This is a genomic window from Williamsia serinedens, assembly GCF_024171725.1.
Lineage (GTDB): Bacteria > Actinomycetota > Actinomycetes > Mycobacteriales > Mycobacteriaceae > Williamsia_A > Williamsia_A serinedens.
On the sequence record NZ_JAMTCG010000003.1, the window covers coordinates 1 to 230,686 of the forward strand.

Below are 230,686 nucleotides of genomic sequence, written 5' to 3' on the forward strand. Positions count from 1 at the left end.
CGCTCGACGGGGAAGTCGCGGGTGTAGCCCGCCCCACCGAACAGCTGGACCGCGTCGGTGGTGACCTTCATCGCGACGTCGGAGGCGAAACACTTCGACGCCGAGGAGATGAACCCGAGGTTGCCCTCCCCGCGCTCGGCACGCGCCGCCGAGCTGTACACCATCAGCCGCGCGGCCTCGATCTGCATGGCCATGTCGGCGATCATGAACTCCACGCCCTGGAACTGGCTGATCGACTTGCCGAACTGCTTGCGGTCCTTGACGTAGGCGATCGTCTTGTCCAGCGCACCCTGCGCGATACCGACCGCCTGCGCACCGATCGTGGGCCGCGTGTGGTCGAGGGTCTGCAGCGCGGTCTTGAAGCCGGTGCCCTCCTCGCCGATGATCCGGTCGCCCGGGATCTCACAGTTCTCGAAGTGCAGCTCCGCCGTCGGCGAGCCCTTGATGCCGAGCTTGCGCTCGAGGTTGCCCACCGAGAAGCCCGGGTCGTCCTTGTGCACCATGAACGCCGAGATGCCGTTGGCACCCTTCTCCGGGTCGGTGACGGCCATGACGGTGTACCAGGTCGACTTCCCGCCGTTGGTGATCCACGCCTTGCCGCCGTTGAGGACCCAGCCCTCGGAGGTCTTCTTCGCGCGGGTGCGCATCGACGCGGCGTCTGAACCGGCCTCGCGCTCGGACAGGCCGTAGGACGCCAACGCGCCGTCGGCGATCTCCGGCAGGACCTTCTTCTTCAGGTCGGCGTCGCCGGCCAGGATCAGACCCATCGTGCCGAGCTTGTTCACCGCCGGTATCAACGACGCCGACGCGTCGACGCGGGCGACCTCCTCGATCACGATGCACGCCGCGACCGAGTCGGCACCCTGACCGCCGAACTCCTCGGGCACGTGGATGGCGTTGAACCCCGACGCGTTGAGCGCGTCGAGCGCCTCCTGCGGGAAGCGCGACTTCTCGTCGACCTCCGCCGCGTACGGCTCGATCTCCTTCTCCGACAACGCACGGATCGCCTCACGCAGCGCATCGTGCTCCTCGGGGAGAGCGAAGACATCGAAGTCCGGGTTGCCCGACATTGCACTCACTCCTCATCGGCCGTGCGGGTGGGGTGTCCGGCGGGTGCGCCGGAGGGGTCGGCCGTCCCCTCGATGCTAACCCCCGCCCGGCCACACAGTTACTGACGGGTAACCGGGTGACTCCGGTGGTGGTGCAGGTCACGGGGATGGCAGGCTGGCCGACGTGGCCGACGACACCCTCGCCGATTTCGAGCGCACCGAGTTCTCCGCCCACGGGCGCTCCGCCCCCGTCTACCGCCTCGGCACCGGGCCCGCTGTGATCGTGATGTCGGAGATGCCCGGCATCACGCCCCGGGTCGCCGACTTCACGCGAACGGTCGCGTCGATCGGGTGCACGGCGGTGATGCCCCACCTGTTCGGCGTCGACGGGAAGGACCCGGTGGCCGGTCCCGTCGTGGGCCAGCTGGCGACGGTCGCCCGGGCACTGGTTCCTGCCTGCATCAGCCGCGAGTTCACCGTCCTCGCGACGGGGAAGTCCTCCCCCGTCACGGCCTGGTTGCGGGCTCTGGCCGCCCACGAGCACGAGCGCTGCGGTGGTCCCGGCGTCGGCGCGATCGGGATGTGTTTCACCGGCGGTTTCGCGCTGGCGATGGCCGCCGACGACCGGCTGCTCGCCCCTGTCCTGTCACAGCCGTCGCTCCCGTTCGGTCTCGGTCGGAAGGCGAAGGAGGGCATCGACATCTCGCCCGACGAGCTCGCGACGGTGAAGAACCGCTGCGCCCGGGGCGATCTCACGGTCCTGGGGCTTCGCTTCGAGGGCGACAAGATCTCACCGCCGCAGCGGTTCCGGTGGTTGCGCGAGCAACTCGGCGACGCCTTCACCGCGATAGAACTGCCCGACTCGTCGGCGCGACAGGATTCCCCGATGCCGCCGCACTCGGTGCTCACCGAGCATCTCGTCGACGCCCCCGGTGAACCGACCCGGGCCGCCCTCGACGAGGTGCTCGACCTGTTCCGGCGGCGGTTGCTGACGCAGGACTGAGCCGACCGGCCCGATCGGCCCTCAGTCGCCGAGCAGGGTGCGGCGCAGGGCCGCGTCCTTCTCCTCCACCATCGCCTCGAGGTCGCGGGCGAACGCCGCGAGACGGGCGCGCAGCACGTCGTCGCCGGTGGCCAGGATGCGGACGGCGAGCAGGCCCGCGTTGCGCGCGCCACCGACCGACACCGTCGCCACCGGGATGCCCGCGGGCATCTGCACGATGGACAGCAGCGAGTCGAGACCGTCGAAGTGCTTGAGCGGCACCGGGACCCCGATCACCGGCAGCACCGTCGCCGACGCGACCATGCCCGGCAGGTGCGCGGCGCCGCCCGCGCCGGCGACGATCACCGAGATGCCCCGGTCGGCCGCACCGGACGCGTAGTCGAGCATCTTGCGCGGCGTCCGGTGCGCGGAGACGACACCGACCTCGAACGGCACGTCGAACTCGGCCAGCGCGACGGCGGCCGGTTCCATCGTCGGCCAGTCGGAGTCGCTGCCCATGATCAGCCCGACGCGGGGACCGCTCGCGCTGGTCCCGATGGGGTCGGACGGGGTCGGTGCGGTCATGGCTCCCTCTCGGTGGCGCGGGTCGGGTCCGGGCGGGTCAGGTCCGGGCGGGGTCGGGGACGTCGGTCGCGGCGTGCGGGTCCCACCCGTCGGTCCACACCCCGGTCGACAGCCAGGTCGCGGCACGCTCGGCGCGTTCGCGCACGGTCGCGACGTCCTCGTCGGGTCCGCCGACGATGTTGACGTGGCCGATCTTGCGCGCGCGGCGTTCACCCTTGGCGTAGAGGTGCACGTGCGCGTCGGGCATGCGGGCCATCAGGTGGTGGACCCGCTCGTCCATCGACATCGCCGGCGTCTCCGACGCGCCGAGCACGTTGGCCATGACGGTGACCGGCGCGAGCGCGCGGGTCGCGCCGAGCGGGTAGTCGAGGACCGCACGCAGGTGCTGCTCGAACTGGCTGGTGACGGCACCGTCCATGGTCCAGTGACCGCTGTTGTGGGGCCGCATCGCGAGCTCGTTGATGCTCAGCGCGCCGTCGTCGGTCTCGAACATCTCGACGGCCATGACCCCGACGACGCCGAGGGTCTGCGCGATCTGCAGCGCGATGTGTTCGGCCTCCTCGGCGCGCTCGTCGGACAGCCCGGGCGCGGGCGCGATGGCCACCGCGCACTGTCCGTCGCGCTGGACCGTCTCGACGACGGGCCACGTCGCACCCTGGCCGAACGCCGACCGCGCCACCATCGCCGACAGCTCCCGGCGCCACGGCACCCGCTCCTCGGCCATCACCGGCGTGCCCGACGCGGTCGCGTCGGCCAGGACGTCGAGGGCCTCGTCGAGGGAGTCCGGCAGCCACACCCCGCGGCCGTCGTACCCGCCGCGGATCGCCTTGATCACCACACCGTCGGCGCACGACTCGACGAACCCGACGAGGACCTCCCCCGGGTCGTCGGCCCCGGACAGGTCGACGAACCGCGGGACGGGCAGACCGAGCTCGGACAGCCGGTGGCGCATGACGAGCTTGTCCTGGGCGTGGATGAGCGCGTCGGGCGGTGGCAGCACGGAGACGCCCTCGGCGACGAGGGCGTGCAGGTGCTCGGGCGGGACGCCCTCGTGGTCGAAGGTCAGGGCGACGGCCCCCTGCGCCGCGCGGCGCAGGTCGTCGAGGCTGTCGTGGGACCCGATGACCACGTCCGCGGAGACCGCCGCGGCCGGGTCGTCGGGGGACGCCGCGAGCACCCGCAGCGTCTGTCCGAGCGCGATCGCGGCCTGATGCGTCATGCGGGCCAGCTGCCCGCCGCCGACCATCGCGACCGTCGGGAGACCCACCGGATTGCGTCCACTCACGGCTGACCATCGTGTCATGACACGCGCTCCGACCTGCGTCGCGGGCCGCACCATCGCGCGGGGAATTCGCGTCGGGGCCTCGATTTCGTACACTCGGTCCTTGTGTCGTTCATCGACGGGCTCCTCGCCCGTACCCCGGGCCCCGTCCGGCGCCTGGCTCTCCGCCACCACGAGCTGATCAAGTTCGCGCTGGTCGGCGGCACCACGATGGTGTTCGACATGGCCATCTTCTACGGCCTCAGCCTGTCGGTCCTCGAGCAGAAGCCGGTGATCGCGAAGGTCATCTCGGGGACCCTGGCGACGCTGCTCAGCTACTTCCTGAACCGCGAGTGGGCGTTCAAGAACCGCGGGGGGCGCGAGACCCACCACGAGGCGCTGCTGTTCTTCGTGATCAGCGGCATCGGGGTGGTGTTGCAGGCGGCGCCGCTGTGGTTCGCCAACAACGTCTTCGACATGCGGTCGCACCTGCCGGTCGCCGAACTGGTGATCGTCGACTTCGTGCTCGGCTACATCATCGGCAACATCCTGCAGATGGCGTTCCGGTTCTGGGCGCTGCGCAAGTTCGCGTTCCCCGAGACCCAGGGCGACGAGGACGCCGAGATCGAAGCGCTGGCGACCGGGCAGGTCACGCTCCGTCCGGACGTCGAGCCCGACCCCACCCCCTAGACGGCGGTCAGCGCGGTTCGCGCGCGGCCCGGGCGAGCACCGGTTCCCCGTCGGCCCGCAGGCTCCCCGGCGTCCCCGTGATGGGACCACCGGCCGTGGTCGGCACGACGATCGTGAACGCGGCGGGCACGCGACTGGTCAGTTCCAGGCGACCGCCGTCGGCCTCGATGAGGGCCCGCGCCAGCGACAACCCGACACCGCTCGAGCCGCCGCCCGACCACCCGCGACGGAAGATCTTCGGCACAAGGTCGTCGGACACACCGCTCCCCTCGTCGCGGACGGTCACCCGCAGCAGGTCGGCGCCGTCGAGTCCGGAGACCTCGACGGTGCAGCGACCCGCACCGTGTCGCAGCGCGTTGTCGACGAGGACCGACACCGCCTCGCGCAGCCGGCTCGGCGTCGCCCAGGCGGTGCGGTCGCCGACGTAGGACGCCACCACCTCGCGGCCCTGCCGGGAGAACGCGTCGGAGAAGTCGTGGACGAGCGGGTCGATGGTGTCGTCGACGGCGATCGGCGCGGTCGGCCGGACACCCGCGTCCCGGGAGACGGCGATCAGCTCGTCGAGCTCGGCGTTGAGCCGCTCGGCCTGCGCGTGCGCGGCCTCGGCCTCCTCGACGACGTGCGGGTCGGGATGCAGCGACAGCTCGTCGAGACGCAGCTGGATGGCCGTCAGCCGACTGCGGAGCTGGTGGGACACCTCGCCGACGATCTCGCCCTCCCGCTCGAGACGCAGGGCGATCTCGCGGTTGGCGACCTCGAGAGCGCCGGCGAGGCGGTCGAGTTCGGCGATGCCGTGCGTGCGCCAGGCCGTGTGGAAGTCGCCCTGGGCCATCCGGGACGCGCGGTCGGCGAGGTCCTCGAGGGGATCGGCGAGACGACCCGCGGTGACCGCCGCGACCACCGTCCCCCCGGCGACGGAGGCGGTGAGGATCAGCGCGACGACCCCGATCGCGGTCCACTGGTCGCCACGGACCTCCTCCAGCGGGATCCGCATCGTCACGGTCCCGGCGTCGCCGAGGCTCGCCGACTCCGACACGGTCGCCCCGCGGATGTCGTCGCCGACGGCGGTCCGCACCAGACCGGCGCCCGACGGGTACTCCAGCTCCAGGCGGCCGTCGGGCGGCAGCAGCAGTCGGAACGGGGCGACGTCGAGCTGTTGGCCCGCCAGGTCACCCGACTCCTGGTCGATGAGCTCCGACGAGACGCGCTTGAGCCGCTGGTCGAGGTCCTGGTGGGCGTTGTCGTCGATCCACCACCACGCCGTCACCATGAGGGGCAGCCCGAGCAGCACCCCGATGCCGACGACCATCGCCAGCATCGACAGCAGGATCCGCCTGCGCACCCGCCCGCCTAGTCCGGGTCGAACCGGAAGCCGACGCCGCGCACGGTGACGATGCGCTTCTTCCGGCCCGCCTGGTCGTCGCCGATCTTGCGGCGCAGCCACGACACGTGCATGTCGAGGGTCTTCGACGATCGCAGGTCCGCCGACCCCCACACCTCGGTGAGGATCTCCTCCCGGCTGACGACCTCCCCGCCGCGTTCCATCAGGAACCGCAGCAGGTCGAACTCGCGGTTGGCCAGCGTGGCGTCCTTGCCGGCGACCAGCACGCGGCGGCCGCGGGCGTCGAGCTGGATGTCGCCCGCTTCGAGAACCAGGTCGACGCCCTGCTTGCGGCGCAGGAGCGCCCGCACCCGGGCGAGCAACTCGGCGAGACGGAAGGGTTTGCCGACGTAGTCGTCGGCACCGGCGTCGAGTCCGACGACGAAGTCCACCTCGTCGGTCCGGGCGGTGAGCATGAGGACGGCGAGCTGGGGTCGGACGCTGCGGATCCGGCGGCACACCTCGAGCCCGTCCATGTCGGGCAGGCCGAGGTCGAGCACGAGCAGTTCGAAGCGCGGGTCACGGGCGCGTTCGAGGGCGTCGGGACCCGTCGAGACGATCTCGCACCCGTACCCCTCACGGGTCAGCGCGCGGGCCAGCGGGGTGGCGATGGCCTCGTCGTCCTCGGCCAGCAGTACGTCCGTCACGGCGCCACGATACCGACGGTGGACGCGATCACGGCCGATCCGCGCCGCTCAGCGCGCCCGACGGCCCGGATCGACCTCGGTGTCGAACACCTCGTGGTACAGCAGCGCGTGGACCTTCTCCACCTGCGGGATGTCGTGGAAGGCCAGCGGGTCGTCGGAGGCCGACTCGATGATCAACGTCCCCGTGCGCAGCATGCGGTCGAGGAGGCCGTGGCGGAACTCCACCGAGTTGATGCGCTGCAGCGGGATGTCGATGCCCGACCGGGTGAGGATGCCGTTCCGGAAGGTGACACGCCGGTCGGTGAGCACGAAATGCGTGGTGCGCCAGGAGACGAGCGGCCGCAGGAAGAACCACACGACGACCACGGCCCACACGACCGCGATCACGATCCACAGCACCGACCGCGTCGACGAGGACAGCTGCGACGACCCGGTGAACCCGGCCGCGACACCGGCGAGGGCGGTGACGACGAGGAACCCGATCGTCGGCACGACCAGCGCCTTCCAGTGGGGGTGGCGGTGCACGACGACGTGCTCGCCCTCGGCGAGGATGTTCTCCGGATAACCCACGGCACCGGCCCTTCGGTGTGGTCGCGACGAGCCCCTGACGGCAGTGAAAGTAGCGCATACCCGGCACGGTTCCCCGCCGATCACGACGGTCGTGCTCGGTAGACTCACGCGAGACGCGGGTGACGACCCCAGCTGCGGAGGTGGCCAGATGTACCCGAACGACCCGTACGACAACCGGCGGCGGGACGGCGGCGGCGCCTGGGACGACCGGACCCGCGCCTACTCGGCCGATCCGTATGCCCGTGACCAGTACGCGCAGGATCCCTACGCCCAGGACCAGTACGCCGACCCGGGGTACCAGCAGCAGTACGCCGCCGAGCCGGCGCGCAAGGCTCCCCGCCCGCCGCGGCGGGGTCCGCAGATCAACATCGGGCTCTTCATCGGTGGCGTCGTGGCGACCGCGGTCGTGACGGCGCTGGCGTCGTGGCTCGTCGCCTGGATCATCCGGGTCATCAGCCAGCGCATCACCGAGACCGGGAAGTTCGGGGTGTGGAACCCGGTAGCGCAGGACGAGTACTGGTTCGCCGTCGTGGGTGGGCTCTGCGCCCTGTTCGCCGGGGCACTCTGGTACGTCCTGCAGCTGACGACGCCGTCGCCGGATCAGTTCTTCGCCTGGATCGTCGGCCTGCTGGTGATCGCCGCGGTGGTCCTGCCGTTGCTGCTGTCGCGGGAGATCTCGACCGGCATCGGCACCGCGGTGATGCACCTCGTGATCGGGCTGCCGATCCTGTTCCTCATCCGCGCGATGGGTGCGCGCAGCGTCGAGTACCGCTGACGCTCACCCCTGCACGCGCAGGTGGGTGACGTCACCGGCGGCGACCGCGGTGGTCGTGCCGTCGGACGTCTCCACCACCACACGACCGAGGTCGTCGACGTCGACGGCGACCCCCTCGAGCATCCGGTCGCCGGGGAGTTCCACCCGCACGGCACGCGAGAGGGTCGCGCACGCCGCGCGATAGCGGTCCGCGACGGCGGCGGTGTCGCCGGGCCAGTCGGCCAACTCCTCCGTGAGCGCGGCGAGCACCGCGCCGGCGAGCTCGGACCGGTCGACGGTCCGCCCCGTCGCGAGGTTCACCGACGTGGCCGTCGGCACCGGCAGGTCGTCGGGCTGCAGCCCGGTGTTGATCCCGATGCCGACCACGGCGCACGGCCGCGTGCCCGGCGCGAGCTCGGCGAGGATGCCGGCGACCTTGCCCACCTCCCCGGCCGACCCCACCGGGAGGAGGACGTCGTTGGGCCACTTCAGCCGCACGTCGACGCCGCCCACCTCGGCGACCGCCCGCGCCACCGCGACCCCGGCGGCGAGGGGCAGCCATCCGAGCGCGTCGCCCGCGCCGGGCGCGGACGCGTCGACCGTCACCGACATGGTGAGCGTGCCGCCCGGCGGGGCGGTCCACATCCGGCCGTGCCGGCCCCGGCCCGCGGTCTGACGCTCCGCGACGAGGGCCACCCCCGGTACGGGGTCGGTCGCACAGCGCGCGACGAGGTCGGCGTTCGTCGAGCCGGTCTCGGCGACGACCTCCACCGACCACCCGCCGCCCGCGCGATCGGCGATGCGTGCGGCGTAGAGGTCGGTCGGTGCGGGGTCCATGGCGATCACGCTAGTGCGCCGCGCGACCCGACCCCGGGCCTCACTCGTGTCCCCGGTCCCACCGACCGAGCGACCGCTCGCTAGCATCGTTCCCCATGACGACTGCCTCGACCGACAACGATGGTGCACCCGACATCCACACGACGGCCGGAAAGCTCGCGGACCTGCGCGGACGCCTTGCCGAGGCGGAGCAGCCGGTCGGCGCCGAGGCCGTCGAGAAGGTGCACGCGAAGGGCAAGCTGACCGCCCGCGAGCGCATCACCCACCTCCTCGACGAGGGGTCGTTCGTCGAACTCGACGCGCTGGCGCGGCACCGCAGCACCAACTTCGGGCTCGCGTCGCGTCGGCCCCTCGGCGACGGCGTGGTCACCGGGTACGGCACCGTCGACGGCCGCGAGGTGTGTGTCTTCAGTCAGGACTCGACCGTGTTCGGCGGCAGCCTCGGCGAGGTCTACGGCGAGAAGATCGTCAAGGTCATGGACCTCGCGGTGAAGACCGGCCGCCCGCTGATCGGCATCAACGACGGTGCCGGCGCGCGGATCCAGGAGGGTGTCGTCTCCCTCGGCCTGTACGGCGAGATCTTCCACCGCAACGTCCGCGCGTCCGGTGTCATCCCGCAGATCTCGCTCATCATGGGCGCGGCCGCGGGTGGTCACGTCTACTCCCCCGCGCTCACCGACTTCGTCGTCATGGTCGACAAGACCAGCCAGATGTTCATCACCGGCCCCGACGTCATCAAGACCGTCACCGGTGAGGACGTGACGATGGAGGACCTCGGCGGTGCCCACACGCACATGACGAAGTCCGGTACCGCCACCTACGTCGCCTCCGACGAGGAGGACGCCCTCGACTACGTGCGCGAGATCCTGTCCTACCTCCCCAGCAACAACAAGGCCGAGCCGCCGCGCCTGCCCGTGGACGAGCCCGCCGCCGGGTCCATCGAGGAGACCGTCAACGAGGAGGACCTCGAGCTCGACACCCTCATCCCGGACTCGCCGAACCAGCCGTACGACATGCACGAGGTCATCGCCCGGATCCTCGACGACGACGAGTTCCTAGAGATCCAGGCGCAGTACGCCACCAACGTCATCGTCGGCTTCGGCCGCGTCGACGGCCGCAGCGTCGGCATCGTCGCCAACCAGCCGACCCAGTTCGCCGGTTGCCTCGACATCAACGCCTCGGAGAAGGCCGCACGCTTCGTCCGGACCTGCGACTGCTTCAACATCCCGATCGTGACCCTGGTCGACGTCCCGGGCTTCCTGCCCGGCACCGAGCAGGAGTACAACGGCATCATCCGCCGCGGCGCGAAGCTGCTGTACGCCTACGGCGAGGCCACCGTCGGCAAGATCACCGTCATCACCCGCAAGGCCTACGGTGGCGCGTACGACGTCATGGGCTCCAAGCACATGGGTGCCGACGTCAACCTCGCCTGGCCGACCGCGCAGATCGCCGTCATGGGCGCCTCCGGGGCCGTCGGGTTCGTCTACCGGTCGCAGTTGAAGGAGGCCGCGGAGAAGGGCGAGGACGTCGACGCCCTGCGCCTGCGGCTGCAGCAGGAGTACGAGGACACCCTCGTCAACCCCTATGTCGCGGCCGAGCGCGGCTACGTCGACGCGGTCATCCCGCCGTCGCACACCCGGGGCCAGATCGCCACGGCCCTGCGGCTCCTCGAGCGCAAGATGGTGTCGATGCCGCCCAAGAAGCACGGCAACATCCCGCTGTAGACCGTCCGGCCGACGACCCTCAGGAGAGACCGTGAGCGACGAGACCACCCCCGCGGCCGACGACGCGCCGGCGCGGCCCGCCCTGCGCATCGTGCGCGGCAACCCCGACGACGTCGAGATCGCCGTGCTGACGGCCGTGCTGTCGGCGGCCGGTGGCGGCACACCCGCGCCGGACCGACCGGAGCGGAACCTCTGGGGATCGCCCGAACAGCGCCTGCGCCCGTCGTGGGCACCCGCCCCCACCGGGTTCCTCAACGTGCACTTCTCCCACTGACCGCCCGGGTCCGCGTCGTCCTCGGGTCGGCGTCCCCGGCGCGGCGGCGGGTGTTGATCGACGCCGGCGTCGATCCCGTCGTGCGCGTCTCGGACGTCGACGAGGACGCGGTCGCGGCGACCGTCGACCCCTCGTCGGGACCAGGCGCCGTCGTCACCGCCCTGGCCGAGGCGAAAGCCCGGGTGGTGGCGGACCGTGTGGCCGCCGAGGACCCCGACATCGCCGAGGACTGCGTCGTCATCGGCTGCGACTCGATGCTGTTCCACGACGGCGAACTGACCGGCAAACCCCACACCGCCGCCGCGGCGACGGCGCAGTGGCACCGGCTGCGCGGACGCAGCGCCGAGCTGCTGACCGGGCACAGCGTGCTGCGGATGACCGCCGGCGTCGTCGTGGGGACCGCGTCCGCGTCGACGTCGACCACAGTGCGCTTCGCCGACATCGACGACGCGACGGTGACCGCCTACGTCGCCACCGGTGAGCCACTCGAGGTGGCCGGCGCGTTCACGCTCGACGGACGCGGCGGGTGGTTCGTCGACGGCATCGACGGCGACCACTCCGCGGTCATCGGCATCGGCCTGTCCGTGGTGCGCGGTCTGTTCGCTCGGCTCGGTGTCGCCGTCGCCGACGTGTGGGACTCAGCCGCTCCGGACGTCCAGCAGTAGTCCCCACCGGCCGAGTTCCCGCTCGACGACCGACGCGATGTCGTCGCGGGCGACCGGGTCGACCGCGCACACGGTGACGGTGACCGCGTCGCCGTGCTCGACGGCCCACAGTGCGATGCCCGGCAGCATCCGTCGTGCGAGGTGCGGGGCCGCGGACCGGGCGGCCGCCCGCACCAGCACCGTCCGCGCCCGCGCGTGGCGCCACGTCAGCAATGCCTCCGGCGCCGGTCCGAGATGCGAGACCGACACGTCGGGGCCCGGGAGGGACGTGACGACCCGCCGCAGGACCCGCGCGGGCAGCAGGCGCGCGATCCGGGCGACGGCGTCGTCGCCCGCCGGATCCCGCAGGGCCGCACGGATCGTCGACCGCAGGACGGCGAGGCCGGTGTCGGGCGTGGGGTCGTCGGACACCGTCACGGCGACGCCACCGGCGGTGTTGGCGGTGGTCGAGTCCCCCTCGCCACGCCGGTCGACCGCGAGCGTCACCCGGACCGGTCCGTTCGCACCACCCCGCGCCGCGACCACCCCGGAGTGCCGCGCCAGCCCGGCGCCGACCGCCGCGAGCAGCGTCGTGGCCGTACCGCCGTGCTCGTGCGCCGCCGCACGCCACCGCGCGAGGTCCAGGGTGACGACGTGGTGGGTCGGCGGGCCGTCGACGGCCCCGGACCGCGTCGGCGCGGTGCGGGTCGAGGCGGGCTTCGGTGCGGCAGAGGGCGTCCTGCGCAGCGCGTCGGCGGCGCGAACGGCGTCGACGACCGCCGCCGCGGCGTCGGCGGAGTCGGCGATCACCCGGCGCACCCACCCCGGCTCGTCGGGCGCGCAGGACACGTCGACCGGGGCCGTCCGGTCGAGCGCCGCGACGGCGTCGGCGACGGTCTGCACGAACCGCCGGCCGTCGGCGAGGACGTGGGAGGCGACGACCGACACCGCGCGGCCGCCGGTCGTGAGGGCCACGGTGGCGACCTGCCATCCGCGCGCACCCACCACGTCGACCGGCGCCTCCACCAGATGTCGCTGCGCCCACGCGACGGCGTCGTCGACCGGGGTCGTGTCGACCCGGGTCGAGGCCGCACCGGTCGGTCGCACCCAGGATGGTCGTGCCCCCGGCACCGTCGGCCGCCGGACGGCGCGGTCGAGGGGGCCGCCGACCAGACGGTCGACGAGGTCCCGGGCGACGTCGGGCCCGGGGTCGTCGTCGAGCACGACAACGACCTGCATCGGGGCGACCACGCCGACCGTCGACTCGAGCAGCAGGTAGGCCTCGTCGGTACCGCCGAGGCGGGACGTGCTCACAGCACCGCGTGGGGCAGATCCCACGCGTCCAGCTGCGCCTCGACCAGATCCCGCAGCACCTCCGGCGCCCCGAACCGGTCGGGGTCGACGCCGCAGACGGCCATCGTCGCGGTGTCACCGTGGTGGGTGAGCCAGGCCAGCAGGCCCGGACGGCATCGTCGCCGACGATCGTCGGCGGACATCCCGCGCACCGCCGCGCGGGTGAACTGCACGTGCGCGGTCTGCCCGCCCATGCGGAGCAGGTCGGGCTCGACGGCCCCGAGGTTCGACACCGTGGTGTGCGGAGACGGGATCAGGGCGGTCAGCGCGAGCACCGCGCGGGACGGCAGCAGCCGGACGACGGGCTGCACGTTGTCGGCGGACATCTCCGCGCCGCGCTCGGCGTACTCCGCCAGAGCGCGCCGGGTCTGCGACCGCATGCCGGTGAGGTCGACGGGTCCGTCGAGTCCGCCACGGGTACGGATCCACACCCCTCCGGAGGCGTTGGCGCGGGCGTCGTCGTCGCCCGCGCGGCGGTTCACCGCGATGCAGATGGCGGTGGTGTCGTCGTCCGGGATGCCGGCGCGCTGGGCGATCCCGCCGATCAGGGCGCAGAACAGGGTGTTGACGGTGCCGCCGTGCTCGGCCGCCCGCGCGGCGAGCGCGTCGGCGTCGAGGGTCACGAGGAGGTGGCGGACGGGTGGGTCCGGATCCGGGGACGTGGGCCTCGGCAGCGGTCGCGCGGGCGACGGCCGCCCCAGGTCGACGACGGCCGGTCCGTCGGGCACGCCGTCCCGACGCGACCGCAGACCCGTCACGGCGGACGCGGCCAGTCGCGCCACCGCACGCAGCGCGGCGACGAGTTGTCCTCCGGCGTCGCGGAGGTCGTCGGCCACGCCGCCCCGCAGCGAGCCGGCTCCCACCGGCATCGCGTCGGCGAGCAGTGCCCGACGCAGACCCGACCCGTCGCATACGACGTGCGAGGCCAGGACGGACACGACGCGGCCCCCGTCCGTGGTCGGTGCGGTGGCGACGTGCCAGCTGCGACCCCGGGTCGGTCGCACCGACGTCGAGTCGAGGTGGTCGGCGAACCATCGGGAGATGCGCTCGGGCGCGACGGCGGCGACATCGGCACGCATCGGTTCGGGCGGGCCGGCGGCGACCCACCGGTGCCGCGCGAACGGCACACGGGTCGTCGCGATCGCCCGGTGCACGGGACCGGCGGCGAGCCGGGCGTGGATCCGCGCCACCGCCTGCTCCCCCGGGTCGGTCGCGAACACCCACCCCATCTGGATCGGGGTCTCCACGCCCGCGAGCGCCTCGACGAGCATGAACGTCTCGTCGGGTCCGGTCACCCGCGCGTCGGTCGGCGCCGCGGTCACCACAGGCGGTGCGGCAGACCCCATGCGGTCAACTCCTCGGACAGGACGCGGTGCAGCACACCGGCGTCGGGGACGGCGGACTCGTCGAACGCGGCGACGGACAGCGTCGTCTCGGCTCCCGCCTGCAGCACCCACGACTGCAGTCCGTCGCCGAAGCGGTAGGGCAGGTCCGGGACGACCGCCTGGGCGTCGCCGCGGAATGCCACCCCGCGGGCGGTCGACGAACCGAGACGCAGCAGGTCGTCGCCCCACGACCCGATGTTCGACGTCATGACGTCGGGCATGCCGCTCCCGGCGGTGACCGCCCGCACGGCGAGTCCCGGCGGGACGACGGTCACCAGCGGCGTCAGATGGACGGTCGGGTCGCGACGACCCGCGTCGAGCGCGACGTAGGCGGCCTTGCACCGCGACCGCACCGTGGCGAGGTCCTTCTCCGCCGCGGCGTCGAGGTAGACCGAGACCCCGGCGGTGGCGTTGGCGCGCCCGTCGTCCTGCGCCCGACGACTCACCGGGATGCCCACCTTGACCGGCTCCCCCGGTGGCAGCGCTCCGGTCCGCCGCAGTGCCCCGGCGATCACCGCGACGAACAGCGTGTTCTCCGTGCCGTCGTGCCGACGGGCCGCGGCCAGCCACTCGTCGGTCGGCACCGACACCACGGCCCAGCGGACGCGGGCCTGCGGCGAGCGCTGCGCCAGAGGGGCCCGCGGACCGCGGGGGTCGGGCGCGGGCGCGCTGCGCCGCAGGAGACCGCCGGCGAGCACCCGGGCCAGGCCGACCGTCCCCAGCGCGACCTGCCGGACGGCGTCCACCGCATCGGCTGCGACACGTCGGCCGGACGCGGGCGGCGGACGGACCGGACGGGGGATCCGCGCATCCGGGGCGGCGGATGCGAGCGCCGCGGCGGCCGCACGGACGAACCCCTGACCGTCGGTGACGAGATGCAGGGTGCACAGCGACAGCGCGTGCCCGCCGTCGTCGAGTGGTGCCGCCCGGAGCCGCCAGCACCGACCCTCGGACGCGTCGAGATCGACCGCGTCCAGCTCGTCCCGGGACCACCGCGCGACCGCGTCGGCGCGGATCACGTCGTCGTGGAGGACGGGCAGCGACGCCGTCGAGGGTGCCCAGCGGGGCCGGGCGCCGGGAACCGTCGGAGGACGGACCCGACGGTGCAGCACGCTGTCGTGCAGGCGCGCGGCGACGCCGTCGACAAGGCGTGCGTCGAGAGGGGCGGGGAAGACCCAGACCAGTTGCAGGACCACCGACCAGCCCAGGGCTCGGTCGACGAACCAGTAGGTGAGGTCGGGCCCGTCGAGCCGGGCCGCGGTCGCCGCCTGCGCCATCGTCTGGACACTAGTGGCGGCCCGACGGGCCCGCCGGATGAGCGGACATGACGCGCGCCACAGTCGTTTCCGCGTGCTGGACCTGCGGGTTCACGATCTGCACGTCGTGATCGGTCACGCTGCATCACGTCACGACGGGTCCGACCGCTAGCCTGTTCGCGTCACACCACAGGCCCTTGGGGGGACCACCGATGACCACGACCTCGAACGGGGCTGCCCCGAGCACCGCGCGGGTGGGCAGGCATGCCCGTCCCGACCCGGCGGACGGCCCCGTCGAGCCCCGGGCGTGGGCGCCGCCCGCCGAGTCGTCGTGGACACCGCGGGACGAGTCGTCGTGGACACCACCGCTGGACGCGGCGACGGCCCTGCGACGAGGCCGATCCGCGTCCGCGGCCGTGGAGGTGTCCGGTCTGACCAAGGAGTTCGACGGCAGGCGCGTCGTCGACGAGATCGACTTCGTCGTCCCGGCCGGGACCGTCTGCGGACTGCTCGGGCCCAACGGTGCCGGCAAGACCACGACGGTCCGGATGCTCTCCACGCTTCTGCGACCCACCTCGGGGTCCGTCACCGTCCTCGGCCGCGACGTCGTCGCCGACGCGACCGCGGTGCGCAGTCTCATCGCGCTGACCGGTCAGTACGCCTCGGTCGACGAGGACCTCACCGGGCGCGAGAACCTCGAGATCTTCGGTCGCCTGCTCGGGCTGCGGGGACGTGAGGCCCGGGCACGCGCCCGCGATCTAGTCGACCGGTTCGGTCTCACCGACGCCGGCGACCGTGCGATCCGGTCGTACTCGGGCGGCATGCGACGGCGACTCGACCTGGCTGCCAGCATGATCCGGCGCCCGGCGCTGCTGTTCCTCGACGAGCCGACCACCGGCCTGGACCCCCGCACCCGCAGCCAGCTGTGGGACATCGTGCGGTCGGTCGTCGACGCGGGCACCACCGTCGTGCTCACCACCCAGTACCTCGACGAGGCCGACGCGCTCGCCGACCAGCTCGTCGTCATCGACCACGGACGTGTCGTCGGCCGCGGCACCCCCGAGAGCCTGAAGCGCTCGGTCGGCGACTTCTCGCTCTCGATCCGCCTGATCGATCCCCACCAGTCGGAGCGGGCCGCGTCGACGATGCGGTCGCTGCTGCACGCCCCTGTCGACGTCGACACCCGCACCGGGGCGCTGACGGGGCCGGTCCCGGACTCCGCCCGCGCCGCGCAGGTGATCGCGGCCCTGACCGCCGAACGGATCGGGGTGGGCGAGTTCGGCGTCCACACACCGTCTCTCGACGACGTCTTCCTCGCCCTCACCGACGAGGCGAGACCGGCATGAGCGTCGCCGACACCCGGACACCGGGGTTCGGGGACATCCCGGTCGCGGGAGTCGTCGAACGCATCTCCGTGCCGAAGGCGGTGCGCGACACCCTGACGATGGCCCGCCGGGGGCTGTTGAAGTTCAAGCACAACCCACAGTTGCTCGTCGACGTGACGATCGTCCCGGTCGTGTTCACGGTCATGTTCGCGAGCATCTTCGGCGGCGTGATCGCCGGCGGCGTGAGCGGCTACCTGCCGATCCTCATCCCCGGTGTGCTCGTCAACGTCGTGACCACCTCGACAGTCGTCGTCGGCATCCAGCTGCGCGAGGACATGGACAAGGGTGTCTTCGACCGGTTCGTGTCGTTGCCGATCGCCCGCATCGCGCCGCTGTCGGGATCGCTCGTCGCCGCGAACCTGCGGTATCTCATCGCCGCCTGTCTCACGCTCACGGTCGGGCTGGTCATGGGATATCGGCCGGGGAGCGTCCCGGGGACCCTCGCCGCCGTCGTGCTGGTGGTCTTCTCCGCCTTCGCGCTCAGCTGGCTGTTCGCCCTCATGGGCGTCATGCTGTCCAAAGCGTCCGCGGTGCAGGGGTTCTCGGCACTGATCCTGACGGTGTTGGGGTTCATGTCGAACGCCTTCGTGCCGCCGCAGACCATGCCGTCGTGGATGCAGACCGTCACCGAGATCAACCCGCTCTCGCAGCTGATCTCGGCGGTCCGCCTCCTCGCGGCGCAGGGTCGGGTCGACGAGCACCTGGGCTGGTCGCTGTTCGGTTCGGTCGTCCTGATCGCGGGGCTGGCACCGCTGACCGTGAGGATCTACCTGAAGAAGCTCTGACCCGCGTCGCCGGCGGCGCGGTCGACGACAGAGAGGACCCACCCGCAGTGACCCGCGTGCTGCGCACCACCGTCGACGACGACCTCTTCATCCGGATGGACGCCGCCCTCGGCGTCCCGGTCGTCAACCAGATGGTGTGGCGTCTGACGGAGATGCCGTCGCGGGCGGAACTCGACCGTTTCGCCGACCGACTCGGTCGGGGGCGCATCGCCCGCCTGGTGCGACGCAGTCGGATCCCGCTCGTCCGCGACCACTGGGTGGCCGGCGGTGCGGTGACCGGCGGAGTCCACGTCGAGGAGACCCCCGTCCCCGCCGGGCAGGCCGTGGCGTGGATCGACGCGGCCGCGGCACGTCCGTTCGATCTCGCGCACGGACCGGTGTGGGAACTGCGGGCGGCACCGACGGCCGGAGCGGGCGCGCTGGTCTCGGTCTGCCTGTCCCATGCCGTGGGTGACGGCCTCGCCGCGCTGACCGCGTTCGCCGAGGCGCTCACCGACGACGACACCGTCTTCGCCGCGGCGTCGCCGTCGCCGGTCGACCAGGCCCGCGAGGCGGTGCACCGGTCGGTGACGATCGCGGGATCGGTCGCGGCGATCGTGCGCGACCGCGTCACCGGCACCCCCACCACCACCACCGCGTCCGACGAGGTCGTCACCGCCGCGTCGTCCCGGGTCCTGCCCGCCGACGCACCCGAGCGGGGTCCGGCCATCGCGCCGTTCTCCGTCGTCAGCGTCGACACCGAGGACTGGGACCGGGCCGCCACCCGCGACGGCGGGTCCTCGACCGCCCTGTTCGTCGCGGTGGTGGTCGGCCTGATCGTGGCGGCCGGTCGTGCCGACCGCGACGACGTGGTGCGCGTGTCGGTACCGATGTCGACGCGCGAACCCGACGACGTACGCGCCAACGCGACCATCGGCCTGTCGGTGGACGTTCCGGCCGCGGCCGCGCTGGACGGCGACCTGGCCGCCATCCGCCGGCTCACCAAGGACGTCTACACCGCACGCACCAGCCGACCCACGACGTTCGTGCGGTTGCAACCGGTCATGCAGGCCCTCGGCGACCGCGCCGTCGCGGCCCTGAGTCGCGGTGCGACGACGCCGCTGGCCCTCGCCTCGAGTCTCGGACGGGTGGACCCGACGGTCGCGGGGTTCGGGGACCCCGCACGCGCGGACGCCGTCGTCACCCGGTCGACCACGCAGTCGATCACGACCGCACGCCTGCGGTCGCTGCGCGGAGGGCTCGCGGCCTGGGTCAACGACGCCGCCGGGACCACGACCCTGTCGGTGGTCGGACTCGACCCCGACGGACTCGGACCCGACGTCCTCGACGGTGCCGTGCGCGCCGAACTGAACCGCCGCGGCCTGGAGGCCCGCCCGTGGTGAGGCGCGACCACCGGGGCCGACGGGTGCACCGATGAAGGTCACCGTCGCGGCCAACGGCAGCCGCGGGGACGTCCAACCCCTTCTCGCGGTGGCACGCGAGCTGCGCGACCGAGGCCACGACGTCGTCGTCGGCGTGCCGGTCAACCTCCTCCCGCTCGCGGCCGCGTGCGGTGTGCCGGCGCAGGAGTTCGCACCCGACACGGCGGACCTGCTCGCGTCCGATCTCATCGCGCGGGACCTGAAGTCGCGCGACCCGCGGACGCGATCGCGGGCGATCCGGCAGGTCACGGAGTTCGGCGCCGGGACGATGGACGACCGACTGCTCGCGATGGCCGACGGCGCCGACGTCGTCGTGACCGGTCCGCTCGGGCAGGAACGTGGCGCCACGGTCGCCGACCACCACGGGGCACGGTTCACCCCCGTCCACTTCTGCCCGATCCGGCCGAACCGTGCCGTGCGCGTCCCGCTGGGTCCGCTGCAGTCCATCCCCCCGGGGCGTCTCACCGGCGCGATGTGGTGGGCCGTCGACCGGTTCTACTGGCGGTCGTCGGCACGTGCGGCCGACGACGCCCTGCGCTCGCGGCTCGGCATGCCACCGGCCGCCGGACCACTCGGCGGTCGCCTGGCCGCGGCGGGCCTGCCCGAGATCCAGGCGTACGAACCGGCCCTCTTCGACGACCTCGTCGCGGAGTGGGGCGATCTACGCCCCCTCGTCGGCTTCGTCGACCTCGTCGACGGCCCTCCCGGCGGGTCCTCGGACGGCGACGAGACCGACTCGTGGCTCGACGACGGCGACCCGCCGGTGTACGTCGGGTTCGGCAGCATGCCGCTGCGGGACCCGGTCGCCTCCTACGGCCATCTGCTCGCCGCGATCGCCGCGCAGGGCCGACGGGTGCTGCTGTGCGCGGGCCCGAACGGCACGGCGGCCCGTGATGCCGTCACCGCCGCCGACATCGCCGAGGGCGCGGTCCGGGTGACCGACGCGGTCGACCACAGCCGGGTGCTGCCGCGGTGCGCGGCCGCCGTCCACCACGGCGGCGCCGGCACCACCGCGGCCTGTCTCCGCGCGGGCACACCGATGGTCGTGGCCTCGTTCAGCGCGGACCAGCCGCTGTGGGGTCGCGTCGTCGCCGAGCGCGGTCTGGGGTCCACGCTGCCCGTCCGAGCCCTCGGCGACGCGCGGCGCCTGGGGTCCGCCGTCGAGACCGCCCTGACGGACGAATGCACGAACAGCGCGCGGTCTTTCGCCGGAAAAATGATCGATGTGCGGGATTCTGTCCGAGTTGCCGCGGACATGATCGATGCAACCGCGGGATCAGTTCGGTGAACAATTCGGTCCTGTCGCCGATCACACAGGCGTGTGCCAGACTGTGGCCCGACCTCTTCACGCTAAGGACATCAATGCCCTTCTCCGTCGGATTCCGTGTGTCACGCGGAATTTCCCGTCCGTTCACCACACCGGTCCGCCGACTGGTCACGGTGACGGCCATCGCCGCCGCCCTCGTCGGCGCCGCCCCCGCCCTGGGGGTGGCCTCCGCCGCCCCCGCGGCGCCCACCATCGAGCGCGTCGAGACCGAGGGCCCCACCCAGTACGGCGTCTACGTCTACGCGCCGTCGATGGCGAAGACGATCAAGGTGCAGGTGCTCGTCCCCGCCGTCGACCGCGGCCCGCGCCCCACGCTGACCATGCTCAGCGGGCTCGGTGAGGAGGACCCGACGAACAGCATGTGGCTGCGCAAGACCGATGCGGTGAACTTCTTCCGCGACAAGAACGTGACGGTCGCGCTGCCGCTCGCCGGCAACGGCAGCTTCTACACCGACTGGTACCGGGACGACCCGAAGCTCGGACGGTACAGGTGGGAGACGTTCCTGACCAGGGAGCTGCCGCCGCTGCTCGAGAAGCGGTTCTCCGGCAACGGGATCCGCGGGATCGGCGGCCTGTCGATGGGTGCGGGGTCGGCTCTGATGCTGGCCGCACGCAACCCGGGGTTCTTCCGGTCGGTGTCGTCCTTCAGCGGCTGTTACTCGACGGCCGACCTCGCGTCGCAGTCCGTCCCGCGGGCGATCGTCGCCGCGTTCGGCGGCAACGCCGACAACATGTGGGGCCCCCCGTCCGACCCGGCGTGGGCCGCGCACGACGTCCTGCTGCACGCCGAGGGCCTACGGGGGACGTCTGTCTACGTCTCCGTCGGCAGCGGTCTCCCCGGGCCCTACGAGGCACCGAACTACCCGGGCAACACCAACCCGACGGACCGGCTGATCGTGGGTGGCGGCATCGAGGCGGGTGCCAACTTCTGCACCCACCGTCTCGCGGACACGCTGGCCGCCCGCCGTATCCCGGCGACGTTCGACTTCGAACCGCGCGGATCGCATTCCTGGCCGTACTGGCAGGACCAGCTGCACAAGAGCTGGCCCGTCGTGGCGCGTGGACTCCGGATCGCCGGATAAACCCGGATATTCGTGCAGCAAATCTCGATTCGGACTCGCTCACACGTCATGTGGTGACAACCCACAAATGTGCAGCGCATGACGATGTCCCATGACCGAATCGTGTTGTGCACCGTGAGTTCGACCTGCTAAAGATCTCTTCCGACGCGAAAATTCGACGCCGAGGCGTTACGGTTTTCGAGTCCGGACACCGTTCGTCCGACCGCCGGCACCGCCGCTCGCGGATCTGCCCTCCCCTCCCGCTCCACCCGGTTGTCTCGAGTCCCGAGGAGATCGTCGATGGAATACACCGAACTCGCCGACTACCCACTTCCCGCGGGTGTGGTCACCGAGTGGACGCCGACCGCCGAGGAGGGCGACTGGACCACCGACGACCGTCGGTTGTCCTACGCACACCTCGAGCACGCGCGCCGCGCCGTCGAGATCGGTGACGACTGGCACAGCGAGTGGATCGGGACCGCGTTCCGCATCGGCCACCGGCTCGACCGGGACGCGATGGCCACCACCCTGCGCCGCTGGTACGCCCGGCACGAGGCGTTCCGGTCGGCCCTCGACCACACCCGTGACGTCGCCGAGGGCGAGCCGGCGCGTGAGGACGAGTTCACCCGGCGGATCATCGCCGCCGACAAGGTGGACGTCGCCGCCCGACGTGACGCCGAACCGTCCAGCAGCACCCGCGTCTACCTGCGCGTCGACCACATCTTCAACACCCGGATCAACCCGCTGCGGTGGCCGCACTGCCTGGTCGTCACCGTCGAGCCGACCGACGACGCCGAGTCGTTCCTCCTCGTCTTCGGCGCCGATCACACCGTGATGGACGCCTACACGCAGGTCTTCGCCATCAAGGAACTGACCCGGCTCTACGAGGCCGCACTGACCGGCCGCGACGACTCGCTCGGCGTCTTCGGCAGCTACCTGGACTTCTCCCACGCCGAGCGCGACCACGGGTCGCGTCTCGACCGGGAGACGGCGGAGGTCACCCGCTGGGCCCAGTTCCTCTCACCGCGCTCCGACGCGTCCTGCGCGAGCCAGCCCGACCCGATGCCCGCGTTCCCGGTCGCCCCCGACGTCGACCACGACGACGTCGTCGCCGGCGCCACCCTGCCGCCGTACCAGTCGAGCCTGTCGCGCTGGCTGCTCGACCCGGAACAGACCGACCGCTTCAACCGCGCCTGCAAGGCGCTGGGCGCGAACATGCAGGCCGGCATCCACACGGCGCTGTGCATCGCCAACCAGCGTGTCACCGGTTGCTCCGACCTGCGTTTCATCAGCCCGGTCCACACCCGCACCGAGCTGCAGTGGGGTGAGGCCGCGGGGTGGTTCGTGGGGCTTGTCCCGGTCCACCTGCGTCCCGGCGCCGCCGACACCTTCGGGGCCGCGATCGGCCCGGTCGCCGAGACGTCGCGGGAACACAAGGAACTCGGCACCGTACCGTTCCACCCGATCGCCGAGCTGATCGGTCACCGCACACCGCCGCAGTTCGTCGTCTCCTACATCGACCTGCGGGGCGCCGAGGGTGCGGACGCGTGGGACGAGATGGACGCGCGGGTGCTCCGCAGCGCGACCCGCTCGTCCGACGAGGTCTACTTCTGGATCAACCGGATCAACACCGGCACCAACCTGTCGGCCAGGTTCCCGAGCACCCACCCCGGGGCGACGCGAGTGCACCGTTTCCTCCGGGCGTTCGAGCAGGTGCTGCTCGAGGTCGTCGAGCGTGGCGACACGACGTTCGCCGAGCCGCAGCGCACCGTCGGCGCGGGGGAGCCGGGATCGGTCGGCGGCGCGTGACCCAGGCTCCACCCCCGTGATCGCCGGAGCGCTCGCCGACTGGCGACCCGACCTCGGTGAGCTCGTCTGGTGGACACCCGACGACGAGGACGGAGCCCGCGCGGCCGGGGTCGTCAGCGAGGTGGGTCCCTCGTTCCTGCAACGGGATCATCTCGTCGCGGCGCACGCCAAACGGGCCGACGGTGCGCCGCACCGCGCGGTCGTCACCGTCACCACCGAGGTCGCCGAAGCCCTCGACACCGAGGCCATGGCACGCGCGCTGACCGACTTCGCGCGTGCCCACGACGAACTGCGCAGCCGCTTCGTCGTCGCCGACGACGGCACCATCACCCGAATTCTCACGCCTCCGCACGCCATCACGCTGGCCGCGCACCGGGAGACGGCCCCACCCGATCACGCCGCGCTCGTGGAGGTCCTCCACCACCGCATCGACCGGGACGCCACGCACGACCGCATCCCCGGCTGGAGCGTCGGTGCGATCGACGCGGGGACGTCATTCGCCCTGCACATCACGCTGGACCACTCGCACACCGACGGTTCCGCCGCGATCGAGGCCCTGCAGGAGATCGTCGTCCGATACCGCGCTCACGTCACCGGCACCGAACCGACGCTGCGACCCGCGGGCAGTCACCTCGATCACGTCGCCGACGAACTGCGCCGCGCCGGCGACATCACCGGCGACGACCCGCTCGTCGCGCACTGGCGCTCGGTGCTCGTCGCCCACGGCCGCACCGTTCCCCGCACCGCGCTCGACATCGGCCTCGACGGCCCCGCGCCGGTCCCCGCGGTCGCCATCGACGAGCCCCTCGTCGACGCGGCCACCGCCGCGGCCTGCGAGAGTCGGGCCCGCGCCGCCGGGGGCTCGATCGCCGCGGCACTCTTCGCGGCGATCGCCCGAGCCCAGTGGCGCGTCACCGGAGAACGCCGGTACTTCACGTCGACCGTGCTCTCGACCCGCGATCCCGCCTTCCCGGGCACACAGGGCTGGATGTGCACGTTCGCCCCGATCGCCCTGCAGGCCGACGCCGGCGACCCGGACGACCTGGTCCGTGCCGCGGCCCAGCAACTGCGTCACGCGCGTGCGCACATCGACAGGCCCGTGCACGGCGTACTCGCGATCCTCGCCGCCTCCGGCGACTTCGTCCCGGACTCGTCGAGCCCACAGATGGTGTCCTACCTCGACTTCCGTAGGCTGGCCGACCCGCATGCGCCCGAGATCGTCGCGGGACGCGTCATGCCGGGCGTGGGTCGCACCCGCAACGCGAACCTCTGGGTCAACCGCAACGACGACGGACTGCGCCTGTTGTCGCACGTCCCCGACAACCCCGTCGCCCGGCGATCGATCTCCGCCCTGCACCGCAGCCTGGTGTCCGAGCTCACGTCCTTCGCGCGCGTTCCGGAGCCGATCCGGTACGCGGATCACGTTGGCGCACAGGTACCGTGAGCCCGTGCTGCTCACGACCCTGGCCAATCTGAGGATCCCCGCCGGCCGTCTGCGGCGCTGGTCGGCCACGGCCGTCGGGGAGGGTGCCCCACACCCCGTCGGCCCCTCGGAGAACGAGCGGTTCCATCTCGAGGCCGTCCGCGCCGGCGGGTCCGGGTGGCTCGCCGTGACCGTCGAGATCCGCACGGCCGCAATCGATCCCGACAGGCTGGTCGCCGCGTTCCGCGCCGTCGTGGACCACCACGAGGTGCTGCGCTCGCACTTCGTCCTCGACGTCGACGGCATCCCCCACCGTCGGCTGCACCGGCGCGGCGACATCTCGCTGCGGCCGGTGGGCACGGTCCACGCCCTCGACGAACGCGGCATCCGCGACGAGCTGGCCGAGGCCGTCGCCGGGTGCACGGCGCTGTCCCCCGCCTCCCACCTGCTCGCCGTGGTCGAGCACGGCGACACCTGCACCGTCGTCTGCGCGTTCGACCACTGCTACGTCGACGCCCACTCGCTCGCCGTCGTCGCCGAGGACCTCGTCGCCGCGTATGGCGGCGAGGCGCTGCCCCCCGCCGGGAGTTTCCTCGACCACCTCGTCGGCACCGCCGTGACCGAGCCCGGCGACGACGACCCCGGCGTCCGGGGCTGGGCGGACTTCCTCGCCGCGACCGACCACACCGTGCCCGAGTACCCGGTCGACCTCGGCGTGACCCCCGGGGAGTTCGCCCCGTCGCGCATCCACGTCGCCGAGGTGCTCACGCGCGCCGAGGCCGACGCCCACACGGAGTCCGGTACGCGGCGGCGGGTCCGGACCTATCCCATGCTGCTGACCGCACTGGCCCAGGCCACACGCGACCACGGCGGCCCCGACCGCCTCCCCGTCGTGCTGCCGATCCACACCCGCACCGACGGCGACTCGTCGCGTTCCGTCGGCTGGTGTGTCGCCAACGCGCCGGTGGTGATCGACGCCGGTCCCGTTGTCGGCGACGACCCCGAACGGGTCCTGCGCGCCGCGACGGTCGCCGTCGCCGACGCGCTGCCCCTCGCGGCGGTGGACCTCACCACCGTGTACGGCCGTTTCGGGCATCTGCTGCGCAAGCCACGCCACGACGTGTTCATGGTGTCCTACCTCGACTACCGGCGCTTCACCCGCCTGCCGTCCCTGCACGCCCGGCACATCAGCAGCGACGGCCGCGCCGACGACCTGCAACTGTGGTTCTGGCGGGACGACGACGGGATCAGCGTCCGGGCCCGTTTCCCCGACACCGCCGTCGCGGCGTCGCTCGTCACCTCCGTCGTCGACGACCTCGTCGCGCGAGCCCGGGCGGCCGTGCCCGCGGCATCCGACGCGGCCGCGGCACCGGTCTGACCCGTGCGCGTCGTCGCGGCGTTCGCGGGAAGTCGCGGGGACGTCCAACCCGGCATCGCGCTGGCCGTCGAGCTCCTCGCGCGGGGCCACTCGGTGACGATGGCCGTCCCGCCGAACCTGGTGGACCTGGCCCGCTCCGCGGGCGTCGACGCGGTGGCGTGCGGGGTCGACACCGGTGCGCTGCTGCGATCGGAGACGGTCACCCGGGATCTGCGCACCGCGAACCCGGTGCGCCGTGTGCGCGCCGTCGCGGAGGTCAGCCGCGCCGGAGCCCGACGCGCCCTCGACGACCTGCACGCCATCGCCGCCGACGCCGATGTGCTCGTGGCGGGCAGCGTCGGGCAGGAACGAGCCCTGGCCGTCGCCGAGGCCCGCGACGTGCCGCTCGTCGCCGTGCACCTCTGCCCGTTGCGCCGCAACCGGTCGGTCCCGCTCAGGGCCCCGGCCGGACGCGATCTCCCCGGGCCGGTCGTCTCCGCCTCCTGGGCGATGGTCGAGCAGGTGCTGTGGCAGACCTCGCGGCGCGACGAGAACCGACTGCGCGCGGCCGTCGGACTCCCCGCCGCGCACCGGCCGACCGCCGGCCGCATCTCCGCTCGGGGGACACCGGAGATCCAGGCGTACGACCCGGTGCTCTTCCCCGGGCTCGCCCGCGAGTGGGGCGCTCGTCGACCGATGGTGGGTTTCCTCTCGGTCGACACCGCGACAGCGGGTGCGCTCGGCGACGCCTCCGCCGACACAGCTCTCGACGAGTGGCTCGACGCCGGACCCGCCCCCGTCTACGTCGGTTTCGGCAGCATGTCCGTCGCCGACCCGGAGCGCCTGCGGGCCGCGGTCCTCGACGGCACCGTCGGACACCGCGTGCTCGTCGCCGCCGGGTGGGGTGGCGTGTTCACGCCGGCCGACGACGACGACCGCGTGCGCGTGGTCCCCGCCGTCGACCACGCGTCGGTGCTGCCGCGCTGCGTCGCCGCCGTACACCACGGTGGTGCCGGCACCACCGCCGCGGCGCTGCGCGCGGGGATCCCGGCGGTGGCGTGCTGGCTCGGCGCCGACCAACCGATGTGGGGCCGAGCACTCCGGCGCGTCGGTGTCGGTGCCTCCCTGCGCCTGTCGACCCTCACGCGCACGCTGCTGGCCGACGCGCTCGACCACGCCTGCGACCCCGACACCCGGTCACGGGCGGAATCGCTGCGGGCCCGGCTGATCCCGGCCCGGGACGCGGTCGGGCATGCCGCGGACATCGTCGCGGCGGCGTGACACCCACCACGCACGGGGCCACTCAGCGCGCCGGGAGTCGACCGCTCACCTAGGGTCGAAGGCGTTGCTGTGCACCCGATCCGGGCCGGTCCGGTCGGGCGAGCCGGAGGGGGCGAGCGGTGCCGACACTGTCCGTGGTGATCCCGTGTCACGACGAGGAGCAGGTCATCGGCGACTGTCTCGACCGCCTCGTCGACCAGATCGAGCACATCCACGAGATCGTGGTCGTCGACAACAACTCGACCGACGCGACCGCGGACGTGGTCCGCGACCACGCCCGTCGCCATCCGCAGGTCCGCCTCATCACCGAGGACCGGCAGGGACTCGTCTACGCGCGCAACGCGGGTCTGGACGCGGCCACCGGCGAGGCGATCGCCCGCATCGACGCCGACACGATGGTCGGTCCGCGGTGGGCCGCCGACATCGTGACGTTCCTGCGGGAGGACACCGAGGGGCGGTGGAGCGCACTCTGCGGCCGCGGCGAGGCCTACGGTCTGCCCTACGGGGATGCGATGTCGCGGGTCAAGGACCGTGTCGGGCGGGTGGTCCCGTTCGTCGCACGTCGCGATGCGACCCCGGGTGACGTGCGGTCGGTGGCGGTGCTCTACGGCTCCAACATGACGCTGCGACGCTCGGCCTGGCTCGCGATCCGCGACCGGGTGGCCATGCGCCGCGACGTCTTCGAGGACGTCGACATGGGGCTCTGTGTGACCGAGACCGGCGGCGCGAACGCGTTCCTCCCCCACCTCACCGTCGGGGTGTCGCCCCGCCGGATGGAGACGGGCGTGGTCTCGTTCGCCCGCTACATGCTGTGCCTGCCGCGCACGATGTTCCTCCACCGACGCCTGCTGCTCGGTGTCGGCGCGCTGACCCTCTACGTCCCGTGGGTCGTCGTGATGCACGTCGTGCGGCTGGGCTTGATCCGCGCCTGGGACCCGGACACCCGGTCGTTCCGGCTGCGCGCGCTCCTGCAGGCTGTCGACGAACGCGGGATGCCCTGACGCCGAACAGGACTCGCCACGACCGTGGGCGGCGTCTGTCAGTCCCGGCGCGTGTATCGCCCGACCGTCACCGGCACGGTGACCGCCAGGACGATGGCTGCGCCCACCAGCGAGTACACGATCTGCGTCGACCAGACACCGGCACTCATCTCGCGGACCGCGGAAACCAGGTGGGACACCGGGTTCACGTCGGCGAACGCCTGCATCCACCCGGGCATCGTCGCGACGGGCACGAGGGCGTTGGACACGAACGTGAGCGGCATCAGCACCATCATCGAGACACCCTGCACCGACGACGCGGTGGACAGCATCACCCCGAGCAGCGCGAAGATCCAACTGATGGCGAAGGCGACGACGGCGACCAGGACACACGCGCCGACCACGCCGACCGCCGACGCCGGCCGCCACCCCATGACGAGCCCGACCACCACGGTCACCGCCGCCGCGACCGCGTATCGCACCGCGTCGGCGACGAGTGATCCCGCCAGGGGTGCGATGCGCGCGATCGGCAACGACGCGAACCGGTCGTAGACACCGGAGTTCATGTCCTCCCGCAGCTGGACACCCGTCGAGACCGACGCCGCGAGGACGACCTGGACCAACACCCCCGGCACCAGGATCGGGAGGTAGCCCCCGACGTCGCCGGCGATCGCGCCGCCGAAGAGCGACGAGAACATGACGGTGAACACGATCGGCAGGACGACCACGTCGAAGAGGTGGTGCGGACTGTGCCGGATGCGCACGAGACCGCGCCCGGCGAGGGTCATCGTCTGTTCGACGGCCTCGCGGAGGCGCGCACCCGGCCCCTCGTCCGTCGTCGGCGGCGCGAAGCGTTCCTCGATGTCGGACAACGTCATGCCGCGTCCTCCCCGCGCTGCGCTCGGTCGTCGGTGTCGGTGATGGCGAAGAAGACGTCGTCCAGGCTGGGCCGGACGACGGAGACGGCGGCGACCTCGATCCCCGCCTGCGCCACCGCGGTGAGCATCGCTCCGAGGACGGCCGTCGACGGCGGACGGATGGCGATCGCACGACCGTCGGAGGTCGGCACGGCCCCCGCGGCGTGACGTCCGACCACCGCGACGGCGCGGGTGACGTCCGCGGGATCGGCGGGGGTCAGCTCGAGACGTTCGGCGCCCACCGCGTCCTTCAGGTCGTCGGCGGTCCCCTCCGCCACCACACGGCCGTGATCGATCACGGCGATCCGGTCGGCGAGCTGATCCGCCTCCTCGAGGTACTGCGTGGTGAGCAGGACCGTGGTCCCGTCGGCGACCAGTCCGCGCACGGTCTCCCACATCGCATGGCGCGTACGGGGATCGAGTCCGGTGGTCGGTTCGTCGAGGAACAGCAGCGGAGGACGTGCGACGAGACTCGCGGCCAGGTCCAGCCGCCGGCGCATCCCGCCCGAGAACTGCGCGACGCGGCGACCGGCCGCGGACGCGAGCCCGAACCGGTCGAGCAGGTCCGCCGCGTCGGCGCGCGCGTCGCGGCGTGACCGCCCGTGCAGGCGGGCGAACACCACGAGGTTCTCCGTCGCGGTCATCCCCTCGTCGACGGTCGCGTACTGCCCGGTGAGACCGATCATCCGGCGGACCCTCCGGGGGTCGTCCACCACGTCGACGCCGAACACGCGTGCCCTCCCGCCCGTCGGCCGGGTCAGGGTGGCGAGCATGCGGACCGTGGTCGTCTTGCCCGCCCCGTTGGGTCCGAGGACCGCGTAGACGCTCCCGCGGGACACGGTGAGGTCCACCCCGTCGACCGCGCGATGGTCGCCGAATGTCTTGACGAGTCCGCGTGTCTCGATCGCCGGCGCACCGGCCACAGGTGTCACGATGCCGTCGACCTCCCGTCTCGACCGCCCTCCGACCGGCAGTGGGACGGCGGTGTGCCGACACGGTAGCGAGATGTCGACGGGTGCGCGCGACGACCGAGAAGCACGCTGTGCGGTCCACCACTGCCGGTTACACGACGTTCACACCACCGGCCGTCCGGCAGGCCGGATGCCGATGGGGTCGACTACGCACACGGCGGTCGACGGCACTGCGCAGCAACGTTTTTGCGCATCCCCGCCGTCCAGGACGCCCCGAGACGTGGGGCCGCCGGGGCCGTCCGCAGTGACGAAGGACACTCGTTACTCGCCCGAACGGTACGTCCGTTTCGGTCGTACGATTCCGAACACGCGAGGGGCCGTGTCGCGATCCACCTGCACCCGTCGAGATGGAGTCCGCACCAGTGGAATTCACCGAGCTGACCGACTACCCGCTGACCGGCGGCGTGCTCACCGAGTGGGTGCCGCGGCCGGCGGGTCGCCGCGGCGCGGGCGGCTGGGTCGACGACGCCCGCCCGCTCACCCCGATCCACGCGGACTACTGCCGTCGCGGGGTCGAGGTGTTCGACCCGCGCGCGGCATCGGCCGACGCGCCGTCCGGGTCATGGCTCGGCGCCGTGTTCGAGGTACCCCACCGGCACGACGCGACCGCGGTGCAGACCGCGCTCACGGCGTGGATGCAGCGGCACGAGGTCTTCTCGACCACGGTCCGGGAGGTGGACGGCACGCTGCGGCGGACGACCCTCGACGACGACGTCGTCGTGACACCGCGTGTCGTCGGGAGCCTGCGGACCGGCACGCGCGTACACGAACACCTGCTCGGCGTCTTCGACCGGCTCTCGCCGCTGCGCTGGCCGCACTGCGTCGCCGCGACGATCAGCGAGCCCGCCGTCGAACATGCACCGCTGACGGGGACCCCTCGGCGCGACGACCGGTTCCTGCTGGTGTTCGGTGCCGACCACTCGGTCATGGACGCCTACTCGATGCTGTTGGCGATCGGCGAGATCCAGGACCTCTACCGTCGTGCCCTCCACGGGGCGCCGATCGACGCGACGCCCGCCGGCAGCCACGTCGACTTCAGCGTGCGCGACCATGCCGTCGCCGCCTCGATGCACGCGGACCATCCCGCGGTCCGAGCGTGGGGTGCGTTCCTCGCCCACGACGGCGGCCGCTTCCCCGGCTTCCCGCTCCCGGTGCACGGCGACACCGCGGCCCGCGTGGCTCGTCAGAGCGGCATGTCGTCGTGGGTGATGACCGCGGGTGACGCCGAGGCGCTCAACGCCGGCGCCCGGCAGCGCGGTCACACCATGCAGACGCTGGTCCTCACCGCTCTCGCGGACGCGACCGCGCGGGTCGCCGACGGCACGCGCACGCGGTTCGTCATGCCGCTGCACACGCGCACCGACCCGCGGCACCGGGCGTCGGTCGGCTGGTTCGTCGGCATGGTGCCCGTGGATCTCGACCCCGGCACCGCGCGGGGGGTCGACGAGCGACTGGCCGCCGCCGCCGACGAGGTCGCACGCCGGCGCGACCTGGCACCGTTCCCCTACCCCCGGGTCGCCGAACTCCTCGGCTCCGACGCAACGCCCCGGTTCGTCGTCTCCTACGTCGACTGCCGACGGATCCCCGGCGCGGACGACTGGGTGCGCTGGGGTGCGCGGACCCTGCGGGGCTCGTCGACCTCACCCGACGAGGTCTACCTGTGGATCGTGCGGTCACCGGCCGGGATCTCCGTGTCGGCGCGCTTCCCCAGTTCGGCCACCGCGACCGACGCCGTCCACCGCTACCTGCACGCCCTGCACGAGGCCATCGCCGACCTCGCCGAGGATCTCGGTGTGGCCCACCTGCTCGACCGCCGACGCCGCGCGGCGGTGCGACCCGCGACCGCACTCACGCCGGGAGGCCCGCGATGATGATCGACCGCCTGGCGCACTGGACCCCGGCACGTGGGGCGATCGTCGTCGTGACGCCGACCGCGGCGGCACTCGCGGCCGCCCGGACCGCCCCGGCGCACCCGACGCCACCGTCGCTGCTGCAGGAGGGTCACCTGCACGGCACCGCCGCGGTGGCGCGGCGCGGGGGCAGACACGCGGTGTACCTGGCCGCCACGACCGAGATCGACGGGTCCTTCGACGCGTCGGCGCTCGCGGAGGCCCTGCGTCGCTTCGTGATCCGCCACGACGGGCTCCGGTGCTGGTTCGACGTCACCGACGGTGTCGTCACCCGTCACCTGGTCGCCCCCGACGACGTCGCGTTCACGGTCTCGCCCGTCGCCGACGTCGACGACTTCGGCTGGGTGCGCGGCGGACCGGAGCTGCCGGGTCGCGTCGGCGCCCGCCGGTTCACGGAATTCGTCGACACCGAGTTCGGACAGCACGCGTCGGCCCTCGACTGGCCCGGCTTCCGTGTGGGCGCGGTCGTCCGCGACGGCGGCTTCACCCTCTTCTGGTTCTGCGATCACGCCCTCACCGACGGCGTCTCCCAGGCCATGGTGCTGGCGGAGATGGCCGACCTGTACGTCTCCGCGCGGGACGGCACCGAACCCGGGCCGTTCTCGACGGCACCGCCCGGCTCGGCCCTGGCGTACGCCGAGGCCGAGCGGTCCCGCGCCGAGCAGCACGGGGAGGGATCGCCGGGACTGGCGCGGTGGATGGACGCGCTGCGCGCGCACGGACGTCGGATGCCGCACTGCGCCGTCGATCTCGGACTGGCGCCCGGCGAGACCGCCCCCGTGCGCGGCATCCGGTTCGACGTCCTCGACACCGCGGGAGCCCAGCGGTTCGCCGACGTGTGCCGTGCCCACGGCGCCGGGGTCACGGCCGGGATCGTCGCCGCCGTCGCGACCGTCGACCACGAGACGACAGGCGCCTCGTCGTGGTTCGGGATCACCGCCCTGGGCGACCGTGACCTCGCCGGCGTGCACCTCGCCCAGGGGTGGTTCTGCCGCTTCGCACCGGTGTCGGTCGACCTCAGCGGCACGCGCACCTTCACCGACGTCGTCGAGCGCGCGGCCGCGGCGTGCGCCCGCGGCGTCGAGGCGTCCTACGTCCCCGTCGGCACCGTGATGGCGGCCCTCGTGGCCGACGGCGCCGACCCCACGGAGGCGATGGTGACGCCACAGCTGTTGTCCTACCTCGACTTCCGGCGGTTCCCGCTCGCGGGCACCGCCGCGTACGACCGCGGAATGCAGACCACCGGCGAGGGGCGCACCGCGAACGCCTCCCTGTGGGTCAACCGCGACGAGCACGGGATGTACCTGGGGACACAGACCCCGGACACCCCGATCGCCCAGGAGCGCCTGGCGCCGTATCACCGGCGACTGCGCGACGTCTTCGCCGAGATCGCCGCGACCGGCGACCGGGTGCTGCGCACACCGGGCGCGGCGACGGCGGTCCCCGAGACCGTGGCCGCCGGACGCACGCAGGGGGTGGGTCCCCGTGCGGGTCACGACGATTGACCGCTACGCCCCCCGCCCGGGCCCGATCGTCCGGTGGCGCATCGACCTGACCGACGCGCCCTGGACGACCTCGTCGGTGCCGCCGTCGTTCAACCAGCGGTTCCATCTCGCCGGGGCCCGGACGGCACCTCCCGGCCAGACCGTGTTCCTCGCGGCGGCCTTCGACGTCGACGGGCCCGTCGACCACAAGGCGCTCGAGCGGTCGTTCACGGCGCTGGTCGACCGCCACGACACGCTGCGGTGCGGCTTCGTCGCACGCGACGACGACTCCGGCGGCGTCGAGATCGTCCGCCGCGTCCACGACGTCAGCCGGATGCGTCTGCGACCCGATCCGCCCGTGGAGACCGCGACCGCGGACGACGCCCGCGAGGCGCTCCGTCGTCTGCTCGCCGACGCCTGTGCACCGCTCGGCGAGCCGGACCACCTGTTCGCCGCGATCGATCGCCTCGACCGGTCGACGATCCTCTGCGCCTTCGACCACGCCCACACCGACGCGTGGTCGATCGCCGTCGTCGTCGACGACCTCCGGATGCTCTACGAGGGCTTCCGCGCCGAGCCCGGCGCGTTCCACCCCGCGCGTCTCGGTCCGGCGGGCAGCTTCCTCGCCCACTGCGCCGAGGAGGCGGAGGACGACCGCGACCACGCGACCCTCCCGGCGATGGCGCAGTGGCGCGCGTTCTTCGCGCGGCACCGCAACACACCGCCGTCCTTCCCCGCCGACCTCGGGCTCCGCCCGGGCGAGACGGCGCCGCAGGCGGTCGACCTGCGGCGGCTCGCCGACGCGCCGACCGCCGATCGCATCGACGACGCCTGCCGGTCGCTCGGCGGGTCGACCTTCGCGGGCGTCCTGGCCGCCATGGCGCACGCGGCGCGGGACTCCGGACTGGGCGACGAGCTGTCGCTGCTGTTCCCGATGCACACCCGACGCACCGCCCGTCGCGAGACGGCGGTCGGGTGGTTCACCACCAACGCGCCGCTGACGGTGCGGGCGGGGGACGACCTCGCCGCGACCGTGGCCGCCACGGGTGCCGACCTGCGGGCCGCGGTCGGTCTCGGCGCCGTCCCCATCGGGGCGGTCGTCGAGGCCGTCGGGGGTCTGACCTTCGTGCGGTCGGACGTGTTCATGGTCTCCTACGTCGACTACCGCCGACTGCCCGGCGCGGCGCACCTCGCGGACCTCGACGCCCACCACATCTCCAACGTGACCCGCGCCGACGACGTGCAGATCTGGATCTCCCGCACCGACGAGGGGTTGGCCCTGCGGACCCGTCACCCCGACACCCCCGACGCGGGTCGCATCGTGGGCGACTTCCTCGACGCGGTCGTCGCACTCGCGGCACGGATACCGACGACCCTCGACCCGACGGCACACGCACCGGGATGACCCCGCACCGGGCCGCCCCGGCACTACGCTGTGCAGGGTCGCCACCGCCGAGCCCGAGTGCCCGCGGCCGGTGACGCCGCACCGCCGGTGGCCCCCGCACCGGCCCGTCCCCGACCCACGGAGCTCCCTGTGACCGTCCCGACCGACCCGAACCCCGCCTTCGCCGCCTACGCCCACCCCGAGCGCCTGGTGAGCACGGAGTGGCTCAGCGCGAACATCGGCACCGAGGGCCTGAAGGTGGTCGAGTCCGACGAGGACGTCCTCCTCTACGACATCGGCCACATCCCCACCGCGCAGAAGATCGACTGGCACCTGCACCTGAACGACCCCGTCACCCGCGACTACATCGACGGCGAGGCGTTCGCGGAACTGATGCGCAGCAAGGGGATCCGCCGCGACGACACGATCGTCGTCTACGGCGACAAGAGCAACTGGTGGGCCGCCTACGCGCTGTGGGTCTTCACGCTGTTCGGCCACGCCGACGTCCGCCTGCTCGACGGCGGTCGGCAGGCGTGGTTCGCCGAGGACCGCGAGACGTCCTACGACGTGCCCGAGTACCCGCGATCGGACTACCCCGTCGTCGAGCGCGACGACTCCCTCATCCGCGCCTTCGCCGACGACGTGCGCAGCGCCATCGGCACCGAGCCGCTGGTCGACGTCCGGTCGCCGCAGGAGTACACGGGCGAGCGCACCCACATGCCCGACTACCCGCAGGAGGGCGCCCTGCGTGGTGGCCACATCCCGACCGCGCTGTCGATCCCGTGGGCGAAGTCGGCCGCACCGGACGGTCGTTTCCGCAGCCGCGCCGAGCTCGACGAGATCTACGGCGACCTCTCGGCCGACACCCCGACCATCGCGTACTGCCGCATCGGTGAGCGCTCGTCGCACACCTGGTTCGTCCTGACGCACCTGCTGGGGTTCACCCGCGTGCGCAACTACGACGGCTCGTGGACCGAGTGGGGCAACGCGGTGCGCGCCCCCATCGCGACCGGCGACGAGCCCGGGACGCCGTGACGCTGCCCGCCGCGCTGGCGGAGATCGTCGACGACTTCGGCGCGCTCGCCGAGTCCGACCGGGTGACGCTGCTGCTCGAGTTCGCCGGCGAGCTGCCCGATCTGCCCGAGGACCTGCGCACCGAGGCCATGGAGCCGGTACCGGAGTGTCAGTCGCCGGTGTTCCTGTCGGTCGACGCCTCCGACGCCGACGCCGTCCGGTTGCACTTCAGCGCGCCGCCCGAGGCGCCCACGACCCGGGGGTTCGCGTCCATCCTGCACGCGGGTCTCGACGGGGCCTCCGCCGACGAGATCCTCGCCGTGCCACCGGACTTCTACGACGACCTCGGTCTCGCGACGGTCGTGAGCCCGCTGCGTCTGCGCGGGATGGCGGGCATGCTGGCCCGCGTGAAGGCGCAGATCACCCGAGCCCGCGGCTGACCGCGGAGGGTCGGTGCGGCGATGAAGTTCATCCAGATGATGGACCAGCCGGTCGCCCCGGGTGGTCTCGTCGAGTGGTCCCCGTCGACGGTCGGCGGTTTCGCGCACTGGGAGAACGACACCCGCTCGACGTCACACAACCACGAAGTGCACCTGCGGGCCGCGCTCGAGCACCGCTGGCGCACCGGACGCGAGGGCGGGCGCGAGTCGTGGCTCGGGCTGGCGATCGAGTTCGACGAACCCATGTCGGTCCCGGCGATCCGCGCCGCGCTGACACGGTGGATCGACCGACACGAGGTGCTGCGCAGTCACGTCGTCGTCAAACACGCCGGGCTGCAACGTCTCACGACCCCACCGGGGTCGGTCCGCCTGAAGATGGGGCGGGTCGGGTGGTACGCCGAGTCGGGTCCGTTGCTCGACCAGCTCGCGGGCTCGTTCGACCGGGCGACCGCCCCGCTGCAGTGGCCCGCCTACCTGTTCGCGACGGTGGCGCGTGAGCGGTCGTTCACGCTGTTGTTCGCCGGCGACCACTCGTTGCTGGACGGCTACTCGCTGATCCTCGCCCAGCACGAGCTGACCGAGCTCTACCACGCCGCGCGGGAACGTCGGGAGCCCGAACTGCCGCCCGTCGGCAGCTACGTCGACTTCAGTGCGCAGGAACGCAGCTCGGCCGACTCCGTCGACGTCGACCACCCCGCCGTCCGGGCCTGGGCGGACTACCTCGACGCGAACGAGCACCGGATGCCGCGCTTCGACCTCGCCGACCCGGTCGTACCCGACGGGGACGATGCCGACGGGGACACACCTGATGGGGAGCCGGGACCCCCGCAGTCGTCGGTCACGCTGGAACTCCTCGACGACGACCACGCGAACCGCTTCACCGCGGTGTGCGTCGCCGCGGGCGGGTCGTTGTTCGCCGGGATCGTCGCCGCCCTGGCCGTGGCCTACCGCGAGTGCGGAGGTGGCGACGTGTTCCGCTGCATCACGCCACGGCACACACGTACCCAGGGCCGCTGGCTCGGCGCGCTGGGCTGGTTCGTGTCGGTGACCCCCGTCGCCGTCGACTCCACGGGGACGGGGTCGTTCGCCGCGCTGGTGCAGCGCGCCACCCGGGCCCTGCGCACCACCCGCGTGGCCGCGGACGTCCCACTGTTGCGGGTGACCGAGCTCCTCGGCTACGGCGGCGCACCCTCGTTCGTCGTGTCCTTCATCGACACCCGCCACGCGCCCGACGCCGCGGCCGCCGACGCCGGCGGCGCGCGGGTGTTGCGCAGTCACAACTACTCCCCCGACGAGGTCTACATCTGGGTGAACCGGACACCGTCGGGTGTGCGCATCTCCGCCCGCTTCCCGGCCACCGGCCCGATGCACGCCGAGGTGAGCGCATTCCTGGTGCGGTTCAGCGAGATCGTGCGCGCGGTGGGTGATCAGAGCACATTCGGCCCGACCGTCCCGTGGACGGGCACGACTCCGTGACGACCACCTGACCGATCAATCGCTCGGTGCGTTAGGGTGCTGGTCGGGATCGCGGACCCCGGCGTCCGCGTACCCCCGATCCGCCCGCCGCACACACAGGAGACGAAGTGCCCAGTCACGCCAGTTCGGTGCTCAGCAAAGTTCTCGTCGCGAACCGCGGTGAGATCGCCGTGCGCGTCATCCGCGCAGCACGCGACGCCGGTCTGACGAGTGTGGCCGTCTACGCCGAGCCCGACGCCGACGCGCTGTTCGTGCACCTCGCCGACGAGGCGTTCGCGCTCGGTGGCCAGACCTCCGGCGAGTCGTACCTGAACATCGAGAAGATCGTCGACGCGGCGAAGAAGTCCGGCGCCGACGCCATCCACCCGGGTTACGGGTTCCTGTCCGAGAACGCCGACTTCGCCCAGGCCGTCATCGACGCCGGGATCACCTGGATCGGCCCGTCGCCGCAGTCCATCCGCGACCTGGGCGACAAGGTCACCGCCCGCCACATCGCACTGAAGGCGAACGCGCCGATGGCGCCGGGCACCAAGGACCCCGCCGCCAACGCCGACGAGGTCGTGGCGTTCGCGCAGGAGCACGGTGTGCCCGTCGCGATCAAGGCCGCGTTCGGCGGCGGCGGCCGCGGCATGAAGGTCGCGTACACCATCGAGGAGATCCCGGAGCTCTTCGAGTCGGCCACCCGCGAGGCGGTCGCCGCCTTCGGCCGCGGCGAGTGCTTCGTCGAGCGCTACCTCGACAAGGCCCGTCACGTCGAGGCGCAGGTCATCGCCGACCAGCACGGCAACGTCGTGGTCGCGGGCACCCGCGACTGCTCGCTGCAGCGCCGTTTCCAGAAGCTCGTCGAGGAGGCCCCGGCGCCGTTCCTGACCCCCGAACAGCGCGAGAAGATCCACTCCTCGGCCAAGGCCATCTGCCGCGAGGCGGGCTACTACGGCGCCGGCACGGTCGAGTTCCTCGTCGGCAGCGACGGCCTCGTCTCCTTCCTCGAGGTCAACACCCGCCTGCAGGTGGAGCACCCCGTCACCGAGGAGACCTCGGGTCTGGACCTCGTCCGTCAGCAGTTCCGCATCGCCGCGGGTCTGCCGTTGGAGATCACCGAGGACCCGACGCCCCGCGGACACTCCTTCGAGTTCCGCATCAACGGCGAGGACGCGGGCCGCAACTTCCTGCCCGCCCCGGGCCCGGTCACCGTCTACAACGAGCCCACCGGCCCGGGTGTGCGCGTCGACTCCGGTGTGCGCGCGGGCGACGTCATCGGCGGCCAGTTCGACTCCATGCTCGCCAAGCTCATCGTCACCGGCGAGAACCGCGAGCAGGCGCTCGAGCGCTCGCGGCGCGCGCTGGCCGAGTTCGAGGTCGAGGGCCTCGCGACCGTGCTGCCGTTCCACCGGCACATCGTGTCCAACCCGGCGTTCATCGGCGACGAGAACGGCTTCGAGGTCTACACCAAGTGGATCGAGACCGACTGGGACAACCCGATCGAGCCCTACGCCGGCGCGCAGCCGATCGAGGAGGACGAGGCCGCACCGCGCCAGACCGTCGTCGTCGAGGTCGGCGGACGTCGGGTGGAGGTCTCGCTGCCCGGTGACCTCGCCCTGGCGACCACCAACGGCGGCGGGGGCGGCCACGCGGCCGGCGCACAGCGCAAGAAGCCCAAGGCCCGCACCCGTGCCAAGGGCGGCAACACCGCCGTCTCCGGCGACGCGATCGCCGCGCCGATGCAGGGCACCGTCGTGAAGGTCGCCGTCACCGAGGGCCAGGAGGTCTCCGCGGGCGAGCTGGTCGTCGTCCTCGAGGCGATGAAGATGGAGAACCCGGTGACCGCCCACAAGGACGGCGTCGTCACCGGTCTCGCCGTCGAGCCCGGTTCGGCCGTCACCCAGGGCACGGTCCTGCTCGAACTGAAGTGACGTCGCGCCCCGCGGCGCCGTCGTCGCCGTGAGCGCGGCGATGGACCCGGTCGAGATCAACGCCGGGGCCTGGTACCTGCGCGCCCTGCGGGACGACGAGCGTGTCACCGACGTGCCCGCGCTGGGCACGCTCGTCGACGCCGACGTCCTCGGCGGCGACCCGCCCGCCGAGGCGGTCGTCCACGCGGCCGACGGATGGCGTGACGGCAGCAGGTTGACGTGGGCCGTGTGCGTGCCGGCGACCGGCGAGATGGTCGCGCTGATCGTCCTCGTCCCCGACGACACCACGGGCACAGCCCGACTCGTCCGTGCGACGACACCGGCCGACGGCGCCGACGGGGCGCTCGACGCGGGACTCGCCGCTGTCGGCCGATTCGCCGACGGCGCGCTCGGGCTGCGGGTGGTCGAGTAGAGTTTCGCCGGGTCGAACGGAACGCAGGTCGCATCGGCGACCGCGGACCGCGGGGGCGGTTCTCGTGACAGTAAGGACGACAGTGCTCACTTCCACCACCCCGGCGGGTGCCCGCCACGGCCGTCTGCGCCGCATGACACGCGTCGCCGTCGTCGCCGGGGCACTCGCCGCCGGCCTGCTGGCCCCCACCGCCGTCGCCGGCGCCGATCCCGGTCTGCCCGCCACGGGCGCCCGGTCCGCCGACGGCTCGGAGCTGGTGAAGGTCACCCGGGTCGACGCCCGGCGTCTCGACATCACCGTGCGCTCGGCCGCCATGAGCCGGGACATCCCGCTGTCGGTGATCCTCCCCCGCGACCGCAGCAAGCCCCGCCCGGTCTTCTACCTCCTCAACGGCGCCGGTGGCGGCGAGGACGCGGCGACGTGGCAGCGTCAGACCGACGTCGTGCAGTTCTTCGGCGACAAGGACGTCACCGTCGTGACGCCGAACGCGGGCGCGTACACCTACTACACCGACTGGCAGCGCGACGACCCGGTGCTCGGCCGCAACAAGTGGTCGACCTTCCTCGGCACCGAGCTGCCGCCCATCATGGACGCGGCGTTCGATGGGTCCGGCAAGAACGCGATCGCCGGGATCTCGTCGTCGGGGACCTCGGTGCTCGACCTCGGGATCGAGCACCCCGGCGTCTACCGGGCCGTCGGCGCCTACAGCGGATGTGCCTCGACGGCCGGTCCCGCCGGTCAGACCTACGTGCGCCTCGTCGTGTCGTCGCGCGGTGGCGCGAACCCCGAGAACATGTGGGGCCCGTACAACGGCCAGGGGTGGCGTGATCACGACGCGATCCTGAACGCGGCCAAGCTGCGGGGGCTGAGCCTATGGATCTCGAGCTCGTCGGGTCTGCCCGGGAAGTACGACAACCCGCAGTCGATCCAGCCCGGGACGAGCCTCGACCAGCAGATCATCCTCGGCGGGCCGATCGAGGCCGCGGTCAACCAGTGCACCCACCAGCTCGCCGATCGGCTCCGCGCGCTGAGGATCCCGTTCACCGCGGACTTCCCGCCGCAGGGCACGCACTCGTGGCTGTACTGGCAGGACCAGCTGCACCGCTCGTGGCCGCAGATCGGGCGCGCCATCGGCGCCTGAGCGCGACGCCAGCCCGCCGAGTGGGCCGAAATCAGTCGCCGAGCGTGCACCAGATCCCCCCGACCGTGCGGTAGATCGCCTCGACCGTGCACTACATGCACCCGGTCGCGATGTTCTGCCCACTCGGTGCGCATCGTCTGCACGCTGGACGGAATCTGGTGCACGATCGACGGAATCGAGTGCACGCTGGGCGGACATGACGAAGCGGCGCCCGATCCCCACGGGGACCGGGCGCCGTCGTCGTGTGTCGGGTGGGTCAGCCCGCGAGCAGACCCTTCGCCACGTGGGTCACCTGGATCTCGTTGCTGCCCGCGTAGATCATCAGCGACTTCGCGTCGCGGGCGAGCTGCTCCACGCGGTATTCGGCCATGTACCCGTTGCCGCCGAACAGCTGCACCGCCTCCATCGCGACGTCGGTGGCCGCCTTCGACGAGTACAGCTTCATCGCCGACGCCTCGGCCAGGCTGATCGACTTCTTGTCCCTGCCACGCTCGAGCGCGCTGAAGATCATGTTCTGCACGTTGATCCGCGCGATCTCCATCTCGGCGAGCTTGAGCTGGATGAGCTGGAACTGCCCGATGTTCTTGCCCCACAGCGTGCGGTTGCGGGCGTAGTCGACCGACAGCCGGAGGCACTCGTTGATGATGCCCAGCGACAACGCGGCGATCCCGATCCGCTCCATGGTGAAGCCGGCCTTCGCGCCCTCGCCGCCGCGGATGTCCGCACCGGTGTCCTCGGTCTCGCCGAGCAGCCGGTCCGGCGACACGCGCACGTTGTCGAAGAAGAGCTCACCGGTGGGCGAGCTCATCATGCCCATCTTCTTGAACGGCTTGCCCTGCGTGAGGCCCTCCATGCCCTTGTCGAGGACGAACGACAGGACCTTGCGGTCACGGATGGGGGTGCCGTCGCCCTCGTCGAGCTTGGCGAACACGACGATCGTGTCGGCGTAGGGGCCGTTGGTGATGAACGTCTTCTGACCCTTGAGGATGTAGTCGTCGCCGTCCCGCTTGACGGTCGTCTTCATGCCGCCCAACGCATCTGAACCCGAGTCGGGCTCGGTGATGGCCCACGCGCCGATCTTCTCGAGGGTGACGAGCTCGGGCAGCCACCGCTTCTTCTGCGCCAGCGTGCCCTTCGACCGGATCGTCCCGACGGTGAGCTGACAGACGCCGAGCGAGGCGATGATGCCGAGGCTGACGCCGGCGAGCTCGGTGTTGAGCAGCATGAAGGTGCTGTCCCCCAGGCCTCCGCTGACGGCACCGGGCTTCGCGTCGCCGGTCGCCTCCGACTCCAGCTCCCGCTCGAGCCCCTCCCGTGCCATCTGGTCGACGCCGAAAGTGGTGTAGAGCTTCCGCGCGATGTCGTACGGCGGCAGCACACCGGTCTCGAGCTCGTCGAGGTGCGGACGCACCTCCTTGTCGATGAAGCCGCGCAACGCATCGCGGATCATCAGATCCTCGTCGGACCACTCGTACATGGCACTCCCTCGTCGTGTCTGCCCGTGAACTGAATGACGTTTCAGTTTTCCCGAGCCACGATGTCATCCACGGATGGAAATGTCCACCGTCCACGTCGAGGCGGGTGGGATGTCGACGCCGAAGAAGCCCGCGGCGCCGACGTCGCGGTGGAGCGCGACCGCGGCCTGGACCACGGGCTTCGCCACGACGACGACACCCTCGGGGGCCGGCGGCAGATCGCCGAGCCGTGTGCGGACGCGGCCGAGGAACGCGGCCACCGACTCCCCGCCGTGCGGAGCGGCGTGGGGGTCGGTGAACCATGCGTGCAGCTCGGCCGGCGGGATCTCCTCCGGGCGACGGCCGACCCAGGACCCGAGGTCGATGCTGCGCAACGCGTCGTCGACACGCACCCCGTCGGCGAGGAGCGCAGCGGTCTCGCGGACGGACGACTCCGGTCCGCAGATCGCGAGCGGGCACCGGAGATCGAGCGACGAGACGTCGCGTCGCCCACGCTCGTCGAGCGACCGGCCCTCATCGCCGAAGGACAGGGCCCGATTGGGCCCGGTGCGTCCCGCGGCGACGAGGGTGAAGGTCAGCGCAGCGCCCCGACCTCGGACGTCGTTCGCGACGAGTCGGCGTCGGCGCGGCGCGCGATGCGGGTCAGCACCACGGCGAACACCAGTCCGAGGACCGACCACAGGATCATCTGGTTCGCCAGCGACAGGAACCGGAAGTCGCCGATCACGTCGCCCGGGAACCCGGGGTAGACGATGGTCTCGCCCGAGCGCAGCGCGGTCGGCACCTCGTCGAACGACGGCAGCGCCGCCATCGCGACACCCGTCCCGACGACGTACGCGGCGACGCCCGAGACCAGCGCCCACAGACCCCCGAGACGGGGCATCAGCCAGAAGGCCAACACGACCGCGGCGATCGCGAGTGCCACCGAGACCAGCGTCATCGTGAGGTACGACCCGCTGCGCGCGCCGATGGTGTCGTCGTGCCCGACGGCGGGCGGGTTGGCGGGGTACTTGGCGAACGGCACCAGGTAGACGGCGACGAACCCGCCGAACGCCAGCGCGCCCGCGACCCAGCGGGGATCGACGAGCGGGTGACGTCGCCCGACGTACGCCCAGAGGACCGTGAACGCGACGGCGAACAGTGCACCCATCGCAAGACCGAAGACCACCGACCCCACGCCGGCGCCGATGTTCTCCTGCACCGACCGAGTGAACAGTTCGCCGTGCTCGTGTGCGCCGTGGTCGCCGGCGAGCATCTCCTCGGCGTGGCTGCGGCCGCTCTCGTAGTCGATGGCCTTGCCCACCTGCGGCTCGATGAACACGCGGGCGAACACGTACGCGACGATGCCGGCGACGAGACCTGCGATCAGTCCGCCGCCGATGAACTTCTTCTCCATCTGTCCGGTGCCCCGCTCAGTGGCAGGGGAAGCCGAGGAAGTGCCGTGCGTCGTGCACGAACTCGTGGACGTGGGTGTCGGACCCGAAGACCGACACCGCGCCCTGGTCGTACCCGAGGAAGTAATAGGCGAGCGCCGCGAGTGCGGTGGTCGCGGTGAGCCACAGCGCGGTCTCCATCGCGGAGACGTCCGCGGTGTCGAGCTGCAGGACCCGGGCCGTGCCGCGCGGGGCGGACAGCGAGGACATCTGGGACATGGGCGGAACTCCTCTCGTGGGATGACGCGTCCCACGTGGTGCGGATGAGATGACCGGGCGGCGGCGATCTGACTCGACGTGCGGTGACCCGCACCCCTCACAGTGGCGCGACCGTCCCGGATTCCCACCGGGTTCCCCGGCCGCTCGGCTGGGCTGACCCTATGTGTCGCGATCCGCGGTGGCAACAGGCCCCGCCGGTGGCACGAGGGACTGTCGGACCGCAGGGGGATGATGGAGCGATGAGCACGGCCACCGCCGAGGTGCTGGATCGGTTCAGCGCGCCCACGCGCGACTGGTTCACGGGCGCCTTCACCGCGCCCACCGCCGCCCAGCTCGGCGCGTGGTCGTCCATCGCCGACGGGGCCAACACCCTGGTCGTCGCACCGACCGGCTCGGGCAAGACGCTCTCGGCGTTCCTCTGGGCACTCGACCGGCTCACCCGGGAGCCGAGGGAGGGCCACACGACGTCGGTCCTCTACATCTCGCCGCTCAAGGCCCTCGCCGTCGACGTCGAGCGGAACCTGCGCGCCCCGCTGGCCGGCCTGCAGCGCTCGGCCGCCGCGCTGGGTCTGCCCGCCCCGGACATCACGGTGGGCGTGCGCTCCGGCGACACCCCGTCGACGCAGCGCCGCCAGTTGTTGCGCACTCCCCCGGACATCCTCATCACCACGCCCGAGTCGCTGTTCCTCATGCTGACGTCGTCGGCACGCGACACGCTGCGACAGGTGCACACCGTCATCGTCGACGAGGTGCACGCCGTCGCCGCGACGAAACGCGGCACCCACCTCGCGCTCTCGCTGGAACGACTCGACGCCCTTCTCGACCAGCCCGCGCAGCGCATCGGTCTCTCCGCGACGGTCCGTCCGCCGGAGCGCGTCGCGCAGTTCCTGGCCGGGTCCGCGCCGTGCACGGTGGTCAACCCGCCCGCGGAGAAGACCTTCGACCTCACCGTCGACGTGCCCGTGCCGGACATGGCGAACATCCCCCCGCCACCGGGCGTGAACGACCTCGACGACGAGATGACGCCCACCGCGGGCTCGTTGTGGCCCTATGTCGAGAACGGCATCGTCGACCTCATCGAGAAGAACCGGTCGACGATCGTCTTCGCCAACTCGCGGCGTCTCGCGGAGCGACTGACGGCCCGGCTCAACGAGATCCACGCCGAGCGGTCCGGGGTCGACCTGGACGCCCAGGGCAACGACGCCGTCCCCGGCGGCGCCCCCGCGTACGTGATGGGCAGTGGGGCCAGCCAGGGCGCGCCGCCGGTGCTCGCCCGCGCCCACCACGGATCGGTGTCGAAGGAACAGCGCGCGCTCATCGAGGACGACCTGAAGGCGGGGCGCCTGCGCTGCGTGGTCGCGACCAGCTCGTTGGAACTCGGCATCGACATGGGTGCGGTCGACCTCGTCGTCCAGGTGGAGACACCGCCGTCGGTGGCCGGCGGTCTGCAGCGCATCGGCCGCGCCGGACACCAGGTCGGCGAGATCAGCCGCGGCGTCGTGTTCCCCAAGCACCGCGCCGATCTCGTGCACGCGACCGTCGCGGTACGGCGGATGCGCGACGGTCTCATCGAGGAGATCGCGGTCCCGGCGAACCCGCTCGACATCCTCGCCCAGCACACCGTCGCCGCGAGCGCCGTCGACGTCCTCGACGTGCAGGACTGGTACGAGACCGTCCGACGCGCGGCGCCGTACGCGACGCTGTCGTGGTCGGTCTACGAGGCCACGCTCGACCTCCTGTCGGGGCGCTACCCGTCCGACGAGTTCGCCGAACTGCGCCCCCGCGTGGTGTGGGACCGCGACGCGAACACCATCACCGGCCGTCCCGGCGCGCAACGACTGGCCGTCACCTCGGGTGGGTCCATCCCCGACCGCGGCATGTTCGGTGTCTTCATGGTCGGCGAGAAGGCCACGCGCGTGGGCGAACTCGACGAGGAGATGGTCTACGAGTCCCGCGTCGGCGACGTGTTCGCCCTGGGCGCGTCGAGCTGGCGGATCGAGGACATCACCCACGACCGTGTGCTGGTCTCGCCCGCCGCGGGTGTTCCCGGACGCCTGCCGTTCTGGATCGGCGACGCCGTCGGACGACCCAGCGAACTCGGCCGCGCCATCGGCGCGTTCATCGGCGAGGTCGGCGACGCGATCACCCGCGGCGACACCGGCACGCTGGCCGCGTCCACCGAACACCTCGGCCTCACCGCGTTCGCGCGCGACAACCTCGTCTCGCTCATCTCCGAGCAGCGTGAGGCCACGGGCCACCTCCCCACCGATCGCACGCTGGTGCTCGAGCGGTTCCGTGACGAGCTCGGCGACTGGCGGCTGGTTCTGCACTCCCCCTACGGATTACGGGTGCACGCGCCGTGGGCGTCGGCGATCGGGGCCCGCCTGCGGGACCGGGTCGGGGTCGACGGCGCGGTCACCGCGTCCGACGACGGCATCATCATCCGCCTCCCCGACACCGACGACGAGCCACCCGGCGCGTCGATCGTCGCGCTCGACCCCGACGAGATCGAGGATCTCGTCACCGACGAGCTCGGTGGATCGGCGTTGTTCGCCAGCCGGTTCCGCGAGTGCGCCGCCCGTGCGCTGCTGTTGCCGCGCCGCAATCCCGGTCGACGCGCGCCGCTGTGGCAGCAGCGTCAACGCAGCGCCCAACTGCTGCAGGTGGCCGCGCGGTACCCGCAGTTCCCGATCATCCTTGAGACCCTGCGCGAGTGCCTGCAGGACGTCTACGACCTGCCCGCGCTCATCGACCTGCTGCGGTCGGTCAGCGGTCGTCGGGTCCGCATCGTCGAGGTCGCCACCGAGACGCCGTCTCCGTTCGCCGCGTCGCTGCTGTTCGGGTACGTGGGCGCGTTCATGTACGAGGACGACGCCCCGCTCGCCGAACGCCGTGCGGCCGCCCTGTCGCTGGACACCGCCCTCCTCGCGCAGCTGCTCGGTCGGATCGACCTGCGCGAACTCCTCGACCCCGCGGTCATCGCCGACGTCGAGGCGCGTCTGCAGCGGACCCACCCCGACCGCCGTGCGCACGACGCCGAGGGCATCACCGACCTACTCCGCTGGCTGGGCCCCCTCACCGACGCCGAGATCGCCGACCGCTTCGACACGCGGGACGACGACGTCGACGCCGCCGACGCGATCCGACCGCTGCTGGAGAACCTGCACGTCACGGGTCGGATCATCAGCGTGAACCACGGCGGGCGTGTGCTGTGGGCCGGCGTCGAGGACACCTCACGACTGCGTGATGCGCTGGGAATCCCTGCGCCGCAGGGTGTCCCGGCTGCCTTCACCGAGCCCGTCGAGGACCCGGTGGGCGACCTCGTCGGACGCTTCGCCCGCACCCACGGGCCGTTCACCGCGAGCCAGGTGACCGACGCGCTGGGGCTGGCACCCGCCGTCGTCCGCGACACCCTCGCGCGCCTGGCCGCGCAGCGCCGCGTCGTCGAGGGCGACTTCCGCGCGGACCTCCCGGGCGGCACCGCCGGGGACACCCGACAGTGGTGCAACACCGAGGTGCTGTCGCAGATCCGACGCGCCTCCCTGGCCGCGAGCCGGGCCGAGATCGCGCCGGTGCCCACCGACGCGTTCGCGCGGTTCCTGCTCGACTGGCAGCACGTCACCGGGACCGACCGCACCCGCCTCCGCGGTGTCGACGGCCTCGCCACGGTGATCGACCAGCTCGCGGGCGTCCCTCTCCCCGCGTCGGCGTGGGAGACGCTGGTCCTGCCGTCGCGTGTCGTCGACTACCGCCCCGCCATGCTCGACGAGCTCGTCGCCTCCGGCGAGGTGGTGTGGTCCGGGCACGGTGCTCTCGGTTCCTCGGACGGGTGGATCGCCCTGCACCCGGCCGACCTGGCCCCGCTCACCGTCGGCGAACCCGGCGCCCTCGACGCGACCGCCGTCCACGAGGAGATCCTCGACCGCCTCGCCGCCGGCGGCGCCTACCAGTTCCGTCAGCTGCTCGCGCCCCGCACCGAGGAGACCGCCGCACCCGCACCGACCGACGAGGACCTCGAACGGGCCCTCTGGGACCTGGTGTGGACGGGACGCGTCGGCAACGACTCGTTCGCCCCCGTCCGCGCGCTGCTCGGCCGGCGCTCGTCGGGACCGCGGGGCACACCGGCGCACAGGCAACGCTCTCGGCCACCACGGCTGCGCGCCCACCGACTGACCACCCGTTCCCTCGCGGCGAACCCCGCCGTGACCCGCGCTGCTCCCCCGACGGTCACCGGTCGGTGGTTCGCGTTCGACGCCCGTGTCACCGACCCGACCGTCGAGACGCACGGGCTGTGCGAGCAACTGCTCGAGCGCTACGGCGTGGTGACCAAGGGCGCGGTCATGACCGAGGAGATCCTCGGCGGGTTCGCCCGCATCTATCGCGGGCTGTCGGGGTTCGAGGACACCGGCAGGGTGCGCCGCGGGTACTTCGTCGACGGACTCGGCGGTGCCCAGTTCGCGGCAGTGTCGACGGTCGACGCCCTGCGCGAGCACGCCGGCGACGTCACCGACGACCGCACCGGAGGCCCCGGGCAAGCCGCCGGTGGCGAGGAACCACAGGGCGTCGTCGTCGCCTCGTGCGATCCCGCCAACCCCTACGGTGCGACGCTGCCGTGGCCGGAGACCGAGGGACACCGGCCGGGCCGCAAACCCGGAGCGCTGGTGGTCCTCGTCGACGGCCGCCTGGCGTTGTTCGTCGAGCGTGGCGGCAAGACGGTCCTGACGTTCTCCACCGACGACCTGCCCGCGGCCGCAACAGCTCTCGCAGAGACGGTGCGTGCCGGACGCGTCGACCGGGTGCAGATCGAGCGTGTCGACGGCGAGAACGTCCTGGGCACCCCCGTCGCGACGGTGTTCACCGAGGCGGGCTTCACCGCCACGCCCCGCGGGATCCGCCTGCGCCACATGGCCCGCTGACGTGCCCGAGGGGGACACCGCGTTCCAGGCCGCGGCATCCATCGCCGCCGCCTTCACCGGGAAGCCGTTGGCGTACAGCCAGTTCCGGGTCCCGCGCTACGCCACCGTCGACCTCTCCGGACGGACCGTGCTCGCGTCCCGGTCCATCGGGAAACACGTCGTCGTCGACGTCGGGGACGACTGGGCGATCCACACCCACATGAAGATGGAGGGCGTGTGGCGGGTCCACCCGCTCGGGACGCGGTGGACCAAACCCGCCCACACCGCACGGCTGGTGCTGCGCACCGACACCCACGAGGCCGTCGGCTTCGACCTCGGGGTGTGCGAGATGCTGCGTCACCCCGACGAGGCGCTGTCGTACCTCGGGCCGGATCTCCTCGGGCCGACATGGAATCCCGAACTCGCCGTCGCGAACCTGCGCCGCGACCGCGATCGGCCGATCGGGCTCGCCTTGCTCGACCAGCGCCTCATGGCGGGGGTCGGCAACGTCTACCGTTGCGAGGCCTGCTTCCTGCGGGGCGTGCACCCGCACACCGGCGCCGGCGACGTCGACCTGCCCGCCATGGTCGACCTGTGTCATCGACTGCTCGTCGCGAACAAGGGTCGGGTCCGCACGACGACCGGCCACGCGCGATCGCGGCGCTACTGGGTCTACGGGCGTGGCGGGCGTCCCTGCATGCGCTGCGGGACCGCGATCGTGCGCAGCTTCCTCGGCACTCCCGACACCACCGAGGAGCGGGTGCTCTACCACTGCCCGCACTGTCAGCCCGAGCCGGCGCGGTCGTCGTTACCCTCGGGGTCATGACCGCCTCGTCGCCCGTAAGTCCCTGGAGTCCCGACCGTCTCGGCGACCGCTCCGGTCAACGCGTGATCGTCACCGGTGCCACCAACGGCGTCGGGTTCGCCACCGCCCGTGCACTGGCCCGGGCCGGTGCGCACGTCATCCTCGCCGTCCGCGACACCGACCGCGGGGAGCAACGCGCCCGCGAGATCGGCGGGTCGACCGAGGTGTCCCACCTCGACCTCGCCGACCTGTCGACCGTCCGCGCCTTCGCCGACCGCCTCACCGACCCCGTCGACATCCTGGTCAACAACGCCGGCGTCGTGCTGGTCTCCCGGCGCGACACCGTCGACGGGTTCGAGGCGACCATCGGGACCAACTTCCTCGGCCCGTTCGCGCTCACGAACCTGATCGCCGACCGGGTCACCGACGCCGTGGTGATCGTCGGGTCCGACGCGCACCGGATGACGTCGCTTCGTCTCGACGATCTCGACCTGCGGTCGGGCTGGAACGCCCAGCGCGCCTACGCGCAGTCGAAGTTGGCCGACATGCTGTGGGGGCTGGAACTCGACCGCCGGTACCGCGAAGCGGGGTTGTCGGTGTCGGTCACCCTCACCCACCCCGGCTGGGTGCGGTCCAACCTCTCCTCCGTCGGTGACGGCCCGATCGCGAAGATCGGGCACGCGGTGGTGTCGACGGTGGGTCGGGTCTTCGCCAACGACATCGACGCCGGCGCGGCACCGACCCTGTTCGCCCTGACCGAGCCGCTCCCGTCGGGGAGTTTCGTCGGCGTCGAGGGACGGTTCGGACTGAAGGGAGCACCGGCCCTGTCCGGGCGCACCGCGGAGGCGTCGGATCACCAACTCGCCGCGGCACTCTGGGACATCGCCGAGCGGCGCACGAACACCCGCTGGCCCCTCTGACGCTTCCCGCTCCGCTTACAGGGTTTCCGCTCCAGTTACAGGGTTCCCGCTCCGGATGTTCGAGGACGCTCCGGATGTATCCGGAGCGTCCTCGAACAAGTGGAGCGTCTGCACTACCGCGCCCTGCAGGTGGAGCGCCCACACCAGAAGTGGGGCGTCCGTACCGGCGGACCCGATGCGCGAACCACGGTCAGTCCGGGACCGGCACCGGCTCCAGGATCTGTCCGCGGGACTCGGGGGCCGCGGCCCGCAGCTTGTCGGCGGAGGCGTCGTCGGGCTGGCGCTGCGACTCGATCTCCGCCTCCACGCGGCTGCGGTAGGTCTCGACCTCGGTCGCGATGTCGGTGGGCGTCCAGCCCAGCAGCGGCGCGACGATGTCGGCGACCTCGCGGGCGCAGTCGACACCGCGGTGCGCGTACTCGATGGAGATCCGCGTGCGCCGGGCCAGCAGGTCCTCGAGGTGCAGCGCGCCCTCGCACCGTGCCGCGTAGTCGATCTCGACACGCAGGTACTGCGGGGCGGCCGCGAGCGGCTCGAGCAGCGTCGGGTCGGTCGCGGCGGCGGCCAGCACCTCGTCGATGAGCGAGCCGTACCGGTTGAGCAGCCGGCGGATCCGATAAGGATGGAGTCCGTACCGCTCCCCGAGATGATCGCACTGGTTGACCAGCGCGAAGTAGCCGTCGGCCCCGATCAGCGGCACACGCTCGGTGATGGAGTCGGCGACGCGGGTCGGGATGAAGTCGGTGCAGGCGTCGACGGCGTCGGCCGCCATCACGCGATAGGTCGTGTACTTCCCGCCGGCGATGGAGACGAGACCCGGTGCGGGCGAGGCGACGGCGTGCTCGCGGGACAGCTTCGACGTCTCGTCGCTCTCCCCGGCGAGCAGGGGACGCAGCCCGGCGTACACGCCCTCGATGTCGTCGTGGGTGAGCGGGGTGACGAGCACCTCGTTCACCTTCTCGAGGATGTAGTCGATGTCGGCGCGCGTCGCGGCGGGGTGCGCGAGGTCGAGATTCCAGTCGGTGTCGGTGGTGCCGATGATCCAGTGGGTCTCCCACGGGATCACGAACAGCACCGACGTCGGGGTGCGCAGGATGATCGCGGTCTCGCTGACGATGCGGTCGCGCGGGACGACGATGTGCACGCCCTTCGACGCACGCACCCGGAAGCGCCCCCGTTCCTTCGACAGCGCCTGCACCTCGTCGGTCCACACACCGGCGGCGTTGATGACGCAGTGCGACCGGATCGACGTCTCGGCGCCGGTCTCGGTGTCCCGCACACGGACACCGCTCACGCGGTCGGCCTCCCTGAGGAACGAGACCACCTGCGTGGACAACCGTACGACCGCGCCGTACTGGGCCGCGGTGCGCGCGACGGTCAGGCTGTGGCGGGCGTCGTCGACGACGGTGTCGTGGTAGCGGATCCCGCCCGTCAGCGCCGACCGCTTGAGCGCCGGTGCGACCCGCAGCGCCCCCGACCGCGTGACGTGCTGCTGCCCCGGCAGGCTGCGCGCCCCACCGAGCGTGTCGTAGAGGAACAGCCCCGCGGCGACATACGGACGCTCCCAGACACGATGGGTCAGCGGGTACAGGAACGGCAGCGGCTTCACCAGGTGCGGCGCCAGGGTCCGCAGCGACAGCTCGCGTTCGTGCAGCGCCTCGCGCACCAGGCCGAACTCGAGCTGTTCGAGGTAGCGCAGTCCCCCGTGGAACATCTTCGACGACCGGCTCGACGTGCCCGAGGCGATGTCGCGGGCTTCGACCAGCGCGACGCGCAGCCCCCGGGTGGCGGCGTCGAGAGCGGCGCCCGCCCCGACGACCCCGGCACCGACGACGACCACGTCGAAGCGTTCCTCCGACAGCCGCTTCCACGCCTCGTCGCGACGATCCGGACTGAGATCGGCGGGGCGATCCCAGTCGGCGGTGGCGGTGGGCGGGAGCTCGGTCATGGCTGCAGACATCCTCACGAGACGACGATTCGGTCCCCGGCGCCGATGTTACCCACGAGTAGCAGGACGGGGCCCGGTGCCGACGACGCCTGCGTCGCACCGTCGGACTGCCGACGTCTCATCTGATGAGAATCGGGTTTCGCTCACTGAGATCACCGGACTACCGTCGACGGCGCGGGCGACCCCCGAGTCCACGGTGACCACCAGCATCACCCCACCGAGTCCTCCGGAGTCGTCATGTCCCGCACCTCACTCGCACCCCTGCCGTCCGCCGCCGCCCGCTCCGTCCGCAGCTCGGCCATCCGTGACCTGCTCGCGGTCACCGAACGTCCCGACATCCTCGGCCTCGCCGGCGGCCTGCCCGCGACCGAGCTGATCCCGGCCGGTCGCATCGCCGCGGCGACCGCCGCCGCCCTGACGGACCCGTCGTCACTGCAGTACACCGTCAGCGCCGGAACGGGTGCCGCCCGCGCGGCGATCGGACGTCACGAGGACGTGGACCCGGCCGACGTCCTCGTCACCCACGGTTCGCAGCAGGCGCTGTCGCTGCTGGCGACCGCTCTCGTGGACGCCGGCGACGTCGTGGTCGTCGACGACCCGGTGTACGTGGGCGCGCGACAGGCGTTCGAGGCGGTCCGCGCCGACATCCGCGGTCTGCCACTCACGCCGACCGGCATGGACACCGAGCTCCTGGAGCACTGGTGTCGCGAGGGTCTGCGGCCGCGCCTGGTCCACACCGTCGCCACGTTCCACAACCCCGGCGGGGTCAGCGCCGACGTCGACCGTCGGCGCCATCTCGCCGAACTGGCCGACACCTACGGCTTCTGGGTCGTCGACGACGACCCGTACGGCCGCCTGCGGTTCCGTGGTGACGACCCCGGCCCGATCCGTCGCCACGGTGAGCGGGTCGTCTCGCTCGGCTCGGCGTCGAAGATCCTCGCGCCGGCGCTGCGCGTCGGGTGGCTGCTCGCGCCCCCGCCCGTCGTCGGGACGGTCGAACGGCTCCGGCAGTCGGCCGACCTGTGCGGGTCGACGCTGACGCAGTCGGTCACGGCCGACCTCCTCGACGACCGCCCGTGGCTCGAGGACCACCTCGACACGCTCCGCGTCGCCTACGCCGAACGCGCGGACGCGCTGGTCACTGCCCTGCGCAGCGAACTGCCCGACGACGCTAAGATCTCCGAGCCCGACGGCGGGATGTTCAGCTGGATCCGGGTGCCCGGACTCGACGCGACCGCCTGTCTGGCGGTCGCCGCCGACGAGGGCGTCGCCTTCGTCCCGGGTCCGGCGTTCGCCGTCGCCCGCGACCTGTCGGACTGTCTCCGCGTCAGCTACGCCACGCTCGACCCCGACACGCTGCGGGTCGCGGCGTCACGGCTGGGACGCGCCGTCGCGATCAGTCGAGGTCGTCGTGTCGGATCAGCTGACGCGCGGCCTCGGTGACCGAGCCGGTCAAGGACGGATAGACCGAGAAGGTCTGGGCCAGGTCGTTGACGGGCAGCTTGTTCTGCACGGCGAGCGCGATGGGGAGGATCAGCTCGGAGGCGTTCGGCGCGACCACCACCCCACCGATGACGACACCGGTCGCCGGGCGGCAGAAGATCTTCACGAAGCCGCGACGCAGTCCGCTCATCTTCGCGCGGGGGTTGGTGGCCAGCGGCAACATCACCGTGCGGGCGGGGTACTCGCCGTCGTCGATGGCCTGCTGGCTCACGCCGACGGTCGCGATCTCCGGGCGGGTGAAGATGGCCGAGGCGACGGTCTTGAGCTTGATCGGTGCGACACCCTCGCCGAGCGAGTGGTACATCGCGATGCGGCCCTGCATGGCCGCGACCGACGCGAGCGGGAGCAGGCCCGTGCAGTCGCCGGCGGCGTACACGCCCGGTGCCGACGTCCGCGACACACGGTCGACGGCGATGTACCCGCCCGGCGACAACTCGATGCCCACCTTGTCCAGGCCGAGGTGGCCGGTGTTCGGGACCGACCCGACCGTCATCAGGGCGTGTGACCCCGAGACGACACGACCGTCGGAGAGGTGCACCTCGATGCCGTCGCCGACCCGCTTCACCTCGTCGGCACGGGCGTGCTTGACGAGTTCGACACCACGCTCGGCCAGCACCTCCTCCAGCACCAGGGCGGCGTCCTCGTCCTCGCCGGGCAGGACCCGGTCACGGCTGGAGACGAGAGTCACCTTCACACCGAGCTCGGTGTAGGCGTGGACGAACTCCGCGCCCGTGACACCGGACCCGACGACGACGAGGTGATCGGGCAGGTCGTCGAGGTCGTAGAGCTGGCGCCAGGTGAGGATGCGTTCCCCGTCCGGCTGCGCCGACGGCAGCACGCGCGGCGAGGCGCCGGTCGCGATGAGCACGACATCGGCGGTGAGGGTGTCCTCGGGGGCGTCGGCGACGGGCTGCCCGTCGGCGTCGGTCGGGGTCACGATCACGCTGTGCGTCGACAGCCCCGGCTCGGCGTCGGCGAGCCGGCCACGGCCGGCGACGATGGAGACACCCTCGCTGACCAGTCGCGACCGGATGTCGGCGGACTGGGCGAAGGCGAGATCACGGACGCGCTGGTGGATCTGCGGCAACGACACGAGCGCGTCGTCGTGGGAGAGGTTGATGCCGAGGTCGACAGCCCGGCGCACCTCGGTGCGGATGCCGGTGGAGGCGATGAAGGTCTTCGACGGGACGCAGTCCCAGAGCACACACGCACCGCCCACACCGTCCGCGTCGACGACGGTCACATCCGCCCCGTAGGCGGCTCCGGCGAGGGCCGCTTCGTACCCGGCGGGTCCGCCTCCGATGATCACGATCCTCGTCACGCGTACCTCACCGTCACCTGTGATCCACTCCGTCCTCGCACACCCCGGGTTGCCCCCGTCGTGATCGAAACTAGTCGATCCGGACTCCTGCCGCCCACCACCGGAGTTCCCCGACCGCCGACGACCATCTAGGCTCACGCCGTGCCGATCTACGCCGCCTACGGGTCGAACATGCACCCGGACCAGATGTCGGAGCGGGCACCGCACTCCCCGATGGCCGGCACCGGCTGGCTGTCCGGATGGCGGTTGACCTTCGGCGGCGGCGACATCGGCTGGGAGGGCGCGCTCGCCACCGTCACCGAGGACCGGTCGGACCCCGACGCCAAGGTGTTCGTCGTCCTCTACGACGTCACCGAGGAGGACGAGTCGTCGCTCGACTCCTGGGAGGGGTCCGAACTCGGTATCCACCGCAAGATCCGCGCCCGCGTCGACACCGACGACGGCCCGGTGCTGGCGTGGCTGTACGTGCTCGACGCGTTCGAGGGCGGGCTCCCGTCGGCGAGGTACCTCGGCGTGATGGCCGAGGCCGCCGAGATCGCCGGTGCGCCGGCGGAGTACGTCCACGCACTGCGGGTGCGGGACGCCCGCAACGTCGGCCCCGGACCGGGCGCCGAACCGGATCTCTAGGAGCGCGGTCGGCGGCTGCCGGTCACCGCGACCACGTCCGGTGCGCTCAGGACCCGAGCACGACCCCGGCGAGCGTCGCGACACCGACGTCGAGCGCACGCTCGTCGAGGTCGAAGTTGGGCTGATGCAGGTCGACCGGATCGCCCTCACCGTTCCAGACGCCCAGGCGCGCCATCGCACCGGGCACGTGCTCGAGGTACCACGAGAAGTCCTCGCCCCCGCCGGACTGCGGTGTGTCGGTGGCGGTCCCCGGCGCGTACGCCTCCGCGCTGCGACGGATCATGTCGGTCGCGATCGGGTCGTTGACGACCGGCGGCACCCCACGGCGGTAGTGCAGCTCGTGCGCCACACCGAGCGGGCGCAGCAGTCCCTCGACGGCGTCGGCGACCAACGGCTCGAGCAGTGCCCAGGTGGCGTGGTCACCGGTGCGGACGGTGCCGCGCAGACGGCCCTCCTGCGGGATGGCGTTGGGCGCGTTGCCAGCATGCGCGGCGCCCCACACCATGACGGTGCCGGTGCGGGGGTCGACGCGACGCGAGAGGACCGCGGGCAACCCGGTGATGACCGTGCCCATCGCGTGCACGAGGTCACCGGTGAGGTGCGGTCGCGACGTGTGGCCGCCCGGCGAGTGCAGGACGACCTCGATGTGGTCGGCGGCCGAGGTGATCGCACCCTCGCGCAGACCCACCCGCCCGACGACGAGCTTGGGGTCGCAGTGCAGTGCGAAGATCCGCGAGATCCCCTGTGTGACACCGGCGTCGACGGCATCGAGCGCGCCGCCCGGCATCACCTCCTCGGCCGCCTGGAACAGCAGTCGCACCCCGGTCGGCAGATCCTTGACCTCGGCCAAGACGGCGGCGACGGCCATGAGGACCGCGGTGTGCGCATCGTGACCGCAGGAGTGCGACACACCGTCGATCGTGGACGCGAACGGCAGTCCGGTGCGTTCGGCGACGGGCAGCGCGTCCATGTCGGCGCGCAGCGCGATCCGCGGTTCCGACGGGCCCAGGTCGCACACCACCCCGGTTCCCAGCGGCAGCCGCTGCGGGTCGAGTCCGAGGGAGCGCAGGTGGGTGAGCACGATGTCGGTCGTGCGGTGCTCCTGCCGGGACAGTTCGGGGTGGGCGTGCAGGTCGCGACGCCAGCCGATCATCGTGTCCCGGTGGACCGCGAGCCACCGGGTGGCGGCATCCGCGCCGGCGGGACCCGTCCCGGGCGCGGGAATCGTCATCGTGCGGCGGTCGGCGCGAGGTCGGCGAGGACCGCGCGACGCATCGTGCGCTTGACGCTCGCCAGGTTCGCACCGGCGACGCCGGCACGTGCCTGGGCGATCTCGCGGGCCCGCGGCAGGAGGTCGTCGACGGCCACGGCCTCCTCCACGATCCCGGCGGTGGCGGCCTCGTCGCCGCCGTACCGGCGGCTCGTGGTCATCGCCTCGGTGCGGGTGCTCTCGGGGAGCCGCTCGGCCAGCAGTGACGCCATGCCGTCGGGGAACGGCATCCCCAGCGCGACCTCGGGCAGCGACCAGAACCCCCGTTCGGTGCGCATGACGCGGTGGTCGGCGCAGAGCGCCAGCATGGCGCCCGCCCCGAAGGCGTGACCGTTCACCGCGGCGACCGTCGCGACCGGGAGCGTCAGCACCCGGGCGTAGATCGCGTGCACACGGTCGATGTAGGTGTCCTGGTTCGCCGGGTCGGCCAGCTCCGCGATCTCCAGGCCGTTGCTGAAGAACTTGCCCGTCGCGGTGATCACCAGGGCGCCGGTCGCCTGTGCCTCGACCTCATCGAGGGCGGTCTCGAGCGCGGTGAGCCACGCCGTCGCGAAACGGTTCTCGGGGTTGTCGGGGTCGAGGTCGTGGCCCTGCGTCCCCAGGTACAGCTCCCAGACGTCTCCGGAGCGGGTCAGATACGGCATCGCATGACCATATCGCGGGGCACGCCCCACCCGACTGCGCCGTCGATCCCGCCCGGCCCGTCGTCGATCCCGCCCGGCCCGCCGGGGGCCCCGGTTCTACGCTCGACGCATGAGCACCCCTCCGTCCGAGGTCGATCCTGTCGACGATCCCGACGCGGCCGCGAGCGCGGCGGCTGCCGTGCTCGCCGAGCGGCTGGGGTCGGCCGCCCACGACGTGGCGGTGGTGCTCGGGTCGGGATGGTCGCCCGCCGCGGAGAACATCGGCGGGACGCGGGCCACCGTCCCGATGGCCGATGTCCCGGGGTTCACCCGCCCGCGGGCGGCCGGTCACGCGGGCACCGTGCACTCCGTCGACGTGGGCGGTCGGCGGGTGCTCGTCCTGCTCGGACGAACCCATGCCTACGAGGGACATCCCCTCGAGCGCGTCGTCCACGGCGTGCGCACCGCCGCGGCGGCCGGCGTCCACACGATCGTGCTCACCAACGCGGCCGGCGGCATCCGCGGCGACATGGCGGTCGGCCAGCCCGTCCTCATCTCCGACCACCTGAACCTCACCGGACGGTCACCGCTGCGGGGTGCCCAGTTCGTCGACATGGTCGACGCCTACTCCCCGCGCCTGCGCGAGGTCGCCCGGGGAGTCGATCCGTCCCTGGCCGACGGGGTGTACGCGGGGCTGCCCGGGCCGCACTACGAGACGCCGGCCGAGATCCGGATGCTGGCGACCCTGGGTGCCGACCTGGTCGGCATGTCGACGGTGCACGAGACCATCGCGGCCCGCGCCGCCGGGCTCGACGTCCTCGGCATCTCGCTCGTCACGAACCTCGCCGCGGGGATCACCGGCGCCCCACTCGATCACACCGAGGTGTTGCAGGCCGGGCAGGCCTCCGCGCCCGCTCTGGGCGCACTGCTGGGTCGCGTCGTCGAGGCACTGTGACCGACGGGACCGACCTGCCCGACGGCGGTTCTGTCGTCGACGCGGTGCACGCCTGGCTCGTCGCCGACCCCGACCCGGCGACGCGGGCCGAGCTCATCGCGCTGGACGACGATCAGGTGGCCGAACGGTTCTCGGGTCCCCTGCGATTCGGCACGGCGGGACTGCGGGGCCCGGTGCGGGCCGGGCCGTCGGGGATGAACCGACTGGTGGTCCGTCAAGCGACGGAGGCGCTGGCCACCTGGCTCCGGCAGCATCCCGGCGAGACCGAGACCGTGGTGATCGGTCGCGATGCCCGTCACGGCTCCGACGCGTTCGCCGCCGAGGCCGCCTCCGTGATGCGCCGGCGCGGGTTCGACGTCGTCGCCCTCCCCGACCCGACGCCGACACCCGTTCTCGCGCATGCGACCCGGGCGCTCCACGCGGCCGCCGGGATCATGATCACCGCCTCGCACAACCCGCCGGCCGACAACGGCTACAAGGTGTACCTCGGCGGCGACGACCGCGCGCGCGGTGCGCAACTGATCCCGCCGGCCGACGCCGAGATCGAGGCGGTGATGGACGCGCCACCCGCCGGCGCACCCGACGACGACACTCCGTCGACCACCCCGACCCCGACCAGGGATCCCCGCGGCGACGAGGCCGTCGACCGCTACCTCGCGCGCATCGTCGAGCGGTTCGGCGCCGGTCCCCGCCCGGTCCGCGTGGCACTGACCGCGATGCACGGGGTCGGCGGCGCGCCAGCCGTGGCCGCCCTGCGCGGCGCAGGCATCACCGACGTCGGCGTCGTCGAGGAGCAGTTCGCCCCCGACGCGGACTTCCCCACCGTCGCGTTCCCCAACCCGGAGGAGCCCGGTGCCGCGGACATGCTGCTCGACCTCGCCCGTCGCACCGAGGCCGACGTCGCGATCGCGCTCGACCCGGACGCCGACCGCTGCGCCGTGGGCACGGAGATCGACGGCACCTGGCGGATGCTCACCGGCGACGAGACCGGCGCGCTCCTGGCCGATCACCTGCTGTCGCACACCGCATCCGACGCCGTGGCGTCGCCCCTGGTCGCCACGACCATCGTGTCCGGGTCACTCGTCGAACGTGTCTGCGAGCACCACGGGGCGCGGTTCGCCCGAACACTCACGGGCTTCAAGTGGCTCGTCCGGGCCGGTGACGGGCTCGTGTACGCCTACGAGGAGGCCATCGGTCACTGCGTCGACCCGGATGCCGTCCGGGACAAGGACGGCATCGCCACCGCCGTCGCCGTCGTCGACCTCGTGGCCGCCCGGACATCGGCCGACACCCCGGCACGCCAGGTGCTCTCGCGCGCCTCGGACGACCTGGCCGCGCGTCACGGCGTCCACGTCACCGGCCAGGTGTCCCACCGGACCGACGACCTCGCCGAGATCACCGCGGTGATGACGCGCCTGCGCTCTGCATCGCCGACCGCCCTGCTGGACACCCCCGCCACGGTCGACGACCACGCGACCCGCGACGACGGCCTGCACACCGACGCCGTCGCGATCACCGCACGCGACGACGGCCGGCGCCTGCGGATCATCGTCCGACCGTCCGGGACGGAACCGAAGATCAAGGCCTACCTCGAGGTCGCGCTCCCGCCCGATCCCGACGTCGCCGGTTCCCGGTCACGTGCCGCCGACCTCATGGCACGCCTGCGCACCACCGCCACCGAGCTGCTCACGGGAGCACCGTCGTGACCGCCACCGCTGCACCCGTCGTCGCCACCGACGGCGTCGACGTCATCCGAGGTGGCCGGCATCTGCTGTCCGACATCACCGTTCGCGTCCATCCGGGTGAGCACTGGGCCTTGCTCGGTCCGAACGGGGCCGGCAAGTCGACGCTGCTGCACATCCTGGGCGCATTCGGCCACCCCACCCACGGCACGGTCGACGTGCTCGGCGCCCGGCTCGGTCGCGTCGACATGCGTGCTCTGCGCACCCACATCGGTCACGTCGACCCGCGCCACCGTCTCGACCTCCCGTCCAGCGCCCACGACGTGGTCCTGACCGGCCTGACCAACACGCCCGAGCTCGACCGCCGGCGCACCTACACCGCGGCCGAGCACCGTCGCGCCGACGACCTCCTCGACGTCCTCGGCATGGCGTCACGCCGCGACCTGCCGTGGACCACCATGAGCCAGGGTGAACGGGGCCGGACCCTCGTCGCCCGTGCGCTGATCGGGTCGCCGTCGCTGGTCCTGCTCGACGAACCCGCCACCGGCCTGGACCTCGCGGCGCGCGAACAACTCCTACTCGGGATCGACGACCTCCGCGCGCAGGTCCCGGATCTCGCGAGCATCATGGTCACCCACCACCTCGAGGACCTGCCCACCAGCACGTCGCACGCGCTGCTGCTGGCCGACGGGCGGTCGGTCGCACAGGGACCCGTCGACGAGGCGTTGACGTCGGAGACGGTGAGCGCGTGCTTCGATCATCCGGTCCAGCTCGACCGCGTCCGCGGGCGCTGGTCGGCGACGACCCGACGGGAACCCGTCAGGAGCTGACCAGCTCGCCGTCGCGGAGCACCACCGACCGGACGGCGGGACCGGACTCGAACAGCATCGGCACCAGCGGCAGCGGCTCGAACCCGCTGTGCGACAGCTCGTCTCGCGTCCGCCAGCGGAACGTGTGGTCCACACCCCACCCGCGGGCGTCGTCCAGGTCCAGATCGGCACCGTCGACGTCGAAGCAGAAGACGATCTCGTGCATGTCCGCACCGGCCGTCGCGACGAAGTTCTCGACCATCAGGTGCAACGGGCCGATCGGGAGCGGAACACCGATCTCCTCCATCAGCTCGCGCTCGCAGGCGTGGAACGCGCTCTCCGCCGACCGGACGCGACCGCCCGGCAGGAACTCCGGCGAGAGCGAGCCGTGCGCCAGGGTAAGCAGCGCGTCACCGGAGCGGACGACCGCGGCCGACCGGACGCGGAACACCCCGTCCCCGATGACGGGGGTGTCCGGGACATGGTCGGCGGCGTCGGTCATCGGGGCCCGAACTGACGATCGCCGGCGTCCCCGAGACCCGGGACGATGTAGGCGTTCTCGTCCAGGCCGTCGTCGACGGCTGCCGTGACCAGACGCACCGGCGGGCTGCACGTCGCCAGCGCCGCGATGCCCTCCGGTGCGGCCACCACGCACACCGCGGTGACGTCGACCGCGCCGCGGCCGGCGAGGAGCCCGATGGTGTGCACCATCGACCCGCCGGTCGCGAGCATGGGGTCGAGCACGAAGACGGGTGTCCGTGACAGGTCGGTGGGCAGGGACTCCAGGTACGGCACGGGCTCGTGGGTCTCCTCGTCGCGGGCGATGCCGACGAAACCCACGTTCGACTCGGGGATCATCGCGTGCGCCTGCTCCACCATCCCCAGGCCCGCGCGCAGCACCGGCACCAGCAGTGGCGGCGTCGCCAGCCTCGATCCCGTCGTCGTGACGAGCGGCGTCTCGATGCCGACCGGGTCCTCCGCCGCACCGCACAGGGCCTCGTAGATCAGCATCTGGGTGAGGTCGGCGAGAGCCCCACGGAAGGCGGCGTTGTCGGTCCGGCGATCCCGCAGCGTGGTCAGTCGCGCGTGCGCCAACGGATGGTCGACGACGATCACCGCATCCGACGTGTGAGGGTCGGTCGCCGCCGGGGTCGCGTCTGCGTCCATCGGTGCATCGTAGGTCCGTCCGGTCCTGCGCACCGAACCCGCGCCGCGGGCGGGCTGGTCGATCGCGAGGGGAACCGGGCGACGGTGCCGCGCGTCCAATCGAGCATGGACAGCACCCCGCTCTCGGTCCGCAGCGCCCCGCTCGCCGACCTCTCCGCCGGTCTCGACGACACCGGTGCGACCCTCGCCGCGACCCCCGCCGTCACGGCACTCGGCGCGGCCGACTCAACCTCCCTCGCCCTCGGCCTGATCGCCGGCGACCTCGTCGCCGTGCTCCTCCGCCTCGCCGTGGAGAACCACCGCGCGACCGCCGACGCGGGCGCCGCGCTCCGACGGATCGCCGAGGCCACGGCGACCTCGGCGAGGGCGTACCGGGCCACCGACGACGACGCCGCCGGCCGTCTCCGCGACGTCGGTACCGCGGCATGAGCGGGATGGTCACGGCGTTGGCGGCGCCGCTGCGGGCCCTGCTCGACACCGTCGGGACCGGGAGTCCCCCCGGTGGCGGGCCGCTCGCCGGCCTCCGCGACACGGCGGGTGCGCTCGACCGCGCCGCCGACGACGTCGGCCGTTTCGCCGATTCGACCGGCGCCGTCTGGGACTCGGTCGGTGCCGACGCCGCGCGTGCGACGGTCGACGCGCATCGCGGCCACCTCACGGGTCTCGCCGACGACGCCCGGTCCGTCGCGGACATCGGCGACGAGGCCGGCGTCGTGGTCGCCGAGGCCGCCACCGGATTGCGCGGAGTGCTCGACTCCTTCACCGCCGCGGCCGACGCACTCGGCCCGACGATCAGCCAGCCACCGGGGTTGATGGCCCTCGTGGGACTCGCCGCGACGCACCTCGCCCACGCACTCGTCATCGTCGGCCGCACCCGGGCGCAGCTGGAGGGGCTCCGGCGGCGTGCCGAGGCGATCGGTCGCCGACGGGCGCCCGCTCTGCCCGACCCCGGCCGGCTCCGGCACGACGTCGGCGCGTCGACGACGGGCGCCGCACCCGGCCGCGCGGAACCGGCGCATCCGGGCGCGAGCACATCGCCGTCGTCGGCGGGGAGGGTGGCCGTCACCCTGCCCGACGGCTCGGTCGCCTACGCCCCGAACGAGCGGGCGGCGACGGCGGTGCGTGCCGCGCTGTCGCAACGCGGGGTCCCCTACGCCTGGGGCGGGACCACACCGGGCCGCGGACTCGACTGCAGCGCACTGACGCAGTACGCCTACCGGCAGGCGGGCGTGGAGCTGCCCCGACTCGCACAGGACCAGGACACGGCGGGCTATCGGGTGGACCGCGGTGAGCTCCTCCCCGGCGATCTGGCCGTCTGGTCCGGCCACGTCGCGATGGTCGTGGGGAACGGTCAGATGATCGAGGCGGGTGACCCGGTCGGCATCTCGCCGATCCGCACCAGCAACGCCGGGCAGGCGTTCGAGGGCTTCTTCCGACCCCGCTGAGAGACATCCGCGCCGGTCAGCGGGCCACCTGCGGTGGTCCACAGCCGGCCCCGCTAGGGTTGCGAGCCATGGCCGGAGACATCGTCCCGATCGAGCTCGGACTGACCGACGGAAACGTGGTCACGCTGTGGGCGCCGCGGTGGCGTGAGGGTGACGACGAGTGGGAGGCGTTCCTCGGTCTCGACGAGGACCTCTACGGCTTCCCCGGTGTCGCCCAACTCGTCGCGTTCGTCCGATCCGACGAGGACAACGACCTCGTCGAACACCCTGCGTGGGAGACCATCTCCGGCGTCCAGGCCGAGGAACTCGTCCCGGCCAAGGACAAGACGTACGACCTGATCGGCGTCCCGGAACTCGCGGCGGAGGACCCGACACCCGAGGTGGTGGCCGAGCTCGAGGACGCGCTGGAGATCGTGCGCATCATCGGCGAGGTCTGCGAGCTGTCCACCGTCACACGGTTCTTCAACGGCAATCCGATCCTCGGCGCGGTGACCGTCGGCACGACGAACTTCGTCGGCAAGGAGGGCCTCGAGCTCTGGGGCCGGATCGGCACCCTCATCGACAAGCACTGGGACGATGTCGTCGACGCCATCGACGAGGTCATCTCCACGCCGGACGTCGACGCGACCGCGGTGGCCACCGCGGAGGCCGAGCTCGAGGCTGCGTCGAGCGCCGAGGACGAGGACGAGCCCGACGACGAGGACGTCGAGATCGTCGCCGGTGCCGGTGCGGTCGACGAGGCGGACGCCGAGGACGACACCGACGACGAGGACGACCTCGAGGACGACTTCTGGTCGTCGGTCGGCATCGATCCCATCCGGATCGTCACCGACGCGGCCGAGTACCTCACGCTGCGGTGCTATCTCGGCGACGACCCGGTGTTCCTCGGCAAGGACGGGAAGATCTTCGTCTTCACCTCCGAGCGGGCACTGTCCCGCTTCGTCGCCCAGTCCGACGACCACGACCTCGCCGACGTCAGCACCTTCGACGAGGTGCGCGTCGCCGCGACCGACGGGTCGCTCGAGGTCGACGTCTACGACGAGAACGTCTACGTCCTCCCCGGAATCGCGACCGACATCCTCGACGGACCACGCCGGATGGACCGCAAGCAGGTGGAACTCGCCGTCGAACTCCTCACCGACGCCGCCGATTTCGCCGACGACGACTCCGTCGCCGAGGCACTGGCGTCCACCACGCCGCTCGGCTGGTTCGTGAACTACACGGTGAACCCGGACCCGAAGCGACTCGCCCCGAGCGGTCCGTTCGAGAACGAGTCCGAGGAGTTCCGGGCGCTCGTGCACGAGTTCGAGGCACGGCTGGTCAAGAAGGCCTGAGGCACTCACGACCCAGCCGGTCAGGACGGCAACCGCTGAGCCGGTCAGGATCGCCTCGGCTCAGCCGATCAGGACGGCGTAGCCGGGCTTGATGATCTCGTCGATGAACCGCAGCCGTTCGTCGAAGTGGATGAACGCCGACTTCATCGCGTTGACGGTGAACCGCTCGAAATCGGCCCAGCCGTAACCGAACTGGTCGGCGAGCACACCGAACTCCTTGCTCATCGTGGTGTCGCTCATGAGCCGGTTGTCGGTGTTGACCGTCACGCGGAACCGCAGACGGGCGAGCACGTCGAACGGGTGCTCGGCGATGCTCGCGACCGCGCCGGTCTGGACGTTCGAGCTGGGGCACATCTCCAGGGGGATCCGCTTGTCCCGCACGTAGTTCGCGACACGACCGAGCTGGGCACCCCGTACGTCGCGGCCGGACGGGCCGGTGCCGCTGGGCAGCTCGATGTCGTCCATGACCCGGACGCCGTGCCCGAGGCGGTCCGTCCCGCAGAAGCTGATGGCCTCGTGGATCGACGGCAGGCCGAACGCCTCTCCGGCGTGGATCGTGAACGGCGCGTTGTTCGCCCGCATGTACTCGAACGCGTCGAGGTGACGGCTCGGCGGGTGACCGGCCTCCGCGCCGGCGATGTCGAACCCGACCACGCCGCGGTCGCGGAACCGCACCGCCAGTTCGGCGATCTCCCGGGAGCGGGCGGCGTGCCGCATCGCGGTCACCAGGCACCGCACGAGGATCGGCCTGCCGGTCGCCTGTGCCGCCGCCGATCCCTCGTCGAAGCCCCTGAGCACCGCCTCGACCACCTCGTCGAGCGACAGCCCGGTCGTGAGGTGCTGTTCCGGGGCGAACCGCACCTCGGCGTACACCACGCCGTCGGCGGCCAGGTCCTCGGCGCACTCCCGCGCGACCCGACGCAGCGCGGGTGCGGTCTGCATGACGGCGACCGTGTGGGTGAACGTCTCGAGGTAGCGCACCAGGGAGCCGCTGTCGGCGCTGTCTCGGAACCACCGGGCGAGACCGTCGACGTCACCGGCGGGCAGCTCGTCGTACCCGTTCTCCCGGGCGAGGTCGAGGACGGTGGCCGGCCGCAATCCACCGTCGAGGTGGTCGTGCAGGAGCACCTTGGGGGCGAGGACCGCCGACGCGCGGTCGACGGCGGAGGGCCGGGGCTCGGACGCGGGGAGGCTCATCTCTCAGACGGTAATACGCTCGCGCACCAGATCCCGGGCGGCGGGAGGAGCGTCACCGACGGTGACCGCCGCGTCGAGCGCGACCCGGGCGGCGTCGAACCGCTCCGGAGTCCGGGTGTGCATCGTCATGATCGGCTGTCCGCGGCGGACACGGTCGCCGGGTCGCACGTGCCACACCACACCGGCCTCCGACTGCACGGCGTCGCCGGGCCGGGCCCGGCCGGCGCCCAGACGCCAGGCCGCGAGACCGACCGCGCGGGCGTCGAGCGCGGTGACGATCCCGTCCGCCGACGCGGTGATCACGTCGGTGTGTTCCGCGCTCGGCAGCGGGGCGTCCGGATCGCCGCCCTGGGCGGTGATCATCGCGCGCCAGGTGTCCATGGCCTGACCCCCCGACAGGTGGTCGGCGGGGTCGTCGTCGATCCCGACCGCGGCCAGCATCTCGCGGGCCAGCGCCAGGGTGAGCTCGACGACGTCGGGCGGTCCGCCGCCGGCGAGCACCTCCAGCGACTCGGCCACCTCCACGGCGTTGCCGGCCGACCGACCCAGCGGCGTCGACATGTCGGTGACGAGGGCGACCGTGTCGACGCCGGCGTCCGTGCCGAGCGCGACCATGGTCCGGGCGAGTTGGCGGGCGTCGTCGGGATCGGCGAGGAACGCACCGCTGCCGACCTTCACGTCGAGCACCAGCGCGCCGGTCCCCTCGGCGATCTTCTTGCTCATGATCGACGAGGCGAGCAGCGGTATCGCCTCGACGGTGCCGGTCACGTCACGCAGCGCGTACAGCTTCTTGTCGGCCGGCGCGAGGCCCGAACCGGCCGCGCAGATCACGGCCCCGACGTCGCGCAGCTGCGCGGTCATCGCCTCGACGGTCAGGTCGGCGCGCCATCCCGGTATCGACTCCAGCTTGTCCAGGGTGCCGCCGGTCAGGCCCAGTCCACGGCCGGACAGCTGCGGCACCGCGACCCCGTACGAGGCGACGAGCGGCGTGAGCGGCAGGGTGATCTTGTCGCCCACACCGCCCGTGGAGTGCTTGTCGACGGTCCGCAGCAGGCGGCCGTCGCGGCGGAGGTCGGAGAAGTCCAGACGCGCGCCGGTGGCGACCATCGCGGCCGTCCACCGCGCGATCTCCCGCCGGTCCATGCCCCGCAGCAGGACGGCCATCGCCAGCGCCGACATCTGCTCGGGTGCCATCTCACCGTCGGTGAAGGCGCGGATCGCCCAGTCGATCTGTGCGTCGTCGAGGGCGCCCCCGTCGCGCTTGGTGGTGATCACCGACACCGCGTCCGGTGTGACCCCCGGGTTCACGGGCGTCCCGCGGCGAGGTCGTCGGGGCCGAACGCGTCGGGCAGCAGGTCACCGAGACGGCGCGGGCCGCGCGGGTGGTCGACGAGCAGCTCCGGACCCCCGTGCTCGAGCAGCACCTGCCGGCAGCGGCCGCAGGGCATGATCACGTCGCCCGCCCGATTGGTCACCGACACCGCGCTCAGACGGCCCCCGCCACCGCGGAACAGGTCCGTGACCAGCGCGACCTCCGCGCAGACGCCGAGTCCATATGAGACATTCTCCACATTGCATCCGGACACGAGGCGGCCCTCGTCCGTCACCCCGGCGGCCCCCACGGGGTGGTCGGAGTAGGGCGCATAGGCGGTGGAACACGCGTGTGCGGCCCTGTCGCGCAACGCATCCCACGTCGTGTCACTCACCATCGACGGCACCTCCCCGGCCGACGCGGCCCCGGTCGGCGACCGCTCGCCCACAAGTCGAGTCATGTTAGGCAAACCTAAATCCAAATGATCTGCCCGCGAGCAGAACTCAGCTGATTCCAAGGCTTGTCTGGAGTGGGTCTACTCTCGAGAGAGTAGGTCGCCGGACCGGGCCGCACCGATCTGGCGCTCGCATCATCGACGATGTTGGAGGCCCAAGGGATGACAGCTCAGACCGAGGTCGCGCCGGAGCCGGTCCGCCGCCGCTCCCTCTACCGCGGAGACCCCGGCATGTGGTCGTGGGTGCTGCACCGCATCACCGGTGTGTCGATCTTCTTCTTCCTGTTCGTGCACGTGCTGGACACCGCGATGATCCGCGTGAACCCGAACACGTACGACCAGATCATCGACACCTACAAGAACCCGGTCATCGGTCTCATGGAGATCGGCCTGGTCGCGTGCGTGCTCTACCACGCGCTGAACGGTGTGCGCATCATCCTCGTCGACTTCTGGTCGAAGGGTCCCAAGTACCAGCGGCAGATGCTCTGGGTGATCTCGGCGATCTTCGTCGTCGTGTTCGCCGCGGGCGCCATCCGCATGCTGGCCATCCTCGTCGACAACCTCTGAGAGGCGAGTTCTCGATGACAACCTCCGAAGCCCCCAAGCTCGCGAAGACGGTCGGCACCGATCACGACCGTCCGGCGAGCCTCGACAACCCGCGGTCGCCGCGTCGCCCCAAGGGTGGCAACTTCGAGAAGAACGCGTGGATGTTCATGCGCTTCTCGGGCATCGCGCTGATCTTCCTGACGCTCGGCCACATGACGATCATGTTGACCTTCGACAACGGTGTGCACCGCATCGACTCGGCGTTCGTCGCCCAGCGGTGGGGCCAGCCGTTCTGGCAGGTGTGGGACCTCGCGATGCTGTGGCTGGCCCAGCTGCACGGCGGCAACGGCGTCCGCACGGTCATCGCCGACTACTCGCGCAAGGACTCGACGCGCTTCTGGCTGAACGTCGTCCTCGCGCTCTCGATGATCCTGACGGTCGGCCTGGGCACCTACGCCATCCTCACGTTCGACGTGAACTCCGTCAGCTAGCGCTCACAAGGAGAGAAGATCCATGCAAGAGCATCGCTATGACGTCCTCATCGTCGGCGCCGGTGGCGCCGGCATGCGTGCCGCGATCGAGGCGGGGCCTCGAGCGCGCACCGCTGTGCTGACGAAGCTCTACCCGACGCGCAGCCACACCGGCGCCGCGCAGGGCGGCATGTGCGCCGCCCTCGCGAACGTCGAGGAGGACAACTGGGAGTGGCACACCTTCGACACCGTCAAGGGCGGCGACTACATCGTCGACCAGGACGCGGCCGAGGTCATGTGCAAGGAGGCGATCGACGCCGTCCTCGACCTGGAGAAGATGGGCCTGCCCTTCAACCGCACGCCGGAGGGCAAGATCGACCAGCGCCGCTTCGGCGGCCACACCCGTGACCACGGCAAGAGCCCGGTGCGCCGGTCCTGCTACGCCGCGGACCGCACGGGCCACATGATCCTGCAGACGCTGTACCAGAACTGCGTCAAGAACGACGTCGAGTTCTTCAACGAGTTCTACGCACTGGACCTGTGCCTCTCGGAGAACGAGGCCGGCGAGCAGGTCGCGACCGGCGTCGTCGCCTACGAGCTGGCGACCGGTGAGATCCACGTCTTCCACGCGAAGTCCATCGTGCTCGCCACCGGCGGCTCGGGACGCATGTACAAGACGACGTCGAACGCCCACACCCTCACCGGTGACGGCATGGGCATCGTCTTCCGCAAGGGTCTGCCGCTGGAGGACATGGAGTTCCACCAGTTCCACCCGACGGGTCTGGCCGGGCTGGGCATCCTCATCTCCGAGGCCGTCCGCGGTGAGGGTGGCATCCTGCGCAACGCCGACGGCGAGCGTTTCATGGAGCGCTACGCCCCCACCATCAAGGATCTCGCGCCGCGCGACATCGTCGCCCGCTCGATGGTGCTCGAGGTGCTCGAGGGACGTGGCGCCGGTCCGAACAAGGACTACGTCTACATCGACGTGACCCACCTCGGGGAGGACGTCCTCAACGAGAAGCTGCCGGACATCACCGAGTTCGCCCGCACCTACCTCGGCGTCGACCCGGTGACCGAGTACGTGCCGGTGTTCCCGACGTGCCACTACGCCATGGGCGGCATCCCGACGAACATCAAGGGTGAGGTCCTCGCCGATCCCGACACCGTCGTCAAGGGTCTGTACGCGGCCGGCGAGTGCGCGTGCGTCTCGGTGCACGGCGCGAACCGTCTCGGCACCAACTCGTTGCTCGACATCAATGTGTTCGGGCGCCGCGCGGGCATCTACGCGTCGGAGTACGCCGCCTCGGCCGATCTCGTCCCGCTGCCGGAGAACCCGACCGGCATGGTCGACGAGTGGCTCGAGCTCATCCTGTCCGAGCACGGACACGAGCGTGTCGCCGACATCCGCACGGAGATGCAGGCCTCGATGGACGCCAACGCGTCGGTGTTCCGCACCGAGGAGACGCTGAAGCAGGCGCTCACCGACATCCACGCGCTCAAGGAGCGGTACAACCACATCCGTGTGCAGGACAAGGGGACCCGCTACAACAGCGACCTGCTCGAGGCCATCGAGCTGGGCTTCCTGCTGGAGATGGCGGAGGTCACCGTCGTCGGCGCGTTGAACCGCAAGGAGACCCGCGGCGGTCACGCCCGCGAGGACTACCCCGACCGCGACGACACCAACTACATGCGCCACACCATGGCGTACAAGAAGGGGACCGGCCTGCTCTCCGACATCGAGTTGGGCTGGAAGCCGGTGGTGCAGACCCGATACGAGCCGATGGAGCGCAAGTACTGATGACCGCCACGCCCGACATCGCGTCCGACCCGCGGACCGACGAGCCGCCGTTGCCGCCCGTCCCCGACGAGGCGACGATGGTCACCCTGAAGATCGCCCGGTTCGACCCCGAGAACCCGGACGCGCAGGGCTGGGAGAGCTTCCGGGTGCCGGCACTGCCGACCGACCGCATGCTCAACCTGCTGCTGTACGTGAAGGGCTACCTCGACGGCAGTCTCACGTTCCGTCGCAGCTGCGCGCACGGTGTCTGCGGGTCCGACGCGATGCGGATCAACGGCGTGAACCGTCTGGCCTGCAAGCTCCTCATGAAGGACCTGCTGCCGAAGGACAAGAACAAGGAGATCACCATCACCGTCGAGCCCATCCGTGGGCTGCCGGTGGAGAAGGATCTCGTCGTCGACATGGAGCCCTTCTTCGACGCGTACCGCGCGGTGAAGCCGTTCCTCATGACGAGCGGCAACGAGCCGACCCGCGAGCGCATCCAGAGTCAGAGCGACCGCCACCGGTTCGACGACACCACCAAGTGCATCCTGTGTGCCTGCTGCACCACGAGCTGCCCGGTGTACTGGAACGAGGGCAGCTACTTCGGTCCGGCCGCCATCGTGAACGCACACCGGTTCATCTTCGACAGCCGTGACGAGGGTGCTGCCGAGCGTCTCGACATCCTCAACGGGGTCGACGGCGTGTGGCGCTGCCGCACCACGTTCAACTGCACCGACGCCTGCCCGCGTGGCATCCAGGTGACGCAGGCGATCCAGGAGGTCAAGCGCGCGCTGATGTTCTCGCGCTGACCTCACCGACCCACAGCACCGTCACAGCGCCCGCGCAGTGACGACGCCTACCGTGTCTCGACATGGAGGCCTCGTCGATGCGCGGGCGTCTGTGTGTCCGGGTGACCTCCCTGCTGATGGTGCTCGTCGTCGCCGGCTGTGGAGGGTCCGTGGGACATGAGGTGAGTGAGGACGCGGTCGCGATTCCCGGGGTTGCCGCCACTCCCCCGATGGGATGGAACAGCTGGAACACCTTCGGGTGCGGCGTGACCGAGCAGATCGTGCGCGCACAGGCCGACGCGCTCGTGTCGTCGGGGCTCGCGGCCGCCGGGTACCGCTACGTCGTCGTCGACGACTGCTGGCAGGCGCCGTCCCGGGACCCGTCCGGACGTCTCGTGGCCGCACCCGACCGTTTCCCGTCGGGCATGGACGCGCTCGGTGACTACCTCCACGCGCGGGGTCTGCGGTTCGGGATCTACACCGGCGCCGGGGCCCGGACGTGCGCGCAGCTCAACGGCACCTACCCCGGCGACACGGGCAGTCGGGAACACGAGACGGTCGACGCGCAGACGTTCGCGGCGTGGGGTGTCGACTACGTCAAGGACGACTGGTGCTCCTCCGATGCCGATCCGAGTGCCCAGCGGTCGGCGTTCGTCGCGATGCGCGACGCGATCCGCGCGACCGGACGGCCGATGGTGTTGGCGATCAATCCCAACAGCGGGATCACCGCGACCGACGGCGTCCCGGGAGCCGTGCACGACTGGGGTGGCGTGGCGACGACGACTCGCCTGACCAACGACATCGAATCCGTGTGGCGGTCAGGACAGGACGCCTCGGGTTATCAGGGCATTGCGGACATCGCCGACGCTGCCCGCGATGCCGACGTGACGGTCGGGGCGGGGCGATGGCTCGACCTCGACATGCTGGAGATCGGCGTCGGCGACTCGCTGACCGCTGCCGAGCAGCGCAGCCACCTCGCCCTCTGGGCGATGGCGGCGTCGCCTCTGATCGCCGGCAACGACCTGACCCGGATGAGCACCACGACACGAGATCTGTTGGCGTCGACCGGGATCGTCGCGATCGATCAGGATCCCGCGGGCGCGATGGCCCGCGCGGTCACCTCGGACGGCTGGACCCGTGCCCGCCGACTGGCCGACGGCTCCGTCGCGGTGTCGGTGACGAACCCCGGCGACCAGACGGAGACGATCCCGGTGGACCGTTCGGTCGTCGGCGCGGACGGGACCACGATCGACGTGTGGACGGGCCGCGAGGTCGCCGCCGCCGGGCAGTCCATCACGGTGACGGTGGCCCCACACGACACCGCGGTCCTCCGGATCAGCAGGACGGTCTGACCGGTGCGCGGTAGTCGATGACGCGGATGATCACCGGGTCGGGTGGTGTGGGCGCCGAGGTGTGTTCGGTGAGGATCAGTTCGAGCGAGTGCTCGATATCCGACCATTCCGGTTCGGGTGGTGAGGTGTCGTCGAGGATGCGGTCTGGTCGGTGGAGGTGGTTGGTTCGGGGTGGGTCGGTGGTGCCGTTGGCGACCCACCCGTACTTCCCGCGGTCGGGTCCGTCGAGGATCTTCTCGGTTCGCCAGCCGCCGGGCCCGTCGTGCACGGCGCGGTTGTGTGGCCCGCAGGCCGGGGCGAGATCAGTGATGTCCGTGTTCCCGCCGTCGGCCCAGTCTTGTTCGGCGTGGTGGGCTTCGGTGTGGGAGAACGGCCGCGGGCAGCCGGGTTTGGAGCAGCCGCCGTACTCGGCGAATTTCACGAACCGCTGCGACTCCGACGCGAGCCGCTTGGCCCGCCCGAAGTACAGCGCCTCGCCGGTGTGATCGTCGAACACCGCCAGGTACATCTGCGCCTGTGCGGCGAGCTTCACGACCTCCGACATCGGGAGATCCGTGCCCGTCGTGGTGTGCCCGATCCCCGCCCGCTCGCGGAGTTGGGCTTCGGTGATGGAGACGATGATGTGCGGCGGCAGCCCGCGGTGCGAGGCGCCGTAGAGCCCGCCGTCGGATGCGGCCTGCAGCAGGGCGTGGAAGGCGTCGTGACTGCGTTGCGCTTGAGTCCGGCAATCGCGTGACGCGGCGTCGCGCAACTGATCCTGGTCGATGCCCTCGTCGTGGGCGCCACCCCTGGGTGACTGCTCGTCGTCGGGATTGTTCATGCCCGGTTTGGCCCAGGCCGCGAGCAGAACCTCGAACAGCGCTCGGGTGGTGGGATCGAGGGTGCCCATCAGTGTCGACATGCCCAACGTGTCCTGCGCACCCAGCGACAGGCTGCGGTTGCGGGCGCGATCGCGGTCGTCCGGGAGGTCCCCGTCGGGGTCGAGGTGCGACAAGATCCGGGCGCCGGCGCGGGTGATCTCCCGCGGCGAGTGGTGCCGCGCGATCTCGGCCAGCTGCTCCTCGGCCAGATCCCGCATCTCCGGCGGGGTCGCCGACGGCACCTTGGCCATCACGTCCAGTACGGCGTCGACGTGCTCGTGGCCGAGCGCTCCGTCGGCCATCGCGTCCGCGGTCTCCGGGCAGCGCGGCGGCAGCTTCTCACCGGTCAACGCGTGCATCGCGGCGAGCTGCGTGACCTGCCGCAGCCGCTTGCGCGGATTGGTGATGCGCAGGCGTTGCCCGACGAACTCGTCCAGCTTCACGCACTGCACCGACCGAAAGGCTTCCCGATCCGAGACGTCCAGAATGCGCTGCAGCCCAATCGAACCCATCTTGCGGACTGCGTGCTCATGGGTGATCGCCAACCCGGCGACCTCGAGCTCCGTGCAGGAATCCGACGGCGCTTCGGCGATCTCCTCCAGCAGGGCGTGCAGCGCCGCGTAGTCGTCGATCAGGCTGTTGCTCACCATGCTCCTCCCCGGGGAAAGCTGTACACACATCATAGAACGTGTGTTCGATAGCGGCATTGGTCCGAACAGATGAACTCCGGTAACTCGGTCGTCGTCGACCCGTCCACGATCTGCCGATGCATGCTCCCGCCGAAAGTGGGTCGGACAGGGCAAGATCGTCCCCGACCACCTCGTGACGGCGGAAGGACACGCGTGGCCAGGTACGTCGGCGCGATCGACCAGGGCACCACCAGCACCCGGTTCATGATCTTCGATCACGAGGGCGCCGAGGTGGCGCGTCACCAGCTCGAACACCAGCAGGTGATGCCCCGGGCCGGCTGGGTCGAACACGATCCGGTCGAGATCTGGGAACGCACCTCGTCGGTCCTGCAGACCGCGCTGCGGCGGGCGGGGATCGCCGCCGACGACCTCGCCGCACTGGGCATCACCAACCAGCGCGAGACGACGGTCGTGTGGAACCGTCACACCGGGCGGCCCTACTACAACGCGATCGTCTGGCAGGACACCCGCACCGACCGCATCGCGAAGCAACTCGACAGCGACGGCCACGGTGATCTGATCCGTCGCAGAGCGGGTATCCCGCCGGCGACGTACTTCGCCGCGGGGAAGGTGCAGTGGATCCTCGAGAACGTCGACGGTGTGCGTGCCGACGCCGAGGCGGGGAACGCGATCTTCGGCACCATCGACAGCTGGCTCATCTGGCATCTCACCGGCGGGATCGACGGCGGGGTGCACGTCACCGACGTCACGAACGCCAGCCGCACCATGCTGATGGACCTCGAGACCCTCGACTGGGACGACGAGCTCGTCGCTCTCTTCGACATCCCGCGAGACATGTTGCCGCGCATCGTGTCGTCGTCCCCGACCGAACCGTACGGGCACACCACGCGTACGGGCCCGCTGGCCGCCGAGGTGCCCATCGCGGCCGCGCTGGGCGACCAGCAGGCCGCGATGGTGGGCCAGGTGTGCTTCTCCCCCGGTCAGGCCAAGAACACCTACGGCACCGGCAACTTCCTGCTGCTGAACACCGGTGAGGAGCTCGTCCGCTCCGACAACGGTCTGCTCACGACGGTCTGTTACCGGTTCGGGGACGACAGGCCCGTCTACGCCCTCGAGGGCTCGATCGCCGTCACCGGCTCGGCCGTGCAGTGGCTGCGCGACCAGCTCGGCATCATCTCCGGTGCGGCGCAGAGCGAGTCGCTGGCCCGCGAGGTCCCGGACAACGGTGGCGTGTACTTCGTACCCGCGTTCTCCGGCCTCTTCGCGCCCTACTGGCGGTCGGACGCCCGCGGCGCGATCGTCGGGCTGTCGCGGTTCAACAACAACGCCCACATCGCCCGCGCCACACTGGAGTCGATCTGCTTCCAGAGCCGAGACGTCGCCGACGCCATGTGCAAGGACTCGGGCGTCGAGCTCGAGGTCCTCCGCGTCGACGGTGGCGTCACAGCGAACTCCCTGTGCATGCAGATCCAGTCCGACGTTCTCGGCATCCCGGTGAGCCGACCGGTCGTCGCGGAGACCACCGCTCTCGGCGCCGCCTACGCAGCGGGCCTGTCGGTCGGGTTCTTCTCCGACACCGCGGAACTCGAGTCGCAGTGGCAGGAGGACCGACGGTGGGAGCCCCGGTGGGACGACGACCAGCGCGCCGAGCAGTACGCCCGCTGGCAGAAGGCGGTCACCCGCACCCTGGACTGGGTCGACGTCTGATCCGCCGTCAGCGGGACTCCGCGGGCGGGTCGTCGGTGTCGTCGGCGCGGCGCGCGTCGAGGTCGAACGTGACGTCGATCTGTTCGAACCCCTTGGCGCGCTGCGCCTGCGCCTGCGCGGTGTAGGTCCGGCGGTCGCCCTGGGTCATGACGACGTCGTCGGTGAACGGCGTGAGCAACGCGCGGGGATAGAGCTTTTGCACACGCACGCTGTTGATCTCGGCCGTGAAGACGACCGCGATGGACGTCAGGTACAGGAACGCGAGCAGACCCAGGACCACGGCGAAGACACTGTTGGTCGCGCTCGCGTGGCGGACGACCTGACCGACGTAGACCGCACCGAACGTCTGCAGCAGCTGCCAGATCACCGCCATGACAGCCGCTCCCGGCAACACCTGGCGCAGCCCGAGGTGCCGCGCGGTGCCGATGCGATACCCCAGCGAGAATACGAAGGCGTTGATGACGACCGCCGCGATCGCGAGACCCAGCGTGGAGAACGTCCCGAACCCGTCGACGAAGTTGCCCAGCAGCGACAGGGCGGTGGTCCCCGCCAGCGCGAGCGCCAGGACCGTGAGGAGGCGCAGGCTGCGCCACCGGGAGACGATCGGGTTGCCGCGCTCGTTGCGCGGCACCGACCACATCACGTTCATCGCGTTCTGGGTCGCCTGCCCGACACCGGACCCGCCGTAGAGCGCACCGACGACACCGATGACGACGCCGGCGACGCCCCCGCTCAGCCGCCGCGGCTCTCCGAGCTGGTCGCCGATGATGGGGAACTCGCCGAGCGCCGAGTCGACCAGACGCTGCTGCAGCGACGGGTGGTCGGCGAGGACGACGCCGAGGCCGGTGGTCAGCAGAAGCAGCAGTGGGAACAGCGAGATGAACGCGTAGTACGCGATCAACGCCGCGAGGTACCCGCCCTGGTCGTCGATGAACTTGTAGACGACGGCGACCACGAAGCCCACCCCGCGATTGCGACGCTGCAGCGCGTCGAGGCGTCGGATGACCACGGGACGGGGGACGTCGTTCTCAGTAGTGGTACGTGTCCGACGGCGCCGGCACGTGGTCCGGATCGTCGTAGTCGGCGGCCTGCACCTCGATGCCGTAGGAGCGCGCGAGGTCGATGATCTTCGTCGCGCGGGCGATGCGCGGCAGGTCGGACCCGTTGCGCATCTCACCGCCGTCGCGCTCGAACTCGGCGAAGAACTCACGCGCCCAGGCGATCTCCTCCTGCGACGGGGACAGACCCTCGTTGACGGCGGCGCACTGGTCGGGGGTGAGGCAGATCTTGCCGGTCATGCCGAACTCGCGGCTGACCGCGGTCGCCTCCGACAGGCGCAGCGCCGACGACCCGACGGTCGGGCCGTCGATGGCGCTGGGCAGGTGGGCCGCCTTGGCGGCGATGGTGAACCGCGACCGGGCGTAGGCCAGCGTCGTCGGGTTCTCGCCGAAACCGGTGTCGCGACGGAAGTCGCCGATGCCGAACGCCAGTCGGAACGTCCCCTTCGCCGAGGCGATCTCGCCGATCCGCTCGAGGCCGCGGGCAGTCTCCACCAACGCGACGATGGGCACGCCCGGCAGTCGCTTGGCGGTCTCGGTGACGTGGTCGACGGACTCGACCATCGCCAGCATCACGCCGCCGACGCCCGGTCCCAGCTCCCGCAGGGCGTCGAGATCACCCTCCCACCACTGCGTGCCGAACCCGTTGACGCGGACCCAGTCGGCGTTGCCGTCGGAGATCCATCGCACGACGTTGTCGCGGGCGGCGGCCTTGTCCTTCGGGGCGACGGCGTCCTCGATGTCGAGCACGACGATGTCGGCGCGGGAGTGCGCGGCCGCCTGGAACCGGTCGGGGCCCGCGCCGTTGACCAGCAGCCAGCTGCGGGCGAGGACGGGATCGATACGCGAGCCGATATCGTCGGGCTCGACGTCGGTGTCGGTGATCGGTGGCGGGTTCATCACCCCATATAGTCGCCCACCCGCCACGTGTGAGCAAAAACGCCCGCCGGCACGTGCGGGCCGGCGACGAGAGGCGGCGATGACCAGCGACCAGGATCTGCGGCTCACGGACTTCGCGGTGCACCGACCGATGACGACCCGCTGGGCCGACAACGACATGTACGGCCACCTCAACAACGCCGTGTACTACCAACTCTTCGACACCGCCATCAACGGCTGGCTGGCGGAGACGCTGGCCGCGGCGGGCTCCCCCCTTGACCCCGCCCGCGACACCGTCAACAACGTCGTCGTCGAGTCGGGCTGCCGATTCCTCGCCTCCGTGGCGTTCCCGGAACCGATCGTGGTCGCCCTGGCCGTCGACCGGCTCGGGACCTCGAGCGTCACCTACGACCTCGCGGTGTTCAGCGGCGCCGACGCCCCGCCCGCGGCGCGCGGGCGGTGGGTGCACGTCTACGTCGACACCGAGACCCGCCGACCCGTGCCGATCCCCGACCCCGTGCGCGGCGTCCTCACCCGGGCGATCCGCCCAGCCGACCACCACGACACCGACTCCGACCGAACGGGAGAACGACAGTGAAGATCCGCGCAGCGGTGCTCCAGGAGTCCGGACGCCCGCGTCCGTACGCCGACTCGCGACCGATCGTCGTGGAGGACCTCGACCTCGACGAGCCCGGCCCCCACGAGGTGACGGTTCGTATCGAGGCGGCCGGCGTGTGCCACTCGGACCTGTCCGTCGTCGACGGCAACCGGCCACGCCCGTTGCCGATGGCGCTGGGCCACGAGGCCGCGGGGCGCGTCGTCGCGGTCGGTTCCGACGTCGACGACCTCGAGATCGGCACCCGCGTCGTCATGGCGTTCCTCCCCCGCTGCGGTGACTGCCCGCAGTGCGCCACCGACGGCCGCCTGCCCTGCGGCCCGGGATCGGTCGCGAACAACGCGGGCACCCTCCTCGACGGTGACCGCCGCCTGCATCCCGCCGATCCCGGCGACGACCACGTCGTCCACCACCACCTCGGCGTGTCGGGCTTCGCCGACCACGCCGTCGTCGACCGCCGGTCGGTCACCCCCGTCGGCGACGACGTCCCCCCGGAGGTGGCCGCCGTGCTCGGGTGCGCGGTCCTCACCGGCGGCGGCGCGGTGCTCAACGCGGGCAAGCCCACCGACGGCCAGTCGGTGATGGTCGTCGGACTCGGCGGCGTCGGGATGGCCGCGGTGCTCACCGCACTGTCGCTGCGCACCGGCGACGTCATCGGCGTCGACGCCGTCGACGACAAGCTCGCCACCGCCCGCGACCTCGGTGCGACCGCGACGTACACGCCCGCCGAGGTGGCCGAGCAGGGCATCACCGCGGACGTGGTGATCGAGGCCGCGGGCAACGCCCGGGCGTTCGAGACCGCGGTCGCGGCCACGGCACCCGGCGGCATCTGCGTCACCGTCGGACTGCCCGCGCCCGACGCGCGGTCCTCCATCTCGCCGCTGGCCCTCGTCGCGGGTGCGCGCACGATCGTCGGCAGCTACCTCGGGTCGGCGGTCCCGTCCCGCGACATCCCCGTCTACGCCGACCTGTGGCGCCAGGGGCGGCTGCCCGTCGAGAAGCTGGTGTCCGCGCGGATCGGGCTCGACGACGTCAACGCCGCGATGGACTCACTCGCCGACGGGGCGGCGATCCGCCAGGTGATCCTCTTCGACTGACCCCGCCTCGGACGGGGTGGACCCGGGGGTCGCCTGCCGCTTGTGCAGACGGCTGCGGACGACCAGCGCCACGATCGCCAGCACGACGACGCCGATGAGGATCTCCGAGGCGTACCCCAGGCTGCTCTCGACGGTCTTGTACGACGACCCCGCCACGTAGCCGAGGCTCGCGACAGCGCTCGCCCAGATGGCGCCACCGATCGCGTTGGCGATGACGAAGGTGCGCAACCGCATCCCCGACATCCCCGCCAGACCCGGCATGAGGGCCCGCAACGCCGCGATCCACCGGCCGACGAGGACGGCGATCGCACCGCGCTTGCGCAGTTCCTCGCGACCGCGGTCGACGTGCTCGGGCTTGACGAGCCGTTCGGGCAGCTTCGCGAGCAGGACCGTCCCCCAGCGTCGACCCACCTCGAAGCCGACGAAGTCACCGATGACCGCGCCGGCGATGGCCACGACGAGCACCTCCCAGAGCTCGAGTCGGCCGCCGCTGGCGATCACGCCCGCGATGAGCACGGCGATCTCGCCCGGGATCACCACGCCGACGAAGATCGACGCCTCCAGCGCGGGGAACAGGAACGCCATCACCAGGGCCACCCACGGGGGCAGGCCGAGCAGCCACTGGACCAGTGCATCGATCACGCGTGAACGATAGTCGCGTGATCGACGCACTCGGCGTGGGCAACTGATTTCGTCGTCGTGTTACCGACAGGCAAACAATTTCGTCATCGATCGGCGCAGAGACAGCAGAAAACGTATCTTCACTGCCATGGCCGTATCGGTGCACACGCAGACCTCCCCGGGGGACAAGGGGCTGCAGGCCGGCGCGCTCGGGCTCGTCGGGAACGTGGTCATCGGGCTGTCCGCGGTGGCGCCGGCCTACAGCCTCGCCGCGACTCTCGGCTACGTGGTCGCGCAGGTCCACACCAAGGCACCTGCGATGTTCGTCATCGCGTTCATCCCTATGCTCCTCATCGCCTTCGCCTACCGCGAGCTCGGCCGGGACACCCCGGACTGCGGCACCACCTTCACCTGGGCGACCAAGGCCTTCGGCCCCTGGATCGGGTGGATGGGCGGCTGGGGGCTCGCCGTCTCGGCCATCATCGTGCTCGCCAACGTGGCCGAGATCGCCGCCGTCTACCTGTTCGAGTTCCTCCACCTCGACGGTCTCGCGGAGAACCTCTGGGTCAAGGTGGCCGTCGGCAGCCTGCTCATCGTCGCGATGACGTGGGTGTCGATCCGCGGGATCGTCATCAGCGAGCGGATGCAGAACGTCCTCATCGCCGTGCAGTTCGGCGTGCTGATCGTCGCGAGCGTGGTCGCCCTGGTGAAGGTCGCCACCGACACCGCGGGGCCGCAGGCGATCTCGCCCAGCTGGAGCTGGCTGTGGCCGAGCGGTGTCTCGTCGTCGGAACTGGCCGCCGCGGTGATCCTCTGCATCTTCATCTACTGGGGCTGGGACGCCTGCCTCGCGGTCGGCGAGGAGACCCGCGACGCCGAACGCACGCCCGGGCGGGCCGCGGTGCTGACCACCCTGATCCTGGTGTGCACCTACGTGCTGGTCGCCTACGCCGTGCAGTCGTTCGCCGGGTTCGGTGACACCGGTATCGGGTTGAACAATCCGGACAACGCCGACGACGTGCTGACGATCCTCGGCGGGCCCGTCGGGGGGATCGTGATGTCGTCGGCGCTGCTGCTCACCGTGAGCATCTCCGCGCTCTCCTCGACCCAGTCGACGATCCTTCCGACCGCACGCGGCACCCTCTCGATGGCCGTATACGAGGCCCTTCCCCGCCGCTTCGCCCGCATCCACCCGCGCTACATGACACCCGCGTTCGGGACGGCGGTGATGGGCGGTGCGGCGCTGATGTTCTACCTCGTCCTGTCGCTGGTCAGCCAGAACACCCTCGGCGACTCGGTGGCCTCGCTGGGCCTGGCGGTCGCCTTCTACTACGGCGTGACCGCCTATGCGTGCGTCTGGTACTTCCGCCGCACGCTCCTGCACTCCGCGCGGAACCTGTTCATGCGCGGCGTCTTCCCGCTGCTCGGCGGGATCGCGATGACGTGGGCGTTCATCCAGAGCGCCACCGACATGATCGCCCCCGACTACGGCTCGACCTCGGTCGGCGGGGTCGGCGGGGTGTTCATCATGGGCGTCGGCATGCTGGTGCTCGGGATCCCGCTGATGCTGCTGTGCGTCGCCGGGGGCCGCGACTTCTTCCGGGGGCGGACCCTGACCGCGACGACCGAGGTGAAGGTGCCCGATGTCCCCTGACACCACCGGCGACCGTCCCCGCATCGTCGTCGGGTACCTGGCGACCCCGTCGGGCGCCGACGGCGTCGAGCTGGGCGTCTCGCTCGCCCGGGCGGTCGGCGGCACCCTCGACCTCGTGTGCGTCGTCCGCGAGGAGGAACCCGACGGCACCCCGGGTCGCGCGCCGTACCAGCGACTCCTCGTCGACCGCGCGCACCGGTGGCTCGCCGACGGCGAGCGGATCGTGGACGGGCGCGTGCCGGTGACGACCCATGCGCCGGTCGCGGACTCCTTCACCGGCGGTCTCCTCGAGACGGCCACGACGCTCGACGCGGCGATGATCGTGGTCGGCGCGACCCGTGACGGGATCATCGGCCGTCACTCGTTGGGGTCGATCAGTTCCGAACTGCTGCACTGCGCCACGCTGCCCGTCGCGCTCGCACCGCGTGGTCACGCCGAGCGGGCGGACACCCGTCTCGACACGGTGACCGTCGCCGTGCCCGCCGCCCCGCGCGGCGACGACCCGCTGCCCGTCGCCGCCGACCTGGCCCGTCGAGCCGGTCTAGCGATGCGACTGGTCTGCCTGGTCTCCGCCGACGAGCACGGCGACATCGACGCCGTGGAGTCGGCGCAGACGCGACGCCGTCAGATCGCCGCGGCCCGGGCGGCTCTCGAGGACGCCCGTGACCGGCTCGGTGCGTCCGCCGACATCGACGCACTCGTCGGCGACGGTGACACGCTCGAGGACGCGGTGACGAGTCTGCGGTTCGGTGACGGCGACCTGCTGGTGGTGGGGTCGTCCCGTCTGGGTCCACCGAGCCGGGTCTTCCTCGGCTCCACGGCATCCCGGATCCTGCGCAGCACCACCGCGCCGATCCTCGTGGTGCCCAAGTCCGACGGGGCGGGGTCCGATGAGGCGGGGTCCGACGGGGGCGCCTGACTCAGCTGTCGAAGCCGAGTCCGACCGCGTCCATCGCCCGCAGCCACACCCCGCGACGTCCGCGGTCCCGGTCCGCGCGGGCGAACGCCCGCCGCGTGAGCGTGATCCCGATCCAGCGCAGCGGCTCCGGCGGGAACGGCAACGGCCGGGTCCGGACCATCGACAGGCGCGTGCGCTCGGTGTCCCTGCCGTCGACGAGGTCCAGCGCCACCCGGGCACCGAAGTGCGAGGCCCCCACGCCGAGTCCGGTGAACCCGAGCACGGACACGACCCGCCCACCGAGGGCCCGGTCCCAGAACGCGCAGAACCGCGAACACGTGTCGATGGCCCCACCCCAGGCGTGGCTGATCCCGACGCCGTCGAGCGCCGGGAACATCTCCACGAGATGGTCGGCGAGCAGGGCGAACTCGTCGTCGGCGACGTGGTGGCGCGGGTCGTCGTCGGATCCGAAGTGGTACACCGCGTCCCACCCGCCGAACAGCACCCTGTCGTCGACGGTGCGCCGGATGTAGTGGAAGCGGTTGCCGACGTCGGCGAGTCCCTCCCGACCCGACCACCCGATCGCGGTGAGCTGCTCGGGGGTCAGCGGCTCGGTCATCAGGGCGTAGTCGAACACGGGGACCACCGAGAGGCGGTTCCGTCGCAGGAGCGGCCGCGCCGCGGCGGTGGCGAGCACGACACGGTCCGCGGTGACGACGCCGCCGTCGCAGACCGCGCGGACCCCGCGCCGCCGGTCGCGGCGGACCCGAGAGACGGGTGTGTGTTCGTGCACGGTCACGCCCAGGCGTTCCGCCGCGTCCGCGAGCCCCCACGCGAGCTTCGCGGGGTCGACGAGGGCGACCGTCGGATCGTGGGACGAGGCCACCACCATCGGCGACCGGATGTCCGCGGCGGTGTCGCCGGCACGGCGGACCGTCACGTCGATCCCGAGTTCGCGCGCGGTCCGCGCCTGGTCCTCGAGATCGGCGACCTGCCAGTCGAAGGTCGCGACGTCGAGTTCTCCGACCCGCTCGAACGCGGCGTCGATCGCCAGCCGGTCCAGCGCCGCCTCGATGGCGTCGAGCGTCTCGACGCCCAACCGCACCAGCGTCGGCATCTCGTCGGCGAAGCGCGCCACGCCGTTCGCGAGGCCGTGGGTGATGCTCGCCGCGCAGAACCCGCCGTTGCGGCCGCTCGCACCGTCGGCGATCTGGCCGCCCTCGAGCAGGACCACACGCCGCGACGGATCCTCCTCCGCCGCCTGCACGGCCGTCCACAACCCGGTGAACCCGCCCCCGACGACGAGGAGGTCACAGTCGAGGTCGCCGGCGAGGGACGGTCGCGCCGACGGTCTCTCCGGGCGGTCGAGCCAGTACGGCTCGCGGCGGGCACCGGCGACCATCGCCTGCCCACGCTCGGTCGGCCGCTCGATCCACACGGGGGCGTCGACGGCCGGACTCCGGACGGTCATCGCCCGGGCAGCGTGAACACCGAGCGGTGCCATTCCTTCGCGGCCACCCCGGTGATGTCGCTCATCACGTGCTTGATCGACAGGTACTCCTCGAGCGAGTACGCCGACATGTCCTTGCCGAAGCCCGATGCGCCGAACCCGCCGTGGGGCATCTCGCTGATGATCGGGATGTGGTCGTTGATCCACACGCAGCCGGCGTGGATCTCACGAGACGCCCGTTGGGCGAGATAGACGTCCCGGGTCCACGCCGACGCCGCGAGCCCGTAGTCGGTGTCGTTGGCGCGGCGCAGGGCGTCGTCGACATCGGTGAAGGTCGACACCGTGAGCACCGGTCCGAACACCTCGTCGCGGTAGATCTCGCTGTGCTCGTCGACGCCGTCGATCAGGGTCGGCGGGTAGAACGCGCCGGGGCCGTCGGGAACCGTTCCGCCGGTGACGATCCGGGCGCCGGCCGCGGCAGCACGGTCGACCATCCCGGCGATCTTGTCCCGGTGCCGGTGCGACACCACCGGACCCATGTCGGTGGCGGGGTCGGTCGGGTCCCCGACCCGGACGGCCGCCATGAGTTCGGCGACGCCGGCGACGAAGTCGTCGTGCAGCTCGGGCGCCACGATCGCCCGCGTCGCAGCCGTGCAGTCCTGGCCGGAGTTGATCAGGGCCCCAGCGACGGCACCGTGCACCGCGGCGTCGAGATCGGCGTCGGCGAAGACGACGAAGGGCGCCTTGCCGCCGAGTTCGAGCTGTACGCGTGTGCCCCGGGCCGCGGCATTCGCCATGACCTGGCGGCCGACGGCGGTCGACCCGGTGAACGTGACGACATCCGCGCCCGGGTGCCCCGAGATCGCCGCGCCCACCTCCGGTCCGGTCCCGGTCAGCACGGAGAACACGCCGTCCGGGATGCCCGCCTCGGTCGCCAGCCGGGCCAGGGTGAGCGTGGTCAGCGGTGTGATCTCGGCCGGTTTCAGCACGACCGCACACCCGGCCGCCAGCGCGGGCATCACCTTCCAGATCGCCATGCCCAGCGGGTAGTTCCACGGTGTCACGGTGCCGACCACCCCGGCCGCCTCCCGACGGATCGACGACGTGTGGTCGGCCGAGTACTCCGCGGTCGCCTTGCCCTCGAGCAGCCGCGCCGCGCCCGCGAAGAACGCCGTCGTGTCCACCGCACCGGGTACGTCGAAATCGGTCGCCAGGCGCGTCGTCTTGCCGGTCTGCGCGACCTCGTCGGCGACGAGTTCGGAGGTGGCTCCCTCGATGCGACGGGCGAGTTCGGCGAGCACCCCCGCCCGCTCCGCGGGCGTGACACCGCCCCACCCCGGTTGCGCGGCGCGCGCCTGCGCCATCGCCTCGTCCACGTCGGCGGCGGTGGCAAGGCGCATGGTCGCCACGACCTCGTCGGTCGCGGGGTTCACCACCTGGTGTTCGGGCCCGTCGGTGCTGCGGGAGGCCCCGGACATCCAACTGGAGGCAACGGTGTTCGGCATGGGCCGAGTGTAGGTGATGACGACGAAATCCTCTCGATATCGACCGCTCGACGACGGAATCGGCATCTCGGCTTGCTTCCGTTCGCTGATTCCGTGACACTCGACGGGTGACCAAAGACCTCGACGAGGTGTCCAAGCGCATCATCGAGGAGCTGCAGGCCGACGGGCGCCGGTCCTACGCGTCGGTCGGCAAGTCGGTGGGTCTGTCCGAGGCCGCGGTGCGGAACCGGGTGCAGAAGCTCAGCGACAGCGGGCTCCTGCAGATCGTCGCGGTCACCGATCCGTTGCGCGTCGGGTTCGCCCGACAGGCCATGATCGGGATCCGCTGCACCGGCGACTCGGTGGCCGTCGCGAACGCACTGGCCGAGATCGACGAGATCGACTACGTGGTGCTCACCGCGGGCTCGTTCGACGTCGTCGTCGAGGTGGTGTGCGAGGACGACTCCCGCCTGCTCGAACTGCTCAACCAGAAGATCCGCGCCCAGCCGGGCGTGACCACGACCGAGACGCTCGTCTACCTGAAACTCGTCAAACAGCAATACAACTGGGGTACACGATGACCACGACACCGATCGAGCCGGCGCACGGCTCCATCACCGATCCCACCTCCGACGTCGGATCCCGCAGCGCGCGACATCTGTGGGGTCACTTCGCCCGTCACGGGGCGGAGATCGTCCCGCCCGTGATCACCCGCGGCGAGGGCGTCCGGATCTTCGACGACCGCGGTCGGAGCTACCTCGACGGGCTGTCGGGGCTGTTCGTCGTGCAGCTCGGGCACGGACGCGAGGAACTCGCCCGTGCCGCCGCCGCACAGGCCTCGACCCTCGCCTACTTCCCGCTCTGGTCCTACACCACGCCGCCGGCGGTCGAGCTCGCCGAGCGCCTCGCGGCGTACGCCCCGGGCGACCTCAACCGCGTCTTCTTCACCACCGGCGGCGGTGAGGCCGTCGAGAGCGCCTGGAAGCTCGCGAAGAAGTACTTCAAGCTCACCGGCAAACCGTTGAAGCACAAGGTGATCTCGCGCTCGGTGGCCTACCACGGCACACCGCAGGGGGCACTCGCGATCACCGGCATCCCGGCCATGAAGCAGGATTTCGAACCGCTGACCCCGGGTGCGTTCCGTGCGCCGAACACGAACTTCTACCGCGCACCCGAGCACGGCGACGACGAGAAGGCGTTCGGCCGCTGGGCCGCCGACCGCATCGCCGAGGCCATCGAGTTCGAGGGCCCCGACACGGTGGCCGCGGTGTTCCTCGAGCCCGTCCAGAACGCCGGGGGCTGCTTCCCGCCCCCGCCCGGCTACTTCGAGCGGGTCCGCGAGATCTGCGACGAGTACGACGTGCTGCTCGTCTCCGACGAGGTGATCTGCGCGTTCGGACGCATCGGGTCGATGTTCGCCTGCGACGACTTCGGCTACGTCCCCGACATCATCACCTGCGCCAAGGGTATGACCTCGGGCTACTCCCCCATCGGTGCCATGATCGCGAGCGATCGTCTGTTCGAGCCGTTCTCCGACGGCATGACGTCGTTCGCGCACGGCTACACGTTCGGTGGTCACCCGGTGTCGGCGGCCGTCGCGCTGGCCAACCTCGACATCTTCGACGCCGAGGGGATCACCGACCACGTGAAGGAGACCGCGCCGGCGTTCCGCGCGACGCTCGAGCGGCTGCACGACCTGCCGATCGTCGGTGACGTCCGGGGTGAGGGGTTCTTCTACGGGATCGAGCTCGTGAAGGACAAGGCGACGAAGGAGACGTTCACCGACGAGGAGTCGGAGCGGGTGCTGCGCGGGTTCCTCTCGCACGCCCTGTTCGACGCGGGTCTGTACTGCCGCGCCGACGACCGGGGCGACCCGGTGGTCCAGCTGGCCCCGCCGCTCATCAGCGGTCAGGCCGAGTTCGACGAGATCGAGTCGATCCTGCGGTCGGTGCTCACCGAGGCGTACACGAAGATCTGAGCACCCCGCGGTGCACCGATCGTTCGCATCGGTGATGATCGGATCCGTGCCCGATCTCGAGATCACCCGCCCCGGCGCCGTGCTCGCCTGTGACCCGCCCTCGGCGGGCACCCCGATCACCGTCGTCGCGCACGGCATGTCGTCGAGCCGGGAGGCCATGGACGGCGACGGTGTCTTCGACTGGAGTCCCGTCGGCGAGGACGGTCGTGGCCTCGTGCGCTACGACGCGCGCGGGCACGGCCGCTCGACCGGCGGCACCGACCCCGTCGACTTCACGTGGACGTGGCTCGCCGAGGACCTGCTCGCCGTGATCGAGACGGTCTCCCCCGACGGGCCCGTCGACGTGATCGGCATGTCGATGGGCACCGCGAGTGCGCTGTACGCCGCCCTGCGCGCCCCCGACCGCATCCGACGACTCGTCCTGGCGATCCCGCCGACGGCCTGGGACACCCGCGCATCGCACGTCGCGGGATATCGCGACGGCGCCGACATCGTCGACGAGGCCGGGATCGACGCGTTCCTCGCCGCCGCGGCCGAGCAACCGCAGCCACCGATCCTGGAGACGCTCCAGCGACGGCCGTACACCGCCGACGTGCGTGCGGAGTGCTTCGCCGCGCTGCTGCGCGGGGCCGCCGACTCCGATCTCCCCGACCCCGCCGAGCTCACCCGCGTCACGCACCCGACGCTGCTGCTGCCGTGGGACACCGATCCCGGCCATCCCGTCAGCACCGCCGAGCGACTCGCCGACGCGCTGCCGAACGCGACCCTGCAGATCGCCCGGACACCCGACGAGGTGCGCGGATGGGGACGCGACGCGGCGCGGTTCCTCACGCAGGCCTGATCCGCCCGGTAGGTTCGGCGCTCATGCGAGGTGTGTCCCGGGCGATGCGGGTGACGGTCGCCGCGGGTCTGATCGCGGGGTCGACCCTGCTCCCGGTCGCCGTCGCCGGTGCGGCCCCGGCCGCCGCCGAGCCCACAGCCCCGGTCGTCGCGCCGTCGACCCCCGACACCGAGGCGTGCCCCTACCGGGTGTCCCCGGCACCCCCGGTCGACAACTCCGAGGTCCCGCCGTCGGGACAGCAGGCCCCGTCGCCGCTGCCGGTGCCGCAGCCACCGGTCGGCGGTGAACGGCTCGCCGCGTGCGGCGTGGTGACGCCGTCGTCGACGGCGCCGGTGCCGGGAGGTCTGACATCCGCCGGATGGCTGGTCGCCGACGCCACGAACGGCACCGTCGTCGCCGCGAAGGACCCGCACGGTCGGTACCGTCCGGCGTCGACGATCAAGACGCTCCTGGCGCTCGTCGCCCTGCGCGACCTCGACCTGGACACCGTGGTGACCGGCACCCGCGAGGACTACGGCATGGAGGGCGACTCCGCGGGGATCGGCCCGGGCGGCCGGTACACGGTGCGACAGCTGCTCCAGGGCCTGCTGATGGTGTCGGGCAACGACTGCGCCAACGCACTGGCCCGCGAACTCGGTGGGTACGAGGCCGCCGTCGGGAAGATGAACGACCTCGCGCACTCGCTCGGCGCCGAGGACACCCGGGCGGCGTCGCCGTCGGGACTCGACGCGCCCGGGATGAGCACCTCGCCCTACGACCTCGCGCTGATCTTCCGTGCGGGACTGCGGAACCCGACGTTCCGCGACCTCATCTCCCACGTCGACGCACCCTTCCCCGGCTACCCCCCGCTTCCCGAGGTCCCCGGCGACAAACCGCACGTCGGGTACCAGATGCAGAGCCAGAACCGGCTGCTCGTCGACGGCTTCCCCGGCGTGATCGGCGGCAAGACCGGATACACCGACGACGCCCGCAAGACCTACGTGGGCGCCGTCGACCGCGACGGCCGCACCCTCGTCGTGGTCCAGATGTACGGCCTGAACGAGGCGGGCGACCTGTACTGGGACCAGTCGAAGGCGCTCCTGGACTGGGGCTTCGCGACGCCCCGCACCGCGTCGGTGGGCACCCTCGTCGACGGGCCCGCGTCGGAGTCGGCGACGACCACCTCGCCGCGACGGTCGAACTCCGGCCCCGCCCTCGCCCAGAACGTCTCCGACGAGGGGCCGTCGGACAGTGGCGTCAGCTACCGCCTCGTCGTCGGCGGGATCGGGACCGTCGTCGTGCTCGGCCTGGTCGTCGCCGCGGTGAGGATCAACCGCCGCACGCGTTAGATTGACCCGGTGACGACGACCCCGACGGCCGCGCCGCGGCCGTCCGGGAGACCGGTCGCCCGCGGGGTGCGATGTCTGGCTGTCGCCGCGACCGCGTCGTCGATGAGCGTCGCCGCCCACGCCGCCGGCGGGGCGAGCCCGTCGATGTCCGCCGCGACCGCCGTCGTCGTGGCGACGACCGCGATCAGCGCCCTCGTGCTGGGGCGCGCGTCGTCGCCGGCGACCCACCGTGTCGGTGCGGCCACACCGATCGGGGCGGTGGTCCTGCTCGATCAGGTGGTCGCCCACGTCCTGCTCCACCTCGAGCACGTCCTGTCGGGCGGGCACGAAGCGATGTCCGGTGCCGTCTCCCCCGGGATGCCGACCGACGCTCACGCCGGGCACGCCATGCTCTCGGCCACCCCTGGCGATCACGCGATGGGAACGGCGCCGTCCGTCTCGATGCTGCTGCCCTCACCGGCGATGCTCGCGGCGCATGTGATCGGTGCCGTCGTCGCGGGGATGGTGCTCGCCGCGGCGTTCGTCCTGGCCGACCGGGTGACCGCGGCGCGGCATCGCGTCCTGTCCCGCCCCCGTCCCCCCGCGACCGTCGGTCGGCCGTCTCTACGGCGGACAGGTGTCATCGGCGCAGCGACGCCGGGTCACGTCCGACTCGACCGCTCCCGCGGCCCACCGCCGCAGCTCGTCTGACGATCCCCCTCCCCACCCGGATGCGCCCTCGCGCGTCCGGGCAGCGCCGCGTGCGCACCTCACAGAGAGCTGACAACCATGTCCGTGGACACACCCGTGCCCGGGTCCGGCGCCGCCGCGCCCCCGGCCGACCGAGAACCCGACCCGCGGCCGAGGCGCCGCACCGACCCGGGCCGCACCGCACGCGGGCGGTTCCTGCGCCGCGTCTGGCGATTGCACTTCTACGCCGGCATGATCGCCGGCCCCGTGCTCCTCCTGCTGGCGCTGACCGGGGTGGTGATCCTGTACACCGACCCGATCCAGTCGGTGCTGCACCGCGACCTGTTCTCGGTGTCCGAGCGGGCCTCCACCGTCGACCTCGACCGGCAGGTCGCGTCGGCGGTCGCGTCCATCGGCGACGGTGCCGAGGTGGTGTCGGTGACACCCCCGCAGGCCGCGGACCGCTCGACGCGCGTCGACGTGCTGCGCGACGGATGGGACACCGCGCGCTCGGTCTACGTCGACCCCTACACCGGGACAGTCCTCGGGTCGATGAAGGAGGGTGACGACCTCGTCGGACTCGTCAACCGCCTGCACGGTTTCCTCAACAACGACGCCGTGACGGTCCCGTTGCCGTCGCTGGCCCACCTCGTGGACCCGACGAACCACCCGTCGGCCGTCGTCGACATCCCGCTCGGGTCGCTCGTCATCGAGATCGTCACCGTCTGGACCCTCGTCCTCGCGATCAGCGGCATCTACCTGTGGTGGCCGCGTCGGTCGGAGAAGGGCAAACGACTGTTCTCCGTGCGGTGGTCGAAGGGCGGCCGTGTGCGGTGGCGCGACCTGCACGCGGTGAGCGGGGTCGGGTTGGCCGGGATCCTGGTCGCGTTCGTGGTCAGCGGGATGCCGTGGTCGGACTACTGGGGTGAGGACTGGCGCGCGGTCGCGTCCACCGTCACGCCATCGGCCGAGCCGGAGTACACGTCGTCACCGGTGACGATCGGCGAGCTCGACCGCTTCGGCAGACAGATCGTGTGGTCCGACCGCGACCGCGCGGTCGCGGCGTCGGACCCGACCTGGACGGAGGGGCCGGCCACGATCGACTGGGACGCGGTCGCCCGCATCGGCCGCGAGGAGGGCATGGTCCCCGGCTACTCGATCTTCCCGCCGGCGACGTCGTCGCAGGGCGGCTCGGCGCTCGGCGCGGTGACCCTGGTGAACCACTGGCCGCAGCGTCTCGACGAGCAGCGGACCGTGTTCCTGGACCGGTTCTCCGGGCGCACGCTCGGCGAGACCACCGCCGCCGACAGCGGGATCCTCGCCCGGGCAACCGACTTCGGCGTCAACATGCACATGGGCACCCAGTACGGGGTCGTGACACGGGTGGCCGCGACGCTCGGGTGCCTGCTCGTCGTCGCGAGTCTGGTCACGTCGTACGCGATGTGGTGGCGGCGACGTCCGACGGGTACCGCGGGCCTCCCCCGGACGTCGGCCCGGCGGGACACGACACACACCCGGGGGTCGATCGGTCTCGTCGTGATCGCCGCACTGCTCGCGGTGGTGTACCCGTCGTTCGGGTTGTCGGTGGTGGCGATCCTCGTCCTCGACGCCGGGCGTCAGTACTTCGTCGCGCGTCGACGCAGTCGCGCCGCCGGGGAGGTGTTGATCTAGCCGCGCCCGCCGCGCCGCAGTCGCAGCCACCCGGCGGCGACTGCGGCGCCGGCGGCGATTGCCGTCACCACACGGACGGATCCCGCGCCGGGCGCGACGGCGACCCGCGGTTCGATGAGCACGGGATCGGGCACGGCGGCCGTCGCGAAGCGGAGGTTCTGCGGATCCGTGGCCGCCCACGCCGTCGCGAACAGCACGATGCGCGTGGTGAAGAACGCGAACACCATGATCCCGATGATGGGACCGAACGTGGCTCCGGCCGGCCCCGACAGCACGCTCTTGAGGTAGAAGGTCGCGATGCCCTTGAAGATCTCGAACACGACCGCGGTGAGCAGGCCCGCCTTGACGGCGTTGCGGTACGGCAGCGGGATCCGCGGCAGCCGCGCGATGGCCCAGGTGAACAACAGGGTGGACGCGGCCAGCGACACCACGATGGACACGACACGGACCACGATGAACATCCCGGGGACGTCGCCGAGCCCGATGTGGTCCAGGATCCACTGCGTGAGTCCGCTGCCGGCCAGTGCCGACAACCCGAACGACACCGCGAGCGCGACGAACAGCCCGATCAGGGCGCCGAGGTCGCCGATCTTGGTGCGCACGAACGACTGCGACGGCGGCTCCGGACCCCACTGCACCGTCAGGGCGTTGCGCAGGTTGGCCATCCACCCCAGGCCCGAGTACACGGCGAGCAGCAGACCGATGATGCCGATGGACGTCCGCGACGCGATGGCCTGGTCGATGAGGTCGTTGAGCTGGTTGCCCATGTCGCCGGAGACCGAGTCGGTGATCTGCTGCTTGGCCTGGTCGAGCAGATCGGGACTGTAGACGAAGACGAAGCCCGCGATCGCGAACGCGACCATGAGCACCGGGAACAGCGCCAGCACGCTGAAGTAGGTCGCACCCGCCGCGAAGAAGTCACCCTTCGAGCCCTGGTACCGGGACCCGGCCGCGACGAGGTGGTCGAGCCAGGCGTGCTTCGCCCGGAGGTCGTCGAGGCGGGAGGGCTTCTCGTCCTGCTCGGTCGTCGTGTCCGCCATCGTCACCCGTCCCTCGTGCCCTACGGCCGTGTCGCGCCCAACAATCCCACCCTGTCATAGACCCGGGCGAGCGTCTGCGACGCGACCTCGCGGGCCCGCCCGGCCCCCCGCGCCAGGATCGTGTCGAGCTCGGCCGGGTCGGCCATGAGCTCGTCGACCCGGCTGCGCAGCGGGGAGACGAAGTCGGTGAGGACCTGAGCGGTCTCGACCTTCAGGTCCCCGTACCCCTTTCCGGCGAAGTGCTCGACGAGTTGCTCGACCGGTGTGCCCGACAACGCGGAGTGGATGGTGAGCAGGTTGGTGACGCCCGGCTTGTTCTCGCGGTCGACGACGATCTCGCGTCCGGCGTCGGTCACCGCCGACCGCACCTTCTTCGCCGAGCGCTTCGGGTCGTCGAGGAGGTTGATCAGCCCCGCGTCGGACTCGGCCGACTTGCTCATCTTCGCGGTCGGGTTCTGCAGGTCGTAGATCTTCGCCGTCTCGGACACGATGTGCGCCTCGGGCACGACGAACGTCTCACCGAACCGGGAGTTGAAGCGCTGCGCCAGATTTCGCGTGAGTTCGAGGTGCTGGCGCTGATCCTCTCCGACCGGGACACGGGTGACGTCGAACGCGAGGATGTCGGCGGCCATGAGGATCGGGTAGGTGAACAGCCCGACCCCGGCCGCGTCGGCACCACCCTTCGCGGACTTGTCCTTGAACTGCGTCATCCGGCCGGCCTCGCCGAAACCGGTGATGCACGACAGGACCCACGTCAGCTGGGAGATCTCGGGAACGTGCGACTGGACGTACAGCGTCGCCGACGACGGGTCGATGCCGACGGCGATCATCTGCGCGACCGTCCGGCGGGTCCGATCCGCCAAGGTCGCGGGATCGAATGCCGCGGTGAGGGCGTGCAGGTCGGGGATGAAGTAGAAGGCGTCGTCGTACTGGTCCTGCAGAGCGACCCACTGCCGCAGCGCGCCCAGGTAGTTCCCGAGGTGGACCGAGTCGCTGGTCGGCTGGATGCCGGAGAGCACGCGCTGGGTGGTCATGGATCAGATTGTCTCAGAACGGCTCAATCGAATTCGACGGTGACCGGTGCGTGGTCGGACCAGCGACGGTCGTAGGCACTCGGGCGTTCGACGTGCGCGGTGCGCGCACGCTGCGCCATCAGCGGATCGGCCAGGTGGTAGTCGATGCGCCACCCCGCGTCGGTGTCGAACGCCTTGCCGCGCCACGACCACCACGAGTAGGGCCCGTCGACGTCACCGACGACGTCTCGGAGGACGTCGCGCCAGCGCCCGGCCAGCACCTCGTCGACCCAGGCCCGCTCCTCCGGCAGGAAGCCGGGGCTCTTCTGGTTGCCCTTCCAGTTCTTGATGTCCCGGGTGTCGTGGGCGATGTTCCAGTCCCCCGCCACGACGACCCCGCGACGCCTTCGGCCGAGCGCGGACAGATGGTCGCCGAACGCGTCGAGGAACCGGAACTTCTCGTCTCGCTTCTCCCCGTCGGCGGCACCCTTCGGGAGGTACAGCGAGCCGAGGGTGAGGGCCGGATCATCGCCGTCCGCGGGGACGTCGACCTCGAGATAGCGCCCGGTGTCGTCGAATTCGTCGCTGCCGAACCCGACACGGACCGCGTCGACGTCGACCGTGGAGAGCACCCCGACGCCCGCGTGCCCCTTCTTCACCGACTCGCACATCGACAGGTGCCACCCGGCGTCGAGGGCGGGAGCCAACGCCTCGCGCGCCTGGTCCTCGCTCGCCCGGATCTCCTGGATCAGCACGAAACGACGACCGGTCGGGTCACCGAGCCACGGCAGGATCCCGGGGTTGTCGGGGTTGCGCTCCTTCACCGCCGCGCGGATCCCGTTGACGTTGGCCGTGGTGACGATGGTGGACACGGGCAGCGAGTCTAGGCAGCGGCGCCGACACGGCCGCGCCGGGAGGCGACCACCGCGCGGCGGCGGGCCGCCACGGTTGCCGCCACCAGCACGACGAGACCGGCTATCGCGAGACCCGCACCGAGCACCGACGGCGCCCGGTAGCCGAGACCGGCACCGATGACCACGCCGCCGAGCCACGCACCCGCGGCGTTGGCCACGTTGAGCGCCGAGTGGTTCAGGGCCGCGGCGAGTGTCTGGGCGTCCTCCGCGGTGTCCATCAGCCGGGTCTGCAGCGCGGGCACGAGCGCCGAGCCGGTGACGCCGACGGCGAACACCAGCGGCACGGCGACCCACACGGTGCCGGCGAACGCGGCGAACGCCAGGAGGACGCCGGCGATGGCGGCGAGACCGACCGCGAGGGTGAGGGTCACCGACCGGTCGGCCAGGGCACCGCCGACGATGTTGCCGGCCACCATGCCCAGACCGAACAGCATGAGAGCGATGGGGACGAGACCTCCGGGCAGGCCGGAGACGTCCGTCAGCGTCGTGTGGATGTAGGTGTAGAAGGCGAACATCCCGCCGAAGCCGACGATGCCGATGAGCACGGTGAACAGCACCTGCGGCCGACGCAGCGCGCCCAGCTCGGTGAGCGGGTTGGTCACGGTCATCGACCCCAGGGTCGGCAGGAACCGCAGCAGCGCGACGAGGGTCGCGAGCCCGATCACGACGACGAGCGCGAACGCCGACCGCCAGCCGAGGTGCTCGCCCAGCCACGTCGCGACGGGCACGCCGACCACGTTCGCGACGGACAGCCCGAGCATCACCTGACCGACGGCCTTGGCGCGGCTACCGGGACCGGCGAGGTGCGAGGCGACCAACGCCGCGACGCCGAAGAAGGCGCCGTGCGGGAGACCGGAGACGAACCGGGCGATCATCAACGTCGTCTGGTCCGGCGCGAGCACGCTGGCCAGGTTGCCGACGGTGAAGGCGACCATCAGCCCGACGAGCAACCTGCGGCGGGACATCCGCGCGGTGAGCGCCGCGATCACCGGCGCCCCGACGACGACACCCAGCGCGTACGCCGAGATCACATGTCCTGCAGAGGGTTCCGACACCCCCAGCGACGACGCGATGTCGGGCAGGAGCCCCATCGCGACGAACTCGGTCGTGCCGATGCCGAAACCGCCGAGCGCCAGTGCGAGGATCGCCCAGCGCCGCACCGACCGCGACACCGGCGCACCGAGCGGCACCGCGTCGGTGGTCGCGGTGCCGGTGCGGTCGGTGAGGTTCTGGTCGGTGCTCTGATGGACGACGGTCACGAGGGAATCGAACCGCACACCGGCCCGTGGGCATCCCTCACGAGGCGGTGAGACTGTTCACACCGCTTCGGACCGCTCGGCGGTCAGCTGTCGCGACGTGCCGCGGCCAGGTTGTCGTCGATCGCGGCGAGGAACTCCTCGGTGGTGAGGTAGGACTGGTCGCCGCCGACGAGCAGCGCGAGGTCCTTCGTCATCTTGCCGCTCTCGACGGTGTTGATGACGACGTCCTCGAGCTGATGGGCGAACTCGATGACCTCGGGGGTGTTGTCGAGCTTGCCGCGGTGGTCGAGTCCACGGGTCCAGGCGAAGATCGACGCGATCGGGTTGGTCGAGGTCGGCTTGCCCTGCTGGTGCTGGCGGAAGTGCCGCGTGACGGTGCCGTGCGCGGCCTCCGCCTCACAGATGCCGCCGTCCGGGGTGAGGAGCACCGACGTCATGAGGCCCAGCGAGCCGTAGCCCTGCGCGACCGTGTCCGACTGGACATCGCCGTCGTAGTTCTTGCACGCCCAGACGTAGCCACCCTCCCACTTCAGGGAGGACGCGACCATGTCGTCGATGAGCCGGTGCTCGTAGTGGATCCCGGCCGCGTCGAACTCGGACTTGAACTCCTTCTCGAAGACGTCGGCGAAGATGTCCTTGAACGCGCCGTCGTACGCCTTGAGGATCGTGTTCTTGGTCGAGAGGTAGACGGGGTAGTTGCGCTGCAGGCCGTAGTTGAACGAGGCGCGCGCGAAGTCCTCGATGGACTTGTTGAAGTTGTACATGCCCATCACGACGCCGCCCTCCTCCGGCATCTGCACGACCTCGTGCTCGATGGGGTCGGAGCCGTCCTCGGGGGTGTAGGTGATGGTGACCGTGCCGGCGCCGGGGACCTTGAAGTCGGTGGCGCGGTACTGGTCACCGAACGCGTGACGGCCGACGACGACCGGCTTCGTCCAGCCGGGCACCAGACGCGGGACGTTCGAGATGATGATGGGCGCGCGGAAGATGGTGCCGCCGAGGATGTTGCGGATGGTGCCGTTGGGCGACCGCCACATCTTCTTCAGGCCGAACTCCTCGACGCGGGCCTCGTCGGGGGTGATGGTGGCGCACTTGACGCCGACACCGTGCTTCTGGATGGCGTGCGCGGCATCGACCGTGACCTGGTCGTCGGTCTCGTCGCGGTACTCGATGCCGAGGTCGTAATAGTCCAGGTCGACGTCGAGGTAGGGGTGGATCAGCTTCTCTTTGATGAACTGCCAGATGATCCGGGTCATCTCGTCGCCGTCGAGTTCGACGACCGTGCCCTCTACCTTGATCTTGCCCATGTGACTGAACGTCCTCCTCGGCGTGGTGGCCGGCCCCCGGCGGGCACCTCGTGAGTGCCGGTGTGGAGCCGAGTCCACCGTAGTCCGCTCCCTCGACGCCGTCCGCACCGAGTGCTCGGTCGGGGAACGGGGCGGGTTGCGATCACCGCGATCCGGAAGGCTGCCCGGGCGGAATTCGCGATGCTATATCCTTGGCGCCAGGTCATGAGTGTCAGCGACAAGCCCCGGCTCGGCTGACCGGCAACCCTCCAACCGCGGTGGGGTGCTCCGGGTGAAAGACCAGGTTGTGGGACCGGACCGGTCCCCACGGCAAGCGCGGGTCCGATGGTCGGACCCCCCGGGCGGCGATGCCCGGTGCGACCACAAGGAAGCCCTCTCACGATGAGCGATCTCCCCTACGACGGCACCCTCGAGCCCGACGACCCCACCGCGAACTGGAGCTTCGAGACGAAGCAGATCCACGCCGGCCAGACGGCGGACGCGGCCACCTCCGCACGGGCCCTGCCGATCTACCAGACGACCTCGTACACCTTCCGCGACACGAAGCACGCCGCGGACCTGTTCGGCCTCGCCGAGCCGGGCAACATCTACACCCGCATCATGAACCCGACGCAGGATGCGGTCGAGCAGCGCATCGCCGCGCTCGAGGGGGGCGTGGCCGCGCTCCTCGTCGCGTCGGGCCAGGCCGCGGAGACCTACGCGATCCTGAACGTCGTCGAGACGGGCGGGCACGTCGTCTCCAGCCCGCGGCTCTACGGCGGCACGTACAACCTCTTCCACTACACGCTGCCCAAGCTCGGCATCGAGGTCTCGTTCGTCGAGAACCCCGACGACATCGAGTCGTGGCGTGCGGCGGTGCGTCCGACCACCCGGGCGTTCTACGGCGAGACCATCGCCAACCCGAACAACGAGATCCTCGACATCCCCGCGGTGTCGGCGCTGGCACACGAGAACGGCGTGCCGCTCATCGTCGACAACACCGTCGCGACGCCGTACCTGATCCAGCCGCTGTCGCACGGTGCCGACATCGTCGTGCACTCGGCGACGAAGTACATCGGTGGCCACGGCACCGCGGTGGGCGGAGTGATCGTCGACGGCGGGACGTTCGACTGGCGTGTGCAGCGCGACGGTCAGGACCTGTTCCCCGGTTTCACCACCCCGGATCCCAGCTATCACGGGGCGGTGTTCGCCGATCTCGGCGCGCCGGCCTTCGCGTTGAAGGCCCGCGTGCAGTGGCTGCGCGACACCGGTTCCGCGATCGCGCCGTTCAACGCGTTCCTCATCTCGCAGGGTCTGGAGACGCTCAGCCTGCGCATCGAGCGTCACGTCGAGAACGCCCGCAAGGTCGCCGAGTTCCTGGAGAGGCACGACCAGGTCGAGTCGGTCGCCTACGCCGGGCTCCCGTCGTCGCCGTGGTACGAGCGCGGCCAGAAGCTGGCGCCGCGCGGTCAGGGTGCCATCGTCGCGTTCGAGATCGTCGGTGGGGTCGACGCCGGCAAGAAGTTCGTCGACGCCCTCACACTGCACAGTCACGTCGCCAACATCGGTGACGTGCGGTCGCTGGTGATCCACCCGGCCTCGACCACCCACTCCCAGCTCGTGCCCGAGGAGCAGTTGGCGGCCGGCGTGACACCCGGCCTGGTCCGCCTCGCGGTGGGACTCGAGGGGGTCGACGACATCATCGCCGACCTCGAGCAGGGATTCCGAGCGGCCCACTGACGGTGGCGATCGACCCCCGGACACACATCGAGACCGACTGGGAGACACTCCCCGACGGGCAGCTGACCCGTGTTTCCGTGGGGTCGATCGCGCTCGACAACGGCGACGTCATCGACGACGTGACGATCGCCTTCCAGCGGTGGGGTCGCCTCTCGCCCGCCCGCGACAACGTCGTCATCACGCTGCACGCCCTGACGGGCGACTCGCACGTCATCGGCCCCCCGGGGCCCGGTCATCCGCTCCCCGGCTGGTGGGACGGACTGATCGGACCCGGCTGCGCCGTCGACACCGACGAGTGGTGTGTGATCTCCGCGAACGTGCTCGGGGGGTGCGGTGGGTCCACGGGCCCGGCGTCGCCCGGCCCGGACGGTCGCGCGTGGGGGTCCCGCTTCCCGCACATCACCGTGCTCGACCAGGTGCGCGCCGAGGTCGCCCTGATGGACGTCCTCGGGATCGATTCCGTCGCATCGGTTCTCGGTGGATCGATGGGTGGTGCGCGCTCGCTGGAGTGGATGATCGGATTCCCCGATCGGGTCCGCAGCGCCCTGGTGCTCGCCGTCGGTCCCCGCGCCACCGCGGACCAGATCGGCACGCAGACCACGCAGATCGCCGCGATCACCGCCGACCCGGCGTGGCAGGGCGGCGACTACCACGGCACCGGTCAGGTGCCGAGGGCCGGACTCGGCGTCGCCCGTCGCGTCGCGCACATGTATTACCGCTCGGAGATCGAGCTGGACAACCGGTTCCAGAACCAGCATCAGGGCGACGAGGACCCGTTGGCCGGCGGCCGGTACGCGGTGCAGAGCTACCTCGAGCACCAGGCCGACAAGCTGATCGCCCGGTTCGACCCGGGCAGCTACGTCGTGCTCAGCGAGGTGCTGAACAACCACGACGTCGGGCGCAACCGCGGCGGGACCCGCGTCGCCCTCGAGTCGTGCCACGTCCCCTGCATCGTCGGGGGCATCTCGTCGGATCGTCTGTATCCGTTGCGGACTCAGGCCGAGCTCGCCGAGCAGCTCGCCGGCTGCGTCGGCGGACTGCACGTCGTCCAGTCCGACAGCGGCCACGACGGCTTCCTCACCGAGTTCGACGCCGTCGCCGATCTCCTCAAGCGCACCATGGAACTCGCGCGCACCTGAGGTTCGCTTCTCGCCCGCGTCTTTCCCGCCTCGCCTGCGGTCTCCGCGTCTCGCGTCCGCGTAACGGGCTTCGCCCGCCGAATTGCGCGGGCGAGCCTTGTGTCCCGTGGCGAGACCCTCAAGTCAGGGCGCGGGCGGGGTCTCCGTGGTCGGTCGGGTCTGCGCCGAGAAGCCCTGCACCCCTGAGGAATCGGGGTTCACCGACTCGGGCGCCGTGGTCGGTCCGGGGATCGGGGTGAACGGGTAGGGCGTGAGCGACGGGGAATCTGTCACCGACGACTCCAACGGCGCGGTGGTCGACGGCGGCGTGATGGTGGAGGTCGGGACGTCGCGGCCCTCGGTGGTGGGCAGCTGCGTCGTCGCCCACGGACGCGGGGTGCGTGGCGGGTCCACGGCGTCGTCGTCGACGGGGGACGTGGTCGTCACCGGATCGTCGGTCGGCGCGGTCCGGGTCGAGGTCGGCCTCGACGTCGACGACGCGGTCGCTCGCTGGCTGACCGTCGCGGTGGCGGTCGCGGGCGCGGTCGCCGACGTCGACGGGTTGTCGTCGTCACCGATGACGGACGCCCCCTGGACACGCACCCCGACGACGACCGCGGTGAGCATGGCCGCGACCAGGACGGCACCCATCACGGCGACCGGCACGACCGACAACAGGTCGCGGTGTCGGCGACCGCCGAGGAACTCGAGTGCCGTCGGAGCGCCCTGACCGGGGCGGGCGGCCAGGGCCGCACCGACGGCGCCGACGAGCTCCGGCGCCTCGGGGACGACGGGCTCCTCGGCCAGCACCCGGGCGAATGCCGCCCGCACCGATGCCATGGTGGCCAGTCCGCCGACCAGGACGACCGGTGTGTGCAGGAGTGCGAGGTCCCCCGCGCGTATGCCCGCGACGACGTCGGCGACCGCCGTGACGCCGTCGGCGACGAGATCGTCCACCATCGACGCGGTGATGGTGAACCGTTGGCCCGCAACGCTGACGATCGTCGAGTCTGATTCCGCCAGCTCCTCTTTCGCGGTCCGACAGGCGCTGCGCAACTCGGCGCGCCGCCGCCTCCCGAGGTCGGTCATGGTCGCGGCGGCACGCTCGGCGAGGGCGGTGTCGATAGCGGCACCCGACAATGCGGTGGTGCGCTCGGGGACGGTGGCGGTGCCGTCGCCGGTGTCGATGACGAACACCGAGGTGCCGCTGTCGCCGGCGTCGACGACGATGACGCGGGGATGCGCGGCCACCGCCCCGGACTGCGCCAGGGCACGGCCGATCGCCTCGGGATCGTCGACGACGTGGACCTGCCGTCGCGACCCGGCGCCGCCGGTGGGGATCGTCCCGCCGCGGGCGGCGACGCCGATCGCGGCGACCGTGAGATCGGCGGCCGCGGCGCGGTCGAGCATCAGATCGATGCCGGAGTTGAGGCGACCGGCGCGGTCGAGTCGGTCGGTGGGGTCGACGTCGATGACGCGGGAGTCGACCCGGGTGCGGTCGTGATCGTCCACCGTGACCAGCGCGCAGTGGACCATGCCGCTGCCGGCCGACAGGCCGAGGGTCGTCGTGGTGGGGTGCGTCATCGTCTTCCGGAGTCGGGCCCGGCGCGGGCTGCTCACGCGCCGATCTGGTCGTCGAACCCGTCAAGGATAGTGGGTCCACGACGTCCCCGGCGACCCACTATTGATCGATACCGGTGCCCAGGGCGTCGATGGAGGCGGCCATCCAGATGATGATGCCGCCGGCGACAGCGGTCGCGACGACGTCGGAGATTCTCCCTCTGACCTGCAACAACCCGACACGGGAGCTGGGCAGGAGGGCGCGCAGGACCGAGGCGAGCAACGACGCCGCGCCGAAGACGAACGCGCCGCGGCGCCAGCGGTCGACGATGACGAACACGAACGCCACGACGATCAGCGTCGCGACCAGCAGGAACGGGATCTGGACGAGGATCCAGCGGATGCGCCGCGCCCGGTGGACCGAGGCGGCGGTGCGTCCCCCGGGCGGGATGGCCTGCGGGGTCCGCGACCGTGTCACACCGGCGCCCCGGCGCTCGCGGCCACCTCGGACTCGGCCTGCTCCACCACGTTGACCAGCAGGAACGCTCGGGTGAGCGGTCCGACGCCACCCGGGTTGGGCGAGACGTGCCCCGCGACCTCCCAGACGTCGGGGTGGACGTCGCCGACGAGGCCGGCGTCGGTGCGGCTGACACCCACGTCGACGACGGCCGCTCCCGGCGCCACCATGTCCGGGGTGATCAGGTGCGGGGACCCCGCCGCGGCCACCACGATGTCGGCGCGGGAGACCTCGGCGGCCAGGTCACGTGTACCGGTGTGACACAACGTCACCGTCGCGTTCTCGCTGCGGCGGGTCAGCAGCAGTCCGATGGTGCGTCCGATGGTCACGCCGCGTCCGACGACCACGACGCGGGCACCGTCGAGCGGGATGTCATAGCGGCGCAGCAGGTGGATGACGCCGCGCGGGGTGCACGGCAGCGGTGCGGGCGCCCCCAGCACCAGGCGACCCAGGTTGACCGGGTGCAGGCCGTCGGCGTCCTTACGCGGGTCGATGCGCTCGAGAGCCGCGGTCGCGTCGACGTGGTTCGGCAGCGGGAGCTGCACGATGTATCCGGTGCAGGCGGGGTCGGCGTTGAGGTCGTCGATGGCGGCGTCGATGTCCGCGCTGGTCGCGTCGGCGGGCAGGTCACGCCGGATGGACGCGATGCCCAGCTTCGCGCAGTCGGCGTGCTTGCCGCGGACGTAGGCCTGCGAGCCGGGGTCGTCGCCGACGAGGATGGTGCCCAGGCCGGGAGTCCGACCGGCGGCGGTGAGTGCCTCGACCCGGCCACGCAGGTCGGAGAAGATCTCGTCGCGCGTGGCCTTGCCGTCCAGTGCTGTCGCCGTCACGCGACCATTGTCGCCGATCGCGCGCCGACCGCCGGGATCAGGCCCGCCGCGCCCGTCCGGCGCGCACCGTCGAGACCGCCCACGCGCTCGCCCGGGTCCGCAGCGCGGTCGCCGGCCGCAGGTGGGGCAGGGCGGGGATCAGCGGTTCGGCGACCAGTTCCGACTCGGGGACCCGTTCGACGATGTGCGGCGACACCGGCGGCAGGTCGGCGTCGAGTCGTTCGACGATGTGCGGCGAGACCGGCGGGAGCTCGGCCCGCACCCGTGGCACGCGGCGGCCCGCCTGGATGATCGGGTAGCACCCGAGGCCGATCAGCGCGGCACAGAGGTGGCCGATGTCGGTGAACGTCGGATGGCCGCCGTCGAGGAACGGTCCGACGACCGGTGTCAGACAAAGCGCGAGCAGCGCGGCGGCCCACACGAACCGCCACCTCCACGCGAGCCGGAAGGTCATGATGCCCGCGACACCGGCGAGGCCGTAGCTGACGCCGATGTCGATGACGTTGATGTCCGCCTGGGGCGCGCGACCGGAGTCGATGGCCCACAACAGCACGCTCTGGCTGATGTACGTCGCCCCGACGTGGGCGACGACGACCACGATGAACCAGCGCATCGTGCCGAGCCATCGCTCGACCGTGGCGTGGATGGCGGCGTAGGCGATCGCGTACAGGAACCACCCGTCGCCGTCGATCCAGAGGGCGCTGCGGACGAGGCTTGGCAGGGGGTCGTGCATGAGGTGTCGCAGGTTGGTCGAGCGGCTGCGCAGGATGTCGGTGAGCTCGGTGGCGCCGACGCGGTGCGCCACGATCGTCGTCACGAAGAGGATGCCCAGCCAGATGAAGGTGCCGGGGGCCGACCGCACGTACCGACCGACCGCGCCGCCGAGGCGGCGGACGGTGTCGCGGGTGAACGCTGTGGCCATCGGATCTCTCTCGTGTGCTCTCGCGGGGGCGACGTCCGGTGGTCGTCGGCCGCCCGCATCCGGCACAGTGAGCGTCCGTGTTCCGCATTTTGTTCCACGAGCCGTGCATACCGCCCAATACGGGCAACGCCATCCGCCTGGCGGCCAACACGGGATCGGAGCTGCACCTCGTCGAGCCCCTCGGGTTCGACCTCGACGAGGCGAAGGTCCGCCGCGCGGGCCTGGACTACCACGACATGGCGTCGGTCACGGTGCACCCGGATCTGGAGACGGCATGGACCGCGCTGTCGCCGGAACGGGTGTTCGCGTTCACCGCGCACGCGTCCGACAACTTCGCGGCCGTCGACTATCGCCCGGGCGACGTGCTGCTGTTCGGGCCGGAGCCGACAGGCCTGTCGCAGGAGGTCCTCGCCGACCCGCACGTCACGGCCCGGCTGCGCATCCCGATGCTCCCCGGTCGGCGATCGCTCAACCTCGCGAACGCGGCGAGCATCGTCGTCTACGAGGCGTGGCGGCAGAACGGGTTCGACGGCGCGGTGTGAGCGCTCACCGCCAGTCCCGTGATCGTGTCCCGACCCGGAGGTCCATGCGTTCGAGGTGTTCGGCGACGACGGTGACCGCGCCCTCGGCGTTCTGCACCGTGCCGCGGATGATCAGCGCCGACGCGGTGGACGCCAGGCGGCGGTAGCGCTTCCACAGCCCGACCGAACAGACGACGTTCACCATGCCGGTCTCGTCCTCGAGGTTGATGAACGTGACCCCCGACGCGGTCGCCGGGCGCTGCCGGTGGGTGACCGCTCCCCCGACCACCACGCGCGAGCCGTCGGGCACCGACAGCAGCCCGTCCGCGGGCACGACGCCCATCGCGTCGAGTCGGGGCCGGAGGAACTGTGTCGGATAGGAGTTCGGGGTGACGCCGGTCGCCCACGCGTCGGCGGCGGCCAGTTCCACGTCACCCAGTCCGGGCAACACCGGCGCCTGCGACGCGGCCACCAGCTCCAGCTGGTCGTCGCGCTCGAGGGCGGCGGCGCCGGCGTCCCAGAGCGCCTGTCGTCGACTGCCGCCGAAGCAGTCGAACGCACCCGCGGTCGCCAGCGCCTCCAGCTGGCGCTCGGTGAGTCGGGTACGTCGGGCCAGGTCGGCGGGGCTGCGGTACGGGCCGTCGGCGTCCCGCCGGTCGACGATGAGCTGCGCGACGTCGTCGCCGATGTGCCGGACAGACCCCAGCGCCATCCGCACCTCGAGGCCGTCGTTCTCGAGGTTCGCGTACGCCAGCGAGATGTTGATGTCGGGACCGTGCACCCGCACCCCGTGCCGACGGGCGTCGGCCACGAGCGACTGCGGCGAGTAGAAGCCCATGGGCTGCGCCCGCAGCAGCGCGGCGCAGAACGCGGCCGGGTGGTGCAGCTTGAACCAGGACGAGTAGTAGACCAGCGCGGCAAAGCTCTGCGAATGACTCTCCGGGAAGCCGAAGTTGGCGAACGCGGCCATCTTCTCGAAGACGCGGTCGGCGACGTCGCCGACGATGCCGTGGGTGGTCCGCATCCCGTCGTAGAACCGCTGCTTGAGGCGTTCCATCTTCTCCGGCGACCGCTTGCTGCCCATCGCGCGACGCAGCTGGTCGGCCTCGGCCGCGTCGAACCCGGCGACGTCGACGGCGAGCTGCATCAGCTGTTCCTGGAACAGCGGCACCCCGAGCGTGCGTTCGAGCGCCGGACGCATCGACGGGTGTTCGAAGAGGACCGGTTCGAGTCCGTTGCGCCGCCGGACGTACGGATGCACCGACCCGCCCTGGATGGGCCCGGGCCGGATGAGTGCGACCTCCACGACGAGGTCGTAGAACTCGCGCGGTTTCAGTCGCGGCAAGGTGGCCATCTGGGCCCGGGACTCCACCTGGAACACACCGACCGAGTCGGCGGCGCAGAGCATCTCGTAGACCGGGGACTCGCCGAGGTCGATGCGGGCGAGGTCGACGTGGAGGCCCTTGTGCTCGGCGACGAGGTCGATCGCGTAGTGCAGCGCCGACAGCATGCCGAGGCCGAGGAGGTCGAACTTCACCAGGCCGATCGCGGCGCAGTCGTCCTTGTCCCACTGCAGCACACTGCGTCCGGGCATCCGCGCCCATTCGGTGGGGCACACGTCGGCGATGGGGCGGTCGCAGATGACCATGCCGCCGGAGTGGATCCCCATGTGCCGGGGGAGGTCCTCGATCTGCTCGGCGAGTTCCAGCACCTCGGCGGGGATGTCGTGTTCGGGGTTGCGCTTCTCGTCGACGGTCCGCCCGAACCGACTGACCTGCGAGCTCCACGCGTCCTGCTGACCCAGCGAATAGCCCAGTGCGCGGGCCATGTCCCGCACCGACGACCGCCCGCGGTAGGTGATGACGTTGGCGACCTGGGCGCTGTGGGTGCGACCGTATTTCTCGTAGACGTGCTGGATGGCCTCCTCACGTCGGTCGGACTCGATGTCGACGTCGATGTCGGGCGGGCCGTCGCGCTCCGGGGACAGGAACCGCTCGAAGAGCAGCGCGTTGCGCACCGGGTCGACGTTGGTGATCCCCAGGGCGTAGCAGACCGCGGAGTTGGCGGCGCTGCCGCGGCCCTGGCACAGGATGGTGCTGCGCTTGCAGAAGTCGACGATGTCGTGGACGACGAGGAAGTAGCCGGGAAAGTTGAGGGTGGCGATGATGGCGAGCTCGTGCTCGATCTGGCTGTACGCCTTCGGATGTGACTCCGGCGTCCCGTAGCGGTCGAGCGCACCGCGCATCGTGAGCTCCCGCAGCCAGGTGTTCTCGGTGTGGCCGGCCGGCACGTCGAACGGCGGCAGCTCCGGGGCGATGAGCCGCAGCTCGAAGGCACAGTCGCGGCCGAGCTGCGCGGCGGTGTCGATGGCCTCGGGGTGGGCCGAGAGCAGTCGCGCCATCTCGTCGCCGCTGCGCAGGTGTGCCCCGCCGAGTGGCCCGAGCCAGCCGGCGATCTCGTCGAGCGTGGACCGTGCGCGCACCGCGGCCATCGCCATGGCCAGCCGTCGGCGGTCGGGGGCGGCGAAGTGGGCACCGGTGGTCGCGACCGTCGCGACGCGGTGGGCGGCGGCGATGTCGGCGAGGACGGCGTTGCGCTCGTCGTCGGTCGGCATCGACTGCGCGGTCAATTCCACGACCACGTTGTCGCGGCCGAACAGGTCGATCAGCGAGCGTAGTTCGCGCTCGGCACCCGATCGCCCCTCGGCGTCGAGGGCGGCGCGGACGGCACCCTTGCGGCAGCCGGTGAGGATCATCAGGTTCCCGTCGGCGGCGTCGGCGAGGGCGTCGACGTCGTGGCGGACCAGACCCTTCTCCCCCGCGGCCATCTGCGCGACCGCGATCCGCCGCGACAGGGTGCGATACCCCTCCTGCCCGCGGGCGAGGACCAGCAGGTGGTGACCCTCGGGGTCGGGGACACCGGTGCGCGCGATGTCGTGAGCGAGGGACAGCTCCGCACCGAACACCGTCGGCAGGCCCCACTCGCGGGCCGCCTCGGCGAACCGGACGACGCCGTAGAGACCGTCGTGGTCGGTGACGGCGAGCGCCTCGAGCCCGAGCCGGTGCGCCTCGGTGACCATGTCCTCCGGAGAGCTGGCGCCGTCGAGGAAGCTGTACGAGGTGTGCGCGTGCAGTTCGGCGTACGGGACGGTGCTGCGGACCCGTTCGACGTCGGAGGCCTGGTAGGGCTCCCGTTTGCGGGACCAGGCGGGGCTGTCACCGCCGTCGCCGAGGTACCCCTCCCCGGGGCGACCACCGGCGGGGGCGCGGCCCGAGAGGACCCGCTCCATCTCCGCCCAGGTCGGCGGACCCTCGTTCCAGCCCACCACCCGACGATACCGCGTCGTCGAACATGTTTTCGAACAACGGGGTGCCGGGCTCAGCCGAGTGCTGCGCCGTAGACGTGCTCGACGGTCATCGTCATGAGGACCCGACGGTCGTCGACCATGACCTGCCGGTACTCCTCCCAGTCGGGGTGCTCGCCGCCGCTGCCGCGCCGGTAGTACTCGACGAGAGCGTCGACCTCCGCACTGTGCGGGTCCGTGCTCGGGCCCTGCAGCGTGACGGGCCCCTGCGCCGTCGCCCAGGACCGGCCGTCGGACGACGTGAACTCGATCGCCGCCCGCGGGTCACGCCGCAGGTTCGCGGTCTTGGCCCGGCCCTCGGTCATCGACACACGGATGGTGTCGGAGTCCCGGTCGTACACCGCGGTGACCGGTGACAGCTGCGGCAGACCGTCGGATCGGATGGTGGCCAGCACGCCCAGGCTCGACGTCGCGATGAGGTCCCGGGGATCGAAGTCGCTCATGCGGTGACCAACCCGCGGCCGGGTGCCGGTGTTCCGGTGCGAGATGGTGTCGCCGAGCGATACCGGACAGCACCGGAGATCAGTCGGCGTGGCCCACGACATTGACGATCGTGCCGTCGGGTGCGCGGACGAAGAACCGGCGGACACCCCACTCCTCGGTCGTCAGCGGGTGCACGATCTCGAGGCCTCGTCGCTGCGCGTCGGCATACGCCTCCTCGACACCGTCGACCTCCACCGAGATGTGCGAGTCCTCCGCGGAGGACGCGTCCCGGGTGACGAGCTGGACCTGAGCCCGCCCATCCGGGGTGGCCAGCCGCGCGACCCATCCGTGATCCATCAGGACCTCACCCAGCCCGAGGAAGTCGGTGTAGAAGTCGCGAGCCTCCTCGCTGTCCGGAACCGAGATGTTGACGACGATGCCGGTCGGTCGCATGACACTCCTCTGCAGACGATGCCGGGTACATCTCGTCTGTCGTCACCGGGCGCGGGAACCCGTCGGTCTAGGGTGGCGCTCGATGGACACCCCCTACGTCGCGGTCGACCTCGCCGTGCTGCGAGCGAACATCACCGCGATGGCGGAGGCGACGAGCGCCACGGGGTTGGCGCTCCGCCCGCACGCCAAGACCCACAAGTGCGCCCAGATCGCCGGGATGCAGCGCGACGCGGGGGCCGTCGGGCTGACCGTCGCGACGATCGGCGAGGCGGAGGCGTTCGCCGCGGCCGGGTTCGACGACCTCTTCATCGCCTACCCGCTGTACCTCTCGGACACGAAGGCCCGCCGTCTCGCCGACGTCGCCACGACGGCGAGTGTGCGCGTCGCCGTCGACTCCGTCGAGGGCGCGGTCGCGATGGCGAGTGCGCTCGGGGAGAACCGCGGTCGCGTCGAGGTGCTCGTCGAGATCGACAGCGGACACCACCGGACCGGGGGCGATCCCGCCGCCGCGGGCGAGGTCGCGCAGGCCGCGCGCGATCACGGCCTGCGGGTGGTCGGGGTCTTCACGTTCCCCGGCCACGGGTACTCCCCCGACGCACGCCTCGCCGCGGCGCGCCAGGAGCGCGACGCGATCGCGGTCGCGGCCGACGCCCTGGCGGCCCGGGGCATCGATGCGACGATCCGCAGCGGTGGGTCCACACCGACGGTCGAGGCCGCCACCGGCGACGTCCTCACCGAGGTGCGTCCTGGCGTCTACCCGTTCAACGACGCCCAGCAGTTCCACCTCGGGCGGATCGGCGTGGACGACATCGCGCTGAGCGTGACGGCCACGGTCGTCCGCCGATCCGGCGACCGGTTCGTCCTCGACGCCGGGAGCAAGGTGCTGGGAACCGAGAAGCCCGCATACGTCGACGGTTTCGCCCTCCTCCCCGACCGCCTCGACGCCCGCGTCGTCGCCCTCTCGGAGCACCATGCGACGGTCGAGACGTCCGGCGTCGTCCCCGACCTCGGCGCACAGGTCCGGGTGGTGCCGAACCACGTCTGCATCACCGTCAACCTCGTCGACGAGCTGATCGTCGTCGACGGCGGGGACGTGGTCGATCGATGGCCGGTCATCGCGCGCGGGGCCAACGCGTGAGGTGGACCCTGCGGTCGGCGCTCTGCCTGGTGGTGGTCGGCGTGTCGGGATGCGCTGTGGCACAGCCACCTCCGGACACCGCACAGCTCAGCCGCGCACCGAGCGTCACCTTCACCCAACGTGGCATCGACTCGGTCCGGGACGCGAGCGTCCTCGTCGTCGACGGCACCCGTCGCCTCGGGGTCGCGCTCGCCCGCTCCGACGGGTCGGCCGGACGGTCCCCGAACGTGCTCGTCGCACCGTTCAGCGCGATGACCGCGCTGCAGACGGTGCGCGCCGGGGCGTCCGGCCGTGCGGCCGACGAGATCGACCGCGCCGTCGGCGCCTATCGCCCGGCGGCGGTCGCGGCGCTGCTCGGGCAGCTCGCCGTGGTCGCCGGCGACCCGGGCACCGTCGACACCGGCAACCCGCCGCCGGTGCCGCTGTACCACCAGGGCACCGGCGTCTTCCTGCGCACCGGGACACCGCCGCGGCGGCCCTACCTCGACGAGGTGAGCCGATACGTCGACACCGGCGTCTACCCGCTCGCCTTCGGGACCGAGCAGGCCGATCGGGCCCTGGACGAGTGGACCACGGTGAACACCGGCAGTCAGCAGACACGGCCGCCGATCACCACGGACCGCTCCACCGCGCTCGCCGTCGCCGCCACCGCGTTCCTGGCGGGGTCGTGGACGCAGCCGTTCCTGCCGAACGACACCGTCGACGGCACCTTCACCACCGACTCGGGACGAACGGTGCAGACGCCGATCATGCGGGGGTCCACGACGGCACGCCTGGCACGCGGCAGCGGCTGGTCGGCGCTGGAGCTCCCGTTCGCGGGCGCCGATCTCGCGCTGCAGATCGTGCTCCCCGACCGCCCCGGCGACGTGGCCGCCGCACTCGACGACGGCGTTCTCGCCGACGTCGCGACCGCACTGCGTCAGGCCCCGACAGGGCCCGACGTCGCGGTGAGCCTGCCGCGGTGGACGACCTCGACGTCGACGGACATGCGACCCGCGCTGACCGATCTCGGTGTGCGGTCGATGTTCTCGGGTGGTCTCGACGCGATCGCGCAGGACGCGTCCGTCGGGTCGATCGGCGTGTCGGGCGCACTGACGATCGCCGAACGCGGCACCGCCGGCTTCGCCGACACGACGACCACCGGTCCGTCTACCGCCCCGACGACACCGTCGACAGGCGACGGTTTCACCGCCGACCGCCCGTTCGTCTACCAGGTGGTGGACACCTCGACGTCGCTGCCGCTGCTCGTCGGGGTGCTGCGCGACCCGAGTGTGTCGTGATCCCTCACTCGTAGACGCCCTCGACCGTCCATCGCTGGTGGCTGTAGCGCAGCAGCAGAGCCCGCGAGTCCTCGAGGAGGACCTGCGCGCGGGCATGGGCGCCCACCCGTTCCTCCGGTGCACCCCACCACCGTTCGTCGGCCGGCCACGGCCCGGCCCACCACCGCAGGACCCACCGTCGGGAACCCCAGGTCACGCTGGCCGGTTCGGCGCTGAAACCGCCCCGGGAGGTCACCTGCACCGGTTCCTCCTCGTCGTCGAGGACGGTGACAGGGGTGTCGAGCACGACCGCCGGCGCGGGGTCGGGGACGCGACCGGGCCAGGGCGCGGACGGGTCGGCGGCGGGGACGAGCTCGTCGCCGAGGGGCACCAGCGTGACCCGTTCGGCCACACCGCGTCCCCCGCTGGCCACCGGCACCCGCACCGCGTCGCCACCGAGCAGACCCTGCACCCGCACCAGCGCCCGCCGTGCCCGCTCGGCGACCTCCCCGTCGCCGCCGGGGATGCCGGCGCCGCGGAAACCGAACTGCAGCGCACCGGAGTCGACGAGTTCCACCGGCTCGAGGCGCAGGGTGGCGATCGGCGAGTCGGGCCGCTCGCCGGCCCGCCCGGTGAGCCACCCGTCGAGCTGCCAGCGGATCCGGTCGGCGGTGGCCTCCGGGGTCAGCGGTTCGGCGCACCGCCACGTCCGCGACGACTGCTGTCCTCCGGTGGTGGTGGCGTGCACGGTGAGCCGGGTGCACGCGACCGCCGCGGACATCAGCGCCCGGTGCAGTTCGTCGGCGAGACGGCGTCCGACGAACGCCGCCGCGTCGACGCGGTCGATCGGGGGGTCGCACCGGTGCTCGATGACGACGTCGGTCGACGGCAACCGTCCCGACGGTCGACGGCCGGGTTCGGCCCGGGCGGCACGGTGCGCGATCACCGCGTCGGTGCCGAACCGGTTGGCGACATCGGTCGGCGACAGCTGCGCGAACGCACCGACGGTGCGGATCCCCAACCGCCACAACAGGTCGACGAGTTGCTCGCGGTCGTCGGTGACGAGGCTCGGCTCGGCGTTCAACTCACCGATCGGCAGGGCGGCGAGGAACTCCGCGTCTCCCCTGGGCGCGACGATGCGGCCGTGGCGTGCCGCGGCGGCGCAGGTGAACAGCTCGTCGGCGATGCCGGTCTGCGACTCCACCCCGTGGGCGGCGATCACGTCGATGAGCTTCTCCGCGGCCACCTCCTCCCCACCGAAGTACCGGGCCGCCCCGTCGGCCGGCAGCACCATGAGACCCGGGCGCAGCACCTCGACGGTGGGGATCACCTCGGCCACCGACGCCACCAACGGCTCGAAGAAGCGGGCGTCACGCCCGGGGTCGGCGATGACCACGTGCAGGTCGGGGCAGCGCGCCTGCGACTCCCGCTTCTTCATGCCGCGGCGGACACCGACGGCGCGGGCCGTGGCCGAGCAGGTGATCACACGGTTCGCCGAGATCACGGCGACCGGGCGGTCCGGGGAGAGGTCGGCGTCGGCCGCGGCGGCCGCGGCGGGCCAGTCGGGGCACCACACGCCCAGGGTGCGTCGTGTCGACATCGTCCGGCCCGATCAGTTCGCGACCGACAGCGGCGACGTGCGCGACGGTGTCTCGGGCGCGGCGGCGGCGACCACCTGCACCCGACCGTCGAGGCGGGTCACGTCGACGCGGGTGTGGGTACCGGGGGCGCCACGATCGCTCACGTGCACCGTCAGCGACAGACCCGCGATGCGTCCGTGGCCGAGATGCCGGAACGGGGTGTGCCGGTAGTCGTCGACGCGCGCGGTCACCGTCGCCCGGGATCCCGGCCAGCGGCCGTCGGTGACGACGAGGGCCGACCCCTTGGCCCGCGCCCGGGCCGTCACCGCCCGCGACCGCGACGGCGCCACGCTGGCCCCGCCGAGGCCGACGATCACCAGGTCCAGTCCGTCCAGCAGGACGGCCGCGACCTCCACCGGGTCGAACGCGGGGGTGCCCGTCCGTCCCGGCGTCGACGGACCGGGCACCGTCGCGACGCGCGACAGGTCCGCACCCATCTCCGCCGCGGCGTGCAGGCTCAGGTGCGGGTGTCCGACCACCGCGACGTAGCCGCCGGCGGCGGTGACCGACGCGATCATCGACACCAGCACCGACCGCGCGCCGTCGACCGTCGTCACCGCCCCGCGCGCGATCCCGCCGCCCGGCATCACCCCGGCCAGCGCCTGCGGCACGGGCAGCACCTCCCGCCGCCGCTGCTGGGAGGCGACCACCGCGACCGACTGCTGGTCGTCGGGGACGACGGATGCCGTCCGCTTCGCCGACACCGTCGCCAGACGGGCCCGCAGCCGCGCGACGGTGTCGGCCACGTCCGCCCGGTCGGTCCCGTCCGGGTCCACCGGGTCCTGTGATCCCCGGTGTCTCGATCCCACCGACGTCATGACGCCTCCTCGCCCGACCCGCGTTTGCACACGGGTCGGCAGCTCTCGGGCCGCGGGGAAGGTGCCCACACACGGGGTGTGACCACGCACGACGTTGTCGAACATGCTTTCGAAACCCGATGCTAGGGCGGGGGTCCGACAGCCGTCAATCGCCTCGTCGGAGCACCGGACAGACATGCGAACCACTGGGGCAGGAGTCCACTAACCTTGCTCATTGTGACACCTCCCTCCCGCCCCCGACACGTCCCCGGACCGGGCTCACTGGTCGCCGGACGCTATCGGCTGACGTCGAAACTGGGCGGCGGCGGCATGGGTGCCGTGTGGCTCGCCACCGACCAACTGCTCGACCGTGAGGTCGCGGTGAAGCAGGTCGTCTCCACCGACGGCATGTCCGACGAGGGCGCCGACGACGTGCGCACCCGCGCCCTGCGGGAGGGCCGCATGGCCGCACGGCTGTCGCACACCAACGCGATCGCCATGCACGACATCGCCGTCGACGGCGGCGAGCCGTGGCTGGTGATGGAGTACGTGCCCTCGCGCAGCGTCGCGCAGATCCTGCACTCCACCGGCACGCTGCCGGTGGTCCACTCCGCGCAGATCGGCGCCCAGGTGGCCGCGGCGATGGCCGCCGCCCACGCGGAGGGGATCGTCCACCGCGACATCAAGCCCGGCAACATCCTCGTCGCCACCACCGGACGCGACGCCGGGCTGGTGAAGATCTCCGACTTCGGCATCTCCCGCGCCAAGGACGAGACCCAGGTCGCCGAGAACGGCGTGATCACCGGCACCCCCGCCTACTTCGCGCCGGAGGTGGCCCGCGGCGCCGAGCCGACCGAGGCGTCGGACGTCTACTCGCTGGGCGCGACGGTCTACACCGCCGTCGAGGGCACACCCCCGTTCGGTGTCGACGAGGACTCGCTGGTGCTGCTGCACCGGGTCGCCCGCGGTGAGATCACCCCGCCGACCCGTGCCGGCGACCTGTCCCCCGTGCTGCTCGCGATGCTGGAGCCGAGTCCGACCCGTCGCCCCACCATGGCGCAGGCCCGCGACATGCTCGCCAGCGTCGCCGCCGGTCCCGGCGGCAACCCGTCGACCGTCCTGTCCGCTCCGTTGCCGCGCAGCGAGGGCGGCATGCCCATCTGGGGTGGACGTCCCCGCGAGCGCTCCGGACGCGACCGGACCGGCGTGTCCGCCCGCACCGAGACCGGTCTGCCCGCCGCCCGGGTGCGTCCGGCCACCGCGCACGCCGCGCAGCCGGGTCCGGCGGCGACACCCCCGCCGCGCGACTCCGCGCCGGCGGGACCCACGCCGGCGCCGTCGGAGCCGACCCCACCGTCGACGACACCGCCGGGGCCGTCCGTCGCCTCGCGCCTGCTGCCGGGTGCACCCACTCCGCCGGATTCCGCCGACCGCACCATCCCGCTGCGCCTGATCATCATCGGCGCCGGGATCGTCGTGCTCCTCGTGGTGCTGCTGCTCCTGGTGCTCTGACGGTCCCGCTCACCCGATGTGACGCGTCGCGGCCCATCGGGTCAGGGCGTTGCGGTTCGACTGCTGGGTCTTGCGCAGGACGTTCGACGCGTGGGTCTCGACGGTCTTGACCGAGATGAACAGTTCCTCGGCGATCTCCCGATAGGTGTAGCCGCGGGCGAGCAGTCGCAGCACCTCGAGCTCCCGCGGTGTCAGGGAGTCGAGGTCGGGATCGAGATGCGGCTCGGGCACCGGCGATCGTCCCGTGAACGAGTCGAGCACGAACCCGGCCAGGCGCGGGCTGAACACCGCGTCACCGTCGGCGACACGGCGCACGGCGTCGGCGAGGTCGGACCCGGCGATGGTCTTGGTGACGTACCCGCGCGCGCCGGCGCGGATGGTCGCGATGACGTCCTCGGCGGCGTCGGACACGCTGAGCGCCAGGTACACCGGCTCGACGCCGCGCCGGGTGTCGGCCACGCCTCGGATCACCGCGACGCCACCGCCGGACGGCATGTGGACGTCGAGCAGCACGACATCGGGTGCGGTGGCGACGATCCCGGCGACCGCCTCGGCGACACCACCTGCCTCGCCCACGATCTCGAGGCCGTCCTCGCGCGACAGCTCCGCGCGCACCCCCGAGCGGAACACGGCGTGGTCGTCGACGAGGTAGACCGTGCGGACCGTCCCTGGGGTCGCGGTCCCCGCGTTCGTCGTCACTGTGTGGCCCCTTCCGCCGCGTCGGATCCCGATGCGGGACTGTCGAAGTGGACGCGCAGCGTCACCTCGGTCCCGCGCTCCGCGCTCGACCGGATGTCGACGGTGCCGCCGTGCCGCTCGATGCGGGCGCGGATGGACCGGGCGATGCCCTGCCGGTCGGCGGCCACCGTGTCCGGGTCGAAACCGCGGCCCCGGTCGCGGACGAACACCTGCGCGTCGGTGTCCGACAGCTCGGCGTAGACGTCGACGCGCTTCTGCCCGGAGTGCTTGGCGGCGTTGACCAACGCCTCCCGGGCGGCGCCGACGAGGGCGTCGCACCGGTGGTCGGTCTCGCCGACGGTCACGAGGTCGACCTCGATGCCGTAGCCGTCCTCGACCTCGGCGGCGACGGTCGCCAACGCCGCCGACACCGACGTCTCCTCACCACGGGGGCCGTCGAACAGCCACCGGCGCAGTTCCCGTTCCTGGCTGCGCGCCAGGCGGGCGACCTCGTCGGGGCTGTCGGAACGCTTCTGGATGAGGGCGAGGGTCTGCAGCACCGAGTCGTGCAGGTGCACTGCGATCTCCTCGCGCTCGGCGGTGCGGATCCGGGCCGACCGTTCGGCGTCGGCGGTGCGCACCAGGCGCATCCACAGCGGGATGGTCAGCACCACGACGCCGACGAGGGTCGCCGCGACGGCGAGCAGGGTCGAGTTCAGCCCGCCGAACGAGCGGTTGCCGGCGACCACCACGACGACCAGACCGACGACCACCAGGGCCGCCCCGCCGACGAGACGCAGCCAGGTGAGGACCGAGGTGCGTCGCCGGTCGCCGAGGTCGACCTCGCGCCACACCACTGCCGCACCGATCGCGATGACCGCGATCGGGATGAGGTAGCCGGCGGGCGTCCCCGACGCCGTCGACCCCACGACCAGCAACCCGACCGCACCGAGGACGGCGAGACCGATCGCCTGCGAACGCTCGCCGGGCGCGGGTGGGTCGGTGTCGTCGCCGGGCGGACAGAAGAACCAGAGCAGGGCGTAGGCCATCACGCCGGCGCCGGCGAGCACGGTGAGGGCGACGAACACCAGACGCACCACCACCGGGCGGACACCGAGATGGTCGGCGACACCACCGGCGACACCACCCACGACCCGACCGCCGTCGCGGCGGGCGATCCGGGGCGTCGACCCCTCGTCCCGCGGCGACGGCGCGTCCGCGCGCGTGTACCGGGTGGTCATGCACCGATCGTGACACGCAGGGGCGGGGTGCGACATCGGGGAGCACCCCGACACGACCGTGGCGTGGACCGCCGCGATATCAGGGTTGATCCCGATTCACCTCGGCGGCGTCGCAGCCGACGATGAGTGCATGAGTCCGACAGTGGCACCCCCCACGACCGACGAGCTGCACGACATCTGGCGGACCCGCCCCGTGCGCTCGGGTGGCGACGCCATGGCCGCCGGCGTGTGCAGCGGCATCGCCCGCCGCTACGACGTCGACCCGACCCTGGTGCGAGTGGCGCTGGTGGTCGCGGCCACGTTCGGCGGCAGCGGCGTGCTCGCCTACATCGCGTGCTGGTTCCTGCTCCCCTCCGACGGTGTCGAGAACCCCCGTCGCCGAGGGCCTCTCGGCACGCACGGGCTGTCTCGTGGTCTCCACCGGCCGGGGACCGTCGGGCTCGTCGTGGTGGCGATCATCGCGCTCGCCGCCCTGCCCAGCCCCGCGTGGGGATCCAGCGGGCTCGTCGGGGCGGCGTTGCTGGTGGTCGGCGTGTGGGCCCTGCACCGTCGGACGCCGCAGCCGCCGCCGGGCACGTCCGTCGACACCGTCGGGGCGGTCTCGCTGACCAAGTCCCGGCCCGCGTCGGCCGACGCCCCGACCGGTGCCGACCCCACGACCGAGCGCGTGGTGCCACCGGCGTGGGATCCGCTCGGTGCGGCCCCGTTCGCCTGGGACCTGCCCGAGCCGCCGGAGAAGAGCGTCCCCGACCGGCGCCCGGCCCGCGACACCGCCCTGGCCGCGACCGTGGTGGGACTCGCGCTCGTCGTCGCGGCGGTGGGGGTGGCGCTGTGGGCCGGTGCGGGCGTGTCGGTCGTGACCCCGGTGCGCGTCGCCGGCGCGGTGCTCGCGGTGCTCGCCGTCGGGGTGGTCGCCGGCGCTCTGCGCGGTCGACGCACCGGGCTGACCGGTCTCGCCGTCCTGGTGGCGCTGGTGGTCGTCGTGCTCGGTGTGGGCGACCGTGGGCCGGACTTCCCGTCCGGCGGTGTGGGCGAACGCAACTGGACCCCGATGACCGAACGCGACATCGCGTCGGAGTACTCGGTCACCGTCGGCAAGGCCACCCTCGACCTGCGGTCGGTGTCGCTGAACGCCGACCGCACCGTGCGTGTGGAGGCCGGTGTCGGCCAGGTCGTCGTCGACGTCCCCCGCGACATGACCATCCGGACCGTCTGTCACACAACCGTCGGCAAGCAGGACTGCGCGTCGGGGATCCAGCGTGGGGGCGACGGCACCGCCGGACCGGTGCTCACCGTCGACGCCTCGACCATCGCCGGCGACATAGAGGTGCGTCGTGGCTGAGCGGGATGTCCGTGGGCCGGTGGACCTCGGTCAGGTGGTGGTCGGTGTGATCGCGTTCGTGGTGGCGGTGTGGGGGCTGCTCGGTGCCCCGTCGCTCGAGGAGGTGTCGGTGCTGCCGTGGATCGCCGTGGGCGTCGCAGGAGTCGTCGGTGTGGGCCTCATCGTCGGCGGCAGTCTCCGCTCCCGACGCCGCTGACGCCCGGCTCTCGCCCCGGATCCACCCCCGCCGAGCGTGCCGATACCCCCCGCCGAGCGGGCAGTAGACCCCGCCGAGCGGGCACTAGATCGCGTCGAGCGGGCAGTAGATCGCGTCGAGCGGGCAGTCGGTGCGACGACATCATCCGATGTGCACGATCGGTGCGATCTGCTGCACGCTCGCGGCGATCGAGTGCACGGTCGACGGGGAGTCTCTGCACAGTCGACGGCGAGTTTCGGCACGGTCGACGGGCCGTATTGGCACGCTCGACGGCTTGTCACCGGGGCTGGGTCACTCCCACTCGATGGTGCCCGGCGGCTTGCTGGTGACGTCGAGGACGACGCGGTTCACGTCCGACACCTCGTTGGTGATGCGGGTGGAGATGAGTTCGAGCGTCTCGTAGGGCACCCGGGTCCAGTCCGCGGTCATCGCGTCCTCGCTCGACACCGGGCGCAGCACGATCGGGTGACCGTAGGTGCGTCCGTCACCCTGGACACCGACGCTGCGGACGTCGGCGAGCAGGACGACGGGGCACTGCCAGATGGTGGAGTCGAGTCCGGCGGCCGTGAGCTCCTCGCGGGCGATGCGGTCGGCCGCGCGCAACGTCTCCAGACGCTCGGCGGTCACCTCGCCGACGATGCGGATCGCCAGACCCGGCCCCGGGAACGGTTGGCGCGCAACGATCTCCTCGGGCAGACCGAGCTCGCGTCCGACGGCCCGCACCTCGTCCTTGAACAGCAGCCGCAGCGGCTCGACGAGCGTGAACTCGAGATCCTCGGGCAGCCCGCCGACATTGTGGTGGCTCTTGATGTTCGCGGTCCCGCTGCCACCGCCGGACTCGACGACGTCCGGGTACAGCGTTCCCTGCACCAGGAAGTCCACGGTCCCCTCGCTGCCGTCGAGCACCTCGGTGACGGCGCCCTCGAACGACCGGATGAACTCGCGGCCGATGATCTTGCGCTTGGTCTCCGGGTCCGTCTGTCCCGACAGCTCGCGCAGGAACGTCTCCTCGGCGTCGACGGTGACCAGTCGCGCGCCGGTGGCGGCGACGAAGTCGGTCTGAACCTGCTCGCGCTCGCCGGCGCGCAGCAGACCGTGGTCGACGAAGACGCAGGTCAGTCGGTCCCCGATCGCTCGTTGGACCAGCGCGGCGGCCACCGCGGAGTCGACGCCACCGGACAGCCCGCAGATCGCCTGGCCGTCGCCGACCTGCTCACGCACCTGCTCGATCAGCGACTCGGCGATGTTGGCCGGCGTCCAGCTCGGTTCGAGACCGGCGATCTCGTACAGGAACCGGGTGAGCACCTGCTGACCGTGCGGGGTGTGCATCACCTCGGGGTGGTACTGCACGCCCGCCATGTGCCGCTCGAGGTTCTCGAACGCCGCCACAGGCGCACCCGGCGTCGACGCGGTGACGGTGAATCCCTCCGGCGGCTGCTGGACGGCGTCGTTGTGGCTCATCCAGACCGGTTGTGTCCCCGGCAGTCCCGCGTGCAGAACCGATTCACCCGTCACCGACAGCGTCGTCCTGCCGAACTCCCGCCCGCCGGTGTTGGCGACGACACCGCCGAGCCCGGCCGCCATCGCCTGGTAGCCGTAGCAGATGCCGAACGCCGGCAGGCCGAGCGTCAGCATGGCCGGGTCCAACCCCGGGGCGTCGTCGGCGTAGACCGACGCCGGCCCACCCGAGAGGATGAGCGCGACAGGGTTTTTGGCCTGGATCTCCTCGATCGTCGCGGTGTGCGGGATCACCTCGGAGTAGATGCGGGCCTCACGCACGCGACGGGCGATCAGCTGCGCGTACTGGGCACCGAAGTCGACGACCAGGACCGGTCGGGGGGCGGCTGCGGCGATCGGATCGTCGTGCGTCACCCGCGTGAGTCTAGGCGCTGACGTCGGCGCGTCCCGCATCCGCGGCGACCGGCGGGAACAGCGACTCCGACGTGCCGTGGTTCACAGCGACGATCGGCAGCCGCAGCGCACCCGGGGCGTCGGCGGGCACCACCGGCGCGACGGGTGCGATCGGATCGAGGCGACGGTACGGCTCGCCCTGCGACGGACGGAGGTCGGCCTCACCCTTGTTGGGCCACAGCGCGATCGCCCGCTCGGCCTGCGCGCTGATGCTCAGCGACGGGTTGACGCCGAGGTTCGCACTGATGGCCGCGCCGTCGGTGATGTGCAGCGTCGGGTAGTTCCACACGCGGTGGTAGGGGTCGATGACACCGGTCGACGGGTCGTCGGCGATGACGCATCCGCCCAGGTAGTGGGCGGTCAGCGGCATGTTGAACACGTCGCCCCAGGTGCCGCCCGCGAGCCCGTCGAGCTTCTCGGCGGCCCGTTGCGTGGCCTCGTTGCCGGCCGGGATCCACGTCGGGTTCGGCTCCCCGTGACCCTGACGGCTGTTCACGAAGCGGTACTTGCCGATCTTCTGGACGAACGTCGTCAGCGAGTTGTCCTTGTTCTGCATCACCAGCATGATCACGGTCCGCTGCGACCAGTCCTTGACCCAGAACAGGCGACGCAGCGCACCGGGGTTCTTGCGCAGCTCGTCGAGCCACTTGAGCACGCGCGGCCGCCCGGGGGCGCCGTCGGTGAGCAGCGTCTGCAACAGCGCCATCGCGTTCGACCCCTTGCCGTAGCGGCAGGGTTCGATGTGTGTGTCGGGCGCTGGGTGGATCGACGACGTGATGGCGACACCCTCGGAGAAGTCCTCCGACGGGTCGACCTTGTGCCGCATCGCCCCGAGAATCGACTCGGAGTTGGTGCGCGTCAGCCGGCCCATGGTGTCCGACAGCTCCGGCAATGACCCGTCGTCCTTGGCGAGGTGCAGCAGCCGCTGCGTGTTGTACGTGCCGGCCGCGACGATGACGTGCGATGCCGTGAGGGTCTTCGGCTTCCGGCCCAGTCGGGTCCACGCACCGGTGCGCGCGGTCTCCACCCACCAGGTGTCCTTGTCGCGGTTGGTGCGCAGGCCGGTCACCGTCGTGCGGTCGAGGATGACGGCTCCGGCGCGCTCCGCCAGGCCCAGGTAGTTCTTCATCAGCGTGTTCTTCGCCCCGACGCGGCAGCCGGTCATGCACGAGCCGCACTCGGTGCAGGCGACGCGGTCGGGGCCGACACCGCCGAAGTACGGGTCGGGCACGGTCTCACCCGGGGCGCCCTGGCCGCCGGTCTTGGCGCCGAAGAACACGCCGACGGGCGTCGGGCCGAAGGTGTCACCGACGCCCATGTCGTCGGCGATGTCCTTGAGCACCCGGTCGGACGGGGTGAAGGTGGGGTTCGACACCACGCCGAGCATGCGACGGGCCTGCTCGTAGTGCGGGGTGAGCTCGGCCTCCCAGTCGGTGATGTGACCCCACTGCGGGTCGGTGAAGAACGGCGTCGGCGGCTTGTACAGCGTGTTCGCGTAGTTCAGCGATCCGCCACCGACGCCGGCACCGGCGAGCACCATGACGTCGCGCAGCATGTGGATCCGCTGGATGCCGTAGAGGTGCAGCTTGGGCGCCCACAGGAACTTGTTGAGCCGCCAGCTCGTCTTCGCGAAGTCCTCGTCCTCGAACCGACGACCGGCCTCGACGACCGCGACGCGGTACCCCTTCTCCACCAGACGCAGCGCGCTCACGCTGCCGCCGAAGCCCGATCCGATGATCAGGACGTCGTAGTCATGCCTGGGTTGGGACACCGTGCCACCTCGCGTTCCGTGCTGGTCGACGTCACGGGGCTGCGACGGGGTCGCTGTGACGCGCGCCCCATCGTACAACGCGCGTTGTCAGATTCCCGAACTCGCCGACGATCGCGCCGGCAGGGCCTCGGACACCTCCCACAGCCGTGCGGCGTTCACCGGGTCGAGCGCGAACGGGGCCACCCCGTGACGGCCGTCCGCCTCTGCCCGCGCGCGGAGAACCGGCGCCGGCGCGCAGTCCTCGAGGTAGACGCCACCCACGCCCTCGAGGTCGGGGTGCACCGCCGCGAGCACCGTCGTCGCCGCGCCCTGCTCGACCGACTTGAGGTCGTCGGATGCGCCGGCCGAGCGTCGGGCCGCCGCCAGCGCCTCCGGATCGACGTGCCGCTGCAGACCGGTGGCGATCCCTCCGGGCATCACGGCGTTCACCCGGATCCCCTCACCCGCCCATCGCCGGTCGGCCTCCACGGCGAACAGCGTGGTCGCGCTCTTCGACTGGCCGTAGGCGAGGAACGGGTCGTACTCGACGAAGGAGAAGTCCAGATCGTCGAACAACACCGGGCACCGTTGATGCGCCGACGACGTCACGACGACCACCCGCGCGCCGTGCGCATCGACGAGCGCGTCGTGCAGTCCGGTCACGAGCCGGAAGTGGCCGAGGTGGTTGACGGCGAACTGCATCTCGACGCCGTCCGGGGTCAGGGTGCGCTCGGGCAGCGCCATCACACCGGCGTTGGCGATCAGCACGTGCAGCGGCCCGGACCACGCCTGCACGAACGCGTCGACGCTCCCGAGATCGGCCAGGTCGAGGTGACGCACCTCGACCTCGGCACCGGGGTGCGCCGACCGGATGTCCTCGCCGACCGCCGCGCCCGCCGCGACGTCCCGCACCGCCATGACGACGTGCGCGCCGCGGGCTGCGAGGACGCGGGCGGTCGCGACGCCGATCCCCGACGACGCGCCGGTGACGACGACGATGCGACCGGTCAGGTCGAGACCGTCGACGACCTCGTCGGCCGTGGTGGTGGCGTCGAATCGGGTCGGCACCGTGAGAGCGGCGGACTGCGGGGGGAAGGTCATGGCGTCTCCTCGATCAGAAAACGTAGGGTTACTACGCTTCCTGGCGACTGTATCACCGAAACGAAGGGTGACTACGGTTGTGGGATGTCCCCCGCTCGATCCGACGCCCGCGCCAACCGCGAGTCCCTCGTGACGGCTGCCGCGGACCTGTTCGCCGAGGCCGGTGCGGCCGTTCCGCTCGACGCGATCGCCCGCCGGGCCGGCGTGAGCATCGCGACGCTCTACCGCCACTTCCCGAGCCGCGAGGCGCTGGTGGTCGAGGTCTACCGCTCCGAGATCGAGCGGCTCGGCGAGACCGACGAGGTGCTCGCGCACAGCGCCACCGCAGCCGAGGCGATGGGCGTGTGGACACGGCGTTTCCTCGCCTACGCCGACACGAAACAGGTTCTCGGAGAGGTCATCCACGCACTTCCCGACGACGAGCGTCCCTCGGCACGGGCGACGGTGACCGGCGCGATCGACCGACTGCTCGACGCCGGCCGACGCGACGGGTCGCTGCGGGCCGGCGTCGACGCCGACGACGTGCTGCTGCTGTTCAGTGGCGTGTGGACGCTGCCCGACGACGATCGCCGTCGTGCGCGGGTGGACCGCCTCGCGGCGTTCGTCCTCGACGGGCTGCGCGTCGACGGCTGATCGCCGCCGAAGCTCTCACGACCGCGCGGTCAGACCCACCTTCTGGAACTCCTTGAGGTCGGAGTAACCGGCCTTGGCCATCGATCGGCGCAGGCCGCCGACGACGTTGCGGTCACCGAACGGCACCGACGACGGCCCGTGCAGCACGCACTCGAGGCTGGGGTTCTCGCCCTCGACCGCGACCTGCATCAGCGCGCCACGCGGCAGCGACGGGTGCGCAGCCGCGGCGGTCCAGAACCAGCCCCGACCGGGCGCCTCGGCGGCCGCGGCGAGCGGGGTGCCGAGCATGGCGGCGTCGGCGCCGCAGGCGATGGCCTTCGCGAGGTCACCGGAGGTGTGGATGTCGCCGTCGGCGATCACGTGCACGTAGCGGCCACCGGTCTCGTCGAGGTACTCCCGACGCGCTGCGGCGGCGTCGGCGATGGCGGTGGCCATCGGCACACCGATACCCAGCACCTCACCGGTCGTGGTCGAACCCTCGGTGGAGCCGTACCCGACGATGACGCCGGCCGCGCCGGTCCGCATGAGGTGCAGCGCGGTGCGGTGGTCGTGCACGCCGCCCGCCACGACGGGGATGTCGAGCTCGGCGATGAACGTCTTGAGGTTCAACGGCTCTCGATCGCTCTTGCTGACGTGCTCGGCCGAGATGATCGTCCCGTGCACGACGAGCAGGTCGATGCCCGCCGACAGCAAGGTCGGCGTCAGCTCCTGCGCGTGCTGCGGGCTGACCCGCACCGCCGTGGTGACACCGGCGTCGCGGATACGCGCGACGGCCTCGCCGAGCAGCGCGGTGTCGAGGGGTGCGGCGTGCAGCTCCTGCAGCCGGGCGATCGCGGCGGCGGGATCCGGGTCGCCGTCGGCGATCTCGGCGACCTCCGCCAGCCGGGCGTCGGCGTCACGATGCCGCGACCACAGACCCTCGCCGTTGAGGACCCCGAGTGCGCCGGCCCTGCCCAGCGCGATCGCGGTGTCGGGTGAGACCACCGCGTCGGTGGGGTGCGTCAGGATCGGGGTGTCGAAGCGGTAGGCGTCGAGCTGCCACGCCGTCGACACCTCGCTCGACGACCGCGTCCGTCGGGACGGGACGATCGTGATGTCGTCGAGCTCGAACGTCTGCCGGGCGGTCCTGCCCATGCCGATGTCCACCAGGTCACGCACCGGTGCGCCTTTCGTCGGAATCCGCCCCCGTCACCGCCCCCGGGTCACGCCCGGGGCGACGGTCACCGCGAATAGTAGTTGGGGGCCTCGACGGTCATCGTGATGTCGTGCGGGTGGCTCTCCTTGAGGCCGGCCGCGGTGATCTGCACGAAGCGCGCCTGCTGCAGGTGCTCGATGGTCGCCGAGCCCGTGTACCCCATCGCCGCGCGCAGACCGCCGCGCAGCTGGTGGATCACCTGGGTGAGCGGTCCGCGGAACGGCACCCGGCCCTCGATGCCCTCGGGCACCAGCTTCTCCTCGGAGAGCACGTCGTCCTGGAAGTAGCGGTCCTTGGAGAAAGACTTCTTCTCCCCGCGGCCCTGCATCGCGCCCAGCGAGCCCATGCCGCGATAGCTCTTGAACTGCTTGCCATTCACCAGGATCAGCTCACCGGGGGCCTCGGCCGTACCGGCCAACAGCGAACCGAGCATGACGGTCGACGCGCCGGCGGCGAGCGCCTTGGCGATGTCTCCGGAGAACTGCAGGCCGCCGTCGGCGATCACCGGGACGCCCGCGCGCTTGCAGACGGCGACGGCCTCCATGACCGCGGTGATCTGCGGCGCACCGACACCCGCGACCACGCGGGTGGTGCAGATGGAGCCCGGACCGACGCCGACCTTCACCGCGTCCGCACCGGCGTCGACGAGGGCCTGGGCGGCCTCCCGGGTCGCGACGTTGCCGCCGACGATCTGCACACGATCGCCGACCTCGGCCTTCAGCTTGGCCACCATGTCGAGGACGAGTCGGTTGTGGGCGTGCGCGGTGTCGACGATGATCACGTCCACCCCGGCGTCGGTCAGTGCCATCGCGCGGGTCCACTGCGTGTCCCCGGTTCCGATCGCGGCGCCGACGAGCAGGCGGCCGTCGGAGTCCTTCGTGGCGTCCGGGTGCTGCTCGGTCTTGACGAAGTCCTTGACCGTGATGAGACCGGTGAGACGGCCGTCGCCGTCGACGATGGGCAGCTTCTCCAGCTTGTTGCGACGCAGCAGGCCCAGCGCCGCCTCCGCGGAGACACCCTCCTGCGCGGTGATCAACGGCGCCTTCGTCATCACCTCGGACACCGGGCGGTCCTGGTCGACCTCGAAGCGCATGTCGCGGTTGGTGATGATGCCGAGGAGGTTGTTGTCGTCGTCGGTGACGGGCAGACCCGAGATGCGGAAGCGGCCGCACATCGCGTCGACCTCGGCGAGGGTGTTCGTCGGACGGCACGTCACCGGATCGGTGACCATGCCCGCCTCCGACCGCTTGACGGTCTCGACCTGACCGGCCTGGTCGTCGATGGAGAGGTTGCGGTGCAGCACCCCCATGCCGCCGGCACGGGCCATCGCGATGGCCATCCGCGACTCGGTGACGGTGTCCATCGCGGAGCTGACGAGCGGCACCTTGAGGCGGATCTGCTTGGTCACCTGCGACGAGGTGTCGACCTCGCTGGGGATGACGTCGGAGGCGGCCGGGAGCAGCAGCACGTCGTCGAAGGTGAGCCCGAGCATGGCGACCTTGTTCGGGTCGTCGCCGCCGGTCCGCACCAGCGGGGTGACCGCGTCGGCGATCGGTGGCGTGTCGAGGTGGGAGGTCATGGATCTGCACCCTCTCCTGGTCGAGGCGTGTCCGCAGGCCGACAGCAGTCGCCGGGGGGATCAGCGGCGGTCACGGTGGGATGACCACCATCGTATAAGCCCCAGGCCACCTCTCCTGCCACGCCCGTGCCGACGTGCCGGGCGTCAACGTGGGGCTGTGCTCACGCGTGCGCGGAAGTGGCGCCGGGACACGACCGCTGACTACGGTTGTGTGCGTGCGTGACCACCTGCCGCCCGGGCTGCCCCCGGACCCGTTCGCCGACGACCCCAGCGACCCGTGCGCCGCGCTGGACTCGGTGGAACCGGCCGCACCCCTCGATCCCGACGAGCGTCTCGCCGTCGAGGAGGATCTCGCCGATCTGGCCGTCTACGAGGCACTGTTGGCCCGTCACGGGGTCCGCGGCCTCGTGGTCGTGTGCGACGACTGTCAGCAGGACCACTACCACGACTGGGACATGCTCCGCGCCAACCTCCTGCAGCTGCTCGTGGAGGGGACCGTCCGTCCCCACGAGCCGGCGGTCGACCCGTCGCCCGACGCCTACGTCACCTGGGACTACTGCCGCGGCTACGCCGACGCGATGATGCACACCGGCGAGGACGACTGACGCCACGACAGACCGTGCCGCGCGCGGCACGCCCACGGCGGTCAGCCGACGGGCGTGGTGGTGGTCGTGGTCGTCGTCTCCGACTCCGACGGCTCGCTGCTCTGTGACGGCGGTGCGGCCGGGGTGGTCTTCGGCGGGGTCACCGGGGCCCGCAGCAACATGCGGGGGTCGACGTTCTGCGACGTCGGGATGCTCGGGATCGCCGTCAGCTCGCTCGGGACCGAGATCGACGGCAGGGTCGAGGGAAGCGGGAGCGAGCTGATCGCCGACAGCGGGTTCTGCGGGATCGGCCCCACCTGCTCGGCGAGACGCTGAGCCCAGTCCTGCATCCGCTGCTTGGCGTCGGTGCCGGACATCTTGCCGACGTCCTTCTGTGCGGCGACGAGGTACTCGGCGGCCGCGCGCTTGTCGCCCCCGGCGAGGGCCTGCTCGGCCTTCTCCATGTTCGACTGGACGTTCGACGAGGCGATGGTGGCGCTGGCCTCGGAGCCGAACATCGTCTCCTTGACGTTCCACAGGGGGTCGCCCGGCTCGGCGTTCTGCGCGAGGACGGTGACCGCGCCGAACGCGACGACCGCGACCGCGGCCGCGCCCGCCACGTACCGCAGCCGACGGAAGGCCGTGCGCTGGGTCGTCGAACGGTCCAGGCGCGCGATCTCCGCCTCGACCTCGTCGACGGTCGGGTGCAGCGGCATCGGCCGGGCGTCGATGTCGTGACGCCATCCCGCGAGCATCGCCGCGAGCTGGTGGTCGGCGTCGGTGAGTTCCCACCCGCCGGGCAGGCGGTCACGGGAGAGTGCGTCCAGCAGCGCGTCGTCCGCGCGGACAGCGGTGACGTCGAGCGGCTCGGAGTCCATGGACCCGTGGTCGCGGCCGGGGAAGGCCGCGGTGCGATCGTCGTCGGTCATCGACCCTCACCTGCTCTCGTCATCTCGTTCTTCAGCTTGTTCAGCGCCCGGTGTTGGGCCACGCGGACCGCTCCGGGAGTGCTCCCGACCGCCTCGGCGGTCTCCTCGGCGGACATCCCCACCACCAGCCGCAACACGAGGATCTCGCGTTGCTTCTCGGGGAGGCGGCCGAGCAGCTCCCCCATCCGGCGACTCGCGTCGGAGTTCAGGGCCAGTTGTTCGGGCCCGTCGTCGACGTCCATCGCCTCGGGGATGGTCTCCACCGGATCGGACTTGATCCGTGCGGCCCCCCGATGGGCATCGGCGACCTTGTGGGCGGCGATGCCGTACACGAACGCCATGAACGGCCGCCCCTGGTCGGAATACCTGGGCAGCGCGGTCATCACGGCCATGCAGACCTCCTGCGCCACATCGTCGGCGGACAGCGTGTGCCGTTCGCCTGCCCCCACCCTGGCCCTGCAGTAGCGCACCACCAGGGGACGCACCGTCTCCAGTACGTCGGCGAGAGCCGACCGGTCGCCCCGCCCTGCGGCGGCGACAGCGCGGTCGAGCTCGTCACCTGAGAGATTCATCGTCGCGTCGGGGTTCCTGCGTTACATCGCGGTCGGGGGACGTGGTCGGCCGGGGCAGCTGCGCTGCGGGTCCACGCCAGGGCGTGAAGGTCAGCTTAGCCACCGTCACCATCGGTCTCGGGCGTTCCTCCCGGACGGACGAACAGCACACCCGCGTCCCTCACGTGGCCGGCGCGCCGAACCCGGGGAGTTGCCGCCGCAGCCGGTGTCCGAGCTGCACGTGCTGCGACCTCGCGCCGCGGCGGTCGTCGTCATCGGTGGCCAGGTCGGCGAGCAGACCCCACGCCGCCCACTCGAGCGGCCGTTGTCGGAGGACACCTGCCCTCGACGCGACGTCGGTTGCGGTCTCCCGTGCCGCGTCCCGCTCCCCCACCCCCGCCCGGCAGGCGGCGACGAGGAGGTCGGTCTTGAGCCGATGCCGCGCCGACGGGCAGTCGGCGGCCAGGGACGCCGCACGGTCCGCGGCGACCATCGCCTCCGCGGCACGCCCCGAGTAGAGATGCCACTCGGCCCGGACCCACGCGGTCCGGAGGGCAGGTCGGCCCCCGCACTCCCACCGCCGCGTCGGGCGACCCGCGTCGAGGACCTCCTCGGCGCGCGTCAGCAGCCGGCCGGACCCGGCGAGGTCACCGGTCCCGAGCCGGTCCGCGGCGAGCCCGGTGAGCGCGTCGGCGAGGACGGCGCACCGACCGGACCCGTCCGGCGCGGCGTGGGCGAGCGCCGCCGCCGCGCCGTCGTCGACGAGCGCGCATCGGTGGCCGCCCGCCTGACGACGATGCGAGGCCAGCGCGCACCGCGCCGCCGAGCGCAGCACCGCGTCCGTGTCCCTGTCGGCGGCGAGTCGTCGCAGGTCGGCGGCGGCTCGGGCGTACCGGCCCTGCGCCGCGAGCGCGATCGCCCGCAGCAACACCTCGCGCGGATCGTCGACGAGGAACACCATCGACGGATCGTCAACATTTCGATCCACGAATTCACCGAATGCGATTTCGTGCACCTCCGGCGGACTCATCCGCGACCCACTTTCGTCAATTAGCCAGAATTTAACCTGCGCGACACATCTTTTTCCGACCGTCCACGTCACCGCGACGTCACATGGTCATGTCATGGATGTGTCGTGAGTGCCCTCGTGGGATGGCACGCAACCGAGCGTCACGAACCCCGCGTCCGATGCCGACGATGGGCGAAACCGCTGATGAGAGGCCACATCTGCTCGTCGGAGTCCGTGTCGTGTACGTCATCCGACCGACGTATTCGGCCTCGAATTCGGGGAAACGCACAGTTAACACCACTCCGAGGTTTGCGTATTTCTGGTCGTGCTGAGGCTTTGTTGACTCGTTTTCCGGCGTTGTCCTACCGTGATCTCCGACGGGCGGGACAACGAGGTTCCCGATCCCCGACGCTCGTTTCTTCGGAGCAGGTGCGCGGTCTCCGAGACCACGACCAACACCGATCTCCCGGCATCTCAAGGAGAGCCCATGCCTCAGCCGAATCACCTCCCCGGTCCGAACGCCGACATCTGGGACTGGCAGATGAAGGGATTGTGCCGCGGGGTGGACTCGTCGATGTTCTTCCACCCCGACGGTGAGCGTGGTCGCGCCCGTGCGCACCGCGAGCGTCGCGCGAAGGAACTGTGCAACGCCTGCCCGGTGATCGCGCAGTGCCGTGAGCACGCACTGGCCGTCGCCGAGCCCTACGGCATCTGGGGCGGGCTGTCGGAGTCCGAGCGCGGCATGCTAATGAAGCGCGGGGTCGGTCGCCGGATGGCCGGCTGAGGCGGTCGCAGCCCTGATCGACGATCGGGGTCCACAGACACAGAAGGGGCACCCGGGAGAACCGGGTGCCCCTTCGTCGCGTCTGCGATCGCTCAGTGCGCGTGACCGTGGTGGCCACCCGCGGCGGCGTCATCCGACGGCTTGTCGGTGACGGCGCTCTCGGTGGTCAGCACCATGCGCCCGACGGACGCGGCGTTGACGACGGCCGATCGGGTGACCTTCACCGGGTCCACGACGCCCTGCGCCAGCAGGTCGCCGTACTCCAGCGTCGCGGCGTTGAAGCCGTGGCCGCGCTCGGCGGCCGCGACCGTCGCGGTGACGACGGCGCCGTCGACGCCGGCATTGGTCGCGATCCAGTGCAGCGGGGCGCGGACGGCCTGCCGGACCACCGCGACACCGATGGCCTCGTCTCCCGACAGCGACGCCTCGAGCTCGTCGAGGACACTCGACGCCTGCACGATGGCCGACCCGCCACCGGGGATCACGCCCTCTTCGACGGCCGCCTTGGCGGCGGCGACGGCGTCCTCGACGCGGTGCTTGCGCTCCTTGAGGGCGGTCTCGGTGGCCGCACCGACACGGATCACCGCGACGCCGCCGGCCAGCTTCGCCAGCCGCTCGGACAGCTTCTCGCGGTCCCAGTCGGAGTCGCTGGCCTCGATCTCGCGGCGCAGCTGCTCCGAACGGGCCGCGATGGCCTCCGAGGTGCCGGCGCCGTCGACGATGGTGGTCGAGTCCTTGGTGACCACCACGCGACGGACGGTGCCCAACAGGTCGAGTCCGGCGTCGGCCAGGCTCAGGCCGATGTCGGAACTGATGACGGTGGCGTCGGTGACGACGGCGAGATCCTCGAGGAACGCCTTGCGACGGTCACCGAAGAACGGCGCCTTCACCGCGACCACGCGCAGCGTCTTGCGGATCGAGTTCACGACCAGGGTCGACAGCGGTTCGCCCTCGACGTCCTCGGCGATGACCAGGAGCGGCTTGCCGGCCTCGGCGACCTTCTCCAGCAGCGGGAGGAAGTCGGGCAGGGAGCTGATCTTGTCGCGGTACAGCAGGACGCGGGCGTCCTCCAGCACGGCCTCCTGCGCGTCGACGTCGGTGACGAAGTACGGGGAGAGGAAGCCCTTGTCGAACTGCACGCCCTCGGTGATCTCGAGGTCCGTCGACAGGCCGGAGCCCTCCTCGACGGTGACGACGCCGTCGGCGCCGACGGTGGACATCGCGCGGCCGACCATCTCACCGACCTCGGGGTCGCGGGACGAGACGGTCGCGACCTGACCGATCGCCTCGGCCCCCTCCACCGGGGTGGCGGCGGCGAGCAGCGCGTCCGACAGGGCCTCGGCGGCCTTGCTGATCCCGGTGCCGAGGGCGATCGGGTTGGCGCCCGCGGCCACGTTGCGCAGGCCTGCCCGGATGATGGCCTGGGCGAGCACGGTCGCGGTGGTGGTGCCGTCACCGGCGACGTCGTTGGTCTTGGTGGCGACCGACTTCACCAGCTGGGCGCCGAGGTCCTCGAAGGGGTCGGAGAGGTCGATCTCGCGGGCGATGGACACGCCGTCGTTGGTGACGGTGGGCCCGCCGAACGCCTTCGCGAGCACCACGTGGCGACCGCGGGGGCCGAGGGTCACCTTGACCGCGTCGGCGAGCTTGTCGACGCCGCGCTCGAGTGCGCGCCGGGCGTCGTCGGAGAATTCGAGTTGCTTGGCCATGGATGGGTCTCCTGATGTCGGAAGACGAATCCGCCCCGGTGCCTGAGATCAGGACCGGGGCGGAACGTAAAGGGTGTTGCTTGCCGACCGGTTACTTGCCGACGACGGCGAGGACGTCGCGCGCCGACAGGATCAGGTACTCCTCACCGGCGTACTTGATCTCGGTGCCGCCGTACTTGGAGTAGATGACGGTGTCACCCTCCTTGACGTCGACCGGGACACGGTTGCCCTGCTCGGTGACCCGACCCTCGCCCACGGCGATGACGGTGCCCTCCTGGGGCTTCTCCTTGGCCGTGTCGGGGATGACCAGACCGGAGGCGGTCGTCGTCTCGGCCTCGTTGGCCTGGACGAGGATCTTGTCCTCGAGCGGCTTGATGTTCACGCTCGCCACGATGTGAGCCCTCCACTTTCAGCAGTCACGGGCAGGCGTCCTGCCTGACCCGGTTGTCGATGAGTTCCACGCATGTGGCTCCGCGCTCGGTCCCGTCGTCGCGGGTGCCGGAACCGCACTCGGTGCCGATTGGCACTCTATACACGCGAGTGCCAGCACTCAAGTGTTCTCAATGCCAACCTCAGTCCGTCGCGACGAGCTCCCGGCGACGCCGCTTCACCGCGATGAGGACGACGCTGTAGACCATCGCGACGATCGACAGACCGGAGATCACCATGATCGCGGTGTCGACACCGCCGGGCAGGGCGCCGGGGGCCACCACCGCCCGCGAGCTGGTGACGATGGCCGTGACGACCGCGAGCATGATCGCCCCGCCGACCTGCACCGACGTGTTCACCAGCCCGGAGGCCAGGCCCTGTTCGTGGTCGGCGACACCCGACGTCGCCTGCGCGTTGACCGCGGGGAAGCACAGCGCGAACCCGACGCCGAGCAGAACGATCGTCGGCAGCAGGAACTGCGCGTATCCCTGCCCCGGCTCGGTCCGCAGGAACAACAGGTACCCGACGACGAACGCCGTGAGCCCGACGGCGATGAGCACCGGTGTGCCGATCCGGGCCAGCACGCGGTCCATGCCCGTCGCACTGATGGCCACCAGCAGGCCGGCGGGCAGGAAGCCCAACGCCATCCCGATCGGCGACCAGCCGAGGGTGTTCTGCAGATAGATGGTCACCAGGAACTGGAAGGCGACGTACCCACCGAACATGGCCGCGGCGGCGACGTTGGCGTGCACCAGGGTGGTCGACCGCAGGATCCCCAGCCGCAGCAGCGGCGTCCCGTGACGCTTCTCGACGGCGACGAAGGTGACGAAGAGTGCGGCCGCGACGACGAACAGCACGATGGTCTGGGTGCTCGTCCACCCCGAGGTCGGGGCCTGGACGACGGCGTAGACCAGCGCGAGCAGGGCCCCGGTACTGGTCAGCGCACCGGCCAGGTCGAACTGCGCGAACCGGACCGGGGTGCGCTGCGACCGTGGGATGACCCGGATCCCGGCGAGGAGGAGTGCGGCCGCGATCGGCCCGGGGAAGAGCAGCGTGGCCTGCCAGGAGACCTCGGTGAGCAGCCCGCCGAACACCAGACCCAGCGAGAACCCGCTGGCACCGCAGACGGTGTAGATGCTCAGCGCCCGGTTGCGCGCCGGACCCTCCGCGAATGTCGTCGTGATGATGGACAGGCCGGCCGGGACGGTGAACGCCGCGGCGATGCCCTTGAGGAAGCGCAGCGCGACGATGGCCTCGTCCACCTGCACCACGGCGCTGACGACCGAGGCCGTCGCGAACACCGCGAGCGCCCAGAGGAAGACGCGTCGTCGTCCGAACAGGTCGCTGGCGCGGCCGCCGAGGAGCAGGAACCCGCCGTAGCCCAGCACGTAGCCCGAGACGATCCACTGCAGTTGCGACTGCGTCATGGACAGGTCGGCGCCGATCGACGGCAGGGCGACCCCCACCATGGAGACGTCGAGCCCGTCGAGAAACAACACCCCGGCGAGCACCACGAGCAGGATCCACGTCCTGCCCGCCCAGCCGCCGGCGGTCGTGACCGTCATGTGTGCCGGCGTCGCACCGGCTCCGTCGTGCCCGTCTCGTCGTGTCCCCGCGTGTCGGTCCCGGGCTTTGCGAGCGACGGTGTCGGCCACCGCGTCGACGGTCGGCCAGGGCTCCCCCGGGCGGATGTCCTCGAGTCTCACTGTCATGCGGCGAACTATATGCACGCGCATCCAATGTGTCTACAAATAATTTGTCTGCAACAAATGCATGAACATGCGGTAGGATGCGGCCATGACCGCAGATGTGTCCGCGTCGACGACGACGACGACGCCGTGCGCCGACGACCGACTCGCCGCCGCCTGGCAGCAGCTCTCCGTGCGGTATCACCGGGTGTCGTGCGAGATCGACCGCACCCTGCAGACTGCACACGGTCTCACCGGCAGCGAGTTCGAGGTCCTCGAACTCCTGGCGGCCGCGGACGACCGGTCCCTGCGGATGAGCGAGCTCGCCGCGCAGGTACACCTCAGTCAGAGCGCCCTGTCACGGTTGGTCGCCGGACTGGAGAAGGACGGGCTGGCCCAGCGGTCGATGTGCGCGGCCGACCGGCGGTCGGTGTTCACCGCGCTGACACCCGAGGGACTGGCCCGGTACGAGGCGGCCAAGCCGGCCCAACGTGCGGTGCTGCGCGCCACCGCGGTCGACGACGACGGACGATCGCTCTGCGGCGCAACCGATCTCGTCGACTGATCAGCCGTAGGCGCTGATCTGCACCGACATCCCGGGATCGGTGGCCACCGACAGCGTCGACGGCGGCGTCCCGCCCGCGATGACGTGGGCGCCGAGCGTCGCGATCATGACGCCGTTGTCGGTGCACAGTCGCGGTCGGGGGATGCGCAGGGTCACACCCGCTGCCGCACACCGTTCCTCGGCCATCGACCGGATCCGGGAGTTGGCGGTCGCTCCCCCACCCAGCACCAGCGTGTCGACGTCGAGGTCCTCGCACGCGCGCATGGCCTTGAGGGTCAGCACGTCGGCGACGGACTCCTGGAACGACGCGGCGACGTCGGCGACGGGCACCGGATCGCCTGCCCGGACGCACTTCTCGACGAATCGCGCGACCGCGGTCTTGACCCCGCTGAACGAGAAGTCGTAGCGGGCGTCGCGGGGGCCGGTCATGCCGCGGGGGAAGGCGATGGCGGTCGGGTCGCCGTCTCGGGCGGCGGCGTCCAGCGCCGGCCCTCCCGGGTACCCCAGGTCGAGCAGGCGGGCCACCTTGTCGAACGCCTCGCCGGCGGCGTCGTCGACCGTCGTGCCCAGCTCGCCGATCGGTGACCCGAGATCGTCGACCCGGAGGAGATGGGTGTGCCCGCCGGACACCAGCAGGGCCACGCACGGTGGCATCGGCCCGTGCTCGAGGGTGTCGACGGCGACGTGACCGCCGAGGTGGTTGAGCGCGTAGAGCGGTACGTCCCACGCTGCCGCATACGCTTTCGCGGCTGACACCCCCACCAGCAGCGCGCCCGCGAGACCGGGTCCGATGGTCACGCACACGGCGTCGGGGCGGTCGATCCCGGCGGTCTCCCGGGCGCGGCGCATCGTCGGGACGATCGCCTCCAGGTGCGCGCGGGAGGCGACCTCGGGCACCACCCCGCCGAAGCGGGCGTGCTCGTTCACGCTGGAGGCGACCTCGTCGGCGAGCATCGTGACGGTGCCGTCGTCGGCGAGGTCGACGATGCCCACACCGGTCTCGTCGCAGGAACTCTCGATGCCCAGGACGATCATCGGGCCACCTCCTCCACGGCGCCGAACGGCGGGCGGCGCATGGTGTACGCGTCGGCGCCGAGCGGTTGGTAGTAGCCCTTGCGCAGTCCGAGCCGCACGAAGCCGACGGACTCGTAGAGGGCGATGGCGGGGTCGTTGTCGGTACGGACCTCGAGGAACGTCTCGGCGTGCTTGTCGTCGGCGACGTCGAGGAGAGCGCGCAACAACGCCCGACCGATCCCGGAACCCCGCTGGGACGGGTCCACCGCGATGGTGTGGATCTCGCACTCGTACCCGCCGACGCGGCCCAGCACGCTGATCCCCGCGTAGGCGACGAGGACGCCGTCGTCGCGCACACCGAGATAGCGATTGGTGGGCGCACCGATCTCGGCGACGAACGCCTCGACGGGCCACGGGGATTCGTCGACGAAGATGGCGCGCTCCATCTCGGCACAGCGGGGTGCGTCGTCGACGGTGAGGGGTTCGATCGTGGTCACGGTCGCGCCCGTTCGACGGCGTCGGGACGGCGGAGATACAGCGGCACGAGCGGCTCCGGCGCGCGGTCGTCGGCGAGGGCTTCGCGGGCCGCGGTCACGAGTCCGGCGACCGTGGGCGCCTCGGTGTCCGGGTGCGCGGTGAGGCCGAGCAGCCCCGCATGGTCGGGCGAGCCGACGACGGTGTCGGGGCGGTCGAGGTCGTCGGCGAGCACCGCGGGTGCCTGCACCGCCGGGCCGTCGGTGCGGACGCCGTCGGCGTAGCGGGCCCAGTAGATCTCGCGACGGCGGGCGTCGGTGACGGCCAGCGCGGTTCCGCGCTGGGCGTCCGCGCATCCTGCGACGATGGCGTCGAGGGAGCAGACCCCCACGGCGGGGAGGCCGAGGGCGTCGGCGAATGCGGCGGCGCTGGCCATGCCGACGCGCAGCCCGGTGAACGGTCCGGGCCCGCAGCCGACGACGACGGCCTCGAGGGCGGACCGGGCGACGTCGGCCTCGGCGAGGCAGTCGAGCACGAGGCCGCTGAGGACCTCGGCGTGTCCGCGAGCCGTCGGGACGCGGCGCTCGGCGAGGGTGCTGACGGTCTCGTCGACACGCGCGACACCGACGACGAGGACCGGGGTCGCGGTGTCGATGGCCAGGACGAGCACGGTGACCCAGGGTAGTCGGGACGCCGCCCCCACCCCGAACCCCGCACCCACCGCGTCGATTGGGCGGTTACCGACGTCGACTGGGCGGCTACGTACGTCGACTGGGCGGCTACGTACGTCGACTGGGCGGATGACGATCCGCACCGTCCGCGGCCGCCCACTCGATGTCCGGAAGCGCCCAACCGACGTCCGGAAACGCCCAGTCGACGGGGTTTGTGTCGGGTTGGGGGATCAGGGGGCGGCGTCGATCCAATCCCAGGTGGCGGTGCGCTCGTCGGTGTCGTCGCCGCGACGGAGTCGGACCAGCAGGTGACGGTCGGCGAGACGCTCGACGACGCCGGCGCCCCACTCGACGACGACGACCCGCTCAGTGAGGTCGGTGTCGAGATCGAGGGCGTCGAGGTCGGCCAGGACGTCGCCGCCCGTCGACCCCAGCCGGTAGGCGTCGACGTGCACCATGCCGACACCGTCGGGACGCCCGGGCCGGTGATCCCGGGCCATGATGAACGTCGGCGAACTGATGCGGCCCGCGACGCCGAGTCCCGCCCCGATCCCCCGTGCCAGCGCGGTCTTGCCCGCCCCGAGCGGGCCGTCGAGGACGACGAGGTCCCCTGCCGTCAGTGTGCCGCCGAGTTCCGCGCCCAGCGCCTCGGTGTCGGCGACCGTCGGGAGGAGACGGTGGTGGGCGAGGTCGCTCATCGGTGCACGCTGTGGGCCACGAGCCGTTCGATCGCGTCGGACACGGCCGCCGGGTTCTCCAGCGGAACCAGGTGCCCGCAGTCCGGGATGCCGACGAGGTCGCAGTCGCCGAGCGCCCCGTGCAGCTCCACCGACCGCGCCAGCGGGGTGATGCGGTCCTCGTAGCCGCATGCGACCATCGTCGGCACGCGGCTCAGGGTCTCGAGTCCTGCTGTCTCGTCGTGGGTCTCGAGTGCGCGCAGGAAATGCACGACGGTGTCGACGGGGGTGTCGTGGATCATCGACGACGCGAACGCGCTCAGCGACGGCGAGTGGAACGTCGACCCGAAGCTGGCTGCCGTCAACACCGGCGCGACGAGCGCCTTCGTCGCCCCGCGTCCGGTCTGGACGGTCTTCGGCGCGCGCCGCACGGAGAACCGCACGGCGTTCAGCAGGGGGTTGCGCAGGCCCTCGCCGACACCCATGTCCGCGATGCCACGGGCGGCGGTGGCGACGAGTCCGACCCCGATGACCTTGTCGCCGAACAAGTCCGGCTCGCGGGCGGCGAGCGCCATCAGGGCCATGCCGCCCATCGAGTGGCCGACGACGACGACCGGTCCGTCCGGCGCCACGGCCCGGATCACGGCGGCCGTGTCCGCGCCGGCCTGCGGGATGGTCAGCGTCTCCGTCGGCGCTTCCCCCGACTCCCCGTGACCACGGTGGTCGAAGAAGACGAGACGGACGTTGTCGCCCCATGCCTGCTGGAGGTGGACGCGCTGGAAGTGCCAGCACGACATCCGCAGCGCGAACCCGTGTACGAACACCACCGAGATCGGTGCGTCGGCGGGCCCGACCTCCCGGACGGCCAGCGGCACACCGTCGTCGGCGATCACGATGCTGGCACGGTCGTCGTAGACGGCGTCGAAGTCGACGTCGGCGTTCGGGTCCTCGCGGGACGACCGCCGCGTCAGGTCCCGCGCGAGACCCCCGAGGGCGACCGCACCGAGTGTCGCGACGCCCGCGGCGCCGGCCAGGACGCCGATCCTCCGCTGACGGTCGGGACTCATCGGGTCACCGTCCGGGAGTCGACGTGTCGGCGGACGGCGCGCCCACGGATGCCGGACACGATCTCGTAGTCGATGGTCCCGATCGTGTGGGCCCACTCGGTCGCCGTCGGGCCGCCGTCGGCGCCCGTGCCGAACAGCACGGCGCGGTCACCGGGCCGGACGTCGGTGTCGGGGCCGAGGTCGACGACCATCTGGTCCATGCACACCCGTCCCACACCGGGCACGATGCCGCCGTTCACGGCGACGCGCAGCCGGTTCGACAGCAATCGCGGCACACCGTCGGCGTATCCGGCCGGCAGCAGTCCCAGGGTCGTGTCGCGGGGCGCGGTCCACGTGTGGCCGTAGGACACACCCTGTCCAGCGGACACGCGCTTGACCGCGGACACCTCCGCCGAGAGTGTCATCGCGGGGATCAGCCCGAGGTCGCCGTGATCGGGGTCGAGCGGCGAGAAGCCGTAGATGGCGATGCCGGCGCGCACCATGTCACGCGACAGGTCCGGACGGGCGAGCGCCGCAGCACTGTTGGAGACGTGGACGACCTCCGGCGGTGCACCGGCCGCGGTCAGTTCCGCGACGCACGCGTCGAGACGGGCGGCCTGCTCCTCGTTGAGGGGGTGGTCGGGGATGTCGCCGTGCGCGAGGTGACACATCGCGGTGCCGAGGACGAGCGATCCGTCCCGGACGGCGGCGACGAGCGCGTCCCGGACCGCGGGCCACTCGTGGATCCCGACGCCGTTGCGGCCCAGCCCCGTGTCGATCTTCACCCCGGCCCGAACCGGCCGGCCGGTGGACCGCGCGACGCCGAGCAGCGACTCCAGCTGGGCGGACGAGGAGACGACGATCTCGACGTCCGCGGCGACCGCCGGGGCGAAGTCCGTCGACGGCGTGTGCAGCCAGGCGATCAGCGGGGCGTCGACGCCGCCGGCCCGCACGGCGAGCGCCTCGGCGACCGTCGCGACACCGAGCGCGACCGCCCCCGCGTCGAGGGCGGCGCGCGCAACCTCCACCGCCCCGTGGCCGTAGCCGTCGGCCTTCACGACCGCCATGACCGGCGCACCCGCCCGCCGCGCGACCACCTCGACGTTGTGGGCGATCGCCGCGAGGTCGACGCAGGCGTCGAGAGCGGCGGTCACCGATGCCTCGATCCGACGGCGGCGGAACGGATCTCGCGGATCGCCGAGGGCACGGCGGCCAGGAGGTCCGACGCCCCGATCGGCGCGCCGGGCCCGTCGGCGTCGTCCGCACCCGGGACGCCGTGCGCAGCGAGGAACGCTGCCCGCGCGTGCACCCGGGCGGCGGCCGCGGCGGCGACACGCGGTGCGAGCCCCGACGCCAGCAGCGCCCCCGCGATCCCCGACAGCACGTCGCCCGCGCCGGCGGTGGCGGCCCACGACGACCCGGCGTCGTTCGCGACGACCGGTCCGGCCGCATCGGCGACGAGGGTGATGCGGCCCTTGAGGAGCACGGTGACACCGAGCTCCGCGGCGAGATCGGTGACGGCGCCGACGCGATCGTCGCCGACGTCGTGGCCGGCGAGGCGGGCGAACTCCCCGGCGTGCGGGGTGAGCAGGGTGGGGGCCGACCGGTCGGCGAACCGCTCGCGATGCCGCGACAACACCGTCAGCCCATCGGCGTCGACGAGGACGGGGACGTCGGTGGCGAGGATCCGCTGCACGAGGTCCTCGGCGGTGTCGTCGGTGCCGGCGCCCGGTCCGACGACCCACGCCTGCACCCGCCCGGCCGCGTCGAGATCCGGCGCGGCGACGATCTCGGGGTGGCGCGCCACGACCTGCTCGGCGGCCGACCCCACGTAGCGGACCATGCCCGAGGTGGCGGCGACGGCGGCGCTGCTGCACAGCACGGCTGCGCCGGGATAGCGGTCGGAGCCCGCGATGACCCCGACCACGCCCTGGGTGTACTTGTCGTCCGACGGCCCGGGGATCGGCCACTCCTGAGCGACGTCGGCGTCGGACAGGGTGACGAGTTCGGCTGCGCCCGGGTCGATCCCGATGTCGACGACCTCGACCCGACCGCACTGCGGTGCGGCGAGGACATGCGCGCGACGCAGCGCGCCGAACGTCACCGTGACCGCGGCGTGCACGGCGGGCGCGTGCACCTGGCCGGTGTCGGCGTCGACGCCGGACGGCAGGTCGACGGCGACGATCGGTGCCCGAACCCGACCGAAGACCTGTGCGGCTGCGGGACGCAACGGGCCGGTGCCGCCGAGCCCGACGACCCCGTCGACGACGAGGTCGAGATCGGTGGGCAGGGTGGTCGCCCAGCGACCACCGGCGGCGTCGAACGCGGCCGATCCGCCGGCGTGGACACGGTCGGGATCCAGCGCGAGCGCGACGACGGCCACCCCGCGCCGCGCCAGTCGGGCACCCGCGTGCAGCGCGTCACCACCGTTGTCCCCGGATCCGACGACGACGCCGACGCGGCTCCCGTAGACCGCCCCGCAGCGAGCCCGCAGTTCGTTCAGGAGAACGGCGGCGAGGCCACCCGACGCGCGGCGCATGAGCACCCCGTCGGTCAGGAGGGGTCCTGTGGCCTCCTCGGCGGCGCGGATCGCCGACACCGTGTGGTGGCTCCGCATGGGCTATTCGACCGTGACGGACTTGGCCAGGTTGCGGGGCTTGTCGACGTCGTAGCCCCGTGCCTGTGCCACCGCGGCGGCGAAGACCTGCAGCGGCACCGTCGAGACGAGCGGCTGCAGGAGGGTGGTGGTCGGGGGGATCTCCACGAGGTGGTCGGCGAACTCGGCGGCGACGGTGTCGCCCTCCTCGGCGATCACGATGGTGCGGGCACCGCGCGCCTGGATCTCGCGGATGTTGCTGACCATCTTCGAGTGCAGCAGCGGGCGACCCTGCTGGGACGGCATGACGACGATCACCGGGACGCCGTCCTCGATGAGGGCGATCGGTCCGTGCTTGAGCTCGCCCGCGGCGAAGCCCTCGGCGTGCATGTACGCCAGTTCCTTGAGCTTCAGCGCACCCTCGAGCGCGACGGGGTACCCGACGTGACGCCCGAGGAACAGCACGGTGCGGCTCTCGGCGAGACCGCGAGCCAGTTCACGCACCGGCTCCACCGTGGTGAGAACCTTGTCGACGGCCTCCGGCATCCGCTCGAGTTCGCGGAACTCGCGGGCCACCTCGTCGGGGTACTTGGTGCCGCGGGCCTGGGCGAGCGCCAGACCGACCAGGTAGGCCGCGGCGATCTGGGCGAGGAAGCACTTCGTCGACGCGACGCCGATCTCCGGTCCGGCGTGCGTGTAGAGCACCGCGTCGGACTCGCGCGGGATCTGCGCGCCGTTGGTGTTGCAGATGGCCAGCACGCGGGCCTTCTGCTCCTTGGCGTGGCGCACCGCCTCCAGCGTGTCGGCCGTCTCCCCCGACTGCGAGATCGCGACGACGAGCGTCGACCGGTCGAGGACGGGGTCGCGGTAGCGGAACTCGCTGGCCAGCTCGACCTCGACGGGCAACCGCGTCCAGTGCTCGATCGCGTACTTCGCCAGCAGGCCCGCGTGATACGCGGTCCCGCAGGCGACGACGAACACCTTGTCGGTGTCGCGGAGATCCTGGTCGGTGATGCGCTGCTCGTCGAGGATGACCCGGCCGTTCTCGAAGTGGCCGACAAGGGTGTCGGCGAGCGCCTGCGGCTGCTCGGCGATCTCCTTGAGCATGAAGTAGTCGTGGCCGCCCTTCTCGGCGGCGGCGAGATCCCAGTCGATGTGGAACGGGGTGCCGGTCCGCGGCGACCCGTCGAACCCGGTGATCGTGTAGCTGTCGGCGGTGATCACAACGACCTCGTCGTGGCCGAGCTCGACGGCGTCGCGGGTGTGGTCGATGAAGGCGGCGACGTCGGACCCGACGAACATCTCACCGTCGCCCACGCCGACGACCAGCGGCGTCGACCGTCGCGCGGCGACGATGGTGTCCGGGTGGTCGGAGTGGGTGAAGACCAGCGTGAACGCACCCTCCAGGCGTCCGAGCACCGCGTACGCGGAGGCGACGAAGTCCCCGGCGTGCGGACCCGACGAGTACTCGAGGTCGAGCATGTGGACCGCCACCTCGGTGTCGGTGTCGGAGCTGAACTCGACCCCGGCCGCCTCCACCTCGGCGCGCAACGGCGCGTAGTTCTCGATGATGCCGTTGTGCACGACCGCGACCCGGCCGTCGCGCGACCGGTGCGGGTGGGCATTGCGGTCGGTGGGCCGACCGTGCGTCGCCCAGCGGGTGTGACCCATACCGGTGGTGCCGGCGAACTGATCACGCCCGACGGTCGCGAGCTGCTTGTCGAGGTTCTCCAGACGCCCGGCCCGCTTCTCCACCGCGGTGCCGCCGTGCCCGTCGAGGATGGCCACCCCGGCCGAGTCGTAGCCGCGGTACTCCATCCGGCGCAGCGCCTCGACGACGATCTCCAGCGCATCGCGCCGACCGACGTATCCGACGATTCCACACATTCGTGACAGCGTACTGCGACGGCCCGTACGCTCGCGAAACCGTGTCGGGCGCCGTCGCGTGACCCGCGGCACCCCGCCTCGCATAGGGTCGACGCGTGGCCTCGGTGAAGAAGCTCGTCTCCCAGTTGTCCCGACGCGGGCCGCACCGCGTCCTGAGGGGTGACATGGCCGTCGTCGGCCTGCCCGGCATCGTCTACACCCCCGAGGCCGGCTCCGACCTGCCCGGCATCGCGTTCGGGCACGGATGGCTCACCCACAGTCGGCAGTACATCGGCACCCTCGAGCACCTCGCGTCCTGGGGCATCGTCGTCGCCGTCCCGGACACCGAGCGCGGTCCGCTCGCCTCGGACCGGGCCCTCGCGGCCGACCTGGGGACCGCTCTCGAGGTGATCTCGTCGGTCCGGCTGGGCCCGGGTCGCATCACCGTGCATCCCGAGCGCCTCGGACTGGCCGGTCACGGTCTCGGCGCGTCGGCGGCGGTCCTCGCCGCCGGTGACTCCGACCGCGCCCGCTCCCTCGCCGCCCTCTTCCCCGCCCCGACGTCCCCGGCCGTGCTGCCCGCGGCGCACCGCGCCCGCGTCCCCGCGCTGGTGCTGGCCGCGCCCGACGACCTCGACGGCGTCACCTCCAACGCGCTCGCGATCCGCCGATCGCTCCAGGGCGACCAGGTCGCGCTGCGGACGGTCCCCAAGGCGTCCAACCGCGGCCTCGTCGAGGGCTTCAGCATCCGCAAGCGCCTCGGCGACGACTCCGACCAGAAGAAGACCCAGCGCGCCACCCGCGCCGCGCTCACCGGTTTCCTCCTCGCCACCCTCGGCGACCCCGGTCGACGCCGTGCCGTCCAGGGCGACGCGACTTACGCCGCCTTCGCGGACCCGTCGCAGGACATCGGCAAGCTGGTGACCGTCGACCCGGACACCGTCGAGGACCCCGACGTCGACCAGCTCACGCGCCTGCTGCGTCGCTGAGCGCCGCGATCTCCGTCGGCCCGAGGACCGGCCCGTCGGCCTCGGCGGCGTCCTCGCGATCGCGATCGTCGATGTCGTCCACGACGGGGTCGCGCCAGTCACCGGCGGCGGCGTCCCGCGTCGCACGGTGCCGCTGCTCCACCGATCTCAGCGTCGTCACCGCGCGCGCCACGATCGCCTCGATCTGATCCGCCGGATTCACGCCGGCCTCGTCGACGTCGTCACCGGTCCCCCGCGAGCGCGAGCCCACCACCGTCGTCCGGGTCCGGCCTCCCAGGCGTGTCCGACCGCGTGACGGCCGCCGGCGCATCGTGCGCGGGCGCCTCGACGGGGGCCGCGGGCTCGGACCGGGTTGCGGGCGGCGCGGGTTCGGCGGGGGCCGGATCGGCGGGAAGCGGGTCGGATTCGACAGGACCTCGTTGAGCGGACGAGTCCGACGGCGACGACGGTTCGTCGTCGTACCGGAGGTTGAGCTGCGGACGGGTGCCGACGGGCGGCGTGTCCTGCCTCGGGGCTGCGTCCGGTTCGGGCGTCGCGGACCGTTCCGTCGCGTCGGGCTGCGCCGTACCGGTTCTCGACCCGTCCACCGGCGGAGGGCCCGGCTGCGCCGGATCCACGTCGAGGGCGGTGTCGACGATGCGCGCGACCACGCTCGAGGCACCGGCGGCGGCCATGCCGACCGCTGTCGCGGTGACCGCACCCGCCCCCGCGAGGGCGCCGACCAGTGCCGTCGTCTCGACCGTCGACCGCGGTGGATGACCCACGTCGGTTCGCGGAGTGCTCGTCCGGGGAGGTTCGGCCAGCCGCCCCGTGCTGTCGGCGAGCACGGTGAGCACGTCGGTGATCGCCGACTCGGCGACGGTCAGTGCGGTCTCCACCGTCGTCACCGTCGCCTGCAGCAGGGCCGCGACGACCGCGCGGTTGGTGTGCAGGTCGAGCCGGGTCAGTTCGGCGATCGCCCGCCCCGCGAGGACGAGCCCGGGGACGGCGGCGAGGGTGGTGTGCAGAGCGGCCCGCAGGTCCGCCACCCCGCGCGCGGCGGCCGCCGTCGCGGCGGCCGCGGCGTGCAGTCGGTGTGCGGTCTCGTCACAGGACCGGTGGACGTCGGCGACCGCCGTGTGGGCGCGCTGCCCGGCGACGCCGCTCCATGCGACGGGCAGGTCGTCGGCGACGTCTCCGATCCCCGCGGCGACGTCGATCACCTGCTCGGCGACCGACCGCAGGCGACGGGACTCCTCGGCCAGCGCCTCCACGTCGACACCGTCGATGGCGGCGACCCGATCCGACCAGGCCTGCGGGGGCGGCAGGACCACACCGACCTCGCGGGCGATCGGCGCGAGCGCCGCGACGAACGCCACGGCCGGCGCCGCCGTCACGCCTGCCCCGCGCGTGTGATGCCCCGGGCGATGTCCGCGTCCCGAGTCGCGGTGGTCCCGACGGCCGCGACCAGGGCGTCGGCGAGCGACGACGTGCGGTCGGCCAGACCGGCGAGGACGTCACCGACTGCGGCGAGACCGGCGTCGTGCCGGGACAGGATGTCGGCCCACGGCGACGTGGACGACGTCACAGCCAGGACGGGCGCGGTGGAGCGGGCCGCGGTGTGCAGGCGGTCGGCCGCGACGGCGAGATCCCGTGCGAGTGCGCCCACCCGGGCGGTGTCGATCTCCATCCGTGCACCCATCACGTCTCCCCTGTCCGCCACGGTCGGTCGACGGCGTCTGCGCCTCGCCGCGTCTCACGCGTTGGACGCAGCGGACGACCATCCGGTTCCGGTGCGGGTCAGGATAACGGCCGACGGGCCGCGCCGGTCATCCGTGCAACAGGCCGTGGGCGCGCACCGCGTCGAGCAGCGCGTGCGGTCGATCGGCGACGGGGTCGGGTGCGACCAGCGCGAACCGGCAGCCCAGTGCCCGTGCCCCGCCGTCGGCCTCCTCGCTGTCGCCGACCATCAGCGTCCTGTCGGCGGCGACCCCCAGACCGTCGAGCGCGGCGGTGAAGATCCCGGCGGTCGGCTTGATGCGCCCGACCTCATGCGACAGTGCCCACGCGCCGATGAGCCCGTCGAGGTCGAACCGGGCCAGGACACGCCGCAGGTCGAAGGCGATGTTGCTGACGATCCCGATGCCGACGCCCGCCCCGTGCAGACGGGTCAGCACCTCGACGGTGTCGGGGTAGGGATCCCACGACCGCGGGTCGAGGACACGCTCGTACAGCGACTCCGCGTGCCCGGGGACGGTCAGCCCGCTCGACCGGAGCACGGCGAGGTAGGCGCGCCGATGGAGTTCGGGGTCGAGGTCGCGACGCTCCCATGCGGCGACGTCGTCCGGCCCGAGGTCGGCCGGGACGCCGGTGGGCGCGGTCATCCGTCGGATGAGTTCGGCCTGCAGCTCACCGTGGATCGGTGCACCGTCCTCGTCGTGCAGGTCGGTGAACCACTCGGCGCGTTCGGTGAACCGGAACAGCGTGCCGGAGAAGTCGAACAGGACCGCCTCGACGGGCGTCGCCTCTGTCACCGTCGTCATCGGCCGACTGACCCGACGATGTCGGCGATCCGTCCGGCGACCTGCTGGGCGTGCGACTGCGTCGACGCCTCGACCATGACCCGGACGAGCTGCTCGGTCCCCGAGGGTCGCAACAGGACCCGGCCGCCGTCGCCCAGCTCGGCCTCGGCGCCGGTGACGGCCTCACGGACCGCGACGGCGTCGGCCACCGAGTGCTTGTCGACGACGGGGACGTTGATGAGCACCTGCGGCAGCGTGGTGACCACCGACGCGAGGTCGGCGAGGGTCTTCCCGGTGGCGGTCATCCGCGCCATCAGCAGGAGCGCGGTGAGGACGCCGTCGCCGGTCGTGGCGTGGTCGGGGACGACGACGTGACCCGACTGCTCGCCACCGAGGGAGAACGCACCCGACCGCAGTTCCTCGACGACGTAGCGGTCGCCGACGGCGGTGGTGCGGACGGTGACACCCGCTGCGCGCATGGCGATGTGGAGCCCGAGGTTGCTCATGACGGTCGCGACGAGGGTGTCGTCGCGCAGTGTGCCCGCGTCCTTCATCGCCAGGGCGAGGACAGCGAGGATGGCGTCGCCGTCGACCGGGGTCCCGGTGTGGTCGACGGCGAGGCAGCGGTCGGCGTCGCCGTCGTGGGCGATGCCGAGATCGGCACCGTGCTCGCGGACGGCCTCGGCCACGACGTCGATGTGCGTCGACCCGCACCCGTCGTTGATCGAGTAGCCGTCGGGGTCGGCGTGGATCGCGATCACCCGGGCACCGGCCGCCGTGTACGCCTGCGGCGCAACGGCACTGGCGGCACCGTTGGCGCAGTCGACGACGACGGTGAGACCTTGCGCGGCCGACGGGGACACCCGGGCGAGGTGCGCGAGGTACTCCTCGGCGGCGCCGGACACGTCGACGACACGGCCGATGCGGTCACCGGTGGGCGGTTCGACAGCAGGACCGTCACCGTCCATGCGCGCCTCGATCGCGGCCTCGACGTCGTCGGGCAGCTTGTGGCCGCCGGCCGCGAACAGCTTGATCCCGTTGTCCGGCATGGGGTTGTGAGACGCGGAGATCATCACCCCGAACGCCGCGTCGTGGTGTGCGGTCAGGAACGCGACCGCCGGGGTCGGCAGCACGCCGACGCGCAAGGCGTCGACCCCGGCCGCGGTCAGTCCCGCACACACGGCTGCCTCGAGCATCTCGCCGGAGGCGCGGGGGTCCCGGCCGACCACGGCCACCGGACGCGCGCCGCCGGTCTCGTCGCCGGCCCCGAGCACCTGCGCGGCCGACCGCGCGATCCGCAGCGCGAGCTCCGGACCCAGATCGGCGTTCGCCAGCCCCCGGACACCGTCGGTGCCGAAATACCGTCCCACAGTTGCTCTCCCACCCGTCGTCGTCGCTGTGCGGCTCGTCGCCGCGAACGCACACGAGCAGGTGTCCGGTGTTGCGTGGACACCTGCTCGGTGTGGTCGTGATGCACCGGTGATCCCGATGCGGCGCGTCAGCGCTTGGAGTATTGCGACGCCTTGCGGGCCTTCTTGAGGCCGTACTTCTTGCGCTCGACGGCACGCGGGTCGCGGGTCAGGAAGCCCGCCTTCTTCAGTGCCGGACGATCGTCGGGAGCGGCCTCGATGAGGGCGCGGGCGATCGCGAGACGCAGCGCGCCGGCCTGGCCCGAGGGGCCGCCACCGACGAGCTTGGCGTGGATGTCGAACGACTCGGTGCGCTCGACGGTGACCAGCGGCGCCTTGATGAGCTGCTGGTGCACCTTGTTCGGGAAGTAGGCCTCCAGCGACCGACCGTTGAGGTGGAACTCACCGGTTCCGGGCGCCAAGCGCACGCGGACCACGGCCTCCTTGCGGCGGCCGACGGTCTGGATCGGGCGGTCGATGAGGACCGGGGCCGGCGTCGCGACGGCGTCGGCGAAATCCGCACCGGTCACCTCGGTGCCGGTGGCCTCGTCCACGACGTAGTCGTCCCCGGCGACCTCGACGTTCTCGGCGGTTGCGTTCTCGAGGGGCTCGGTCACTGGGACACCTGCTTGATCTCGTAGGGAACCGGACGCTGTGCGGCGTGCGGGTGGTCGGGGCCGGCGTACACCTTGAGCTTGCTGATCATGGCGCGCCCGAGCTTGTTCTTGGGCAGCATGCCGTTCACGGCCTTCTCGATGACGCGCTCGGGACGGGTCGCGAGGAGCTCGGCGGTGGTGCGCTTGGTCAGACCACCCGGGTGGCCCGAGTGCCGGTAGTGGAAGGTGCGCTCGGCCTTGTTGCTGGTCAGCGCGATCTTGTCGGCGTTGATGATGACGACGAAGTCGCCGCCGTCGATGTGCGGGGCGTAGGTCGGCTTGTGCTTGCCGCGCAGGAGGTTCGCGGTCTGCACGGCGAGACGACCGAGCACCACGTCGCTGGCGTCGATGACGTGCCACGCACGCGTGACGTCACCGGCCTTCGGGGTGTAGGTGGGCACAGGTGTATCCGTTCCGTTGTCACAGGTGGTCCGGCCCTCGGAGAGGATCGGGGCTGGTCAGGCGCGGACGGCGGGGGTGTTCCCGGCGACCAGTGGGGACCCGGGACCCGGTTACCCGCCGGCCCAGGACACGCCTGGTCGCGGGTGCCGCGCACCAGCGGTCCAGAGTACGTCTCCGGTGGTCCGAGGGTCAAAACGCACCCGTCACAGCGGGGCGATCGCCACCGACCCGACGGCGGCGGCGCAGGCGTCGTCGATCGACTGCCCCTGCGATCCCGGCTGGCATCCGACGCTCACCTGCAGGGCCGACGCCACGACGACGTACCAGCGGATGGGTGCCCCCGACCCGGGCGTCTCGCGGTAGCTGATGACGCGACGGCCGGCGAAGGTGGTGTCGGCGGAGAACTCCGCGACGGCGTCGGTCCCGCGCTGGCCGAGCCGGTTTCGGAGGCTGGTCGCGACGGAGTCGAGCGTCGAGTCGGCTCGGACCGCGTTCTGCACCAGTAGGATCCGTCGGTCGTCGTCGGGGGACGCGATGCTGGTGAACCCGATCGCGCCGGTGGCGTCGGGTGCGTCGGAGGTCCGGCGCCACCCCGCCGGGACGGTCAGCGACACGCGGCCGATCTGTGCCGCTTCCGTCGACGGGCGGGAGGCGGGTCGGTCGCCGCCGCCGCGCCAGACGACGAGTCCGACCACCACCGCGGCCACGACGACCAGGACGGCCGCGGTGGCGAGAACTCGCACCGGACGCGGACCCGACAGCTCCGGCGCCGCCGGCGGCACCGACCGTGACGGTCGCGGCGGCCCGAACCGGTGCAGCAGGGCGCGGTCGACCGCGGCGATCCGGCCGGTCGGCGTCGCGTCGGCCACGAGGTCCAGGACGGTGTCGACGCGGTCGCTGCGGTCACCGTCGACGAGGACGACCTCGACCGCGTCGTCGACGACGTCGGCGAGGTCGTCGACGGTGCAGCCGGCGTCGAGGACGACGGTGCGACCGATGCGCCATCCGTCGGGTGACCGCTGCAACCGGTGGACGTCGACGCGGTCGTCGTGGGCCTCGAGGAGGACACACGCCTGCACCGACGGCTCGAGGTGTGTGGCGGCCAGCAGGACGGCACGCGGCTGCGCCGTGATCGGGACGGCGTCACCGGTCACGGCCTGCACCGCCCCGAGCAGGACACCGATGCGACGTCGGCCCCACGTGCTCGGGTGGGCGAGGACCACCGACGACGGGCGATCGGGGCCCATCGCCTCCGCGACGGCCGATGCCCACGCGTCCCGGGTGTGCCGACGTCGACCGCCGACCACCACCGAGCCCGCGTCGATCGCGGAGACGAGAGCCCCGACCCGCAATTCGGTGCCCGCCGAGCTCTCCAACCGGCCGTAGGCCACGTCCAGGACGGTCGCCGCGCGCACGCCGACCGCCGAGTCCACCGTCGGGTCAGCCCGCGGAACGGGCGGGGCGCAGCTCGCGCGGCAGGGCGAAGGTGAGGGTCTCGTTCGCCGTGGTCACCGTCTCGACGGTGCCGAAGCCGTACTCGGCGAGCCGGTCCAGGACGCCGCGGACCAGCACCTCGGGCACCGACGCGCCCGACGTGACACCGACGGTCGACACACCGTCGAGCCAGGCTTCGTCGATGTCCCGGGCGTAGTCGACGAGGTGCGACGCGCGGGCGCCGGCCTGCAGCGCCACCTCGACGAGCCGCACCGAGTTCGACGAGTTCTGCGACCCGACGACGATGACGAGGTCGCAGTCCGGCGCCATCGCCTTCACCGCGACCTGGCGGTTCTGGGTGGCGTAGCAGATGTCGTCGCTGGGCGGGTCCTGCAGCTGCGGGAACCGCTCCCGCAGGCGCGACACGGTCTCCATGGTCTCGTCGACCGAGAGCGTCGTCTGCGACAGCCACACCAGCTTGGACTCGTCACGCACCTCGAGGGAGTCGACGCTGTCCGGGCCGTCCACGAGCTGGATGTGCTCCGGCGCCTCGCCGGCCGTGCCCTCGACCTCCTCGTGACCGTCGTGGCCGATCAGCAGGATCTCGTAGTCGTCGCGGGCGAAGCGCTTGGCCTCCTGGTGCACCTTGGTCACCAGCGGGCACGCCGCGTCGATGGTGCGCAGGTTGCGCTGCGCGGCCGAGGCGTGGACCGCCGGGGAGACGCCGTGCGCGGAGAACACGACGAGCGCGCCCTCGGGCACCTCGTCGGTCTCCTCGACGAAGATCACGCCGCGCTCGGTGAGCGTCTCGACGACGTGCTTGTTGTGGACGATCTCCTTGCGCACGTAGACGGGGGCGCCGTGCTTCTCGAGGGCACGCTCCACCGTCTCGATGGCGCGATCGACCCCCGCGCAGTACCCACGCGGCTCGGCCAGCAGGACACGTTTGCCGGAATCGCTCATGCCCACAGGGTACGGGCAGCGCACGGTCGCAGGGTGCGGACCGCCTGCGGCCGGGGGACGCGCCGGGCGTCCCCGCGCTGGTGACGTGGGTGACGATGAGGCAAGGTTGTGCCATGGTCCGCCCACCCTTCGCCGCCCGCGTGATGACCGGTCTCCTCGTGACGGCCATCGAGGAGACGCGGAAGCTGCCCACCACCGCCGTCACGCTGCCGATGACCGCGGTCAGCACCACGGTCCAGGTGGCCATGCGCCTGCAGCAGAACATCGCCGAGCTGGCCATCAAGGGTGACGACGCGCTCGACCACTGGTTCCACCGCGCGCAGGAGCAGCCGTCGTGGGCGACGTTCGACGACGACCTCGACGCCCTGCGCGTCGACGACCTCCGCGACGAGGACCCGCGGGACGACAGCCCCGCGGGGTCCCCGACCCTGACCGCGGTCCCCGACGCCGAGCCGGTCGGCACCGCGGACGCGCCGGTCCCCGCCGAGCCGCCCACCCCGGCGGCGACGGCCACGACGCCGGTGAAGAAGGCCCCCGCGAAGAAGGCACCTGCGAAGAAAGCCCCGGCGAAGAAGGCCGCGGCGAAGAAGGCACCGCCCACGAAGGCTCCTGCGAAGACGGCTCCGGCGACGACGGCCCCGCCCGCCGATGCCTCCGCCGCGGCTCCCGCCACCGAGGGCGACGACACCTCGTCGGGCGAGACCGTCACCGCCAAGGGGCGGTTCGCCCTCTACAGCTCCGCCCCCGACACCGTGCTCCAGTCCGATGTCGAGGCCGCGCCGACGCCGACGCCGACGGACGCCCCCGAGATCGTCGAGTTCCTCGACTACGACTCGCTGACGCTGGCGCAGTTGCGCGCCAAGATCCGCAGCATCGACCTCGACGACCTGCGGACGCTCGCGGAGTACGAGCGCAGTCACCGCGGCCGCGCCCCGTTCGCGACGATGCTCGACAACCGGATCGCCGCCGCCGGCGCCAAGTGACCCCTCCCCCGGGTGGACCGGGACCCTCGAGTCCGGACGCCCCGTGGCCGGTCCGCACGCTCAACGCCAAGATCGGCGACTGGATCCATCGCCTCGGTCAGGTGTGGGTCGAGGGCCAGATCACCCAGATCAGCCGCCGGCCCGGGACGAAGACCGCCTTCCTGCAGCTGCGCGACCCGTCGGCGGACATGTCCATCACCGTGACCTGTCAGCCGCAGGTCCTCGACCGCGCCGAGGTGCCGCTCACCGAGGGCGCCCGCGTCGTCATGGCGGGACGACCGTCGTTCTACCCCGGCCGTGCGTCGTTGTCGTTGCGGGTCACCGAGATCCGGCCGGTCGGGATCGGCGAGCTGCTCGCGCGGATCGAGCGGCTGCGACGCCTCCTCGACGCGGAGGGACTGTTCGACCCGCGTCTGAAACGGCCGATCCCGTTCCTGCCCCGCGGCGTCGGCCTCATCACCGGGCGCGCCGGCGCCGCCGAACGCGACGTGCTGTCGGTGGCGCGCGGTCGGTGGCCGGCCGTGCACGTCGAGATCCGGAACACGCCCGTGCAGGGCCCGACGGCGGTCCCGGCCATCCTGCGTGCACTCGCCGACCTCGACGCCCACGCGAGCGTCGACGTCATCGTGATCGCCCGCGGCGGTGGGTCGGTCGAGGACCTGCTGCCGTTCTCGGACGAGACCCTGTGTCGCGCCGTGTCGTCGGCGACGACACCGGTGGTCTCGGCGATCGGTCACGAACCCGACCACCCGCTGCTCGACCTCGTCGCCGACCTGCGTGCGGCGACCCCGACCGACGCGGCGAAGCGCATCGTCCCCGACGTCGCCGCCGAACTCGCGGGCCTGGCGGAGATGCGTGCCCGCAGCGCAGGCGCTCTGCGCAACTGGGTGGCCCGCGAGAAGCACGCCCTCGACTCCCTCCGGAACCGACCGGTGATCGCCGACCCGCTGCGCCTCGTCGACGACCGCGTCGCCGAGGTCGAGCGCGCCGTCGGGGCCACCCGACGGGAGATCGCCCGCTACGTGGGTTTCGAGGAGCACCGCGTCGAGAACTACGCTGCTCGCCTGGCGACGCTGGGACCCGCACAGACCCTCGCCCGTGGCTACGCCGTGGTGCAGCGGCTGTCCGGCGACGACCCGCCGCACGTCGTGGGGTCGGTCGAGGACATGCCGATCGGCACCCAGCTGCGGGTCCGGGTCGCCGACGGTGCGATGCGCGCCGCCGTGATGCAACCCGACGCGCCGCTCGCGGCACCCACGAGACGGAAGAAGGCCGATGAGCGCTGAGGAACCCACCCCCGTCGAGGAACTGGGCTACGAGCAGGCACGCGACGAACTCGTCGCGGTGGTGCGCACCCTCGAGCAGGGTGGCCTCGACCTCGACGCGTCGCTGGCGCTGTGGGAGCGCGGCGAGGCGTTGGCGCGACGCTGCGAGGACCACCTCGAGGGCGCGCGGCGTCGTATCGAGACCGCGCTCGGCGAGGTGCCCGACGACGAGGACGGGGACCTCGAGGACGACGACGTCACCGACGACTGACCCGGCTCGGGTCCGGCCGGGTCGTCAGCCGACGGGCACGGGCCGGTTGCCCCGCGGGAGGACCGGGGCGGCCAGGACGGCCTGCGCCAGCGTGATGAAGTCCTTCTCGGTCGCCTTGCTGTAGAGCCCGATCCGGACGTCGCCGAGGTCGGTGACCCAGATCGACCGGTCGTCGGAGGTGGAGTACCTCACCCACTGCTTACCGCCGACCTGCACGGTGCCGTCGCCGATGGGTCGGTTGTCGTCGAGGTAGCCGACCAGCCCGTCCTCCGTGGCGTCGGTCTGGCTCAGCTGGATGTACACGCCGTCGGCCGTGAGGTACCCGGTGTTCGACACCACCCGTCCGTCGATCCCCGACCGGCTGCCCGAGTTCGGCTTCCAGTCCGTCGGCGTCTTCGGCAGGCGCACCGGGAACGGCATCGTCTGCGCGTCGGCCATGAGACCGTCTCGGACGTCGTAGGCGGCGGTGCGGTCGTCGCTCGCCCCGCCGGTGAGACCCACCGAGCAGTTGCCGGACACCACCGCGATGATCAGGCAGATCACGATCAACGGGATCAGCGACCACACCATGTCCTTGTGGTCGGTGAGGATCCGTGGTTTGGCGGGCACCAGACCAGTATCCACGCCGGTCATGACAGGATTGCTCCCAACCCCGAGCGGCCGCGCGCCCGTGCGGCGCACGCCGGTGCCCGTCCCAGGAGGAATCGATGTCGCAGCCCGTCCGCAACCCCCAGGCCCCCGACCGGAACCTGGCGATGGAGTTGGTGCGGGTCACCGAGGCGGCCGCGCTGGCCGCCGGCCGGTGGGTGGGGCGCGGCGACAAGAACGGCGGCGACGGCGCCGCGGTGGACGCGATGCGCCAGTTGCTCTCGACGGTGTCGATGCGCGGCGTCGTCGTGATCGGCGAGGGCGAGAAGGACGAGGCGCCGATGCTCTACAACGGCGAGGAGGTCGGCAACGGCGAGGGCCCCGAGGTCGACGTCGCCGTCGACCCCATCGACGGCACCACCCTGATGGCCGAGGGCCGCCCGAACTCAATCGCCGTCATCGCCGTGTCCGAGCGCGGCACCATGTTCGACCCGTCGGCGGTGTTCTACATGGAGAAGATCGCCGTCGGCCCCGAGGCCGCCGGGTCGATCGACATCACCAAGCCCGTCGAGTGGAACGTCAAGGCCGTCGCCGACGCCAAGGGCATCGACGTCGGCGACGTCACCGTCGTCGTGCTGGACCGTCCCCGTCACGCCGACCTCATCGGCGAGATCCGCGCCGCCGGCGCGAAGATCCGCCTCATCTCCGACGGCGACGTCGCCGGTGCGATCGCCGCGGCCGGCGAATACAGCTCTGTCGACATGCTGCTCGGCATCGGCGGGACGCCGGAGGGCATCATCACCGCCGTCGCGATGAAGTGCATGGGCGGCGAGATCCAGGGGCGACTGTGGCCCAAGGACGACGCCGAGCGTCAGAAGGCCATCGACGCCGGCCACGACCTCGACCGCGTCCTGAAGACCGACGACCTGGTCAGCGGCGAGAACATGTTCTTCTGCGCGACCGGCGTCACCAACGGTGACATGCTCCGCGGGGTCACCTACCGCTCGAACGGTGCCACCACGCGCTCGCTGGTGATGCGATCGAAGTCGGGCACGATCCGCCACATCGAGGGCCGCCACAAGCTCGCCAAGCTCCGCGAGTTCGCCTCGGTCGACCTCGGCGACTGATCGTCGGCGGGTCACCCGCCCTGCCGCTCCGGTTACAGGGTTCCCGCTCCGGTTACAGGGTTCCCGCTCCACATGTTCGAGGACGCTCCGGATACATCAGGAGCGTCCTAGAACAAGTGGAGCGTCTTCGCCGGATGCGTCCGAAGGGGAGCGCAGTCACCCGAAGCGGAGCGGCTGCCCTGCAGGTGGAGCGTCCGCAGCGGACGCGGGACCACGCGACACGCGCCATGCAGACCCCCATTAGGGTTGCCTGCATGAGCAATGACGCTGCGTCCGGCGAGTACCGCATCGAGCACGACACCATGGGCGAGGTCCGCGTCCCCGTGGCCGCCCTGTGGCGCGCCCAGACCCAGCGCGCGGTCGAGAACTTCCCCATCTCGCACCGTCCGCTGGAGCGGACGCAGATCCGCGCGATGGGCCTGCTCAAGGCCGCCTGCGCCCAGGTGAACAAGGACCTCGGCCTCCTCGAAGCGGAGAAGGCCGACGCGATCATCGCCGCCGCCACCGAGATCGCCGACGGCGCGCACGACGACCAGTTCCCCATCGACGTGTTCCAGACCGGCTCGGGCACGAGTTCGAACATGAACACCAACGAGGTCATCGCGTCGATCGCGAAGAACAACGGCGTCGAGGTGCACCCGAACGACCACGTCAACATGTCGCAGTCGTCGAACGACACCTTCCCCACCGCCACCCACGTCGCGGCGACGGAAGCCGCTGCGACGGACCTGATCCCGGCGCTGCAGCACCTGCACTCCGCGCTCGCGGACAAGGCGTCGGAGTGGCGTGAGGTCGTGAAGTCCGGCCGCACCCACCTCATGGACGCCGTGCCGGTCACCCTCGGCCAGGAGTTCGGCGGCTACGCCCGCCAGGTCGAGGCCGGCATCGAGCGCGTCGAGGCCTCGCTGGTGCGCGTCGGCGAGCTGCCCATCGGTGGCACCGCCGTCGGGACGGGCCTCAACGCACCCGAGGGGTTTGGCACGAAGGTCGTCGCAGACCTGGTGTCGCGCACGGGCGTCGAGCACCTCAGCCTCGCGAAGGACAACTTCGAGGCGCAGGCCGCCCGCGACGGTCTCGTCGAGCTGTCCGGCGTGCTCAAGACGATCGCGGTGTCGCTGACCAAGATCGCCAACGACGTCCGCTGGATGGGGTCGGGTCCGCTCACCGGTCTCGGTGAGATCCGCCTCCCCGACCTGCAGCCCGGCAGCTCGATCATGCCCGGCAAGGTCAATCCCGTTCTGCCCGAGGCGGTCACGCAGGTCGCCGCGCAGGTCGTCGGCAACGACGCCGCCGTCACCTGGGGTGGCGGCAACGGCGCGTTCGAGCTGAACGTCTACATCCCGATGATGGCGCGCAACGTCCTCGAGTCGCTGAAGCTGCTGGCCAACGTGTCCCGCCTGTTCGCCGACCGCTGCATCGTCGGCCTCGAGGCCAACACCGAGCACCTCAAGACCCTCGCCGAGAGCTCGCCGTCGATCGTGACGCCGCTCAACTCGGCGATCGGCTACGAGGAGGCCGCGGCCGTCGCGAAGCAGGCCCTCAAGGAGGGCAAGACGATCCGCCAGACCGTCATGGACCGCGGCCTCATCGGCGACAAGCTCTCCGAGGCCGAACTCGACAAGCGCCTCGACGTGCTGAAGATGGCCAACCTCGACCACGAGCGCTGAGCCAGTCCCCTCCCCGCGACACGAAACGGCTCCCGCGACTGTGATCACGGTCGCGGGAGCCGTTCTCTGTCGCCAGGACGTTCCCGCGACCAAAACCGCCTCCCACGACCGTCACGACGGTCGCGGGAGGCGGTTCTGGTAGCGGGAGACGCCCGCGGGCGTCAGCGCCGGAGCAGGAAGAACGTCGGCTTCAGCTTGTAGTCCGACGTCAGCAGCGCACCGAAGCGCGTCTCGCGGTTGTTCAGCGAGCCGGGATCGTTGGCGGTGTCGCGGATCGTGTAGATGAACGCCGGTCCGGCGAAGGGCATCTGGGCGAACGCCGCGAGCTGCGACGCGATGATGTCGCGCTGTTGCTCGGGGGTGTTGCCGCCGTTGCGCGGTCCGTTGGTCGGGGCACCGAACTCGGTGAACCAGATCTTCTTGCCGGCGTCGCCGTTGCGGACCATGAGTCCTCGGACCGCGGCGATGTCACTCCAGGCGCCGTTCGGGTTGGCCCCGATGCCGCCCGGGAACACGTACGGGTGCAGGGCGAGTGCGTCGAACGAGCCCTTGGCGCCGAAACGGTACAGGTCGTTGACGAAGGCGACCGGCGAGTCCGAGCCCTGCATCGGGCTCAGGCCGGCCGCGATGACCGTCGAGTTCGGCTGCACGCGCTTGATGGCGCCGTAGGTGGCCTTCAGCAGACGCGAGTACGCCGCCGACTTGTTCGGGATGTTGCCGAAGAAGAGCGGCAGGTTCGGCTCGTTCCAGATCTCCCAGTTGTTCACCTGGCCGCCGTAGCGCTGCACCGCACGCTGGGCGAACACCGCGAAGTCGTTGACGTTCGCCGGCGGTGCGGTCTTCAACAGGCCGCCGCCCTGCAGCAGCGGGGTGTAGGCGATGAGCGCCAACACCTTCAGGCCGCGGGCACGGGCCGCGTTGATGACGCGGTCCGAGGTGCTCCAGTTGTAGACACCCGGTCCGGTCTCGATCTGGCTGCGGTCGATGCCGAGCCGGATCCACGACGCGCTGGTCTGCTTCACCGTGTCGAGCGTGCGGTCGAGATCGGCCTGCGAGTACTGCAGGAACTCCGAACCGGTCGCGAACCCGTAGCCGGCGGCGGGGGCGACCGGCGCCGCGTTCGCCGGTGTGGCAAGGCCGAGCACCAGCGCGACCGCCGCGACGGCACTCAGGACGGCGGCGCGCAAGGAGGGTCTGTTCATGCGCACATTGTTACATCGCCGATATCGAAACGACGCATCGAGAACGCTGATTCACAGGTTCCGTGATCTGCCGTCACGCCTGCTGCGAGGCGAGTCCGATCCGGATGACCGGATCGCGCGACGGATCGAGCCACTGGAGGATCGAGACCATCGTCGCCTTGTCGACGGCCACGCAACCCTGCGTCGGCGTCCCGTCCGTGACGTGGAGGAAGATCCCGGACGCGTAACCCGGTCGCCGCTGGGGGTTGTGGGCGATGTTGACCGCGTAGTCGTAGACCGGCCCGCTGTCGTAGAGGTTCTCGCTGTCGCCGCCGGGGCTCGCGACCTGCCGGACGTGGGTGTTGTACGTCGGCGAGTTCGGGTTCTCGTCCCACCAGTCCTGCTTGTCGGCCTGGAAGTACGGCATCTTCGTGCCCGGGTTGGCCTGTCGGCCGAAGGCCTGGTCGAAGGCGAAGGTGCCCTCCGGGGTGCGGGGGACGTCGTCGCGGGGCGCACCGATCCCCTGCGACCCGACGAACGCCTTCACGGGGCCGATGACGGGCTTCCACGCACCGTCGACCTTGTCGAAGGCGGTCAGGGTGCCGGTGGTGTCCGAGCGCGAGTTCACCGTCACGGTGACCATCTGCGTGGTCGTCGGGAAGTCGGCGGGTCCGGCGACGGTGTCACCGGGGGCCGCCGACGCGGGCGCGGCGGCCACCGTCACACCCACGACGACCGCCACGGTCGGCACCGACACCACTGCGACTGCAGACCTCAGCCGCCTCATCAACCACATACGTCTCTCAAGCACCAGAGAAGTATGCGTTCACCCACCACCGCAGGCGATATCCGTCCGGTCACAAGCCGGACGCCGATTCGTCACCACCGGCGTGTCGCACCGACACGCGGACACGCCGGTGGGTGACGCCGATCACGCCCCGGGCGCGAACTCCTCGAGCATCTCGGTGACCAGCGCGGCGATGGGCGAGCGCTCGCTGCGGGTGAGGGTGATGTGGGCGAAGAGCGGGTGGCCCTTGAGCTTCTCGATCACCGCGGCGACGCCGTCGTGCCGGCCGACGCGGAGGTTGTCACGCTGGGCGACGTCGTGGGTGAGGACGACGCGCGACCCGGCGCCCAGCCGGGACAGCACCGTGAGCAGGACGTTGCGCTCCAACGACTGCGCCTCGTCGACGATCACGAACGAGTCGTGCAGCGACCGACCGCGGATGTGCGTGAGCGGCAACACCTCCAGCATCCCGCGGGACAGCACCTCCTCGATCACCTCGGTCGAGGCGAGACCCTCGAGGGTGTCGAACACGGCCTGCGCCCAGGGGCCCATCTTGTCGGCCTCGCTGCCGGGCAGGTAGCCCAGCTGCTGCCCGCCGACCGCGTACAGCGGCCGGAAGACGACGACCTTGCGGTGGGTGCGGCGCTCCAGCACCGCCTCGAGACCCGCGCACAGGGCGAGCGCCGACTTGCCCGTGCCGGCCTTGCCGCCGAGGGAGACGATCCCGACCGACTCGTCGAGCAGGAGGTCCAGGGCGACGCGCTGCTCGGCGGACCGGCCGCGCAGACCGAACGCCTCCCGCTCGCCGCGGACGAGCTGCACCTGCTTCTCCGGCGTGACCCGGCCCAGCGCGCTCGACGACCCGCCGAGCAGGCGGACCCCGGTGTGGCAGGGCAGTTCTCGCGCCTCGTCGATGTCGACGACGCCCTCGGAGAACAACGTGTCGATGGTGGAGACGGCGACGTCGAGCTCGGTCATCCCGGTCCACCCCGAGACGACGACGTCCTGGGCCCGGTACTCGTCGGCGGGCAGCCCGACGGCACCGGCCTTGACGCGCAACGGGATGTCCTTGGACACCAGGGTGACGTCCTTGCCCTCGGCGCGAAGGTTCAACGCGCAGGCCAGGATCCGCGAGTCGTTGGTCTCGGTGCGGAAGCCGGCCGGCAGCACACGGGGGTCGGTGTGGTTGAGTTCGACCTGCAGGGTGCCGCCCTCGTCGCCGATCGGGACCGGCAGGTCGAGCCGACCGTGTTCCAGACGCAGATCGTCGAGCATGCGCAACGACTCCCGGGCGAACCACCCCAGCTCGTGGTGGTGGCGTTTGCCCTCGAGTTCCCCGATCACGACCAGCGGCAGGACCACGCTGTGCTCCGCGAACCGCGTCACCGCCCACGGGTCGGAGAGCAGCACGGAGGTGTCAAGGACATAGGTGCGAGTGGTCACGAAGGGCTCCTCAGGACCGCGCGGCGCCCACGCGGACTGATGTCGACACCGACCGGCCGGTCCATGGGACCGGGGCCGGTCCGCCTCGCGCTGGGTGACCAGCTCACGAATAGAACCTCCCGGACGAACCGCTTCCCCACGGCCCGTCACGAGTCAACGTACGCCCGCCGACACGCCCGCCACGCGACCCGCGCGCCGCGTGTCCGTGAACAACAGGTAACCGGACGCGACGCCCCGGGGACCACGTGGCGACCCCGTCACCGGATGGTCACCGCGCAGTCGTCGGCGTTCGACCTCGTCGTCGATCACGCCTGGTCGGGTGGGGTCCATGACGCGTGCAGAGACCCCGATCGTGACCGTCGGCCCCGACCGGACGCTCCGGACCGGCCTCTCCCGGCGACGGTTCCTCACCTGGACCGGGGTGGCCGGCGCGCTCGCGATGACCCCGGGCCTGTTCGCCGACTCGTTCTCCGCCGCGGCGCCGCAGGCCCCCGGCGACCACCTCTTCACCCTCGGCGTCGCATCCGGCGACCCGCTGCCCGACGGCGTCGTGCTCTGGACCCGCCTCGCGTCCGCGCCGCTGGCCCGGGGTGCCGGGATGGGCGTCGTCCCCGTGCGCGTCGACTGGCAGGTCGCGACCGACGAGGCGATGACGCGCGTCGTCCGGTCCGGCAGCGAGATCGCCACCGCCGCAGACGCCTTCAGCGTCCACGCGGATGTCCGCGGTCTGCGTCCGGGGACCGAGTACTTCTACCGTTTCCGCGCGAACGGTCACGTCTCCGACGTCGGCCGCACCCGGACCGCTCCGCGTCCGGGCGCCCCGCTGGCCGCTCTCACCTTCGCGTGGGCGTCCTGCCAGTCGTGGGCCGACGGGTTCTTCCCCGCCTACGCCGACATGGCCTCCGCCGCACCGGATGTGGTCTTCCACCTCGGTGACTATGTCTACGAGAAGAGTGTCGGGGCGACCGGCGGTCGTCGGAACACGACCGCTCTGCCCGCCTCTGCCCTCACCGAGATGACGACGCTCGACGACTACCGCGAGCGGTACGCCCTCTACAAGCTCGATCCCCAGTTGCAGGCGGCGCACCGCGCGAGCCCGTTCGTCACCGTCTTCGACGACCACGAGGTCGAGAACAACTGGGCGGGCGCGATCTCCGAGGACGACGCACCGATCCCCGAGTTCCTGGCGCGGCGGGCGCAGGCGTTCAAGGCGTGGTGGGAGAACACCCCGGTCCGCATCACACAGCGGCCGCGGGGCGCCGACGTGCAGGCGTTCCGACGCCTCGACTACGGCGACCTCGTCCGCTTCAGCGTGCTCGACACGCGGCAGTACCGCAGCGATCAGGTGAACGGCGACACCGACTCCCCGCAGGACGCCCAGACCGCGGACCCGCGGCGCACCATCACCGGCGCCCGCCAGGAACGGTGGATCCTCGACGGGTTCGCCTCGAGCCGGCAGCGCTGGAACGTACTGGCCCATCAGACGACGATCGCCGATCTCGCGCGCGAGAAGAACGGCGCCCGCGCGGTCAGCATGGACGGGTGGAGCGGGTACGAGGCGTCGCGGGCACGCATCCTCGACGGTGCGCGGGAGCGCGGCACCCGCAACCTGGTGTCCATCGTCGGGGACATCCACCGCAACGTGGTGTCCGACCTGCGATCGACCTACACCCGCGACTCCCCCACCGTCGGGATCGAACTGGCCGGGACGTCGATCGCGTCGGGCAAGGACGGCGCCGACAGCGACAGCAGCGACAAGCAGCTCAAGGCGGCGTCACCGCACGTCCGCTTCGGCAACGCCCAACGCGGATACGTGCTCAACCGGGTCTCGCGAGACCGGTGGGAGGCGGAGTTCCGTGTCGCGGACTCGATAGCCTCGCCGGACGAGAAGCTCCGTCGCCGGGCCCTGGTGACCATCCCCGACGGTCGGCCGCAGGTGGACGTGCAGGCCTGAGTCAGCCCTCGGCGCGGGCCAGGATCTTCTGTCGCGCCGCCTCGGCGTCCTCGCCGAGTCCGTCGAGTGTGCGCAGGCCCAGGCCGTCGACGAGCGCGGCGGCCGCACGACGGAACGCCTCGGCCCCGGTGTAGCTCTCCGGGACGAGGTGGATCTTGTCGGCGAGGTCGGCGATGTCGCTGCCGATCGGCCGGTTCAGTTCGAAGGCCTCCTCGACGGCGACGACCGTCGCGTCCGGCTGCGCGGTGAGGGCCGCGTTGAGGAAGTTGGTGAACGTCGACGCCTGGACGGCGTCGTCGGTGGCGACGTTGCGCAGGATGCCGGTGAGGCTCTCCGACTCGACGTCGTCGGCCAGGCGCGAGGCGAACCACGTGCTGAGGTTCTCGTGCACGGCCATCACGGCGAGGCACGCCGCCGGCGACATCGAGCGCGACTTCTCGTTCTGCTCGTAGCCGTGCGTGACGTGCGACAGGCGCAGCCGCTCGAGCCACTCCGGGTCGACGGCACGGGTGACGATGAGGTGATCGCGGAGGGCGATCGAGTGCCGGTTGTCCTCGGCGGTCCAGCGACCGACGAGCGCCCGCCACTCCGAGAACGGAGGGAAGTTCACACCGAGGATGCGGTGGAACGACGGCAGGTTGTCCTTGGTGAGCACCAGGGCCAGGACCGCGACGCCGATGGCCTCGGGGACGGTGGAGTCCGACTCCTCCCAGTCCGTGCCGCCGAGGAACGCGTAGTTGCGGCCCTCGTCCCACGGCACGAGGTCATGCGGGTTCCAGGTGATGGCTGCGCGCTCGTGCTCCTCGGTCAGCTCGGGCAGAGCCTTCTCGAGCACCAGGATCAGGTCGTCGTCAGCGTTGTCCGTCACGAGTGACCAGGATAGGCATCGCGGCGCCGTGACTCGAATCCCCTGCCCGGTTCTGGACGAAGTCACCACCGACGGTGGCGTACCTCACCGTCCGGCGAGGTCCGGCGACCCCGACGGATCAGGCGCGCACGGGGGTGCTCAGCATCCCCCACTCCTCGAGCCCCTCGTAGAGCGGGAAGTCGAGGGCGAGCCGGGACACGCGTCCCCGCAGCGAGGACACGTCGGCGTCCGCGCCGCCGGCGAGCGCGGTGGCGATGATGTCGGCGACCTCGGCGAACTGCTCGGCCCCGAAGCCACGGGTCGCCAGCGCCGGCGTCCCGATCCGCAGGCCGGACGTGACCATCGGCGGGCGCGGGTCGAACGGGACCGCGTTGCGGTTGACGGTGATGCCCACCTGGTGCAGGAGGTCCTCGGCCTGCTGACCGTCGAGCTCGCTGTTGCGCAGGTCGACGAGGACCAGGTGCACGTCGGTGCCGCCGGTGAGCACCGACACCCCCGACGACGCGACGTCCGAGCCGGTGAGGCGGTCGGCGAGGATGCGTGCGCCCTCGAGGGTGCGCTGCTGGCGGGCGACGAACTCGTCGCTCATCGCGATCTTGAAGGTCACGGCCTTCGCGGCGATCGCGTGCATCAGGGGCCCGCCCTGCTGACCCGGGAAGACCGCGGAGTTGAGCTTCTTGGCCCACTCCTTCTTCGCCAGGATGAGCCCGGAGCGGGGTCCACCGAGGGTCTTGTGGACGGTCGTGGACACGACGTCGGCGTAGGGCACCGGCGACGGGTGCACGCCGGCGGCGACCAGGCCGGCGAAGTGGGCCATGTCGACCCAGAGGTGCGCACCGACCTCGTCGGCGATGGAGCGGAACGCGGCGAAGTCGAGGGTGCGGGGGTAGGCGGACCAGCCCGCGACGATGACCTTCGGCTTCTCCGCGAGGGCGATCGACCGGACCTCGTCCATGTCGATGCGGTGGTCCTCCTTGCTGACGCCGTAGGCCGCGGTCTCGTAGAGCTTCCCGGAGAAGTTCAGGCGCATGCCGTGCGTCAGGTGACCGCCGTGGGCGAGGTCGAGGCCGAGGAGCTTCTCGCCCGGCTCCATCAGCGTCATCAGGACGGCGGCGTTGGCCGAGGCGCCCGAGTGCGGCTGGACGTTGGCGAACTCGGCGCCGAACAGTTCCTTGGCGCGGTCGCGCGCGATGTCCTCGACGACGTCGACGTACTCGCAGCCGCCGTAGTAGCGACGGCCGGGATACCCCTCGGCGTACTTGTTGGTCAGGACACTGCCCTGGGCCTGCAGGACCGCGCGCGGGACGAAGTTCTCCGAGGCGATCATCTCGAGGGTGTCGCGCTGTCGGCTCAGTTCGCCGTTCATCGCGGCGGCGACGTCGGGGTCGATCTCGGCCAGCGAGGCGGTGGTCAGGTCGTCAGCGCTCATGGGGCCAGTCTATGGCGAGCCGCTCAGGACGCGAGTTCCGCCCTGAGCGCGGCAGGCGTGAGCGGCTCGTCGAGCAGTCGGCCGAAGCGGCGCAGCGCATCCCCGTGGGGATCGGCGTCGAGCCAGGCGCCGAGCAGCCGGTATCCCTCGACGTAGGTGCTGATGTAGGCCCGCCAGAGCGGGGAGGACAGGAACCGCAGCATCTGTCGGGCCCGCGCCGGGGTCGCCAGCAGCCACCGCTGGAGGAACTCGGCGACGGTGTCGGCGTCGGCGCCGCGGTCGTGCAGCAGCAGCGCCGCGTCCTGGCGGACGGCGAGCAGTCCCCCGGTCGCGCGGGCGATCCGCTCCGCGCGCTCGCCGTCGAAGCGCAGACCGAGGTCGGCGTAGATCTCCTGCGCCCAGCGACCCCAGCCGTCCCCGACCGCCGCGTGCAGGGCGTGGTCGGCGAGGCCTTCGGCCATGAGGCACTGCGGCGTGTTGACCAGGAAGATCGTCTGCTCGTCCTGACCGCCACCGACGAGGATCTGCTCCTTGCGACAGTGCTCCGTGTGATGGCCGGGGTAGGCCTCGTGCGCGATGAGGTGCGGCAGCGACGCCATGTACTGCGTGAGGTCGCCGTTGATGGCCACCCGCGAGCGGTAGTCGCCCAGGTAGTAGTTGAACCCCGACCACGGCTTGTCGGAGACGACCTCGAGCTCCACCGTCTCGACGTCGGGCAGCGGGTAGGTCGCCCGCACCCGGTCCCGGAGGGCGGAGGTGAACGCCGCGACGCAGTCGTCGAGTCGGTCGGCGGGGATCTCGTCGGACGCCCGATGCGCCTGGTAGCACTCGCCGAGCGGTCCCGCGCCCGGCAGCAGCTCGTCGAGCTCGGCGTGCGCGGCGCGATAGACGTCGGTGTCCTCGAGCGCGATGTCGACGTCGAAGTAGTCCCGCACCTCGTCGACGAACCCGATCTGCTCGCCCGCGAAGTGCCGCGCCGAACATTCCATCGCCCGCAGGTGCGCGTCGAGGAACGCTCTGCGGTCGCCGGGCAGCGCCGACCCGGCGATGTCGGCGCGCAGTCCCCGGACACGGTCGCGCAGCGCCGACGGGTCGGGCCGCGGGCCGTTCTCGCTCTCCGCCCGCAGCCGCGGATCACCGGTGTAGGCGTCGACGAAACCCTCCTCCAGGCGGTCGAACGCCAGGCCGATGCGGAGGTACTCGGTGACGAGGGCGTCGCGGGACATACGGCGACGGTATCCACCCCCGGCTTTCCCGGCGCGTCGGCATCGGTGACACTGGTCGGCATGTCGCGTGACACGCCGACCGGCTGCGGGCTCGTGATCGGGGCGCCATGTCACGCATGACCGAGCCGAGCCCGTACATCGAGCTCGACCGTCGACAGTGGCGGACGCTGCGCCAGTCGGTCCCCCTCGCCATGAACGAGGAGGAGCTCGGCTCCTACCGCGGCCTCGGGGAGCAGATCGACCTGTCGGAGGTCGCCGACGTCTACCTGCCGCTCTCGCGTCTGATCCACCTGCAGGTCGCCGCCCGGCAACGCCTGTTCGCCGCCACGTCGACGTTCCTCGGCGAACGCAACCCGGAACGGCAGGTGCCGTTCGTGATCGGGGTGGCGGGCAGTGTGGCCGTGGGCAAGTCGACCACGGCGCGTGTCCTGCAGGCGCTGCTGTCACGGTGGGAGGCACACCCCCGGGTCGACCTGGTCACGACCGACGGCTTCCTCTACCCGACACGCGAGCTGCGTCGTCGAGGGATCATGCACCGCAAGGGATTCCCGGAGTCCTACGACCGTCGCGCGCTGCTGAGGTTCGTCACCGAGGTGAAGTCGGGGTCACGGGACGTCAGCGCGCCGGTCTACTCCCACCTGTCCTACGACATCGTCAAAGGCGTCCGGCATCACGTGCAGCAGCCCGACATCCTCATCCTCGAGGGTCTCAACGTGTTGCAGACCGGTCCGCGGTTGATGGTCTCGGATCTGTTCGACTTCTCGGTGTACGTCGACGCCCGTATCGAGGACATCGAGGACTGGTACGTGAAGCGCTTCCTCGCGATGCGGTCCACGGCCTTCGCCGACCCCAACTCGCACTTCCACGCGTACGCGTCGCTGAACGACGTCGACGCGACCGAGGCGGCCCGCGACATCTGGCACGGCATCAACCTGCCGAACCTCGTGCAGAACATCCTGCCGACCCGTCCCCGGGCCACCCTGGTGCTGCGCAAGGACGCCGACCACTCGATCAACCGGGTGCGCCTGCGCAAGATCTGAGGCGTCAGCGCCCGAATCGTCGACTGCGGGCGGCGTAGTCGCGCAGTGCGCGCAGGAAGTCCACGCGACGGAACTCCGGCCAGTAGGCGTCGGTGAACCAGATCTCCGAATACGCGCTCTGCCACAACAGGAATCCCGACAACCGCTGCTCGCCCGACGTCCGGATGACGAGGTCGGGATCGGGCTGGCCGCGGGTGTAGAGATGGGAGTCGATCGCGTCGACGGTGACGGCGTCGACGAGGTCGTGGGGGTCGGTCACCTCGCCGACCTTGTCGGCCAGCAGCGACCGCACCGCGTCGACGATCTCCTGCCGACCGCCGTAGCCGACGGCCACGTTCACGTGCATCCCGGTGCGGTCGGCGGTGCGCTCCTCGGCGGTCTTCAGCCGCTGGGCGACCCGCTCGGGCAACTGGTCCAGGGTGCCGACGATCTTCACGCGCCACCGCTCGTCCGGCGCGGCGATCTCGTCGACGATGTCGGGGACGATCTCCATCAGAGCGTCGAGTTCGTCCGACGCCCGACTGAGGTTCTCCGTCGACAGCAGGTAGATGGTGACGAGCTCGATGGACAGCTCCGAGCACCAGCGCAGCATCTCGGCGATCTTCTGCGCGCCGACGCGGTGACCGTGGCTGACGTCCTCGAAACCGGCCTCCCGCGCCCAGCGACGGTTCCCGTCGCAGATGATCGCGATGTGTCTCGGGAGACGGTCCGGGTCCATGAGCTGCACCAGCCGTCCCTCGTAGACCCGGTAGAGGGGTCCACGGACGCCGGTGGGGATCAGCTTCACGCCAGCAGAGACTACTCGCGGATCGGTGGGAAATCGTCGTCCCGTGCCCAACCTACGGTACCGTAGGTTCGTAACCGCACATCGATCACGGGGAGGTCAGACGATGTCGCTCACCTCGGGTGCGACCGACAGCACCCCCGACCGCGCACCGCAGCTGACGGACACGCTCACCGATCTCGTCGCCGACCTGCGTCCGCGCATGCGCGGGTGGATCCATCTCTACGCCGGGTTCGTCGCCATCGCGACCGGCGTCGCCCTGGTGGCCGGTTCGGCGATCGTCGCCGGTGGCACCGCCGCCGCGGCGTGCGCGGTCTACGCGATCACGGTGTGCGGGGTGTTCGGCGTCAGCGCGACCTATCACCGCGTCCGCTGGACCACACAGCGCGCACGCACGTGGATGAAGCGTGCCGACCACTCGATGATCTTCGTGTTCATCGCGGGCAGCTACACACCCTTCTGCGTCCTGGGGCTCCCCTCGCCGACACGGTGGATCGTGCTCGGTGTGGTGTGGGGCGGCGCCCTGGCGGGGGTCGCACTCAAGACGGCGTGGCCCGGTGCGCCCCGCTGGGTGGGGGTGCCGCTCTACATCCTGCTCGGCTGGACGATCGTCGTCGTCGCGCCGACCCTCGTCGACCACGTCGGGGTCGCGGTGCTGGCGCTGCTCGCCGTCGGCGGGGTGCTCTACAGCGGAGGCGCGATCCTCTACGCGACGCGGTGGCCCAACCCCTGGCCGACCACCTTCGGCCACCACGAGTTCTTCCACGCCGCAACGGTCGTCGCAGCACTCGTGCACTACGTGGCGATCTGGCTGGTCGTCACCGGCGCCGGCTGAGCCCATCCGTCACCCGCTCCGGCCTGGCCGCCGTGGCGGCGCGCCCGCCCTGCCCGACGTGCCGCGGCGAGCTCGCCCAGTACGTCGACGGTGGTGTCGAAGGCCATGCACGCGTCGGTCACCGACTGCCCGTAGACGAGCGGTCGCGCCGACGGTGACTGGGCACCCTCGACGAGGAAGCTCTCGAGCATCACACCCGCGACAGCCGTGCTGCCGCCCGCGACCTGGGCCGCGACGTCGGCCGCGACCGTCGGCTGGCGCCGGTGGTCCTTGCCGGAGTTCGCGTGCGAGCAGTCGACCATCACCCGCGCGGTGACCCCGGCGGTGCCGCAGGCGGCGCTCGCCGCCGCGACCGATCCGGCGTCGGCGTTCGTCCCCGACCGGCCGCCCCGCAGGATGACGTGACAGTCCTCGTTGCCGACCGTCTCGACGACGGCCGCGCGACCGTCCTCGTCGACACCGAAGAAGGTGTGTGCGCCGGCCGCGGCCCGCACACCGTCGATCGCGGCCTGGAGGTCACCGTCGGTGCCGTTCTTGAACCCGATCGGCATCGACAGCCCCGAGGCGAGCTGTCGATGCACCTGCGACTCCGTCGTCCGCGCCCCGATCGCACCCCACGCGACCGTGTCGGCGATGTACTGCGGGCTCGTCGGCTCGAGGAACTCGCAGCCGACCGCCAGTCCGCGGTCGACGACGTCGAGCAGGAGCGTGCGCGCGATCCGCAGCCCCCGCTCGATGTCGTGGGTGCCGTCCATGTCGGGGTCGTTGATGAGGCCCTTCCACCCGACGGTGGTCCGGGGCTTCTCGAAGTACACCCGCATCACGACGAGGAGGTCGTCGGCGAGATCGCGCGCCTGCACCGCGAGCCGATCGGCGTAGTCGAGGGCGGCGACGGGGTCGTGCACCGAGCAGGGACCGACCACGACGAGCAGCCGGTCGTCGCGTCCGGCGAGGATGTCGGCGACCTCGCCGCGGTGGGCGGCGACGCGCGCCGCGGACTCGGCGGGGAGCGGGAGATCGTCGAGGAGTTCCCGTGGGCCGGGCAGCGGTCGCATCCGGGCGACGCGGGTGTCGGTGACCGGCGATCGGTCCGAGATGACGGTCATGAGAGTGCCTTTCGTGGGGCGGGCACTCGTCGCCACCGCGTCCGGTGCCCTGTTGACAGGAAGAGCAGCGACCGACTGGTCGCTGCTCTCGGGGCTCCGGGGAAGGTGTCGCGGCTACGTCCGGCGGGACGCTCCATCGTCGGCTCCACCCGGAGCCTCGATAAAGCGCCAGCGATAGGCGCAGCCGGTGATGATCACGAGACCACGCTAACAGATGGCGACATGTCCATTTTTCGCGAAACCGAACTGTGGGTTCTCACCAAGTTGTTGAGGCGAACGAGTTTTCTCCGCCGTCGGCCCCTAGCGTTCCCCCTCGGAAGTGACCGGCATCACGGTCCTCCGTCTCGAACCCGACTGTCTCGAACCCACTCAGGAGGACCGCCCGTCATGCGCACACTCTCGTCCCGTTCACGTTCGTTCAGCACGGCCGTCGGCTCGCTGGCCTCGGCCGCCGCCGTCGTCGGCGTGACCCTCGGTGCCGGCGCCGCGGGGGCCGCGACGATCTCCCCCGCCGGCACCGCGTTCACCGCGCCGGGCACCATCACGGTCACCTCCCCGGCGTCGTTCAACGTGCCGGTCACCTGCAACATCGTGTTCTCCGGTTCGGTGAACGCCGACGGATCCGCCGCCACCATCACCGACGCCAAGGTCAGTGGCAGCAACTACCTCTGCACCGTGCCCAAGATCCAGAACCTCCCCTGGACCCTGACGCCCACCAGCGCCACCACCGGCACGGTCTCGAACGTCGCGTTCTCGGTGCTCACCAGCAACTGCGGTCCGGCCACGCTCTCCGGGTCGTTCGACAACATGACGAACACGCTGTCGTCGTCCAACCAGTCGCTGCCCGGCAACTGCACCATCAACAACCTGTCGGTGAACCCGAACCCGGCCTTCACCCTGTCCTGATCGAGAACGCACACGGCCCCGACGCAGTCGCGTCGGGGCCGTGTTGGTCGGGCGGGTCTACTCCGTGTGCGGACGACGTCCGGTCGTCGAGTCCGAACCGTCACCCGGGCCGACGTCGGGCACGCCGGGGGCGTCGGTGCCCTCGTCGGCGGCCTGGTCTGCGACGGGGTCGTCGCGGTCGAAGTCGGCGGGCAGCTTCTTCAGGTGGCGGCTCATCGAGCGGATGAGGAACACCGTCGCGACGAGCAGCACCAACACGATCAGCAGGCCCAGCGGCGAGGCCTTGCCGAACTCGGGGCCGTCGGCGTCGCGGGCGAGCACGTCCACGACCGGCGCGGAGGCGATCACCCCGGCGGCGATCACGCGGTCACCTCATCCGGTTCGTCGGCCACGATCCCGGCGAACAGATCGGTCTCCGGGATGGCGGTCTTCACCCGGGTCCGGGCGAGCTCGAACTCGTCCGTCGGCCACAGCCGCTGCTGCCAGTCCATGGGCACCGCGAAGAACATGCCGTTCGGGTCGATCTGCGTCGCGTGCGCGCGCAGGGCCTCGTCACGCTGCGGGAAGAAGTCGCCGCTCGTCACCTGTGTGGTCACGCGACCCATGAGGTCGCCACGGCTGGGGTCCCAGTTCGCCAACCACTCCGCGAACGGGTTCTCCATGCCGTGCTTCTCGAACTCCTCGGAGAACAGCAGCATCCGGTCCCGGATGAACCCGTGGGTGTAGTAGATCTTCGAGACCGTCCAGGGCTCGCCGGCCTCGGGATACCGGTCGGGGTCACCGGCCGCCTCGAACGCGGCCATCGAGACCTCGTGGCAGCGGATGTGGTCGGGATGCGGATACCCACCGCGCTCGTCGTAGGTGATCATCACGTGCGGACGGAACTCGCGGACGACCTCGACGAGCTTGCCGGTCGACTCCTCGAGCGGGACCAGCGCGAAACACCCCTCCGGCAGCGGGGGCAGCGGATCGCCCTCCGGCAGACCGGAGTCGACGTAGCCGAGCCAGCGATGCTGGACGCCCAGTGCGGCCGCAGCCTTCGCCATCTCCTCGCGCCGGACCTCGACCATGTTGTCCTTGATCCCGGGCAGGTCCATCGCGGGGTTGAGGATGTCGCCGCGCTCGCCGCCGGTGAGGGTGACGACCATCACGTCGTTGCCCTCACTGACGTACTTGGCCATGGTGGCGGCGCCCTTGCTCGACTCGTCGTCGGGGTGGGCGTGGACCGCCATCAGCCGAAGGCCACTCACCAGCACGTCTCCACTTCTCGCGATCTCGATCTCGACGCGGCCCATTCTCCCACCGTCCGGCCGCGGCGCGGTCCGCAGGTGGCCCCCGGACGCGCGCGCACGGGGTCCTCGCAGCTGCGCGTGCTACATCTGATGCATGACCGTCGGCCCCGACCCCTCCCCCTCGGGCAGTCCCGCACCGCCCGCCGGGCGGTACCCGACGGAGAGCAGCCCGCAGCGTCGGCGGCGGTGGCTGATCGGGTTGTCGGTCCTGGTGGTGGTGGCCGGGGTCGCGATCGCCTGGGTCGGGTACTCGCGCTTCGCCGACCCGCCGGTCTCCGGCGAGGGCACCGGATACGACATCGTCGACGGGTCCACGGTCGACGTCTCGTTCACCGTCACCCGCAGCGACCCGAGCGAGGCCGTGGCGTGCGTCGTCCGGGCACGGTCGCGCGCCGGCGACGAGATCGGTCGCCGCGAGGTGCTCATCCCGCCGGGCGACGCGCAGCAGACCGCCGTCGAGTCCCGGGTGAAGACCACCGGCCCGCCCGCGATCGGCGAGGTCTTCGGCTGCACCACGAGCGTCCCGCCCTATCTGACCGCCGACAGCGGCTAGATCGTCCGCGCATGTCGTGCGATCGCACGACTTCCGGTCACAGCTCGATCTCAGCCGCTTCTCTCGGCTAACGAACTCCCCGCGCCCGGCGAGAACCCGGTCACATGACCGAGACGATCGGAGCGCGCCGTGACCAGAACCATCCACCGGGCATCGGGAGCCATCGCCCTCGCCACCGTGATCGGGGCGGCACTCGCCGCCTGCGGTGACACTTCACGAGCCACCCCGACCACTCCCACCGTGACGGTCACGTCGACAGCGTCGCGATCCGCGCCCGCACCGACGGACACGGCACAGACCGCGGCCGATGCGGCCGATCCGACGACCGCAGCAGGGGATGTGCAGAACGCGTCGACCTGCGATCCCGGCGGGCCGTCAGCGGCCACCGTCGCCCGTGACGCGGCCACGATCGTCCAACCGCGGGACAGCAGGTGGGTACCCGATCCGGACGTGGGGCGGGGCGGCGACTTCTGCGACGGCCTGTCCTGGGTCGCCGTCGAGGGCGCCAACTCGTTCTTCCCCGCGCGATCTCGACAACTGCTGATCTATCACGACGGCACGTTCCAGGGCACGGCGATCCGCTGCGAAGCCTTCCGTGGCCAGGAGGTCAGCAGCACCGCCTCGGACGCGATCCGTGTCACCTACCGCTTCGTCGACCTGTCCATCCCGGAGCAGAGCCGGAAACAGGATCCGTTGGGCCGCGCGACGGTCACGTTCCGCTGGAACGGTTCTCGGGTCGTGATGGACGGCTCGCTCCCCTATGCGTTCACGAAAGGCCAGTGCTGACATGAGGACATACACCCGCACCGTCGTCGCCGGCATCGCATGCCTGATCGGCGTGACCGTGGCCGGCTGCTCCACGGACACGCCCCGCGCGACACCGACCACCCCGACGGTCACCCGGACGGTGACCGCCGCACCGGCGAGCACCCCCGCCGAGCCGGCCGACGACCCGACCACCCGGGACACCGTGACAGCCGCGCCTGCCACCACGGCCGCGGACACACCGTGCGGCCCGTATGCCGATGCGGCGGCGAAGATCTCGGCGGCGACAGCACGGATCGCGCCGCCGTCGGCGACACAGGACTGGACGTGGGCGACCACCCGTTCGGTGATGACGTCGTGCAACCAACTGTCCTGGGCGGAGCTGACGACCGCCCATGGAACCGCGTCGTCCGCGGACCAGCTTCTCCTCTTCGGCCCCGACGGCGCCTGGCTCGGTACCGGGATCCGCTGCAACGCGGGCCTGGCATGGGTTCGCGGCTCCGGCAGCGACCACGTCGACGTCCACTACGGGTACTTCCACGGTGAGAACACCAGCACCGCGAACCCCGGCGGCGGCACCGACGTCACGTTCCGCTGGAACGGCTCCCGCGTCGTCATGGAGGGGACGCTGCCGCAGGAGTTCCTCGACCAGTGCGAGAACCCCAGCTGACGTCGCTGGTGGCATGATCGCCCACCATGACCACCGCCAAGTCTGGGCGGCCGGTCCCACACACCGACGACGATCGGCGGGCCCAGAGCCCGGTGGGCCCGGCCTTCGCCACCCTCTCCAGTCCTTACTTCCCCTATCTCGTCGCGCTGTTCGTCGGCGTGATGATCATCAGCAACATCACCGGCACGAAGGGCGTCCTGCTCTTCCCGTCGCTGTCGTTCGACGCCGGACCGCTCTCGATGAACGGCCTCGTCACCGACGGCGCGTTCTATCTCTTCCCCCTCGCCTACGTCCTCGGCGACGTCATCAGCGAGGTGTACGGCTTCCGCGCCATGCGGCGCGTCATCCTGTCCGGCTTCGGCGTGCTCCTGTTGGCCTCGCTGTGCTTCTGGATCACCATCGAACTCCCCGCCGCGGACTTCTACGACGGTCAGCAGGCGTTCCGCACCGTCGCCGGCGTCGTACCGCAGTTCCTCCTCGCGGGCCTGTCGGGATACGTCGTCGGCGAGTTCCTCAACTCCTACGTCATGGTGAAGATGAAGGCGCGCAGCGGGGAGCGCCGGCTGTGGGCCAGGCTGATCAGCTCGACGATCGTCGGGGAGTTCGCCGACACCCTCGTCTTCTGTTCGATCGCCGCGTCGGCACTGGGCATCTCACGGTGGCAGGACTTCGTGAACTACACCGTCGTGGGGTTCGTGTGGAAGACCCTCGTGGAGGTCGCCGTCATGCCGATCACCTACGCCGTCTGCGCCCGGCTGAAGAAGGCGGAACCGACCTACCAGGAGGCTCTCGCAGCACGCCTGCCGCAGCAGTGACCAGCGCAAAAGCAGCGGTCGATTCGTACACATGGGGTAGCATCGAACGACGCACGGCTCCGAGAGGGGCCGTGTTGCTGCATTCAGCAGGTGCTACGCAGCGGCACTGCGGCCCGACGCGGGCACGAACGAGTTGGCGAGGAGCGAGACGATGACCGACACCCAGGTGACGTGGCTGACCCAGGAGTCCCACGATCGGCTGAAGAACGAGTTGGACTCACTCATCGCGAACCGACCTGTCATCGCGGCCGAGATCAACGAGCGCCGCGAGGAGGGTGACCTCAAGGAGAACGGCGGTTACCACGCGGCGCGCGAGGAGCAGGGTCAGCAGGAGGCGCGGATCCGCCAGCTGCAGGAGCTGCTGAACACCGCCAAGGTCGGCGAGGCTCCGACGCAGTCGGGTGTCGCGCTGCCGGGATCGGTCGTCAAGGTGTACTACGACGGCGACGAGTCCGACACCGAGACCTTCCTCATCGCGACCCGCGAAGAGGGGTCGGGCGACAGCAAGCTCGAGACCTACTCCCCCAGCTCGCCGCTGGGCGCTGCGCTCATCGACGCCAAGGTCGGCGAGACGCGCGAGTACACCGTGCCCTCGGGCGCCGTGGTGAAGGTGACGCTGGTCAGCGCGGAGCCTTACCACTCCTGATCGACCCCCTCCGACAGCCCGTGTCCTGACCAGGACGCGGGCTGTCGTCGTTGTTCCCCGTCGAACGGTTCAGTCGAGATATCCGGCGGCCCGCAGCGCAGCCCGGACGTCGTCCTGGTGCTCGGGACCACGGGTCTCGAGGCTGACGGTGACCTGCACCTCTCCGAGTCGCAGCTCACCGGCCACGCGGGAGTGGATGACGTCGACGACGCTGGCGCCGGTGTCGCGCAGGGTCTCCAACAGCTGCGCCAAGCCACCGGGCCGGTCCGGGACGGTCACCGCGACGGTGAGGTAGCGGCCCGCCGCCTGCAGGCCGTGCGTCGTGAGGTGCGAGAGCAGGAGCGGGTCGACGTTGCCGCCCGACAGCACCACGCACACCTGTCCGGACACCGTCGGCGCATCCGGGTGCATCAGCGCCGCGACGGCGACCGCACCCGCCGGCTCGACGAGCAACTTCGCGCGCTCCAACATCAGCAGGACCGCGCGACTGATGAGATCCTCGCCGACGGTGACGATCTCGTCGACCAGCGACTCGACGTGGGTGAACGTGACCTCCCCGGGCATGGCCACCGCGATGCCGTCGGCCATGGTGTTCATCGACTCCGCGCGCGTCGGCTTGCCCGCCGCCAGCGAGCCGGGCCACGCCGCAGCGGCCTCCGCCTGCACACCGATCACACGGATGTCCGGGCGGGCGACCTTGACGGCAGCGGCCACACCGGCCAGCAGACCACCCCCGCCCAGCGGGGCGATCACCGTCCCGACGTCGGGCATCTGCTGGAGGATCTCGACGCCGACGGTCGCCTGACCGGCAACGATGTCCTCGTGGTCGAACGGGTGGATGAGCACCGCGCCGGTCTCGTCGGCGAACCGTCGCGCCTCGTCCAGACTCTCGTCGATGATCGCCCCGGAGAGCACCACCTCGGCGCCGTAGGCCCGCGTCGCCGACACCTTGGGGAGCGAGGCGCCGGTCGGCATGTAGACGCGGGCGGGGATGCCGAGCGTGGTGGCCGACCACGCGACACCCTGCGCATGGTTGCCGGCACTGGCCGCGACGACGCCCCGGGCACGCTCGTCGTCGGAGAGGCCGGCGATCCGCACGTAGGCGCCGCGCGGCTTGAACGACCCGGTGCGCTGGAGGTTCTCGCACTTGAGCCACACGTCGCCGCCGCAGAGGTCCGACAGCGCCCGCGACGCCACCATCGGGGTACGTCGCATCACCGGTGCCAGCGTCTGCACGGCGGCCTCGATGCGATCCGGGAGAATGATCACGCCCGACGGTAACGCCGAACTGCCACCCAGTCCTGTCCGTGACGCCAGAGATCCCTTAGATCCCGGCGGTGTGCTGGACCCATGACGAACACAGCGACTCTCACCATCACCGACGACACCGACGTCGACATCGCCCAGGCCCTGCTGCGCCGCGGGCACCGCGTCGTCGTCGAGGGCGATGACCTGATGCTGCTCATGGCAGCAGTGCGTGGGTTCGGCGCCCCCCGGGCCACGGTCGTGGCGACCGCACCCACCCGCGAGTCCGTCGCGCTCGCGGCCTGAGCCGGCTCAGGCCAGCGCGCTCTCCAGGTCCCCGATGAGGTCGGCGACGTCCTCGATGCCGACCGACAGGCGCACCAGGTTGGCGGGCACCTCCAGCAGGGAACCGGCCGTCGACGCATGCGTCATCGCGGCCGGGTGCTCGATGAGGGACTCGATGCCGCCGAGCGACTCGGCCAGGGTGAACACCTCGGTCCGCGCGCAGAACTCCTGCGCCGCAGCGGGTCCACCCGCGACCAGCACCGAGATCATCCCGCCGAACCGACGCATCTGACGGGCCGCCACGGCGTGGCCGGGGTGCGACTCGACGCCCGGGTAGAGCACCTTCTCGATCTTCGGGTGACCGGCGAGGAAGTCGACGATCGCCTCGGCGTTGTCGCTGTGCCGGTCCATCCGGACCGCGAGCGTCTTGATGCCGCGCATCGTCAGGTACGCGTCGAACGGGCCGGGGACCGCGCCCGCACCGTTCTGCAGGAAGGCGAGATCGGCGTCGAGGGTCTCGTCGTCGGTCACCAGGGCACCGCCGACGACGTCGGAATGACCGCCGAGGTACTTCGTCGTCGAGTGCAGGACGACGTCGGCGCCGAGCGCCAACGGCTGCTGCAGGTACGGCGAGGCGAAGGTGTTGTCGACGACGAGTCGCGCCCCACCCTCGTGGGCGACGCCCGCGATCGCGGTGATGTCACCGACGTTGAGCAGTGGGTTGGTGGGTGTCTCGACCCAGACCAGCTTCGTCGCGGGGGTGATGGCCGCACGGACCGCGTCGACGTCGGAGACGGGTGCCACCGAGTAGGTGATCCCCCACTGCGTGAAGACCTTGTCGATGAGGCGGAACGTGCCGCCGTAGGCGTCGTTGGGGATGACGAGATGGTCGCCCGGACGCAGCGTGGCACGCAGCAGGGCGTCGGTGGCGGCCATGCCGGACGCGAACGCACGCCCGAACGCGCCGCCCTCGATGCCGGCGAGGTTGCCCTCGAGCGCCTGCCGCGTGGGGTTGCCGGTCCGCGCGTACTCGAATCCGCCGCGGAGACCGCCGACGCCGTCCTGCGCGAACGTCGAACTGGCGTAGATGGGCGGGTTGACCGCCCCGGTCAGCGGATCCGGTTCGTATCCGGCGTGGATCGCCTTCGTCCCGAATCCCTGCCACCGGCTCGCGTCGGCCCGACTGCGCTGTTCAGACATGAGCCCAGCCTATCGCCGGGCCCCGGGCTCCCCCGGGGCCGGGCGCAGGCTGATCAGAACCGTCCGGAGCTGACGAACGTGAGCAGGTCGTGGCGGGTGATCACGCCGATCGGCTTCCCGTCCTCGACCACCATCAACGCGTCCGACTCGCCGAGTGCCTTGCGCGCGGCGGACACCTGTTCGCCGGCGCCGATGAGCGGCAACGGCTCCCCCATGTGCGCCGACACCGGGTCCGCGAGGTTGGCCCGGCCCTCGAACACCGCACTGAGCAGCTCGCGCTCGCTCACCGCACCGGCGACCTCACCGGCCATGATCGGCGGCTCGGCGCCGACGACCGGCATCTGCGACACCTCGAACTCGCGGAGGATCTCGATGGCGTCGCGCAGGGTCTCCTGCGGGTGGGTGTGCACGAAGTCGGGCAGAGCGCCGGACTTGCCGCGCAGCAGGTCGCCGACCGTCGGCTCGGCGGCCTCCTTGCCGTCCATCGGGGTGCTGAGGAACCCGTAGCTGCGCATCCAGGCGTCGTTGAAGATCTTGCCCATGTAGCCACGCCCCCCGTCGGGAAGGAGCACCACGACGAGGGCGTCGGGACCCTCGCGCTCGGCCACGCGCAGCGCCGCAACCATCGCCATGCCGCACGAGCCGCCGACGAGGAGACCCTCCTCGCGGGCGAGGCGACGTGTCATCTCGAACGAGTCGGCGTCGGAGACGGCGATGATCTCGTCCGGGATCGAGGGGTCGTAGGCGCTGGGCCAGAAGTCCTCGCCCACACCCTCGACGAGGTAGGGACGGCCGGTGCCGCCGGAGTACACCGAGCCCTCGGGGTCGGCGCCGATGATCTTCACGCGACCGTCGGACACCTCCTTCAAGTACTTCCCGGTGCCGGTGATGGTGCCGCCGGTGCCCACGCCCGCGACGAAGTGGGTGATCGTGCCGTCGGTGTCGGCCCAGATCTCCGGGCCGGTCGTCTCGTAGTGGCTCTGCGGACCGGCCGGGTTCGCGTACTGGTTCGGCTTCCAGGCGCCGTCGATCTCCTTCACCAACCGGTCGGAGACGCTGTAGTAGCTGTCGGGGTTGTCGGGGGCGACCGCGGTCGGGCAGACGACGACCTCGGCGCCGTAGGCGCGCAAGACGTTGCGCTTGTCCTCGCCGACCTTGTCGGGGCACACGAACACGCAGCGGTAGCCGCGCTGCTGCGCGACGAGCGCGAGACCGACGCCGGTGTTGCCCGACGTCGGTTCGACGATGGTGCCGCCGGGCTTGAGCTCTCCCGACGCCTCCGCGGCGTCGACCATCTTCACCGCGATGCGGTCCTTCGACGAGCCACCGGGGTTGAGGTACTCCACCTTCGCGGCGACGGTGGCCGAGTTCGGTGCGACGACCGAGTGGACCTTCACCAGCGGGGTGCCGCCGACCAGGTCGACGATGTGATCAGCGATGCGCATGCCTCCATCGTTCCAGACATGCGGACGCCGCGGTCGCGCGATGTGCCCCTGCCGAGGCCGACCGACAGCACGCCGCGGACACGCCTGCGCGTGCCCGGTCCGTACGACCGGTGTCCGTATCCTGGGGCCGTGCCCCCTTCTCGTCGACGGATCGCACGCGATGTGGCGACGACCGCGGCCGCGACGGCCGGCAGTGCCGGAGCGGGGTGGGCCGCGTGGACGTTCCTCAACGGTCAGGCCCGCGTCGCCCGGGAGGTCATCCCGCACCGCACCGACAACGCCCCGAACGGCGACGGTCTCTACCGACCCGACGGCTCGGGCCCCGAGCGCATCCGCCCGGGCGTCGTCGCCGACCTGCACCTCATGGTGTTCGGCGACTCCACCGCGGCCGGGCTCGGCGCCGAGGTCGCCGACGAGACCCCGGGCGTGCAACTGACGCGCATGTTGGCGCGGGAGACCGACCGGACCGTCCGGCTGAGCACCAAGGCGATCGTCGGTGCCACCTCGCGCGGGTTGTCCGGACAGGTCGACGCGATGCTCGTCGCCGGGCCGCCGCCGGACATCGCCGTCATCCTCATCGGCGCGAACGACATCACCGCCGTCAACCATGTCCGACCGTCGGCCAAACGTCTCGGCGCGGCCGTCCGGCGCCTGGTCGAGGTGGACGCGAACGTGGTCGTGGGGACCTGCCCCGACCTCGGCGTCGTCACCGCGATCCCGCAGCCGTTGCGGACCGTGCTGCGGCAGTGGGGTTTCCAGCTCGCGCGGGCCCAGGCGCACGAGGTCCGCGCCGCCGGCGGCCGACCCGTCCCGCTGGCGGACCTGTTGGCCCGCGAGTTCCTCGCCGCACCCGACCGCATGTTCTCCGCAGACCACTACCACCCGTCGGCGGCGGGGTACCTCCTCGCGGCGGAGACCCTCCTCCCGGAGGTCCTCGCCTCGATCGGCGAATGGGGCTCGGCGCCTCTGCCCGACCCGCCCGAGGTGTCGGAGTTCGCCGAGAACAACCGCGTCCTCGCGCGCATCGGACGGGCCGTCGGCCGCCCGCTGCGGCCGCGTCGGCACATCGACGAGCCGGTGCTCCGCGAGCAGACCGGACCGACCGCGTAACGTCCCCCTCGCCGACCCCTGTCGATCAGCGGCCCGCCATCGCGCGCCCTGCTCACCCCGAGGAGTTCCCCATGCCCGAAGCCGTCATCGTCTCCGTCGCCCGCTCCCCGATCGGCCGCGCCGGCAAGGGATCGCTGCGCGAGGTGCGCCCCGACGAGATGGGGCGCCAGATGATCCAGGCCGCGCTGGACAAGATCCCCGCACTGGACACCGCCGACATCGACGACCTGCACTTCGGCATCGGCCAGCCCGGTGGCCAGGGTGGTTTCAACATCGCCCGTGTCGTCGCCGTCGAGCTCGGCCTCGACCACGTCCCCGGCGTGACGGTGAACCGCTACTGCTCGTCGTCGCTGCAGACCACCCGCATGGCGTTCCACGCCATCAAAGCCGGTGAGGGCGACGTGTTCATCTCCGCCGGCGCCGAGAGCGTGTCGAGCTTCGGTTCCGGCAGCGCCGACGGGTGGCCCGACACCAAGAACCCGCTCTTCGACGACGCGATGGCCCGGACCGCCAAGGCCGCCGAGGGTGGGGCGCCGGCGTGGACCGACCCGCGCGAGCAGGGCCTCATCCCCGACGTCTACATCCCGATGGGCCAGACGGCGGAGAACGTCGCGAGCTTCACCGGGATCTCCCGCGAGGACCAGGACCACTGGGGTGTGCGCAGTCAGAACCGCGCGGAGGAGGCCATCAAGTCCGGCTTCTTCGAGCGGGAGATCTCGCCGATCACCCTCGCCGACGGCTCGCAGGTGACCACCGACGACGGCCCACGCGCCGGCACCACCTACGAGAAGGTGTCGCAGCTGCAGCCGGTGTTCCGTCCCGACGGCACCATCACCGCCGGCAACGCCTGCCCGCTCAACGACGGTGCGGCCGCGGTGGTCGTCATGAGCGACACCAAGGCCAAAGAGCTGGGGCTCACCCCGCTCGCGCGCATCGTGTCCACCGCCGCGACGGGCCTGTCCCCGGAGATCATGGGCCTCGGTCCGATCGAGGCCATCCGCAAGGCGCTGGCCATCGCGGGCAAGTCGGTCTCCGACATCGACCTGTTCGAGATCAACGAGGCCTTCGCGGTGCAGGTGCTCGGCTCGGCGAACGAGCTCGGCATCGACCACGACAAGCTCAACGTGTCCGGCGGCGCGATCGCCCTCGGTCACCCCTTCGGCATGACCGGCGCCCGGATCACGGCCACCCTGCTGAACAACCTCGCCACCCACGACAAGACGTTCGGCGTCGAGTCGATGTGTGTCGGCGGGGGTCAGGGCATGGCGATGGTGCTCGAACGCCTGAGCTGACACGACACGACGACGGCCGCCGACGGGATGTCCCGCCGGCGGCCGTCGTCGTCGTGGGGTGTCAGACCGCGGCGACCGCCGCGTCGTCCTCGATCACCGGGGCGAGCGGCTTCGGGAAGCGCAGCAGACAGACGAGCCCGATCAGCACGATCCCCAGGCATCCCGCGACCGTGAACACGGTCCGCACACCGTCGGCGATCGCCTCGGAGGCAGCGGCCTGCGTCGTGTGGTCGCCCGCGGACACCACCGTCATCACGGTGACGAACAAGGCGGTCCCGGCCGCGCCCGCGACCTGCTGGAAGGTGCCCAGCGCGGCCGATCCGTGCGAATACCGCTCCGGCGCCACCGATCCGAGGGCCAGGGTCATCAGCGGCGTGAACGTCGCGGCGAGGCCCAGGCAGAGCAGGACGTTGGCCCCCAGCAGCCACCACACGCTCGTCGACGTGTCCACGACGGAGAGCGACCACACACCCGCAGTGATGGCGAGCGCACCGGGCAGCACCAGCGGACGATGTCCGCGCAGGTCGTAGACACGACCGATCACCGGTCCGGCCAGTCCCATCACCAGACCGCCCGGGAGGGTGAGCAGCCCGGTGGTGAACGGGCTGAAGCCGAGGACGGCCTGGGCGAAGTACGGCACCACGATGAACGTGCCCATCATCGTCGCCATGGCGACGACCATCGCGACGATCGACAGCGTGAACGTCGACGACGAGAACACGCGCAGGTCGAGCAGCGCACGATCGGTGCGGGCGAGCAGGAGTTGTCGCGCGACGAACGCCGCGAGCGCGCAGGCGCCCACGGTGAACGGGATCCAGACCGGGACGGCCGATCCGTGGTCGGCGGCTTCACCGATCCCGACGAGCCCGTACACGAGGCCACCGAAACCGAGGACGGCGAGCGGCACGGAGAGCAGGTCGATCGGCGCGGACACCCGGGGCCCGACGGGCTTCACGAGGACCAGGCCGGCGACCAGTGCGGCGGCCGCGATCGGGGCGACCACGCCGAAGACCCACCGCCACCCCAGGTTGTCGAGGACGAGACCCGACACGGTCGGCCCGAGCGCCGGCGCGACCGCGATGACGACGGAGATGTTGCCCATCATCACCCCGCGTCGGTTCTCCGGGACGACGGTCATGACCGTGGTCATCAGCAGCGGCAGCATGATCGCGGTGCCCAGCGCCTGTACGACCCGCGCGACGAGCAGCACCTCGAAACCCGGTGCGGCGAACGCGATCACCGTCCCGACCGTGAACGCCGACATGGCCGCGACGAACAGTGTCCGCGTGCCGTGCCGATGGATGAGGAAGCCCGTCAGCGGGATGACGACCGCCATGGTGAGCATGAAGGCGGTCGTCAGCCACTGCCCGACGCTCGGCGGGACCCCGAGGTCCCTCTGCAGCACCGGGATCGCCACGCTCATGACGGTCTCGTTGAGGATCACCACGAACGAGGCGACGAGCAGCACACCGATCACGACGACGTGCTCGCGGGGGAGTCGGTCGTCCGGGGCGGCCGGTGTCGGCGCGGCGGGGGTGGTCGCGGCGGTCATCTGGGGTCCTCTCGGCGTCGGATGGCGTCACCGGGTACAGACCCGACGCGTCCGCAGAACTCATCGCCGCGATCGGGATGGCCGATCGTCGACGGTCGGGTGACGGTAGCAACAGTGGCCGACAGGGATCGACCGGATTTCCCGCACACGACGACAGCCCCGCACCGTGTCGGTGCGGGGCTGTCGGTCCGATGTCGTCGGCGTAGGGCCGACGCCGGGTCAGTCCTGGTTGAAGTAGCTGAGCAGACGCAGGATCTCGACGTACAGCCACACCAGGGTCACGGTCAGGCCGAGCGCGATGCCCCAGGCGGCGCGCGACGGGGCGCCGGCGCGGATGAGGCGATCCGCCGAGTCGAAGTCGACGAGGAAGCTGAACGCCGCCAGGCCGATGCAGACCAGCGAGAAGATGATCGCGATCGGGCCGCCGTCGTACAGACCCAGGCCAGAGCCACCGTTGAAGAAGCCGACCACCAGGTTGCCCAGGATGAGCACGATGACACCCATGAGGGCGGCGAAGAGCATCCGCGTGAAGCGGGGCGTGACGCGGATCGCGCCGGTCTTGTAGACGACGAGCATGCCCGCGAACACACCGAAGGTGCCCAGGATCGCCTGACCGATCAGCACGCCGGCGGAGGTCCCGCTGACGGCGAGGTTGGCGAACACGAACGACACCGCACCGACGAACAGGCCCTCCAGGACCGCGTACGACAGCACGATCGCGGGGTTGTCCTGCTTGCGTCCGAAGCTGGCGACCATCACCAGGGCGAAACCACCGAGGGCACCGACGAGGAGCAACGGCATCGCCAGCGCCACGTTCTGGTGCACGAGGAAGTACGACACGATCGACGACAGGATCAGGACGCCGAGGGTCATGGCCGTCTTGGTGACGACGTCGTCGATGGTCAGTGCACGGGTGCCGACCGGCTGATTCGGCCGCGCGTAGGGGTCCACCTGCTGCGGCTGGCCCGCCTGGCCGTACATCGCCTGGCCGGCGCCGGCCACACCGGTACCGAACCCGGCATAGCCCCCGGCCTTCGAGTTGTCGCGGAGCACTCCGCGCATCACCGGATTGCTGCTCTCTCGCACCGCTGGGGTCCTTTCGAAGTTCTGCCCGTCCCGACCGGCGGTCGGGCCTCGACAGAGGCGTACATCTCCCCAACGACACACCGGTCGCCAGGGTTCCCGCCCGACTTTACTTGCTCTTGACCTTTCGCGCCGTCGGACGCACCGCTACGGCGCGGGGACGTCGCCGACCTGGCAGGCCAGCGCGAAACCCCTGTCGAAGGCGCGAAGCCGGTCGGCCTCCACGTCGTAGAAGAGTCGCGTCATCGCGTCACGCATCTCGGGCAGGACCCGCCCTGACATGCGCAGCACACGCGGTAGGAACGGCGCGGGGATCTCCGCGCACAGCCGGTCGACGGCCAGGGCGTAGACGGGCGCGACGTCGAGATAGTCGGACCGGAACTCGCGGTAGTCCCGCTCGTCGGCGACCGCCGCGTACGCCTCGGCGAGCGCGCGCGGCATGTCGTCCTCCATGTGCGCCCGCGACGCGGCGACGACCCCGGCGGCGACGTGACGGAACGAGCGGGGGTTGTCGTTCTCGTCGCACACGGCCCACGCCTCGCGCCACGCGGTGGAGACGGCCCCACCCGAGGTGTAGGCGTGCAGGTTCGAGACATGCCGGCGGTGCAGGACGGCCATCAGCCGCATCATCCACTCGGGCTCGGCGTAGCGGCCCTCGTCGACGCGGTGCAGCAGCTCCTCGGTGGTGAGGGCGCACAGCCGGGCGAACCAGGCCTTCGGGTCCTCGTCGGCGGCGAGCTCGTCGGCCAGGATCCGCTGATGACCGAGGTACCGCTCGAGCTGCGGCCGCAGGGCCGCGGCGCCACCCGGCCGCCGACGGGGCGTCCGGCGGTACGGCAGCGGCTCGGGGTCGGCGGCGAGGTGCCGCGACTGCTCGGAGAGACCCTTCAGCGACTTCTCGATCGACCGCCGCAGCGGGGGCGCGACCAACGGACCGACGGTGGGGACGAAGTCGACGTCGACGACGTAGTGCACGGCGCACCCGTCGTCGGTGGGCTCGATGTCGATGGAGCAGCTGTACTCCCGCAGCAGCGGGGACGCCTTGAAGATCCGATACGCGAAGCGGTTCGGCTCATCGGCGCAGGTGACGACCTCCTGGACGCGGGGCCGGGTGGGCAGGTCGACCTTCACCTCACGGACGGCACCGGCGCGGTCCATCCGGCCGTCGCCACCCGCGTCGCGGGCGGTGGTGAGGCCACGGGACCACGTGTTCTTGACGGCCGGGTCCGTGAGGAGGCGCCACGCCTGCTCCACACTGCAGTCGAGGTCGGTCGCCAGGTCGAATCGGGTCATGGTGGTCGTCGCTCTGCCGTTCACATGTACGGGGATGGCGCTCATCCTGCGTGTCCCGACACCCGTGGTCAAGAGGTGCCGATGGTCGCGCCCCGAACGCCACCTCGGCATTCACGGTGGCACAGGTCCCGTGTCACGTCGACCTCGAACTCGCGGGTTCGTGACGGGTCACCGGGGACCCCCACGCGACGCGGACCGCCGCATCGGCGAACATGGCATCCTGCAGCACATTCCGGGGCCGGGCCACGGGCCCCACTGCTTAACACAACAAATGATGTGTGATGTGAAACCATCGCCCCCATAGCCCAATTGGCAGAGGCAGCGGACTTAAAATCCGCCCAGTGTCGGTTCGAACCCGACTGGGGGCACTACCGGTCTCCGACCGGGGGGCACGACCGGAGGGGTCGTCCGGTCAACGGACGGCAGCCGGGTGGAGAACCTCGTGGAGCCGGTCCGGCCCTCGGCCCGACCGAAGGCCACGGAGCATCACGGCGCACCCCAGCGCCGACAGGATCGCCGCCGACGCGTAGAGCGTCACGTACCCGAACACGTCGCCGACGACCCCGGCCGCGAACCCCGCGACACCCTGCACCACCACGACCGCGCAAGCGAGCAGGGTGTAATCCGTTCCCGCGAAGGCCTTCTCGGCCGAGTCCATCATGAGTGCGAACACCGCGACGGTGGCGATGCCACCGCAGACGTGTTCGGCCACCGTCGCGACGACGATCACCCCGACCCCGCCGCCGCCCGCGGCCACGACGAACGCCACCAACGCGACCGACTGGGCGACACCACCCACGAGGAGAGCCGTCACCCGACCGAGTCGGAACGCGAGCACTCCCCCCACCGCGGCTCCCGCGACGGCGGCGCCCGACGACACCGCGCCGTCGAGAAGGGCGATCTCCCGCAGCGTCAGACCCTGATCGGACAGGAAGGGACCGATCAGCGCCGACCCCATCGCGCTGCCGAACTTGTACGCCGCCACCAACCCGACGAGCGCGAGGACACCCGGCCGCGCCAGCCGTCGCGCCCAGGTGACCGGCGACGCCGCGGCATCCTCGCGGCGCACCGGGGACGCCGTGTCGCGGAACCACAGCACGGGGATGGTGGTGAGCACCACCAGGACCGCCATCGCCACGAAGAGTGCCCGCCAGTCGGCGATCGAGTACAGCCACAGCAGCCCGCCGCCGCCGGCGATCATCCCGACGCGGTACGCGCCGACCTGGATGCCGTTGCCGAGCCCCCTCCCCCGCGTGTCGAGGGCGGTGACGGCGATGCCGTCGGTCGCGACGTCCTGGGTCGCGGCGAACACGTTGATCAGTGCCACGCCGACGAAGAGTGGAGCCGTCGACGCACCGAGATCGACACAGGCGAGGACGAGAGCCACTGTGGCGGTGGCGATCTGCATCGCCACGACCCACCGTCGGCGGGTCCCCGTACGGTCGACGAGCGGCGCCCAGAGGACCTTCAGGGCCCACGGCGCGAACAGGATCCCGGTGGCGCTGATCGCCACGAGCGAGTACCCCGACTGCCGCAGCACGACGGGCAGTGCCGTCGTGAAGAACCCGTACGGCAGACCCTGTGCGAAGTAGAGCGACAGGAGGAGGACGACCACCGACGGTCGCGCCGACGAGGCGCGCGTCGCGGTGGTCATCGTCCTGGCCGAGCGGCCTCGGTCAGCCGTCGACCTGGTCGCGCAGACCCTCGGTCGCCATCTGGATGATCGCCTTCTTGCCCTTGTTCAGGACGAACCCGGGAACGGGGATCTTCGGGTCCAGGCTCATCTCGAACTCGACGTGTGTGCCCCCGCCGTCGGCGTCGGTGAGCGTGTACACGGCGTGCTGCGCCTTCTGCTGGCCGCCCTCGACGAGATCCCAGGTGACACCGGAGTCCGACCACGAGAACGACAGCGTCTGCTCGTCGCTGATCCCCATGAGCGACACCTTCATCCAAGCCTTGGTCGGGCGTCCCTCGTCGTCGCGCTCGAGGACCTCGATCTCCTTGTGGATCGGTGACCACGTGGGGAGGTTCTCGACGTCGGCGATCGCCGCCAGTACGTCTGCGCGAGAGGCTTTCACATCGACCTGTGCGGTTCCGGAGACCATGCGCCCACTCTAACGTGACAACGAGCGTTGCAACGTCGAGTCGTCGTTCCCGACGTCGGGTGTGGGACCCTTCACCGTCCGGGGCCCCCGGATCCCGGCACAACACACAGCGGCCACGACGCACAAGCCCGCGGCCAGATGGAAGGCGAGGTCGTAGCTGCCCTCGGCGTCCCGGATCCACCCGGCCCCGAACGCCGCGACGGCCGCGCCGATCTGATGCGAGGCGAACACCCAGCCGAAGACGACCGGCGTCCGGTCGCCGAACCACTCGCGGCAGATCGCGATCGTCGGCGGCACGGTGGCCACCCAGTCGAGGCCGTAGAAGATGATGAACACCCACGTGCTGGGCTCGGCGTGCGGTGACAGCAACGACGGCAGCAGCACGAGCGACACCCCGCGACCGAGGTAGTACACGACGAGCAGCACCCGCGGGCTGACACGGTCGGTCAACCACCCCGAGAAGACGGTGCCCGCGACGTCGAAGATGCCGATCGTCGCGAGCAGGCCCGCCGCGACCGTCGTCGGCATCCCGTGATCGCCCGCCGCAGGGATGAAGTGCGTGCCGATCAGGCCGTTGGTCGTCATCCCGCAGATGGCGAAGCTCGCTGCGAGGAGCCAGAACGCACGGGTGCGCATCCCGATGACCAGACCTGCGAACGCCGCGGAGAACGTCCCCGTCGGGAGGACCTCCTCGGGCGTGTCGGCGACCCCACCGACGGGTGCCAGCCCGACGTCGGACGGGCGGTCGCGGATGAACACCAGCACCAGAGGGACGACGGCCAGAGCCACCGCGGTGACGATGAGCGATGCGACGCGCCACCCGAAGCGATCGGTGGCGGCCGCGACCACGGGCAGGAAGATCAGCTGGCCGGTGGCGCTCGCCGCGGTGAGGATGCCCGTGACCAGACCCCGTCGTTCGACGAACCACCGGGTGGCCACGGTGGCCACGAAGCCCATCGAGATGGACCCGGTGCCGAGCCCCACCAGCACGCCCCACAGCAGCAACAGTTGCCACTCGGCGGTCATCGTCGCACCCAGCCCCGTACCGGCGGCGATGAGCGCCAGTGCGACCGCGAGGACCGGCCGCACCCCGAAGCGGTCCATGAGCGCCGCGGCGAACGGCGCGGTGAGACCGAACAGCGTCATGTTGATCGACATCGCGGCACCGACCGTGGCGTGCGACCACCCGAACTCCATGTGGAGCGGGTCCATCATGACGCTCGGTACGGCACGGAACCCGGCGGCGCCGAGGATCGCGACGAAGGCGACCGCCGCGACGATCCATCCGCGATGGATCCGGCGGGTCGGGGTCAGCAGCATGAGGAGAACTCTCGCCCATCGGGACGCGCCTCGCCATTGGCACGATCGCCACAATGCGGGAAGATCGTGCCATGACACCGGTTCGTCGCCATCGCGTGGTGGTGCTGTTGCTCGCCCCGGTCGTCGGTTTCGACGCGACGATCGCCCCGCTCGTCTTCGGGGAGGCACGCGACCGCGACGGATCGCCCCTGTACGAGGTGGTCACGTGCTCCCTGGGCGGTGGGCCCGTGACCACCACGAGTGGCTACGGCATCGTTCCCGCCGGGGACCTCGACGAACTCACCACCGCGGACACGGTCGTCGTCCCCGGGACGCGGTATCCCCCCGCTCGGGAGAGGGGGACTCTCGATCCCGAGGTGGCGGCCGCGCTCGACAGCGTGCCGTCCACGGCTCGGTGGGTGTCGATCTGCACCGGCGCGTTCGTACTCGCCGCGTCCGGGCGGCTCGACGATCTCCCGGCGACGACCCACTGGCGCGCCGCCGCCGAGTTCCGGGCGCTCTTCCCACAGGTCCGGCTCGACGAGGCCGTCCTGTTCGTCGACGGTGGCGACGGAGAGTCCCGGTCGACCGGACCCTTCAGCTCCGCCGGGTTGTCCGCGGGGATCGATCTCTGTCTGCACCTGCTCCGCCTCGATCACGGGGCCGCCCTGGCGAATTCGGTTGCCCGGTATTGCGTCGTCCCGCCGGTGCGAGAGGGCGGTCAGGCACAGTTCATCAGTCACGCCGTCGTCGACCGTCCCGACGACAGCACGGCGCCGACACGCGCGTGGGCCCTGGACCACCTCGTGGAGGACCTGTCGATCCGTCGTCTGGCCGCGCACGCGCACATGAGCACACGAACGTTCAGCCGTCGCTTCCGGGCCGAGACGGGCGTGTCCCCAGGCGAGTGGGTGCGCAACCGCCGCGTCGACCGGGCGCGCGAGATGCTCGAGGCGGGTGGGGCGACCGTCGACGAGGTCGCGGCGCGGTCGGGGCTGGGCAGCGCCGACAACCTGCGTCATCACCTGCGGACAGGCATCGGGATGTCGCCGACCGCCTACCGAAAAGCGTTCTCGCAGGTCACTGCATCCGGGTGACCTGCGAGAACGGGGTTGGGTTGGACGGTTCGTGCGTCAGGCGTCAGTCCTGGTGGTGCGGGTAGGCGCTGCGGTAGCGCGTACGTCGCACGCGGGCGACGTGCTCCTGGAGGGTTCGGTCACCGCGGGCCATCGCCGCGGCACGGATCGAGTAGACGACCGTGCCGTACAGCACAACCCAGACGACGAGTGCGACGATCCCGGGCACCGTGTTGCCGGTGGCGAGACCCGCGATGCCGAGGGCGAGAGCCGCCGACCCGAACATGAACGCCACCCATCCGACCCGTCCCCACCGCAGGGCCTTCTGCAGGTGTGCGCGGCGCTCCCGGGCCGGTGACATGGCCTTGCCGCGACGCTTCTTGGCCGCTGTTCCGACTGCTGCAGTCATTTGCCTGCTCCTTGCTTCACGGGCGACTGGACCAACTGTCCAACACCGGACGAACTGAACTATTCCGCTGAGCGCGAACGCCGCGACCTCACAACGCGGCTGCCCGCGTCACCGCCCGTCGAAACCGTCGATCACCGATGCCATGTCCTCACGGGCGTGACCTGCGTCGACGGTCGAGACGAAGCGGTCGTGGATGGCCTGCATCACCGATGCGTCCATGCCGACCGATTCCATCGCGGCGGCGATGAGACCGGCGTCCTTGAGGGCGCCGTCCGCGCCGAACGACGCCGGGAACTCCCGGGCCAGCATCGCCTTGCCCTTGAGCTGGGCGTATCCGGCGTCGAGCGGGCCGCCGGAGATCGCGTCGAGGAAGAGCTGCGGGTCGACGCCGAACCGCTGGGCGAGACCGATCGCCTGGCCGGTCGCGGTCACCAGCGACAGCACCCACGAGTTCGCCACCAGCTTGAGGCGGTGACCGTCGCCGAGCTCCGGCCCGACCCAGACGGTGCCGGCACCGATGGCGTCGAGCACGGGCTCCACCCGCTCGCGCAGCGACTCGTCGCCGCCGACGAGAACGGTGAGCGCGCCCTTCTCCGCGGGTTCCTTCGTGCCGAGGACGGGCGCGTCCAGCATGGCGATCCCGTGCTCGCGGGCGAGCCGGCCGAGACGGTCGACGCCGTCGAGCCCGACGGTCGACGTCTGCAACCAGACCGCGCCGTCGGAGAACTCCCCTGCGACGGTTCCGACCACGTCGGCCACGGAATCGGCGTCGTAGAGCATCGTGACGACGATCTCGGCACCGCGGACGGCCTCGGCCGGGTCGCCGACGACGGTCGCGCCGTCGTCGGCGAGAGGAGCCGCCTTCTCCTGGCTGCGATTCCACACGGTCAGGTCATGGCCGGCACGGATGATGCTGCGCGCCATGCCCGCTCCCATGATCCCGGTCCCGAGAAGTCCGATTCGCGCCATTGATCCCACATCCCATCGCGTCAGGTGCCATCTGCCGTGCCGGGACCATGACGTCTGTCATGGGATCCCGGCGACCGCCGGATCAACACTGATGCGCATGACGAACTTCCCGATCGGCGACGTCGGGAGCACCGAACCACGTCCTCGAGCGTGCACCAGATTCCGCCGAGCGTGCACACGACGCCGCAGCGGCGGCAACGACTGCACGGTCGCGCGAATCTGGTGCACGGTCGACGGGATCGACTGCACGTTCGGTGTCGTCGGGGGCGGAAGCCCCGGGGTCAGCCGGCGTCGACCTTCCGTCCCTCACCCGGGTCGGCGGCCTGTGACGGATCCCGGACGGGCAGCGGGCGCAGCAGCGCCCAGGCGACGAAGAGCGCGGCGACCGCGGCCAGGATCAGGCCGACCCAGAGGTTGGCCGTCGTGCCCGCCTCGAGGTCGACGCGGTTGGCGTCCGACGGCCTGTGGGACTCGATCCCCAGGACGCCGGGTGCGGCGCCCCCGACGATGAGGACGATCCCGTAGATGCCCATCAGCGCGGCGACGATGATGCGGATGTCGAAGATCCGGGCGAGGAACTGCGCTCCCCGACCGGCCGTCGGGTGGGGTTGCTCGGTGATCATGCGAGAACTCCTGACACTCAGTGGAAGACGACGTTGAGGGCGACGACGAGGACGAGCGCGACACCGGCCAGCGGCACCGGCCGCGCGTACCAGGCGGCTCCGGCGTCGGCGGGATCGGTGAAGTGCGACTTCGGGGTCTCCGAGTACACGAGACCGATCAGTTCCTTCGCCGGTTTCGGCTGCGTCGCCATGGTCACCACGACGCTGACGAGGATGTCGACGACGAACGCCGCGGACGCCGCGACGAACGGCATGCCCTGGCCGGGAAGGTTGATCACCCCGACCTCGGAGAGGATGAACACGACGACGGCGGAGAGGGTTCCGGCCACCAGACCGGTCCAGCCGGCGGTCGCGGTCATCCGCTTCCAGAACATGCCGAGCAGGAACGTCGCGAACAGCGGGGCGTTGAAGAACCCGAACAGCGTCTGCAGGTAGTCCATCAGGTTCGAGTAGCCCGACGCGATGAGGGCGGTGAAGATCGCGAGCACCGTCGCACCGACGGTCGCGACCCGGCCCACGGTGATGTAGTAGCCGTCCGGCCGGTTCTTCACGACGTACTGCTGCCAGATGTCGTAGCTGAACACGGTGTTGAACGCCGAGATGTTCGCGGCCATGCCGGCCATGAACGACGCGAGCAGACCCGCCACCGCCACGCCGAGGAGGCCGTTGGGCAGGATGTCGCGGATCATCAGCAGCATCGCGTCGTTGTAGGTGACATCCGCCGCGTTCGGGCCGCTCTTCAGCGAGATCATGTCGCCGATGACGGCCGCGCAGATCATGCCCGGGATCACGACGACGAAGGGGATGAACATCTTCGGGATCGCGCCGATGATGGGTGCGCGCCGGGAGGCGTTCATCGAGTTCGACGCCATCGCCCGCTGCACCTCGACGAAGTTCGTCGTCCAGTAGCCGAACGAGAGCACGAACCCGAGGCCGAAGACGATGCCGATCACCGACCACACGGGACTGTCGAAGCCGCTCAACGCGTTTCCGGGCCAGGACGTGATCTGGTCGTGGATGCTCGCGGTGACCTTGCCGTCACTGGTGGTCGCGACGATCTTCTCCTTCAGCCCGTTCCATCCGCCGACCTTGATGAGCCCGAAGACGGTCAGCGGGACCAACGCCGCGAGGATGACGAAGAACTGCAGGACCTCGTTGTAGATGGCGGCGGAGAGCCCGCCCAGTGCTGTGTAGGTCAGCACGATCGCGGCGGCCACGATGAGCGAGACCCATTGGCTCCAGCCGAGGATCACGTTCACGATCGTGGCGAGCAGGTAGAGGTTGACGCCGGCGATGAGCACCTGGGCGACCGCGAAGCTGATGGCGTTGACGAGGTGCGCACCCGTGCCGAAACGCCGTCGCATGAACTCGGGGACGCTGCGGACCTTCGACCCATAGTAGAACGGCATCATCACGACGCCGAGGAACAGCATCGCGGGGATGGCGCCGATCCAGTAGTAGTGCATGGTCGCGAGGCCGATCTGCGCCCCGTTGGCGGACATGCCCATGATCTCGACCGCGCCGAGGTTCGCGGAGACGAACGCGATGCCGGTGACCCAGGCGGGCAGCCGTCGGCCCGACAGGAAGAAGTCGAGACTCGAGGAGATCTGGCTGCGGGCCAGATACCCGATCCCGAGGACGAACACGAAATAGAGGGCGATCAGCACGTAGTCCACGGCCCCGGCGTTGAGCCGGAGCACGGAGTCCGCGGCAAGCGTCATTCGACAACTCCTTCGGGCGGGTCACTGCCGTAGTGACCCCGGTCACGAGTGAACACAACCTCACACATTTCCGAACAGATTTCAACACACCGCCTGTTTGATACTGTGCGTTTCATCCCGCTGGTCCCGACAGGAGGTGCCGTGCTCCCCGCAGAACGACGCCGCCGCATCCTCGAGGTGCTCGACCGCGAGGGGACCGCTCGCGTCACCGACCTCGCCGATGAGCTGAACGTCTCCGAGATGACGGTGCGCCGCGACCTCGAGGCACTCCAGGACGACGAGGCGCTGCACAAGGTGCACGGCGGCGCGGTGGCCCGACACAGCCGCGGCGAGGAACCGCGATCCGCGGCGAAGGCGACCCGTGAGACCGCCGAGAAGCGGGCCATCGGAGCGTGCGCCGCGCACCTCGTGGACGACGGGATGACCGTGGCCATCAGCGCGGGCACCACCACCCTGGAGGTCGCCCGACTCCTGCGGGATCGCGACTCCCTCACCGTGGTCACCAACTCGATCGCGATCTTCAGCGAGCTCACCGATCCCGATGCGACGGTGCGCCGTTCACGTCCGACCGTCGTGCTGACCGGCGGTACCCGCACCCCCTCCGACGCCCTTGTCGGCCCTGTCGCCGACGCCGCTCTGGCGTCGTTCCGGGTCGACCTGACGCTCCTGGGTGTGCACGGACTCGACATCGACGCGGGTCTCACCACACCCAACATGGCCGAGGCGGCCACCAACCGGAGGTTGGTCGAGATCGGACGGACCCTGGTCGTCGTGGCCGACCACACCAAGGTCGGCGAGGTCGGCGCCCACGTGATCGTCGGTCTCGACCGCGCCGACACCCTCGTCGTCGACGACGGCCTGTCCGACACCGCACGCATCGTGCTGGACCGGCACATCCGCGACGTCCGGATCGCCCCGGTGGCGCGATGACCCCGCGGCTACGACCCCCGGCCGTGACGACGCACCTCGCCGACGGTCGTGAGATCGACTTCTTCGCCCTCGACGGCCATGTGCCACAACCGGTCCCGGACCGGCGGCCTCTTCCCGACCGCAGCGGGCTGCAGTCCCAGGTCCGCTACGACCGGCAGACCGGTGACTGGATCGCCGTGGCCGCGCTGAGGCAGGACCGCACCTACAAACCGCCGGCCGACCAGTGTCCGTTGTGCCCGTCGCCGGACGGCACGGTCAGTGAGGTCCCCGCGCCCGACTACGACGTCGTCGTGTTCGAGAACCGTTTCCCGAGCCTGTCCGGGGCGGCACCCGATCACCCGTTCGCGTTGCCCGACCCGGCGTCGGCCGACCTCGTCAGCGCCGTCGGACACGGCCGGTGCGAGGTGATCTGTTTCTCCAGCGATCACACGGCGTCGTTCGCGTCGCTCTCCCACGACCACGCGCGGCTCGTCGTCGACGCCTGGCGCACCCGCACCGCCCACCTGCTGACGCTCCCCGGTGTGGCACAGGTGTTCTGTTTCGAGAACCGCGGCGAGGAGATCGGCGTGACGCTGACCCACCCGCACGGCCAGATCTACGCCTACCCCTATCTCACACCGCGGACGCGGTCGATGATCGCCCGCGCCGACGACCACCGGGATCGCACCGGCCGCAACCTGTTCGAAGACATCGTCGCCAGTGAGACCGCGGTCGGGACGAGGGTCGTCGTCGATCATCCACTGGCCGTGGCGTTCGTCCCGTTCGCCGCGCGCTGGCCGGTCGAGGTGCACATCCACCCCCGGCGACGGGTCGCGAACCTCGTGGACCTCACCGACGAGGAACTCGACGCCCTGACGACGGTCCACCTCGACGTCCTGCGCCGCTTCGACCGTCTCTACGACAGCCCGCTGCCCTACATCGCCGCGGTGCACCAGTACTCGGGCCGTTCCGTCGACGCCGAGGGAGCGCTGCACATCGAGCTCATGTCGGTCCGACGTTCGGCCACCAAACTGAAGTTCCTCGCGGGATCGGAATCCGCCATGGACGCTTTCATCACCGACGTCACACCCGAGGACGTCGCCGACCGACTGCGCGCGGCGGGGCCGTCATGACCGGTCGCGTGGTGGCCCGCGCGCCGGGTCGGGTCAACCTCATCGGCGAACACACCGACTACAACGACGGTTTCGCGCTCCCCATCGCGCTCGACCGACACACCGAGGTCACGCTGACACCCACCGGGTCGTCGACGGTGACCGTGCGCGCAGACGACCACGGCGAGGCCGAGTTCGACGTCGAGACATCGCCCGGCGACGTGACCGGATGGGCTGCCTACGTGGCCGGGGTGTTCTGGGCGGCGCGCCGTACCGGCCTCCCGGTCACCGGCGCCGACCTGACGATCACGAGCACGGTGCCCGTCGGCGCAGGACTGTCGTCGTCGGCAGCGCTCGAATGCGCGGTCCTGGAGGCGATCTCGGCCACCTCGGGCGCGCGGCTCGACCCGATCGACGCCGCCCGGATCGCGCAGCGGGCCGAGAACGACTACGTCGGGGCACCGACAGGGCTCCTCGACCAGATCGCGTCGATGTGCGGCCGGGACGGTCAGGCGCTTCTCGTCGACTTCGCCGACACCTCCGTCCGGGAGGTGCCGTTCGACCCCGCCACCGACGGCGTCGAACTGGTCGTCGTCGACTCCCGCACGACCCACGGCCACGCCGGAGGCGAGTACGCCGACCGCCGCCTCGCCTGCGAACGCGCGGCCCGTGATCTCGGGGTCACCTCCCTGCGAGAGGTCCCCGACGACGATCTCGACGCCGCGCTCGAGGCGGTCACCGACCCGGTCGATCGACGTCGCGCCCGGCACGTCGTCACCGAGAACCGGCGTGTCCTCGACGCGGTGGACGCCTTGCGGTCGCGAGATCTGCCGACGTTCGGGCTCCTGATGGACGCCTCACACGCGTCGATGCGGGACGACTTCGCGATCACCACACCGGTGATCGACCGGATCACCGAGGTCGCCCACCGCCACGGTGCGCTCGGTGCGCGCATGACCGGCGGCGGGTTCGGCGGCAGCGTCATCGCGCTGATGCCGCCCGACGCGATCGATCGTCTGACGGGCGCCCTGCACGACGAGGCCCGGGCGGCCGACCGTCCGTCCCCGGAGGTCCGCGTGGCCCGGGCCGGTGCGGGGGCGCAGGTGGTCACCGCGCGCTGACGACGCTCCCGTCGTGCCGGCGAACCAGTCCGCCGACACGGGCGAGCAGGACACCGAGGACCGCGTAGCCGAGGACGACGTGGACGCTCGGCAGCACCATCGCGATCGCCCCGCCGGTCATCGCCACGGGGACCAGTGCGAACCAGCTCTGCGCACCGAGGGTCCACCAGCGCAGGATCCCGGTCCAGCGGCCGGCGATCGCGATCCGGATCCCGATGCCCAGCATCCCGAGCATCGACAGCGGCCAGCAGGCGTCGAACGCCGCCCACACCGGCGTGCCGTGCAGGACGCCGAGGCCGTCGAGGCCGGTGGACCCCATTGCCCCGCCCATGAGGACGAACTGGAGACGGTGGAAACCGCGCGCGACACGGCCGTCACCCATCGCCGCGGTGCGGTACTGCGTGGCGAGGAGCCAGACGACGCCCGCCTGGAAGGCCAGTGCGGCGAGGGCGCCGATCACCCCGACGACGCCGTGGTCGGACGAGTCGGCGGTGAACGGCAACACCGCGATCCACGCCAGGGACCCGAGCGTCAGCAGTGTGCCGGCGGCACGGGTCGGCACGACGGGACGGGACGTGGGGGTGATCGGTGTGCTGGTCGCGAGGGTGGTCATGGCGTGCTCCTGGGGGTGCGTCGACGCCGCGGCGGCGGCGATGGTGGTGGACGCCGACGACGATCACCCACTCCGCTGGGGAACGACCGGGACGCGTTCCCAGTGAGTTCCCACCGGACCCGACGACCCTGTCTCGCGTGTCCCCGCCCCGCTCGTCGCGGCGCGCCGTGTCAGGCGACCGCGGCCTCGAACCGTTCGCGCACCTGCGCACGGGTCAGATCGCGCCCGCGCTCGGCGGCGGTCGCGAACACGACCGGGTCGATGCCCTCGCGCATCTCACGTCCGTAGCGGGCGAGTTCGACGACGTCCATCGCCTCCGGAGCGAAGCCGGTCGCGTCGGTGAACCGCTCGACCACCCCGAGCAGCTGGGCTGCGGCCTCGTGGTCGCCCCGGCGGAACACGAGGTAGGCGAGCGTGGCGACGGCGACCATCCACGAGGTGACGTCCTCGGCCCGGTCGCAGTGGTCGACCATCTCGACGAGACGTCGCGCCGGCCGTGCGTCGATCACCCCCTGCTCGATCTCGGTCTTCGCGTGGAGCCACAGAGAGGACGCCGCACACCAGTCGTAGCCGACCGCGCGGGCCGCGGTCACCGCCTCGGTGAAGCGATCGGCGGCCGCGGCGGCGTCGCCGGCGCGGAAGTCGGCCATCCTCAACGACATCAGCGCCTCCGCGGTCGTACCGACCGCGCCGATGCGCCGGGCGATCCCGAGCGCCCGTCCCGACAGCACGCGCCCGTCGTCGACGGCACCGGCACCGCTGAGGAAGAAGCCGACTGTCTGTGCCGCATCGGCCCGCGCCTGCAACAACCGGACGTCGTCGATCGCTGCGTCGGCTCCCCCGGCGTCGGACTCGGCGAGCAGCTCCCTCAGCCGGGTCAGTGCGGCGAACAGCGTCTCGAGCTCGGAACCGAGGTAACTCATCACCACCAGCCCGGCGATCGCGCGGATGCGCACGACGAAGTCGATGTCGTCACCGGCCTCGAGTGCGGGCGCGAGCGTGCGCATCCCCTCCGCGACATGACCACTGCGGTACCAGAACCAGTGCACGTCCCCGGCGATCGTCAGATGGTCCGCGCTGCGCGCGGGTGGTACCTCCCGCGTCGAGCGTTCCAGCGCCGCACGCACGTTGGGCATCTCGACAGCCAACAGCCGGGTCTGTCGCGCCGACTCGGGACCCCGCAGCGCGACGTACCCGCGGGCGCACAGCTCGCGCACCCAGGCCAGGTGACGGTCCGCGATCTCCTCCCGGCGTGCGGCGTCGAGGGTGTCGCGGGCATACCCGCGGATGGTCTGCAGCAGGCGGTACCTCCGGGGGTCCCCGCCGACGACGGTGACCAACGACTTCGCCACCAACGCGACGACCCCGGCGACGACGTCGGCGCGCCCGGTGACGGCGGTGGCGGCGGCAAGGTCGAACCCGCCGTCGAACACCGACAGGTCGGCGAACACCCGACGCTCGTCCTCGTCGAGACCCGCGTACGACCCCTCGATCGCGGCCCGCACGCTCTCGTGTCGCGCCACGGTCCGCGAGCCACCGCGCAGCAGGTCGAACCGGTCGTCGAGCATCTCCCGGATCTGCCGCACGGACAGCGACCGGCTCTGTGCGGCAGCCAGTTCCACCGCGAGCGGCATCCGGTCCACCGCATCGCAGAGTGCGGCCACGTCGGCGGGGTCCGCGTCGGCAGCCCATCGACCCGCACGGCGCGTGAACAGGTCCTCGGCCGCGGCGAGCGGCCCGAGCTCGTGGACCACCTCGCCGACGACGCCGACGGCCTCGCGACTCGTCGCCAGCACAGCGACGCGAGGACACGCCGCGAGCAGACGATCGACGACCGCCGCGACGGCGTCCAGGAGGTGCTCGCAGTTGTCGACGACCAGCAGCGTCCGCCGTGTTCCGATCGCCGCGCACAGGGCCTCGATCCCACCGGACACCGTGAGGCCCATCGCTGCGCGCACCACGTCGAGGACACCGTCGGCGGTGACGACGTCGGCGAGTGGCACCCACCAGGGACCGTCCGCCTCGTGGCGAGCCGCGCCGACGGCGATCGCGAGGCGGGTCTTGCCCATCCCACCCGGCCCCACGATCGTCACCAGACGGTTGTCGTCGAGGAGGGCACCCACCTTCACCACCTCGTCGGCGCGGCCGACGAGCGCGGTGAGGGGCGTGGGCAGGCCTCCCGTCGCGGCGGGCACCTCCCGGACCGAGACCGACTGCGCGACAGAAGGGTTCACGTCCAGAGCGGGGTCCTGGGCGAGAACGGCCTCGTGCAGTCGGGACAGCGCGGGACCCGGGTCGACGCCGAGCTCGTCGGCGAGCACCCGTCGCGCCCGGTCGAGGGTGGCGAGCGCATCGCCCTGACGCCCGGCGCGGTAGTGCGCGAGGGCCAGCGCCTCCCATCCGCGTTCCCGCAGGGGCACACGTTCGGTGTGGGCTCGGGCGTCGGTGACGACGGTCGACTGGTCGCCGACGGCCGACAGTGCGATCAATCGATCCTCCACGGCGTCGAGCCGGATCCCCTCGAGGCGGTCGGCCTCGGCGGCCGCGAAGTCCCAGGCCACGACGTCGGCGTACGCGGGCCCGGACCACAGAGACAACGCGGTCGCGATGGACTCGACGGTCCCGGCAGCGTCACCGGCCTCCAGCTGCCGCCGTCCGGCCCGGGCCAGATCGACGAAGTCGTCGGCGTCGAGCCGATGGTGGTCACGGGCGAGCGCGTACCCGATGCCGCGTCGGACGAGGACCTCGACGTCGGCCGCGCGCCGGCCGGGCTCCATGGACTTGCGCAACGTCGCGACGTAGCCCTGCACCGTCACCCGCGCCGACGGCGGCGGCGTGCCGCGCCACAGATCGTCGATGAGTGCGTCGTCGGGGACGACGTCGCCGTGCGCGACGGCGAGCCGGGCCAGCAGCGCCCGGGGGACCGCACCCCCGAGCGGTGCGTCGCGACCGTCCACGGCCGCGCCGAGCACCCCCAGCACCCGGAGCGAGAGGAACGCCATGATCGAGGACTGTAAATCGGACGACCCGGACGTGGCGGACGTACGGCACGTGTCGTCACCGATGGGGTCGCTCCGCGCGGCGTGCCGGACCGCCCGCCCCGATCGACCGGGCTGGGCCGACGAGGTCCGCGCGGCCCTGGCGCGTGTCCTCGCCGACGACCAGGAGCCGTCCCCGCACACCGGTCGGATGAGCGTCGCGGCCGAGCGCGTCCTCGCCGCCGTGGACACCGCCGACCTCGACGCCCTGCGCGCGGCCGTGGACCGTCTCGAGACGCTCGACGGGACACCCGCACACGTGCCCGACCCGGCGGTTCGGGCGACAGCGCCGGGCCCGCCGGGGACACTGATGCCATGACGCGTTCGCGATGGGCCCGAGCCGTGGCCGCGGCGGCGGCCCTGGTGCTCGCCGGCGGACTCGCGGCCTGCGGCTCGGACGGTCCGGCGCCGACGACGGATCCGCCCGCGGTGACGGTCACCGGCACCGGTGAGGTCCGCGGCGCCCCCGACACGCTCACGGCCACCGTGGGTGTGTCCACGCAGGCCGGCGACGTGTCGACCGCGATCGCACAGGCCGGCAGTCGGGTGCAGGCGGTCACCGACGCCGTCGTCCGTGCAGGCGTCGCCCGATCGGACGTGCAGACCGAGCAGGTGTCGCTCCAGCCGCAGTACGCGGGATCGCTCCCCGGCGCGGGACCGTCGATCACCGGGTACGAGGCGACGAACACCGTGCAGATCACCGTGCGCGACCTGGCGAAGGCGTCCTCCGTCCTCGGCGCCGCCGTCGACGCCGGGGGAAACGACGCGCGGCTGTCGGGTGTCGCGTTCCGCATCGACGACGACTCGCGGCTCCTCGGCGACGCGCGGGCACGGGCCTTCGACGACGCGAAGTCGCGCGCCGAGCAGTACGCGAAGCTGTCCGGGACGTCGTTGTCACGGGTGCTGTCGGTGCAGGAGAACGTGACCGGTCAGGACCAACCGCTCGCAACGGACCGCACCGCGCAGGCCGCGACCGTGCCGATCGAACCGGGACAGCAGACCGTCACCGTCTCGGTCACCGTCAAGTGGGGGCTGCGATAGCCGTCCGCGTCCGCGCCGCGCCGCGCCGCCGGCGTGCGGTGCTCGTCGTGCTGCTCGTCGCCCTGATGCTCTGCGTGGGCGGTGCGGTCACCTCGAACGCGGAGGACGTCCAGGCGAACCGGCGGATCGGACCGGTGTTCATCGACGGCGACTCGCGGCACACCTGCACCGCCGGTGTCGTCCACTCGCTGCACGGCGACCTGATGGTGACCGCGGCGCACTGCCTCACCGGGGTGCGCGGCCCCATCACGGTGGCGCCGGGATACGACCGTGGCCAGACACCGTTCGGCGTCTGGCAGGTGGCCGCCGTGTACCTCGACCCGTCGGTCGCGGCGGAGCCCGACGTGCTCGACTTCGCCGTGCTGCGCCTGCAGCCGCGCGACGGGCGGTCGCTGGAGTCGGTGACGGGCCGAGGCTGGTCCGTCGCGCCCTACCGCGCAGGCCTGCGGATCCGCGTCGTCGGATACGGCGCGGGCGAGGGCGACTCGCCCGTCGGGTGCCGCGCCCGAACGGCGACCGTCGAGGGCATCCCAACCATCCGGTGCCGCGGCCTGGTCGACGGCACCAGCGGCTCGCCGTGGCTGTCGGGGCGGTCGGTCGTCGGCATCGTCGGTGGCTTCCGGCAGGGCGGGTGCGTCAGCTTCATCTCCCACTCGCCGCCGCTGCTCCCCCGGCTCGCGGCCCTGGTCGCGCGCGCCGATCGGGGCGGACCCGGCGACACACCGCCGGACACCTCGCCCGACGACTGCTGATCGGCCGGGGGACTCGCCGTCCGGGCGTGTCGCTCAGTAGATGTAGACCACCGCGTCGTCGCCGCCCGTGCAGGTGACGATGCGTGCCTCGGCAGCACACATCATGCGGATGCGCTCGCCTGTCTCCGGGCTGGTCGCGACCACGGGTCGGGGCAGCTGTCCCGGCCGGCCGGACTCGGCGTAGGCGCGCCGAACCCGTTCGGCGAAGCCGCACGTCGTGACCGACGAGCCCACCGACGACGCGCGGTAGAGGTCGTACGGCGGGAACAGGACCGGACACGGCGTCGACCCCTCGGGCGCACCGGCCACGGTCGAGCGCGCAGCGCCGGTCGGGGAGGGCGTCGTCCGCGACGTCGACGAGGACGTCGGCGACGAGCTGTCCCCGGCCGGCGCCGGGGTCGGGGCGGTGGAGGTCACCGTGACCGTCGACGGGGTCACCGGGGTGACGTCGAAATCGCCGCCGGAGCCCCCGCGCCCGAGGACGGTGTAGCCGATGATCGCGGCACCGGCGAGCAGGAACACCACGATCCCCACGATGAGGACGACGACGGCCGGGCGCGTCGGTCCCGCCGGTCGGACGGGGCGCGGCGGCTCCTCGGTCATGGCGCGATCCTACGGACTCGCGGGGTCCGTGCAGGGCCCTGCGACGGCGCGTGGCGTCACGGGTCGGTGCGCCACGAGTTCATGCCGAGGATCACCATCACCAGCTTGCGCTCGGTGCGGGCGATCAGTTCCGCGTCGTCCTCCGGACCGCGGGAGTCGAGGAGGTCGGCGACGGCCTGCAGCATCACGGTGACGATCAGCTCCGCCGCGAGTTCGAGGTCGTCGGCCTTCCACCGCACCATCTCCGGGATCCGTGAGAGGTCGATGGCCAGTTCCTTGACGAACAGCCGCAGCTCGGTGTCGATGGCGCGGCGGATCTCGCTGACCCCGCCGTGCTGTTCGCGGACGAGGAAGCGGAACTGCGCCTCGTTCGTGCGGACCTGACGGACGAGGATCGCGAGCGAGTTGGCGGCTGTCGGGACGGCTTCCCGGGCGGCGAGATCACGGCGACCGTCGCGGAGCATGCGCCGCAGCACCCGCATGGCGTCCTCGACGAGGGTGACGCCGAGGTCGTCCATCGACGCGAAGTGACGGTAGAAGGCGGTCGGGACGATCCCCGCCGCCTTGGCGACCTCCCGCAGGCTCAGGCTGGCGAAGCTCCGCTCGGCGACGAGGTCGAGGGTCTCGTCGAGAAGGGCCTGGCGCGTACGGCTCTTGCGCGCCGACCGACTCTCCGCGGCGTCCACGGCCGGCCGCGCGGAGGATGCGGCGCCCCGCCCGCGTCCATGAGGACGCGCGGAGGCGTGATCCCCGGTCCGCGACACGCAGCCGAGTCTAGGCACCTGACCTGTTGTGACAGCGGTTACACGGATCCGCTCTTGACCGTTCGTGGCGCTGGGGTGGCACACTGTCAGTGCACACCTGTTCACTCAAACGTCGCGGGAGCGATCACCGACTCCCCGACCACCCACCAGGAGGCGACGATGTTCGACCGCTTGCCCGCGATGGTCGGCTCCGTCATCGAGGCCGCGCTGTCGCCGCATCCCGTCGACCGCTACCTCGAGCTGGTCGACCCCATGGTGACATGGGACGAGATGCGTGCGCGTGTGGTCGAGGTGTCGCGCCCGACCGACCGCGCGGTCCGCCTGACCCTGGCCCCCACACGGCAGTGGGTCGGCCATGAGGCGGGCCAGTACGTGCAGCTCAGCGTCGTGATCGACGGCGTCCGTCAGACCCGCTGCTTCTCGCCGGCCAACGCCGCGAGCGGACGCGACGGGACCATCGAGCTGACCGTCACCGCCCATGACGACGGGCACGTGTCGCGGCACCTCTACGACACGGCGAAGGTCGGCGACGTCGTCGGCCTCACACCGGCGACGGGCGACTTCGTCCTGCCCGCGCGACGTCCGCACGCGGCGGTCTTCGTCAGCGGCGGCAGTGGCGTTACACCTGTGCTCTCGATGGCCCGCACGCTGATCGCCGAGGGCTACCGGGAGCCGGTGCTCTTCGTGCACTACGCCGCCGGCCCGCAGGACGTCGCCTACGCCGACGAGTTGCGCGCGATGGACGCACTCGACAGCGTCGACGTCCGGGTGGTGCACACCCGCGGCGACGGAAGCTCCGGGCTCACCGGCCATTTCACCGGCGATCACCTCATGACGTCGTCCGCCTGGGTGCAGGACGCCCCGGTCTTCGTCTGCGGCCCGGCCGCGTTGATGGACGACGTGCGCGCGTTCTACGAGTCCCGCGGGGCCGGCGACCTCGTGCACAGCGAGGCATTCCAGGCACCCGCCGCGTTCGTCCCCGATCCCGACGAGCCCGTCACCGGCGAGATCCGTTTCGCCCGTTCGGGGAAGCAGGCCGACAACGACGGCCGCACGCTGCTGGAGCAGGCCGAGTCCGCGGGCCTGTCGCCGGAGTTCGGTTGCCGCATGGGGATCTGCTTCTCCTGCACCGCACCGAAGAAGTCGGGCTGCACGCGCAACGTGCTGTCCGGCGAGCTGGACACCGACACCGACAAGCACATCCAGCTCTGCATCTCGGCGCCCGTCGGCGACGTCGAGCTCGACATCTGACTCCAGACATCTCCGACCATCGACCCGACATCCCAGGAGGATCCGATGACGATCATGACTCTCCCCACCACCGTCGAGACCGACGACATCCCGTCGGCCGACGCCGGTGAGAAGGACACGAAGAACCAGATCACCCTGTCCTACGAGCAGGTCGAGGAACTCGGTCGCGATCTCGACGCGCTGCGCGCGCGGGTCGTCGGCGACCTCGGCCAGTCCGACCGCGACTACATCTACAAGATCATCAAGGCCCAGCGGACCCTCGAGGTCGCCGGCCGCGGGATGTTCTTCTTCGGCTGGTTCCCGCCGGCCTGGGTCGCCGGCGTGGCGGCGCTCTCCGTGTCGAAGATCCTCGACAACATGGAGATCGGCCACAACGTCATGCACGGCCAGTACGACTGGATGCGGGAGCCCTCGCTGAACTCACGCGAGTTCGAGTGGGACACCGTGTGTCCGGCCGATCAGTGGCGCCACAGCCACAACTACATGCACCACACCTTCACGAACATCGTCGGCGAGGACCGCGACATCGGTTACGGCATCCTGCGCATGGACCGGGACCAGGCATGGAACCCGTACTACCTGGGCAACCTGGTCTACGCGTCCGCGCTGATGGTGCTGTTCGAGTGGGGCGTCATGCTGCACGACCTCGAGGTCGAGAACATCGTGGCGGGCAAGCGCAAGTGGTACGACGTCAAGGGTCTCGTCAAGGGCATGTGGCGCAAGGCCGGCAAGCAGGTGCTGAAGGACTACGTCGTCTTCCCGGCGCTCACCGGTCCGCTGTTCCCGCTGACCCTGGCGGGCAACGCCACGGCGAACATCGTCCGCAACCTGTGGTCGTTCTCGATCATCTTCTGCGGCCACTTCCCCTCGGGTGTGCAGACCTTCACCCCGGAGGAGTGCGAGAACGAGACGAAGGGGCAGTGGTACCTGCGCCAGATGCTCGGGTCGGCCAACATCACCGGTGGGCAGCTCTTCCACATCATGAGCGGCAACCTGTCCCACCAGATCGAGCACCACCTGTTCCCGGACATCCCGGCCAACCGGTACCCGGAGATCGCCCCCGAGGTCCGCGCGATCTGCGAGAAGTACGGATTGCCCTACAACACGGGCGGTTTCACGCAGCAGATCGCCTCGACGTGGAAGAAGATCGCGAAGCTGTCGCTGCCCAACTCGTGGACGGCCGACGACGTCGAGTTCAGTGTTAAGGTCGAGCGCCAGAAGGACGCGGCGCAGGCCTCGTGACGCACGCGCGCATTCCGGGAGGTCAGATGGTCGGGCGGTTCGAACGCAACAAGGACCTGCTGCAGGAGGCGGTCGAGTCGACCGCCACCCACGTGGGACGGATCGCCACGATCATCACCGGGGCGGTCGCGGACATCACCCGGGAGATCGGGGATCTCGTGACCGACGGGCTGGAGATGCGGGACGCGGCCAGGCGGGCCGAACTCGACGCCGCCGACGACGCGCCCGCCCTCCCCCCGGCCCGGAAGGGTCGGGCGTCGCTCCTCGACGACCTCGACGTTAGTGAACGGCGTGATGACCGCGAGGACGACGTCGACGACCACCGCGTCTGACCCGACAGACCACCGACGACGGCCCACCCCGCACGGGGTGGGCCGTCGTCGTGTCCGGGTGACCGTCCGCGGAGCCTCGTCGCGGTCCGGTTCGTCGGATCCGCCGACTACGCTCCGTCCATGACCACGTCGTCCATGACCGGTGCGCACCGGCTGCGTGTGCCGGCAATGATCGTCCTCACCTTCGCCATGTTCATGGACCTGATGGACGTCACGATCGTGAACGTCGCCCTGCCCGCCATCCGCACCGACCTGACCGCGTCGGCGTCCCAACTGGAATGGGTGGTCGGCGGGTACATCCTCGCGTTCGCGTCGATCCTCATCACCGCGGGCCGGCTGGGCGACCGCTTCGGTCGGCAGCGGGTGTTCATCGTCGGCATCCTCGGCTTCACCGCCGCGTCGCTCATCGCGTCGCTGGCGCAGAACGGCGACCTCCTCGTGGCCTCCCGTGTCGTGCAGGGACTGTTCGCCGGCGTGATGGTGCCGCAGGTGCTCGCCAGCGTGCAGGCGTTGTTCGCGCCGTCGGAACGCGCCCCGGTCTTCGGTGCGATCGGCATGGTGACCGCGATGGCGGCGGTGATCGGACCGGTGCTGGGTGGGTGGCTCGTGACGTCGGACCCGCTCGGCGGCGAGTGGCGTGCGATCTTCTACATCAACGTCCCGATCGGGATCGTGATCGCCCTCGCGGCCGTGGTGGTCGTGCCGAACACGACGGTGGACCGGCCGTCTCCGATCGACCCGATCGGCGTGGTCCTGGCCGTCGCCGGCATCCTCCTGCTGGTCTACCCGCTCATCGAGGGACGCCAGCTCGGCTGGCCCGCCTGGTCGTTCGTGCTGATGGCGTTGTCGCCCGTGGTGCTGGCGCTGTTCGTAGCGTACGAGCGCCGGCACGGGGCCGACTCGGCGATGATGCCGATGCGGCTGTTCACCGACCGCGGGTTCGTCGGCGGCGCGACCATCCAATTCCTCTTCACCGGGTCGATCAACGCCTTCTTCCTCATCCTGGCGCTGTACGTGCAGACCGGGCTCGGCTTCTCCGCCATCGCGGCGGGCGCACTGACCCTGCCGTTCAGCGTCGGTGCGGTGGTCGCGGCCGGGGTCGCGGCCGCCCTGGTGTCACGCCTCGGCCGCCTCCTGCCCCTCGTGGGCGGGGTCTGCATCGCCGGCGGGACGGCCGCCACGATCTGGGTCATCCACCACGAGGGTCGCGGCTATTCCGGGTGGGACACCGTGATCCCGATGGCGATCGCCGGCATCGGACTCGCCCTCACCCTCGTCCCCCTCCTCGACATCGCACTGGCCACCGTCGCCGGTCGCGACTCCGGCGCGGCGTCCGGCGTCCTGAACACCTTCCAGCAGGTCGGCGGGGCAGTCGGGGTGGCCGTGGTGGGTGTCGTCTTCTTCGACAACACCGGGCTGTTCTCGCCCGAGGACCTGCTGCACGCGCTGGTTCTCGCCGCTGCGGTACCCGTCGCCGGGTACGTACTCGTCGCGGTCGCGACGGTGCTGCTGCCGTCGCTGGCCTCGGTGCGCCGGCACCTCGCGGAGCAGACCGACGGGCCCGGAGCCGACGGGTCCGACACCGACGCCGCGGTCCCCGCGAGTTGAAAGCAGCCTGACCACAATCGTTGCGCGCCGATCACGGATGTCTAGCCTGGTCGGGTGCTCCCCGAATCGCTGAAGTTCCCGAATCCCGTCAACGAGTACGCCGCGCGCTCCACTGCCGGCCTCGTCGTCGTCCTCGCGATCGTCACGATCGTCGTCGACTCGCCGGTTCTCTACGGCATCCTGGCGCTCGGGTTCCTGCTGCGCGTGATCTCCGGTCCGACGCTGTCACCGTTCGGCCAGTTGTCGGTGAAGGTCATCGTCCCCGCCCTGGGCAAGACGAAACTGGTGCCCGGCCCGCCGAAGCGGTTCGCGCAGGCCATCGGGCTCACCATCACCGCGGTGGCGTTCGTGTTCAGCCTCGCCGGGCTCGGCCTCGCCGCCCAGATCACCGTCGGCCTCGTCGTCGTCGCGGCCCTGCTCGAGTCCGCGTTCGGGATCTGCCTGGGCTGCATCGTGTTCGGGTTCCTCCAGCGCCACGGGGTGATCCCGGAGAGCGTCTGCGAGGCCTGCAACAACATCTCGTTGCGTCAACCCGCCTGACACGGGGATCCCGCAGGGTCAGGCCCCCGACGCCTCGGCGCTCAGCGCGATCCCGTCGAGGATGTCCTTCTCGCTGACGACCAGCTCCTCGATACCCGCGCGCCGGGCGAACTCACGCGCCAGTTCGAGCGTCACGATCGACCCGCCGCCGATGACGTCGACGCGACCCGGGTGCATCGGGCCGAGCGCCGCCCGCTGATCCCGCGTCGCCGCGACCAGTCCCTCGCACACCTCGGTCAACCGGTCCAGCGGGACGCGCGAGCGGTGGATCCGATCGGGGTCATAGGTCTCGAGCCCCTGTGCCAGCGCGGCGAGCGTCGTCATCGTCCCGGCGACGCCGACCCAGGTCCGGGCCTGGTCGACGGGGACCGCGTCGAACGCCGCCTGCAGTTCGCCGCGGGCGACGTCGTGGGCCGTGGCCACCTCCTCGGCGGTCGGCGGATCGGAGTGCAGCACACGCTCGGTGAGCCGCACGCACCCGATGTTCACCGATCGGGCCGCGACGACCTCACCGTCGACGCCGAGCACGACCTCCGTGGAGCCGCCGCCGAGGTCGGTGACGACGAACGGCCCGTCCGTCGCGTCGAACTCACCGACGGCACCGGCGAACGACAGCCGGGCCTCCTCGTCCCCGGAGATCACCTCCGCGACCGATCCCGCGACGACCGGGGCCAGCACCTCGCGCGTCATGTCGAAGAAGACCTCGCGGTTGGCGGCGTCGCGGGTCGCCGACGTCGCCACCATCCGCAGCGCACCGACGCCGTGGTGCCGCATGATCTCGGCGTAGTCCTCGAGCGCGGCGCGTGTACGCGCGAGAGCGCCCTCGGCGAACCGGCCCGTCGCGTCGACACCTTCGCCGAGACGCACGACCCGCATCTCCCGGTGCAGATCGGTGAGCACCCCGTCCTCGCGTCGTGCGACGAGCAGTCGGATGGAGTTCGTCCCGCAGTCGACCGCTCCGACCACCGTCATGGTGTGTCCTCCCCCGTGATGGTCTCGTCGTCGATGCCGGGCCAGTCCGCCGGCAACGCCGTCCCGCGGAGCTGTGGCGACCGCGCCGCGACGGCCACCGCCTCGTCACCCAGCGGGTTGACGCCCGGGCCCTTCGCGAGCGAGTGCGCCATGAGCACATGCAGACATTTCACCCGGTCGGGCATGCCTCCCCCGGTGAACGTGGTGCCCAGCGACCCGATCGCGTCCCGCTCGGCGAGATAGCTCTCGTGGGCGGCGCGATATGCCTGGGCGAGACCGGCATCCGAGTGCAGCCGTGCCGTCATCTCGCGCATCAGGCCGGCCGACTCCAGGCGGCTCGCCTCAGCGGTGAGCCGCGGGTCGGTGAGGTAGTAGAGCGTCGGGAACGGCGTCCCGTCGGGCAGACGTGGCGCGGTCATCACGACGGCGGGCGCGCCATCGGGCGTGCGGTAGCTGATGGCCAGCACCCCGCGCGGCTCCCGCCCCAGCTGCGCGGCGACGGTAGCGAGGTCCTCGGGGGTCGGTGGCTCGGCGGTCGGGGAACTCACTGACCCGCCGGCGTGGACACCGCGTCGAGCAGGTTGGTGTACCAGGGGTTCGACGCCTGCCGCTCGGCGCGCTTCTCGTCCTCGGACTTCTCCGGCGGTGCGGGGAACTGCATGACCAGCGGGGTCTCGCCCGGCTTCACCATGAGCAGTCGGTTTCGGGCCTGCTCCTGGATGTAAGACGGGTCGTTCTGCTCGTCGACCTTCTTCTGCAGCGACGCCACGTCCCGGCTGATCGACGCGTTCGCCGACCGCAACTGCTCGGCCTCCGAGCGCTGCGCGAAGTACGTCCGCAGCGGCACGGCGAGGGTCAACGCGACGGCGCTGACCACCAGCGCCAGGATCACCGCCTTCTTCGGGCTGAGCCCACCGACGGTCAACCCCTCCCAGGACGCGGGCAGGCGTCGGCGCGGCGTGATGACCGGCCGCGACCGCTCGCGGGTCTCGATCGTCGCCGGCGCGTCGGCGTCCACCTCGGCCGACGGGTCGGTCTCGGGGACCTCGGTGACGTCGGGACCGAGCGCGTCGTCGGTCACCCGTGGGGTGCGACGACGCTCGGTGACCCGGTTGTCGGGGCGACGCCCGGTCCGACGGTCCTCGACACGCCGGCGCGCGGACGACCCGGCCGACCGGCCGTCCCGTCCCCGCGATCCGGAGCGTCGCTGCGCCATGGTTCTCTCAGCCCTCGAACGAGAAGCGCGGGAAGGCGAGGTCACCGGCGTAGCGGGCGGCGTCGCCGAGCTGCTCCTCGATCCGCAGCAACTGGTTGTACTTGGCGACGCGCTCGCTGCGCGCGGGTGCGCCGGTCTTGATCTGCCCGCAGCTGCAGGCCACGGCCAGGTCGGCGATCGTGGTGTCCTCGGTCTCGCCGGAACGGTGGCTCATCATCGTCTTGTAGCCGCTGTTGTGGGCGAGCGCGACGGCGTCGAGCGTCTCGGTGAGCGTGCCGATCTGGTTGACCTTCACCAGCAGCGCGTTGGCCGCGCCGCGGTTGATGCCCTGCTCGAGGCGCTCGGGGTTGGTGACGAACAGGTCGTCGCCGACGAGCTGCACCTTGTCGCCGATCGTGTCGGTGAGCGACACCCAGCCGTCCCAGTCGTTCTCGTCGAGCGGGTCCTCGATCGACACCAGCGGGAAGTCGGAGATCAGCTGCGCGTAGAACGACGCCATCTCCTCGGCGGAGCGCGTCTCCTTCTCGAAGGCGTATCCCGTTCCCGCGGTGTAGAACTCGGTGGCCGCGACGTCGAGCGCGAGGGCGACGTCGGCGCCGAGCCGCAGCCCCGTGGCCGCGATGGCCTCGCTGATGAGCTCGAGTGCGGCCGTGGTGCCGGCGACGTCGGGGGCGAATCCGCCCTCGTCGCCGAGACCGGTCGCGAGGCCCTTCTTCTTCAGCACCGACTTCAACGAGTGGTAGACCTCTGCGCCCCAGCGCAGGGACTCCTTGAAGGTCGGCGCGCCGATCGGGGCGACCATGAACTCCTGCACGTCCACACCGGTGTCGGCGTGCGCGCCGCCGTTGAGGATGTTCATCATCGGGACCGGCAGGATGTGTGCGTTCGGGCCACCGATGTAGCGGAAGAGCGGCAGTCCGGCCGACTCCGCGGCACCCTTCGCGACGGCGAGGGAGACGCCGAGGAGGGCGTTGGCTCCCAGCCGGGACTTGTCGGCGGTGCCGTCGAGATCGAGCAGGGCCTGGTCGACGACGCGCTGGTCGTCGGCCTCGATGCCGATGACGGCGGGGGCGATGTCGCCGAGGACGGCCTCGACGGCCTTCGTCACGCCCTTGCCGCCGTAGCGGTCGCCGCCGTCGCGGAGCTCGACGGCCTCGTGCTCACCGGTCGAGGCACCCGAGGGCACGGCTGCCCGGGTGAACGTGCCGTCCTCGAGGGCGACCTCGACCTCGACGGTCGGGTTGCCCCGGGAGTCGAGGATCTCGCGAGCCCCGACCTGCTCGATGATCGCCACGTGAGGTCCACCTTTCGTCCTGCGCGCTCCCCCGGCGCCACCAGCAGGCCGGGTCGTGTCGCGTCAAAGACTAGTGCGTGGAGGCCGATCCCCTCCGCCGGACGCGCCCGGGCGGGCCGTCGCGTCGGGTGACCTGTGTCAGAAGCGGACGTTGATGGAGTAGGCGTTCGCGTGGTCACGCACGTCGAGCACGTACTTGCGTGAGTTGTTGTAGACGCGCACCGCCTTCTGCCACCCCTCCGCCGTCGTGAGGTCACCGCCGGAGACGCACAGGTAGCGCGCCGCCGACAGGGCCGCGTCGTCGATGTTGTCCGGGTTCGCGACACCGTCACCGTTGGCGTCCACGCCGTAGCGCTTCCACGTCTCCGGGATGAACTGGAACGGACCCATCGCGCGGTCGTGCTGGGCGTCGCCGTCCATCGTCCCGCCGTCGGTGTCGCGGATGGTCAGGTTGCCGGCCGTGCCGTCGAGCTTCACGCCCCGGATGGGCGGGCTGACGTCGCCGTTCGGTGCGATCCGCGCACCCCGGTACGTGCCGTGCTTGCTCTCGACCCCGGCGATGCCGGCGAGCGTGGTCCACGCCAGGCCGCACTCGGGGTGTTGCTGGCGCTGGATCTCCGCTGCGTTGCCGTAGGCCTCCATCGCGATGAGCGGGATGCCGGTGCCCTCCGAGAGCGGTCGCGCCCATGCCTCGAGGCGGTCGGCGGTGCGACCGGGGGCGTTGATGTCGAGATACGGGACGGCCGCTCCCGGTCCGGGCGGGACACCGTCGGGGATGTCGACGTCCGGCCTGCCCGGCAGGTCGATGCACGCGGTCGCCGCGACGGCGACGACGAGCAGGACGACGGGGGCGATCAGCCTCGCGAGCCGGCGCTGCGGCCGACGGCGGGTGCCCGGCATCTCCTCACTCCTCCTGTGCCCGACGATCACGGGCTCAGACTGCCAACTCGTGGCGAGTGATTATCGTTCCCACGCCGTGAGGAGTACTGTCAGCTGAGGCCAGCCTAACCGAAGGTTGCCCAGCCTAAGCTATGGCCCGTACGTCCGAAGGGGATCGGCACAGTGAGCAGTCCGTCGGTCGCGTCACAGCTCCTCGGCAGCGGTCTCATCGGCGTCCGCGAGGGTCTCGAGACCGGCATCGTCGTGATGATCCTGGTGGCGTTCCTGGTCAAGTCCGATCGCCGCGACGCCCTGCGGTGGGTGTGGCTCGGTGTCGCCGCGGCCGTCGTGATGGTCCTCGCCGTGTTCGCCGGTATCCACTACGGGACCTCCACCATCTCCGGACTCGCCGCCGAGGCCGTCGCCGGGGTCGCGTCCCTCGTCGCCGTCGTCATCGTGACGGGAATGGTCCTGTGGATGCGCCGGGCGGCCGCGCACATCTCCTCGGACCTCAAGGCCGGGATGGGTCGCGCGCTGCAGCTGGGTGCCCCCGCGGTGCTGCTGCTGGCGTTCCTCGCCGTCGGCCGTGAGGGGCTCGAGACCGCGCTGTTGATGGTCGGCTACGCCGAGAACACCTCGGGGAGCAGCTGGCCGTTGGTGGGGCTGCTCGTCGGTGTGCTGGTCGCCGTGGTGCTCACGACCGGGCTCTACCAGGGCACGGTCCGCATCGACCTGCAGAAGTTCTTCACCTGGACCGGCGCGTTCCTCGTGGTCGTCGCGGCAGGCATCCTCGCCTACGGCGTGCGCGCCGTCCAGACCGTCGGATGGCTCCCCGGACTCGGCGACCGCGCCTTCGACATCTCGTCGGTCTACGACCAGTCGTCCTGGTACGGCACGCTTCTCGCCGGGATCTTCAACTTCCGGCCGGACCCGACCGTGTTGCAGGTCGTCGCCTGGTGCGTCTACCTCGCCGTCGTGATGACCCTGTTCTTCCGCCCCTCCCCCGCATCGCGCGTTCGTCCCGACACCGCGAGCACCCCCGTGCCGGCCGCATGAGCGCGCCGACAACGAGAAAGGCACCACCGGTGAAGCGAAGCCTCGTCACCACGTCCGCGGCGTGCGCCGCGATCGCCGCCGTCGCGCTGACGGCCGGCTGCACCGCGAAGTCGTCGTCGTCCGACGGCGCGATCGCCGTCACGTCGACCGACTCGTCGTGCGACCTGTCTCGGACCGAGGCGTCCACCGGCACCGTCGATTTCGCGGTCACCAACAACGGCGACAAGGTCACCGAGTTCTACGTCTACGGCAACAACAACCGGGTGCTCGGCGAGGTCGAGAACATCGGGCCCGGCCTCACCGGCAAGCTCACCGTCGAGGTCGTCGACCCCGGCACCTACCAGACCGCCTGCAAGCCCGGGATGGTCGGCGACGGGATCCGCAAGCAGCTCACCGTCACCGGTGAGAAGAAGGAGAAGCAGCAGGCACCGGCGAGCGTGCAGCAGGCGAAGTCCACCTATCTGACCTACGTCCGCGGCCAGCTCGACGGACTGACCGCACAGACGAAGTCGTTCACCGACGAGATCATCGCGGGCAACCTGGACGCGGCCCGCGCCCAGTTCGGTCTGACGCGCACGTTCTACGAGCGGATCGAACCCGTCGCCGAGTCCTTCCCCGATCTCGACCCCGCGATCGACATGCGCTGGGACGACACCGCCGACGGCACCGAGCCGTTCACCGGCTTCCACCGCCTCGAGCGGTTCCTGTGGCCGCCGCAGCAGGCCGACGTGGGCGAGCAGCCCGGCGACGTCGCCCCTGCGGACATGACGAACGCGAAGGCCACCGACACCAAGCAGAACATCGACGGCGTCGCGCGGCAGCTGAACACCGACGTCAACCGGCTGCGCACCGAGGTGAACAAGCCCGACTTCACCTTCGAGACACAGTCGTTCGTCAAGGGCCCGCAGGCGCTCGTCGACGAGGTCGCCGCCACCAAGGTCGGCGGGGAGGAGGACCGCTACTCCCACACCGACCTGTTCGACTTCGCCGCCAACATCGACGGGTCGGAGACGCTGATCGCCGACATGCAGCCGATCATCTCCGCGAAGAACCCCGCCCTGATGGACAAGATCACCCAGCAGTTCGCCGCGATCCGCACCGACATCAACGCGTTCCGCTCCGGTGACGGCTACGCCTCGTACGACACCGTCCCCGAGGACAAGCGCAAGGCACTCTCCGACCAGATCGACGCGCTGTCGCAGTCGCTGAGCCAGGTGCCGGGGCTGGTCCTGCAGCAGTGAGCGGCGGGTTCTCACGCCGGGCCCTGCTCGGCGGCGCCGGAGCCGGTGTGGTCGCTGCGGCCGCCGCGGGCGTGGCGGTCGGGCGCAGCACGGCCGAGGACAGCACCTCCGCCGCGGGCGTGGTCCCCTTCCGCGGCGAGCGTCAGGCCGGGATCATCACCGCCGCACAGGATCGGCTGCACTTCGCCTCGTTCGACGTCATCACCGACTCGAAGGCCGACCTGGTCGACATGCTGCAGCGGTGGACCGCCGCGGCCGAGCGCATGACGCGTGGCGAGGAGACCGTCGCCGGCGGCGCCGTCGACCACGGCGAGTACATGCCGCCCGCCGACACCGGTGAGGCCCTCGGTCTGGACGCCTCGTCTCTGACGCTGACGATCGGGTTCGGGCCCGGTCTGTTCGGCCCGAGCGCGTCGGACCCGAACCGCACCGACAGGTTCGGGCTCGGCGACCACCGTCCCGCCGCGCTCGTCGACCTGCCGACGTTCGCCAAGGACGCGATCGAGCCGACCCGCAGCTTCGGTGACATCTGCGTGCAGGCGTGCGCCAACGATCCGCAGGTCGCGGTCCACGCGATCCGCAACCTGGCCCGGATGGGCTTCGGCGTCGTCAGCGTCCGATGGTCGCAGCTCGGTTTCGGTCGGACCTCCAGCACGACGTCGTCGCAGCAGACCCCGCGGAACATGTTCGGGTTCAAGGACGGGACGGCCAACATCCGCGCCGACCAGACCGACGTGCTGAACCGCTGGGTGTGGGTCGACCCGTCCGACGTCCCCGGCAAGGCGGCGTGGATGGCCGGCGGCTCGTACCTCGTGGCACGGCGGATCCGCATGGACATCGAGCCGTGGGACCGCGCGAACCTCGCCGAGCAGGAGGCGATCGTCGGGCGGACCAAGGGAGTCGGTGCGCCCCTGGGCATGACGAACGAGAACGACACCCCGGACTTCTCGGTGGCCACCGGCGACGGGCCCGTCATCGCCCGCAACGCGCACGTGCGGCTGGCCCACCCCGACAACCTCGGCGGCATCCAGATCCTGCGGCGCGGCTACAACTTCACCGACGGCTCCGACGGGTTCGGGCACCTCGACGCCGGACTGTTCTTCATCGCCTACTGCCGCGACCCGGGCAAGCAGTTCGTGCCGATGCAACGGGCGCTCGCGTCCAAGGACGCGATGATGGAGTACCTCACCCACAACGGCAGCGCCCTGTTCGCCTGCCCACCCGGCCTCGGCTCCGGCGAGTGGTGGGGGCAGCGCCTCTTCGAGTCCTGACCCCCCGCCGCAACCGGTCATCCGAGGCAGTTGTTCCCGCCCAGCGGGAAGAAATGCCTCGGATCGACGCCGGGGACGTCGGTAGCGTGGACGTGTGGATCTCGACCTGTGGCGCAGTCGGATACCCGTGCGACGGCCGTCGGACGGGGAGATCGTCGGGTGGACGGTCACCGATCGCGACGACGACCTCGTCGACGCGGTCAACCCCGTCGGCCAGACCGTCGCGGCGGGACTGGAGTTCGAGCAGGCGCACGACGTGCTGGTCGCGCGCGGTCTGGCGTCCCTCAGCGACCGCTGCTGGGCGCTGATGCCGACACCCATCACCCGCGACACCGACCTCACACGGCCGCACCCGGACTGGCGGTGGCGACGTGTCGTGTTGACCCAGCTCGACGACACGCAGGTGTGGGTCCGTCCGGCCTACCCGTCGTGGCCGGAGCGGTTCACCGAGATCCCGCTGTGGCTCCCGGCCGACGACATCCTCCGCCACGACCCACCGGCGACCGACGAGTGATCACCCCAGCGCGCGACGCCAGTCGTCGGCGTCGGGTGCGCTGACACCGGCCGCCCGCAACGCCGATTCCGCGGTGCGGACCTGCTCGACGAACGCGACGACACGGGTGCGCTGACGGTCCTCGACGCTCGACTCGTCGTCGGTGGCCAGATCCGCCGCCAGGTGCACGGTCAGCAGCGACTCCGGGATCATGTCGCGCGGGAACCCGGCGGCGTCCAGGCGCTCGATCACCTTCTGCGTCAACGCGAGTGCGGGTTGGGCGGTCGGCACGCCGTCGAGCACGGAGTCGCGCCGCTTCTCCGTCGCCTTGTTCTGCTCCCACTGCGCGATCTGCGTCGCCAGGTCGGTCTCGCCGGCGAGCACGCCCGCCGACCGTGCCGAGATCTTCTCCGTGAACGCCCGCGCGACGTCGTCGATGTCGAAGGGGGCCTCGTCGCGGTCGGCACCGATCCGCGCGTGGAACAGCACCTGCAGCAACAGGTCCGACAGTTCCTCGACGATGTCGTCGCGGTTGCCCGTCTCGATCGCGTCGAGCAGTTCGTAGGTCTCCTCCAGCAGATACCGCCGCAGCGAGTCGTGGGTCTGCGTGCCCTCCCACGGACCGACGCGACGGAGGCGGTCCATCAGCTCGACGGCGTCGAGCAGCGCCTCGCCCGTACGCCGTTCGGGATCGGTCACTCGGCGCCCATCACGAGGCCTCGGTCACGACGGGCCCACGCATGTCGCGCGACCCGGGGTCGTTGCCGCTCACCACCGACAGCACGTCGGCGACGAACTGGATCAGCTCCACGTCACGCACCCGCGCACTGCCCAGGCCCGACGTCCGCGGCACCGGCACGGTGAGCACCGACGTCGTCGCGCGGTACGTCGACCCCTGGAACACACGCTTCACACGGATCTGCTGGCTGTCGAGCAGGTCCACCGGGGCGATCTTCACGCCGGTGCCGGCCATGCCGATCTCCGTGACACAGCTCTCGCGGGCCAGGATCCGCAGCTTGGCCACCGACACCAGTCGCGAGACCTCCTCCGGCAGAGGCCCGTACCGGTCGAGCATCTCGTCGACGACGGCGCGGACGTCGTCGTCGGAGGTCGCCGACGCGAGCTTGCGGTACGCCTCGAGGCGCAGACGGTCGGAGTCGACGTAGTCGGCGGGGATGTGTGCGTCGACGGGGAGGTCGATGCGGACCTCCTTCGACTCCTCGGTCGCGATCGGCTGGCCGTCGGCGGCCGCGCGGTAGGCCTCGACGGCCTCCCCCACCAGCCGCACGTACAGGTCGAACCCGACACCGGCCACGTGCCCCGACTGCTCGGCGCCGAGCACGTTGCCGGCACCGCGCAGCTCGAGGTCCTTGAGCGCCACGGCCATACCCGCGCCGAGCTCGTTGTTCTGCGCGATGGTCGACAACCGGTCGTATGCGGTCTCGGTGAGCGGCTTCTCCGCGCTGTAGAGCAGGTACGCGTACCCGCGCTCTCGGGACCGACCGACGCGGCCGCGCAGCTGGTGCAGCTGCGACAACCCGAGCGCCTCGGCCCGGTCGACGATGAGGGTGTTCGCGTTCGAGATGTCGAGGCCGGTCTCGATGATGGTGGTGCACACCAGGACGTCGTACTCGCGGTTCCAGAACCCGGCGACGGTCCGCTCGAGTTGGTCCTCGTTCATCTGGCCGTGCGCCACCACGACGCGTGCCTCGGGGACCATGTCCTGCACCTGCTTGGCGGTGCGGTCGATGGAGCTGACGCGGTTGTGGACGTAGAAGACCTGACCGTCCCGCAGGAGTTCTCGCCGGATCGCCGCGGCGACCTGTTTCGGTTGGTAGGCACCGACATACGTCAGGACGGGGTGCCGCTCCTCGGGCGGGGTGAGGATGGTGGACATCTCACGGATGCCGGCCATAGACATCTCCAGCGTGCGCGGGATCGGCGTCGCCGACATCGTCAGGACGTCGACGTGCGTGCGCAGCGACTTGATGTGTTCCTTGTGCTCGACACCGAAGCGCTGCTCCTCGTCGACGATGACGAGACCGAGATCCTTCCAGCGCACACCGGTCTGCAGCAGACGGTGCGTGCCGACGACGATGTCGACACCGCCCTCGGCCATCTCGTCGATGATCTCGCGTGACTCCTTGGCGTCGGTGAACCGCGACAGCCCCCGGATGCGGACCGGGAACCCCGACATCCGCTCGGTGAACGTCTGCAGATGCTGTTGCGCGAGAATGGTGGTCGGGACGAGGACGGCGACCTGCTTGCCGTCCTGGACGGCCTTGAAAGCGGCGCGGACCGCGATCTCGGTCTTGCCGTAGCCGACGTCACCGACGATGACGCGGTCCATCGGGACCGCCTTCTCCATGTCGGACTTCACCTCGCCGATGACGGTCATCTGGTCGACGGTCTCGGTGAACCCGAACGCGTCCTCCATCTCGGCCTGCCACGGCGTGTCGGGTGCGAACGCGTGACCGGGGGCGGCGTGCCGCGCGGCGTACAGCGCGACGAGCTCGCCGGCGATCTCGCGGACCGCCTTGCGCGCCTTGCGTTTGGTGTTCTGCCAGTCGGACCCGCCGAGCTTCGACAGCGACGGCTGCTCGCCGCCGACGTAGCGCGACAGCTGGTCGAGGGAGTCCATCGGGACGAACAGCCGGTCGCCCGGGTGGCCCCGCTTCGACGCCGCGTACTCGAGCACGAGGTACTCGCGGCGGGCACCGCCCACGGTCCGCTCGATCATCTCGACGAACTTGCCGATGCCGTGCTGGTCGTGCACGACGAGGTCACCGGCGCTCAGCGCCAACGGGTCGACGGTGTTGCGGCGCTTGGCCGGCATGCGCTTGCCGTCACCGGCGGCGGCGACCCGGGTCCCCGTCAGGTCGGCCTCGGACACGACGACCAGTCCCGCACCGGGACAGACGATCCCGTGGCGAAGCGGCCCACACATCACCGAGACGACACCTTCGTCGGGCGTGGCGCCCTCGTCGACGATGGCCGCAGGCACCTCGGCCTCACCGAGCCGTTCGCGGTAACGCTGCGCGGTCCCCTTGCCCTGCACGACGATCGCGGCGCGCCCGCCGGTGCTGACGTGGGCGCGCAGCGACGCGAACGTCGTCGCGACCTCGTCCTCGTTGCCTCGCGGGGCCGGCCCGGGCGTGATGTCGACGACGAGCGTGTACTCGTCGTCCTCGGGGCCACTGGCCAGCGGCGAGACCGTCCACCAGGGACGGCGCGCGGCGATCACCGTCTCGCGCACCTCGTCGAGCGGTCGGTAGGCGCTGGCCTGCAGGTCCACGCCACCCATCGCGGACCCGTCGGCACCGGAGTCCAGCGGTGCGTCCCCGCCGGTGGCCGCGGCGGTCCACGACGCCTCGAGGAACTCCATGCCCGTGGCCGAGAGGTCGGCGGCACGGGTGCGGACCTTTTCCGGGTCCAGCACGACGATGTGGGTGCGCTCGGGCATCACCTCGGCGAGAAGACGCATCCGGCCGTCCACCAGCGCGGGGATCAGCGCCTCCATCCCCTCGACGGGGATGCCCTCGGCCAGCTTGGCGAACATCTCGGCGGTGGCCCGGTCGCCGGTCTGGGCCGCCCCGAGTTCCTCCGCCCGACGACGGACCTCGTCGGTCAGCAGCAGCTCGCGACACGGGTGGATGTGCACGAGCGACGCGTCGACCTCGGGTTGGCTGCGCTGGTCGGCGACGGAGAACGCCCGCTGCTCGGTGATCTCGTCGCCCCAGAACTCCACGCGGACCGGGTGGTCGGCGGTCGACGGGAAGATGTCGAGGATGCCGCCGCGCACCGCGAACTCCCCCCGCTTCCCGACCATGTCGGCGCGGGTGTAGGCCATCTCGACCAGACGGGCGAGCAGGTCGTCGAAGTCGAACTCGGCGCCCTCGCGCAGCACGATCGGCTCGACGGTCCCGGCGTCGGGGGCCATCGGCTGGATCAGTGAGCGGACGGTCGTCACGACGACCTGGACCGGCGGGCCGTACGAGTCGTCCTCGGGATGCGACAGCCGGTAGAGCACCTGCAGGCGCCGCCCGACGGTGTCGGCGCTCGGAGACAGGCGCTCGTGCGGGAGGGTCTCCCAGGACGGGAAGTCGACGACGCCGTCGCCGAGCATCGCCCGCAACTCGGCCGTCAGGTCCTCGGCCTCCCGGCCGTTCGCCGACACGACGAGGATCGGCGCACGGGTCTCGCCGCCGGCCGCGGCGGCGAGCAGGAAGGGGCGCGCAGCGTCGGGCGCGACGATGTCGAGCTGAGGACGGCCGATGCTGTCGCGGATCGCTGCGATGGCGGGATCTGCGCAGGCGACCTCGGTGAGACCGGCGAGAGGGGACCCCACGGCCAGAGTGGATGGCACTCTGTCCATCCTAGAGAAAACACCTCGTCACCCGGACATCGGCGGTGCGACGATGACCCCATGACGACCGCGGGCCCCACCGACCACACCGTCACCTCCGTCGCGCAGCTCGAGGACATCGTCGGCACGCCGAACCAGCGCGCGGCGACCAAGGTCCGCGGCCGCCTCTCCGACGTCCACCGGGAGTGGATCGCGGCGTCGCCCTTCGTGGTGCTCTCGACCGTCGACGCCGACGGCCGCGTCGACGCGTCCCCCAAGGGCGACCCGGCCGGGTTCGTCCACGTCCTCGACGACACGACGATCGCGATCCCCGAACGGCCCGGCAACCGTCGCGTCGACGGCTACCGCAACATCCTCCAGACGCGGCGAGCGGGGACCCTGTTCCTCGTCCCCGGCCGGGGCGACACCCTTCGGGTGAACGGTCACGCGCGGATCGTCTCCGACGCGCCGTACTTCGACGCGATGGTGGTGCAGGGCAACCGACCGATCCTCGCGGTCGAGGTCACCGTCGACGAGGTGTTCTTCCACTGCGCGAAGGCGTTCCTGCGCTCCCACCTGTGGGACCCGACGACGTGGCACCCCGACGAGTTGCCGACGGTCGCCGAGATCGCCCACCGCGTCCACACCGACAGCGACCTCGCCGAGCTGCAGGAGCACTACCGCGACGACAATTACCGCCGCCTCCTGTACTGAGAACCCGGCGCGACGCCCGATATCGTTCGCGCCATGACCTCGACCTGGACGGCGGCGCACATGCCCCGCCTCGACGGCCGCTCGATCGTCGTCACCGGCGGCACCCGGGGCATCGGCCTCGCGACGGCCCGCGCGGCGGCGGCCTCCGGGGCACGCGTGGTGATCACGGGCCGTTCGGACGAGTCCGCGGCGGATGTGGCCGCGACCGTCGCGGCGGACACCGGTGCGCAGGTCGTCGGCCGCGGTCTCGACCTCACCGACCGGGACTCGATCCTGCGGTTCGCCGACGGCCTCGACGACGTCGACGTCCTGCTGCACAACGCCGGGATCATCCCGGCCGCACCCGAGTACACGGCCGACGGTTTCGAGTCGGGGATGGCCACGAACCTGCTCGGCCCGTTCCTGCTGACCAACACCGTGCTGCCCCGTGTCCGCGATCGCGTGGTCGTCGTGACGTCCCTCGTGCACCGCCTCGGTGTCGTCGACCCCGCCGACCTGCACTTCGCGAGGCGACGCTGGTCGCAGAAGCGCGCCTACGCCGACTCCAAGCTGGCCAACGCCCAGTGGGCGCTCGAGCTCGACCGGCGACTGCGCGAGGCGGGGTCGCGCACCGCCGCCGTCCTGTGCCACCCCGGCGTCGCGGCGACCGAGATCACCAGCCTCACACCGTTGCAGGCGGTCAACGACGGGGTCATCTGGGCAGCGGCCCGTGTGGCGAACACCGCCGAGCGTGCGGCCGACTGCGAGTTGTACGCCGCGACGATGCCCGTCCCACCCGGGGCGTTCGTCGGTCCGCGCGGCCGCGGCATCCGGGGCGCCCCGACGCTCGTCGGACGGTCGCAGGCGGCGTCGGACCTGCGCGCCGCGGGGCTGCTGTGGGAGGCCGCGGCCGCCCAGACACGATCGGAGTTCCCCCTGTGAGTCTCGACATCCGGCCCGCCGTCGAGTCCGATCTCGATCAGATCGCCGAGATCTACTCCCACTACGTCGCGCAGACGGTCATCACCTTCGACTACACCGCCCCGGCGGTCGAGGAGTGGCGCGCGCGACTCGCGTCGATCACCGGGCGCGGCCGCCCGTTCCTCGTCGCCGTCGACACCGACGACCCCGACCGGGTGCTGGGCTACGCCTATCTCGGTGACTTCCGGACGAAGACCGCCTACGACTGGACGACCGAGGACAGCATCTACCTCCGTCCCGACGCGACCGGTCGCGGTCTCGGGTCCGCGCTGTTGCGCGCCCTGCTCGCCGATCTCGACCCGGAGTCGGTCCGACGGGTGGTCGCGGTGATCTCCGTGATCGAGTCCGACGCGTCGATCCGCCTGCACGAGCGGTTCGGGTTCGAACGGACCGGGACGCTGCGCCGGATCGGTTGGAAGTTCGACCGCTGGATCGACTGCGCCGTGCTGCAATACGAGGTACCCGGCACCTGAGCCCGCCGGGCGGGAACACATCCGGACCATGGTCCGTTTGGAGGGGCATGAGCACGATCACCCGTCTGCCCGCGCTGTTCATCAGCCACGGCGCCCCGCCCCTGCTGGACGACACCCGCTGGGTCGGTGAACTGCGGGATCTCGCCGCCTCGCTCCCCCGCCCGACGGCGATCCTCGTGCTGTCCGCGCACTGGGAGTCCGCGCCCCTGACGATCGGGTCGACCGACGCCGCGACGCCCCTGACCTACGACTTCTGGGGATTCGAGGACCGCTTCTACCGGCTTAGCTACGACTCCCCCGGAGCGCCCGACCTCGCACGTCGCGTCGCCGCGATGATGCCCGACCCGATCGCGGTCCGGCACGACGACGAGCGTCGGCTCGACCACGGCGCATTCGTGCCGCTGTCGGTGATGTACCCCGACGCGGACATCCCCGTCCTGCAGGTGTCGCTGCCGACGCTGGAGCCCGAGTCGCTGATGGACCTCGGCCGACGTCTGCGTGACCTGCGCGACGAGGGCGTGCTGGTGCTGGGCTCCGGCTTCACCACCCACGGGCTGCCGTACCTCACCGATCCGACACCGACCGCGACGCCACCGGGATGGTCGGCGGAGTTCGACGCGTGGGCGGCCGAGCGACTGGCCGCCGCCGACGTCGACGGGCTCGTCGACTTCCGCACGCGCGCACCGGGTATGCCCTATGCGCACCCGACGATCGAGCACTTCGCCCCGTTGTTCGTCGCCCTGGGCGCGTCCGACGACCCCGGCCAGGTGCCCGACCAGGTGATCGACGGCTTCTGGATGGGGTTGTCGAAGCGGAGCATCACCCTGCGGTGAACCCGGTGCGGCTCAGCGGGCCTCGCCGATGCGCGGGTCCATCTCGAGATGCGTCAGGCCGTTCCAGCAGAGGTTCACGAGGTGCGCCGCCACGACCTCCTTCGACGGCTCGCGCACGTCGAGCCACCACTGCGCGGTGACCGACACCATGCCCACGAGCGCCTGCGCGTAGAGCGGGGCGAGCGAGGCGTCGAACCCGCGGCGCTCGAAGTCGCCGGCCAGGATGTGCTCCACCTGGCTGATGGCGTCGTTGAGCAGGCTCGAGTACTTGGGGTCGCCACCGGTGGCCGGGGAACCGTGCACCAGGATGCGGAACCCGTCGGTGCGCTCCTCCATGTACGTCAGCAGCGCCAACGCCACGGCCTCCAGGCGGAACCGCGAACGGTTGTTGGTCAGCGACGACGTCACCCGCTCGAGCAGGGTCTCCATCTCACGGTCGATGATGACGGCGTAGAGGGCCTCCTTGCCGCCGAAGTGCTCGTACACGACGGGCTTGGAGACCGCGGCCCGCTGGGCGATCTCCTCCACGGAGGTGCCCTCGTAGCCCCGTTCGGCGAAGAGGCCCCGCGCGACCTCGATGAGCTGCAGTCGGCGCTGGGCGCCGGTCATCCGCGCACGCGGTGCGGCGCGCACCTCGCGCTCGGCATCGGCGGGTCGGTCGACGGCCATCGTCTCCTCCAGGTCGGAGTGGAACGAGAACATGTTCTCATCCCGCCCACTACGGTGACTCCATGCTCAGTGTGCAGGAGATCTCCGACCGACTCGAACTGCAGCAACTGCTCACCGACTACGCCACCGCCGTCGACCGGCGACAGTTCGACGACCTGCACGACCTGTTCACCGTCGACGCGCACATCGACTACTCCGCCGTCGGCGGGGCGGTCGGGACGCCCGCGGAGATCGTCCCCTGGTTGCGGGAGAACCTCGCGCTGTTCTCGGCGTACTACCACCTCAACGCCAACATCGACCTGCAGCTCGACGGCGACGAGGCCACGGGCACGGTCATGTGCTTCAACCCGATGGTCTTCGCCGGGGAGGAGGGCACCGTGCTGACCGTCGGCGTCTGGTACCACGACTCCTACCGCCGCATCGACGGCCGCTGGCGCATCACCCGTCGCGTCGAGGAGAAGTGCTTCCTGTACTGACGGTCGTGGCAGGCACACGCGGCGCCCTCCGCCGAAAGGCGGGGAGCGGGCACCGGACGATGATCGGGGCCCGTCGTCCGATTCGACTGCGCGACTCTCTCGTACCTATGTACGATTTGCCACGGGTCGGGATCCGTCGAATCACCTCGGGAGCTGACATGCGCCGAACCATCACCCTCGCCACCACCTGCGCCGCCGTCGCGGCCACCGCCCTCCTGGGCGCCGGATCCGCCGCGGCGGCACCGGGATCGCTCGCGCTGACCGCCGATCTCGCGGGCGTGACGTACAGCGCGCCGTTCGAGTGCGGGCTCACGGTCACCAACAACGGGCCCGGCGTGGCCCGAGGGGCACGGATCATTCAGGTGTCCGTCCCACTGGGGATTCCGACGACGTTCCGCTACCTCGGCGACCTGGCACCCGGGGAGACCAGGACCGAGAGTCAGGTCGACTGCGGGATCTACGGCCGGTTGTCCATGTACGCGGTGTCAGCCACGCCCGATCTGAACCCGGGCAACAACGGCGGCCAGGTCCATCCCTGACGCCGGCCGGTCACCCGGCGCCGGATCTGTGCTCCCCCACCAGGACTCGAACCTGGAATGTCTGAACCAAAATCAGAAGTGTTGCCGATTACACCATGGGGGACCGGCGCCGGGACGCCGGTGAGATTGTCGCACGTCAGTCGCGGGGACCGCCCGCGACGTAGACGACCTGGCCGGACACGAAGCCGGCTCCCTCACTGATGAAGAACGACGCGGTGTGCGCGATGTCCTCGGGCTGGCCGACGCGCTGCACCGGGATCTCCTTGGCGTTGAAGGCTTTGAAGTCCTCGAACGGGACGCCGAGACGCTCGGCCGTCTTCGCCGTCATCTCCGTCTCGATGAATCCGGGAGCGATCGCGTTGGCGGTGACACCGAATTTGCCGAGCTCGAACGCCAGGGTCTTGGTGAACCCCTGCATGCCGGCCTTCGCCGCGGAGTAGTTGACCTGGCCGCGGTTGCCCAGCGCCGAGGTGCTCGACAGGTTCACGACGCGACCCCACTTGGCCTCGACCATGTGCTTCTGCACCGCGCGCGTCATGAGGAACGCGCCCCGCAGGTGCACCCCGAGGACCGAGTCCCAGTCCTCGACGGTCATCTTGAACAGCAGGTTGTCGCGGGTGATGCCGGCGTTGTTGACCAGCACCGTCGGCGCCCCGAGCTCGGCGGCGACCTTCTCGACGGCGGCCTCGGCCGACGCCTCGTCGGACACGTCGGCGCCGACCGCGACGGCCGAACCGCCCGCGGACGTGATCGCCTCGACCGTCTCCGCGCACGAGTCGGCGTTCAGGTCGAGCACGCCGACAGCCAGCCCGTCCGACGCCAGACGCTTGGCGACAGCGGCGCCGATACCTCGTGCCGCACCCGTCACAATTGCCGTTCTGCGCTCGCTCACCGGTACCTTCTCTCCTCGACTGATCTCGGGGCCGCCCTGGCCTCACCTAGTTCTATCAGTGCGTAACATCGCCCCCGCGCGCCCGGCGCGAGGGGCGCACGACAGGAGTTCCATGTCAGTGACGACACCCGGGGAACGCAGCGACGACGGTGGCGCGGTCGCCGTCCTCGTCCTCGCCGCAGGCGCAGGGACCCGTATGCGGTCGTCCATCCCGAAGGTCCTCCACCGGATCGGTGGACGCACCCTGCTCTCCCACGCCCTGCACGCCGCGGCCGGGGTCTCGCCCGACCACCTCGTGGCCGTCGTCGGGCACGACCGCGAACGCGTCGCCGCCGCCTGCGCCGAGCTGACCGACGACCTCGGCCGCACGGTGACCACCGCCGTGCAGGAGGTGCCCAACGGCACCGGCGGGGCCGTCGCGGCCGGGATGACCGCTCTGCCCGACGATTTCGACGGCACCGTCCTCGTGACCGCCGGCGACGTCCCCCTGCTCACCGCGCAGGCGCTGGCCGATCTGCGGGCCGAGCACCGCACCGCCGGCGCCCACGTGACGCTCATGACGTCGACGGCGGTCGACCCCACCGGCTACGGCCGCGTGCTGCGGACCCAGGACGGCGAGGTCACGCAGATCGTCGAGGAGTCCGACGCGACGCCGCAGCAGAAGCGCATCACGGAGGTGAACTCCGGCGTCTACGCGTTCGATGCCCGCACCCTCGCCCAGGCGCTCACCGAGCTGGGCACCCACAACGCGCAGGGCGAGCTGTATCTCACCGACGTGGTCGCGCTCGCCCGGTCGAAGGGCCGTGTGGTGCGTGCCGCTCACATCGACGACGCCGCCCTGGTCGCCGGATGCAACGACCGCCTGCAGCTCTCCGAGCTCGGCGCCGAGCTGAACCGACGCATCCTGCACGACCTGATGCGGTCGGGCGTGACCGTCGTCGACCCGGCGACCACCTGGGTCGACATCGACGTCCGGGTCGACGTCGACGCGACCCTGCTGCCCGGCACACAGCTGCACGGGCGCACCGTCGTCGGCGAGCACGCCGTCGTCGGACCGGACACCACGCTGACCGACGTCACCGTCGGCGAGGGCGCGCAGGTGATCCGCACCCACGGCAGCGAGGCCGTGATCGGCGACGACGCATCGGTCGGCCCCTTCGCCTATCTGCGCCCGGGCAGCGTGCTGGGTGCCGGCGGCAAGATCGGGACCTTCGTCGAGACGAAGAACTCGACGATCGGTGCGGGCACCAAGGTGCCGCACCTCACCTACGTCGGCGACGCGACGATCGGCGAGCAGTCGAACATCGGCGCCTCCAGCGTCTTCGTCAACTACGACGGCGTCGAGAAGAACCGCACCGTCATCGGCTCGCACTGCCGCACCGGCAGCGACACGATGTTCATCGCGCCGCTGACCGTGGGTGATGGCGCGTACACGGGTGCCGGTACGGTGCTCAGGCGAGATGTGCCCCCGGGGGCTCTCGCGGTGTCATCGGGGGACCAACGGATCATCGAGGGCTGGGTCGAGCAGCGTCGACCCGGTACCGCGGCCGCCGACGCGGCGCGACGCGCCCGGCAGG

General features: G+C 71.3%; 217 protein-coding genes, 2 tRNA genes and 1 riboswitch (1 of these 220 cut by a window edge). Of the genes, 106 read left to right on the top strand and 113 right to left on the bottom strand.

The annotated features are described in order from the left end of the window. A partial coding sequence (locus LX12_RS07350) for an acyl-CoA dehydrogenase family protein (protein ID WP_253653903.1) occupies positions 1-1,070 on the bottom strand: 1,070 nt, incomplete at its 3' end. 163 nt (positions 1,071-1,233) lie between these two features. On the opposite strand from LX12_RS07350, the gene LX12_RS07355 reads away from it, so the two are divergent. Beyond that, entirely contained in the window at positions 1,234-2,052 is an 819-nt protein-coding gene (locus LX12_RS07355; RefSeq protein ID WP_253653904.1) for a dienelactone hydrolase family protein, read from the top strand. A 21-nt stretch (positions 2,053-2,073) separates the two neighbouring features. Here the strand turns inward: LX12_RS07355 and purE are convergent, their stop codons facing one another. Together purE and LX12_RS07365 are read right to left on the bottom strand one after the other, a co-directional pair. Beyond that, positions 2,074-2,616: a 5-(carboxyamino)imidazole ribonucleotide mutase gene (gene purE / locus LX12_RS07360; protein WP_253653905.1), complete on the bottom strand. Its 543-nt coding sequence runs from the start codon at positions 2,614-2,616 to the stop codon at positions 2,074-2,076. 37 nt (positions 2,617-2,653) lie between these two features. After that, positions 2,654-3,919 (bottom strand): 5-(carboxyamino)imidazole ribonucleotide synthase, encoded by a 1,266-nt coding sequence (locus LX12_RS07365; RefSeq protein ID WP_372504953.1) that lies wholly within the window; start codon positions 3,917-3,919, stop codon positions 2,654-2,656. Between the two features lie 84 nt (positions 3,920-4,003). Between LX12_RS07365 and LX12_RS07370 the strand changes: the two genes are divergently transcribed. Further along, on the top strand, positions 4,004-4,567 hold the full coding sequence (locus LX12_RS07370) for a GtrA family protein (protein WP_253653906.1): 564 nt from the start codon (positions 4,004-4,006) through the stop codon (positions 4,565-4,567). Positions 4,568-4,574: 7 nt separating this feature from the next. On the opposite strand, the gene LX12_RS07375 is transcribed toward LX12_RS07370, so the two are convergent. Genes LX12_RS07375 through LX12_RS07385 form a run of 3 tightly spaced genes read right to left on the bottom strand, consistent with a single transcriptional unit; the run spans position 4,575 to position 7,165 of the window. Then, on the bottom strand, positions 4,575-5,909 hold the full coding sequence (locus tag LX12_RS07375) for a HAMP domain-containing sensor histidine kinase (protein ID WP_253653907.1): 1,335 nt from the start codon (positions 5,907-5,909) through the stop codon (positions 4,575-4,577). Between the two features lie 8 nt (positions 5,910-5,917). Continuing rightward, on the bottom strand, positions 5,918-6,595 hold the full coding sequence (locus LX12_RS07380; RefSeq protein WP_253653908.1) for a response regulator transcription factor: 678 nt from the start codon (positions 6,593-6,595) through the stop codon (positions 5,918-5,920). 48 nt (positions 6,596-6,643) lie between these two features. Next, positions 6,644-7,165, bottom strand: coding sequence for a PH domain-containing protein (locus tag LX12_RS07385; protein WP_253653909.1), 522 nt, complete (start codon positions 7,163-7,165; stop codon positions 6,644-6,646). A 148-nt stretch (positions 7,166-7,313) separates the two neighbouring features. Here LX12_RS07385 and LX12_RS07390 point away from each other — a divergent pair, with 148 nt between their 5' ends. Continuing rightward, a complete protein-coding gene (locus tag LX12_RS07390; RefSeq protein WP_253653910.1) occupies positions 7,314-7,940 on the top strand; it encodes a DUF6069 family protein in 627 nt (208 codons plus the stop codon). Between the two features lie 3 nt (positions 7,941-7,943). On the opposite strand, the gene LX12_RS07395 is transcribed toward LX12_RS07390, so the two are convergent. Further along, positions 7,944-8,756 (bottom strand): biotin--[acetyl-CoA-carboxylase] ligase, encoded by an 813-nt coding sequence (locus LX12_RS07395; RefSeq protein WP_253653911.1) that lies wholly within the window; start codon positions 8,754-8,756, stop codon positions 7,944-7,946. Between the two features lie 95 nt (positions 8,757-8,851). Here LX12_RS07395 and LX12_RS07400 point away from each other — a divergent pair, with 95 nt between their 5' ends. Genes LX12_RS07400 through LX12_RS07410 form a run of 3 tightly spaced genes read left to right on the top strand, consistent with a single transcriptional unit; the run spans position 8,852 to position 11,419 of the window. After that, on the top strand, positions 8,852-10,480 hold the full coding sequence (locus LX12_RS07400) for an acyl-CoA carboxylase subunit beta (protein ID WP_253653912.1): 1,629 nt from the start codon (positions 8,852-8,854) through the stop codon (positions 10,478-10,480). A gap of 31 nt (positions 10,481-10,511) precedes the next feature. Further along, positions 10,512-10,754, top strand: coding sequence for an acyl-CoA carboxylase subunit epsilon (locus tag LX12_RS07405; protein WP_253653913.1), 243 nt, complete (start codon positions 10,512-10,514; stop codon positions 10,752-10,754). Beyond that, positions 10,751-11,419, top strand: coding sequence for a Maf family protein (locus tag LX12_RS07410; RefSeq protein ID WP_301284367.1), 669 nt, complete (start codon positions 10,751-10,753; stop codon positions 11,417-11,419). Before LX12_RS07405 ends, LX12_RS07410 begins: the two co-directional genes overlap by 4 nt. On the opposite strand, the gene LX12_RS07415 is transcribed toward LX12_RS07410, so the two are convergent. From LX12_RS07415 to LX12_RS07425, 3 genes are read right to left on the bottom strand one after another with little or no spacing between them, the layout of a single operon-like run. After that, the gene (locus tag LX12_RS07415; protein ID WP_253653915.1) at positions 11,393-12,712 is read right to left on the bottom strand and encodes a hypothetical protein; all 1,320 of its coding nucleotides are present in this window, start codon (positions 12,710-12,712) and stop codon (positions 11,393-11,395) included. The genes LX12_RS07410 and LX12_RS07415 overlap by 27 nt on opposite strands. After that, positions 12,709-14,097, bottom strand: a complete 1,389-nt coding sequence (locus tag LX12_RS07420) for a hypothetical protein (protein WP_253653916.1) — start codon at positions 14,095-14,097, stop codon at positions 12,709-12,711. Before LX12_RS07420 ends, LX12_RS07415 begins: the two co-directional genes overlap by 4 nt. Beyond that, the gene (locus LX12_RS07425) at positions 14,070-15,413 is read right to left on the bottom strand and encodes a hypothetical protein (protein WP_253653917.1); all 1,344 of its coding nucleotides are present in this window, start codon (positions 15,411-15,413) and stop codon (positions 14,070-14,072) included. Before LX12_RS07425 ends, LX12_RS07420 begins: the two co-directional genes overlap by 28 nt. A gap of 191 nt (positions 15,414-15,604) precedes the next feature. Here LX12_RS07425 and LX12_RS07430 point away from each other — a divergent pair, with 191 nt between their 5' ends. From LX12_RS07430 to LX12_RS07475, 10 genes are all read left to right on the top strand, one after another. Beyond that, on the top strand, positions 15,605-16,738 hold the full coding sequence (locus LX12_RS07430) for an ATP-binding cassette domain-containing protein (protein ID WP_253653918.1): 1,134 nt from the start codon (positions 15,605-15,607) through the stop codon (positions 16,736-16,738). Continuing rightward, positions 16,735-17,562 carry an ABC transporter permease gene (locus tag LX12_RS07435; protein ID WP_253653919.1) on the top strand — a complete coding sequence of 276 codons (828 nt, stop codon included), beginning with the start codon at positions 16,735-16,737 and terminating at the stop codon, positions 17,560-17,562. Before LX12_RS07430 ends, LX12_RS07435 begins: the two co-directional genes overlap by 4 nt. Before the next feature lie 47 nt (positions 17,563-17,609). Then, positions 17,610-18,944, top strand: a complete 1,335-nt coding sequence (locus LX12_RS21925; protein ID WP_301284343.1) for a hypothetical protein — start codon at positions 17,610-17,612, stop codon at positions 18,942-18,944. 31 nt (positions 18,945-18,975) lie between these two features. Continuing rightward, positions 18,976-20,271, top strand: a complete 1,296-nt coding sequence (locus LX12_RS07445) for a glycosyltransferase (RefSeq protein WP_253653920.1) — start codon at positions 18,976-18,978, stop codon at positions 20,269-20,271. A 74-nt stretch (positions 20,272-20,345) separates the two neighbouring features. Continuing rightward, positions 20,346-21,392: an alpha/beta hydrolase gene (locus LX12_RS07450; RefSeq protein ID WP_253653921.1), complete on the top strand. Its 1,047-nt coding sequence runs from the start codon at positions 20,346-20,348 to the stop codon at positions 21,390-21,392. 279 nt (positions 21,393-21,671) lie between these two features. Continuing rightward, on the top strand, positions 21,672-23,180 hold the full coding sequence (locus LX12_RS07455) for a condensation domain-containing protein (RefSeq protein ID WP_253653922.1): 1,509 nt from the start codon (positions 21,672-21,674) through the stop codon (positions 23,178-23,180). A 16-nt stretch (positions 23,181-23,196) separates the two neighbouring features. Then, on the top strand, positions 23,197-24,624 hold the full coding sequence (locus LX12_RS07460; protein ID WP_253653923.1) for a condensation domain-containing protein: 1,428 nt from the start codon (positions 23,197-23,199) through the stop codon (positions 24,622-24,624). A gap of 4 nt (positions 24,625-24,628) precedes the next feature. After that, entirely contained in the window at positions 24,629-25,981 is a 1,353-nt protein-coding gene (locus tag LX12_RS07465) for a condensation domain-containing protein (RefSeq protein WP_253653924.1), read from the top strand. A 3-nt stretch (positions 25,982-25,984) separates the two neighbouring features. Further along, positions 25,985-27,241, top strand: coding sequence for a glycosyltransferase (locus tag LX12_RS22190; protein WP_253653925.1), 1,257 nt, complete (start codon positions 25,985-25,987; stop codon positions 27,239-27,241). Between the two features lie 119 nt (positions 27,242-27,360). Continuing rightward, entirely contained in the window at positions 27,361-28,242 is an 882-nt protein-coding gene (locus LX12_RS07475) for a glycosyltransferase family 2 protein (protein ID WP_253653926.1), read from the top strand. Between the two features lie 38 nt (positions 28,243-28,280). On the opposite strand, the gene LX12_RS07480 is transcribed toward LX12_RS07475, so the two are convergent. Both LX12_RS07480 and LX12_RS07485 read right to left on the bottom strand, forming a co-directional pair. Beyond that, the gene (locus tag LX12_RS07480) at positions 28,281-29,099 is read right to left on the bottom strand and encodes an ABC transporter permease (RefSeq protein ID WP_253653927.1); all 819 of its coding nucleotides are present in this window, start codon (positions 29,097-29,099) and stop codon (positions 28,281-28,283) included. Continuing rightward, positions 29,096-30,061, bottom strand: coding sequence for an ATP-binding cassette domain-containing protein (locus tag LX12_RS07485; RefSeq protein ID WP_253654556.1), 966 nt, complete (start codon positions 30,059-30,061; stop codon positions 29,096-29,098). Before LX12_RS07485 ends, LX12_RS07480 begins: the two co-directional genes overlap by 4 nt. 410 nt (positions 30,062-30,471) lie before the next feature. Here LX12_RS07485 and LX12_RS07490 point away from each other — a divergent pair, with 410 nt between their 5' ends. The 9 genes from LX12_RS07490 (at position 30,472) to LX12_RS07530 (ending at position 41,283) form a co-directional block, all read left to right on the top strand. Continuing rightward, complete coding sequence (locus LX12_RS07490; RefSeq protein ID WP_253653928.1) at positions 30,472-31,980, top strand: condensation domain-containing protein; 1,509 nt, start codon at positions 30,472-30,474, stop codon at positions 31,978-31,980. Continuing rightward, positions 31,977-33,524 carry a condensation domain-containing protein gene (locus LX12_RS07495; RefSeq protein ID WP_253653929.1) on the top strand — a complete coding sequence of 516 codons (1,548 nt, stop codon included), beginning with the start codon at positions 31,977-31,979 and terminating at the stop codon, positions 33,522-33,524. Before LX12_RS07490 ends, LX12_RS07495 begins: the two co-directional genes overlap by 4 nt. Beyond that, complete coding sequence (locus LX12_RS07500) at positions 33,505-34,908, top strand: condensation domain-containing protein (protein WP_253653930.1); 1,404 nt, start codon at positions 33,505-33,507, stop codon at positions 34,906-34,908. The genes LX12_RS07495 and LX12_RS07500 overlap by 20 nt, the downstream gene beginning before the upstream one ends. A gap of 129 nt (positions 34,909-35,037) precedes the next feature. Beyond that, positions 35,038-35,922 (top strand): sulfurtransferase, encoded by an 885-nt coding sequence (locus LX12_RS07505; protein WP_253653931.1) that lies wholly within the window; start codon positions 35,038-35,040, stop codon positions 35,920-35,922. Then, positions 35,919-36,341: a SufE family protein gene (locus LX12_RS07510; RefSeq protein ID WP_253653932.1), complete on the top strand. Its 423-nt coding sequence runs from the start codon at positions 35,919-35,921 to the stop codon at positions 36,339-36,341. Before LX12_RS07505 ends, LX12_RS07510 begins: the two co-directional genes overlap by 4 nt. Positions 36,342-36,362: 21 nt before the next feature. Next, positions 36,363-37,817 carry a condensation domain-containing protein gene (locus LX12_RS07515; RefSeq protein WP_253653933.1) on the top strand — a complete coding sequence of 485 codons (1,455 nt, stop codon included), beginning with the start codon at positions 36,363-36,365 and terminating at the stop codon, positions 37,815-37,817. 107 nt (positions 37,818-37,924) lie between these two features. After that, positions 37,925-39,730 carry an acetyl/propionyl/methylcrotonyl-CoA carboxylase subunit alpha gene (locus LX12_RS07520; RefSeq protein WP_308213982.1) on the top strand — a complete coding sequence of 602 codons (1,806 nt, stop codon included), beginning with the start codon at positions 37,925-37,927 and terminating at the stop codon, positions 39,728-39,730. A gap of 40 nt (positions 39,731-39,770) precedes the next feature. Then, positions 39,771-40,142: a hypothetical protein gene (locus LX12_RS07525; RefSeq protein WP_253654558.1), complete on the top strand. Its 372-nt coding sequence runs from the start codon at positions 39,771-39,773 to the stop codon at positions 40,140-40,142. Positions 40,143-40,275: 133 nt separating this feature from the next. After that, a complete protein-coding gene (locus LX12_RS07530; protein ID WP_301284376.1) occupies positions 40,276-41,283 on the top strand; it encodes an alpha/beta hydrolase in 1,008 nt (335 codons plus the stop codon). A 256-nt stretch (positions 41,284-41,539) separates the two neighbouring features. Here the strand turns inward: LX12_RS07530 and LX12_RS07535 are convergent, their stop codons facing one another. The 4 genes from LX12_RS07535 to LX12_RS07550 all read right to left on the bottom strand — a co-directional run bounded on the left by LX12_RS07535 (position 41,540) and on the right by LX12_RS07550 (position 44,410). After that, positions 41,540-42,760, bottom strand: coding sequence for an acyl-CoA dehydrogenase family protein (locus LX12_RS07535; protein WP_253653935.1), 1,221 nt, complete (start codon positions 42,758-42,760; stop codon positions 41,540-41,542). 63 nt (positions 42,761-42,823) lie between these two features. Beyond that, a complete protein-coding gene (locus tag LX12_RS22340; RefSeq protein WP_344017324.1) occupies positions 42,824-43,438 on the bottom strand; it encodes a histidine phosphatase family protein in 615 nt (204 codons plus the stop codon). Continuing rightward, positions 43,333-44,154 (bottom strand): CbtA family protein, encoded by an 822-nt coding sequence (locus LX12_RS07545; RefSeq protein WP_253653937.1) that lies wholly within the window; start codon positions 44,152-44,154, stop codon positions 43,333-43,335. The genes LX12_RS22340 and LX12_RS07545 overlap by 106 nt, the downstream gene beginning before the upstream one ends. Before the next feature lie 16 nt (positions 44,155-44,170). Next, the gene (locus tag LX12_RS07550) at positions 44,171-44,410 is read right to left on the bottom strand and encodes a CbtB domain-containing protein (protein ID WP_372504955.1); all 240 of its coding nucleotides are present in this window, start codon (positions 44,408-44,410) and stop codon (positions 44,171-44,173) included. Positions 44,411-44,649: 239 nt separating this feature from the next. On the opposite strand from LX12_RS07550, the gene LX12_RS07555 reads away from it, so the two are divergent. From LX12_RS07555 to LX12_RS07565, 3 genes are read left to right on the top strand one after another with little or no spacing between them, the layout of a single operon-like run. Then, on the top strand, positions 44,650-49,326 hold the full coding sequence (locus tag LX12_RS07555; RefSeq protein WP_253653938.1) for an ATP-dependent helicase: 4,677 nt from the start codon (positions 44,650-44,652) through the stop codon (positions 49,324-49,326). A 1-nt stretch (position 49,327) separates the two neighbouring features. Next, a complete protein-coding gene (locus tag LX12_RS07560) occupies positions 49,328-50,131 on the top strand; it encodes a DNA-formamidopyrimidine glycosylase family protein (protein ID WP_253653939.1) in 804 nt (267 codons plus the stop codon). Then, complete coding sequence (locus tag LX12_RS07565) at positions 50,128-51,030, top strand: SDR family NAD(P)-dependent oxidoreductase (RefSeq protein WP_253653940.1); 903 nt, start codon at positions 50,128-50,130, stop codon at positions 51,028-51,030. Before LX12_RS07560 ends, LX12_RS07565 begins: the two co-directional genes overlap by 4 nt. Before the next feature lie 190 nt (positions 51,031-51,220). Here LX12_RS07565 and glpD read toward each other — a convergent pair whose 3' ends face one another. Beyond that, positions 51,221-52,978, bottom strand: a complete 1,758-nt coding sequence (glpD, locus tag LX12_RS07570; RefSeq protein WP_253653941.1) for a glycerol-3-phosphate dehydrogenase — start codon at positions 52,976-52,978, stop codon at positions 51,221-51,223. Positions 52,979-53,215: 237 nt separating this feature from the next. Here glpD and LX12_RS07575 point away from each other — a divergent pair, with 237 nt between their 5' ends. Further along, a complete protein-coding gene (locus LX12_RS07575; RefSeq protein WP_253653942.1) occupies positions 53,216-54,421 on the top strand; it encodes an aminotransferase-like domain-containing protein in 1,206 nt (401 codons plus the stop codon). Here the strand turns inward: LX12_RS07575 and LX12_RS07580 are convergent. Further along, the gene (locus LX12_RS07580) at positions 54,375-55,802 is read right to left on the bottom strand and encodes an NAD(P)H-quinone dehydrogenase (RefSeq protein WP_253653943.1); all 1,428 of its coding nucleotides are present in this window, start codon (positions 55,800-55,802) and stop codon (positions 54,375-54,377) included. The two genes, LX12_RS07575 and LX12_RS07580, sit on opposite strands and share 47 nt — an antisense overlap. A 141-nt stretch (positions 55,803-55,943) precedes the next feature. Here LX12_RS07580 and LX12_RS07585 point away from each other — a divergent pair, with 141 nt between their 5' ends. Further along, entirely contained in the window at positions 55,944-56,429 is a 486-nt protein-coding gene (locus LX12_RS07585) for a gamma-glutamylcyclotransferase (RefSeq protein WP_253653944.1), read from the top strand. Between the two features lie 46 nt (positions 56,430-56,475). Here LX12_RS07585 and LX12_RS07590 read toward each other — a convergent pair whose 3' ends face one another. Then, on the bottom strand, positions 56,476-57,660 hold the full coding sequence (locus LX12_RS07590; protein WP_372504956.1) for an amidohydrolase: 1,185 nt from the start codon (positions 57,658-57,660) through the stop codon (positions 56,476-56,478). After that, entirely contained in the window at positions 57,657-58,343 is a 687-nt protein-coding gene (locus tag LX12_RS07595; RefSeq protein ID WP_253653945.1) for an enoyl-CoA hydratase/isomerase family protein, read from the bottom strand. Before LX12_RS07595 ends, LX12_RS07590 begins: the two co-directional genes overlap by 4 nt. Positions 58,344-58,452: 109 nt before the next feature. Here LX12_RS07595 and LX12_RS07600 point away from each other — a divergent pair, with 109 nt between their 5' ends. The 3 genes from LX12_RS07600 to LX12_RS07610 are packed head-to-tail and all read left to right on the top strand — an operon-like array spanning position 58,453 to position 61,789. Beyond that, complete coding sequence (locus LX12_RS07600; RefSeq protein ID WP_253653946.1) at positions 58,453-59,277, top strand: purine-nucleoside phosphorylase; 825 nt, start codon at positions 58,453-58,455, stop codon at positions 59,275-59,277. Next, positions 59,274-60,983 carry a phospho-sugar mutase gene (locus LX12_RS07605; RefSeq protein WP_253653947.1) on the top strand — a complete coding sequence of 570 codons (1,710 nt, stop codon included), beginning with the start codon at positions 59,274-59,276 and terminating at the stop codon, positions 60,981-60,983. Before LX12_RS07600 ends, LX12_RS07605 begins: the two co-directional genes overlap by 4 nt. Then, on the top strand, positions 60,980-61,789 hold the full coding sequence (locus tag LX12_RS07610) for an ABC transporter ATP-binding protein (RefSeq protein WP_253653948.1): 810 nt from the start codon (positions 60,980-60,982) through the stop codon (positions 61,787-61,789). Before LX12_RS07605 ends, LX12_RS07610 begins: the two co-directional genes overlap by 4 nt. Here LX12_RS07610 and LX12_RS07615 read toward each other — a convergent pair. Both LX12_RS07615 and upp read right to left on the bottom strand, forming a co-directional pair. Continuing rightward, positions 61,779-62,270, bottom strand: a complete 492-nt coding sequence (locus LX12_RS07615; RefSeq protein WP_253653949.1) for an NUDIX domain-containing protein — start codon at positions 62,268-62,270, stop codon at positions 61,779-61,781. The two genes, LX12_RS07610 and LX12_RS07615, sit on opposite strands and share 11 nt — an antisense overlap. After that, on the bottom strand, positions 62,267-62,935 hold the full coding sequence (gene upp / locus LX12_RS07620; protein WP_253653950.1) for a uracil phosphoribosyltransferase: 669 nt from the start codon (positions 62,933-62,935) through the stop codon (positions 62,267-62,269). Before upp ends, LX12_RS07615 begins: the two co-directional genes overlap by 4 nt. A 105-nt stretch (positions 62,936-63,040) precedes the next feature. On the opposite strand from upp, the gene LX12_RS07625 reads away from it, so the two are divergent. The 3 genes from LX12_RS07625 (at position 63,041) to LX12_RS07635 (ending at position 65,714) form a co-directional block, all read left to right on the top strand. Next, complete coding sequence (locus tag LX12_RS07625) at positions 63,041-63,364, top strand: type VII secretion target (RefSeq protein ID WP_253653951.1); 324 nt, start codon at positions 63,041-63,043, stop codon at positions 63,362-63,364. Further along, positions 63,361-64,380, top strand: a complete 1,020-nt coding sequence (locus tag LX12_RS07630; RefSeq protein ID WP_372504957.1) for a C40 family peptidase — start codon at positions 63,361-63,363, stop codon at positions 64,378-64,380. Before LX12_RS07625 ends, LX12_RS07630 begins: the two co-directional genes overlap by 4 nt. 68 nt (positions 64,381-64,448) lie before the next feature. Then, the gene (locus LX12_RS07635) at positions 64,449-65,714 is read left to right on the top strand and encodes a SatS C-terminal domain-containing protein (protein ID WP_253653952.1); all 1,266 of its coding nucleotides are present in this window, start codon (positions 64,449-64,451) and stop codon (positions 65,712-65,714) included. Between the two features lie 60 nt (positions 65,715-65,774). On the opposite strand, the gene LX12_RS07640 is transcribed toward LX12_RS07635, so the two are convergent. Genes LX12_RS07640 through LX12_RS07650 form a run of 3 tightly spaced genes read right to left on the bottom strand, consistent with a single transcriptional unit; the run spans position 65,775 to position 68,617 of the window. Further along, complete coding sequence (locus tag LX12_RS07640; protein ID WP_253653953.1) at positions 65,775-66,911, bottom strand: adenosine deaminase; 1,137 nt, start codon at positions 66,909-66,911, stop codon at positions 65,775-65,777. A 3-nt stretch (positions 66,912-66,914) separates the two neighbouring features. Continuing rightward, positions 66,915-68,219: a thymidine phosphorylase gene (locus LX12_RS07645; RefSeq protein ID WP_253653954.1), complete on the bottom strand. Its 1,305-nt coding sequence runs from the start codon at positions 68,217-68,219 to the stop codon at positions 66,915-66,917. Then, positions 68,216-68,617: a cytidine deaminase gene (locus LX12_RS07650; protein ID WP_372504981.1), complete on the bottom strand. Its 402-nt coding sequence runs from the start codon at positions 68,615-68,617 to the stop codon at positions 68,216-68,218. Before LX12_RS07650 ends, LX12_RS07645 begins: the two co-directional genes overlap by 4 nt. Positions 68,618-68,839: 222 nt before the next feature. Between LX12_RS07650 and sdhC the strand changes: the two genes are divergently transcribed. The 5 genes from sdhC (at position 68,840) to LX12_RS07675 (ending at position 73,613) form a co-directional block, all read left to right on the top strand. Then, positions 68,840-69,244 (top strand): succinate dehydrogenase, cytochrome b556 subunit, encoded by a 405-nt coding sequence (sdhC, locus tag LX12_RS07655; protein WP_253653955.1) that lies wholly within the window; start codon positions 68,840-68,842, stop codon positions 69,242-69,244. A gap of 14 nt (positions 69,245-69,258) precedes the next feature. Then, entirely contained in the window at positions 69,259-69,714 is a 456-nt protein-coding gene (locus tag LX12_RS07660) for a succinate dehydrogenase hydrophobic membrane anchor subunit (protein WP_253653956.1), read from the top strand. Between the two features lie 22 nt (positions 69,715-69,736). Then, complete coding sequence (sdhA, locus tag LX12_RS07665; protein WP_253653957.1) at positions 69,737-71,491, top strand: succinate dehydrogenase flavoprotein subunit; 1,755 nt, start codon at positions 69,737-69,739, stop codon at positions 71,489-71,491. Continuing rightward, positions 71,491-72,282, top strand: a complete 792-nt coding sequence (locus tag LX12_RS07670) for a succinate dehydrogenase iron-sulfur subunit (protein WP_253653958.1) — start codon at positions 71,491-71,493, stop codon at positions 72,280-72,282. Before sdhA ends, LX12_RS07670 begins: the two co-directional genes overlap by 1 nt. A 62-nt stretch (positions 72,283-72,344) precedes the next feature. Then, positions 72,345-73,613 carry a glycoside hydrolase family 27 protein gene (locus LX12_RS07675; protein WP_253653959.1) on the top strand — a complete coding sequence of 423 codons (1,269 nt, stop codon included), beginning with the start codon at positions 72,345-72,347 and terminating at the stop codon, positions 73,611-73,613. Here the strand turns inward: LX12_RS07675 and LX12_RS07680 are convergent. Then, positions 73,597-75,123 carry an HNH endonuclease signature motif containing protein gene (locus LX12_RS07680; RefSeq protein ID WP_253653960.1) on the bottom strand — a complete coding sequence of 509 codons (1,527 nt, stop codon included), beginning with the start codon at positions 75,121-75,123 and terminating at the stop codon, positions 73,597-73,599. The genes LX12_RS07675 and LX12_RS07680 overlap by 17 nt on opposite strands. A 192-nt stretch (positions 75,124-75,315) precedes the next feature. Here LX12_RS07680 and glpK point away from each other — a divergent pair, with 192 nt between their 5' ends. Next, positions 75,316-76,830 carry a glycerol kinase GlpK gene (gene glpK / locus LX12_RS07685; protein ID WP_308213983.1) on the top strand — a complete coding sequence of 505 codons (1,515 nt, stop codon included), beginning with the start codon at positions 75,316-75,318 and terminating at the stop codon, positions 76,828-76,830. A 7-nt stretch (positions 76,831-76,837) separates the two neighbouring features. On the opposite strand, the gene LX12_RS07690 is transcribed toward glpK, so the two are convergent. Together LX12_RS07690 and LX12_RS07695 are read right to left on the bottom strand one after the other, a co-directional pair. After that, positions 76,838-77,839, bottom strand: coding sequence for a YihY/virulence factor BrkB family protein (locus tag LX12_RS07690; protein ID WP_253653961.1), 1,002 nt, complete (start codon positions 77,837-77,839; stop codon positions 76,838-76,840). A gap of 19 nt (positions 77,840-77,858) precedes the next feature. Further along, positions 77,859-78,788, bottom strand: a complete 930-nt coding sequence (locus LX12_RS07695) for an HpcH/HpaI aldolase/citrate lyase family protein (protein WP_253653962.1) — start codon at positions 78,786-78,788, stop codon at positions 77,859-77,861. 79 nt (positions 78,789-78,867) lie between these two features. On the opposite strand from LX12_RS07695, the gene LX12_RS07700 reads away from it, so the two are divergent. Further along, a complete protein-coding gene (locus tag LX12_RS07700) occupies positions 78,868-79,365 on the top strand; it encodes an acyl-CoA thioesterase (protein WP_253653963.1) in 498 nt (165 codons plus the stop codon). Beyond that, complete coding sequence (locus tag LX12_RS07705; RefSeq protein WP_253653964.1) at positions 79,362-80,480, top strand: alcohol dehydrogenase catalytic domain-containing protein; 1,119 nt, start codon at positions 79,362-79,364, stop codon at positions 80,478-80,480. Before LX12_RS07700 ends, LX12_RS07705 begins: the two co-directional genes overlap by 4 nt. Here LX12_RS07705 and LX12_RS07710 read toward each other — a convergent pair. Then, the gene (locus tag LX12_RS07710; protein ID WP_253653965.1) at positions 80,433-81,122 is read right to left on the bottom strand and encodes a DedA family protein; all 690 of its coding nucleotides are present in this window, start codon (positions 81,120-81,122) and stop codon (positions 80,433-80,435) included. The genes LX12_RS07705 and LX12_RS07710 overlap by 48 nt on opposite strands. 127 nt (positions 81,123-81,249) lie before the next feature. Here LX12_RS07710 and LX12_RS07715 point away from each other — a divergent pair, with 127 nt between their 5' ends. Continuing rightward, the gene (locus LX12_RS07715; RefSeq protein ID WP_253653966.1) at positions 81,250-82,755 is read left to right on the top strand and encodes an APC family permease; all 1,506 of its coding nucleotides are present in this window, start codon (positions 81,250-81,252) and stop codon (positions 82,753-82,755) included. Beyond that, on the top strand, positions 82,745-83,674 hold the full coding sequence (locus LX12_RS07720) for a universal stress protein (protein WP_253653967.1): 930 nt from the start codon (positions 82,745-82,747) through the stop codon (positions 83,672-83,674). The genes LX12_RS07715 and LX12_RS07720 overlap by 11 nt, the downstream gene beginning before the upstream one ends. A gap of 1 nt (position 83,675) precedes the next feature. Here the strand turns inward: LX12_RS07720 and LX12_RS07725 are convergent, their stop codons facing one another. Together LX12_RS07725 and LX12_RS07730 are read right to left on the bottom strand one after the other, a co-directional pair. After that, a complete protein-coding gene (locus LX12_RS07725; RefSeq protein WP_253653968.1) occupies positions 83,676-85,124 on the bottom strand; it encodes an NAD(P)/FAD-dependent oxidoreductase in 1,449 nt (482 codons plus the stop codon). Continuing rightward, positions 85,121-86,608, bottom strand: coding sequence for a gamma-aminobutyraldehyde dehydrogenase (locus LX12_RS07730; RefSeq protein ID WP_253653969.1), 1,488 nt, complete (start codon positions 86,606-86,608; stop codon positions 85,121-85,123). The genes LX12_RS07725 and LX12_RS07730 overlap by 4 nt, the downstream gene beginning before the upstream one ends. Positions 86,609-86,715: 107 nt before the next feature. On the opposite strand from LX12_RS07730, the gene LX12_RS07735 reads away from it, so the two are divergent. From LX12_RS07735 to LX12_RS07760, 6 genes are all read left to right on the top strand, one after another. Continuing rightward, positions 86,716-87,168 (top strand): Lrp/AsnC family transcriptional regulator, encoded by a 453-nt coding sequence (locus LX12_RS07735; protein WP_253653970.1) that lies wholly within the window; start codon positions 86,716-86,718, stop codon positions 87,166-87,168. Continuing rightward, positions 87,165-88,565, top strand: a complete 1,401-nt coding sequence (locus tag LX12_RS07740) for an aspartate aminotransferase family protein (RefSeq protein WP_253653971.1) — start codon at positions 87,165-87,167, stop codon at positions 88,563-88,565. The genes LX12_RS07735 and LX12_RS07740 overlap by 4 nt, the downstream gene beginning before the upstream one ends. Before the next feature lie 46 nt (positions 88,566-88,611). Then, a complete protein-coding gene (locus LX12_RS07745; protein ID WP_253653972.1) occupies positions 88,612-89,406 on the top strand; it encodes an alpha/beta fold hydrolase in 795 nt (264 codons plus the stop codon). Between the two features lie 23 nt (positions 89,407-89,429). Then, positions 89,430-90,734 (top strand): D-alanyl-D-alanine carboxypeptidase family protein, encoded by a 1,305-nt coding sequence (locus LX12_RS07750; protein WP_253653973.1) that lies wholly within the window; start codon positions 89,430-89,432, stop codon positions 90,732-90,734. Between the two features lie 9 nt (positions 90,735-90,743). Beyond that, a complete protein-coding gene (locus LX12_RS07755; RefSeq protein WP_253653974.1) occupies positions 90,744-91,424 on the top strand; it encodes a hypothetical protein in 681 nt (226 codons plus the stop codon). Positions 91,425-91,502: 78 nt separating this feature from the next. Then, positions 91,503-93,074 carry a PepSY-associated TM helix domain-containing protein gene (locus LX12_RS07760; protein ID WP_253653975.1) on the top strand — a complete coding sequence of 524 codons (1,572 nt, stop codon included), beginning with the start codon at positions 91,503-91,505 and terminating at the stop codon, positions 93,072-93,074. Here the strand turns inward: LX12_RS07760 and yhjD are convergent. The 5 genes from yhjD to LX12_RS07785 form a co-directional block, all read right to left on the bottom strand. Then, positions 93,071-94,114 carry an inner membrane protein YhjD gene (gene yhjD, locus LX12_RS07765; RefSeq protein WP_253653976.1) on the bottom strand — a complete coding sequence of 348 codons (1,044 nt, stop codon included), beginning with the start codon at positions 94,112-94,114 and terminating at the stop codon, positions 93,071-93,073. The two genes, LX12_RS07760 and yhjD, sit on opposite strands and share 4 nt — an antisense overlap. A gap of 20 nt (positions 94,115-94,134) precedes the next feature. Further along, positions 94,135-95,148, bottom strand: a complete 1,014-nt coding sequence (gene trpS, locus LX12_RS07770; protein ID WP_253653977.1) for a tryptophan--tRNA ligase — start codon at positions 95,146-95,148, stop codon at positions 94,135-94,137. Between the two features lie 23 nt (positions 95,149-95,171). Next, a complete protein-coding gene (locus LX12_RS07775; protein ID WP_253653978.1) occupies positions 95,172-95,999 on the bottom strand; it encodes an exodeoxyribonuclease III in 828 nt (275 codons plus the stop codon). An 11-nt stretch (positions 96,000-96,010) separates the two neighbouring features. After that, positions 96,011-97,300 (bottom strand): MFS transporter, encoded by a 1,290-nt coding sequence (locus LX12_RS07780; RefSeq protein WP_372504958.1) that lies wholly within the window; start codon positions 97,298-97,300, stop codon positions 96,011-96,013. Positions 97,301-97,383: 83 nt separating this feature from the next. Further along, positions 97,384-98,607, bottom strand: a complete 1,224-nt coding sequence (locus LX12_RS07785) for an NADP-dependent isocitrate dehydrogenase (RefSeq protein WP_253653979.1) — start codon at positions 98,605-98,607, stop codon at positions 97,384-97,386. A 200-nt stretch (positions 98,608-98,807) separates the two neighbouring features. Further along, a riboswitch (SAM riboswitch) is annotated at positions 98,808-98,929 on the top strand. Positions 98,930-98,988: 59 nt separating this feature from the next. On the opposite strand from LX12_RS07785, the gene LX12_RS07790 reads away from it, so the two are divergent. After that, positions 98,989-100,326: a bifunctional o-acetylhomoserine/o-acetylserine sulfhydrylase gene (locus tag LX12_RS07790; RefSeq protein WP_253653980.1), complete on the top strand. Its 1,338-nt coding sequence runs from the start codon at positions 98,989-98,991 to the stop codon at positions 100,324-100,326. Next, positions 100,323-101,465, top strand: coding sequence for a homoserine O-acetyltransferase MetX (gene metX / locus LX12_RS07795; RefSeq protein ID WP_253654565.1), 1,143 nt, complete (start codon positions 100,323-100,325; stop codon positions 101,463-101,465). Before LX12_RS07790 ends, metX begins: the two co-directional genes overlap by 4 nt. 123 nt (positions 101,466-101,588) lie before the next feature. On the opposite strand, the gene LX12_RS07800 is transcribed toward metX, so the two are convergent. From LX12_RS07800 to LX12_RS07815, 4 genes are all read right to left on the bottom strand, one after another. Beyond that, complete coding sequence (locus LX12_RS07800; protein WP_253653981.1) at positions 101,589-103,064, bottom strand: Hsp70 family protein; 1,476 nt, start codon at positions 103,062-103,064, stop codon at positions 101,589-101,591. Between the two features lie 61 nt (positions 103,065-103,125). Then, complete coding sequence (locus LX12_RS07805) at positions 103,126-103,482, bottom strand: DUF3017 domain-containing protein (protein WP_372504959.1); 357 nt, start codon at positions 103,480-103,482, stop codon at positions 103,126-103,128. After that, complete coding sequence (locus LX12_RS07810; protein WP_253653982.1) at positions 103,479-104,351, bottom strand: bifunctional methylenetetrahydrofolate dehydrogenase/methenyltetrahydrofolate cyclohydrolase; 873 nt, start codon at positions 104,349-104,351, stop codon at positions 103,479-103,481. The genes LX12_RS07805 and LX12_RS07810 overlap by 4 nt, the downstream gene beginning before the upstream one ends. Positions 104,352-104,388: 37 nt before the next feature. Continuing rightward, positions 104,389-105,273, bottom strand: coding sequence for a rhomboid-like protein (locus LX12_RS07815; RefSeq protein ID WP_253653983.1), 885 nt, complete (start codon positions 105,271-105,273; stop codon positions 104,389-104,391). Between the two features lie 77 nt (positions 105,274-105,350). Between LX12_RS07815 and LX12_RS07820 the strand changes: the two genes are divergently transcribed. Continuing rightward, positions 105,351-105,815 (top strand): tRNA (cytidine(34)-2'-O)-methyltransferase, encoded by a 465-nt coding sequence (locus LX12_RS07820; protein WP_253653984.1) that lies wholly within the window; start codon positions 105,351-105,353, stop codon positions 105,813-105,815. A gap of 4 nt (positions 105,816-105,819) precedes the next feature. On the opposite strand, the gene LX12_RS07825 is transcribed toward LX12_RS07820, so the two are convergent. From LX12_RS07825 to LX12_RS07835, 3 genes are all read right to left on the bottom strand, one after another. Continuing rightward, a complete protein-coding gene (locus LX12_RS07825) occupies positions 105,820-109,119 on the bottom strand; it encodes an error-prone DNA polymerase (protein ID WP_253653985.1) in 3,300 nt (1,099 codons plus the stop codon). A 53-nt stretch (positions 109,120-109,172) separates the two neighbouring features. Next, positions 109,173-109,601 (bottom strand): PPOX class F420-dependent oxidoreductase, encoded by a 429-nt coding sequence (locus LX12_RS07830; protein ID WP_253653986.1) that lies wholly within the window; start codon positions 109,599-109,601, stop codon positions 109,173-109,175. Positions 109,602-109,680: 79 nt separating this feature from the next. Then, positions 109,681-110,034, bottom strand: coding sequence for a VOC family protein (locus tag LX12_RS07835; RefSeq protein WP_253653987.1), 354 nt, complete (start codon positions 110,032-110,034; stop codon positions 109,681-109,683). 82 nt (positions 110,035-110,116) lie between these two features. On the opposite strand from LX12_RS07835, the gene LX12_RS07840 reads away from it, so the two are divergent. Both LX12_RS07840 and LX12_RS07845 read left to right on the top strand, forming a co-directional pair. Continuing rightward, positions 110,117-111,172, top strand: a complete 1,056-nt coding sequence (locus tag LX12_RS07840; protein ID WP_253653988.1) for an alanine racemase — start codon at positions 110,117-110,119, stop codon at positions 111,170-111,172. Between the two features lie 56 nt (positions 111,173-111,228). Next, positions 111,229-112,452 carry a serpin family protein gene (locus LX12_RS07845; RefSeq protein ID WP_253653989.1) on the top strand — a complete coding sequence of 408 codons (1,224 nt, stop codon included), beginning with the start codon at positions 111,229-111,231 and terminating at the stop codon, positions 112,450-112,452. A gap of 4 nt (positions 112,453-112,456) precedes the next feature. Here LX12_RS07845 and LX12_RS07850 read toward each other — a convergent pair whose 3' ends face one another. Together LX12_RS07850 and imuA' are read right to left on the bottom strand one after the other, a co-directional pair. Continuing rightward, positions 112,457-114,031: a DNA polymerase Y family protein gene (locus LX12_RS07850; protein WP_253653990.1), complete on the bottom strand. Its 1,575-nt coding sequence runs from the start codon at positions 114,029-114,031 to the stop codon at positions 112,457-112,459. A gap of 12 nt (positions 114,032-114,043) precedes the next feature. Further along, the gene (gene imuA' / locus LX12_RS07855) at positions 114,044-114,889 is read right to left on the bottom strand and encodes a DnaE2-dependent mutagenesis accessory factor ImuA' (RefSeq protein WP_253653991.1); all 846 of its coding nucleotides are present in this window, start codon (positions 114,887-114,889) and stop codon (positions 114,044-114,046) included. Positions 114,890-115,096: 207 nt separating this feature from the next. Between imuA' and LX12_RS07860 the strand changes: the two genes are divergently transcribed. Beyond that, complete coding sequence (locus tag LX12_RS07860; protein WP_372504960.1) at positions 115,097-116,380, top strand: protein kinase domain-containing protein; 1,284 nt, start codon at positions 115,097-115,099, stop codon at positions 116,378-116,380. A 9-nt stretch (positions 116,381-116,389) separates the two neighbouring features. Here the strand turns inward: LX12_RS07860 and LX12_RS07865 are convergent, their stop codons facing one another. Then, entirely contained in the window at positions 116,390-117,079 is a 690-nt protein-coding gene (locus tag LX12_RS07865; RefSeq protein WP_253653993.1) for a LuxR C-terminal-related transcriptional regulator, read from the bottom strand. Next, the gene (locus LX12_RS07870) at positions 117,076-118,299 is read right to left on the bottom strand and encodes an ATP-binding protein (protein WP_253653994.1); all 1,224 of its coding nucleotides are present in this window, start codon (positions 118,297-118,299) and stop codon (positions 117,076-117,078) included. The genes LX12_RS07865 and LX12_RS07870 overlap by 4 nt, the downstream gene beginning before the upstream one ends. Positions 118,300-118,429: 130 nt before the next feature. On the opposite strand from LX12_RS07870, the gene LX12_RS07875 reads away from it, so the two are divergent. Both LX12_RS07875 and LX12_RS07880 read left to right on the top strand, forming a co-directional pair. Beyond that, positions 118,430-119,641 carry a PspC domain-containing protein gene (locus LX12_RS07875; RefSeq protein ID WP_253653995.1) on the top strand — a complete coding sequence of 404 codons (1,212 nt, stop codon included), beginning with the start codon at positions 118,430-118,432 and terminating at the stop codon, positions 119,639-119,641. Then, on the top strand, positions 119,634-119,837 hold the full coding sequence (locus tag LX12_RS07880) for a hypothetical protein (protein WP_253653996.1): 204 nt from the start codon (positions 119,634-119,636) through the stop codon (positions 119,835-119,837). Before LX12_RS07875 ends, LX12_RS07880 begins: the two co-directional genes overlap by 8 nt. 291 nt (positions 119,838-120,128) lie before the next feature. Here the strand turns inward: LX12_RS07880 and guaA are convergent, their stop codons facing one another. The 3 genes from guaA to LX12_RS07895 form a co-directional block, all read right to left on the bottom strand. Next, a complete protein-coding gene (gene guaA / locus LX12_RS07885) occupies positions 120,129-121,709 on the bottom strand; it encodes a glutamine-hydrolyzing GMP synthase (RefSeq protein WP_372504961.1) in 1,581 nt (526 codons plus the stop codon). Positions 121,710-121,719: 10 nt separating this feature from the next. Further along, positions 121,720-123,519, bottom strand: coding sequence for a GMC family oxidoreductase N-terminal domain-containing protein (locus tag LX12_RS07890; protein ID WP_253653998.1), 1,800 nt, complete (start codon positions 123,517-123,519; stop codon positions 121,720-121,722). 87 nt (positions 123,520-123,606) lie between these two features. Continuing rightward, positions 123,607-124,599: an SDR family NAD(P)-dependent oxidoreductase gene (locus LX12_RS07895; RefSeq protein ID WP_253653999.1), complete on the bottom strand. Its 993-nt coding sequence runs from the start codon at positions 124,597-124,599 to the stop codon at positions 123,607-123,609. Between the two features lie 84 nt (positions 124,600-124,683). Here LX12_RS07895 and LX12_RS07900 point away from each other — a divergent pair, with 84 nt between their 5' ends. Beyond that, positions 124,684-125,232 carry a TetR/AcrR family transcriptional regulator gene (locus LX12_RS07900; RefSeq protein WP_253654000.1) on the top strand — a complete coding sequence of 183 codons (549 nt, stop codon included), beginning with the start codon at positions 124,684-124,686 and terminating at the stop codon, positions 125,230-125,232. Between the two features lie 15 nt (positions 125,233-125,247). Here the strand turns inward: LX12_RS07900 and LX12_RS07905 are convergent, their stop codons facing one another. Continuing rightward, positions 125,248-126,390, bottom strand: a complete 1,143-nt coding sequence (locus LX12_RS07905; RefSeq protein WP_253654001.1) for a GuaB3 family IMP dehydrogenase-related protein — start codon at positions 126,388-126,390, stop codon at positions 125,248-125,250. Positions 126,391-126,452: 62 nt separating this feature from the next. Next, a complete protein-coding gene (gene guaB, locus LX12_RS07910) occupies positions 126,453-128,006 on the bottom strand; it encodes an IMP dehydrogenase (RefSeq protein WP_301284345.1) in 1,554 nt (517 codons plus the stop codon). A 215-nt stretch (positions 128,007-128,221) separates the two neighbouring features. Here guaB and LX12_RS07915 point away from each other — a divergent pair, with 215 nt between their 5' ends. Continuing rightward, entirely contained in the window at positions 128,222-128,611 is a 390-nt protein-coding gene (locus LX12_RS07915) for a DUF5319 domain-containing protein (protein WP_253654002.1), read from the top strand. A 41-nt stretch (positions 128,612-128,652) separates the two neighbouring features. Here the strand turns inward: LX12_RS07915 and LX12_RS07920 are convergent, their stop codons facing one another. The 3 genes from LX12_RS07920 to LX12_RS07930 all read right to left on the bottom strand — a co-directional run bounded on the left by LX12_RS07920 (position 128,653) and on the right by LX12_RS07930 (position 131,031). Continuing rightward, positions 128,653-129,519 carry an anti-sigma-D factor RsdA gene (locus LX12_RS07920; RefSeq protein ID WP_253654003.1) on the bottom strand — a complete coding sequence of 289 codons (867 nt, stop codon included), beginning with the start codon at positions 129,517-129,519 and terminating at the stop codon, positions 128,653-128,655. Beyond that, positions 129,516-130,091 carry a sigma-70 family RNA polymerase sigma factor gene (locus LX12_RS07925; RefSeq protein WP_253654004.1) on the bottom strand — a complete coding sequence of 192 codons (576 nt, stop codon included), beginning with the start codon at positions 130,089-130,091 and terminating at the stop codon, positions 129,516-129,518. Before LX12_RS07925 ends, LX12_RS07920 begins: the two co-directional genes overlap by 4 nt. 160 nt (positions 130,092-130,251) lie before the next feature. After that, positions 130,252-131,031 (bottom strand): hypothetical protein, encoded by a 780-nt coding sequence (locus LX12_RS07930; RefSeq protein ID WP_253654005.1) that lies wholly within the window; start codon positions 131,029-131,031, stop codon positions 130,252-130,254. Between the two features lie 535 nt (positions 131,032-131,566). Here LX12_RS07930 and LX12_RS07935 point away from each other — a divergent pair. Next, positions 131,567-131,863, top strand: a complete 297-nt coding sequence (locus LX12_RS07935; protein WP_253654006.1) for a WhiB family transcriptional regulator — start codon at positions 131,567-131,569, stop codon at positions 131,861-131,863. Between the two features lie 92 nt (positions 131,864-131,955). Here the strand turns inward: LX12_RS07935 and groL are convergent, their stop codons facing one another. From groL to LX12_RS07950, 3 genes are all read right to left on the bottom strand, one after another. Continuing rightward, on the bottom strand, positions 131,956-133,572 hold the full coding sequence (groL, locus tag LX12_RS07940) for a chaperonin GroEL (RefSeq protein WP_253654007.1): 1,617 nt from the start codon (positions 133,570-133,572) through the stop codon (positions 131,956-131,958). Positions 133,573-133,663: 91 nt separating this feature from the next. Then, positions 133,664-133,963, bottom strand: a complete 300-nt coding sequence (gene groES / locus LX12_RS07945) for a co-chaperone GroES (protein ID WP_253645311.1) — start codon at positions 133,961-133,963, stop codon at positions 133,664-133,666. Between the two features lie 181 nt (positions 133,964-134,144). Further along, complete coding sequence (locus LX12_RS07950; protein WP_253654568.1) at positions 134,145-135,566, bottom strand: MFS transporter; 1,422 nt, start codon at positions 135,564-135,566, stop codon at positions 134,145-134,147. A gap of 232 nt (positions 135,567-135,798) precedes the next feature. Here LX12_RS07950 and LX12_RS07955 point away from each other — a divergent pair, with 232 nt between their 5' ends. Beyond that, positions 135,799-136,254: a MarR family winged helix-turn-helix transcriptional regulator gene (locus tag LX12_RS07955; protein ID WP_253654008.1), complete on the top strand. Its 456-nt coding sequence runs from the start codon at positions 135,799-135,801 to the stop codon at positions 136,252-136,254. Here LX12_RS07955 and tsaD read toward each other — a convergent pair whose 3' ends face one another. From tsaD to glmS, 8 genes are all read right to left on the bottom strand, one after another. Next, positions 136,255-137,289, bottom strand: a complete 1,035-nt coding sequence (gene tsaD / locus LX12_RS07960; protein ID WP_253654009.1) for a tRNA (adenosine(37)-N6)-threonylcarbamoyltransferase complex transferase subunit TsaD — start codon at positions 137,287-137,289, stop codon at positions 136,255-136,257. After that, a complete protein-coding gene (gene rimI, locus LX12_RS07965; RefSeq protein ID WP_308213984.1) occupies positions 137,286-137,765 on the bottom strand; it encodes a ribosomal protein S18-alanine N-acetyltransferase in 480 nt (159 codons plus the stop codon). The genes tsaD and rimI overlap by 4 nt, the downstream gene beginning before the upstream one ends. Next, entirely contained in the window at positions 137,762-138,412 is a 651-nt protein-coding gene (gene tsaB / locus LX12_RS07970) for a tRNA (adenosine(37)-N6)-threonylcarbamoyltransferase complex dimerization subunit type 1 TsaB (protein ID WP_253654010.1), read from the bottom strand. The genes rimI and tsaB overlap by 4 nt, the downstream gene beginning before the upstream one ends. Before the next feature lie 231 nt (positions 138,413-138,643). Continuing rightward, the gene (tsaE, locus tag LX12_RS07975) at positions 138,644-139,111 is read right to left on the bottom strand and encodes a tRNA (adenosine(37)-N6)-threonylcarbamoyltransferase complex ATPase subunit type 1 TsaE (RefSeq protein WP_253654011.1); all 468 of its coding nucleotides are present in this window, start codon (positions 139,109-139,111) and stop codon (positions 138,644-138,646) included. Then, positions 139,108-140,157 carry an alpha/beta fold hydrolase gene (locus LX12_RS07980; protein ID WP_253654012.1) on the bottom strand — a complete coding sequence of 350 codons (1,050 nt, stop codon included), beginning with the start codon at positions 140,155-140,157 and terminating at the stop codon, positions 139,108-139,110. Before LX12_RS07980 ends, tsaE begins: the two co-directional genes overlap by 4 nt. Further along, positions 140,154-141,290 carry an alanine racemase gene (gene alr, locus LX12_RS07985; RefSeq protein ID WP_253654013.1) on the bottom strand — a complete coding sequence of 379 codons (1,137 nt, stop codon included), beginning with the start codon at positions 141,288-141,290 and terminating at the stop codon, positions 140,154-140,156. The genes LX12_RS07980 and alr overlap by 4 nt, the downstream gene beginning before the upstream one ends. After that, entirely contained in the window at positions 141,287-142,753 is a 1,467-nt protein-coding gene (locus LX12_RS07990; RefSeq protein WP_253654014.1) for an NAD(P)H-hydrate dehydratase, read from the bottom strand. Before LX12_RS07990 ends, alr begins: the two co-directional genes overlap by 4 nt. A 3-nt stretch (positions 142,754-142,756) precedes the next feature. Then, positions 142,757-144,619 (bottom strand): glutamine--fructose-6-phosphate transaminase (isomerizing), encoded by a 1,863-nt coding sequence (gene glmS, locus LX12_RS07995; RefSeq protein WP_253654015.1) that lies wholly within the window; start codon positions 144,617-144,619, stop codon positions 142,757-142,759. 95 nt (positions 144,620-144,714) lie between these two features. Here glmS and LX12_RS08000 point away from each other — a divergent pair, with 95 nt between their 5' ends. Further along, the gene (locus LX12_RS08000; protein WP_253654016.1) at positions 144,715-145,587 is read left to right on the top strand and encodes a dienelactone hydrolase family protein; all 873 of its coding nucleotides are present in this window, start codon (positions 144,715-144,717) and stop codon (positions 145,585-145,587) included. On the opposite strand, the gene LX12_RS08005 is transcribed toward LX12_RS08000, so the two are convergent. The 9 genes from LX12_RS08005 to LX12_RS08045 all read right to left on the bottom strand — a co-directional run bounded on the left by LX12_RS08005 (position 145,565) and on the right by LX12_RS08045 (position 152,952). Beyond that, positions 145,565-145,789 carry a hypothetical protein gene (locus tag LX12_RS08005; RefSeq protein ID WP_253654017.1) on the bottom strand — a complete coding sequence of 75 codons (225 nt, stop codon included), beginning with the start codon at positions 145,787-145,789 and terminating at the stop codon, positions 145,565-145,567. The two genes, LX12_RS08000 and LX12_RS08005, sit on opposite strands and share 23 nt — an antisense overlap. A 19-nt stretch (positions 145,790-145,808) precedes the next feature. Further along, positions 145,809-146,963 (bottom strand): hypothetical protein, encoded by a 1,155-nt coding sequence (locus LX12_RS08010; RefSeq protein WP_253654018.1) that lies wholly within the window; start codon positions 146,961-146,963, stop codon positions 145,809-145,811. After that, on the bottom strand, positions 146,960-147,268 hold the full coding sequence (locus tag LX12_RS08015) for a hypothetical protein (RefSeq protein ID WP_253654019.1): 309 nt from the start codon (positions 147,266-147,268) through the stop codon (positions 146,960-146,962). Before LX12_RS08015 ends, LX12_RS08010 begins: the two co-directional genes overlap by 4 nt. A 127-nt stretch (positions 147,269-147,395) precedes the next feature. Then, on the bottom strand, positions 147,396-148,109 hold the full coding sequence (locus LX12_RS08020) for an HAD family hydrolase (protein WP_253654020.1): 714 nt from the start codon (positions 148,107-148,109) through the stop codon (positions 147,396-147,398). Then, on the bottom strand, positions 148,106-149,458 hold the full coding sequence (glmM, locus tag LX12_RS08025) for a phosphoglucosamine mutase (RefSeq protein WP_253654021.1): 1,353 nt from the start codon (positions 149,456-149,458) through the stop codon (positions 148,106-148,108). Before glmM ends, LX12_RS08020 begins: the two co-directional genes overlap by 4 nt. Before the next feature lie 128 nt (positions 149,459-149,586). Beyond that, a complete protein-coding gene (gene rpsI / locus LX12_RS08030) occupies positions 149,587-150,114 on the bottom strand; it encodes a 30S ribosomal protein S9 (protein WP_253654022.1) in 528 nt (175 codons plus the stop codon). Further along, complete coding sequence (gene rplM / locus LX12_RS08035; protein WP_253654023.1) at positions 150,111-150,554, bottom strand: 50S ribosomal protein L13; 444 nt, start codon at positions 150,552-150,554, stop codon at positions 150,111-150,113. Before rplM ends, rpsI begins: the two co-directional genes overlap by 4 nt. Before the next feature lie 204 nt (positions 150,555-150,758). After that, positions 150,759-151,988: a type VII secretion-associated protein gene (locus tag LX12_RS08040; RefSeq protein ID WP_253654024.1), complete on the bottom strand. Its 1,230-nt coding sequence runs from the start codon at positions 151,986-151,988 to the stop codon at positions 150,759-150,761. 7 nt (positions 151,989-151,995) lie between these two features. Then, positions 151,996-152,952: a 4-hydroxy-3-methylbut-2-enyl diphosphate reductase gene (locus tag LX12_RS08045; protein ID WP_253654025.1), complete on the bottom strand. Its 957-nt coding sequence runs from the start codon at positions 152,950-152,952 to the stop codon at positions 151,996-151,998. A 113-nt stretch (positions 152,953-153,065) separates the two neighbouring features. Between LX12_RS08045 and LX12_RS08050 the strand changes: the two genes are divergently transcribed. From LX12_RS08050 to LX12_RS08060, 3 genes are read left to right on the top strand one after another with little or no spacing between them, the layout of a single operon-like run. Then, a complete protein-coding gene (locus LX12_RS08050; protein WP_253654026.1) occupies positions 153,066-153,935 on the top strand; it encodes a lipid droplet-associated protein in 870 nt (289 codons plus the stop codon). After that, a complete protein-coding gene (gene xseA / locus LX12_RS08055; protein ID WP_253654027.1) occupies positions 153,932-155,221 on the top strand; it encodes an exodeoxyribonuclease VII large subunit in 1,290 nt (429 codons plus the stop codon). Before LX12_RS08050 ends, xseA begins: the two co-directional genes overlap by 4 nt. Then, entirely contained in the window at positions 155,211-155,471 is a 261-nt protein-coding gene (locus LX12_RS08060; protein ID WP_253654028.1) for an exodeoxyribonuclease VII small subunit, read from the top strand. Before xseA ends, LX12_RS08060 begins: the two co-directional genes overlap by 11 nt. 24 nt (positions 155,472-155,495) lie before the next feature. On the opposite strand, the gene LX12_RS08065 is transcribed toward LX12_RS08060, so the two are convergent. Continuing rightward, a complete protein-coding gene (locus tag LX12_RS08065) occupies positions 155,496-156,104 on the bottom strand; it encodes a DUF4245 domain-containing protein (protein ID WP_301284346.1) in 609 nt (202 codons plus the stop codon). Between the two features lie 74 nt (positions 156,105-156,178). Between LX12_RS08065 and glpX the strand changes: the two genes are divergently transcribed. Both glpX and LX12_RS08075 read left to right on the top strand, forming a co-directional pair. Then, entirely contained in the window at positions 156,179-157,186 is a 1,008-nt protein-coding gene (glpX, locus tag LX12_RS08070; protein WP_253654029.1) for a class II fructose-bisphosphatase, read from the top strand. A gap of 254 nt (positions 157,187-157,440) precedes the next feature. Next, entirely contained in the window at positions 157,441-158,853 is a 1,413-nt protein-coding gene (locus tag LX12_RS08075) for a class II fumarate hydratase (protein WP_253654030.1), read from the top strand. A 161-nt stretch (positions 158,854-159,014) separates the two neighbouring features. Here the strand turns inward: LX12_RS08075 and LX12_RS08080 are convergent, their stop codons facing one another. The 3 genes from LX12_RS08080 to phoH2 form a co-directional block, all read right to left on the bottom strand. After that, positions 159,015-160,055, bottom strand: coding sequence for a glycoside hydrolase family protein (locus LX12_RS08080; protein ID WP_253654031.1), 1,041 nt, complete (start codon positions 160,053-160,055; stop codon positions 159,015-159,017). 73 nt (positions 160,056-160,128) lie between these two features. Then, on the bottom strand, positions 160,129-160,791 hold the full coding sequence (locus LX12_RS08085) for a L,D-transpeptidase family protein (protein WP_308213985.1): 663 nt from the start codon (positions 160,789-160,791) through the stop codon (positions 160,129-160,131). Positions 160,792-160,965: 174 nt separating this feature from the next. Next, positions 160,966-162,264, bottom strand: coding sequence for an RNA 5'-3' helicase PhoH2 (phoH2, locus tag LX12_RS08090; RefSeq protein ID WP_253654032.1), 1,299 nt, complete (start codon positions 162,262-162,264; stop codon positions 160,966-160,968). A gap of 328 nt (positions 162,265-162,592) precedes the next feature. Here phoH2 and LX12_RS08095 point away from each other — a divergent pair, with 328 nt between their 5' ends. Next, the gene (locus tag LX12_RS08095) at positions 162,593-164,218 is read left to right on the top strand and encodes an alkaline phosphatase D family protein (RefSeq protein WP_253654033.1); all 1,626 of its coding nucleotides are present in this window, start codon (positions 162,593-162,595) and stop codon (positions 164,216-164,218) included. Position 164,219: 1 nt separating this feature from the next. On the opposite strand, the gene LX12_RS08100 is transcribed toward LX12_RS08095, so the two are convergent. From LX12_RS08100 to LX12_RS08110, 3 genes are all read right to left on the bottom strand, one after another. Beyond that, on the bottom strand, positions 164,220-165,086 hold the full coding sequence (locus LX12_RS08100) for an acyl-ACP desaturase (RefSeq protein WP_253654034.1): 867 nt from the start codon (positions 165,084-165,086) through the stop codon (positions 164,220-164,222). 118 nt (positions 165,087-165,204) lie between these two features. Further along, positions 165,205-166,515 carry a serine hydroxymethyltransferase gene (gene glyA, locus LX12_RS08105; protein WP_253654035.1) on the bottom strand — a complete coding sequence of 437 codons (1,311 nt, stop codon included), beginning with the start codon at positions 166,513-166,515 and terminating at the stop codon, positions 165,205-165,207. Positions 166,516-166,538: 23 nt separating this feature from the next. Continuing rightward, entirely contained in the window at positions 166,539-167,741 is a 1,203-nt protein-coding gene (locus LX12_RS08110) for a DUF885 domain-containing protein (protein ID WP_253654036.1), read from the bottom strand. A 107-nt stretch (positions 167,742-167,848) separates the two neighbouring features. Between LX12_RS08110 and coaA the strand changes: the two genes are divergently transcribed. Then, on the top strand, positions 167,849-168,781 hold the full coding sequence (gene coaA / locus LX12_RS08115; RefSeq protein WP_253654037.1) for a type I pantothenate kinase: 933 nt from the start codon (positions 167,849-167,851) through the stop codon (positions 168,779-168,781). A 4-nt stretch (positions 168,782-168,785) separates the two neighbouring features. Here coaA and LX12_RS08120 read toward each other — a convergent pair whose 3' ends face one another. After that, a complete protein-coding gene (locus LX12_RS08120; protein WP_253654038.1) occupies positions 168,786-169,568 on the bottom strand; it encodes an isoprenyl transferase in 783 nt (260 codons plus the stop codon). A gap of 199 nt (positions 169,569-169,767) precedes the next feature. Between LX12_RS08120 and trhA the strand changes: the two genes are divergently transcribed. Next, entirely contained in the window at positions 169,768-170,400 is a 633-nt protein-coding gene (trhA, locus tag LX12_RS08125) for a PAQR family membrane homeostasis protein TrhA (protein WP_253654572.1), read from the top strand. On the opposite strand, the gene LX12_RS08130 is transcribed toward trhA, so the two are convergent. Then, a complete protein-coding gene (locus LX12_RS08130; RefSeq protein ID WP_253654039.1) occupies positions 170,361-171,506 on the bottom strand; it encodes a 3-deoxy-7-phosphoheptulonate synthase in 1,146 nt (381 codons plus the stop codon). The genes trhA and LX12_RS08130 overlap by 40 nt on opposite strands. Positions 171,507-171,893: 387 nt before the next feature. On the opposite strand from LX12_RS08130, the gene praA reads away from it, so the two are divergent. Continuing rightward, the gene (gene praA, locus LX12_RS08135; RefSeq protein WP_253654040.1) at positions 171,894-172,412 is read left to right on the top strand and encodes an alkane oxidation protein activator PraA; all 519 of its coding nucleotides are present in this window, start codon (positions 171,894-171,896) and stop codon (positions 172,410-172,412) included. Between the two features lie 57 nt (positions 172,413-172,469). Here praA and LX12_RS08140 read toward each other — a convergent pair whose 3' ends face one another. Together LX12_RS08140 and mca are read right to left on the bottom strand one after the other, a co-directional pair. Continuing rightward, complete coding sequence (locus tag LX12_RS08140) at positions 172,470-172,772, bottom strand: hypothetical protein (RefSeq protein WP_253654573.1); 303 nt, start codon at positions 172,770-172,772, stop codon at positions 172,470-172,472. Next, positions 172,772-173,644: a mycothiol conjugate amidase Mca gene (gene mca / locus LX12_RS08145; protein ID WP_253654574.1), complete on the bottom strand. Its 873-nt coding sequence runs from the start codon at positions 173,642-173,644 to the stop codon at positions 172,772-172,774. The genes LX12_RS08140 and mca overlap by 1 nt, the downstream gene beginning before the upstream one ends. Positions 173,645-173,798: 154 nt before the next feature. On the opposite strand from mca, the gene LX12_RS08150 reads away from it, so the two are divergent. From LX12_RS08150 to greA, 5 genes are all read left to right on the top strand, one after another. Then, positions 173,799-174,257, top strand: a complete 459-nt coding sequence (locus LX12_RS08150; RefSeq protein WP_253654041.1) for a DUF4307 domain-containing protein — start codon at positions 173,799-173,801, stop codon at positions 174,255-174,257. Between the two features lie 129 nt (positions 174,258-174,386). Further along, complete coding sequence (locus tag LX12_RS22195) at positions 174,387-175,043, top strand: LppP/LprE family lipoprotein (protein WP_253654042.1); 657 nt, start codon at positions 174,387-174,389, stop codon at positions 175,041-175,043. A gap of 1 nt (position 175,044) precedes the next feature. Then, the gene (locus LX12_RS08160; protein WP_253654043.1) at positions 175,045-175,692 is read left to right on the top strand and encodes an LppP/LprE family lipoprotein; all 648 of its coding nucleotides are present in this window, start codon (positions 175,045-175,047) and stop codon (positions 175,690-175,692) included. A gap of 26 nt (positions 175,693-175,718) precedes the next feature. Then, positions 175,719-176,507 carry a queuosine precursor transporter gene (locus tag LX12_RS08165; RefSeq protein WP_253654044.1) on the top strand — a complete coding sequence of 263 codons (789 nt, stop codon included), beginning with the start codon at positions 175,719-175,721 and terminating at the stop codon, positions 176,505-176,507. Positions 176,508-176,658: 151 nt separating this feature from the next. Beyond that, positions 176,659-177,153 (top strand): transcription elongation factor GreA, encoded by a 495-nt coding sequence (greA, locus tag LX12_RS08170; RefSeq protein WP_253654045.1) that lies wholly within the window; start codon positions 176,659-176,661, stop codon positions 177,151-177,153. Between the two features lie 69 nt (positions 177,154-177,222). On the opposite strand, the gene ilvA is transcribed toward greA, so the two are convergent. Beyond that, on the bottom strand, positions 177,223-178,368 hold the full coding sequence (gene ilvA, locus LX12_RS08175) for a threonine ammonia-lyase (RefSeq protein WP_253654575.1): 1,146 nt from the start codon (positions 178,366-178,368) through the stop codon (positions 177,223-177,225). Between the two features lie 135 nt (positions 178,369-178,503). On the opposite strand from ilvA, the gene LX12_RS08180 reads away from it, so the two are divergent. Further along, positions 178,504-178,704, top strand: a complete 201-nt coding sequence (locus tag LX12_RS08180) for a hypothetical protein (protein WP_253654046.1) — start codon at positions 178,504-178,506, stop codon at positions 178,702-178,704. 6 nt (positions 178,705-178,710) lie between these two features. On the opposite strand, the gene LX12_RS08185 is transcribed toward LX12_RS08180, so the two are convergent. After that, positions 178,711-179,883, bottom strand: a complete 1,173-nt coding sequence (locus tag LX12_RS08185; RefSeq protein WP_253654047.1) for a cystathionine gamma-synthase — start codon at positions 179,881-179,883, stop codon at positions 178,711-178,713. A gap of 53 nt (positions 179,884-179,936) precedes the next feature. Further along, the gene (locus LX12_RS08190) at positions 179,937-181,328 is read right to left on the bottom strand and encodes a cystathionine beta-synthase (RefSeq protein WP_253654048.1); all 1,392 of its coding nucleotides are present in this window, start codon (positions 181,326-181,328) and stop codon (positions 179,937-179,939) included. A 129-nt stretch (positions 181,329-181,457) separates the two neighbouring features. Between LX12_RS08190 and LX12_RS08195 the strand changes: the two genes are divergently transcribed. Together LX12_RS08195 and LX12_RS08200 are read left to right on the top strand one after the other, a co-directional pair. Further along, entirely contained in the window at positions 181,458-182,438 is a 981-nt protein-coding gene (locus tag LX12_RS08195) for an SGNH/GDSL hydrolase family protein (protein ID WP_253654049.1), read from the top strand. Between the two features lie 71 nt (positions 182,439-182,509). Further along, complete coding sequence (locus tag LX12_RS08200) at positions 182,510-183,730, top strand: acetyl-CoA C-acetyltransferase (protein WP_253654050.1); 1,221 nt, start codon at positions 182,510-182,512, stop codon at positions 183,728-183,730. A gap of 61 nt (positions 183,731-183,791) precedes the next feature. On the opposite strand, the gene LX12_RS08205 is transcribed toward LX12_RS08200, so the two are convergent. The 3 genes from LX12_RS08205 to LX12_RS08215 all read right to left on the bottom strand — a co-directional run bounded on the left by LX12_RS08205 (position 183,792) and on the right by LX12_RS08215 (position 187,658). Further along, positions 183,792-185,282 carry an MDR family MFS transporter gene (locus LX12_RS08205; RefSeq protein ID WP_253654051.1) on the bottom strand — a complete coding sequence of 497 codons (1,491 nt, stop codon included), beginning with the start codon at positions 185,280-185,282 and terminating at the stop codon, positions 183,792-183,794. A gap of 219 nt (positions 185,283-185,501) precedes the next feature. Continuing rightward, positions 185,502-186,368, bottom strand: a complete 867-nt coding sequence (locus LX12_RS08210) for a Bax inhibitor-1/YccA family protein (protein ID WP_253654052.1) — start codon at positions 186,366-186,368, stop codon at positions 185,502-185,504. A 144-nt stretch (positions 186,369-186,512) separates the two neighbouring features. Then, on the bottom strand, positions 186,513-187,658 hold the full coding sequence (locus LX12_RS08215; protein ID WP_253654053.1) for an SRPBCC family protein: 1,146 nt from the start codon (positions 187,656-187,658) through the stop codon (positions 186,513-186,515). 294 nt (positions 187,659-187,952) lie between these two features. Here LX12_RS08215 and LX12_RS08220 point away from each other — a divergent pair. Beyond that, positions 187,953-188,026 (top strand) — tRNA-Leu (locus tag LX12_RS08220). Between the two features lie 44 nt (positions 188,027-188,070). Here the strand turns inward: LX12_RS08220 and LX12_RS08225 are convergent. From LX12_RS08225 to LX12_RS08235, 3 genes are read right to left on the bottom strand one after another with little or no spacing between them, the layout of a single operon-like run. Continuing rightward, entirely contained in the window at positions 188,071-189,312 is a 1,242-nt protein-coding gene (locus tag LX12_RS08225) for an MFS transporter (protein ID WP_253654054.1), read from the bottom strand. 22 nt (positions 189,313-189,334) lie between these two features. Beyond that, the gene (locus tag LX12_RS08230) at positions 189,335-189,763 is read right to left on the bottom strand and encodes an SRPBCC family protein (protein WP_253654055.1); all 429 of its coding nucleotides are present in this window, start codon (positions 189,761-189,763) and stop codon (positions 189,335-189,337) included. A gap of 9 nt (positions 189,764-189,772) precedes the next feature. Continuing rightward, positions 189,773-191,083 (bottom strand): MFS transporter, encoded by a 1,311-nt coding sequence (locus tag LX12_RS08235; RefSeq protein ID WP_253654056.1) that lies wholly within the window; start codon positions 191,081-191,083, stop codon positions 189,773-189,775. Positions 191,084-191,154: 71 nt separating this feature from the next. Here LX12_RS08235 and LX12_RS08240 point away from each other — a divergent pair, with 71 nt between their 5' ends. Continuing rightward, positions 191,155-192,159, top strand: coding sequence for a GlxA family transcriptional regulator (locus LX12_RS08240; protein WP_253654057.1), 1,005 nt, complete (start codon positions 191,155-191,157; stop codon positions 192,157-192,159). Between the two features lie 43 nt (positions 192,160-192,202). On the opposite strand, the gene LX12_RS08245 is transcribed toward LX12_RS08240, so the two are convergent. The 4 genes from LX12_RS08245 to LX12_RS08260 all read right to left on the bottom strand — a co-directional run bounded on the left by LX12_RS08245 (position 192,203) and on the right by LX12_RS08260 (position 195,860). Then, positions 192,203-192,547 carry a hypothetical protein gene (locus tag LX12_RS08245; protein ID WP_253654058.1) on the bottom strand — a complete coding sequence of 115 codons (345 nt, stop codon included), beginning with the start codon at positions 192,545-192,547 and terminating at the stop codon, positions 192,203-192,205. 108 nt (positions 192,548-192,655) lie between these two features. Further along, positions 192,656-193,516: an NAD(P)-dependent oxidoreductase gene (locus LX12_RS08250; protein ID WP_253654059.1), complete on the bottom strand. Its 861-nt coding sequence runs from the start codon at positions 193,514-193,516 to the stop codon at positions 192,656-192,658. A gap of 281 nt (positions 193,517-193,797) precedes the next feature. Next, positions 193,798-194,139 (bottom strand): hypothetical protein, encoded by a 342-nt coding sequence (locus tag LX12_RS08255; protein WP_253654060.1) that lies wholly within the window; start codon positions 194,137-194,139, stop codon positions 193,798-193,800. Positions 194,140-194,156: 17 nt separating this feature from the next. Next, positions 194,157-195,860, bottom strand: coding sequence for a sodium:solute symporter family protein (locus LX12_RS08260; RefSeq protein WP_253654061.1), 1,704 nt, complete (start codon positions 195,858-195,860; stop codon positions 194,157-194,159). A 141-nt stretch (positions 195,861-196,001) separates the two neighbouring features. Between LX12_RS08260 and LX12_RS08265 the strand changes: the two genes are divergently transcribed. The 3 genes from LX12_RS08265 to galK are packed head-to-tail and all read left to right on the top strand — an operon-like array spanning position 196,002 to position 199,002. Then, positions 196,002-196,790 (top strand): DeoR/GlpR family DNA-binding transcription regulator, encoded by a 789-nt coding sequence (locus LX12_RS08265; RefSeq protein WP_253654062.1) that lies wholly within the window; start codon positions 196,002-196,004, stop codon positions 196,788-196,790. Further along, entirely contained in the window at positions 196,787-197,902 is a 1,116-nt protein-coding gene (galT, locus tag LX12_RS08270; protein WP_253654063.1) for a galactose-1-phosphate uridylyltransferase, read from the top strand. Before LX12_RS08265 ends, galT begins: the two co-directional genes overlap by 4 nt. Further along, positions 197,899-199,002: a galactokinase gene (gene galK, locus LX12_RS08275; protein ID WP_253654064.1), complete on the top strand. Its 1,104-nt coding sequence runs from the start codon at positions 197,899-197,901 to the stop codon at positions 199,000-199,002. Before galT ends, galK begins: the two co-directional genes overlap by 4 nt. Here galK and LX12_RS08280 read toward each other — a convergent pair. Together LX12_RS08280 and LX12_RS08285 are read right to left on the bottom strand one after the other, a co-directional pair. Next, entirely contained in the window at positions 198,989-199,615 is a 627-nt protein-coding gene (locus tag LX12_RS08280) for a hypothetical protein (protein WP_253654065.1), read from the bottom strand. The genes galK and LX12_RS08280 overlap by 14 nt on opposite strands. Positions 199,616-199,785: 170 nt before the next feature. Further along, complete coding sequence (locus LX12_RS08285) at positions 199,786-202,617, bottom strand: AfsR/SARP family transcriptional regulator (protein WP_253654066.1); 2,832 nt, start codon at positions 202,615-202,617, stop codon at positions 199,786-199,788. Positions 202,618-202,648: 31 nt separating this feature from the next. Here LX12_RS08285 and LX12_RS08290 point away from each other — a divergent pair, with 31 nt between their 5' ends. Genes LX12_RS08290 through LX12_RS08300 form a run of 3 tightly spaced genes read left to right on the top strand, consistent with a single transcriptional unit; the run spans position 202,649 to position 204,446 of the window. Beyond that, positions 202,649-202,972 (top strand): hypothetical protein, encoded by a 324-nt coding sequence (locus LX12_RS08290; RefSeq protein WP_253654067.1) that lies wholly within the window; start codon positions 202,649-202,651, stop codon positions 202,970-202,972. After that, positions 202,969-203,694 carry an SIMPL domain-containing protein gene (locus LX12_RS08295; protein WP_253654068.1) on the top strand — a complete coding sequence of 242 codons (726 nt, stop codon included), beginning with the start codon at positions 202,969-202,971 and terminating at the stop codon, positions 203,692-203,694. The genes LX12_RS08290 and LX12_RS08295 overlap by 4 nt, the downstream gene beginning before the upstream one ends. Next, positions 203,679-204,446, top strand: a complete 768-nt coding sequence (locus LX12_RS08300; RefSeq protein ID WP_253654069.1) for a trypsin-like serine peptidase — start codon at positions 203,679-203,681, stop codon at positions 204,444-204,446. The genes LX12_RS08295 and LX12_RS08300 overlap by 16 nt, the downstream gene beginning before the upstream one ends. A gap of 33 nt (positions 204,447-204,479) precedes the next feature. Here LX12_RS08300 and LX12_RS08305 read toward each other — a convergent pair whose 3' ends face one another. Next, positions 204,480-205,049, bottom strand: a complete 570-nt coding sequence (locus LX12_RS08305; RefSeq protein ID WP_253654070.1) for a hypothetical protein — start codon at positions 205,047-205,049, stop codon at positions 204,480-204,482. A gap of 56 nt (positions 205,050-205,105) precedes the next feature. Next, a complete protein-coding gene (locus LX12_RS08310) occupies positions 205,106-205,813 on the bottom strand; it encodes a TetR family transcriptional regulator (RefSeq protein ID WP_372504963.1) in 708 nt (235 codons plus the stop codon). Positions 205,814-205,972: 159 nt separating this feature from the next. Between LX12_RS08310 and LX12_RS08315 the strand changes: the two genes are divergently transcribed. The 5 genes from LX12_RS08315 (at position 205,973) to LX12_RS08335 (ending at position 210,786) form a co-directional block, all read left to right on the top strand. Continuing rightward, positions 205,973-207,064 (top strand): ferredoxin reductase, encoded by a 1,092-nt coding sequence (locus LX12_RS08315; RefSeq protein ID WP_253654071.1) that lies wholly within the window; start codon positions 205,973-205,975, stop codon positions 207,062-207,064. 45 nt (positions 207,065-207,109) lie between these two features. Next, positions 207,110-208,306 carry a fatty acid desaturase family protein gene (locus LX12_RS08320; RefSeq protein ID WP_253654072.1) on the top strand — a complete coding sequence of 399 codons (1,197 nt, stop codon included), beginning with the start codon at positions 207,110-207,112 and terminating at the stop codon, positions 208,304-208,306. A gap of 26 nt (positions 208,307-208,332) precedes the next feature. After that, a complete protein-coding gene (locus LX12_RS08325; RefSeq protein WP_253654073.1) occupies positions 208,333-208,638 on the top strand; it encodes a hypothetical protein in 306 nt (101 codons plus the stop codon). Between the two features lie 120 nt (positions 208,639-208,758). Next, positions 208,759-210,246: a DHA2 family efflux MFS transporter permease subunit gene (locus LX12_RS08330; protein WP_253654074.1), complete on the top strand. Its 1,488-nt coding sequence runs from the start codon at positions 208,759-208,761 to the stop codon at positions 210,244-210,246. Between the two features lie 54 nt (positions 210,247-210,300). Then, complete coding sequence (locus tag LX12_RS08335) at positions 210,301-210,786, top strand: DUF4395 domain-containing protein (protein WP_253654075.1); 486 nt, start codon at positions 210,301-210,303, stop codon at positions 210,784-210,786. An 18-nt stretch (positions 210,787-210,804) separates the two neighbouring features. Here the strand turns inward: LX12_RS08335 and LX12_RS08340 are convergent, their stop codons facing one another. The 5 genes from LX12_RS08340 to LX12_RS08360 all read right to left on the bottom strand — a co-directional run bounded on the left by LX12_RS08340 (position 210,805) and on the right by LX12_RS08360 (position 215,168). Next, complete coding sequence (locus LX12_RS08340) at positions 210,805-211,758, bottom strand: Ppx/GppA phosphatase family protein (protein WP_253654076.1); 954 nt, start codon at positions 211,756-211,758, stop codon at positions 210,805-210,807. After that, positions 211,755-212,306: a DUF501 domain-containing protein gene (locus tag LX12_RS08345; RefSeq protein ID WP_253654077.1), complete on the bottom strand. Its 552-nt coding sequence runs from the start codon at positions 212,304-212,306 to the stop codon at positions 211,755-211,757. The genes LX12_RS08340 and LX12_RS08345 overlap by 4 nt, the downstream gene beginning before the upstream one ends. Further along, on the bottom strand, positions 212,303-212,974 hold the full coding sequence (locus tag LX12_RS08350; protein WP_253654078.1) for an FtsB family cell division protein: 672 nt from the start codon (positions 212,972-212,974) through the stop codon (positions 212,303-212,305). Before LX12_RS08350 ends, LX12_RS08345 begins: the two co-directional genes overlap by 4 nt. Before the next feature lie 7 nt (positions 212,975-212,981). Then, complete coding sequence (gene eno, locus LX12_RS08355; RefSeq protein ID WP_253654079.1) at positions 212,982-214,268, bottom strand: phosphopyruvate hydratase; 1,287 nt, start codon at positions 214,266-214,268, stop codon at positions 212,982-212,984. Positions 214,269-214,406: 138 nt separating this feature from the next. Next, positions 214,407-215,168, bottom strand: coding sequence for a lytic transglycosylase domain-containing protein (locus tag LX12_RS08360; RefSeq protein WP_253654080.1), 762 nt, complete (start codon positions 215,166-215,168; stop codon positions 214,407-214,409). 153 nt (positions 215,169-215,321) lie between these two features. Between LX12_RS08360 and efeU the strand changes: the two genes are divergently transcribed. The 4 genes from efeU (at position 215,322) to LX12_RS08380 (ending at position 219,229) form a co-directional block, all read left to right on the top strand. After that, positions 215,322-216,203: an iron uptake transporter permease EfeU gene (gene efeU, locus LX12_RS08365; protein ID WP_253654577.1), complete on the top strand. Its 882-nt coding sequence runs from the start codon at positions 215,322-215,324 to the stop codon at positions 216,201-216,203. Beyond that, positions 216,200-217,444 carry an iron uptake system protein EfeO gene (efeO, locus tag LX12_RS08370; RefSeq protein WP_253654081.1) on the top strand — a complete coding sequence of 415 codons (1,245 nt, stop codon included), beginning with the start codon at positions 216,200-216,202 and terminating at the stop codon, positions 217,442-217,444. Before efeU ends, efeO begins: the two co-directional genes overlap by 4 nt. Then, a complete protein-coding gene (gene efeB / locus LX12_RS08375; RefSeq protein ID WP_253654082.1) occupies positions 217,441-218,715 on the top strand; it encodes an iron uptake transporter deferrochelatase/peroxidase subunit in 1,275 nt (424 codons plus the stop codon). Before efeO ends, efeB begins: the two co-directional genes overlap by 4 nt. Positions 218,716-218,809: 94 nt before the next feature. Next, entirely contained in the window at positions 218,810-219,229 is a 420-nt protein-coding gene (locus tag LX12_RS08380; RefSeq protein ID WP_253654083.1) for a hypothetical protein, read from the top strand. Here the strand turns inward: LX12_RS08380 and LX12_RS08385 are convergent, their stop codons facing one another. Together LX12_RS08385 and mfd are read right to left on the bottom strand one after the other, a co-directional pair. After that, positions 219,230-219,907: a nucleoside triphosphate pyrophosphohydrolase gene (locus LX12_RS08385; RefSeq protein ID WP_308213986.1), complete on the bottom strand. Its 678-nt coding sequence runs from the start codon at positions 219,905-219,907 to the stop codon at positions 219,230-219,232. A gap of 10 nt (positions 219,908-219,917) precedes the next feature. Beyond that, a complete protein-coding gene (gene mfd, locus LX12_RS08390; RefSeq protein ID WP_253654084.1) occupies positions 219,918-223,574 on the bottom strand; it encodes a transcription-repair coupling factor in 3,657 nt (1,218 codons plus the stop codon). Positions 223,575-223,634: 60 nt separating this feature from the next. On the opposite strand from mfd, the gene LX12_RS08395 reads away from it, so the two are divergent. The 4 genes from LX12_RS08395 to LX12_RS08410 are packed head-to-tail and all read left to right on the top strand — an operon-like array spanning position 223,635 to position 226,533. Further along, positions 223,635-224,267 carry a pyridoxamine 5'-phosphate oxidase family protein gene (locus tag LX12_RS08395; protein WP_253654085.1) on the top strand — a complete coding sequence of 211 codons (633 nt, stop codon included), beginning with the start codon at positions 223,635-223,637 and terminating at the stop codon, positions 224,265-224,267. Between the two features lie 33 nt (positions 224,268-224,300). Beyond that, a complete protein-coding gene (locus LX12_RS08400; protein ID WP_253654086.1) occupies positions 224,301-225,188 on the top strand; it encodes an SDR family NAD(P)-dependent oxidoreductase in 888 nt (295 codons plus the stop codon). After that, positions 225,185-225,700: a GNAT family N-acetyltransferase gene (locus tag LX12_RS08405; RefSeq protein WP_253654087.1), complete on the top strand. Its 516-nt coding sequence runs from the start codon at positions 225,185-225,187 to the stop codon at positions 225,698-225,700. The genes LX12_RS08400 and LX12_RS08405 overlap by 4 nt, the downstream gene beginning before the upstream one ends. A 47-nt stretch (positions 225,701-225,747) precedes the next feature. Continuing rightward, on the top strand, positions 225,748-226,533 hold the full coding sequence (locus LX12_RS08410) for a dioxygenase family protein (protein WP_253654088.1): 786 nt from the start codon (positions 225,748-225,750) through the stop codon (positions 226,531-226,533). A gap of 12 nt (positions 226,534-226,545) precedes the next feature. On the opposite strand, the gene LX12_RS08415 is transcribed toward LX12_RS08410, so the two are convergent. Then, positions 226,546-227,202: a TetR/AcrR family transcriptional regulator gene (locus LX12_RS08415; protein WP_253654578.1), complete on the bottom strand. Its 657-nt coding sequence runs from the start codon at positions 227,200-227,202 to the stop codon at positions 226,546-226,548. Between the two features lie 62 nt (positions 227,203-227,264). Here LX12_RS08415 and LX12_RS08420 point away from each other — a divergent pair, with 62 nt between their 5' ends. Then, complete coding sequence (locus LX12_RS08420) at positions 227,265-227,678, top strand: nuclear transport factor 2 family protein (protein ID WP_253654089.1); 414 nt, start codon at positions 227,265-227,267, stop codon at positions 227,676-227,678. 158 nt (positions 227,679-227,836) lie between these two features. Further along, positions 227,837-228,217, top strand: a complete 381-nt coding sequence (locus LX12_RS08425) for a hypothetical protein (RefSeq protein WP_253654090.1) — start codon at positions 227,837-227,839, stop codon at positions 228,215-228,217. 31 nt (positions 228,218-228,248) lie between these two features. Here LX12_RS08425 and LX12_RS08430 read toward each other — a convergent pair. Further along, a tRNA-Gln gene (locus tag LX12_RS08430) sits at positions 228,249-228,320 on the bottom strand. Positions 228,321-228,353: 33 nt separating this feature from the next. Next, positions 228,354-229,109, bottom strand: a complete 756-nt coding sequence (fabG, locus tag LX12_RS08435; protein WP_253654091.1) for a 3-oxoacyl-ACP reductase FabG — start codon at positions 229,107-229,109, stop codon at positions 228,354-228,356. Positions 229,110-229,221: 112 nt separating this feature from the next. Here fabG and glmU point away from each other — a divergent pair, with 112 nt between their 5' ends. After that, on the top strand, positions 229,222-230,686 hold the 5' portion of the coding sequence (glmU, locus tag LX12_RS08440) for a bifunctional UDP-N-acetylglucosamine diphosphorylase/glucosamine-1-phosphate N-acetyltransferase GlmU (RefSeq protein WP_253654092.1). 38 nt of this gene lie beyond the right edge of the window; only the first 1,465 of its 1,503 coding nucleotides appear in the window; it begins with the start codon at positions 229,222-229,224; its stop codon lies beyond the right edge, outside the window.

Coding starts and splice junctions, on each gene's coding strand:
- LX12_RS07635 (WP_253653952.1), top strand. CDS start 64,449: ATGGCCGGAGACATCGTCCCGATCGAGCTCGGACTGACCGACGGAAAC.
- LX12_RS07830 (WP_253653986.1), bottom strand. CDS start 109,601: ATGAGCGACTTCGATCCCCGGGACCTCATCGCGACGTCGAGCCTGGGC.
- LX12_RS08050 (WP_253654026.1), top strand. CDS start 153,066: ATGGTCCGCCCACCCTTCGCCGCCCGCGTGATGACCGGTCTCCTCGTG.
- LX12_RS08350 (WP_253654078.1), bottom strand. CDS start 212,974: ATGGCGCAGCGACGCTCCGGATCGCGGGGACGGGACGGCCGGTCGGCC.
- LX12_RS08015 (WP_253654019.1), bottom strand. CDS start 147,268: ATGGGTGCACGGATGGAGATCGACACCGCCCGGGTGGGCGCACTCGCA.
- LX12_RS08425 (WP_253654090.1), top strand. CDS start 227,837: ATGCGCCGAACCATCACCCTCGCCACCACCTGCGCCGCCGTCGCGGCC.
- LX12_RS08095 (WP_253654033.1), top strand. CDS start 162,593: ATGACGCGTGCAGAGACCCCGATCGTGACCGTCGGCCCCGACCGGACG.
- LX12_RS08180 (WP_253654046.1), top strand. CDS start 178,504: ATGACGAACACAGCGACTCTCACCATCACCGACGACACCGACGTCGAC.
- LX12_RS08045 (WP_253654025.1), bottom strand. CDS start 152,952: ATGAGCGATTCCGGCAAACGTGTCCTGCTGGCCGAGCCGCGTGGGTAC.
- LX12_RS07785 (WP_253653979.1), bottom strand. CDS start 98,607: ATGGGCAAGATCAAGGTAGAGGGCACGGTCGTCGAACTCGACGGCGAC.
- LX12_RS07660 (WP_253653956.1), top strand. CDS start 69,259: ATGACAACCTCCGAAGCCCCCAAGCTCGCGAAGACGGTCGGCACCGAT.
- efeO (WP_253654081.1), top strand. CDS start 216,200: ATGAGCGCGCCGACAACGAGAAAGGCACCACCGGTGAAGCGAAGCCTC.
- LX12_RS07445 (WP_253653920.1), top strand. CDS start 18,976: ATGAAGGTCACCGTCGCGGCCAACGGCAGCCGCGGGGACGTCCAACCC.
- tsaE (WP_253654011.1), bottom strand. CDS start 139,111: ATGAGCGACCTCGCCCACCACCGTCTCCTCCCGACGGTCGCCGACACC.
- LX12_RS07425 (WP_253653917.1), bottom strand. CDS start 15,413: ATGGCGCAGGCGGCGACCGCGGCCCGGCTCGACGGGCCCGACCTCACC.
- LX12_RS08245 (WP_253654058.1), bottom strand. CDS start 192,547: ATGACTGCAGCAGTCGGAACAGCGGCCAAGAAGCGTCGCGGCAAGGCC.
- guaB (WP_301284345.1), bottom strand. CDS start 128,006: ATGACCTCCCACCTCGACACGCCACCGATCGCCGACGCGGTCACCCCG.
- yhjD (WP_253653976.1), bottom strand. CDS start 94,114: ATGGCGGACACGACGACCGAGCAGGACGAGAAGCCCTCCCGCCTCGAC.
- LX12_RS07990 (WP_253654014.1), bottom strand. CDS start 142,753: ATGCGGAGCCACCACACGGTGTCGGCGATCCGCGCCGCCGAGGAGGCC.
- LX12_RS07575 (WP_253653942.1), top strand. CDS start 53,216: ATGTCCCGCACCTCACTCGCACCCCTGCCGTCCGCCGCCGCCCGCTCC.
- LX12_RS07625 (WP_253653951.1), top strand. CDS start 63,041: ATGGACAGCACCCCGCTCTCGGTCCGCAGCGCCCCGCTCGCCGACCTC.
- LX12_RS07590 (WP_372504956.1), bottom strand. CDS start 57,660: ATGACGATTCCCGCGCCCGGGACGGGTCCCGCCGGCGCGGATGCCGCC.
- coaA (WP_253654037.1), top strand. CDS start 167,849: ATGTCACGCATGACCGAGCCGAGCCCGTACATCGAGCTCGACCGTCGA.
- mca (WP_253654574.1), bottom strand. CDS start 173,644: ATGGCGGTCCACGCCCACCCCGACGACGAGTCGAGCAAGGGCGCCGCC.
- LX12_RS07395 (WP_253653911.1), bottom strand. CDS start 8,756: ATGGACCCCGCACCGACCGACCTCTACGCCGCACGCATCGCCGATCGC.
- LX12_RS08285 (WP_253654066.1), bottom strand. CDS start 202,617: ATGGCGTTCCTCTCGCTCCGGGTGCTGGGGGTGCTCGGCGCGGCCGTG.
- LX12_RS08110 (WP_253654036.1), bottom strand. CDS start 167,741: ATGTCCCGCGACGCCCTCGTCACCGAGTACCTCCGCATCGGCCTGGCG.
- LX12_RS07530 (WP_301284376.1), top strand. CDS start 40,276: ATGACACGCGTCGCCGTCGTCGCCGGGGCACTCGCCGCCGGCCTGCTG.
- LX12_RS07420 (WP_253653916.1), bottom strand. CDS start 14,097: ATGGGGTCTGCCGCACCGCCTGTGGTGACCGCGGCGCCGACCGACGCG.
- trhA (WP_253654572.1), top strand. CDS start 169,768: ATGCGCGGGTGGATCCATCTCTACGCCGGGTTCGTCGCCATCGCGACC.
- LX12_RS08315 (WP_253654071.1), top strand. CDS start 205,973: ATGTTCGACCGCTTGCCCGCGATGGTCGGCTCCGTCATCGAGGCCGCG.
- LX12_RS08255 (WP_253654060.1), bottom strand. CDS start 194,139: ATGATCACCGAGCAACCCCACCCGACGGCCGGTCGGGGAGCGCAGTTC.
- LX12_RS07545 (WP_253653937.1), bottom strand. CDS start 44,154: ATGGAGAAGAAGTTCATCGGCGGCGGACTGATCGCAGGTCTCGTCGCC.
- LX12_RS07430 (WP_253653918.1), top strand. CDS start 15,605: ATGACCACGACCTCGAACGGGGCTGCCCCGAGCACCGCGCGGGTGGGC.
- galK (WP_253654064.1), top strand. CDS start 197,899: ATGACCGGTCGCGTGGTGGCCCGCGCGCCGGGTCGGGTCAACCTCATC.
- LX12_RS08410 (WP_253654088.1), top strand. CDS start 225,748: ATGAGCACGATCACCCGTCTGCCCGCGCTGTTCATCAGCCACGGCGCC.
- LX12_RS08395 (WP_253654085.1), top strand. CDS start 223,635: ATGACGACCGCGGGCCCCACCGACCACACCGTCACCTCCGTCGCGCAG.
- LX12_RS07720 (WP_253653967.1), top strand. CDS start 82,745: ATGTCCCCTGACACCACCGGCGACCGTCCCCGCATCGTCGTCGGGTAC.
- LX12_RS07700 (WP_253653963.1), top strand. CDS start 78,868: ATGACCAGCGACCAGGATCTGCGGCTCACGGACTTCGCGGTGCACCGA.
- imuA' (WP_253653991.1), bottom strand. CDS start 114,889: ATGACGTCGGTGGGATCGAGACACCGGGGATCACAGGACCCGGTGGAC.
- glpX (WP_253654029.1), top strand. CDS start 156,179: ATGTCGCAGCCCGTCCGCAACCCCCAGGCCCCCGACCGGAACCTGGCG.
- LX12_RS07675 (WP_253653959.1), top strand. CDS start 72,345: ATGGAGGCCTCGTCGATGCGCGGGCGTCTGTGTGTCCGGGTGACCTCC.
- LX12_RS08325 (WP_253654073.1), top strand. CDS start 208,333: ATGGTCGGGCGGTTCGAACGCAACAAGGACCTGCTGCAGGAGGCGGTC.
- LX12_RS08230 (WP_253654055.1), bottom strand. CDS start 189,763: ATGGTCTCCGGAACCGCACAGGTCGATGTGAAAGCCTCTCGCGCAGAC.
- LX12_RS08205 (WP_253654051.1), bottom strand. CDS start 185,282: ATGACCGCCGCGACCACCCCCGCCGCGCCGACACCGGCCGCCCCGGAC.
- LX12_RS08160 (WP_253654043.1), top strand. CDS start 175,045: ATGAGGACATACACCCGCACCGTCGTCGCCGGCATCGCATGCCTGATC.
- LX12_RS08320 (WP_253654072.1), top strand. CDS start 207,110: ATGACGATCATGACTCTCCCCACCACCGTCGAGACCGACGACATCCCG.
- LX12_RS07815 (WP_253653983.1), bottom strand. CDS start 105,273: ATGGCCACAGCGTTCACCCGCGACACCGTCCGCCGCCTCGGCGGCGCG.
- LX12_RS07790 (WP_253653980.1), top strand. CDS start 98,989: ATGAGCGATCTCCCCTACGACGGCACCCTCGAGCCCGACGACCCCACC.
- LX12_RS07535 (WP_253653935.1), bottom strand. CDS start 42,760: ATGTACGAGTGGTCCGACGAGGATCTGATGATCCGCGATGCGTTGCGC.
- LX12_RS07480 (WP_253653927.1), bottom strand. CDS start 29,099: ATGACGTTGTCCGACATCGAGGAACGCTTCGCGCCGCCGACGACGGAC.
- LX12_RS07835 (WP_253653987.1), bottom strand. CDS start 110,034: ATGCGACCGACCGGCATCGTCGTCAACATCTCGGTTCCGGACAGCGAG.
- LX12_RS07565 (WP_253653940.1), top strand. CDS start 50,128: ATGACCGCCTCGTCGCCCGTAAGTCCCTGGAGTCCCGACCGTCTCGGC.
- LX12_RS08280 (WP_253654065.1), bottom strand. CDS start 199,615: ATGACCACCCTCGCGACCAGCACACCGATCACCCCCACGTCCCGTCCC.
- LX12_RS07555 (WP_253653938.1), top strand. CDS start 44,650: ATGAGCACGGCCACCGCCGAGGTGCTGGATCGGTTCAGCGCGCCCACG.
- LX12_RS08130 (WP_253654039.1), bottom strand. CDS start 171,506: ATGACCGTCATCTCGGACCGATCGCCGGTCACCGACACCCGCGTCGCC.
- LX12_RS07930 (WP_253654005.1), bottom strand. CDS start 131,031: ATGGTGTTCCTCGTCGACGATCCGCGCGAGGTGTTGCTGCGGGCGATC.
- LX12_RS07550 (WP_372504955.1), bottom strand. CDS start 44,410: ATGTCCCAGATGTCCTCGCTGTCCGCCCCGCGCGGCACGGCCCGGGTC.
- LX12_RS07900 (WP_253654000.1), top strand. CDS start 124,684: ATGTCCCCCGCTCGATCCGACGCCCGCGCCAACCGCGAGTCCCTCGTG.
- tsaD (WP_253654009.1), bottom strand. CDS start 137,289: ATGATCGTCCTGGGCATCGAGAGTTCCTGCGACGAGACCGGTGTGGGC.
- LX12_RS07840 (WP_253653988.1), top strand. CDS start 110,117: ATGGACACCCCCTACGTCGCGGTCGACCTCGCCGTGCTGCGAGCGAAC.
- LX12_RS07640 (WP_253653953.1), bottom strand. CDS start 66,911: ATGAGCCTCCCCGCGTCCGAGCCCCGGCCCTCCGCCGTCGACCGCGCG.
- glmS (WP_253654015.1), bottom strand. CDS start 144,619: ATGTGTGGAATCGTCGGATACGTCGGTCGGCGCGATGCGCTGGAGATC.
- LX12_RS07615 (WP_253653949.1), bottom strand. CDS start 62,270: ATGACCGACGCCGCCGACCATGTCCCGGACACCCCCGTCATCGGGGAC.
- LX12_RS07750 (WP_253653973.1), top strand. CDS start 89,430: ATGCGAGGTGTGTCCCGGGCGATGCGGGTGACGGTCGCCGCGGGTCTG.
- LX12_RS07725 (WP_253653968.1), bottom strand. CDS start 85,124: ATGACCGTCCGGAGTCCGGCCGTCGACGCCCCCGTGTGGATCGAGCGG.
- LX12_RS08215 (WP_253654053.1), bottom strand. CDS start 187,658: ATGACCCGATTCGACCTGGCGACCGACCTCGACTGCAGTGTGGAGCAG.
- LX12_RS07365 (WP_372504953.1), bottom strand. CDS start 3,919: ATGACACGATGGTCAGCCGTGAGTGGACGCAATCCGGTGGGTCTCCCG.
- LX12_RS07450 (WP_253653921.1), top strand. CDS start 20,346: ATGCCCTTCTCCGTCGGATTCCGTGTGTCACGCGGAATTTCCCGTCCG.
- LX12_RS08065 (WP_301284346.1), bottom strand. CDS start 156,104: ATGACCGGCGTGGATACTGGTCTGGTGCCCGCCAAACCACGGATCCTC.
- LX12_RS07670 (WP_253653958.1), top strand. CDS start 71,491: ATGACCGCCACGCCCGACATCGCGTCCGACCCGCGGACCGACGAGCCG.
- LX12_RS07730 (WP_253653969.1), bottom strand. CDS start 86,608: ATGCCGAACACCGTTGCCTCCAGTTGGATGTCCGGGGCCTCCCGCAGC.
- glyA (WP_253654035.1), bottom strand. CDS start 166,515: ATGAGCGCTGACGACCTGACCACCGCCTCGCTGGCCGAGATCGACCCC.
- LX12_RS07595 (WP_253653945.1), bottom strand. CDS start 58,343: ATGCCGTATCTGACCCGCTCCGGAGACGTCTGGGAGCTGTACCTGGGG.
- LX12_RS08400 (WP_253654086.1), top strand. CDS start 224,301: ATGACCTCGACCTGGACGGCGGCGCACATGCCCCGCCTCGACGGCCGC.
- galT (WP_253654063.1), top strand. CDS start 196,787: ATGACCCCGCGGCTACGACCCCCGGCCGTGACGACGCACCTCGCCGAC.
- LX12_RS07525 (WP_253654558.1), top strand. CDS start 39,771: ATGGACCCGGTCGAGATCAACGCCGGGGCCTGGTACCTGCGCGCCCTG.
- LX12_RS07980 (WP_253654012.1), bottom strand. CDS start 140,157: ATGAGTCCCGACCGTCAGCGGAGGATCGGCGTCCTGGCCGGCGCCGCG.
- LX12_RS08420 (WP_253654089.1), top strand. CDS start 227,265: ATGCTCAGTGTGCAGGAGATCTCCGACCGACTCGAACTGCAGCAACTG.
- LX12_RS07435 (WP_253653919.1), top strand. CDS start 16,735: ATGAGCGTCGCCGACACCCGGACACCGGGGTTCGGGGACATCCCGGTC.
- praA (WP_253654040.1), top strand. CDS start 171,894: ATGCGCACACTCTCGTCCCGTTCACGTTCGTTCAGCACGGCCGTCGGC.
- LX12_RS07925 (WP_253654004.1), bottom strand. CDS start 130,091: ATGAATCTCTCAGGTGACGAGCTCGACCGCGCTGTCGCCGCCGCAGGG.
- LX12_RS08185 (WP_253654047.1), bottom strand. CDS start 179,883: ATGTCTGAACAGCGCAGTCGGGCCGACGCGAGCCGGTGGCAGGGATTC.
- LX12_RS07875 (WP_253653995.1), top strand. CDS start 118,430: ATGAGTCCGACAGTGGCACCCCCCACGACCGACGAGCTGCACGACATC.
- LX12_RS07850 (WP_253653990.1), bottom strand. CDS start 114,031: ATGTCGACACGACGCACCCTGGGCGTGTGGTGCCCCGACTGGCCCGCC.
- ilvA (WP_253654575.1), bottom strand. CDS start 178,368: ATGCGACGTACCCCGATGGTGGCGTCGCGGGCGCTGTCGGACCTCTGC.
- LX12_RS08330 (WP_253654074.1), top strand. CDS start 208,759: ATGACCACGTCGTCCATGACCGGTGCGCACCGGCTGCGTGTGCCGGCA.
- LX12_RS07760 (WP_253653975.1), top strand. CDS start 91,503: ATGTCCGTGGACACACCCGTGCCCGGGTCCGGCGCCGCCGCGCCCCCG.
- LX12_RS07695 (WP_253653962.1), bottom strand. CDS start 78,788: ATGAACCCGCCACCGATCACCGACACCGACGTCGAGCCCGACGATATC.
- LX12_RS07920 (WP_253654003.1), bottom strand. CDS start 129,519: ATGACCGACGACGATCGCACCGCGGCCTTCCCCGGCCGCGACCACGGG.
- purE (WP_253653905.1), bottom strand. CDS start 2,616: ATGACCGCACCGACCCCGTCCGACCCCATCGGGACCAGCGCGAGCGGT.
- LX12_RS08225 (WP_253654054.1), bottom strand. CDS start 189,312: ATGACCACCGCGACGCGCGCCTCGTCGGCGCGACCGTCGGTGGTCGTC.
- LX12_RS08305 (WP_253654070.1), bottom strand. CDS start 205,049: ATGACCGAGGAGCCGCCGCGCCCCGTCCGACCGGCGGGACCGACGCGC.
- LX12_RS07455 (WP_253653922.1), top strand. CDS start 21,672: ATGGAATACACCGAACTCGCCGACTACCCACTTCCCGCGGGTGTGGTC.
- glpD (WP_253653941.1), bottom strand. CDS start 52,978: ATGACCGAGCTCCCGCCCACCGCCACCGCCGACTGGGATCGCCCCGCC.
- LX12_RS08250 (WP_253654059.1), bottom strand. CDS start 193,516: ATGGCGCGAATCGGACTTCTCGGGACCGGGATCATGGGAGCGGGCATG.
- LX12_RS07680 (WP_253653960.1), bottom strand. CDS start 75,123: ATGGTGAGCAACAGCCTGATCGACGACTACGCGGCGCTGCACGCCCTG.
- LX12_RS07630 (WP_372504957.1), top strand. CDS start 63,361: ATGAGCGGGATGGTCACGGCGTTGGCGGCGCCGCTGCGGGCCCTGCTC.
- LX12_RS08200 (WP_253654050.1), top strand. CDS start 182,510: ATGCCCGAAGCCGTCATCGTCTCCGTCGCCCGCTCCCCGATCGGCCGC.
- LX12_RS08060 (WP_253654028.1), top strand. CDS start 155,211: ATGAGCGCTGAGGAACCCACCCCCGTCGAGGAACTGGGCTACGAGCAG.
- LX12_RS08295 (WP_253654068.1), top strand. CDS start 202,969: ATGACGCGTTCGCGATGGGCCCGAGCCGTGGCCGCGGCGGCGGCCCTG.
- LX12_RS07950 (WP_253654568.1), bottom strand. CDS start 135,566: ATGACGGTCACGACCGCCGGCGGCTGGGCGGGCAGGACGTGGATCCTG.
- LX12_RS08020 (WP_253654020.1), bottom strand. CDS start 148,109: ATGACGACGGTGACAGAGGCGACGCCCGTCGAGGCGGTCCTGTTCGAC.
- LX12_RS08415 (WP_253654578.1), bottom strand. CDS start 227,202: ATGGCCGTCGACCGACCCGCCGATGCCGAGCGCGAGGTGCGCGCCGCA.
- LX12_RS07495 (WP_253653929.1), top strand. CDS start 31,977: ATGATGATCGACCGCCTGGCGCACTGGACCCCGGCACGTGGGGCGATC.
- trpS (WP_253653977.1), bottom strand. CDS start 95,148: ATGACCACCCAGCGCGTGCTCTCCGGCATCCAGCCGACCAGCGACTCG.
- LX12_RS07600 (WP_253653946.1), top strand. CDS start 58,453: ATGAGCACCCCTCCGTCCGAGGTCGATCCTGTCGACGATCCCGACGCG.
- LX12_RS08235 (WP_253654056.1), bottom strand. CDS start 191,083: ATGCTGCTGACCCCGACCCGCCGGATCCATCGCGGATGGATCGTCGCG.
- LX12_RS07400 (WP_253653912.1), top strand. CDS start 8,852: ATGACGACTGCCTCGACCGACAACGATGGTGCACCCGACATCCACACG.
- LX12_RS07740 (WP_253653971.1), top strand. CDS start 87,165: ATGACCACGACACCGATCGAGCCGGCGCACGGCTCCATCACCGATCCC.
- LX12_RS07715 (WP_253653966.1), top strand. CDS start 81,250: ATGGCCGTATCGGTGCACACGCAGACCTCCCCGGGGGACAAGGGGCTG.
- groL (WP_253654007.1), bottom strand. CDS start 133,572: ATGGCCAAGCAACTCGAATTCTCCGACGACGCCCGGCGCGCACTCGAG.
- LX12_RS08080 (WP_253654031.1), bottom strand. CDS start 160,055: ATGAACAGACCCTCCTTGCGCGCCGCCGTCCTGAGTGCCGTCGCGGCG.
- LX12_RS08165 (WP_253654044.1), top strand. CDS start 175,719: ATGACCACCGCCAAGTCTGGGCGGCCGGTCCCACACACCGACGACGAT.
- LX12_RS07515 (WP_253653933.1), top strand. CDS start 36,363: ATGAAGTTCATCCAGATGATGGACCAGCCGGTCGCCCCGGGTGGTCTC.
- LX12_RS07895 (WP_253653999.1), bottom strand. CDS start 124,599: ATGACCTTCCCCCCGCAGTCCGCCGCTCTCACGGTGCCGACCCGATTC.
- sdhA (WP_253653957.1), top strand. CDS start 69,737: ATGCAAGAGCATCGCTATGACGTCCTCATCGTCGGCGCCGGTGGCGCC.
- LX12_RS07935 (WP_253654006.1), top strand. CDS start 131,567: ATGCCTCAGCCGAATCACCTCCCCGGTCCGAACGCCGACATCTGGGAC.
- LX12_RS07955 (WP_253654008.1), top strand. CDS start 135,799: ATGACCGCAGATGTGTCCGCGTCGACGACGACGACGACGCCGTGCGCC.
- LX12_RS08240 (WP_253654057.1), top strand. CDS start 191,155: ATGACACCGGTTCGTCGCCATCGCGTGGTGGTGCTGTTGCTCGCCCCG.
- greA (WP_253654045.1), top strand. CDS start 176,659: ATGACCGACACCCAGGTGACGTGGCTGACCCAGGAGTCCCACGATCGG.
- LX12_RS07870 (WP_253653994.1), bottom strand. CDS start 118,299: ATGACCACCCGGTACACGCGCGCGGACGCGCCGTCGCCGCGGGACGAG.
- upp (WP_253653950.1), bottom strand. CDS start 62,935: ATGGACGCAGACGCGACCCCGGCGGCGACCGACCCTCACACGTCGGAT.
- LX12_RS08360 (WP_253654080.1), bottom strand. CDS start 215,168: ATGCCGGGCACCCGCCGTCGGCCGCAGCGCCGGCTCGCGAGGCTGATC.
- LX12_RS08190 (WP_253654048.1), bottom strand. CDS start 181,328: ATGCGCATCGCTGATCACATCGTCGACCTGGTCGGCGGCACCCCGCTG.
- LX12_RS08150 (WP_253654041.1), top strand. CDS start 173,799: ATGACCGTCGGCCCCGACCCCTCCCCCTCGGGCAGTCCCGCACCGCCC.
- LX12_RS08260 (WP_253654061.1), bottom strand. CDS start 195,860: ATGACGCTTGCCGCGGACTCCGTGCTCCGGCTCAACGCCGGGGCCGTG.
- LX12_RS08340 (WP_253654076.1), bottom strand. CDS start 211,758: ATGACGGTGGTCGGAGCGGTCGACTGCGGGACGAACTCCATCCGACTG.
- sdhC (WP_253653955.1), top strand. CDS start 68,840: ATGACAGCTCAGACCGAGGTCGCGCCGGAGCCGGTCCGCCGCCGCTCC.
- LX12_RS07390 (WP_253653910.1), top strand. CDS start 7,314: ATGTACCCGAACGACCCGTACGACAACCGGCGGCGGGACGGCGGCGGC.
- LX12_RS08075 (WP_253654030.1), top strand. CDS start 157,441: ATGAGCAATGACGCTGCGTCCGGCGAGTACCGCATCGAGCACGACACC.